The 230686-nt window shown below is 39.5% G+C and carries 198 protein-coding genes, 7 tRNA genes and 4 pseudogenes (2 of these 209 only partly in view); 95 read left to right on the top strand and 114 right to left on the bottom strand.

Going from position 1 to position 230686, the window contains the following annotated elements; genetic code table 11:
- From F2A31_RS16005 to F2A31_RS04065, 4 genes are all read right to left on the bottom strand, one after another.
- Nucleotides 1-1692, bottom strand: the 5' portion of a protein-coding gene (locus F2A31_RS16005; protein ID WP_150025305.1) for a BapA/Bap/LapF family large adhesin. It extends 13845 nt beyond the left edge of the window; 1692 of the gene's 15537 nt are visible here — the first part of the coding sequence; the start codon lies at nucleotides 1690-1692; the stop codon falls past the left edge of the window.
- A gap of 374 nt (nucleotides 1693-2066) precedes the next feature.
- Nucleotides 2067-3566, bottom strand: a complete 1500-nt coding sequence (locus F2A31_RS04075; protein ID WP_150025304.1) for a cation:proton antiporter — start codon at nucleotides 3564-3566, stop codon at nucleotides 2067-2069.
- Between the two features lie 126 nt (nucleotides 3567-3692).
- Nucleotides 3693-4586: a KPN_02809 family neutral zinc metallopeptidase gene (gene ypfJ / locus F2A31_RS04070; RefSeq protein ID WP_150025303.1), complete on the bottom strand. Its 894-nt coding sequence runs from the start codon at nucleotides 4584-4586 to the stop codon at nucleotides 3693-3695.
- Between the two features lie 43 nt (nucleotides 4587-4629).
- Nucleotides 4630-5547, bottom strand: coding sequence for a DUF808 domain-containing protein (locus F2A31_RS04065; protein WP_150025302.1), 918 nt, complete (start codon nucleotides 5545-5547; stop codon nucleotides 4630-4632).
- 168 nt (nucleotides 5548-5715) lie between these two features.
- Here F2A31_RS04065 and trpS point away from each other — a divergent pair, with 168 nt between their 5' ends.
- From trpS to F2A31_RS04050, 3 genes are all read left to right on the top strand, one after another.
- On the top strand, nucleotides 5716-6729 hold the full coding sequence (trpS, locus tag F2A31_RS04060) for a tryptophan--tRNA ligase (RefSeq protein WP_150025301.1): 1014 nt from the start codon (nucleotides 5716-5718) through the stop codon (nucleotides 6727-6729).
- A gap of 412 nt (nucleotides 6730-7141) precedes the next feature.
- Entirely contained in the window at nucleotides 7142-7786 is a 645-nt protein-coding gene (locus F2A31_RS04055) for a YqiJ family protein (RefSeq protein ID WP_150025300.1), read from the top strand.
- A gap of 35 nt (nucleotides 7787-7821) precedes the next feature.
- On the top strand, nucleotides 7822-9534 hold the full coding sequence (locus F2A31_RS04050) for a flotillin family protein (RefSeq protein WP_150025299.1): 1713 nt from the start codon (nucleotides 7822-7824) through the stop codon (nucleotides 9532-9534).
- 67 nt (nucleotides 9535-9601) lie between these two features.
- Here the strand turns inward: F2A31_RS04050 and sucD are convergent, their stop codons facing one another.
- The 9 genes from sucD to sdhC all read right to left on the bottom strand — a co-directional run bounded on the left by sucD (nucleotide 9602) and on the right by sdhC (nucleotide 21416).
- Nucleotides 9602-10492, bottom strand: coding sequence for a succinate--CoA ligase subunit alpha (sucD, locus tag F2A31_RS04045; RefSeq protein ID WP_005089438.1), 891 nt, complete (start codon nucleotides 10490-10492; stop codon nucleotides 9602-9604).
- Between the two features lie 12 nt (nucleotides 10493-10504).
- Nucleotides 10505-11671 (bottom strand): ADP-forming succinate--CoA ligase subunit beta, encoded by a 1167-nt coding sequence (sucC, locus tag F2A31_RS04040; RefSeq protein ID WP_001048573.1) that lies wholly within the window; start codon nucleotides 11669-11671, stop codon nucleotides 10505-10507.
- Between the two features lie 136 nt (nucleotides 11672-11807).
- Nucleotides 11808-13241, bottom strand: a complete 1434-nt coding sequence (gene lpdA, locus F2A31_RS04035; RefSeq protein ID WP_150025298.1) for a dihydrolipoyl dehydrogenase — start codon at nucleotides 13239-13241, stop codon at nucleotides 11808-11810.
- A gap of 59 nt (nucleotides 13242-13300) precedes the next feature.
- Nucleotides 13301-14482: a 2-oxoglutarate dehydrogenase complex dihydrolipoyllysine-residue succinyltransferase gene (gene odhB, locus F2A31_RS04030; RefSeq protein ID WP_150025297.1), complete on the bottom strand. Its 1182-nt coding sequence runs from the start codon at nucleotides 14480-14482 to the stop codon at nucleotides 13301-13303.
- The gene (locus tag F2A31_RS04025) at nucleotides 14482-17322 is read right to left on the bottom strand and encodes a 2-oxoglutarate dehydrogenase E1 component (protein ID WP_150025296.1); all 2841 of its coding nucleotides are present in this window, start codon (nucleotides 17320-17322) and stop codon (nucleotides 14482-14484) included. Before F2A31_RS04025 ends, odhB begins: the two co-directional genes overlap by 1 nt.
- A 697-nt stretch (nucleotides 17323-18019) precedes the next feature.
- Entirely contained in the window at nucleotides 18020-18730 is a 711-nt protein-coding gene (locus tag F2A31_RS04020) for a succinate dehydrogenase iron-sulfur subunit (protein ID WP_004760950.1), read from the bottom strand.
- 14 nt (nucleotides 18731-18744) lie between these two features.
- Complete coding sequence (gene sdhA, locus F2A31_RS04015; RefSeq protein ID WP_150025295.1) at nucleotides 18745-20640, bottom strand: succinate dehydrogenase flavoprotein subunit; 1896 nt, start codon at nucleotides 20638-20640, stop codon at nucleotides 18745-18747.
- Between the two features lie 9 nt (nucleotides 20641-20649).
- The gene (gene sdhD / locus F2A31_RS04010; RefSeq protein ID WP_005083003.1) at nucleotides 20650-21015 is read right to left on the bottom strand and encodes a succinate dehydrogenase, hydrophobic membrane anchor protein; all 366 of its coding nucleotides are present in this window, start codon (nucleotides 21013-21015) and stop codon (nucleotides 20650-20652) included.
- On the bottom strand, nucleotides 21015-21416 hold the full coding sequence (gene sdhC, locus F2A31_RS04005; protein WP_004640364.1) for a succinate dehydrogenase, cytochrome b556 subunit: 402 nt from the start codon (nucleotides 21414-21416) through the stop codon (nucleotides 21015-21017). Before sdhC ends, sdhD begins: the two co-directional genes overlap by 1 nt.
- A gap of 902 nt (nucleotides 21417-22318) precedes the next feature.
- Between sdhC and gltA the strand changes: the two genes are divergently transcribed.
- A complete protein-coding gene (gene gltA / locus F2A31_RS04000; protein WP_150025294.1) occupies nucleotides 22319-23593 on the top strand; it encodes a citrate synthase in 1275 nt (424 codons plus the stop codon).
- 67 nt (nucleotides 23594-23660) lie between these two features.
- On the opposite strand, the gene F2A31_RS03995 is transcribed toward gltA, so the two are convergent.
- Nucleotides 23661-24149, bottom strand: coding sequence for a DUF1289 domain-containing protein (locus F2A31_RS03995; protein WP_150025293.1), 489 nt, complete (start codon nucleotides 24147-24149; stop codon nucleotides 23661-23663).
- 109 nt (nucleotides 24150-24258) lie between these two features.
- On the opposite strand from F2A31_RS03995, the gene trhO reads away from it, so the two are divergent.
- Both trhO and tmpT read left to right on the top strand, forming a co-directional pair.
- Nucleotides 24259-25191, top strand: a complete 933-nt coding sequence (gene trhO, locus F2A31_RS03990) for an oxygen-dependent tRNA uridine(34) hydroxylase TrhO (RefSeq protein WP_150025292.1) — start codon at nucleotides 24259-24261, stop codon at nucleotides 25189-25191.
- 184 nt (nucleotides 25192-25375) lie between these two features.
- Nucleotides 25376-26026, top strand: coding sequence for a thiopurine S-methyltransferase (tmpT, locus tag F2A31_RS03985; protein ID WP_150025291.1), 651 nt, complete (start codon nucleotides 25376-25378; stop codon nucleotides 26024-26026).
- Nucleotides 26027-26097: 71 nt separating this feature from the next.
- On the opposite strand, the gene F2A31_RS03980 is transcribed toward tmpT, so the two are convergent.
- Entirely contained in the window at nucleotides 26098-26973 is an 876-nt protein-coding gene (locus tag F2A31_RS03980; protein WP_150025290.1) for a LysR family transcriptional regulator, read from the bottom strand.
- A 102-nt stretch (nucleotides 26974-27075) separates the two neighbouring features.
- Here F2A31_RS03980 and F2A31_RS03975 point away from each other — a divergent pair, with 102 nt between their 5' ends.
- On the top strand, nucleotides 27076-27681 hold the full coding sequence (locus F2A31_RS03975; RefSeq protein ID WP_150025289.1) for a LysE family translocator: 606 nt from the start codon (nucleotides 27076-27078) through the stop codon (nucleotides 27679-27681).
- Nucleotides 27682-27783: 102 nt separating this feature from the next.
- Here F2A31_RS03975 and F2A31_RS03970 read toward each other — a convergent pair whose 3' ends face one another.
- Entirely contained in the window at nucleotides 27784-28308 is a 525-nt protein-coding gene (locus F2A31_RS03970) for a YecA/YgfB family protein (protein ID WP_150025288.1), read from the bottom strand.
- A 71-nt stretch (nucleotides 28309-28379) separates the two neighbouring features.
- A complete protein-coding gene (locus F2A31_RS03965; RefSeq protein ID WP_109441389.1) occupies nucleotides 28380-28586 on the bottom strand; it encodes a PA3496 family putative envelope integrity protein in 207 nt (68 codons plus the stop codon).
- A gap of 342 nt (nucleotides 28587-28928) precedes the next feature.
- Between F2A31_RS03965 and rpoD the strand changes: the two genes are divergently transcribed.
- From rpoD to F2A31_RS15885, 7 genes are all read left to right on the top strand, one after another.
- The gene (gene rpoD, locus F2A31_RS03960) at nucleotides 28929-30809 is read left to right on the top strand and encodes an RNA polymerase sigma factor RpoD (RefSeq protein ID WP_150025287.1); all 1881 of its coding nucleotides are present in this window, start codon (nucleotides 28929-28931) and stop codon (nucleotides 30807-30809) included.
- Between the two features lie 138 nt (nucleotides 30810-30947).
- Nucleotides 30948-31235: a YbeD family protein gene (locus F2A31_RS03955; protein ID WP_150025286.1), complete on the top strand. Its 288-nt coding sequence runs from the start codon at nucleotides 30948-30950 to the stop codon at nucleotides 31233-31235.
- 158 nt (nucleotides 31236-31393) lie between these two features.
- Nucleotides 31394-32047 carry a lipoyl(octanoyl) transferase LipB gene (gene lipB / locus F2A31_RS03950; protein ID WP_150025285.1) on the top strand — a complete coding sequence of 218 codons (654 nt, stop codon included), beginning with the start codon at nucleotides 31394-31396 and terminating at the stop codon, nucleotides 32045-32047.
- An 81-nt stretch (nucleotides 32048-32128) separates the two neighbouring features.
- On the top strand, nucleotides 32129-32662 hold the full coding sequence (locus tag F2A31_RS03945) for a hypothetical protein (RefSeq protein ID WP_150025284.1): 534 nt from the start codon (nucleotides 32129-32131) through the stop codon (nucleotides 32660-32662).
- Nucleotide 32663: 1 nt separating this feature from the next.
- Nucleotides 32664-33848, top strand: a complete 1185-nt coding sequence (locus F2A31_RS03940) for an iron-containing alcohol dehydrogenase (RefSeq protein WP_150025283.1) — start codon at nucleotides 32664-32666, stop codon at nucleotides 33846-33848.
- A gap of 312 nt (nucleotides 33849-34160) precedes the next feature.
- Entirely contained in the window at nucleotides 34161-35558 is a 1398-nt protein-coding gene (locus F2A31_RS03935) for an APC family permease (RefSeq protein WP_150025282.1), read from the top strand.
- 203 nt (nucleotides 35559-35761) lie between these two features.
- Nucleotides 35762-37417: a vWA domain-containing protein gene (locus F2A31_RS15885; RefSeq protein ID WP_228715646.1), complete on the top strand. Its 1656-nt coding sequence runs from the start codon at nucleotides 35762-35764 to the stop codon at nucleotides 37415-37417.
- An 81-nt stretch (nucleotides 37418-37498) separates the two neighbouring features.
- Here F2A31_RS15885 and F2A31_RS03925 read toward each other — a convergent pair whose 3' ends face one another.
- Complete coding sequence (locus F2A31_RS03925) at nucleotides 37499-38056, bottom strand: flavodoxin family protein (RefSeq protein ID WP_150025281.1); 558 nt, start codon at nucleotides 38054-38056, stop codon at nucleotides 37499-37501.
- Between the two features lie 116 nt (nucleotides 38057-38172).
- Here F2A31_RS03925 and F2A31_RS03920 point away from each other — a divergent pair, with 116 nt between their 5' ends.
- Complete coding sequence (locus F2A31_RS03920) at nucleotides 38173-38553, top strand: winged helix-turn-helix transcriptional regulator (protein ID WP_004640401.1); 381 nt, start codon at nucleotides 38173-38175, stop codon at nucleotides 38551-38553.
- A gap of 15 nt (nucleotides 38554-38568) precedes the next feature.
- The gene (locus F2A31_RS03915) at nucleotides 38569-38949 is read left to right on the top strand and encodes a VOC family protein (protein ID WP_004640404.1); all 381 of its coding nucleotides are present in this window, start codon (nucleotides 38569-38571) and stop codon (nucleotides 38947-38949) included.
- Between the two features lie 13 nt (nucleotides 38950-38962).
- Here F2A31_RS03915 and F2A31_RS03910 read toward each other — a convergent pair whose 3' ends face one another.
- From F2A31_RS03910 to lolA, 5 genes are all read right to left on the bottom strand, one after another.
- Complete coding sequence (locus F2A31_RS03910) at nucleotides 38963-39433, bottom strand: tRNA (cytidine(34)-2'-O)-methyltransferase (protein ID WP_005083031.1); 471 nt, start codon at nucleotides 39431-39433, stop codon at nucleotides 38963-38965.
- A 146-nt stretch (nucleotides 39434-39579) separates the two neighbouring features.
- Nucleotides 39580-40956, bottom strand: coding sequence for a siroheme synthase CysG (gene cysG, locus F2A31_RS03905; RefSeq protein WP_150025280.1), 1377 nt, complete (start codon nucleotides 40954-40956; stop codon nucleotides 39580-39582).
- A gap of 67 nt (nucleotides 40957-41023) precedes the next feature.
- Complete coding sequence (gene serS, locus F2A31_RS03900) at nucleotides 41024-42295, bottom strand: serine--tRNA ligase (RefSeq protein ID WP_125502642.1); 1272 nt, start codon at nucleotides 42293-42295, stop codon at nucleotides 41024-41026.
- A 102-nt stretch (nucleotides 42296-42397) separates the two neighbouring features.
- A complete protein-coding gene (locus F2A31_RS03895) occupies nucleotides 42398-43168 on the bottom strand; it encodes a DUF3298 domain-containing protein (protein ID WP_150025279.1) in 771 nt (256 codons plus the stop codon).
- A 116-nt stretch (nucleotides 43169-43284) separates the two neighbouring features.
- Nucleotides 43285-43980 (bottom strand): outer membrane lipoprotein chaperone LolA, encoded by a 696-nt coding sequence (gene lolA, locus F2A31_RS03890; protein ID WP_150025278.1) that lies wholly within the window; start codon nucleotides 43978-43980, stop codon nucleotides 43285-43287.
- Between the two features lie 292 nt (nucleotides 43981-44272).
- Here lolA and F2A31_RS03885 point away from each other — a divergent pair, with 292 nt between their 5' ends.
- Nucleotides 44273-45142, top strand: coding sequence for a pirin family protein (locus F2A31_RS03885; RefSeq protein WP_150025277.1), 870 nt, complete (start codon nucleotides 44273-44275; stop codon nucleotides 45140-45142).
- A 66-nt stretch (nucleotides 45143-45208) separates the two neighbouring features.
- Here F2A31_RS03885 and rpmA read toward each other — a convergent pair whose 3' ends face one another.
- Entirely contained in the window at nucleotides 45209-45463 is a 255-nt protein-coding gene (gene rpmA / locus F2A31_RS03880) for a 50S ribosomal protein L27 (RefSeq protein ID WP_004640422.1), read from the bottom strand.
- An 18-nt stretch (nucleotides 45464-45481) separates the two neighbouring features.
- On the bottom strand, nucleotides 45482-45793 hold the full coding sequence (gene rplU / locus F2A31_RS03875) for a 50S ribosomal protein L21 (RefSeq protein ID WP_005083041.1): 312 nt from the start codon (nucleotides 45791-45793) through the stop codon (nucleotides 45482-45484).
- A 448-nt stretch (nucleotides 45794-46241) separates the two neighbouring features.
- Between rplU and sdsA the strand changes: the two genes are divergently transcribed.
- From sdsA to F2A31_RS03835, 8 genes and pseudogenes are all read left to right on the top strand, one after another.
- Nucleotides 46242-47219 carry an All-trans-nonaprenyl-diphosphate synthase gene (gene sdsA, locus F2A31_RS03870; protein ID WP_150025276.1) on the top strand — a complete coding sequence of 326 codons (978 nt, stop codon included), beginning with the start codon at nucleotides 46242-46244 and terminating at the stop codon, nucleotides 47217-47219.
- Between the two features lie 13 nt (nucleotides 47220-47232).
- Nucleotides 47233-49275: a site-specific recombinase gene (locus F2A31_RS03865; protein WP_150025275.1), complete on the top strand. Its 2043-nt coding sequence runs from the start codon at nucleotides 47233-47235 to the stop codon at nucleotides 49273-49275.
- Between the two features lie 159 nt (nucleotides 49276-49434).
- A pseudogene (locus tag F2A31_RS03860) lies at nucleotides 49435-50084 on the top strand (phosphatase PAP2 family protein).
- Nucleotides 50071-51294, top strand: coding sequence for an AdeA/AdeI family multidrug efflux RND transporter periplasmic adaptor subunit (locus F2A31_RS03855; protein WP_150025273.1), 1224 nt, complete (start codon nucleotides 50071-50073; stop codon nucleotides 51292-51294). The pseudogene F2A31_RS03860 and the gene F2A31_RS03855 overlap by 14 nt, the downstream one beginning before the upstream one ends.
- A 12-nt stretch (nucleotides 51295-51306) precedes the next feature.
- A complete protein-coding gene (gene adeJ, locus F2A31_RS03850; RefSeq protein ID WP_150025272.1) occupies nucleotides 51307-54483 on the top strand; it encodes a multidrug efflux RND transporter permease subunit AdeJ in 3177 nt (1058 codons plus the stop codon).
- On the top strand, nucleotides 54483-55940 hold the full coding sequence (gene adeK, locus F2A31_RS03845) for a multidrug efflux RND transporter AdeIJK outer membrane channel subunit AdeK (protein ID WP_150027656.1): 1458 nt from the start codon (nucleotides 54483-54485) through the stop codon (nucleotides 55938-55940). Before adeJ ends, adeK begins: the two co-directional genes overlap by 1 nt.
- A 107-nt stretch (nucleotides 55941-56047) precedes the next feature.
- Nucleotides 56048-56398 carry a YbjQ family protein gene (locus tag F2A31_RS03840; RefSeq protein ID WP_171490554.1) on the top strand — a complete coding sequence of 117 codons (351 nt, stop codon included), beginning with the start codon at nucleotides 56048-56050 and terminating at the stop codon, nucleotides 56396-56398.
- 9 nt (nucleotides 56399-56407) lie between these two features.
- Complete coding sequence (locus tag F2A31_RS03835; protein ID WP_150025271.1) at nucleotides 56408-56848, top strand: YbjQ family protein; 441 nt, start codon at nucleotides 56408-56410, stop codon at nucleotides 56846-56848.
- 72 nt (nucleotides 56849-56920) lie between these two features.
- On the opposite strand, the gene F2A31_RS03830 is transcribed toward F2A31_RS03835, so the two are convergent.
- From F2A31_RS03830 to F2A31_RS03815, 4 genes are all read right to left on the bottom strand, one after another.
- A complete protein-coding gene (locus F2A31_RS03830; protein ID WP_150025270.1) occupies nucleotides 56921-57256 on the bottom strand; it encodes a hypothetical protein in 336 nt (111 codons plus the stop codon).
- A gap of 24 nt (nucleotides 57257-57280) precedes the next feature.
- Complete coding sequence (locus F2A31_RS03825; RefSeq protein WP_150025269.1) at nucleotides 57281-58087, bottom strand: SDR family NAD(P)-dependent oxidoreductase; 807 nt, start codon at nucleotides 58085-58087, stop codon at nucleotides 57281-57283.
- A gap of 13 nt (nucleotides 58088-58100) precedes the next feature.
- The gene (locus F2A31_RS03820; RefSeq protein WP_150025268.1) at nucleotides 58101-58763 is read right to left on the bottom strand and encodes a hypothetical protein; all 663 of its coding nucleotides are present in this window, start codon (nucleotides 58761-58763) and stop codon (nucleotides 58101-58103) included.
- A 122-nt stretch (nucleotides 58764-58885) separates the two neighbouring features.
- On the bottom strand, nucleotides 58886-59566 hold the full coding sequence (locus F2A31_RS03815; protein WP_005083062.1) for a hypothetical protein: 681 nt from the start codon (nucleotides 59564-59566) through the stop codon (nucleotides 58886-58888).
- A gap of 251 nt (nucleotides 59567-59817) precedes the next feature.
- On the opposite strand from F2A31_RS03815, the gene F2A31_RS03810 reads away from it, so the two are divergent.
- Genes F2A31_RS03810 through F2A31_RS03800 form a run of 3 tightly spaced genes read left to right on the top strand, consistent with a single transcriptional unit; the run spans nucleotide 59818 to nucleotide 64769 of the window.
- Nucleotides 59818-62715: a valine--tRNA ligase gene (locus F2A31_RS03810; protein WP_150025267.1), complete on the top strand. Its 2898-nt coding sequence runs from the start codon at nucleotides 59818-59820 to the stop codon at nucleotides 62713-62715.
- Between the two features lie 60 nt (nucleotides 62716-62775).
- A complete protein-coding gene (locus tag F2A31_RS03805) occupies nucleotides 62776-63798 on the top strand; it encodes a RipA family octameric membrane protein (protein WP_150025266.1) in 1023 nt (340 codons plus the stop codon).
- Nucleotides 63795-64769 carry a 5'-nucleotidase gene (locus tag F2A31_RS03800; RefSeq protein WP_150025265.1) on the top strand — a complete coding sequence of 325 codons (975 nt, stop codon included), beginning with the start codon at nucleotides 63795-63797 and terminating at the stop codon, nucleotides 64767-64769. Before F2A31_RS03805 ends, F2A31_RS03800 begins: the two co-directional genes overlap by 4 nt.
- 56 nt (nucleotides 64770-64825) lie before the next feature.
- Here F2A31_RS03800 and F2A31_RS03795 read toward each other — a convergent pair whose 3' ends face one another.
- From F2A31_RS03795 to F2A31_RS03785, 3 genes are all read right to left on the bottom strand, one after another.
- Entirely contained in the window at nucleotides 64826-65194 is a 369-nt protein-coding gene (locus tag F2A31_RS03795; RefSeq protein ID WP_150025264.1) for an endonuclease domain-containing protein, read from the bottom strand.
- Nucleotides 65195-65337: 143 nt separating this feature from the next.
- Entirely contained in the window at nucleotides 65338-66378 is a 1041-nt protein-coding gene (locus F2A31_RS03790) for a coiled-coil domain-containing protein (RefSeq protein ID WP_150025263.1), read from the bottom strand.
- 120 nt (nucleotides 66379-66498) lie between these two features.
- On the bottom strand, nucleotides 66499-67404 hold the full coding sequence (locus F2A31_RS03785; protein ID WP_150025262.1) for an AEC family transporter: 906 nt from the start codon (nucleotides 67402-67404) through the stop codon (nucleotides 66499-66501).
- A 407-nt stretch (nucleotides 67405-67811) separates the two neighbouring features.
- Here F2A31_RS03785 and F2A31_RS03780 point away from each other — a divergent pair, with 407 nt between their 5' ends.
- From F2A31_RS03780 to F2A31_RS03755, 6 genes are all read left to right on the top strand, one after another.
- The gene (locus F2A31_RS03780; protein ID WP_150025261.1) at nucleotides 67812-68996 is read left to right on the top strand and encodes an ammonium transporter; all 1185 of its coding nucleotides are present in this window, start codon (nucleotides 67812-67814) and stop codon (nucleotides 68994-68996) included.
- Nucleotides 68997-69448: 452 nt separating this feature from the next.
- Nucleotides 69449-70393 (top strand): transporter substrate-binding domain-containing protein, encoded by a 945-nt coding sequence (locus F2A31_RS03775; RefSeq protein ID WP_150025260.1) that lies wholly within the window; start codon nucleotides 69449-69451, stop codon nucleotides 70391-70393.
- 78 nt (nucleotides 70394-70471) lie between these two features.
- A complete protein-coding gene (locus tag F2A31_RS03770; RefSeq protein WP_150025259.1) occupies nucleotides 70472-71215 on the top strand; it encodes an amino acid ABC transporter permease in 744 nt (247 codons plus the stop codon).
- 1 nt (nucleotide 71216) lies between these two features.
- Nucleotides 71217-71900: an ABC transporter permease subunit gene (locus tag F2A31_RS03765; RefSeq protein ID WP_150025258.1), complete on the top strand. Its 684-nt coding sequence runs from the start codon at nucleotides 71217-71219 to the stop codon at nucleotides 71898-71900.
- Nucleotides 71901-71914: 14 nt separating this feature from the next.
- Nucleotides 71915-72640, top strand: a complete 726-nt coding sequence (locus tag F2A31_RS03760) for an amino acid ABC transporter ATP-binding protein (RefSeq protein ID WP_171490627.1) — start codon at nucleotides 71915-71917, stop codon at nucleotides 72638-72640.
- A gap of 173 nt (nucleotides 72641-72813) precedes the next feature.
- Nucleotides 72814-73626 (top strand): BUD32 family EKC/KEOPS complex subunit, encoded by an 813-nt coding sequence (locus tag F2A31_RS03755; protein WP_150025256.1) that lies wholly within the window; start codon nucleotides 72814-72816, stop codon nucleotides 73624-73626.
- Nucleotides 73627-73648: 22 nt separating this feature from the next.
- Here the strand turns inward: F2A31_RS03755 and F2A31_RS03750 are convergent, their stop codons facing one another.
- The 5 genes from F2A31_RS03750 to F2A31_RS03730 all read right to left on the bottom strand — a co-directional run bounded on the left by F2A31_RS03750 (nucleotide 73649) and on the right by F2A31_RS03730 (nucleotide 80521).
- Nucleotides 73649-74989 carry a sensor histidine kinase gene (locus F2A31_RS03750; protein WP_150025255.1) on the bottom strand — a complete coding sequence of 447 codons (1341 nt, stop codon included), beginning with the start codon at nucleotides 74987-74989 and terminating at the stop codon, nucleotides 73649-73651.
- Between the two features lie 2 nt (nucleotides 74990-74991).
- Nucleotides 74992-75669 (bottom strand): response regulator transcription factor, encoded by a 678-nt coding sequence (locus F2A31_RS03745; protein WP_150025254.1) that lies wholly within the window; start codon nucleotides 75667-75669, stop codon nucleotides 74992-74994.
- A gap of 14 nt (nucleotides 75670-75683) precedes the next feature.
- The gene (locus tag F2A31_RS03740) at nucleotides 75684-77324 is read right to left on the bottom strand and encodes a phosphoethanolamine transferase (RefSeq protein ID WP_150025253.1); all 1641 of its coding nucleotides are present in this window, start codon (nucleotides 77322-77324) and stop codon (nucleotides 75684-75686) included.
- A 169-nt stretch (nucleotides 77325-77493) separates the two neighbouring features.
- Nucleotides 77494-78756 carry a DcaP family trimeric outer membrane transporter gene (locus F2A31_RS03735; RefSeq protein WP_150025252.1) on the bottom strand — a complete coding sequence of 421 codons (1263 nt, stop codon included), beginning with the start codon at nucleotides 78754-78756 and terminating at the stop codon, nucleotides 77494-77496.
- A 505-nt stretch (nucleotides 78757-79261) separates the two neighbouring features.
- Nucleotides 79262-80521, bottom strand: a complete 1260-nt coding sequence (locus tag F2A31_RS03730) for an MFS transporter (RefSeq protein ID WP_150025251.1) — start codon at nucleotides 80519-80521, stop codon at nucleotides 79262-79264.
- A 145-nt stretch (nucleotides 80522-80666) separates the two neighbouring features.
- Between F2A31_RS03730 and F2A31_RS03725 the strand changes: the two genes are divergently transcribed.
- From F2A31_RS03725 to F2A31_RS03710, 4 genes are all read left to right on the top strand, one after another.
- Nucleotides 80667-81293 carry a lysophospholipid acyltransferase family protein gene (locus F2A31_RS03725; RefSeq protein ID WP_150025250.1) on the top strand — a complete coding sequence of 209 codons (627 nt, stop codon included), beginning with the start codon at nucleotides 80667-80669 and terminating at the stop codon, nucleotides 81291-81293.
- Between the two features lie 62 nt (nucleotides 81294-81355).
- Nucleotides 81356-82273 carry a patatin-like phospholipase family protein gene (locus tag F2A31_RS03720; RefSeq protein WP_150025249.1) on the top strand — a complete coding sequence of 306 codons (918 nt, stop codon included), beginning with the start codon at nucleotides 81356-81358 and terminating at the stop codon, nucleotides 82271-82273.
- Between the two features lie 131 nt (nucleotides 82274-82404).
- Nucleotides 82405-82866 carry an NfeD family protein gene (locus F2A31_RS03715; RefSeq protein WP_150025248.1) on the top strand — a complete coding sequence of 154 codons (462 nt, stop codon included), beginning with the start codon at nucleotides 82405-82407 and terminating at the stop codon, nucleotides 82864-82866.
- Nucleotides 82867-82885: 19 nt separating this feature from the next.
- The gene (locus tag F2A31_RS03710; RefSeq protein WP_150025247.1) at nucleotides 82886-83737 is read left to right on the top strand and encodes an SPFH domain-containing protein; all 852 of its coding nucleotides are present in this window, start codon (nucleotides 82886-82888) and stop codon (nucleotides 83735-83737) included.
- 58 nt (nucleotides 83738-83795) lie between these two features.
- On the opposite strand, the gene F2A31_RS03705 is transcribed toward F2A31_RS03710, so the two are convergent.
- Nucleotides 83796-84707, bottom strand: coding sequence for a polyprenyl synthetase family protein (locus tag F2A31_RS03705; RefSeq protein WP_150025246.1), 912 nt, complete (start codon nucleotides 84705-84707; stop codon nucleotides 83796-83798).
- Between the two features lie 112 nt (nucleotides 84708-84819).
- Nucleotides 84820-86007 (bottom strand): 2-methylaconitate cis-trans isomerase PrpF, encoded by a 1188-nt coding sequence (prpF, locus tag F2A31_RS03700; protein WP_150025245.1) that lies wholly within the window; start codon nucleotides 86005-86007, stop codon nucleotides 84820-84822.
- 368 nt (nucleotides 86008-86375) lie between these two features.
- Here prpF and F2A31_RS03695 point away from each other — a divergent pair, with 368 nt between their 5' ends.
- Nucleotides 86376-87734 carry an amino acid permease gene (locus F2A31_RS03695; RefSeq protein ID WP_150025244.1) on the top strand — a complete coding sequence of 453 codons (1359 nt, stop codon included), beginning with the start codon at nucleotides 86376-86378 and terminating at the stop codon, nucleotides 87732-87734.
- A gap of 61 nt (nucleotides 87735-87795) precedes the next feature.
- Nucleotides 87796-87871, top strand: a tRNA-Arg gene (locus F2A31_RS03690).
- A 1-nt stretch (nucleotide 87872) separates the two neighbouring features.
- On the opposite strand, the pseudogene F2A31_RS03685 reads toward F2A31_RS03690, so the two are convergent.
- Together F2A31_RS03685 and F2A31_RS03680 are read right to left on the bottom strand one after the other, a co-directional pair.
- A pseudogene (locus F2A31_RS03685) lies at nucleotides 87873-89153 on the bottom strand (OprD family outer membrane porin).
- Between the two features lie 32 nt (nucleotides 89154-89185).
- The gene (locus F2A31_RS03680) at nucleotides 89186-90535 is read right to left on the bottom strand and encodes an MFS transporter (protein WP_150025243.1); all 1350 of its coding nucleotides are present in this window, start codon (nucleotides 90533-90535) and stop codon (nucleotides 89186-89188) included.
- A gap of 398 nt (nucleotides 90536-90933) precedes the next feature.
- On the opposite strand from F2A31_RS03680, the gene F2A31_RS03675 reads away from it, so the two are divergent.
- The 5 genes from F2A31_RS03675 (at nucleotide 90934) to F2A31_RS03655 (ending at nucleotide 96998) form a co-directional block, all read left to right on the top strand.
- Nucleotides 90934-92610: an arylsulfatase gene (locus F2A31_RS03675; RefSeq protein ID WP_150025242.1), complete on the top strand. Its 1677-nt coding sequence runs from the start codon at nucleotides 90934-90936 to the stop codon at nucleotides 92608-92610.
- A gap of 10 nt (nucleotides 92611-92620) precedes the next feature.
- Nucleotides 92621-93583, top strand: coding sequence for a formylglycine-generating enzyme family protein (locus F2A31_RS03670; protein WP_228715645.1), 963 nt, complete (start codon nucleotides 92621-92623; stop codon nucleotides 93581-93583).
- A 1-nt stretch (nucleotide 93584) separates the two neighbouring features.
- On the top strand, nucleotides 93585-94772 hold the full coding sequence (locus tag F2A31_RS03665; RefSeq protein WP_150025241.1) for an OprD family outer membrane porin: 1188 nt from the start codon (nucleotides 93585-93587) through the stop codon (nucleotides 94770-94772).
- A gap of 192 nt (nucleotides 94773-94964) precedes the next feature.
- The gene (locus F2A31_RS03660; protein ID WP_150025240.1) at nucleotides 94965-96041 is read left to right on the top strand and encodes an aromatic ring-hydroxylating dioxygenase subunit alpha; all 1077 of its coding nucleotides are present in this window, start codon (nucleotides 94965-94967) and stop codon (nucleotides 96039-96041) included.
- Nucleotides 96042-96053: 12 nt separating this feature from the next.
- Nucleotides 96054-96998 carry a PDR/VanB family oxidoreductase gene (locus F2A31_RS03655; RefSeq protein WP_150025239.1) on the top strand — a complete coding sequence of 315 codons (945 nt, stop codon included), beginning with the start codon at nucleotides 96054-96056 and terminating at the stop codon, nucleotides 96996-96998.
- Nucleotides 96999-97046: 48 nt separating this feature from the next.
- Here the strand turns inward: F2A31_RS03655 and F2A31_RS03650 are convergent, their stop codons facing one another.
- A complete protein-coding gene (locus F2A31_RS03650) occupies nucleotides 97047-97727 on the bottom strand; it encodes a GntR family transcriptional regulator (RefSeq protein ID WP_150025238.1) in 681 nt (226 codons plus the stop codon).
- Nucleotides 97728-97845: 118 nt separating this feature from the next.
- Nucleotides 97846-98832 (bottom strand): DUF6607 family protein, encoded by a 987-nt coding sequence (locus tag F2A31_RS03645; protein ID WP_150025237.1) that lies wholly within the window; start codon nucleotides 98830-98832, stop codon nucleotides 97846-97848.
- A gap of 168 nt (nucleotides 98833-99000) precedes the next feature.
- Here F2A31_RS03645 and F2A31_RS03640 point away from each other — a divergent pair, with 168 nt between their 5' ends.
- Together F2A31_RS03640 and F2A31_RS03635 are read left to right on the top strand one after the other, a co-directional pair.
- A complete protein-coding gene (locus tag F2A31_RS03640; RefSeq protein WP_407643275.1) occupies nucleotides 99001-101025 on the top strand; it encodes a TonB-dependent receptor plug domain-containing protein in 2025 nt (674 codons plus the stop codon).
- Nucleotides 101026-101039: 14 nt separating this feature from the next.
- Entirely contained in the window at nucleotides 101040-102272 is a 1233-nt protein-coding gene (locus tag F2A31_RS03635) for an HmuY family protein (RefSeq protein WP_150025236.1), read from the top strand.
- A 38-nt stretch (nucleotides 102273-102310) separates the two neighbouring features.
- Here F2A31_RS03635 and F2A31_RS03630 read toward each other — a convergent pair whose 3' ends face one another.
- Nucleotides 102311-102865: a phosphatase PAP2 family protein gene (locus F2A31_RS03630; protein WP_150025235.1), complete on the bottom strand. Its 555-nt coding sequence runs from the start codon at nucleotides 102863-102865 to the stop codon at nucleotides 102311-102313.
- A 147-nt stretch (nucleotides 102866-103012) separates the two neighbouring features.
- Between F2A31_RS03630 and F2A31_RS03625 the strand changes: the two genes are divergently transcribed.
- Nucleotides 103013-104473 (top strand): coniferyl aldehyde dehydrogenase, encoded by a 1461-nt coding sequence (locus F2A31_RS03625; protein ID WP_150025234.1) that lies wholly within the window; start codon nucleotides 103013-103015, stop codon nucleotides 104471-104473.
- Nucleotides 104474-104534: 61 nt separating this feature from the next.
- Here F2A31_RS03625 and F2A31_RS03620 read toward each other — a convergent pair whose 3' ends face one another.
- The 5 genes from F2A31_RS03620 to kdpA are packed head-to-tail and all read right to left on the bottom strand — an operon-like array spanning nucleotide 104535 to nucleotide 112246.
- A complete protein-coding gene (locus tag F2A31_RS03620; protein WP_150025232.1) occupies nucleotides 104535-105239 on the bottom strand; it encodes a response regulator in 705 nt (234 codons plus the stop codon).
- 9 nt (nucleotides 105240-105248) lie between these two features.
- Nucleotides 105249-107885: a sensor histidine kinase gene (locus F2A31_RS03615; RefSeq protein WP_150025231.1), complete on the bottom strand. Its 2637-nt coding sequence runs from the start codon at nucleotides 107883-107885 to the stop codon at nucleotides 105249-105251.
- 13 nt (nucleotides 107886-107898) lie between these two features.
- Entirely contained in the window at nucleotides 107899-108510 is a 612-nt protein-coding gene (kdpC, locus tag F2A31_RS03610) for a potassium-transporting ATPase subunit KdpC (RefSeq protein WP_150025229.1), read from the bottom strand.
- 9 nt (nucleotides 108511-108519) lie between these two features.
- A complete protein-coding gene (gene kdpB / locus F2A31_RS03605) occupies nucleotides 108520-110529 on the bottom strand; it encodes a potassium-transporting ATPase subunit KdpB (RefSeq protein ID WP_150025227.1) in 2010 nt (669 codons plus the stop codon).
- A gap of 13 nt (nucleotides 110530-110542) precedes the next feature.
- Nucleotides 110543-112246 (bottom strand): potassium-transporting ATPase subunit KdpA, encoded by a 1704-nt coding sequence (gene kdpA, locus F2A31_RS03600; RefSeq protein WP_150025225.1) that lies wholly within the window; start codon nucleotides 112244-112246, stop codon nucleotides 110543-110545.
- 477 nt (nucleotides 112247-112723) lie between these two features.
- Between kdpA and F2A31_RS03595 the strand changes: the two genes are divergently transcribed.
- Together F2A31_RS03595 and F2A31_RS03590 are read left to right on the top strand one after the other, a co-directional pair.
- Entirely contained in the window at nucleotides 112724-114244 is a 1521-nt protein-coding gene (locus tag F2A31_RS03595; RefSeq protein ID WP_150025223.1) for an outer membrane protein transport protein, read from the top strand.
- 220 nt (nucleotides 114245-114464) lie between these two features.
- Nucleotides 114465-115694 (top strand): OmpP1/FadL family transporter, encoded by a 1230-nt coding sequence (locus tag F2A31_RS03590; RefSeq protein WP_150025222.1) that lies wholly within the window; start codon nucleotides 114465-114467, stop codon nucleotides 115692-115694.
- Between the two features lie 98 nt (nucleotides 115695-115792).
- Here the strand turns inward: F2A31_RS03590 and thrH are convergent, their stop codons facing one another.
- Nucleotides 115793-116410: a bifunctional phosphoserine phosphatase/homoserine phosphotransferase ThrH gene (gene thrH / locus F2A31_RS03585; protein WP_150025220.1), complete on the bottom strand. Its 618-nt coding sequence runs from the start codon at nucleotides 116408-116410 to the stop codon at nucleotides 115793-115795.
- Between the two features lie 172 nt (nucleotides 116411-116582).
- On the opposite strand from thrH, the gene F2A31_RS03580 reads away from it, so the two are divergent.
- The gene (locus F2A31_RS03580) at nucleotides 116583-117314 is read left to right on the top strand and encodes a phosphoadenylyl-sulfate reductase (RefSeq protein WP_150025218.1); all 732 of its coding nucleotides are present in this window, start codon (nucleotides 116583-116585) and stop codon (nucleotides 117312-117314) included.
- 183 nt (nucleotides 117315-117497) lie between these two features.
- A complete protein-coding gene (locus tag F2A31_RS03575) occupies nucleotides 117498-118886 on the top strand; it encodes a WS/DGAT/MGAT family O-acyltransferase (protein ID WP_150025216.1) in 1389 nt (462 codons plus the stop codon).
- Between the two features lie 29 nt (nucleotides 118887-118915).
- On the opposite strand, the gene F2A31_RS03570 is transcribed toward F2A31_RS03575, so the two are convergent.
- The 6 genes from F2A31_RS03570 to F2A31_RS03545 all read right to left on the bottom strand — a co-directional run bounded on the left by F2A31_RS03570 (nucleotide 118916) and on the right by F2A31_RS03545 (nucleotide 123678).
- Complete coding sequence (locus F2A31_RS03570; RefSeq protein WP_004640552.1) at nucleotides 118916-119089, bottom strand: PA1571 family protein; 174 nt, start codon at nucleotides 119087-119089, stop codon at nucleotides 118916-118918.
- A 135-nt stretch (nucleotides 119090-119224) separates the two neighbouring features.
- Nucleotides 119225-120679 (bottom strand): ribonuclease G, encoded by a 1455-nt coding sequence (rng, locus tag F2A31_RS03565; protein WP_150025214.1) that lies wholly within the window; start codon nucleotides 120677-120679, stop codon nucleotides 119225-119227.
- A 54-nt stretch (nucleotides 120680-120733) separates the two neighbouring features.
- Nucleotides 120734-121294 (bottom strand): Maf family nucleotide pyrophosphatase, encoded by a 561-nt coding sequence (locus tag F2A31_RS03560; RefSeq protein ID WP_150025212.1) that lies wholly within the window; start codon nucleotides 121292-121294, stop codon nucleotides 120734-120736.
- Entirely contained in the window at nucleotides 121282-121776 is a 495-nt protein-coding gene (mreD, locus tag F2A31_RS03555) for a rod shape-determining protein MreD (protein ID WP_150025211.1), read from the bottom strand. The genes F2A31_RS03560 and mreD overlap by 13 nt, the downstream gene beginning before the upstream one ends.
- Nucleotides 121763-122620: a rod shape-determining protein MreC gene (mreC, locus tag F2A31_RS03550; protein ID WP_150025209.1), complete on the bottom strand. Its 858-nt coding sequence runs from the start codon at nucleotides 122618-122620 to the stop codon at nucleotides 121763-121765. The genes mreD and mreC overlap by 14 nt, the downstream gene beginning before the upstream one ends.
- Nucleotides 122621-122637: 17 nt before the next feature.
- Nucleotides 122638-123678, bottom strand: a complete 1041-nt coding sequence (locus F2A31_RS03545; protein WP_004640560.1) for a rod shape-determining protein — start codon at nucleotides 123676-123678, stop codon at nucleotides 122638-122640.
- A gap of 133 nt (nucleotides 123679-123811) precedes the next feature.
- Between F2A31_RS03545 and gatC the strand changes: the two genes are divergently transcribed.
- The 4 genes from gatC (at nucleotide 123812) to F2A31_RS03525 (ending at nucleotide 127861) form a co-directional block, all read left to right on the top strand.
- The gene (gatC, locus tag F2A31_RS03540) at nucleotides 123812-124129 is read left to right on the top strand and encodes an Asp-tRNA(Asn)/Glu-tRNA(Gln) amidotransferase subunit GatC (RefSeq protein ID WP_005083137.1); all 318 of its coding nucleotides are present in this window, start codon (nucleotides 123812-123814) and stop codon (nucleotides 124127-124129) included.
- Between the two features lie 53 nt (nucleotides 124130-124182).
- The gene (gene gatA / locus F2A31_RS03535; protein ID WP_150025208.1) at nucleotides 124183-125661 is read left to right on the top strand and encodes an Asp-tRNA(Asn)/Glu-tRNA(Gln) amidotransferase subunit GatA; all 1479 of its coding nucleotides are present in this window, start codon (nucleotides 124183-124185) and stop codon (nucleotides 125659-125661) included.
- A complete protein-coding gene (gene gatB / locus F2A31_RS03530) occupies nucleotides 125661-127130 on the top strand; it encodes an Asp-tRNA(Asn)/Glu-tRNA(Gln) amidotransferase subunit GatB (RefSeq protein WP_099949067.1) in 1470 nt (489 codons plus the stop codon). Before gatA ends, gatB begins: the two co-directional genes overlap by 1 nt.
- 86 nt (nucleotides 127131-127216) lie before the next feature.
- Entirely contained in the window at nucleotides 127217-127861 is a 645-nt protein-coding gene (locus F2A31_RS03525) for a hypothetical protein (RefSeq protein WP_150025206.1), read from the top strand.
- Nucleotides 127862-127943: 82 nt separating this feature from the next.
- On the opposite strand, the gene F2A31_RS03520 is transcribed toward F2A31_RS03525, so the two are convergent.
- From F2A31_RS03520 to F2A31_RS03500, 5 genes are all read right to left on the bottom strand, one after another.
- Nucleotides 127944-129119, bottom strand: a complete 1176-nt coding sequence (locus F2A31_RS03520; protein WP_150025204.1) for a RelA/SpoT domain-containing protein — start codon at nucleotides 129117-129119, stop codon at nucleotides 127944-127946.
- A gap of 288 nt (nucleotides 129120-129407) precedes the next feature.
- The gene (locus F2A31_RS03515) at nucleotides 129408-129929 is read right to left on the bottom strand and encodes a hypothetical protein (RefSeq protein ID WP_150025203.1); all 522 of its coding nucleotides are present in this window, start codon (nucleotides 129927-129929) and stop codon (nucleotides 129408-129410) included.
- Nucleotides 129930-130011: 82 nt separating this feature from the next.
- The gene (locus tag F2A31_RS03510; protein ID WP_150025201.1) at nucleotides 130012-131085 is read right to left on the bottom strand and encodes a DUF1176 domain-containing protein; all 1074 of its coding nucleotides are present in this window, start codon (nucleotides 131083-131085) and stop codon (nucleotides 130012-130014) included.
- 101 nt (nucleotides 131086-131186) lie between these two features.
- Nucleotides 131187-131720 carry a hypothetical protein gene (locus F2A31_RS03505; protein ID WP_150025199.1) on the bottom strand — a complete coding sequence of 178 codons (534 nt, stop codon included), beginning with the start codon at nucleotides 131718-131720 and terminating at the stop codon, nucleotides 131187-131189.
- A 111-nt stretch (nucleotides 131721-131831) separates the two neighbouring features.
- Nucleotides 131832-132725, bottom strand: a complete 894-nt coding sequence (locus F2A31_RS03500) for a LysR family transcriptional regulator (RefSeq protein WP_150025198.1) — start codon at nucleotides 132723-132725, stop codon at nucleotides 131832-131834.
- A 99-nt stretch (nucleotides 132726-132824) separates the two neighbouring features.
- Between F2A31_RS03500 and F2A31_RS03495 the strand changes: the two genes are divergently transcribed.
- A complete protein-coding gene (locus F2A31_RS03495) occupies nucleotides 132825-133397 on the top strand; it encodes a chromate transporter (protein ID WP_150025197.1) in 573 nt (190 codons plus the stop codon).
- Complete coding sequence (locus F2A31_RS03490) at nucleotides 133394-133909, top strand: chromate transporter (RefSeq protein ID WP_113996759.1); 516 nt, start codon at nucleotides 133394-133396, stop codon at nucleotides 133907-133909. The genes F2A31_RS03495 and F2A31_RS03490 overlap by 4 nt, the downstream gene beginning before the upstream one ends.
- 60 nt (nucleotides 133910-133969) lie before the next feature.
- Here F2A31_RS03490 and sbmA read toward each other — a convergent pair whose 3' ends face one another.
- The 5 genes from sbmA to F2A31_RS03465 all read right to left on the bottom strand — a co-directional run bounded on the left by sbmA (nucleotide 133970) and on the right by F2A31_RS03465 (nucleotide 140785).
- Nucleotides 133970-135166, bottom strand: coding sequence for a peptide antibiotic transporter SbmA (gene sbmA, locus F2A31_RS03485; protein ID WP_150025195.1), 1197 nt, complete (start codon nucleotides 135164-135166; stop codon nucleotides 133970-133972).
- 201 nt (nucleotides 135167-135367) lie between these two features.
- Complete coding sequence (locus F2A31_RS03480; RefSeq protein WP_150025193.1) at nucleotides 135368-136318, bottom strand: patatin-like phospholipase family protein; 951 nt, start codon at nucleotides 136316-136318, stop codon at nucleotides 135368-135370.
- A 139-nt stretch (nucleotides 136319-136457) separates the two neighbouring features.
- On the bottom strand, nucleotides 136458-137933 hold the full coding sequence (locus F2A31_RS03475) for an alanine/glycine:cation symporter family protein (RefSeq protein ID WP_113996757.1): 1476 nt from the start codon (nucleotides 137931-137933) through the stop codon (nucleotides 136458-136460).
- Between the two features lie 95 nt (nucleotides 137934-138028).
- Nucleotides 138029-139264, bottom strand: coding sequence for a sodium/glutamate symporter (gltS, locus tag F2A31_RS03470; RefSeq protein ID WP_150025191.1), 1236 nt, complete (start codon nucleotides 139262-139264; stop codon nucleotides 138029-138031).
- A gap of 180 nt (nucleotides 139265-139444) precedes the next feature.
- Nucleotides 139445-140785: a DcaP family trimeric outer membrane transporter gene (locus F2A31_RS03465; RefSeq protein WP_150025190.1), complete on the bottom strand. Its 1341-nt coding sequence runs from the start codon at nucleotides 140783-140785 to the stop codon at nucleotides 139445-139447.
- Nucleotides 140786-141209: 424 nt separating this feature from the next.
- Between F2A31_RS03465 and F2A31_RS03460 the strand changes: the two genes are divergently transcribed.
- Nucleotides 141210-141917, top strand: a complete 708-nt coding sequence (locus F2A31_RS03460) for a nitroreductase (protein ID WP_150025188.1) — start codon at nucleotides 141210-141212, stop codon at nucleotides 141915-141917.
- A gap of 49 nt (nucleotides 141918-141966) precedes the next feature.
- Here F2A31_RS03460 and F2A31_RS03455 read toward each other — a convergent pair whose 3' ends face one another.
- The gene (locus F2A31_RS03455; RefSeq protein ID WP_150025187.1) at nucleotides 141967-143178 is read right to left on the bottom strand and encodes a multidrug effflux MFS transporter; all 1212 of its coding nucleotides are present in this window, start codon (nucleotides 143176-143178) and stop codon (nucleotides 141967-141969) included.
- A gap of 142 nt (nucleotides 143179-143320) precedes the next feature.
- On the opposite strand from F2A31_RS03455, the gene yccS reads away from it, so the two are divergent.
- The 4 genes from yccS to F2A31_RS03435 all read left to right on the top strand — a co-directional run bounded on the left by yccS (nucleotide 143321) and on the right by F2A31_RS03435 (nucleotide 149841).
- A complete protein-coding gene (yccS, locus tag F2A31_RS03450; RefSeq protein ID WP_150025185.1) occupies nucleotides 143321-145501 on the top strand; it encodes a YccS family putative transporter in 2181 nt (726 codons plus the stop codon).
- 132 nt (nucleotides 145502-145633) lie between these two features.
- Nucleotides 145634-146218: a YcxB family protein gene (locus F2A31_RS03445; protein ID WP_150025184.1), complete on the top strand. Its 585-nt coding sequence runs from the start codon at nucleotides 145634-145636 to the stop codon at nucleotides 146216-146218.
- 175 nt (nucleotides 146219-146393) lie between these two features.
- Nucleotides 146394-148931, top strand: a complete 2538-nt coding sequence (locus F2A31_RS03440) for a PepSY domain-containing protein (protein ID WP_150025182.1) — start codon at nucleotides 146394-146396, stop codon at nucleotides 148929-148931.
- 124 nt (nucleotides 148932-149055) lie between these two features.
- Complete coding sequence (locus tag F2A31_RS03435) at nucleotides 149056-149841, top strand: YdcF family protein (RefSeq protein ID WP_150025181.1); 786 nt, start codon at nucleotides 149056-149058, stop codon at nucleotides 149839-149841.
- A gap of 53 nt (nucleotides 149842-149894) precedes the next feature.
- Here F2A31_RS03435 and F2A31_RS03430 read toward each other — a convergent pair whose 3' ends face one another.
- The 9 genes from F2A31_RS03430 to F2A31_RS03390 all read right to left on the bottom strand — a co-directional run bounded on the left by F2A31_RS03430 (nucleotide 149895) and on the right by F2A31_RS03390 (nucleotide 152525).
- Complete coding sequence (locus F2A31_RS03430) at nucleotides 149895-150365, bottom strand: DUF2750 domain-containing protein (RefSeq protein WP_150025179.1); 471 nt, start codon at nucleotides 150363-150365, stop codon at nucleotides 149895-149897.
- A 91-nt stretch (nucleotides 150366-150456) separates the two neighbouring features.
- Nucleotides 150457-150532, bottom strand: a tRNA-Val gene (locus F2A31_RS03425).
- Nucleotides 150533-150685: 153 nt separating this feature from the next.
- Nucleotides 150686-150762 (bottom strand) — tRNA-Asp (locus F2A31_RS03420).
- A 39-nt stretch (nucleotides 150763-150801) separates the two neighbouring features.
- Nucleotides 150802-150877: transfer RNA gene (locus F2A31_RS03415), tRNA-Val, on the bottom strand.
- 100 nt (nucleotides 150878-150977) lie between these two features.
- Nucleotides 150978-151054: transfer RNA gene (locus F2A31_RS03410), tRNA-Asp, on the bottom strand.
- A 43-nt stretch (nucleotides 151055-151097) separates the two neighbouring features.
- Nucleotides 151098-151174: transfer RNA gene (locus F2A31_RS03405), tRNA-Asp, on the bottom strand.
- A 23-nt stretch (nucleotides 151175-151197) separates the two neighbouring features.
- A tRNA-Val gene (locus tag F2A31_RS03400) sits at nucleotides 151198-151273 on the bottom strand.
- 143 nt (nucleotides 151274-151416) lie between these two features.
- Entirely contained in the window at nucleotides 151417-151947 is a 531-nt protein-coding gene (elsL, locus tag F2A31_RS03395; RefSeq protein WP_150025177.1) for a cell wall-recycling L,D-carboxypeptidase ElsL, read from the bottom strand.
- A 212-nt stretch (nucleotides 151948-152159) separates the two neighbouring features.
- A complete protein-coding gene (locus F2A31_RS03390) occupies nucleotides 152160-152525 on the bottom strand; it encodes a YbaN family protein (protein WP_150025176.1) in 366 nt (121 codons plus the stop codon).
- A 100-nt stretch (nucleotides 152526-152625) separates the two neighbouring features.
- Here F2A31_RS03390 and F2A31_RS03385 point away from each other — a divergent pair, with 100 nt between their 5' ends.
- From F2A31_RS03385 to dapE, 3 genes are all read left to right on the top strand, one after another.
- Nucleotides 152626-153486, top strand: coding sequence for a DUF1853 family protein (locus tag F2A31_RS03385; protein WP_150025175.1), 861 nt, complete (start codon nucleotides 152626-152628; stop codon nucleotides 153484-153486).
- Between the two features lie 109 nt (nucleotides 153487-153595).
- Complete coding sequence (locus F2A31_RS03380; protein WP_171490551.1) at nucleotides 153596-153739, top strand: entericidin A/B family lipoprotein; 144 nt, start codon at nucleotides 153596-153598, stop codon at nucleotides 153737-153739.
- 123 nt (nucleotides 153740-153862) lie between these two features.
- Nucleotides 153863-154996 carry a succinyl-diaminopimelate desuccinylase gene (gene dapE / locus F2A31_RS03375; RefSeq protein WP_150025171.1) on the top strand — a complete coding sequence of 378 codons (1134 nt, stop codon included), beginning with the start codon at nucleotides 153863-153865 and terminating at the stop codon, nucleotides 154994-154996.
- 48 nt (nucleotides 154997-155044) lie between these two features.
- Here dapE and F2A31_RS03370 read toward each other — a convergent pair whose 3' ends face one another.
- The 7 genes and pseudogenes from F2A31_RS03370 to pilG all read right to left on the bottom strand — a co-directional run bounded on the left by F2A31_RS03370 (nucleotide 155045) and on the right by pilG (nucleotide 164246).
- A complete protein-coding gene (locus F2A31_RS03370; RefSeq protein WP_150025170.1) occupies nucleotides 155045-155500 on the bottom strand; it encodes a hypothetical protein in 456 nt (151 codons plus the stop codon).
- A 16-nt stretch (nucleotides 155501-155516) separates the two neighbouring features.
- Nucleotides 155517-157850: pseudogene (locus F2A31_RS15965) on the bottom strand (hybrid sensor histidine kinase/response regulator); the annotation flags it as partial.
- Between the two features lie 237 nt (nucleotides 157851-158087).
- Nucleotides 158088-160607: pseudogene (locus F2A31_RS15960) on the bottom strand (Hpt domain-containing protein); the annotation flags it as partial.
- Between the two features lie 157 nt (nucleotides 160608-160764).
- Nucleotides 160765-162846, bottom strand: a complete 2082-nt coding sequence (locus F2A31_RS03360; RefSeq protein ID WP_150025168.1) for a methyl-accepting chemotaxis protein — start codon at nucleotides 162844-162846, stop codon at nucleotides 160765-160767.
- Between the two features lie 48 nt (nucleotides 162847-162894).
- On the bottom strand, nucleotides 162895-163431 hold the full coding sequence (locus tag F2A31_RS03355) for a chemotaxis protein CheW (RefSeq protein ID WP_150025167.1): 537 nt from the start codon (nucleotides 163429-163431) through the stop codon (nucleotides 162895-162897).
- 49 nt (nucleotides 163432-163480) lie between these two features.
- Nucleotides 163481-163843, bottom strand: coding sequence for a response regulator (locus F2A31_RS03350; protein WP_004640626.1), 363 nt, complete (start codon nucleotides 163841-163843; stop codon nucleotides 163481-163483).
- 19 nt (nucleotides 163844-163862) lie between these two features.
- Nucleotides 163863-164246 (bottom strand): twitching motility response regulator PilG, encoded by a 384-nt coding sequence (gene pilG / locus F2A31_RS03345; protein WP_150025166.1) that lies wholly within the window; start codon nucleotides 164244-164246, stop codon nucleotides 163863-163865.
- Between the two features lie 276 nt (nucleotides 164247-164522).
- Here pilG and F2A31_RS03340 point away from each other — a divergent pair, with 276 nt between their 5' ends.
- Nucleotides 164523-165170, top strand: a complete 648-nt coding sequence (locus tag F2A31_RS03340; RefSeq protein ID WP_150025165.1) for a hypothetical protein — start codon at nucleotides 164523-164525, stop codon at nucleotides 165168-165170.
- 200 nt (nucleotides 165171-165370) lie between these two features.
- Nucleotides 165371-167086, top strand: a complete 1716-nt coding sequence (locus F2A31_RS03335) for a proline--tRNA ligase (protein WP_150025163.1) — start codon at nucleotides 165371-165373, stop codon at nucleotides 167084-167086.
- A gap of 59 nt (nucleotides 167087-167145) precedes the next feature.
- Here F2A31_RS03335 and F2A31_RS03330 read toward each other — a convergent pair whose 3' ends face one another.
- The 3 genes from F2A31_RS03330 to F2A31_RS03320 all read right to left on the bottom strand — a co-directional run bounded on the left by F2A31_RS03330 (nucleotide 167146) and on the right by F2A31_RS03320 (nucleotide 168634).
- Entirely contained in the window at nucleotides 167146-167481 is a 336-nt protein-coding gene (locus F2A31_RS03330; RefSeq protein ID WP_150025162.1) for a YegP family protein, read from the bottom strand.
- A gap of 157 nt (nucleotides 167482-167638) precedes the next feature.
- Entirely contained in the window at nucleotides 167639-167983 is a 345-nt protein-coding gene (locus tag F2A31_RS03325; RefSeq protein ID WP_150025161.1) for a zinc ribbon domain-containing protein YjdM, read from the bottom strand.
- 204 nt (nucleotides 167984-168187) lie between these two features.
- On the bottom strand, nucleotides 168188-168634 hold the full coding sequence (locus F2A31_RS03320; RefSeq protein WP_150025160.1) for an SRPBCC family protein: 447 nt from the start codon (nucleotides 168632-168634) through the stop codon (nucleotides 168188-168190).
- Between the two features lie 187 nt (nucleotides 168635-168821).
- Here F2A31_RS03320 and ygfZ point away from each other — a divergent pair, with 187 nt between their 5' ends.
- From ygfZ to F2A31_RS03300, 4 genes are all read left to right on the top strand, one after another.
- The gene (gene ygfZ, locus F2A31_RS03315) at nucleotides 168822-169544 is read left to right on the top strand and encodes a CAF17-like 4Fe-4S cluster assembly/insertion protein YgfZ (protein ID WP_150025159.1); all 723 of its coding nucleotides are present in this window, start codon (nucleotides 168822-168824) and stop codon (nucleotides 169542-169544) included.
- 91 nt (nucleotides 169545-169635) lie between these two features.
- Entirely contained in the window at nucleotides 169636-169869 is a 234-nt protein-coding gene (locus F2A31_RS15880) for a hypothetical protein (RefSeq protein ID WP_075314906.1), read from the top strand.
- Nucleotides 169870-169871: 2 nt separating this feature from the next.
- Complete coding sequence (locus tag F2A31_RS03305) at nucleotides 169872-170192, top strand: low molecular weight protein tyrosine phosphatase family protein (protein ID WP_150027645.1); 321 nt, start codon at nucleotides 169872-169874, stop codon at nucleotides 170190-170192.
- Nucleotides 170193-170442: 250 nt separating this feature from the next.
- The gene (locus tag F2A31_RS03300; protein ID WP_150025158.1) at nucleotides 170443-171249 is read left to right on the top strand and encodes a tetratricopeptide repeat protein; all 807 of its coding nucleotides are present in this window, start codon (nucleotides 170443-170445) and stop codon (nucleotides 171247-171249) included.
- A gap of 63 nt (nucleotides 171250-171312) precedes the next feature.
- On the opposite strand, the gene F2A31_RS03295 is transcribed toward F2A31_RS03300, so the two are convergent.
- Nucleotides 171313-173445, bottom strand: a complete 2133-nt coding sequence (locus F2A31_RS03295; RefSeq protein WP_215899259.1) for a TonB-dependent receptor family protein — start codon at nucleotides 173443-173445, stop codon at nucleotides 171313-171315.
- Nucleotides 173446-173651: 206 nt separating this feature from the next.
- Between F2A31_RS03295 and mutM the strand changes: the two genes are divergently transcribed.
- Together mutM and F2A31_RS03285 are read left to right on the top strand one after the other, a co-directional pair.
- Nucleotides 173652-174473 (top strand): bifunctional DNA-formamidopyrimidine glycosylase/DNA-(apurinic or apyrimidinic site) lyase, encoded by an 822-nt coding sequence (gene mutM, locus F2A31_RS03290; RefSeq protein ID WP_150025157.1) that lies wholly within the window; start codon nucleotides 173652-173654, stop codon nucleotides 174471-174473.
- Nucleotides 174474-174494: 21 nt separating this feature from the next.
- Entirely contained in the window at nucleotides 174495-174785 is a 291-nt protein-coding gene (locus tag F2A31_RS03285; protein WP_004640651.1) for a peptidylprolyl isomerase, read from the top strand.
- Nucleotides 174786-174854: 69 nt separating this feature from the next.
- Here the strand turns inward: F2A31_RS03285 and F2A31_RS03280 are convergent, their stop codons facing one another.
- From F2A31_RS03280 to typA, 4 genes are all read right to left on the bottom strand, one after another.
- Complete coding sequence (locus F2A31_RS03280) at nucleotides 174855-175190, bottom strand: gamma-glutamylcyclotransferase family protein (RefSeq protein WP_150025156.1); 336 nt, start codon at nucleotides 175188-175190, stop codon at nucleotides 174855-174857.
- Nucleotides 175191-175348: 158 nt separating this feature from the next.
- Nucleotides 175349-175783, bottom strand: coding sequence for a large conductance mechanosensitive channel protein MscL (gene mscL / locus F2A31_RS03275; protein WP_150025155.1), 435 nt, complete (start codon nucleotides 175781-175783; stop codon nucleotides 175349-175351).
- 112 nt (nucleotides 175784-175895) lie between these two features.
- Nucleotides 175896-176324: a hypothetical protein gene (locus F2A31_RS03270; protein WP_150025154.1), complete on the bottom strand. Its 429-nt coding sequence runs from the start codon at nucleotides 176322-176324 to the stop codon at nucleotides 175896-175898.
- A 91-nt stretch (nucleotides 176325-176415) separates the two neighbouring features.
- A complete protein-coding gene (gene typA, locus F2A31_RS03265; RefSeq protein WP_150025153.1) occupies nucleotides 176416-178251 on the bottom strand; it encodes a translational GTPase TypA in 1836 nt (611 codons plus the stop codon).
- Between the two features lie 176 nt (nucleotides 178252-178427).
- On the opposite strand from typA, the gene F2A31_RS03260 reads away from it, so the two are divergent.
- From F2A31_RS03260 to F2A31_RS15755, 5 genes are all read left to right on the top strand, one after another.
- Entirely contained in the window at nucleotides 178428-179786 is a 1359-nt protein-coding gene (locus F2A31_RS03260; protein WP_150025152.1) for a uracil-xanthine permease family protein, read from the top strand.
- Nucleotides 179787-179847: 61 nt separating this feature from the next.
- The gene (locus F2A31_RS03255) at nucleotides 179848-180864 is read left to right on the top strand and encodes a methyltransferase (protein WP_150025151.1); all 1017 of its coding nucleotides are present in this window, start codon (nucleotides 179848-179850) and stop codon (nucleotides 180862-180864) included.
- 18 nt (nucleotides 180865-180882) lie between these two features.
- Entirely contained in the window at nucleotides 180883-182340 is a 1458-nt protein-coding gene (locus F2A31_RS03250; protein ID WP_150025150.1) for an amino acid permease, read from the top strand.
- A gap of 250 nt (nucleotides 182341-182590) precedes the next feature.
- Nucleotides 182591-183796, top strand: a complete 1206-nt coding sequence (locus F2A31_RS03245) for an RtcB family protein (protein ID WP_150025149.1) — start codon at nucleotides 182591-182593, stop codon at nucleotides 183794-183796.
- Nucleotides 183797-183800: 4 nt separating this feature from the next.
- The gene (locus F2A31_RS15755; protein WP_171490550.1) at nucleotides 183801-183959 is read left to right on the top strand and encodes a hypothetical protein; all 159 of its coding nucleotides are present in this window, start codon (nucleotides 183801-183803) and stop codon (nucleotides 183957-183959) included.
- A 117-nt stretch (nucleotides 183960-184076) separates the two neighbouring features.
- Here the strand turns inward: F2A31_RS15755 and omp38 (F2A31_RS03240) are convergent, their stop codons facing one another.
- Complete coding sequence (gene omp38, locus F2A31_RS03240; RefSeq protein WP_150025148.1) at nucleotides 184077-185108, bottom strand: outer membrane protein Omp38; 1032 nt, start codon at nucleotides 185106-185108, stop codon at nucleotides 184077-184079.
- Nucleotides 185109-185539: 431 nt separating this feature from the next.
- Nucleotides 185540-186589 (bottom strand): outer membrane protein Omp38, encoded by a 1050-nt coding sequence (omp38, locus tag F2A31_RS03235; protein ID WP_150025147.1) that lies wholly within the window; start codon nucleotides 186587-186589, stop codon nucleotides 185540-185542.
- Between the two features lie 390 nt (nucleotides 186590-186979).
- Between omp38 (F2A31_RS03235) and F2A31_RS03230 the strand changes: the two genes are divergently transcribed.
- The 3 genes from F2A31_RS03230 to F2A31_RS03220 all read left to right on the top strand — a co-directional run bounded on the left by F2A31_RS03230 (nucleotide 186980) and on the right by F2A31_RS03220 (nucleotide 189355).
- On the top strand, nucleotides 186980-187492 hold the full coding sequence (locus F2A31_RS03230; RefSeq protein ID WP_150025146.1) for a GspH/FimT family pseudopilin: 513 nt from the start codon (nucleotides 186980-186982) through the stop codon (nucleotides 187490-187492).
- A 112-nt stretch (nucleotides 187493-187604) separates the two neighbouring features.
- On the top strand, nucleotides 187605-188780 hold the full coding sequence (locus F2A31_RS03225) for a thiolase family protein (RefSeq protein ID WP_150025145.1): 1176 nt from the start codon (nucleotides 187605-187607) through the stop codon (nucleotides 188778-188780).
- 125 nt (nucleotides 188781-188905) lie between these two features.
- Nucleotides 188906-189355, top strand: a complete 450-nt coding sequence (locus tag F2A31_RS03220) for a VOC family protein (RefSeq protein WP_150025144.1) — start codon at nucleotides 188906-188908, stop codon at nucleotides 189353-189355.
- A 43-nt stretch (nucleotides 189356-189398) separates the two neighbouring features.
- On the opposite strand, the gene F2A31_RS03215 is transcribed toward F2A31_RS03220, so the two are convergent.
- From F2A31_RS03215 to F2A31_RS03175, 9 genes are all read right to left on the bottom strand, one after another.
- The gene (locus F2A31_RS03215; RefSeq protein WP_150025143.1) at nucleotides 189399-189884 is read right to left on the bottom strand and encodes a DUF934 domain-containing protein; all 486 of its coding nucleotides are present in this window, start codon (nucleotides 189882-189884) and stop codon (nucleotides 189399-189401) included.
- Nucleotides 189877-191520 carry a nitrite/sulfite reductase gene (locus F2A31_RS03210; RefSeq protein WP_150025142.1) on the bottom strand — a complete coding sequence of 548 codons (1644 nt, stop codon included), beginning with the start codon at nucleotides 191518-191520 and terminating at the stop codon, nucleotides 189877-189879. Before F2A31_RS03210 ends, F2A31_RS03215 begins: the two co-directional genes overlap by 8 nt.
- 258 nt (nucleotides 191521-191778) lie before the next feature.
- The gene (locus F2A31_RS03205; protein WP_113996733.1) at nucleotides 191779-192294 is read right to left on the bottom strand and encodes a hypothetical protein; all 516 of its coding nucleotides are present in this window, start codon (nucleotides 192292-192294) and stop codon (nucleotides 191779-191781) included.
- Entirely contained in the window at nucleotides 192278-194665 is a 2388-nt protein-coding gene (locus tag F2A31_RS03200) for a hypothetical protein (protein ID WP_150025141.1), read from the bottom strand. The genes F2A31_RS03205 and F2A31_RS03200 overlap by 17 nt, the downstream gene beginning before the upstream one ends.
- Nucleotides 194665-195201 carry a hypothetical protein gene (locus tag F2A31_RS03195; RefSeq protein ID WP_150025140.1) on the bottom strand — a complete coding sequence of 179 codons (537 nt, stop codon included), beginning with the start codon at nucleotides 195199-195201 and terminating at the stop codon, nucleotides 194665-194667. The genes F2A31_RS03200 and F2A31_RS03195 overlap by 1 nt, the downstream gene beginning before the upstream one ends.
- Before the next feature lie 3 nt (nucleotides 195202-195204).
- Nucleotides 195205-198609 carry a type VI secretion system Vgr family protein gene (locus F2A31_RS03190; protein ID WP_150025139.1) on the bottom strand — a complete coding sequence of 1135 codons (3405 nt, stop codon included), beginning with the start codon at nucleotides 198607-198609 and terminating at the stop codon, nucleotides 195205-195207.
- 155 nt (nucleotides 198610-198764) lie between these two features.
- Nucleotides 198765-201164: a glucose/quinate/shikimate family membrane-bound PQQ-dependent dehydrogenase gene (locus F2A31_RS03185; protein ID WP_150025138.1), complete on the bottom strand. Its 2400-nt coding sequence runs from the start codon at nucleotides 201162-201164 to the stop codon at nucleotides 198765-198767.
- A gap of 141 nt (nucleotides 201165-201305) precedes the next feature.
- Entirely contained in the window at nucleotides 201306-202529 is a 1224-nt protein-coding gene (locus F2A31_RS03180; RefSeq protein WP_171490623.1) for a carbohydrate porin, read from the bottom strand.
- Nucleotides 202530-202673: 144 nt separating this feature from the next.
- A complete protein-coding gene (locus tag F2A31_RS03175; protein ID WP_150025136.1) occupies nucleotides 202674-203792 on the bottom strand; it encodes a CaiB/BaiF CoA transferase family protein in 1119 nt (372 codons plus the stop codon).
- Nucleotides 203793-204005: 213 nt separating this feature from the next.
- On the opposite strand from F2A31_RS03175, the gene F2A31_RS03170 reads away from it, so the two are divergent.
- Complete coding sequence (locus tag F2A31_RS03170) at nucleotides 204006-205019, top strand: AraC family transcriptional regulator (RefSeq protein ID WP_005083262.1); 1014 nt, start codon at nucleotides 204006-204008, stop codon at nucleotides 205017-205019.
- Between the two features lie 19 nt (nucleotides 205020-205038).
- Here F2A31_RS03170 and F2A31_RS03165 read toward each other — a convergent pair whose 3' ends face one another.
- Nucleotides 205039-205593: a P-loop NTPase family protein gene (locus F2A31_RS03165; RefSeq protein WP_150025135.1), complete on the bottom strand. Its 555-nt coding sequence runs from the start codon at nucleotides 205591-205593 to the stop codon at nucleotides 205039-205041.
- 178 nt (nucleotides 205594-205771) lie between these two features.
- Between F2A31_RS03165 and F2A31_RS03160 the strand changes: the two genes are divergently transcribed.
- From F2A31_RS03160 to F2A31_RS03140, 5 genes are all read left to right on the top strand, one after another.
- Entirely contained in the window at nucleotides 205772-206977 is a 1206-nt protein-coding gene (locus tag F2A31_RS03160) for an acetyl-CoA C-acetyltransferase (RefSeq protein WP_004908831.1), read from the top strand.
- Nucleotides 206978-206987: 10 nt separating this feature from the next.
- Nucleotides 206988-209123 carry a 3-hydroxyacyl-CoA dehydrogenase NAD-binding domain-containing protein gene (locus F2A31_RS03155; RefSeq protein ID WP_150025134.1) on the top strand — a complete coding sequence of 712 codons (2136 nt, stop codon included), beginning with the start codon at nucleotides 206988-206990 and terminating at the stop codon, nucleotides 209121-209123.
- Nucleotides 209124-209284: 161 nt separating this feature from the next.
- On the top strand, nucleotides 209285-209548 hold the full coding sequence (locus F2A31_RS03150; RefSeq protein WP_150025133.1) for a hypothetical protein: 264 nt from the start codon (nucleotides 209285-209287) through the stop codon (nucleotides 209546-209548).
- 66 nt (nucleotides 209549-209614) lie between these two features.
- On the top strand, nucleotides 209615-210469 hold the full coding sequence (locus F2A31_RS03145; protein WP_150025132.1) for a patatin-like phospholipase family protein: 855 nt from the start codon (nucleotides 209615-209617) through the stop codon (nucleotides 210467-210469).
- A 197-nt stretch (nucleotides 210470-210666) separates the two neighbouring features.
- Nucleotides 210667-210891 carry a hypothetical protein gene (locus F2A31_RS03140; protein WP_150025131.1) on the top strand — a complete coding sequence of 75 codons (225 nt, stop codon included), beginning with the start codon at nucleotides 210667-210669 and terminating at the stop codon, nucleotides 210889-210891.
- A gap of 28 nt (nucleotides 210892-210919) precedes the next feature.
- Here the strand turns inward: F2A31_RS03140 and F2A31_RS03135 are convergent, their stop codons facing one another.
- The gene (locus F2A31_RS03135) at nucleotides 210920-211360 is read right to left on the bottom strand and encodes a GNAT family N-acetyltransferase (RefSeq protein WP_150025130.1); all 441 of its coding nucleotides are present in this window, start codon (nucleotides 211358-211360) and stop codon (nucleotides 210920-210922) included.
- A gap of 11 nt (nucleotides 211361-211371) precedes the next feature.
- Entirely contained in the window at nucleotides 211372-212589 is a 1218-nt protein-coding gene (locus F2A31_RS03130; protein WP_150025129.1) for a class I SAM-dependent methyltransferase, read from the bottom strand.
- Between the two features lie 100 nt (nucleotides 212590-212689).
- On the opposite strand from F2A31_RS03130, the gene trhA reads away from it, so the two are divergent.
- From trhA to lpxO, 3 genes are all read left to right on the top strand, one after another.
- Nucleotides 212690-213331, top strand: coding sequence for a PAQR family membrane homeostasis protein TrhA (trhA, locus tag F2A31_RS03125; protein WP_150025128.1), 642 nt, complete (start codon nucleotides 212690-212692; stop codon nucleotides 213329-213331).
- A 118-nt stretch (nucleotides 213332-213449) separates the two neighbouring features.
- On the top strand, nucleotides 213450-214760 hold the full coding sequence (locus F2A31_RS03120; protein ID WP_150025127.1) for an MFS transporter: 1311 nt from the start codon (nucleotides 213450-213452) through the stop codon (nucleotides 214758-214760).
- Between the two features lie 154 nt (nucleotides 214761-214914).
- A complete protein-coding gene (gene lpxO / locus F2A31_RS03115; RefSeq protein WP_150025126.1) occupies nucleotides 214915-215820 on the top strand; it encodes a lipid A hydroxylase LpxO in 906 nt (301 codons plus the stop codon).
- A 57-nt stretch (nucleotides 215821-215877) separates the two neighbouring features.
- On the opposite strand, the gene F2A31_RS03110 is transcribed toward lpxO, so the two are convergent.
- On the bottom strand, nucleotides 215878-216282 hold the full coding sequence (locus tag F2A31_RS03110) for a hypothetical protein (protein WP_150025125.1): 405 nt from the start codon (nucleotides 216280-216282) through the stop codon (nucleotides 215878-215880).
- A gap of 157 nt (nucleotides 216283-216439) precedes the next feature.
- A complete protein-coding gene (gene secA, locus F2A31_RS03105; protein ID WP_150025124.1) occupies nucleotides 216440-219172 on the bottom strand; it encodes a preprotein translocase subunit SecA in 2733 nt (910 codons plus the stop codon).
- 362 nt (nucleotides 219173-219534) lie between these two features.
- Between secA and F2A31_RS03100 the strand changes: the two genes are divergently transcribed.
- Both F2A31_RS03100 and F2A31_RS03095 read left to right on the top strand, forming a co-directional pair.
- Nucleotides 219535-220170, top strand: coding sequence for a peroxiredoxin (locus F2A31_RS03100; protein WP_150025123.1), 636 nt, complete (start codon nucleotides 219535-219537; stop codon nucleotides 220168-220170).
- Between the two features lie 211 nt (nucleotides 220171-220381).
- Nucleotides 220382-220963, top strand: a complete 582-nt coding sequence (locus F2A31_RS03095) for a dual specificity protein phosphatase family protein (protein WP_150025122.1) — start codon at nucleotides 220382-220384, stop codon at nucleotides 220961-220963.
- Between the two features lie 39 nt (nucleotides 220964-221002).
- On the opposite strand, the gene F2A31_RS03090 is transcribed toward F2A31_RS03095, so the two are convergent.
- The 4 genes from F2A31_RS03090 to trpA are packed head-to-tail and all read right to left on the bottom strand — an operon-like array spanning nucleotide 221003 to nucleotide 225045.
- Complete coding sequence (locus F2A31_RS03090; RefSeq protein ID WP_150025121.1) at nucleotides 221003-222076, bottom strand: SPOR domain-containing protein; 1074 nt, start codon at nucleotides 222074-222076, stop codon at nucleotides 221003-221005.
- Nucleotides 222063-223352, bottom strand: a complete 1290-nt coding sequence (folC, locus tag F2A31_RS03085; RefSeq protein ID WP_150025120.1) for a bifunctional tetrahydrofolate synthase/dihydrofolate synthase — start codon at nucleotides 223350-223352, stop codon at nucleotides 222063-222065. The genes F2A31_RS03090 and folC overlap by 14 nt, the downstream gene beginning before the upstream one ends.
- A complete protein-coding gene (gene accD, locus F2A31_RS03080) occupies nucleotides 223349-224245 on the bottom strand; it encodes an acetyl-CoA carboxylase, carboxyltransferase subunit beta (RefSeq protein ID WP_150025119.1) in 897 nt (298 codons plus the stop codon). The genes folC and accD overlap by 4 nt, the downstream gene beginning before the upstream one ends.
- The gene (gene trpA, locus F2A31_RS03075) at nucleotides 224242-225045 is read right to left on the bottom strand and encodes a tryptophan synthase subunit alpha (RefSeq protein ID WP_150025118.1); all 804 of its coding nucleotides are present in this window, start codon (nucleotides 225043-225045) and stop codon (nucleotides 224242-224244) included. Before trpA ends, accD begins: the two co-directional genes overlap by 4 nt.
- Nucleotides 225046-225363: 318 nt before the next feature.
- Here trpA and F2A31_RS03070 point away from each other — a divergent pair, with 318 nt between their 5' ends.
- Complete coding sequence (locus F2A31_RS03070; RefSeq protein WP_150025117.1) at nucleotides 225364-226695, top strand: Na+/H+ antiporter NhaC family protein; 1332 nt, start codon at nucleotides 225364-225366, stop codon at nucleotides 226693-226695.
- Nucleotides 226696-226725: 30 nt separating this feature from the next.
- Here F2A31_RS03070 and F2A31_RS03065 read toward each other — a convergent pair whose 3' ends face one another.
- Nucleotides 226726-227748 carry a helix-turn-helix transcriptional regulator gene (locus F2A31_RS03065; protein WP_150025116.1) on the bottom strand — a complete coding sequence of 341 codons (1023 nt, stop codon included), beginning with the start codon at nucleotides 227746-227748 and terminating at the stop codon, nucleotides 226726-226728.
- A 115-nt stretch (nucleotides 227749-227863) separates the two neighbouring features.
- Here F2A31_RS03065 and F2A31_RS03060 point away from each other — a divergent pair, with 115 nt between their 5' ends.
- Nucleotides 227864-228739: a metal-dependent hydrolase gene (locus F2A31_RS03060; RefSeq protein WP_150025115.1), complete on the top strand. Its 876-nt coding sequence runs from the start codon at nucleotides 227864-227866 to the stop codon at nucleotides 228737-228739.
- A gap of 127 nt (nucleotides 228740-228866) precedes the next feature.
- Here the strand turns inward: F2A31_RS03060 and F2A31_RS03055 are convergent, their stop codons facing one another.
- Together F2A31_RS03055 and F2A31_RS03050 are read right to left on the bottom strand one after the other, a co-directional pair.
- Nucleotides 228867-229655 carry a DUF7738 domain-containing protein gene (locus F2A31_RS03055; protein WP_150025114.1) on the bottom strand — a complete coding sequence of 263 codons (789 nt, stop codon included), beginning with the start codon at nucleotides 229653-229655 and terminating at the stop codon, nucleotides 228867-228869.
- A gap of 10 nt (nucleotides 229656-229665) precedes the next feature.
- Nucleotides 229666-230686 carry the 3' portion of an HET-C-related protein gene (locus F2A31_RS03050; protein WP_150025113.1) on the bottom strand. Its footprint extends 206 nt past the window's final position, so the window shows 1021 of its 1227 coding nt (coding positions 207-1227); its start codon lies beyond the right edge, outside the window; it ends in the stop codon at nucleotides 229666-229668.

Below are 230686 nucleotides of genomic sequence, written 5' to 3'. Positions count from 1 at the left end.
GCTATCAGAGTCTGAATCGCTGTCTGAGTCAGAGTCACTATCAGAGTCAGAGTCGCTGTCGCTATCAGAGTCTGAATCGCTGTCGGAGTCAGAGTCGCTGTCGGAATCAGAGTCACTGTCGCTATCAGAGTCTGAATCGCTGTCGGAGTCAGAGTCGCTGTCGGAATCAGAGTCACTGTCGCTATCAGAGTCTGAATCGCTGTCTGAGTCAGAGTCACTGTCGCTATCAGAGTCTGAATCGCTGTCTGAGTCAGAGTCACTGTCGCTGTCAGAGTCGCTGTCGCTATCAGAGTCAGAGTCGCTGTCGCTGTCTGAGTCAGAGTCAGAGTCGCTATCAGAGTCAGAATCGCTGTCGCTATCAGAGTCAGAATCACTGTCGCTGTCGCTGTCTGAGTCAGAGTCACTATCAGAGTCAGAGTCGCTATCAGAGTCAGAATCGCTGTCGCTGTCTGAGTCGCTGTCGCTGTCTGAGTCGCTGTCGCTGTCTGAGTCGCTGTCGCTATCAGAGTCAGAATCGCTGTCGCTATCAGAGTCACTATCTGAATCGCTGTCGGAATCAGAGTCAGAATCGCTGTCGCTATCAGAGTCACTATCTGAATCGCTGTCGGAATCAGAGTCAGAATCGCTGTCGCTGTCAGAGTCAGAGTCGCTGTCAGAGTCAGAGTCGCTGTCAGAGTCAGAATCGCTGTCGCTGTCTGAGTCAGAGTCTGAATCGCTGTCGGAATCAGAGTCGCTGTCTGAGTCAGAGTCAGAATCGCTGTCGCTATCTGAGTCAGAGTCGCTATCTGAATCAGAGTCAGAATCGCTGTCGCTGTCAGAGTCACTGTCGCTATCAGAGTCAGAGTCGCTGTCGCTATCAGAGTCAGAGTCGCTGTCGCTGTCTGAGTCGCTGTCGCTATCAGAGTCAGAGTCGCTGTCGGAATCAGAGTCAGAATCGCTGTCGCTATCAGAGTCACTATCTGAATCGCTGTCGGAATCAGAGTCAGAATCGCTGTCGCTGTCAGAGTCAGAATCACTGTCGCTGTCAGAGTCACTGTCTGAATCGCTGTCGGAATCAGAGTCGCTATCTGAGTCAGAATCACTGTCGGAGTCAGAGTCGCTGTCTGCGTCCGAATCACTCTCATCGTTACTACGTTTCTTACTACCGCCACCACTAGCAGCCGCAATAATTCCACCCGCTACAAGAGGAACACCCCATAGCCAAGGGCTTATGCCACCATCATGATAAAGTAATGGTGTAATTGAATCGATTGGTTGAAAAACAGCGTCGGAAACAGGTGCTTGAACTACAGGAGGAATTGCAACAGGTGTCTCTTCTAAATAAACAGCGGCTTCCATGTCTGGTTCAACATCAGCATCTGCATCAGCATCGGCATCTGAATCAGCATCTGAATCACTTTCAGAGTCTTTAAATCGTGCCCAAATTAGCTTTCCGTCCTCTCCTTGGAAAACCAAACTGTTGTCAAGGTTTTGGCTATTATCATTCGCAAAGAAATTCTGAATGACAATTTGTTCTCCATTTTTCAAAAAAACAACTGCATTAGTTCCATCTCTTTTGACTTGCGCAACATCCTCAATTGGTATTTTTATAAGCACAACCGCTGGTTGGGAGGGGGATAATGCTGTAGTGCTATCCGTTGTATTTAAAAGCGTTTTATGGCTTTCCTTGGAAATTATTTGTATTTCAGACATGACCTTGTTCCTCAATTATAATTCATTAATTTTCAACTGTTTATCGATTCAAGTGTTAAGCTTTCGCGTAATTATTTCTGTTTTGATTAGGTACAGTTATCAGCTCTACTCTAAACCAATTCAGAGAAATGTTAAATAGCCCACACAAAATTCTAGTAATGTATGATAGTGCAAAATAAATAAAAACTTCCAAGCTTTTATTTTTTAAAAATTTTTTATTAAGGGGTTTATTTTTGGTTACATTTATGCATCAATCTTTATTAAAACTGTTTTAAATTTTAATTAATAAAGTAAAGTTCAAGTAATTTATCAATATTATTATTTTAGCAGGTGATTTAAAATAAAATTTAAACCACCCATTAAAGACACTAGTATTAAAAATTATCAGGGTTTTCCAAACGTCTAACCTCATCCCTCTTATTTGGATGATGCATTGTTGCAACACCATCCTCAGTTTTCTGATCCAATAAAACCTCCGGATTATAAATTGTTATTGTTTCTTGACCCAAACTATCCTCACCAACGATATATTTAAATCCTCTTCGATTCATCTTATTACACATTTGCTGATAAAGACCTTTTAAACCATTTTTTTCTTCATTAGGGTTATAATAAAAAGCATTCATCACTGCTGGCAATCCCAAACCACAGACCACTCCAGACAATAATACGCTAATAAAAGTATATCCAATCAAAATACTACTATATGCACTGAGTGCAGGGATATTAGCAACTGCTAAAATCAACGCAAGAGAAATTCCACCGCGCACCCCACCCCAGGATAAAATTGTTAAGCTACCATTATAACTTTTATTCCTAAATGACGGAAAAGCGGAGAAAGCAAGAAAATTTGCAGCAAAACGTGATAGATGAAGAATAATAAAGGCGATCACTCCTCCAATGATCAAATTTGCACTTAAATCTAAGATAAATAACTCTAAGCCAATTAAAGTAAATAAGAATGAATTGATAATACCTTCAACTGTATGCCAAAAATGGTTTACCTCACGTATTTCCCGCTGTTCTCGAAATTCTTGCCATTTATTTCCGACAATCAAACCACCTATGACACAAGCAATCGGTGCTGAAGCATGAGCAAACAATGCAACTAAATAAGAACCACTCGCCAACAAAGCTGTCGTTAAAATTAGTGACTCCATTTCATGCTTACCACGTAATAAACGCAATATCCCAAAACCAAATGCAAAGCCAATGATCACTGCAACAAATATTTCATATAATAAAGTTTCTAATGTTGCAATTAATGAAAAATGCTCACCTTGAATTACACTAAGCAATGTCATGAATAATGCAATACACATTGCATCATTAAACAATGACTCACCTTCAAGTTTAACCATTAAATGATGTGGTGCTCGTATCGAACTTAAAACTGCTTTAATCCCAATTGGATCTGTTGCTCCAAGAGCAGCACCAAGTAATAACAACACTGTGATTGGGACAGGATATCCAACAATCCATTGAAATAAATATAGCAATCCTGCATAAAACCCAGCACAAAGGACTAATGCAATGGTTGCTAAGATACCTATTGGTTTCCAGTAGTTTCTTAAATCTGATATTTTAAATTTTAATGCAGATGAAGTAAGAATAAAACAAATTACACCATTAATTAGAAAATCATAAAAATCAATATCACGAACCGCTGACTCTATATTTTGAATATTGATTGAAATAAACTGATTACCATGCAGTAAGCTTGCCCCCCACTGCAATATAAAAACAAAAATAGCCGATACAATTGGAACACCAATTGCTTGTGGAAAACCCAATATCCTCTTATTAAAAATAGTGGTCGCAATGGATAATGCAAAAATAACCGTTAGTGCCTGTAGTAGAAAATAATTACCCATACAACCTCTTTATTTTCGAGTATTAAAAACATTATGCTTCAATCAACCTAAATGATGTCAAAACAATTTAATTTATATTAAAATTCATCTCTAAATTTAGTACGAAAATCAATAAAATTTCTTAGATCATGCAAATGTATTACACTGATTAATATCACCTGATTTTAATCCTACTTGAAACCAATGCATGCGTTGTTCACTCGTACCATGTGTAAAACTATCAGGTACAACTTGGCCTGTTGCTCGGCGTTGTAAATAATCATCACCAATTTTCTTAGCAGCATCCATCGCTTCTTCAATATCACCTTGTTCAAGGAATTGGGTACGCTGATGGTTTTTATTTGCCCAGATCCCCGCAAAACAATCCGCTTGTAACTCCAAACGCACAGACAATTGATTACCCTGCGTTTGACTCATTTGCGCACGTGCTTGTTGTACTTGACCTGAAATACCAAGCAAATTCTGAATATGATGGCCTACCTCATGTGCAATCACATAAGCTTGAGCAAAGTCCCCAGCCTGATCTTGACGAGATAGCTCAGTTTGATTTTGTTCACCTGAAATTCCCATCTGCTGGCGCATATCCCTAAAAAAAGAAGTATCGATATATACTTTTTGATCTGCTGGGCAATAAAATGGCCCCATCGCAGCTTGAGCAGTTCCACAGCCAGACCTCACCACACCACTAAATAGTACCAGTCGTGGTGGCTGATATGTCATTCCTAGTTGCTGAAAAATAGGTGTCCACGTATCTTCTGTATCAGCGAGTATAGTTCCAACAAAATCACTCGCCTCTTTCTGATCCACAGTTAAATTTTGTGGCGCTGATGTCTGTTGAGAGGATTGTGAATTCGTTACAGCTTGAGTTGCTTGATAAGCTTGTTGAGGATCGACCCCAAAAAACTTCCATGCGACAAAAGCCACAATTAATCCTAATATACTAATGCCACCTGCCTTTGCTCCGCCACCACCACGACGATCTTCAACATTGGTACTGACCCGACGACCTTTCCAACGCATAACTACCTCTCTATTTTCAATGATGACGATCTGGCTTCTAGGTTTATACGTTTGATCGTAATTTTTGAATCAAGTTTATAATAACTAACACAAAGGCTCCTGCAAGTAAGCCCACGCCAAGATTGATTAGAGTAGGCGTTAAAGCACCAATAATCGAACCAAAACTCGGAATAAGTTCTAAATGATCAACCGTTTCTTCAGTAAAATGATGCAGTAAAGGGACAGTATGCGTAATGATGCCACCACCAACCAAAAACATTGCAATCGTCCCAACAATTGACAGGGTTTTCATCAGAATGGGAGCAAAACTGAGTAAACCACGACCTATTTTATTTTTTAATTCAGAAGTTTGTTGAGTCAAATATAAACCAAGATCATCAATTTTAACGATCATTGCGACTAAGCCATACACACCAACCGTCATTACAAGTGCAATTAGACTTAATACTGTAACTTTAGTCATAAATGCTGCTGTTGCAACGGTGCCTAACGAAATCACCACAATTTCAGCAGATAAAATAAAGTCTGTGCGTATAGCCCCTTTCACTTTTTCTTTTTCAAATTTGACCAAATCAACTTCTATTTCTTTTAAATTTTCTGCTGCCTCATCAGATGTTTTAGCTTTTTTATGGTGTAGTAAATGTACAACTTTCTCTACCCCCTCATAACAAAGGAAAAGACCTCCCACCATGAGCAAAGGATTAATTAGCCACGGTGCAATCACACTGATCAAAAGTGCCAAAGGAACGAGAATTAATTTATTAACAAATGACCCTTTGGCAACACTCCAAACTACAGGTAACTCTCGATCTGAACGCACACCACTCACTTGCTGCGCATTCAAAGCCAAATCATCACCTAACACACCTGCTGTTTTTTTTGCTGCCATTTTACTCATCACCGCAACATCATCTAACACAGTTGCGATATCATCGAGCAGCATTAATAAACCACTTGCCATATTCTTGTCCTAATTTATATTTATCTATCGTATTGTAGAATTGCTTTAAGTATTCACAAGATTATTTTTAAGAAAAAAATTTGAAGCAATCGCTGACGAAAAAAATTTATTTCCCGTACAATAACGCCAATCTTATATTGATGAAATCACTAAATCTTGGAACATATCATGAGTAATGCTGATCATCGCCCAATTATTTTGACAGGCGACCGCCCTACTGGCCAACTTCACCTCGGACATTTTGTCGGTTCATTACGCTCTCGTGTAGGTTTACAAGACAGTCATCACCAACACCTTCTCTTGGCTGATGCTCAAGCTCTTACAGATAATGCAGATAACCCAGATAAAGTTCGTAATAATATTTTACAAGTCGCCTTAGACTATTTAGCTGTTGGAATCGATCCGACCAAAACCACCATTTGTGTACAATCATGCTTACCTGCGCTCAATGAACTGACCATGATCTATCTTAACTATGTCACAGTGGCACGTTTAGAGCGAAATCCAACTGTAAAGGCTGAAATTCAATTACGTAATTTCGAACGAGATATCCCAGCAGGTTTCTTGTGTTACCCAATCGCTCAAGCTGCAGACATTACTGCATTTAAGGCAACGGTTGTTCCAGTTGGCGAAGACCAGCTACCAATGATTGAACAAACAAACGAAATCGTCCGTCGTGTTAATCGTCAAATAGGTCATGACCTATTACCAGAGTGCAAAGCACTTTTATCAAACATGGCTCGTCTACCAGGCTTTGATGGTAAAGCGAAAATGTCAAAATCATTGGGCAATACCATTGTATTAAATGCTTCTGATAAAGATATTAAGAAAGCTGTAAATGCAATGTATACCGATCCAAATCATCTGCGTATTGAAGATCCTGGTCAAGTGGAAGGCAATATTGTCTTTACTTACCTTGATGCTTTTGACCCAAATAAAGAAGAAGTTGAGGAATTAAAAGCACATTATCGCCGTGGTGGCTTAGGTGATGGTGCAGTAAAAAAACGCTTAGAAGGTATTTTACAAGAGTTGATTGCACCAATTCGTGAGCGTCGAGCAGAACTTGAAAAAGATCCAGATTACATCATGGATATTCTTAAGCAAGGTACGGAAAAATGTCGTGACATCACGCAACAAACATTAGATGAAGTAAAATCAGGTCTTGGGTTATTTAAATTTTAATTCTGTTTGATATAAATCAAAAAAGCCCATTTTTGGGCTTTTTTATTGTAAGCACTTGATTTAAGTCTAATTTAAGAACTGATATAAAAAAATAAAAACTGGCACTTTTTGTCACTTATTAACATCTATTAACAGTAATTAACACGAATACGCATGAACAAGGTCATGTTTTTAAATAATATAGCGATGTAGATTAGCAAGCACTAATCTCATGACATTTCTCCTTTTCAACCGAAACTGTTCTATACAGATTCGTTGTTCAACGCAATGATCACCCCAATCATTGCGTTTTTTTGCTTATAATATTGTGATTAATATCAGTTGAAATTAGGCTGACTTAGATTTATCTTATAACTGTTTTATTTATATAAAAATCTATTAAATATTTCAAAAAGAAATAAGAGTAATTTCGATGATTTTAGATCTCCTGGCACACCCTTCAAATTTTATTTTTAGTGTTGCACTCCTGCTATGTCTATTTATTGGTGTTCTTGAAATTATCCTACTCTTACTTGGTGGTAGCTCTAGTTTTTTTGAGCAATTTTTACCAGATAGCCTATCCGATGTAAATCAAGCAGATGTCTCAATTGAACACTCAAACAATGTTTTTATTCAATTTCTCGAATGGCTCTATTTAGGCAAAGTTCCATTACTCATTTGGCTGATTATTTTCTTAGCGGCTTATGGATTAACAGGCTTAATCATTCAAGATATTTTCTACCACCTGACTGAACATTATTTTTCAGCATGGCTAATTGCACCAGCCAGCTTATTTTTGTGTATGCCAATCGTTCGATTTAGTGCAAAATTCATCGCAAGAATTATTCCTAAAGATGAAACTACAGCCATTCATAGTGATGATTTAATTGGCCTCACTGCACATATTGTTTTAGGTGATGCAAAGCCTAATTCCCCTGCTCAAGCCAAAGTCAAAGATCAATTTGGTCAGACACATTATGTCTTAGTCGAACCAGAACTTGATACTATCTTTTATCAAGGCCAAGACGTTATTTTAACGCAAAAAACCAAAATCGGCTTTCAAGCCATTGCTACATAATCTTTTTTTAAAGTGTTTACATAGAGGGTTTTTAAATGCTTACTTCAGCATTGACTGAAATTTTAATTATTACCGGTATTATTTTCGCTGTACTGATCTTTATTGGGGTGGTGATTGCTAGATTATATACACGCTCTAGTAAAGAAGTCTCTTTTGTTCGTACAGGTTGGGGCGGAGAAAAAGTGATTTTAAATGGCGGTGCAATTGTACTTCCTGTTTTACACGAAATTATTCCAGTAAATATGAACACTTTACGTCTAGAAGTTAAACGTGCTGCAGATCAAGCACTTATTACCCGTGATCGTATGCGTGTTGATGTAATGGCTGAGTTTTACGTTCGTGTTAAACCAATTGCAGAATCGATTGCGACTGCAGCACAAACTTTAGGTCGCAAAACCATGTCCCCACCTGAGCTAAAAGATTTAGTTGAAGGTAAATTTGTCGATTCACTTCGTGCTGTTGCGGCTGAAATGGCAATGGAAGAATTACATGAGAAACGTGTCGATTTTGTGCAAAAAGTCCAACAAGTGGTTTCCGAAGATCTATCAAAAAATGGTTTAGAGCTTGAAACCGTATCATTAACAGGTCTAGATCAAACCAGCTTTAAGTTTTTTAATCCACAAAATGCCTTCGATGCAGAGGGTTTAACCAAACTTACAGAAACTATCGAAGATCGTCGTAAAAAACGTAATGACATCGAACAAGATACAGATCTTGCTATTCGTGCAAAAGACTTAGAAGCAGAGCGTAGAAGATTAGAAATTTCTCGTGAAGAAGAATATGCTAAATTGCAACAAGAACGCGAAATTTCAATTCGTAAAGCTGAACAACTTGCTGAAATTGCATCACAAGAAGCTGAAAAAAAACGTGAGGCTGAAGAAGCTCGTATTGCTGCAGAACGTGAAGTTGAATTGAAACGAATTGCTGCTGCACGTGATGTCGAAAATGAGAATATCCAAAAATCACAATTGATTGAAAAAGCACAAGTTGAACAAAAGAAAACCATTGAGCTTGCGGAACAAGATCGAGCAATCGCGATTGCAGAAAAGTCACGTGCTGAATCTGAAGCAAAAGCACAAGCAGATAAAGCACGTGCTGAAGCAGTAAAAGCCGAAGAAGAAGTTGTGACTGTACGTGAAACCCAGCGCGCAGAACGTCAAAAAGCAGTTGAATTGGTTGCTGCAAAACAAACCGCAGAAAAAGATGCGATTGCAATCACAGTAGCAGCTGATGCAGGTAAAAAGGCAGCAGCGGATGAGGCTGAAGCTGTACGTATTGCTGCTGAGGCTGAAGCTGAAAAAGTGCGTTTAAAAGCTAAAGGTGAAGCTGATGCGAAAGTATTACTTGCTCAAGCCTTAGAGAAACAATACCAAGTGGATGCTGAAGGTACACGTGCAGTCAATGAAGCTGCAAATGTCCTTTCTGCTGAGCAGGTTGAAATGCAGATACGTTTGGCTTTACTCAAACATTTACCAGATATTATTCGTGAAAGCGTTAAACCAATGGAAAATATTGATGACATCAAAATCTTGCAAGTTAATGGCTTAAATGGTTTTGCTGGTGGTTCTGCTGCGTCAGGTGAAAATGTAGAACACGGTACAACTGCTTCATTATCCGATCAGGTGGTGAATAGTGCCCTACGCTATCGTTCACAAGCACCACTTATTGATAGCTTAATGAATGAACTTGGTTTACAAGGTGGTGATATCAATGGTTTGACTCAAGGGTTGAAACCAAAAGCTGAATAAGCATTTTGATCTATTAAAAAACCCCAATGTTTCCATTGGGGTTTTTTAAAGATTAAAATCTAACGAATTATGCTAAACCTTTCTCTTTCAATACTTGCATCATTGTTGAACCAAGCTCAGCTGGGCTACGAGTGTAAGCCATACCTGCTTTTTCAAATGCAGCGAATTTCTCTTCAGCAGTACCTTGACCACCAGAAATGATCGCACCAGCGTGACCCATACGCTTACCTTTAGGCGCAGTTACACCAGCGATGTAACCGACTACAGGCTTAGTCACGTTAGATTTGATGAATTCAGCTGCTTCTTCTTCCGCTGTACCACCGATCTCACCGATCATGATGATTGCATCAGTATCTGGATCGTCTTGGAACAATTGAAGTGCTTCGATTTGGTTCATACCTGGGATTGGGTCACCACCGATACCGATACAAGTAGATTGACCTAAACCAAGCTTAGTTGTTTGAGCAACAGCTTCATAAGTCAATGTACCTGAACGTGAGATGATACCAATACGACCTGGTTGGTGAATGTGACCAGGCATAATACCAATCTTACATTCGCCCGGAGTGATCACGCCTGGGCAGTTAGGACCAACTAAACGAGTACCGTTACCGTTAGTTTCTAAGTAGCGTTTAGCTTTAAGCATGTCGATTGTTGGAACACCTTCAGTGATCACAACGATCAAGCCAACACCTGAATCAACCGCTTCAACGATTGAATCTAAAACGAATGGAGCTGGTACATAGATAACAGAAGCATCAGCTTGAGTTTCACGAACCGCTTCTTTCATTGTGTTGAATACAGGTAGGTCAAGGTGAGTTGTTCCACCTTTACCTGGAGTAACACCACCAACAACTTTTGTACCGTAGTCTAAAGCTTGTGCAGAGTGGAAAGTACCGTTTTTACCAGTAAAACCTTGTACCAATACTTTAGTGTCTTTATTAATTAATACGCTCATGATTGATACTCCTTACGCTTTAACTGCAGCTACAACTTTTTCTGCGGCATCAGACAAACCGTTCGCAGAAATTAATTTCAAACCAGATTCATCAAGTAATTTCGCACCTAACTCAGCGTTGTTACCTTCTAAACGAACAACAACTGGTACAGTTACATTTACTTCTTGAACCGCTGCAATAATTGCTTCAGCAATCATGTCACAACGTACGATACCACCGAAGATGTTGATTAAAACACCTTGTACAGAAGTATCGGCAAGGATGATTTTAAACGCTTCGATTACGCGCTCTTTAGTTGCGCCGCCACCAACGTCAAGGAAGTTTGCAGGCTGACCACCATAAAGTTTAATGATGTCCATAGTTGCCATTGCAAGACCAGCACCGTTCACCATACAACCGATGTTACCTTCTAAAGCAACATAGTTAAGATCAAATTCAGATGCTTTTAATTCACGCTCATTCTCTTGAGATTTGTCACGTAAAGCAGCAACTTTAGGTAAACGGTAAAGCGCGTTAGAGTCGATACCTACTTTTGCGTCTACACATAAAATTTCGCCATTTTCACGAACTGAAAGTGGGTTAATTTCAAATAAAGCAAAATCATTTTCAACAAATGCTTGGTAAGCAGCTGTCATGATTTTTACAAATTGACCGATTTGCTTGTCTTTCAAACCCAAAGCAAACGCAACTTCACGTGCTTGGAATGGTTGTAAACCAACTAATGGATCAACTTCAACTTTGATGATTTTTTCAGGAGTTTCTTCAGCAACTTTCTCGATTTCTACACCACCTTCGGTAGAAGCCATGAAAGTAATACGACGGCTAGAACGGTCTACAACCGCACCCAAATAAAGCTCACGCTCAACTGGGTAAACGTCTTCAGCAACAATGATGCTGTTTACTGGTTGACCATTTGCATCTGTTTGATACGTTACAAGACGAGTACCAATGATGTTGTTCGCGAATTCGATAACATCTTCTTTAGATTTTGCAACTTTAACACCGCCAGCCTTACCACGACCGCCCGCATGAACTTGCGCTTTCATTACAGCGAATTTACCACCAAGCTGTTCAAATGCAGCAACTGCTTCGTCTGCATTGGTTGCCAAGATACCTTCTTGTACTGGCATTCCGTATTCTTTCAATAACGCTTTAGCTTGATACTCATGTAAGTTCATTTAGTTACCTACTATGTTGTTTGGTGTGATACAGCCCAGTTGTTTTTAGAGCTGGGCTGCTACATATTGAGTAAATGAAAGTCTAAATAAGACCATCATCATCATTTAAAAAAGTGTGGCAAGCCACACTTTTTGTTTATTTACGCTTACGTTGAATTGCGTGGATTGCACGACCATCAACAGAAAGCGCCGCTTCATGTACAACTTCAGAGAATGTTGGGTGACCAAAAGTCATCAATTGCAAATCTTCAACTGAAGATACAAATTCGAGTGCGATCATACCTTGGTGTACGATGTCAGACGCATTTGGACCAACAACGTGCATACCTAAAAGACGATCAGTTTTTGCATCCGCAACGAATTTAACAAAACCGGCAGTATCACCTGCAGCCAATGCGCGTCCGTTCACCGCAAATGGGAATTGACCTGCTTTAACTTCGTGACCTTTTTCTTTCGCTTGCTCTTCGGTTAAGCCAACCCAAGCTGCTTCTGGATGTGTATAAATAACGCTGATGATTGTGTCATAGTTCACTTGAGCAGCATGACCGTGAATACGTTCAACAGCCATTACGCCTTCTTCCATTGCTTTATGTGCAAGCATTGGACCACGTACTAAGTCACCAATTGCATAAACACCTTCAACAGATGTTTGGCACTGATCGTTCACATCAACTAAACCACGTTCAGTGAGTTTAATGCCACAATCTTCTGCTAATAAACCTTCTGCATATGCTTTACGGCCTACACAAACGATTAATTTATCAAAAACTTGCTCTTTATCTTCACCAGCTTGGTTATATTTAACAGTTACTTCACGTCCATTGACTTCAGTACCAGAAACTTTTGCACCGATACGAATATCTAAACCTTGTTTTTTCAAGATTTTTTGATATTCCTTAGACAATGCTTTGTCAGCCATTGGTAAGAATGCATCTAATGCTTCAAACACAACAACTTCTGAACCAAGGCGACGCCATACTGAACCAAGCTCTAAACCGATAACACCTGCACCGATAACACCAAGACGCTTAGGAACTTCTGGGAATTTTAATGCACCAGTAGAATCAACAATTAAGTCTTCATCCACAGGAGCAACAGGAATGTTTACAGGTACTGAACCCGTCGCAAGAATGACATATTTCGGTTCTAAAACTTGTACATCACCTTCAAATGGCGTGAATTCAACCTTTTTACCTGCAAGTAATTTACCTGTACCTTGTAACCACTCGATACCATTACCTTTAAGTAACTGAGCAACACCACCTGTTAATTGATCAACAACTTTGTCTTTACGTGCTAACAAAGTGTTTAAATCAAATTTAACTTCACCTGTCGTAATGCCGTGTTCAGCAAGTTCGTGAACAGTTGCTTCGTAACGGTGAGAAGAGTCAAGTAATGCTTTAGAAGGGATACAACCCACGTTTAAACACGTACCACCCAAAGACGGTTTGCCGTTGTGAATACGTTTTTCAATACATGCAACTTTAAAACCTAGTTGTGCAGCACGAATCGCTGCTTCATAACCACCAGGTCCACCGCCAATAACAACAAGATCAAACTGTTGAGACATTTTTATCTCCAAAATCCCATATAAAGGATCACTTTATATGGGAGGCAATATTTGTAGTATTAAAGATCAAGAATGAGTTTAGCTGGCTCTTCTAACAATTCTTTGATTGTTACCAAGAAACCTACAGCTTCTTTACCATCGATTAAACGGTGGTCATAAGAAAGTGCTAAGTACATCATTGGCAAGATTTCAACTTGACCATTCACAGCCATTGGACGTTCTTGGATTTTATGCATACCCAAAATCGCAGTTTGTGGTTGGTTTAAGATCGGCGTTGAAAGCAATGAACCGAACGTACCACCATTAGTAATTGTGAACGTACCGCCTGTCATTTCTTCAATCGATAGTTTACCTTCACGTGCTTTACCAGCATAAGCAGCGATACCGCTTTCAACTTCAGCATAGTTCATGCGATCAGTATCACGAAGGATAGGCACAACTAGACCACGGTCACTTGATACAGCAACACCGATGTCATAGAAACCGTGATAAACGATATCATCACCATCAATAGATGCGTTTACAGCTGGGTAACGCTTTAACGCTTCAGTTGCTGCTTTAACAAAGAAAGACATAAAGCCTAAACGAGCACCATGACGTTTTTCGAAAGCATCTTTATATTGCTTACGCATTTCCATGATTGGCTTCATGTTAACTTCGTTGAACGTTGTTAACATTGCAGTTTGTTGTGTAGCAGCCAATAAACGTTCAGCAACACGCTTACGTAAACGAGTCATTGGAACACGTTTCTCGATGCGCTCACCTACAGCAACGCTTAATGGTTGAACTGATGCAGCTGGTTTATGGTTTGCAACATCTTCTTTGGTGATGCGACCACCACGGCCAGTACCTTGGACATCAGCAGCATTGATACCTGTTTCAGATAACGCTTTACGAACTGCAGGCGCTTGGTTTTGATCAACTGGTTGAGTTGACGCAGCAGCAGGTGCAGCTGGTGCCGCTTCTGCTGGTGCAGCAGCTTCAGGAGCAGCCGCAGAAACAGCACCAGCTTCGAATTGTGCGATAACTTCGTCAGAAAGAACGGTATCACCTTCATCTTTAACGATTGCAACTAAGCTACCATCAGCTGGAGCAACCACTTCTAAAACAACTTTATCGGTTTCAATGTCACAGATCACTTCATCACGTGATACAGGTTCACCTACTTTCTTGTGCCAAGTTGCGATCGTACCGTCAGCAACTGACTCTGGAAATACCGGTGCTTTAATTTCGGTTGCCATTATTTAGAATCTCCTGATTGTTCAACTTCAATCGCAAGTGCGTCGTTGATAAGCTGAGCTTGTTGTTTTGCATGCAGGTAAGGCGAGCCACAAGCAGGTGCGGCAGATGCTTCACGACCAGCATAGCTAATACGAATTTGTTTACCAGATTTAAGAACGTCTTCATACAAACGAGGAACGATGAATAACCAAGCGCCCTGGTTCTTCGGTTCTTCTTGTGCCCAAACAAGTTCTTCGATGTTTGGATACTGAGCCATCACTTCAGCTAAGCGCTGTTCTGGATAAGGATACAATTGCTCGATACGAACAAGCGCAATATGGTTTAAACCAAGCTCACGACGCTTTTCGAGTAAATCGTAATAAACCTTACCACCACAAAGCACTAAACGAGTGACATCAGCTTTGTTGATTTGATCCACTTCATCGATCACAGTTTGGAATGAACCGTTTGCCAATTCATCTAAAGATGAAACAGCAAGTTTGTGACGTAATAAAGATTTCGGTGACATCACGATCATCGGCTTACGGATTGGACGAACAGCCTGACGACGTAACGCATGGAAAATTTGTGCTGGTGTTGTTGGTGTAATCACTTGCATATTGTCTTCTGCACAAAGCTGCAAGAAACGCTCTAAACGTGCAGATGAATGCTCTGGACCTTGACCTTCATAACCATGTGGTAACAACATCGTTAAACCACATACACGCTCCCACTTGGTTTCACCAGAAGCGATGAATTGGTCAATTACAACTTGTGCACAGTTTGCGAAGTCACCAAATTGCGCTTCCCAAACAATTAAACTTTTTGGCAAAGTTGTGGCATAGCCATATTCAAAAGCAAGTACAGCTTCTTCTGACAATAAAGAGTCATAAACCGCAACACGTGGTTGATTTTCTTTAATGTGACACAGTGGAATGTAAACAGATCCATCCACTTGGTTATGTAACTTAGCGTGACGGTGAGAGAATGTACCACGACCAACGTCTTCACCTGTAATACGAACCAAGAAACCATCATCAAGTAAAGTTGCATAAGCTAAAGTTTCAGCCGCACCCCAGTTGAGTGGCATTTCACCAGTTTGCATTTTAACGCGATCATCAATCACTTTCTGAACTTGACGCTGTAACACAAAGCCTTCAGGCAATGTATTCATCGTTTTACCAAGCTCTTTCAAACGATCAATATTGAATGTTGTATCCCAAACATCAGTATATTCGTGACCCAAATAAGGTGTCCAATCAACAAACATATGTTTGTTTGGTTGGCGAACCAATGCATTGGCAACATGATTACCTGCTTCTAAATCAGAGCGATAATCTTCAATCATTTGATCCGCACTTGCACGATCAAGAATTTTTTCTTGTACCAATTGGTCAGCGTATAAAGTGCGTGTAGTCGCTTTTTTATTAATGACTTGATACATCAATGGCTGAGTCGCAGATGGCTCATCAGCTTCATTATGACCACGACGACGATAACAGAACAAGTCTAAAATCACATCTTTGCGGAACTCATGACGGAAATCATGTGCAAGTTGAGTCGCGAAAATAACAGCTTCAGGATCATCACCATTCACATGGAAAATCGGAGCCTGAATCATTTTAGCAACGTCAGTACAATATTCAGTCGAACGTGTATCACGTGGATCAGATGTGGTAAAACCAACTTGGTTGTTGATCACGATATGAACCGTACCACCGACTGTATAGCCACGTGTCTGTGACATTTGGAAGGTTTCTTGGTTAACACCTTGACCTGCGAATGCCGCATCACCGTGAACAATCACAGGAAGTACATCATCACCACCAATGTCTTTACGACGTACTTGACGCGCACGTACAGAACCTTCAACCACTGGACCAACGATTTCCAAGTGTGATGGGTTAAATGCAAGTGCCAAGTGAACTTCACCGCCTGGTGTCATGACATTCGAAGAGAAGCCTTGGTGATACTTCACATCACCAGAACCTTTTTTATGCAGGCTCTTCCCTTCAAACTCACCAAATAAGTCAGCTGGGTTTTTACCCATAATGTTGACAAGAAGGTTGAGACGACCACGGTGTGGCATACCAATCACGACTTCTTTACAACCAACACTACCCGCACGTTGAATGATTTCGTTCATCATTGGGATAAAAGACTCACCGCCCTCTACGCCAAAACGCTTCGCACCAACGAATTTGTTACCTAGATACTTTTCTAGACCTTCCGCAGCAGTTAAACGCTCTAAGAAGCCTTTTTTCTGATCATTGGTGAAATTAAATTTACCGCGCACGCTTTCTAAACGTTGTTGAATCCAACGCTTTTCTTTCGTGTCAACGATATGCATATATTCTGCACCAATTGAACTGCAGTAAATCGCTTCCATTGCCTCAATCATTTCAGACAATGTTGCTTCTGCTTTGCCAATTGCGAGATTACCAGTATTGAATACTGTATCTAGGTCTGATTTGGTTAGACCGTGAGCTGATAAATCGAGGTCTGGAACTTCTTCACGTTTCGCAAGACCTAATGGATCGAGTTTAGCTTTTTGATGACCACGGTTACGATAAGCAGCGATGAGTTGTAAAACACCAATTTGACGACGCTCATGCTCTGTACTTACGGTACTTTGTACCATTGGTTGTACTCGATTCGCATTACGTCCTAACAAAAGGAACTGTTCGCGTACATTACCGTGTGGTTGATCACCTTTAGGGTATTTGTCGAAGTATTCACGCCAATCTTCAGAAACTAAAGTTGGCGATGATAGGTACAGCTCGTAAAGATCTTCAATATAAGCTGCACTATCAGCAGAAAGTTCAGTGTCAAGACGCAGCGCGTCAGCAACTTCTTGCATTTTTGGACCCATTTCCTATTGCAAAAAATAATTAGGGCTGCCTTTTAAGCATACCCATGATTCATAATGTCAAATTGGTAACAAGACACTACCGCCCAAGATCTTTCGACCTTAGGTCATCATTACTACACATCAGGAGTAATCCTTTGATGTAATAAATGAGCTATGCACCTCTGAACGCAAGGCACATAACTCATTCTTATACTCGATAGAATCGAGCAATTTTTTGCAAATCATTTTAGAAAAATTAAATATTTTTTTAACTTTTCTAAAATAACTTTTCCGCAAAAATATTTAAGCTCTAAATTAAGCAATTTCCTCTATATCAAGGATACGCTCATTTTTGGCTTTTAGCTGTGGCAGAAATGCTAACATGTTATCAAGCTCGGATTGATTTTTTTGACACATACCATCTATAAAGCAGCGAAATACATACAACAAATTATGCTCTAATATACCGCCCTTTTTATGAAAGTTGCGCTTTTATCGACCAAAGTTTAACAATCGCTACAATTCTTGCACAAACTTCACGCACACCGATTAAAAATAAAGCAAAAATCAATTCAATTCATTTTATGCATTTAGTTTAACACTAAAACTAATAACGACTTCCACACCTCCCAACTTAACAAAACACCCCATATAATAAAAAAGAGGCCTTTAAAAAAGCCTCTTTTTTTCTCGCGAGAAAAACGAATTAACCCGCTTGATCCAACAACATATTACGAATGTGACCAATTGCCTTTGTCGGGTTTAAACCTTTAGGACATACAGATACACAGTTCATGATTCCCTTACAACGGAACAAAGAGAATGGATCATCCAATCGAGCCAAACGTTCTTGCGTTGCTGTATCACGAGAATCAATGATAAAGCGATATGCATTTAACAATGCAGATGGTCCTAGGAACTTATCAGGGTTCCACCAGAATGATGGGCATGATGTTGAACAACATGCACAAAGAATACATTCATACAAACCATCTAAATGCTCGCGCTCAGCTTGAGATTGTAAACGCTCTTTAGCTGGAGCTGGCTGGTTATTAATCAAGAATGGTTGAATCTTGTTATATTGATCGTAGAACTGATTCATATCTACAACCAAGTCTTTTACCACTGGTAAACCAGGTAAAGGACGAATCACAATTTTCTCTGGTAAGTCGTTTAAATTCCATAAACAAGCCAAACCATTTTTACCATTGATGTTTACACCATCCGAACCACAAATACCTTCACGGCATGAGCGACGGAATGTCAATGTCTCATCTTGAACTTTCAACGCAAGTAACGCATCAAGCAACATACGATGCTTATCCGTTAACTCAAGTTTGAAAGTTTGCATGTACGGCGCTTTATCCTTATCAGGATCGTAGCGGTAGATTTCGAATGTACGAGTGCCTCTACTCATCTTTGTTCTCCCGATTAGAATGTACGTGGTTTTGGTTCAATTGCTTCAACCGTTAATGGGCTGAAACGTACTGGCTTATATTCAAGACGGTTGTCTGATGAGTACCATAATGTATGCTTCATCCACTCATCATCACGACGGCCGTAAGAATAAGTTGGGTGATCAGGTGCTAACTCATAGTCAACAACTGTATGCGCACCACGACACTCTTTACGAGCAGCAGCAGAAATCAAGGTTGCTTTAGCAACTTCATACAAGTTTTCAACCTCTAATGCTTCAACACGTGCAGTGTTAAATACTTTAGATTTGTCTTTCAAGTGAATATTGCGAACACGTGATTCAATTGCAAGGATCTCTTTTACACCTTTATCAAGCAACGCTTGTGTACGGAATACACCAGCATGATCTTGTACGATGTCACGAATCGCATCAGCAACTTCTTGTGCATTTTCACCAGATGTAGAGTCATCTAATTTACGCACACGTGCCAATGTGTTTTCTAACACATCGTTTGGTAATGGTGCATAATCATCACCGTGATGCTTAGTTACATAATCAATGATATGTTCACCAGCAGCTTTACCAAACACTACAAGGTCAAGCAAAGAGTTCGTACCTAAACGGTTTGCACCATGTACAGATACGCAAGAACACTCACCAATTGCATAGAAACCTTTTACAGGCTTCACATAGTCACGCGTACCTTTATAAGAATACTCTTTAGTATCTTTATCATAATGCGCAGAGAATTCACCTTCTTCAACACCATGCGGCACAACCACTTGACCATGAATATTGGTTGGAATACCACCCATTTGATAATGGATTGTTGGTACAACAGGAATTGGCTCTTTGGTACAGTCAACGTTTGCAAACTTCTTACCAATCTCAAATACAGATGGAAGACGTTTCATAATCGTTTCAGCACCTAAGTGTGTCATATCTAATAAGATATAATCACCTTTAGGACCGCAACCACGACCTTCTTTAATCTCTTGGTCCATTGAACGCGATACGAAATCACGCGGTGCCAAGTCTTTTAAAGTTGGTGCATAACGCTCCATGAATGGTTCGCCGTCTTTATTACGAAGGATACCACCTTCACCACGACAACCTTCAGTCAACAATACACCTGCGCCTGCAACACCTGTTGGGTGGAATTGCCAGAATTCCATATCTTGAAGTGGAATACCCGCACGTGCAGCCATACCAAGACCGTCACCAGTGTTGATATAAGCATTTGTTGATGCACGGTACACGCGACCCGCACCACCTGTAGCAAATAATGTTGCTTTCGCTTGGAATACTGCAATATTACCTGTTTCTTGATCGTACGCCGTTACACCAAGTACATCACCTTCCTCATTACGGATTAAATCTAATGCAATCCATTCAACGAAGAACTGAGTACCCATTTTCACGTTGCTTTGATAAAGCGTATGAAGCAATGCATGCCCAGTACGGTCAGCAGCAGCACAAGCACGTGGAACCGCTTTTTCACCATAGTTTGCAGAGTGACCACCAAATGGACGTTGATAGATCGTACCATCTTCGTTACGGTCAAACGGCATACCTAAGTGCTCAAGCTCATAAACAACTTTTGGCGCTTCACGCGTCATGAACTCGATAGCGTCCTGATCACCTAACCAGTCAGAACCTTTTACGGTGTCATAAAAGTGATAGTGCCAGTTATCTTCTTGCATGTTACCTAACGACGCACCAATACCACCTTGAGCAGCAACAGTATGTGAACGTGTTGGGAATACTTTAGTTAATACTGCAACTTTTAAACCTGCTTGAGCAAGTTGATAAGCTGCACGCATACCAGAACCACCACCACCAACAATCACAGCGTCGAATGATAAGGTCTGAATATTTGAATAATTTTCTTTAGGGGTAGTTGCCATGATCTCTTCCTATCAATTTGCCCAGAAAATCTGGATACCCCAGATTGCGTACACGAACACTGAAATAATGACAGCAGAAGTCAATACAAGGCGTAAACCTGAAGCCGAAGGCCCCATTTGACGAGTCGTTACATAGTCAGTAAAAACTTGCCACATTCCAATCCATGCATGAGCAACGAGTGATAGAACGGCTAATAAAGAGAAAATCTTCATTGGCAAAGTCAGCATAAAGCCTGCCCATTGTTCGTAACCGAATCCACTGTTACATAGAATCCAGCCTAGAATCACGACGGTGTATGCAGCTAAAACCACAGCACTAACACGTTGGATATACCAATCGCGAGAACCTGAACCTGTTAAACCTGTAGCACTTTTCATTAGAACATAATCCATACAAAAGCTGCGACAATACTGATCACAGATAAGATCAATGAAACTGTAGCCGCGATACGACCACTTTGTAGCTCCTCAGCAAAACCAAGGTCTGCAAGAAGATGTTTAATCCCTGCAATAAAGTGGAAAAGTAATCCTGCTACAAATACCCATACGATGAAACGTACAAAGATATTTCCGAATACGACATTTTTAACGTAGTCAAATCCTTCTGGTGAAGATAAAGATTTATCCAAAATCCATAAAAGAACTGCGACTAATAAGAAAACGATCACACCTGATAGACGGTGTAGAATTGATGCAATAGCCACGGGTGAGCGTAAATTTACCGCTAACACCTGACCCATGGACAAATTGACAGGTCTGTTGCTTTTCACAGCGGGCATCCTGTAGGTAGAAACTCCAACTGGAGTTTGTTTGAATTAATTCAAAGGAAAGCTGGCATTGTCAGGCAAGCACAGCACATGCCTAACCTATATAACGACACCGAATTATAAGACGTGAAATATCAAAATACAAACAATCAACTTTCGCTTTAGTCTAAAAAAACTATAAATAAGAATCATTAACAAAAATAATTATATCATCATCACAAAAAAGCATCCATAAAATAAAATATATTATTGTTTTTTATAAACTTTTAAAAATATACACAATTTCATCGATTCACTTTATTCTCAAAAAAATTTCTATTTTATTTCATCAAACATTCACAATTCCGAGTATACATTTGCATTAAACCTATCAATTCTAAATATTGTCAAAAATAATACCCCTCATTTTGATATTAAATATAAATAAGTAATAATCTATCTCCCTATTTATAATAAAAAAAAGAAATAAGTCATTTTTTATACAAATAAACGCACCACAATGAATCAATTATGCCAAACAAAAATATGCTTCAAGTATTATTTTTGAACTCTTATTTAAATCCAACCCTTGAGTTATATGAACATTATGCTATTCCTAAGTATTTATTTTATAAGCACCAAAACATTGCCGAAATAAAAATTTACTTACAATTGTACTGATGCTTCATTTTTTTTATGCACCTAAAACTTGATTTGACATATTATACTCGACCGGTGCTGTGATTTTACTCAGTTTTTCTTCGATAAAGGATGACTAATTGACTGTAGCAACGTCATTTTTTATCCCTAAGTATAATTGACAAAATTTTAGTAGCCACTACTCTTATAGCAAATTTTGACACCGTCTGATTCGCACATGACAAGATTAGGATTTCGAGTCAGATAATCATTCACCAGGACAGGAGATCTATTGAATGTCTGCAGCAACTGGCAAAAAAGCCGTATTAAAGCTTGATGGCAAAGAAATTGAATTACCAATTTACAGCGGCACATTGGGCCCAGATGTAATTGACGTTAAAGATGTATTAGCATCAGGTCACTTTACTTTCGATCCTGGTTTTATGGCGACAGCTGCTTGCGAATCTAAGATCACATTCATTGATGGTGACAAAGGTGTTTTATTACACCGTGGCTATCCAATTGATCAATTAGCAACTCAAGCGGACTACTTAGAAACTTGTTATTTATTATTAAATGGCGAGCTTCCAACTGCTGAACAAAAAGCAGAATTTGACGCAAAAGTACGTAACCACACTATGGTTCACGATCAAGTCAGCCGTTTCTTCAATGGTTTCCGTCGTGATGCTCACCCTATGGCAATCATGGTTGGTGTTGTTGGTGCATTATCAGCGTTCTATCACAATGCATTTGACATCGAAGATGTTAACCATCGTGAAATTACTGCGATTCGTTTAATCGCTAAAATCCCTACCCTTGCGGCATGGAGCTACAAGTACACTGTAGGTCAACCATTTATTTATCCACGTAACGATTTAGGTTACGCTGAAAACTTCTTGCACATGATGTTTGCTACACCAGCAGATCGTGACTACAAGGTAAATCCTGTTCTTGCTCGTGCAATGGACCGTATTTTCACGCTTCATGCTGATCACGAACAAAATGCTTCTACGTCAACAGTACGCCTTGCAGGCTCAACAGGTGCAAACCCTTACGCATGTATCTCTTCAGGTATTTCTGCGCTTTGGGGACCTGCTCACGGTGGTGCAAACGAAGCTGTTCTTAAAATGTTAGATGAAATTGGTAGCGTAGAAAACGTTGCTGAATTCATGGAAAAAGTAAAACGTAAAGAAGTTAAACTCATGGGCTTCGGTCACCGTGTGTATAAAAACTTCGACCCACGTGCGAAAGTCATGAAACAAACATGTGACGAAGTACTTGAAGCATTAGGCATTAATGATCCACAACTTGCGCTTGCAATGGAACTTGAGCGTATTGCGCTTAACGACCCATACTTCGTAGAACGTAAGCTTTACCCGAACGTAGACTTCTACTCTGGTATCATCTTAAAAGCGATTGGTATCCCAACAGAAATGTTTACAGTGATCTTTGCTCTTGCACGTACAGTAGGTTGGATCAGCCACTGGTTAGAAATGCACAGCGCACCTTACAAAATTGGTCGTCCTCGTCAGCTTTACACAGGCGAAACTCAGCGCGACATCAAACGTTAATTTTCCGAAAATTAATGTTAGAAAAGCTGCCTAATGGCAGCTTTTCTGCTTTAGCGTTAAAGTCAAATCACTCATCGTCTTCGATCAACCGCATTAAGTTGTAGCTAATTCCATCAGCCCTTAACCATGCCAACTCATAACTTGCTTTTGCCAAAGCCAGTACACGACGCTCAAATTCATCCCAAATCGGTTTGACTTGTACATCAACAACTCCCAACCCACTTTCTTGAGCCAAATGCTTGTTTTTTTCACAAATTTTCAAAGCATGGTAAAGCTTACGTCCTTTACTCGCCGTTTCTAAAATGCGAACTCTTTTGTGCTGAATAAAGCCTTCGACATGTTGAAGATTCGCATTTGGCAATAAAGGAACTAAAATTTGATCTAACTGCGCATCCAAACGCGCCCACACCGCTAAACGCTGTTCTAATGTATAAGTATTCCACTGAATAACCTCATGATTAAAACGGCGACATCCACGACAGACCAGATCACCAAATACCGTAGAACAACGCCCTGCACATGGCGTCAATGATGGGATTCGACGATCATTACTCAAAATCAACTCCTATAAAACCATATTTATTTTATGGTTTTCTCGCTTATTTTAAAATTTCGCGCTAAAATATGCGCCTTTATTTCCTATCTTAATACATTTGGAGTTATCCATGAACGCTACTGTAGAACAGCTTGCACCTGTAGAACAGCAAGCGACCAATAATTGGGTTGTTGCGGCACTATATCAATTTAAAGAAGTTTCAGATGCAGCCGATCTGCAAAAACGTCTTTTAGACTTAGTGAATAGCATCAATTTATGCGGAACTCTGATTGTTGCTCCAGAAGGAATTAACGGTACAGTTGCAGGTGATCGTGCGGCAATTGATACTGTTCATCAATTTCTAATCAATGAAGGCTTTACTGAAATGGAATACAAGGAGTCTTTCAGCTCTGACAAACCATTTCGTAAAATGAAAATCAAACTAAAAAAAGAAATCGTAACTCTAGGTGTTGAAGTTAAACCACGAGATTTAGTCGGTCACTATCTTGATCCTAAAGAGTGGAACGAACTCATTAGTCGTGAGGATGTCATTCTTATAGATACACGTAATGACTATGAATATAAAGCTGGTACATTTAAAGGTGCAATTGACCCTAAAACAGAAACCTTCCGTGAATTTCCTGAATATGTAAAACAAAACCTTGAGCAACATAAAGATAAAAAAATTGCAATGTTCTGTACAGGTGGTATTCGTTGCGAAAAATCAACCTCCTTACTTTTACAAGAAGGCTTTAATGAGGTTTATCATCTCAAAGGCGGCATTCTCAAATATCTTGAAGAAACACCTGTAGAAGAAAGTCTATGGGAGGGTGAGTGCTTTGTATTTGACGGACGTACTGCTGTTACACATGGCGTCGAAGAAGGTGAAAATATCAAATGCCATGCTTGTGGTTGGCCATTAACCAAAGAAGAAGCAGAACTACCAAGTTATGAACATGGCGTATCATGCATTTATTGTATCGATAAAACCACGGATAAACAAAAAGCTGGATTCCGTATGCGCCAATCGCAAATTGCTGCAGCAAAGCGTAAACGCCTATAAGTTCATTGCAACTTACCAATCAAAAGCCTTGGTTTCAAACTGAGGCTTTTTAGTTTGTTAACCAATAAATCATTGTAGCGGTCTAAACAATTATTACGCTTAATCACCATGGAAAATAATAAAATCTAAACCAAAATGAAATCATATCTGCTCTATTATTGGAAAAAAGCTAAGGTATAAAGTTATGCAACATGATTTTTGGCACGACAAATGGCAAACCAATAACATCGGCTTTCATCAAAATCAGCCTCATACCTTACTAACACAATATTTAAGCACCCTAAATCTAGATAAAAATGCGCGAGTTTTTGTTCCTCTTTGCGGTAAAAGTTTAGATTTAGCGTGGTTAATCGATCAAGGTTATCATGTGATTGGCATAGATCTTAGCCCAATTGCCATTCAAGATTTAATTCTAGACTTAGGACTTAGTTTTGAGGAATCTCAGATAGGAGATTTGACTTATTTTAAGCATGCTCAAATTGAGTTATTTATTGGCGATTTTTTTAAATTAACAGCCAAACAACTTGGCAAAATAGATGCGACCTATGATCGAGCAGCGCTCATTGCTTTACCAGAACAAATGCGTTCCACATATACACAACACCTACTGCAAATTACCAATCAGGCACCTCAACTTCTCATCAGCATAGAATACGATCAGTCCTTATTAGCAGGACCACCATTTTCAGTTCCTGAATATGAATTAACAGCACACTACGCAACACACTACGATATTAAATTACTGGCTTCCAATACTGAAAATTTGAAAGGGAAACTGATTGCCTATGAACATGCTTGGCATTTAACTAAACATTCAACTAGCGACAACGCTTAATTTAAAAATAAGACATACACCTCTTGCTGAATGGATCAATATGTTTGGTCCATTCACAACAATTCTATTGTTTAGCTCAAACCAAACTCTAACTGACTGGCTTGCATCTGCCCCCTTAACCAATCACAAAATAATACTTTACGTACATCTTCCTCAAAAGGCTCCGCAGACAATAGAAAGTAGGCCGATTCATCCTGATATATAGAGCTCATAGGTTGTAATAGTTGATGTTTAATCTCGCGCTCAATCATATAGGTCGAAACTAAAGTTACACCTAAACCAGCCAAGCAAGCCTCGATACACAAATAAAAGTGTTCTAGTTCTGTTTTAGAATAGCCTTTGAATTGTTCTGAATGCTTATATTGAAATTGCTGCCATAATTTATTCCGTGAAGTTGAAATAAATATTTGCTTGGTTTGCTGAGTTATCTTACTAGATGCTACACACAGCATTTGCTCATCAGCAATTTTCTCACTATAGATTGATTTTCCCCAATCAAAATCATTTCGTCTCAAAGCTAAATCAATATTTTGCTGTTTGAAATCAACCTTCCCTCCTCCTGTTAAAAGAGTAACCTCAAAGTCAGGATAAAGCTGCTTAAAATGAATTAGACGTGGTATTAGCCATTTCATCGCTAAAGTTGGCTCACATGAAAGAACCAGATTTTTTTGCACTATAGTTTGTTGATTTAATTGCATTAAACATTGATCAATTTGCTGAAAAACTTGCTGGCAGCAATCAAATAAAATTTCCCCTTTAGCAGTTAAACTTAGCTTTCTAGATGATCGAATAAATACAGCAAAACCCAAAGCATCTTCTAAATTTCTAATTTGTTTACTCACAGCACCTTGCGTTACAAATAAACGATCAGCCGCAACCGTCACACTTTCATAGCGTGCTGCAAAATAAAAAAACTTTAATGAATTCAGTGATAGACGCTCAACCATTCCAAAAACTCATCTATGTATGTGAATTATTTTCGATTTTAAATATAGCAAGATTATGAAAAATATAAAAATTATATACAAATTTTTATTAGGAATAGATGAGTGAATGAAATATTAACAGTTGGTTTGATTACCCTACTCGCAGTCATCAGCCCTGGTGCAGACTTTGCCCTCGTTACTCGAAATAGCTATTTATATGGGCGAAATTTGGGTATTTGTACTGCTTACGGGATTGCATGTGGTGTTTGGATTCATATTAGCTATAGTTTAATCAGCTTAAATTTTTTGAAGAGCCATCTTCCAGATTTTATTCAACTTATCCAATATATTGGTGCAGCATATCTCATATATATCGGTTATAAGACTTATACCCAAGCTGCTGTTAAGTTAAATGACAATCAGACAAACATCACTAGTTGGCAAACATTCAAACATGGATTTTTAACCAATAGTTTAAATCCCAAAACAACCTTATTTGTGATGAGTATTTATTCTCAGATCATGACGATAGAGAACCAACTATTTACGCTCCTTGCTTATGGTATCTTTATTTCCAGTAGCCATCTGATCTGGTTTAGCTTAATTACGATTTTCTGCTCAACCCCAGCAATTCGACACAAAATTTTAGCTAAACAGCTCCTACTCAACCGATTAATTGGCATGATACTCAGTGGACTAGGTCTGAGTTTGTTATTCACAAACCTGTAAATCAAAAAGGTTAAGTATAAAAACGAGACAGCAAAAATCATAAAAAAACGTCCATTACGGACGTTTTAATTACGCTTTTTTTATGATACTCAAGCTACTCGTTTAGCTAGGCGTATGATACATGAGATAAATTTCATTTAAATTATCTGGAATTTCTTCTGCTAATTCATCCATAAGTTGGCCATTTCGACGGAAAGATTCCATTTGTGGATCTTCCTCATCAATACCACTAAACACCATAATCGGCAGGGTCAGATCAACTAACTGTTCTCCATATTCAGGTGCAAACCAAGCATCTTCATTTAAGAACATTGCATCAACAAAGCCAACGCTCCAATCGCCTAGGCTAGAATCAACATCAGCTTCTTCAATTTCAAATGGAAATTCAATTCCATCTTCATTGGCAAGATTCTGACGAATAGATTCCAACCAAAGTTTGATTTGCTCAATCACATCACTTGGAACCTTCTTTTGATTGCTCTCAAAGAGCTCATCTAACCATCGATCAAATTTTGGACCTACAGCTATCGCACATAAAAAACCATGAGTTGCGGCAAAATCTAGACCGTATTCGTTTTGATCACCGTCAAGATAATTACTCAATAAGTCTAAATCCAACGTGCTCATTCTCTATCCAATTCTAAAAATATATCGTCAACAGCATAACATTTTAGGACCTAAAGTCTTATTAATTTTGCTTAATCTTCGTCATCAAAATCATCATCGTCGAAATCATAATCAAAATCTTTCAATTCTCGCTCTAAACGGCGTTGCGCTAACAAATCATCAATTAAACGGCGCTTTTCTAATGATTCTTTAGCGCTGAGCTTACCTGATGATTCATCAAAACCAGCGTCGTCTTCACCGTAGTTATCATCATCTAGTTCAAAATCTGTAGAAGACACTAAGTACCTCAAATGAAAAAATGTTAATGGGCCTAGCCGGTATTTATCTGTCTTAGAATTTCTTGTCAAGTTTTATTTGTTTTTTTTACTATAAAACGTAGTTTTGTACTTTTTTTCAGCACTTTTTTTGTGTATTTATAATCTAAGAACTTTAGGTATAAAACATCTTTAGGAATTTTAGGCTTGAAAAAATATGACATACCCCCATATTCAAAAAATCATCAGAAAATGAAACCTATTTTTTATTTAGTGCAAACGGATCAAATCCCAAACATTCCCTGTGAATTGTGCTATCATGCACGGTTTTTCACCGCCACAGATTCAACAAAAGAGTAAGCAAAGATGAGCGATATGCATTCCCCTACTTCGCAAGTAGCGGCTCTGATTAGCCGAGGCAAAGAACAAGGTTACTTAACTTACGCTGAGGTTAACGATCATCTACCAGACTCGATTACAGAAAGTGAGCAGATTGAAGATATTATTCAAATGCTCCAAGACGTCGGTATTCCTGTGCATGAGCGCGCACCAGAAACTGATGACACTATGTTTGGTGAATCGACTGAAGCAGCAGATGAAGTTGCCGAAGAAGAAGCTGCTGCTGTATTAGCATCGGTTGAAAGTGAGCCAGGTCGTACCACGGATCCTGTACGTATGTACATGCGTGAAATGGGTACTGTTGAACTCCTTACCCGTGAAGGCGAGATCAGCATTGCAAAACGCATCGAAGAAGGTATTCGTGATGTTTTACATTCGATTGCGTATTGGCCAAACGCTGTCGAGGTAGTTTTACAAGAATATAATGACTTTTTAACAGGTGAGCGTCGTCTTGCAGATATTCTTTCAGGTTATCTAGATCCAGAAACTGACGAAGAAATTCCTGAGGTGCTTGAGGATGAGGCTGAACTCGATGAGGAAGCAGGCTCTACATCAACAGCAAAAGAAGTCAAACTCGACGATGATGACGAAGAAGAATCTGAGAGTGATGATGATTCAGAAGGTGATTCTGGCCCAGACCCAGAAGTTGCCAAAGTCCGTTTTTCTGAATTAGAAACAGCATGGAACGACACAAAAGCAATTATAGAAAAGCATGGTCGTAACAGTGAAGAAGCAAAAGCTGCTCTAGAATCTTTAGCTGCTGTATTTATGATGTTCAAATTTACCCCACGTTTATTTGATATCATTTCTGAAATGATTCGCGGCACTCATGATCAAATTCGTACAAATGAACGCGAAATCATGCGTTATGCAGTTCGTCGTGGTCGTATGGATCGTACAACTTTCCGTACCACCTTCCCTGAACAAGAATCAAATCCAGCTTGGCTAGATGAGCAAATCGCTAAAGCGCCTGCGGAAATTAAAGCACATTTAGAAAAAGTTCGCCCTGATGTACTGGCATTCCAACAAAAGATTGCAGATATCGAGAAAGAACTTGGCTTAAACGTGAAAGATATCAAAGATATCTCTAAACGTATGGCTGTAGGTGAAGCAAAAGCACGTCGTGCCAAAAAAGAAATGGTTGAAGCAAACTTACGTTTGGTGATTTCGATTGCGAAGAAATATACTAACCGTGGCCTACAATTCCTTGACTTAATCCAAGAAGGTAACATCGGTTTGATGAAAGCCGTAGACAAGTTTGAGTACCGTCGTGGTTATAAATTCTCGACATATGCAACTTGGTGGATTCGTCAGGCCATTACTCGTTCGATTGCAGACCAAGCACGTACAATTCGTATTCCTGTTCACATGATTGAAACGATTAACAAGATCAACCGTGTGTCTCGCCAACTACTTCAAGAAATGGGGCGTGAGCCTACCCCTGAGGAATTAGGCGAACGTCTAGAAATGGACGAAGTTAAAGTTCGTAAAGTACTTAAAATCGCAAAAGAACCGATTTCGATGGAAACACCAATCGGGGATGATGAAGATTCGCATCTTGGTGACTTCATTGAGGATTCAAACATCACTTCTCCAGTAGATGCTGCAACCTCTGAAGGCTTAAAAGAAGCAACACGTGAAGTACTTGAGAACTTAACTGAACGTGAAGCGAAAGTATTAAAGATGCGTTTTGGTATTGATATGCCAACTGATCATACTTTAGAGGAAGTTGGTAAGCAGTTTGATGTAACACGCGAACGTATTCGTCAAATTGAAGCGAAAGCATTACGTAAGCTGCGCCATCCATCACGTTCAGAACACTTACGTTCATTCTTGGAAAACGACTAATATTGGGAAAATCCTGTGTAAAAGCAAAGCAATGCTTTGCTCTAGCTCAGGACTTGAAGTTTAATACTTTATCCCCATTTAGGTATTAGATCATAAGCGCCTGCACTGATGCAGGCGTTTCAAATTAAGAGGTTGCTCATGTTAGACCGCACTCCTTCTCGTGAATTGCAAGAACATCTTTGGGTTTTCCCGATGGACTATCCAATCAAATTGATTGGTAATGCAGGGGATGAACTTCGAGTAGCTGTTGTTGATATTTTGCAGAAGCACTTCCCTGATTTTGATGGCGACTCAGTTAAAGTACAGCCTTCACGCACAGGTAAATACCATTCTTTGACTGCACAATTGCGTTTTGAAGAGTTAGAACAAGTTCATGCGCTTTACGCTGACCTTGCAGCATGTCCTTTAATTAAGACAGCGCTTTAATAGAAGAATCCAAAATACGAAAGTGTTTTGGATTTTTTCTTTTCCTCTAGTAAAAAGATAACAATCAAACGTTTTAACGAAAGATTCTGTTTATCTTGTCGGAATAATTAGATCGTAAGCTTAGATAAACCTGCACAAATCAAAGGAAAAATGCTGTAATGAACTTTGAGAAGCCCTCATTAATCATTCGCTGTTTCAAAGACCTACAAGATTATACCGATCGATTTGAAGCGATGAAAAATTTCACTGAAAATCGAGATGCGGATAGCTCTGATGAAATTTGGTTATTACAACATCATGATGTACTCACCCAAGGACAAGCAGGCAAAGCAGAACATATTTTAACCCCCAGCCACCTACCAATTGTGCAAACAGATCGTGGTGGCCAAGTGACATGGCATGGTCAAGGACAATTAGTGGCTTACTTCTTGTTTGATTTAAATCGCTTAAAATGGAATGTTCGCACCTTAGTCAGTTTCGCTGAACAAGCGATGATAGACCTACTCAAAAAATACGGTATCACAGCCTACGCCAAAGCAGATGCACCAGGTGTATATGTAGAAGAACGTAAGATCGGCTCACTTGGCTTTAAAATTCGCCGAGGTCGTAGTTATCATGGCTTCGCACTGAATATTGACTGTAGTTTAACAGGCTTTCAAACCATTAACCCTTGTGGATATGCCGGTTTAGAAATGGTACGCTTGCAAGACTTACTACAAGATTATCCAAGCTTTGAGCAACTTTGTAAGGATTTGGTGCAATACCTACAAAATACAAATTTCTTTAATGACCTTGTAGTCAAATCAGAATAATTTACTTTTCAATTCTAATGAAATAAATTAGAGTAAATACTCTAAATTAGCTAGTGCATAATTTTAACAAGGGACAAGCAAGTGATCTCAACCAAAGCAGTGAAGCCCACTTTGCAATTTGCCTATGTCAAACTCATGATGGACGTTGTGGGTCGTGGCCTCGTAATGGCAAGCCAAGTGGATCGTGAAGTACAAGAGGAAGTGTCCAAGTTTCCTGTTGGTTTTATCCTTTCAATGAATGTTTTTCCAAATGGACCTGCATTTGTTGCACGAGTGACTGAAGAAAAACAATTAGAGCTGTTGTCAAACTATAAAGGCAAGCCTGATTTAACCATTACCTTTAAGCATCTGACCCATGCATTTCTGGTGTTTTCATTTCAAGAAAGTACAGCACAAGCTTTTGCTAACGATCGCATGATTGCTGATGGTGATCTATCTAATGCAATTCGTCTAGTTCGTTGCTTAAATAAAATGGAAGCATTAATCCTACCAAAATTAGTTGCTTCACTTGCGGTAAAACGCTACCCAGCTGAATTGACATTAAAAGAAAAATTCACGGGTGCAAAGAATATTTATCTTAAAGTCGCTAAATCATATCTCAAACGGAGCGCATAACATGGCTAAGCCTTATTACGAGTTTTTCTGTCCTGTAAAAGTCATTGCTGGTAACGCTGCGTTAGAGCATATTCCTTTTGAACTTGCAGCTTTAGGTGCAAAACGCCCAATGATTATTACGGATAAAGGTGTTCGTGCAAATGGATTACTCAATCCAATTGAAGCAGCTTTTAGTACTACAGATGCGGTAATTGGTGCAATTTTCGATGATGTTCCACCTGACTCAAGTCTAGAAGTAGTTCGCTCAGCAGCGGAAACTTATCGAAAACAAAACTGTGATGCCATTATTGCCATTGGTGGTGGTTCAGTGATTGATACCTCTAAAGCAACCAATATCTTGGTATCTGAAGGTGGTGATGACCTGTTGCAGTATTCAGGTGCACACAACTTACCAAAACCACTTAAACCATTTTTCGTGATTCCAACGACTTCTGGAACAGGTTCTGAAGTGACTATGGTTGCCGTTGTTTCTGATACACAACGGAACGTGAAGCTTGCATTTGCATCTTATTATTTAATGCCACATGCAGCGATCCTTGATCCACGTATGACCATGACTTTACCAGCGCATTTAACTGCAATGACGGGTATGGATGCCCTAACACACTGCGTAGAAGCCTATACTTGTTTAGCTGCCAACCCTCTCAGTGATGCTTATGCAAGTGCGGGTATTAAAAAAATCAGCGAAAATCTATTCAAAGTACTAGACAATCCAAGTGATGCTCAAGGTCGCTTAGAACTTGCACAAGCATCGACGATGGCTGGGATCGCATTTTCAAATTCAATGGTTGGTCTTGTTCACTCTCTTGGTCATGCTTTGGGTGCAGTTGCCCACCTCCCCCATGGACTTTGCATGAATCTATTCCTGCCATATGTATTGGAATATAACAAAGAAGTGAATGGTCAAAAGATTGGTGAATTATTGCTCCCACTTGCAGGTGCTGATATCTATTCTCAAACTCCTGCAAATCAGCGTGCTGAAAAGGCAATTGCTACGATTTTGACCATGCGTGATCGTTTGCATAGCCTGACCAAACTCCCACGCACTTTGCGAGAAACGGGTAAAATTACAGAAGCTCAACTAGATGAAGTTGCAGAAAAAGCACTGAATGATGGCTCTATCATTTACAATCCTAAAGAGGCAAATCTCAAGGATCTCCGTGCTATTTTACAAAAAGCATGGTAATACAGCTTTTATAGCTTATAGCTAGCTACATAAATCTTTAATCAAATAGCTCCAATAACTTAGCTTTACATCATCCTCGGCGTAAATTTAAGAGTTGGAGCTTTTCTATGTTAAATGAACCCATAATTCATCGAATTTTCACCAAAATTGGCAAAAAAATTGCTAAAAAATGCAGAAAAGTGCTGACAATTTACGCCAAATTAGGATAGATTGGCGCACTTCGCTTTTTTTTCTGTAGGGGGGATCATTTTTGTCTCAAATGATCCTTAAACCATAGCTGATCCTTGATCAACGATAATGAGGATAACGCCGTTGACAAACATCTCTGGGACTCAATCAGCAGCTAAACTGCAAAAAACATTAGGTCTATGGCACGTCATAATTATTGGTCTGGCTTATGTCCAACCAATGACGTTATTTGATACTTTTGGTCTAGTATCGGAAGCAAGTAATCACCATGTTCCAACTTCTTATATCTTCGCCCTCGTTGCCATTTTGCTCACCTCAATTAGCTATGGGCATATGATCCGACGTTATCCATCGTCTGGTTCTGCCTATACTTACGCGCAAAAATCCATTCACCCAAATGTCGGTTTTATGGTGGGCTGGTCATCATGGTTGGATTACCTACTCTCTCCTATGGTGAATATCATTCTTGCCGTCATTTATTTGACTGCACTATTTCCTGATATCAACCATTGGGTATGGGTTTTAGTTCTGACTGCTTTTATGACTGGTGTTAACTTACGTGGCGCACGATTTGTTGCGAACTTTAACAGCTGGATCGTATTAGTACAGTTGCTTGTTATTGGAACATTTACCTACTTAGTGTATAGCAAGTTACAAATGGGAATGAATGCGGATGGTCCGATTACCGCAGAAACTCGTTATCAACTATGGACTTTAGAGCCATTTTGGAATGAACTCACTTCAGTTGGTGCCCTAATCACAGGTGCAACTTTACTGTGCTTCTCATTTACTGGATTTGACTCTCTAAGTTCACTTGCTGAAGAAACCAAAGATACTGAGAAAACGCTACCTAAAGCAATTTTCTTAACTGCATTATTTGCAGGTGTCATCTTCATTATCAGTACCTATTTCATTCAGCTTTATTTCCCTGGTAATCCAAGCAGCTACTTTAAAGATATTGCTGAAACTCAACCAGAAATCCTATTACTGGTTGGTGGGTCACTGTTCCAGTCTTACGTACTTGCATTCGCAATTATTACAGTAATGGCTTCAGGTATTTCAGCCCATGCAGGTGTGTCACGTCTCATGTATGTCATGGGTCGCGATGGTATTATCAACAAAAAGATTTTTGGTCATATTAGTCCAAAAACCTTTACGCCATCGTATAACATCTTGATCGTTGGTCTTGTTGCTTTATCAGCAGGCTTTATGGATCTAGATATTGTGATTTCGATGATTAGTTTTGGTGCTTTAACCGCATTTACCTTTGTAAATTTATCGGTTATTTCTCGTTATGCACTTCGAGACGGCCGCACGAAGACATTCAAAGAAATCATCAACTATGTCGTTATCCCATTGTGCGGCTTTATCAGTATCTTTGCGCTATGGCTAGAAATTGAAGAAACTGCATTGAAATACGGCTTATGGTGGGCAATGTTTGGGGTTTTATATTTAGGTTATAAAACCAAAGGCTTTAAATATACTGCTCCTCAATATAATGAGTTTGATGATAAGCATTAATTTGCTTCTTGTTTAGCCTACCGAACAAAGGTGCAGTTTTTAAACTGCACCTTTTTTTGTCAGCAATAAAATGTACTCATTCTATCCTTCTTGATATTCCTTTTGATAAAACCAATAAATTTAAACAAAATGTTAAAATATAACATATGTTAAAAAAGAACATATATGATGAAGCATAATTTAAAATACTTGAGGGAACAAAAATGTTAAATCAACGCCTTTTATTTGCCAGTTTTATTGTAGCCAACCTCGCAATACTACCCGCATGTCATAATGATAATGATCGCCATACACCGACACCGACACCGACACCGACACCGACACCGACACCGACAAATAGCATCGAAGCCGAAGCGAGTGTATCTAGTAAATCAGCTAAAGTTGCGGTTTTTGGAGATGTTTCTACTGATCATTTTTCAGAGAAAAAACTTAATGCAACCCAAACAGCACTATTGCTAGATGATGCTGATATTAAAAGCTATGGTTTTGCTATAGACAGCAAAAGTAGTCAATCATTGGCTGATACAAGCCAAGATTACTTATCAAAATTTACCGCATTGCTGATTGAAAATAATATGGGAAGCAATGTACTCGTAAATAAAACTTCAAAAAATGCTGAGTCTGAAGTGGTAAATATCACATTAGATGTAGATGCAGAAAATAACCAAACCACAAATCAATTACGTGATTTACTCTTAAACTCACTCAACCAACCGGCTACAACAACTTCATTTCAAACACGAGCCTCAGTTACTGCAACACAAAAAATGCGTTTACAGCTTTCTTTTTGGAAAGGTACCGCATCAAATACTATCTTTATCTGGGTAAATGCTTATCCTGAGACCAATAGTACCCAAGTACAGCAAAAATATGGCGACCTTGACTTAGCAACTGCACTTGCAAGCTTAAGCCCACAATTAATCGTCAAATCAACCACAAATGAGTTTACACAAAATGCAACTGGTTCCAATGCTGTAGATATTCTATGGAATATTGATGCTTCAGGTTCAATGTCCGAAGAACAAACCAATCTTGCAAATGGTGCAAGTCAGTTCTTTACCGCACTCAATCAAGCAAATATTGACTATCGCTTAGCCGTGAATACACATGATGCCTCACGCTGTAAAAGTTTAAGGAAGACAAGTACCGGTGCTGAATTTATTGATGCTCAAACTGCTAATGCAGAAACTGAGTGGCAAACCTTAGCACGGCCAGGAACAATGGAATCAGGTACAGAGACTGGCTTCTTCTGTGTCCGTGAAGCGAACCTAAGTAATTTTGATCGTCCCAATGCGAAAAACTTGGTTGTTTTTGTTTCAGATGAGCCAGAAAATGAAACCTATTACGGCTATTCACCTGCTGGAACTTCAGTTGCACGCGATTTTAATGACTATAAAGATTTTTTCTTACAGCAAAATACCACCTATTTTTCCATCGTTGGAACGGCTGAACTGATTCGCCCAACTCAGGGTACTCCTGCGCCTTATGATGAAAAATTTACTTGTTCTGGTCAAGGTGGATATGCAACAGGTGGTGCGCACTTTAAAGAAATCTCACGTTTAACAGGTGGTAGCTCTGCATCTATTTGTGCTGATGCCAATAGCTGGAGTGTCATGTTCGATGAAATCATCAAGTCTGCTACCGGTCTCGCAAGCCAATTTACCCTTTCACAAGTTCCAATTCCATCAACTGTAACCGTCAAAGTGAATAGTAATACCGTACTCCGAGATACCACTCACCAAAATGGTTTTGATATCATCTATAGTCATACAGGCGCTAATCTGGTCTTTTATGGAGCAGCGGTACCTAAAGCCAACGATAAAATTACCGTAACCTATAAATTCTTAACGCTGAATTAATTTAGCAATTCTACAAATAACATAATAAAACACCGTAATATGAGCGACATCTTACGGTGTTTTTTTAATTAGATTATCTTCTTATGCTTGAGCCAAACGCTCCACAACATTTTTGACACGTTGTGCATAATGTTTAGCGGTTTCCAAATCTCCAGATGGAATTTCATCAGTACTCGCATCCGAAGGTGATTGCACCAATAAGCCAACCGATCCGCCTAGGTTGTTGACATCTTCCCGTTGGGCGGCTTTGGTATTGGCAGGAAGTAAGCCTAAGCTCACCCATATTCCACCATGCTGTGAAGCCAAAGTTTGTAGTTGAATGAGTGTCACTTGCTTATCACCATTTAAACTTGCGCTATTGGTAAAACCTGCAAAAACTTTGTCTTGCCAACCACGTGTAAACCAAATTTTTGATGATGCATCAGCAAATTTCTTAAATTGCCAAGGTGCAGCAGCCATATAAGTTGGTGCCCCAAAAACGATTCCTTGCGCATCACTTAAAGTTTGCCAGTCTTGTTCCGTAATTTCACCATTTTGATCAATCTCGATTAATGTTGCATCAATTGCTTGTGCAAAAGTTTCAGCCACAACTTTGGTATGGCCATAGCCTGAATAATAAACCACTGCAATTTTTGTCATGAGTTCACCTAGTGTTTTTAAAAGTTCGATTTAATGATATATTTTAGAAACTAGGTGTCAATTAGTTACCAATAGGTAACTATTGAACTTTGAATGAAAAATTGAGAGTACCAAAGATGATTAAAGGCTTGAAATATAATATTTATCAACAGCATTGCCCTGCTCGATTATTTTTTGAAAAAATTGCAGATAAATGGGTTTTATTAATCATCAATGTTTTGGCTAAAGAGAGTCAGCACTTCAATTTACTAAAAAAGAACATCGAAGGGATTTCGCCAAAGGTTCTCTCACAGAAATTAAAAATGCTTGAGCGAGATGGTTTTATTGAAAGGCAAGTACAAGATACCTCACCAATTCGTGTGGAATATTCTTTGACGGCTTTAGGTTTAGAGGTTGCTGAAATGGCATTTCAGTTGAAAGATTGGGCTGAGAGTAATATCGAACAAATCATTTCTGCTCAACAACGTTTTGATGCTATACAAGAAAAAATAGAATAATCCGATGAGGTCCGTATGCAACCACAACCTTTAATTGCTGTTACAGATGTCGAGAAAACCAGTCAGTGGTATCAAACTGTGCTTGGCCTGCAAAGCGGACATGGCGGCAAAGAATATGAACAGTTGCTATTTGAGCAAACCATGGTGTTGCAATTACATCAATGGCAAGCGCATGACCACTCATATATTGGAGAGCCTAAATATGTGATTGGCAATGGTGTTCTGTTGTGGTTTGAAAGCAAGCAATTTGATGAAATTGTCAAAAGCCTGCAAGCCCACCACGTTGAAATATTGGAAGGTCCAAAATACAACCCGAATGCACACCATCGCGAAATTTGGTTTAAAGACCTAAATGGTTATACACTCGTTGTTGCTAGTCCATATGGTGATATATAAAAGTCCAATACAATCAGAGCTGTTTGAACCCTTGTTGTCTCCACGCCTCGTATACAATAACTGCAGTTGCGTTAGATAGATTTAAGCTTCTAGAGTTTTCAGCCATGGGCAGGCGAATCCACTGATCTTGAGGGAACATCAAACGGACTTGTTCAGGTAAACCTCGAGTTTCTGGTCCCATTAACAACGCAACAGGACGATTTAGATCAACTGTATGCGGTGTTGCAGTTCCTTTTGTTGTCAGTGGAAAAACATGTTCCACACCTTTAGCTTTTAGATCAGCAAGGCATAATTCAATATTATCCCAAATTTGCATTCTCGCCCATTCGTGATAGTCCAAACCTGCACGTTTCAACTTTTTATCATCTAGCTCAAAACCCAAAGGTTTGACCAAATGTAGTTGTGCACCAGTATTGGCACATAGACGAATGATATTACCTGTATTCGCAGGAATCTCAGGCTCGTATAGGACGACATGAATCACTTAATTACTCACTTATACATATATTATTTTGCTTGGCACAGGACCCTAATTTAGTCGGGAATATAGTCATGAGCGTCCCTCAGGCAGATATCCTTCTTGCGGAATTTTCACTCCTCAGGGCAGCGATAGTCAATCGCTGCATCCCCTCACTCATGCCATTTTAACTGTTCGCGTAGACTCACCACTTCACCAATGATGGTTAAAGTCGGTGCTACGATTTGATGCTTTGATACTTTGGTTGCAATATCCGCCAAAGTACCGACCACCACTTTTTGCTCAGGAGTCGTTCCCTTAGAAATGAGCGCTACAGGCATAGTGGGGCGCTGGCCATGTGCAATCAGTTGCTCACAAATCCGCTCTAATCCGACTAAGCCCATATACAGTACCAAAGTTTGGTTTTCATAGACCAGTTCGTTCCAAGGTAACTCTGGTGAGCCTTCTTTTAAATGCCCTGTCAAGAAACGTACACTTTGTGCATAATCACGATGTGTCAGTGGTATACCCGCATATGCAGAACAACCTGAAGCAGCGGTAATCCCCGGCACCACTTGAAAAGTCACATTGGCTTCCACCAATTCTTGAATTTCTTCACCACCACGCCCAAAGATAAAAGGATCTCCCCCTTTTAAACGGCAAACACGTTTACCTTTTTGCGCATACTCCACCAATAAAGCATTGATACCATCTTGCGGCACAGAATGATTGGAACGTGCTTTACCCACGTAGATCTTTTCTGCATCACGGCGGCATAATTCCAAAATGGGTGCAGATACCAAACGATCATAGATCACGACATCTGCCTGCTGCATGAGACGCAATGCTTTTAACGTTAAAAGTTCTGGATCACCCGGCCCTGCACCCACTAAATAAACCTCACCTTTGGGTGCAATCCATTCACTAAGTGCCTGCTGAATCAAATCGTTGGCAACATCAATATTGTCATTGAATACCTGCTCTTTAAGTGGGCTGGCATACAAATTTTCCCAAAAGATACGACGCTCATCTGGATTGGTGATTTTTTCTTTGACTTGCTTACGCCATTTTCCTGAAAACTCAGCAAGTTTACCCATGCCATGTGGCACAATCGTTTCAATTTGAGTACGAAGCTGTCTAGATAAAACAGGTGATGCACCATTAGATGCAACTGAAATCACCAAAGGCGAACGATCAATAATTGCGGGGACCATAAAACGACAATGTGGAATATCATCAACACTGTTGACCAGCAAATTACGCTGTTCACATTGCTCAAATACCGTTTTATTGACCTCAGGTTGGTCGGTCGCTGCAATAACCAGTCGATAAGGAGTTGCAAGAATATCTTCTGAGAAAGGTTTGTAAATACACTGCCCTGCTGACTTTTCAACCAGAGCAGTTAATTCTGGCTCGATCTCAGGCGCAATCACATCAACAATTGCACCCGCTTTGACCAACAAGTTTGCTTTGCGATAAGCAATATGCCCACCACCGACAATCAGACATCGTTGCTGCTGCAACTTTAAAGAGATTGGGAAAATTTCCACATCATGCCTCTATATTTTCAATCTGATTGAGATAAAGCAAAAACTGTGCACAAATTCGATGCAAAGCTTAATCGATATAAGTTACACCGCCCATATATGGACGTAAAACTTCAGGAATCTCGATTGAACCATCTGCACGTTGGTAGTTTTCCATCACTGCAAGTAAGGTACGCCCCACTGCGAGTCCAGAACCATTTAAAGTGTGCACCAATTCGATCTTCTTCTGATCCACTCGGTAACGTGCTTTCATACGGCGAGCTTGGAAATCCCCCATATTTGAGCAACTTGAAATCTCACGATACGTATTTTGGCTAGGTACCCAAACTTCGAGGTCATATGTTTTAACTGCACCAAAGCCCATGTCACCACCACAGAGCAAAATCTTACGATACGGCAAACCAAGCGCCTGCAAAATGCCCTCAGCATGTGCAGTTAACTCTTCAAGTGCCTGCATAGAGTGCTCTGGCTTGACGATTTGCACCATTTCAACCTTGTCGAATTGGTGTTGACGGATTAAGCCACGCGTATCACGCCCATAAGAACCTGCTTCACTGCGGAAACATGGTGTATGTGCTGAATATTTAAGTGGCAAACGATCCGCATCAATAATCTCATCACGTACAAAGTTCGTGATTGGCACTTCTGCTGTTGGAATCAAATAATATTCTTTTTCGCCTTGCAGCTTGAACAAATCTTCTTCAAATTTTGGTAATTGACCTGTACCACGTAAGGTATCCGCATTCACCAAATACGGAACATAAGCTTCGGTATAACCATTTTTAAGCGTATGGGTATCCAACATAAATTGGGTTAAAGCACGTTGTAAACGCGCTAAAGGGCCTTTCAATACACTGAAACGTGAACCTGTGAGCTTAGTCGCAGTTTCAAACTCGAGACCACCCATCCATTCGCCAAGATCAGTATGATCTTTGATTTCAAAATCAAACTGACGTGGTGTGCCCCATTTTAAGATTTCTAAGTTATCGCTTTCATCTTTACCAAATGGAACAGACTCATCTGGTAGGTTTGGAATCGCAAGAGACTTCTGCTCAAGTTCAGTTTGCAATTCAGCCAAAGCGACTTCAGCCGCTTTGATTTCATCACCAATCGCAGCCATACGCGCCATAATTTCTGACGCATCTCCACCCGACTTTTTGATTTGACCAACTTGCTTTGCACCTGCGTTACGTTCAGCTTGTAAATTTTCTGCTTTAGATTGCAAATCTTTACGGCGAGCTTCTAAATCAGCCCATTCTTGTACATTGAGCTGAATACCACGTTTTGCCAAAGCAGCATTTACCACTTCGATATTATTTCTAAGTAATTTTGGGTCGATCATAATCAATCATGAATAGAGAAAAAACTGGCTATAGTGTAAGGCTTTAACCTGAAAAAATACAGCATCTACCTCGTAATTGCAGATGCTGTATCTAGATTAAGATTAATTAGGGACTTTCGGTAGGCTTGGCAAGTATTCTGCCTTGATAAACTCTTTTGCTGCATAATAAGGTAAGGTCAACTCACTCATACCTTCAGCATAAGATGCAAGCTCATAAAGTGGATAAACGAATACGATTCCATTGACCCCATAATAATAATTATCGCTGACTTGTAGTTGATCTTTCTTGATATTGTGCTCATCTAACCAATTTTGATTTGCAGCATACAACTCATCCCGCAGCTTTTGATCCATACCATCTTTAACTAAATCCTCTACACGAATATGTTTTTTATTGCTTAAATCAAAATTAACAAATTCTTGATGGTACATTCCATGTGCAGCACCCGCAGGATAAGTATAGCTCTGAATCGCAAAAGTCGCCAAATTGTAATTTTGACCAACAAAGCGAACATAGGTACTACTTTCACTCAGTACAGGTTCACCCTCAGGAACTTTCACTTGTTGATCATTTAAATTTGAAAAAGCATTCGGCTCTGCTTTTTTCATGCGTGCCACAAAATAATCATCAATCCATTGCAGATTGGTTTTTACCGTTTGCAGATCATAGTTGGTACAACCATCCTCTAAACATACTTTCTGTTTAGGTAACTCAACGGCTACGACTTGAGCCTGAACCAATGGGATATTGTTTTTTTCAACTTTGGCTGTTGAGTCTGTATCTGATTTCGGTTGGCAACCTGCTAATGCAAAAACGGTCAGTATAGGAATCAGTGGAATCAATATTGATGATTTTGAGCTATTCATTGTCATGCAAGTCTCTAATGTTTTTCTTCACTATACAAAGCCTTGCTCACAGATGAAATTAAAAAATGTATCTAGCCTAAAGCCGAAATATCTGCGGCTTTAGGCTAGCAAGAATGAAAAGATTACTGATCAATAATATCTGTGCCTTTTGGTGGCTCAAAATTAAATACAGAAGCTGGAATTGCTTGATTGACCTTCAGATTACTAAAACGGACATAAGTAGTTTGCCCCAATGAATCTTGTAAAATCATCAAATTGGGCGCTTTGTTTGCACCAAAGCTAATTGTCAAGCTTTGGAACGTGCTGTCATCCTGTTTCGGGTACAAGGTATAATACAACTTTGTGCGATCAGGTTGTGTCACGCGATAAGACTGCATAATTTGGCTCGTATTTCCCGACAACAATAATGCAGGTGTATTGGCTACTTGATCATCTAGGTTTTGGCGGATTGCCTGCTGTAAATCAGGATCATAAATCCACACTGTTTTCCCAGATGTCACAATGGTTTGTTTTGCTGGACTAGTAGTTTCCCAATAAAACTTACCTGGACGCTCAACCTTCATCACACCTTTAAAAGTTTGATTCATATGCTGAGCCGTAAGCCCTCGTTTTTGTACAGCTTTATTGTTGCTTACTTTCGTTGTTTGTTCAAAATCTGCAGTGAATCGTTGCAAACCTGATAATTGTTGAACCAAACTCGTGGTTGCCTGTTGAGCCGATGCCGCCACAGGTGCAGCAGACGCCTGAATACTAACAACTGGCGCAAGCGTAATTGCACTTAAAGTTGTCGCGTAAGCTATTTTTTTCATAAAATTCATAAAATGAACCTTCTATCAGAGTCCTACTGTTATGACGACATCTTACTGTTTTTAATCACTAAAAAAATGAAGAAAAGCAGCGGTTTTGTGTAGTTCGTGTCGCAAAGTTCAGCATTATGTATGAAGTTACAGCCTTTATGTAGAAATTGTAATAAATAAAAATTCTATTCCTCGACCACAATTTATGAGGTTGAGACTATGACACTTTAGACAGAAATTATTGATAAATAATGTACTAGACCATAGCTTACAGTTTGATAATCTAAGCCTAATGACACAAAAAGCCCGAACCATGAAAAGTCTTGCGTTTATTCATCGTAACGATACTCGTTTTGCTATTGGTGATTTTTATCCTGCCTTATCAGTATTTTCATATCATGAACTTGGAAATACTACTTCACCTTTTTTATTACTCGACCACCTTGGTCCTGGGCGATTAGAACCACAAAGCAATAAAAAAGGTGTCAATGAACATCCACATCGTGGTTTTGAAACCGTCACCTTTGTTTTTGCAGGAGAATTAGGGCATAAGGACTCTACAGGTCAAGGTGGCATTATTCGGCAAGGCGATGTGCAATGGATGACCGCTGCTGCAGGTATTCAACATATCGAACAATTTAGCCCAGAGTTTCGTAAACAAGGCGGAAAGTTTGAAATGGTACAACTGTGGGTGAATCTGCCAGCTAAAGACAAAATGTCAGCACCACGCTATCAAAACCTATCCAATAGTGAAATTCCTAACTGCATGCTTGATCACCAAGCAGGTTATATTCGTGTAATCGCTGGTCAATATCGAACTACGCAAGGCATCGCCAAAACCTTTACCCCAATGAATATTTTTGACATTCATTTAAAAAAGAACCAGAAAATTACCCTCCCCGCAGAAGAAGGAACCACAACATTAATCTACTTGCGCAAAGGCAAAGCCATGTTGACAGCAGATGAAGACCATCTTGAAGAACAAGCTCTAGCCGTGATGTCGAGTTTAGGTAGCGATGTTGAAATAACAGCGATTGAGGATTGTGACTTGTTATTTTTATCCGCCCAACCTTTAAACGAACCAATCAATGGACATGGTCCTTTTGTAATGAATACCTATGATGAAATTTTACAGGCTTACGATGATATTAAAACTGGAAAATTCGGTCACTATTCAAACTAGAAATCTTTTAAAATATATATCCATAAAAAAACCCGCTTAACGCGGGCTTTTTTGAACCATAAAAGCTTAAGCTTCAACAGTTACGTAGCGACGGCCAAATTGACCTTTCACTTCAAATTTTACTACGCCGTCAGCAGTAGCAAATAAAGTATGGTCACGGCCCATACCAACATTTGCACCAGCGTGGAACTCAGTACCACGTTGACGAACGATGATGTTACCAGCAGTTACAGTTTGACCACCGTAAACTTTAACACCTAACATCTTAGGATTCGAATCACGACCGTTTTTCGTCGATCCACCGGCTTTTTTAGTTGCCATGTCTATTTACTCCTCGTGTTAGCCTGCGATACCAGTAATTTTCAACTCGGTAAACCATTGACGGTGACCTTGTTGTTTACGGTAATGTTTACGACGACGCATTTTGATGATGCGGATTTTGTCGTGACGACCATGGCCAACTACTTCTGCAGTTACTTTTGCGCCAGCTACAACTGGAGCACCGATTTGAATGCTATCACCGTTTACAAGCATTAATACGTCATCAAACGTAATAGTTGCACCAGTTTCAGCTTTCAACAATTCAACTTTAAGGGTTTCACCCTCAACAACACGGTGCTGTTTACCACCGCTTTGGATTACTGCGTACATAATGTACTCCAACATGCCCGTGTCGTCGTGTCGATAAAGGGATATACCGATCTTAAAACGAACGCCACTGGGGGTTATACAAGGCGACAAATTTTAAGTGAAAATTGATCAAACAACAAGTGATTTTGCATAAATGTATACTCATATACGTATTATTTTATTTTTTCAATAAAATCAAATAGATTAAACCCACATTGTTTTGATTGATTCTTTTTGTGATTTGCAATACATTTTTAACCAACCCATTTGGCAATAACAAACTGTGTTTTAACAAAATCATAGAAACAGTCTTTGTCTCAGTCAGAAAGTCAACTTTCTGCCTAAAATAAGACCAAAAAACACATTACCCTGTTCTAAACGGCAAATAACCATATGTGTATCAATGTTTAGCAACAGATTAGTTGATACACTTAACGCACTCACTCATCTATACGAGGTTCTTCTTCATATGGTCATCGATTTCAAGCAAGACATTCTCTCCCCTGTTGCGACAGATTTTGCTGCGATGGATCACCTCATCAATGAAGGAATCAGTTCTAAAGTCGGCTTAGTGATGTCCGTGAGCAAGCATGTGGTTGAAGCTGGCGGCAAACGTATGCGCCCAATTATGTGCCTACTTGCCGCACGTGCATGTGGATTAACCAACATGCAGCAGGCCCAACACTTAGCCGCTGTCATTGAAATGTTGCATACTGCGACACTTGTGCATGATGATGTCGTCGATGAATCCAATTTACGACGAGGTCGCCCGACTGCAAATGCGACGTGGAATAACCAAACTGCTGTTTTGGTCGGTGATTTTTTGATTGCACGTGCATTTGACCTACTGGTCGACTTAAATAACATGACGCTATTGAAAGATTTTTCAACAGGAACATGTGAGATTGCAGAGGGCGAAGTTTTACAACTTCAATCTCAACATCAACCTGATACCACAGAAGAAACCTATTTAAACATTATTCATGGTAAAACTTCGCGCCTGTTTGAACTTGCGACTGAAGGTGCAGCAATATTGGCAGGTACTGAAGAATATCGTGAACCATTGCGTCGTTTCGCTGGGCATTTCGGCAATGCATTCCAAATTATTGATGATATTTTAGATTACACTTCTGATGCAGAAACATTAGGTAAAAATATTGGTGATGATTTAATGGAAGGTAAACCAACTTTACCGTTAATTTCAGCACTGGCACACTCAACAGGTGAAGATCATGCAATCATACGTCGTAGTATCGCTACTGGTGGGATTGAGCATCTAGATAAAGTAATTGAGATTGTTCACAACTCTGGTGGATTAGACTATTGCCAAAAACGTGCTCAACAAGAAACTGACGCGGCTTTAGAAGCATTGAAAGCACTGCCTGACAATGAATATCGTCAAGCATTGATTAATTTGACCTTAATGGCCTTACATCGACTACAATAATGTCTGACTGCTTATGCATTTTAATTTATCTGATTTATTTGTAAAAATGCAGGAACAGCTTGAACAATCTCAAGCTGTTCTTGATGAAAATCTCCTCATTGAATTGGTCAATCGCTTAAGACCAAAAAACCCAAATGATGCAGATGAAGTTAAGCAAAGAATTCATCATCTCATCAAAACATTATTATTAACTCCTACATCGGCAAATTTACTTCAGCGTTTTTTGTTAAAGCTGATGAGCCAATATAAGCAAATCAGCTTATATGCAGATAGCGGTATTTTGTCACTTGATGGTTTCTGGAATCAGCTTGGGCAGCGTTTAGGTGCACATTTTCTGCCATTAGTTGAAGATGGGCAACAACTCACAACGCTTGTAGGCAAAGTCTTTCATCAAGAAACTGACAGCGAGTGGTTAGATTTAATCGACAACCAAGACTGGTCTACGCTGTTCAATCTAATTTGTGAAAGCTCAAACAGTAGCCCTGAGAAACAAGTTTCAAGTAATGAGTTGATTAAAGCCATCACGGTTTTATCCTATCGGATTAGTGGTATTGGTCTATATCCTGAATTTATTAATGCACAACCTGATATTACTGAATACGAATCACCATTCTTGGTTCAAAACCGAGAAATTGTTGATTTTATAGAAAAGTATAAACAACAAGTTGATCAGCAAGATGCTATAGCAGTTCTTCCACCACTTGATGCATCACAAGCCTTTGTAATGCTTGATCAGTGTCGTGATGTAGTAATGAAAATCCGCCGTGCAACGAAGCGAATCGGCGTCAGCATCAGTTTGACTTATTTATTATCCTTATTAGAACAAGCCTTAGACCGTATTGAATTATTGCTGAGCTTATTGGCCAGTAAAGATGAAGTAAAATATATCGCTCTAGGTGAGTTACTCATAGACTTAACCAAGGCGCATTATGAAAGTCGGAGTGTTCGTCATCTACTCACGTCAACAAGTGAATTGATCGCTCTCCAAGTAACAGAAAATGCAAGCAAAACTGGCGAACACTACGTAAGTACTGACAAAGCTGGTTTCTTTGGGATGTACAAAGCTGCAGCTGGTGCTGGTGCCATTATTGCCACCATGGCAACCTTAAAAATTCTTACTGCACGTTTAGTATTGGCGCCGTTTACCCATGCTTTTTTATATAGCATGAATTACTCGCTCGGTTTTATGCTGATCCATGTGTTGCACTTTACCGTTGCAACCAAACAGCCAGCGATGACTGCGGCTGCACTAGCGTCTACCGTACAACAACAAAAAGGTAGCCGAACAGCCCAAATTGCAGAGTTAGCTGCGCTGATTATTAATATTATCCGAACACAATTTATTGCCATCTTAGGTAATATCTCGATTGCGATACCTGTCGCAGCGTTGATTACATTTTCATGGCAATTTTATTTGGATGAGCCGTTATTAAATCATGCTAAATCAGCAGCGCTATTGCATAGCCTCAATCCCTTCACGTCCCTCGCTGTTCCACATGCAGCAATCGCAGGTGTGTGTTTATTCCTTTCGGGTTTAATTGCAGGCTATTTTGATAACCTAGCTGTTTATCGTAAAGTGGGGCCAAGACTCAAGCAACATCGGCGCCTGAAACGCTGGATGAGCCAAGAGCGCCTAGATAAATTTGCCAACTATATAGAAACCAATTTAGGTGCTTTAGCAGGTAATTTTCTTTTCGGTATTATGCTGGGTAGCATGGGAACTATAGGTTTTATCTTAGGCCTACCTTTAGATATTCGTCACATTGCTTTCGCAGCAGCAAACTTTATTCAAGGTTTAATGACGATCGGTTCTCCTGATATTGCATTAATTATTGTTTCATTCTTAGGCGTGTTATTAATTGGTCTGACTAACTTATTTGTAAGTTTCACTTTAACCATTATTGTAGCTTTACGTGCACGTCGTGTTCGTTTTGCGCAATGGAAACCACTCGCACATTTGGTCATGACGCATTTTCTCACTAGACCGAGTGACTTTTTTTGGCCACCAAAACAACCTGTTGAAGTACAGGAAAAAGGTACCTCCGATAAAAAATGAGATATCAATCAAATTTTGTTATGTTTTTTTACTAAACCTTAAAAAAACTTAAAAATGAAATTATCATAAAATTTCAATGCTTGACCAAAAGTGTACTCTTGAGTACACTTCAAAACACTCTACAACCCTGAAAATGGTTAAGCAAAAAATGAGGTTCGCATGCCGTACCTACTACTTTGTATTGGTTGCATTTTTTTAGTTTTAGGTGTGATTGGGCTAATTCACCCCTCTGCATCAAACTTAGATATTCTGAGTGTTCAAATGCTTTTTGAACACCGCTTCTTTGCGCTTGATCATGTGGCGATCTTACTTTCTCAATTGGGCGGCATGCCCTTTTTACTCGTTTTGATTACATTTTTATGCATATATCAAACTTGGATGAAAAATTATAAAAGTTTAGCTTTTATCGCATTCAGTGTAATCGGAAGTATTGCTATTGGTTGGCTCCTAAAATGGGGGATTGATCGACCTAGACCTTTAGAGTTTTATCATTTGGTCCAAAGCTATGGCGCCTCATTCCCAAGCGGTCATAGCCTTTACGCGGCAACCCTAGCGAGCTTAGCGTTGTTATTGTATCAACAACATCGATATCGCCCCTTTGTCATCTTAATTGCAATGTTATGGATTATGGTGATGGGCATATCAAGAGTCTACTTAGGAGTACATTACCCAACAGATGTACTCTCAGGCTGGGGAATTGGACTAATTTGGACTTCGTTGCTTTGGTTATGGCTGTATCAAAGCAACTTCAACAACAATTTGTTTTTAGATCAAAATCTAAATTGAGGTGGAATAATGATGTCGGCTAAGCTTTGGGCTCCTGCCCTGACTGCTTGCGCATTAGCAACAAGCATCGCACTTGTTGGTTGTAGCAAAGATACAAACGATGCACAGCAAGCTGCTGCTGCACAACAAATGCCACCTGCTGAGGTTGGTGTACTTGTAGCTCAACCGCAAAGTATTGAACAAAACGTTGAACTTTCGGGCCGAACATCTGCATATCAAATTTCAGAAGTTCGTCCACAAACAAGTGGTGTAATTTTAAAGCGCTTATTTACAGAAGGCAGTTATGTATCTGAAGGTCAAGCACTTTATGAGCTTGATTCACGTGCAAATCGTGCAGCTTTAGACAATGCAAAAGCTGCTCTTTTGCAGCAACAAGCAAACCTAAGCTCATTACGTACCAAATTAAATCGTTATCAACAACTTGTTTCGAGCAACGCAGTCTCTAAACAAGAATATGATGACTTACTTGGTCAAGTAAGAGTTTCTGAAGCTCAAGTTGCAGCTGCTCAAGCGCAAGTAAAAAATGCAGAAGTTGATTTTGGTTACTCAACCATCCGTTCACCGATTTCTGGACAATCTGGTCGTTCATCCGTGACGGCTGGTGCGTTAGTGACCGCAAACCAAACTGCACCATTAGTTACAATTCAACAACTTGATCCAATCTACGTTGATATCAATCAATCCAGTGCGGAACTTTTACGCTTACGCCAACAACTGAGCAAGGGCAGTTTAAGCAACAGCAATAACACCAAAGTAAAGTTAAAACTTGAAGATGGTTCAACCTATCCGATTGAAGGGCAATTAACCTTCTCAGATGCCTCCGTGAACCAAGACACAGGTACTGTAACTTTGCGAGCAGTGTTCTCAAATCCAAATCATTTGCTACTCCCTGGTATGTATACAACAGCACAGATCGTGCAAGGTCTTGTACCAAATGCCTATCTGATTCCTCAAGCGGCTGTAGCTCGCTTACCAACAGGTCAAGCAACCGTCATGATCGTCAATGATAAAGGAACTGTTGAAACACGTCCTATTGATACAGCTGGTGTTCAAGGCCAAAACTGGATTGTTACCAATGGTCTTAAAGCTGGCGATAAAGTAATTGTAGACGGTGTTGCCAAAGTTAAAGATGGGCAAGAGGTTTCTGCAAAACCTTATCAAGCTCAACCTGCAAATGACAAAAATGCTGCACAACCTGCTCCAGCAGAGCAAAAAGCAACTGTAAAAGCATAAGGGGCACATTGAATGGCTCAATTTTTTATCCATCGCCCCATATTTGCGTGGGTGATCGCATTAGTCATCATGCTGGCAGGGATATTAACCTTGTCAAAGATGCCTATTGCCCAATATCCAACGATTGCTCCGCCAACCGTTACCATCTCTGCGACTTATCCGGGTGCGTCAGCTGAAACTGTTGAAAACACAGTAACCCAGATTATTGAACAACAGATGAATGGTTTGGATGGTTTACGTTATATTTCATCGAACAGTTCTGGTAATGGTCAAGCATCGATCGAACTTAACTTTGAACAAGGTATCGATCCTGATATTGCACAAGTTCAAGTACAAAATAAATTGCAATCCGCAACAGCGCTTTTGCCTGAAGATGTACAACGTCAAGGTGTAACTGTTACTAAATCTGGCGCAAGTTTCTTACAAGTTCTTGCATTTTATTCACCAGATAACAGCATGTCTGACTCTGACATTAAAGACTATGTAAACTCATCAATCAAAGAACCGATTAGTCGTGTTGCTGGTGTTGGTGAAGTCCAAGTCTTTGGTGGTTCTTATGCGATGCGTATTTGGCTTGATCCAGCAAAACTGACCAACTATCAACTTACACCAAGTGATGTTGCTCGTGCATTACAAGCTCAAAACTCTCAAGTTGCTGTTGGTCAGCTCGGTGGTGCACCTGCCGTAAAAGATCAAGTGATCAATGCTACGGTGAATGCGCAAAGCTTATTGCAAACGCCTGAACAGTTTAAGAATATCTTCTTAAAAAACACGGCTTCTGGTGCTGAAGTTCGCTTAAAGGACGTTGCTCGAGTAGAACTAGGTTCAGATACTTATGCATTTAACTCTATGTTTAATGGTAAACCTGCTGGTGGTCTTGCGATCAAGATGGCAACAGGTTCCAATGCACTTGATACAGCTGCTGCTGTTGAAGAGCGCTTAACTGAGTTACGTAAAAACTATCCTGCTGGTCTTGAAGATAAACTGGCTTATGACACCACACCATTTATCAAGCTCTCAATCGAAAGTGTCGTACATACGCTGATTGAAGCGGTGATTTTGGTCTTCATCGTCATGTTCCTATTCTTACAGAACTGGCGTGCAACGATTATTCCAACTTTGGCGATCCCTGTGGTTGTACTCGGTACATTTGCAGTGATTAACATTTTTGGATTCTCGATCAATACTTTAACCATGTTTGCAATGGTTCTAGCAATCGGTCTATTGGTCGATGACGCCATTGTTGTGGTTGAGAACGTCGAACGTGTTATGTCAGAAGAACATACTGATCCTGTTGCTTCAACTGAAAAATCCATGAAACAAATCTCTGGTGCGCTGATTGGTATCACCAGTGTATTAAGTGCGGTATTCGTACCAATGGCATTTTTCAGTGGTACAACTGGGGTGATTTATCGTCAGTTCTCGATTACGCTCGTTACAGCAATGGTTCTATCATTGATCGTTGCACTCACCTTTACCCCTGCCCTTTGTGCAACATTGTTAAAGCAACATGATCCAAATAAAGCACCGAGTAACAATATTTTTGCTCGCTTCTTTAGATGGTTTAACCATAGCTTTGACCGCGTGTCACATGGTTATCAGAACGGCGTAAGTCGTATGCTGAAAGCCAAAATCTTTTCAGGCGTGCTCTATGCTGTTGTGATTGGCTTATTGGTGTTCATGTTCCAAAAACTCCCTTCTTCATTCCTACCAGAAGAAGATCAGGGTGTTGTGATGACATTAGTACAACTACCGCCAAATGCAACGCTTGATCGTACCGATAAAGTTATTGATACCATGACCAACTTCTTTATGAAGGAAGAAGATACAGTTGAATCAATCTTTACTGTATCAGGCTTCTCATTTACAGGGATCGGTCAAAATGCAGGTATCGGCTTTATTAAGCTAAAAGACTGGAAGGATCGTACCACTGCGGAAACGCAAATTGGCGCACTGATTCAACGTGGTATGGCACTCAATATGATCGTCAAAGACGCATCATACATCATGCCATTACAACTACCTGCAATGCCTGAATTAGGTGTTACTGCTGGTTTTAACCTACAGTTGAAAGACTCAGCAGGTCAAGGTCACGAGAAACTGATTGCTGCACGTAATACAGTTTTAGGTTTAGCGTCTCAAGACAAACGACTGGTTGGCGTACGTCCAAATGGTCAAGAAGATACACCACAATATCAAATTATGATCGACCAAGCACAAGCGGGTGCAATGGGTGTTAGCATTGCTGACATCAATAGCACCATGAGCATGGCATGGGGTGGTTCATATATTAATGACTTCATCGATCGTGGTCGTGTGAAGAAAGTTTATGTTCAAGGTGAAGCGGATAGCCGTATGATGCCTGAAGACTTAAACAAATGGTATGTGCGTAATAATGTAGGTGAAATGGTTCCTTTCTCTGCGTTTGCAACGGGTAAATGGACCTATGGCTCTCCTCGTCTTGAACGTTATAACGGCGTGTCATCGGTGAACATTCAAGGTACACCTGCACCAGGAACAAGTTCTGGTGACTCGATGAAAGCCATGGAAGAAATTATTGCAAAACTTCCATCAATGGGCTTACAAGGTTTCGACTATGAATGGACAGGCTTATCACTCGAAGAACGTGAGTCTGGTGCTCAAGCGCCATTCCTTTATGCACTTTCTTTGTTGATCGTATTCTTATGCTTAGCAGCATTATATGAAAGCTGGTCTATCCCGTTCTCTGTCTTACTTGTAGTTCCACTTGGTATTATTGGTGCGATTCTCTTAACTTACTTTGGTATGGTACTGAAAGATGATCCAAATCTTTCAAATAACATCTACTTCCAAGTTGCGATTATTGCTGTGATTGGTCTATCGGCAAAGAATGCGATCTTGATTGTAGAATTTGCAAAAGACTTGCAGGAACAAGGTGAAGAGTTACTAGAAGCAACGTTGCATGCTGCGAAAATGCGTCTACGTCCAATCATCATGACCACACTTGCCTTCGGCTTTGGTGTACTTCCACTAGCATTATCTTCTGGTGCAGGTGCCGGCAGTCAGCATTCGGTAGGTTACGGTGTCTTGGGTGGCGTACTCTCTTCAACACTTCTAGGTATTTTCTTTATCCCTGTATTCTTCGTGTGGATTCGTAGTATCTTTAAGTACAAACCAAAAACTATAAACATTCAGGAGCATAAATCGTGATGCAAACAGTATGGTCTATTTCAGGTCGTAGCATTGCGGTATCTGCACTTGCGCTTGCTTTGACTGCATGTCAAAGCATGCGCGGCCCAGAACCGGTCGTGAAAACCGATATTCCAGAAAGCTATGCATATAACAGCGCTTCTGGTTCTTCTATTGCAGAACAAGGTTATAAGCAATTCTTTTCTGACCCTCGTTTAATTGAGGTGATTGATTTAGCATTGACCAATAACCGTGATTTGCGTACTGCAGCGCTCAATATTGAACGTGCACAACAACAGTATCGAATTACTGAAAACAATCAGCTTCCAACGATTGGTGCGAGTGGTAGTGCGATTCGTCAGGTTACTCCTACACGTGATCCAAACAATCCATATTCAACTTATCAAGTAGGTTTGGGTGTCACTGCCTATGAGCTTGATTTTTGGGGTCGCGTTCGCAGCCTAAAAGATGCCGCCTTAGATAACTATCTAGCCACTCAAAGTGCACGTGACTCAACCCAAATCAGTTTGATTAGTCAAGTCACTCAAGCATGGTTAAATTATTCATTTGCAACAGCGAACTTAAAACTTGCTGAGCAAACGTTTAAAGCGCAACAAGAGTCTTATAATCTAAACAAACGACGCTTTGATGTTGGTATCGACAGTGAAGTCCCGTTACGTCAGGCTCAGATCTCTGTTGAAACAGCACGCAATGACGTTGCAAATTACAAGACACAAATTGCACAAGCAGCAAACTTGCTGAATCTTTTAGTAGGTCAACCTGTACCGCAAAACTTGTTGCCTGTGCAACCTGTTAAACGTGTTACTCAGCAGAATGTATTTGCTACTGGTTTGCCAAGTGACTTACTGAACAACCGTCCAGATGTCAAAGCAGCTGAATATCAATTAAGTGCTGCAGGTGCCAATATTGGTGCAGCCAAAGCACAATTGTTCCCAAGCATTAGTTTGACTGGTTCAGCAGGTTATGCCTCAACTGATTTAAGTGATTTATTTAAATCAGCAAACGGCGTATGGTCAATTGGTCCAAGCATTGATATGCCGATTTTTGACTGGGGTACACGTCGTGCCAATGTCAAAATCTCAGAAACGGATCAAAAAATTGCGTTATCTAACTACGAAAAGTCAGTTCAATCTGCTTTCCGCGAAGTGAACGATGCTCTTGCAACACGTGCTAACATTGGCGAACGTCTTGCAGCACAGCAACGTTTGGTTGAAGCCACCAATACTACTTATAAACTTTCAAATGCACGTTTCCGTGCTGGGATTGATAGTTATTTAACAGTACTGGATGCGCAACGATCAGCATACGCAGCAGAACAAGGTTTATTGTTACTGCAACAAGCTGAACAGAACAATCAAGTTGAACTGTACAAAACACTGGGCGGTGGTTTAAAAGCCTCAACCAATGAAACGGTTACACTTCAACCATCAAGTTCTGAAAAACACTACAATAAGTAGTCTTTCAATTGTTTTAAAAAAGCTCACTGCAAATCAGTGAGCTTTTTTATTGCAAGTTGAGTCAATATTTCTTATCTTCAAAAAGAATTTTTAATGGTCAAAAAATAATGTTATTGAGCAATTTAGAATCTGTACCCGGTCATACGATCTTACGCCAACTAGACGTCGTTTATGGCAGCACGGTACGCAGTAAACATGTGGGGCGCGATTTTCTTGCCGGCTTAAAAAACATTGTTGGTGGCGAATTAACTGCGTATACCGAACTGTTAGAAGAATCTCGCCAAGAAGCCATGCAACGTATGATCGATAAAGCACAAAGTCTAGGTGCAAATGCAGTCGTAGGTATTCGTTTTTCAACCTCGAGTATTACACAAGGTGCATCTGAGTTGTTTGTCTATGGCACCGCCGTCGTGGTACAACCGATGACACCTAAACTCCCAGATCCATTTAGTTCATAGGAATACCAAATGGATGGCTTAATTTTTCAGATTGTCATTTTTCTGATTTTATTCTCTGTAGGCTGGGGATTTGGTCGTTATAACGAACAAAAACACTTAAGAGAACTGGACGAAAATGAACGTCTATTGGCGGATATCCAAATCGATAGTCGTCGCTTTGCAAGTAGTGAACATCCAGGGCACTTAATTAGTAGTAATGTCGTGATCTCACATGATTATTTTAAATTCATCCTTGCATCGATTAAAAATATTTTAGGTGGTCGCTTAATCAGTTATGAAAGTATCGTTGAACGTGCACGCCGAGAAGCGATTGTACGTTTAAAACAACAAGCAAAAGCAATGGGCGGTCACCAAATTTTAGGAGTTCGTTTAAGTACCACTGAAATGGGAATGCAAGGTGGTATGGTTGAAGTATTTGCCTATGGAACGGTGATTATAACACCAAGATAAAAAGGCATGTCTTTATGAACTTGCCGTCTTGTACTTTATGCTTGAGATTTTATTCTATGCTTATCTGATCAATTATAAGATGGTTAAAGATAAAATTAAGCAAAGCGTCAAGACGGCAAATATCCAATTCATTACGGATAATATTTTTGGATATTTCTTTATCATGATTGGCAATGTAATCAAGCACAATACATAAATAGAAGGTGCAATGACCATCAACCATCCAACCCAAGCATACCCGCTTGCCCCTTCAAGATGGGATGCATTGGTTAGCATCACCAACAACAAAGCGACTAACCCACCAATAAGAATACTGGCAGGGACAGCAAACAAGAGATAAACGATTATAGATAAAATCGATACTTGTCTTTTTGCAGGCGAATGTGCTGGGTTCAAATCATCTTCCATTTTAAAGCCTTTTTTATGTCTCCATTACTTCACTTTACTCTTACGAATCATTTTGTATAGCAAACTTGGTGACAAACGAGAGACGAGAACACCGAGTTGCTCTTTTTTACCACCAACAACAATATATTCCTCCCCCGCCATCAATGATGCAACCACGCGTTCTGCAAAAATATCAGCATCTAATCCATTCTCAATCGCTTCATCTTGATGCCCTTGTGGCTTTCCTTCTCCGTTTAATGCATTAAAGGAAACATTGGTCTTCACAAAACCAGGGAATACGACAGAAACTTCAACACCCTCTTTTGCAACTTCGGCACGCAGACTATTCGCCCACATATGAATCGCAGCTTTTGCCGCAGAATAACTGGCTCGATATTGTGTCCCTAATAGTCCAGCAACACTCGAAACAAATACCACTCGACCCGATTTCTGTTTCAGGAAGGTTGGAAGTACTGTTTTAGTCAAAAACACTTGTGAAAAGTAATCCACTTCCATGATTGCACGTTCTGTTTGCATCGTTGTATCTTGGATCAAAGCACGCTGACTTAAACCTGCATTATTGATTAACCAATCTATACGTCCCTTACATGCCAATACTTGCTCATACGCGTGTCGGACTTGGGCTTCATCAGTGATATCGGCAGCAATTGAAATATGTTGTTCTGGTTTCAATAAGCCAATACGAACCGACTCCAATTCTTCATAACGACGCGATGTCAAAACAACTTGCGCACCTTGTAATGCACATTCACGAGCTAAAGCTTTCCCCAAACCAGAAGATGCGCCCGTGATCCAAACGACTTTATTTTCAAGACTCTTTAGCTTTGCCATATTTCTTCCCTACCTATGCTTGCTGGCGCATAAACTTTAGAAAATAATCAACATAAGTCGATGCCATCTGTTGATCAAGTTGAGTGCCCAGTTTTTCTAAGCGCTTATAACCAAGATGCGTTGTCATATTGATCACGCCATTTAAGGTTTTATCGACCACAAAGTTAAATTTTAAACATTTTTTCGGTTCTCGAATCAAATGGGTTACCCCAACATCAATCACATCTGTTAAAAGCTTGAGTGCATGCTGAATTTCTTGCTGATCACCTGCAGCTAACTTTTGTGCTGATGCTGTAACTTGCTGAGCGAGTTGCGACTCTACAGGATAAGTCATGTAAATATGATCATCTTGAATTTGTAAAGTTTTGGATAAGTATTCAACCAAAGGAATGAGGCGGTCATTTCCAAAAAAAGAAACTGACCAAGGCATATATTTACGAATCGCCTCTAAAATTTGTTGAATCACTTTTTCAGACTCGCCTGTTTTTGAGTGCTGTTGGTTTTCTTGTAATAGCACCATAAAAACTTGTTCAATCACCTCACAAGCCATTTCAGACAATACATTACCCAACGCATTGGCCTGACTTTCTTTATTACCTTGCAATAATTGCGTTCGAATATGCGCAAACCTTGCATAAGTATCTGCATGAATACTTAAATAAACAGCGGTCTTCATCCTCACAACCTTAATTTTCGAGTCCCGTAAATAAAAAAGACTTGTTAAAACAAGCCTTTTCAAATTTCAAAGTAAAAATCTATTCTATCATTTTGGCTTTTACTTCATGAATGTAGCACAACCTAATTCGGTTCTGTATGCATAAATGCCAAAAAATGGTTAACGCACGCTGTAGCAGCCCCTGTATCCACTTGCTCGCCCATTTTTTCAAGTCGCTTATAACTTAAATTTGCAGTGAGATTGATGACACCATTGAGTGTTTTATCGACTACACGATTAAAATTAAGACATTTTTTCGGTTCACGAATCAGATTGGTGACCCCCAAATCCACGATTTGAATCAGTGTTTGAAATACATCCATCATGTCTTGAGTTTCATTGTTTTTTAATTGCTCAACCAAAGCATGTGCTTGTTGGACCAAATGATGATCAATGGGATACGATACATATACTTGTTCATCATGATATTTAATCATATTGGAAAAATAATTAACGAATGGACATAAACGTTCATTGCCAAATAATGCAATCGACCACGGCATGTATTTTCGAACTGCAGCAATAATTTGTTGAATGATTTTTTCTGATTCTACGGTGTATTTCTGAGTTAAATGGGTTGGTTTTCGATTTTGGATCAACAGTACTGAAAAAACTTGTTCCACAATATCGCAAGCGATTTCGGATAACACCTCACCCAATACACGCGATTGATTTTCATCACTCCCTGTATTTAATCGTTGGCGTATCACCTCAAACTGGCTATAGGTCGTTGTATTAATTTTTAATAGGATTGAATAGCTCATTGAAATCATCCTTTTCTTAGTTTTAGCATTGTTATTTTGTTGTTTTATGCATCAGCATTATTTAATTATGTGATCCAATACACATAAATTTAACTTTTTATTATCAAAAAACCAACGCATTTCGTCGGCTTATTAAAACTTTGTAAAGTTATTTAAGCAGATACGCTTTGCCAGCGGTGAAATGCCAACAGATTCGATAGATTTTTGCTACAATAGATGCAATTTTTTATTCATTTTTGATCTTCTGTACTATGACTGACGCTCAATCTGCTCAAAATATCGCAACGACTTACGATCCAACCGAGATCGAGAAAAAATGGTATCAAATCTGGGAACAAAACGGTTATTTCAAACCATCAGGTCAAGGTGAATCATTCTGTATCATGATTCCACCACCAAACGTCACGGGTAGCTTGCACATGGGTCATGGCTTTAACAATGCCATTATGGATGCCCTCACCCGTTACAACCGTATGATGGGTAAAAATACCTTATGGCAACCAGGAACTGACCATGCGGGGATTGCAACGCAGATGGTCGTCGAGCGTCAACTGGGCCTACAAGGGATTAACCGCCATGACTTGGGTCGTGAAAAGTTTATCGACAAAGTTTGGGAATGGAAAGAACAATCAGGCGGAACGATTACGCGTCAAATCCGTCGTTTAGGCTCATCAGTAGACTGGTCACGTGAACGCTTCACGATGGATGAAGGTTTATCCAATGCGGTGAAAGAAGTGTTTGTTAAACTTCACGAAGATGGTTTGATCTATCGTGGTAAGCGTTTGGTGAACTGGGATCCAAAACTACAAACAGCCCTGTCTGATCTTGAAGTTGAAAGCAAAGAAGAAAAAGGCTCGTTGTGGCACTTCAAATATTTCTTTGAAGATAAATCGCTAAAAACCAAAGATGGCAATGACTACCTTGTGGTTGCAACGACACGTCCTGAAACATTATTGGGCGATACTGCCGTTGCAGTACATCCTGAAGATGAACGCTATGCACACCTCATTGGTAAAAACATTGTTCTACCGATCACAGGTCGTTTAGTTCCTGTTGTTGCTGATGAATACGTTGAAAAAGACTTCGGTACAGGCTGTGTAAAAATCACGCCTGCGCATGACTTCAATGACTATGAAGTAGGTAAACGTTGTGGTCTAGCGATTATCAATATCTTCAACAAAAATGCAGAAGTTTTGGCCGAGTTTGAATACATCGCTAAAGCGGGTGAGCAAATTTCACAACTGCTTCCTGCACCTGCTGACTATATCGGTTTAGAGCGTTTTGCAGCACGTAAGAAATTGGTTGAACAAGCGGAAGCTGAAGGTTGGTTAGATCAAATCCAACCGTATGACTTAAAAGCACCGCGCGGTGACCGTTCAGGTGTGATCGTTGAACCATTATTGACAGACCAATGGTATGTGAAAATTGCACCACTTGCTGAGCCTGCAATTGAAGCAGTTCAAGATGGTCGTATCAAGTTTGTTCCTGAGCAATACACCAACATGTATATGTCTTGGATGCGTGATATTCAAGATTGGTGTATTTCTCGTCAACTCTGGTGGGGTCACCGTATCCCTGCTTGGTATGATGTAGAAGGCAACATTTACGTGGGTCGCAACGAAGAAGAAGTTCGTAGCAAAAACAACATCGCTGCTGATGTAGAACTTAAACAAGACGAAGACGTTTTGGACACATGGTTCTCATCTGCACTTTGGACATTCTCAACTTTAGGTTGGACTGGTGACACACAAAAAGATGCAGCGAATGATTTCCTTAAAACCTTCCACCCAACAGATGTGTTGGTGACTGGTTTTGACATTATCTTCTTCTGGGTTGCACGCATGATCATGATGACCATGCACTTTATGAAGAATGAAGATGGTTCACCACAAGTTCCGTTCAAGACGGTTTACGTTCACGGCTTAGTACGTGATGGTGAAGGTCAGAAAATGTCGAAATCTAAGGGGAACGTCCTTGATCCATTAGATTTGATCGACGGTATTGATTTAGAAAGCCTTGTTGCGAAACGTACAACGGGCTTAATGAATCCAAAAGATGCTGCAAAAATTGAGAAATCAACACGTAAAGAATTCCCAGACGGCATCAATGCTTATGGCACAGATGCAGTACGTTTCACCTTCTGCGCGCTTGCAAACACGGGTCGTGATATCAAGTTCGACTTAAAGCGTGTTGAGGGCTACCGTAACTTCTGTAACAAGATTTGGAACGCAACTCGTTTCGTTCTGATGAATGTTGAAGGTCAAACGGTTGGTCAAGAAGCGCGCCCTGATCTTTGGGAACTTCCAGAACAGTGGATCATCAGCCGTTTGCAAAAAGCAGAAGCTGCGGTACATCAAGCATTTGCAACATATCGGTTAGACCTTGCTGCACAAGCGATCTATGACTTTATTTGGAACGAATACTGCGACTGGTACGTTGAGTTAACTAAGCCTGTTCTGAATGATGCCAATGTATCTGAAGAGCGCAAAGCTGAAGTTCGCCGTGTATTGCTTGCGGTGATGGAATCTTCACTACGTTTAGCACATCCACTCATGCCGTATTTGACTGAAGAAATCTGGCAGACCCTTGCGCCGATGTTAGGCAAAGGTGGTGCGACGATTATGACTGCGCAATACCCTGTTCCTGATCAAGCGAAGATCAATGATCAAGCTGAAGCAGATATGCAGTGGTTACAAGGTTTGATCGGTGCGGTACGTAATATTCGTGGTGAAATGGGCTTAGGTAATGCACGTTTATTGCCTGTATTACTCAAGAACATTTCTGATGCAGAGCGTGAGCAAATCATCCGTATCGAAGCGTTGTTCAAAGCACTCGCAAAAGTTGAAAGCATTGAGTTCTTGACCAATGATCAAGAGCCACCTCTTTCATGCTCAAGTGTTGTAAGCCATGCCTCTGTATTTGTACCGATGAAAGGCTTAATTGACCCTAAAGCTGAATTGGGTCGTTTGCAGAAGGACTTGGATAAGGTTCAAAAGCAGCATGATCAAATTGCCAATAAACTTGCAAATGAAGGTTTTGTCGCTAAAGCACCAGCAGCCGTAGTTGAAGGTGAAAAGGTGAAATTGGCTGAATTTGCTGATCAGTTAAGTAAAATTAAAGCAAGTATGGAGCAAATTGCTGCTCTGTAAAGTATTGTAATCTTAAAATTAATATGTAATATAAAAGGCTGATTATTCAGCCTTTTTTATATGACTTATCCGCAATTAGATTTTTTTACTCTCAATGTTTCTGAAAAACAAGAATCAAGTAACTTTTTAGAAAAAGAGAAAAGATTAAAAAAAATTTACGAGATTACAGTTAAAACTCGTAACTTCGAAATCGCCCAATTAATTCAAAGAAATAATTTCTTTATGATTTTCCAAGGAGTTCTACTCGCTTGTGTCATTTCTTCAAAAGATACCGTTCCATTTGTACAGTTTATCATTTCATGCGCAGGTTTCTATATTGCTTATTGCCAAACAAAAGTAGCTGCTGGTGCTAAATTTTGGCAGGAATATTGGGAATCAGAGGTGTATAAAGCAGAAAAACAATTAGAAGCTCTTTATAAAAACAATTCTCTTCTTGAAGGAAAAAAGATAAATACTAACTTTCAATTACAAAGTTTTATACCATTATTTATAAAATCTAAAGAACAAGTATATTCTCAAGTATCAGAAAGATTACTAAAAACCTCTCCAACTACCGAAACTACTTCACCTTTATATATTACAGCCCCACCTATAAAAATTAACCGTTATATAAAATTATTATTTTCAGGAGAAACACTAAAACCAAGTATTTTTTCAACAAACAAATTAATTTTAGAAAAACCTTCTGTAAGTAAAATTCCTATCCATGTTGGACAATGCTTAATTATTACCTGGGCACTTTTAATGCTTTCTTGTTTAGGTGTATATAATCAAATTCTAGAGTGGAAGCCTATAAATGACATAGCTCTAAGAGAATTTCCAACACATAAAGAAGCAATTAAGCAAGAAATTTATCTTTCAAATGATAAAGATAAGACATCTCCCTTATACCTTGCAAATGACCACGAAAGAAATACTGACAATGCGATTTCTGGTTCAACTATTCCATTACAAGTTGACTTAGGTCGTTTACATAATTTATCGCAAAATAATGAGATTTTTTTAAATATACACATTGATAAAAATGGAAATGCAACAACCTCTTATAAGATATCAGATTCCGATTTAGAGACAAAAAAATGAGTGGATACAACTTAGACCAAAAACTAGTAATTGGATTAGCTTCAAGCGCCTTATTTAACTTAGAAGAATCCGATGAAGTATTTAGAACAAAAGGTGAACTTGTATACCGAGAATACCAGCATAAAAATGAAAATGTGATTCTAGACTTAGGCGTCGCATTCCCTTTTATTCAGCGCCTTCTAAGTTTAAATAGTATTTTTCCTAAAGATAAGCCATTTGTAGAGGTTATTTTACTTTCTAGAAATGACCCAAACACTGGTTTACGGGTTATGAACTCTATCGAGCATTATGGCTTAAATATAAAAAGAGCAATTTTTTTACAAGGTCGAACCCCCCATAAATATATTGATGCTCTGAATATCAGTTTATTTTTGTCTGCTAATGAGACTGATGTAAACCAAGCAATTACTGCTGGTTATCCCGCTGGCTTAATTCTAAAAGGCAATATCTTTGATATTGAACATGATGAAGAATTACGAATCGCTTTCGACTTTGATGGTGTCATAGCAGATGATTCCTCAGAACAAGTCTATAAAGAAAGTGGACTTTCAGCATTTATTCAAAATGAAGAAAATTTAGCTCATCAACCTGCAAATATTGGTCCTTTACATAAATTATTAAAAGAACTTTCAACTTTACAAAAAGAAGAAATTAAATATCAGTCTCAAAATTCTGATTATAAAAGCAGATTAAGACTTTCAATTGTTACAGCAAGAAATGCACCTGCCCATAAAAGAGTCATAAACTCTTTGAGAGCATGGGGAATAGATACAATAAACGAAGCATTTTTCTTAGGTGGCATTGAAAAACGTAGAGTTTTAGAAATATTAAATCCTCATATTTTCTTTGATGATCAAGTTACCCATTTAGAAAAAACAGCAGATAGCATCGCTTCTGTTCACATTCCTTTCGGAATAGCTAATAAAAAATTAGATTCTAGTGAGCAATCTGCTGATTTAATAATTAATTAGAATACTCAAATTACTGAGCTGAATTAGTTAAATATTCCCTCTCCTTCTAGGAGAGGTTAGCGAGAGGTCTGTTTCAATTCAGAACATCTCCGCCACAAATCCTCCAATACCACATCCCTCCGCCCCAACACATCATGATTCCAATACCGCACTACTTTTAAATCCAAAGCCTCTAAAAACTTAGTTCGTTCAGCATCATATTCTTTTCCATCATTAGTACCGTGCTGACTGCCATCCAACTCAATCACCAAACCTAATTCATGACAGTAAAAATCTACAATATATGGTGCAATCACATGCTGACGGCGAAATTTCAGATTCATAAATCGTTTAGCACGAAGCAATTGCCACATAAGATTTTCGGCATCTGTCGCATTACTACGCATGGTTTTTGCGAATTCTAATAATTGTGGGTCTAATTTCATTTTTTATTTTCCATTTTAATTACCCTCACCCCAGCCCTCTCCCTGAGGGAGAGGGAGTAGCATCTAATTTCATGAAAACCAATATTTTAGTGGGTGTTCCCTCTCCTTTTAGGAGAGGGTTAGGGAGAGGTGCTTTTTAAGGCTTACAAAACCCCATGCCCCAACAACATCTCCACCCCACTCACCTTTTTCATATGCTTTAAACGTTCCTTTTCCCACTTCAACTGCTGCTTTAACTCAGCACAATCGGCATCTATGGCTTTATATACATCACCAATATGTACATGTTCCAATTTTACTTTCTTTGCCAACTGAAAAGAATCTAAAATCTCGCTAATTTGACTTTCTAGCTGCTGACTCTGTGCATCCAAAGCCAGTCTATAAAACTTCAATTGTTCAGCAGATAATTCTTTCGCCCCTAACCCCTTATTCTGTTCAAGCTGTAATTGAAGTTTCAGTAAATAAAACAAATCCTGCTGTTCATACGCCTGACTGGCTTGCTGAAACAATTCGGTTTTTTCTGCTTTTTTAGATTCATCTTGCTCACGATCAGGATGAATCATCGCAGCAATTTTTAAATACACCGTTTTAAGTGACTGTGCTGCCAGTTGCTCGGCTTGTTCACGTTTCTGCTGTTGTCTCAGTTGTTTGGCTTGTTCACGAGCTTGTTGTTGCTCCGCCGCATATTGCTCAAAGTCGTCTTCTAGTTCGCTTGCTTGTTCTGCATGTTGTTCGATGCCCTGCTCAGATAATGCTTGATACTCAAACTTTTTTGACTGTGATTTTTTAGGCTTTTTAACAGATTGTTGTACGTGTTGCTGATAAAAGGTATCGATCTGCTTCACAAGAGTAAGCTGTTCTTCATTCAGCATTTGTGAACGTTTCACCATACGGGCAAGTTGAGCGATTTTTTCATCGAGTTGTTGTAGGTCAGTTTTAGAAAAAGTATGTGATTGCAACATTTGCCAAAGTTGCTCTAATTGTAAAAACAATACCTCGTGTAGTTCACGGTACACTGGCATTAACTTTTCTCGGGTATGTTGTTGAATCTCGTCTTGCGCATTTTTCCATGTCGCAAGACTGATTTTTTGCTGTTCAATTTGAGCAATCAAACGATTCAGCTTTTTCTGCTGTGCAGATGGTTCAGACCTTTGTTTAAAACTGACTTTGAGATCAAAGGACATGTTCATCTACCTGAAAAGAAGAATTGAATAATAAGACAAATAAGGAATTAAACCTCGATCAGTATAGAATAATATCCTTATCTTTAAGCATGAAGAGTAACTTGTCACTCGATTTATAGCTCAAGATACCCACCAAATCACTACTGGTAGCGTTACAGCCGCACATAAAGTTTGAAAGCTAATCACCGCAGCCATCAATTGACTATCCCCACCCAAGACTTTCGTTAAAATATAAGCAGCGGATGCCGTTGGCAAAGCAAAAAACACCACTAAAATTTGAGTTTGTAAGCTTGGCAAACCTAACCATGTACAGACCGCAAATGCCAAAGCTGGTACCGCTAAAAGTCGAGCAAATGTATCTGCAACTAACACCACAATATCTTTTTTCATCTGCATAAACTGTAAAGCCGCGCCAACACATAACAAACCCAGTGGCAAACTCGATGCTGAAAATAGCCTGATCAAACCAGAAAGACCATCCCAAATCGGAATATTGAAGACATTAACCACACCACCCACAATACAAGAAACAATCAACGGATTCTTGAGTAACGCAATCAAAACAGGTTTAACTGCCATCTGCTCTTTAGACGTTAAAGCCAGCACTGAAATCACATTGACCAATGGAATACACAGCGCCAGTAAAATCACCAAAATCGCCATTCCTTCTTTTTGGAATAAAGAAGCAACCAACGCTAAACCAATGTACGTATTGAAACGAACCAAACTCTGGACATGTACACCAAAACGAGCAGGTTGAATATTCCAAAACATTCGCAATACATACATAAAAGCCGTCACGAGCAGCACGACAAAGAACATAGCGAATATCGCTGTACTCAGACTTTGAAAGTCCACCTTTGTGGTCGATAAGGTATTGAATAATAAAGCAGGAAATAAAATATAGTAATTTAGCTTTTCTGCACCAGCCCAAAAATCTTGACTCAGGAAATGATATTTTTTAAATAGATATCCTGATGCAATCAATGCCACCAAAGGAAACAGGGCCAGAATAATACTATTCATTACTTTACTCAGCTTTTAATGTTGCAGTGCTTGGATATTTCAAAAATCAACTTATTGGTATCGATTAAAGATGATTTACAGTTTGTTTTAAACCCGTTATTACACTTAAGTACGATATGAACTTTATAAATTAGAAGCATCTAGCTCTGTCACACCATCATGCATGCTCATTTTCCATTTAATATCAAATAATCGCTTAGGCTTCTACCCAAAAGCCCAAATGCACTACTTTTCACCAAAAATAAAATATTACCTCTAAATTGGTGCGTTTTTTGCATATCTCAGTGCATCAAAATGAGCTTTTTATAGATCGCTCTAGTTTTTAGATGAATTAAATCCATTTTGGTGCAAAAAATGATCGTTTTATTTGCACCAAAATTGGGTTTAGCACTTATATCGAGCATGTTATGCAAAACGTAGATATCTTTTTTCTATTACTTGGTGCTGTACTCGTCCTCTCTATGCACGCTGGATTTGCTTTCCTCGAACTAGGAACAGTACGCCATAAGAACCAAGTCAATGCACTTAGTAAAATCCTGACCGACTTCTGTATCTCTGCAATTGCCTACTTCTTTGTCGGCTACTGGATCGCTTATGGTCAAAATTTCCTCGTGACTGGCGAATTATTATCTGCCAATCATGGCTATGACCTCATGCGTTGCTTCTTCTTACTTACCTTTGCAGCGGCAATTCCAGCGATTGTTTCAGGTGGTATCGCAGAACGCGCGAAGATGCGCTCACAAGCATTGGCCACTTTATTATTGGTCGCACTGATCTACCCATTTTTTGAAGGTATGATTTGGAATGGCAATTATGGTGTACAAACATGGTTGGAAAATCAGTTTGGTGCCCCGTTCCATGATTTTGCTGGCTCAGTCGTCGTCCATGCGATGGGTGGCTGGATCGCACTTGCAGCAGTCTTGTTATTGGGTGCACGAAATGGTCGCTATAAAGATGGACGCGTGAGTGCTCATCCACCATCATCTATTCCCTTCCTTGCTTTGGGTTCATGGATTTTGATCGTGGGTTGGTTTGGCTTTAATGTAATGAGCGCGCAACGTGTTGAGGCCATCTCAGGACTCGTCGCCATTAACTCACTCATGGCTATGGCGGGTGGTACGTTGGCAGCCAACTTCATGGGTAAAAATGACCCAGGTTTTTTACATAATGGCCCATTGGCAGGACTTGTGGCAATCTGTGCAGGCTCCGATATTGTGCATCCAATTGGTGCATTAGTGATTGGTGCAAGTGCAGGTGCGATTTTTGTGTACTTCTTCACTTATACTCAAAATAAACTCAAAGTCGATGATGTACTTGGTGTTTGGCCTTTACACGGTATTTGCGGCGCATTCGGCGCCATCGTTGCAGGTATTTTTGGTCAACAGGCACTTGGCGGTTTAGGTGGTGTATCTTTTATTTCACAATTAATCGGCACAGGATTGGGCATCAGTGTGGCTTTAATCGGCGGTTTCATCGTCTACGGTCTTTTAAAGCTCACCATGGGTATTCGCTTGTCTCAAGAAGATGAGTTTCGCGGTGCCGACCTATCTGTTCATAAAATTTCAGCGAACTCAGAGCAATCAATGTTCTAATTTTTCAATTATTTAAAGCGGCAATCTAGCCGCTTTTTTTTCGACGATGATACGGATTTAAAGAATTACCGATCAATCACGGCGCTTATTTTAGTCTTTGAGGACATACAACATCTAGAACAAAACCTAGCTTTAAAGCCATCTATGGTTTTTCATCCTAAAATTTACGCTGAAATTTATCCCCGCTAAAAATACAAGTTATGGCATGCATTATGCTTTCTTTTTCCTGCAATTTTTACTGTAATTCATTCATTTTTAAATTGCGTGATTCATTCACAGATACATTTAACAAAACCGTAAAAAATATCGCTTGAGCAACCGTGTTGAAGTCTATTAATATGAAAACTAATGTATTTTTATACATGAAAAAAGATATTATTTTTCATAAAAACTGACCGCTCAATAGTAACAATTACGAATGCGTCCATAACGATACAAAAGGAGTTTTGTACATGACACCTAAACGCACCATGACCTCTTTGCTTTGCGCAAGCGCTTTAATGTTCGGCCTAAGTGCCTGTAGTGATAATAAAGCCCCAGCCGCAGGTGATAAAGCAACTGAAGGTGATGTCTCTACCTCAGGTACCTTAAATAAAATCAAAAGCTCTGGCACGATCGTGCTGGGTTATCGCGATTCTTCTATTCCATTTTCTTACATTGCTGGCAATCCAAATCAACCTGAAGGATATGCCCATGATCTACAGCTGAAAGTGGTTGAGGCTGTTAAGCAAAAACTGAATATGCCTGACCTGAAAATCCGTTATAACCTCGTCACCAGCCAAAACCGTATTCCCCTCGTATCAAATGGTACGGTAGATCTGGAATGTGGTTCCACCACCAATAATAAAGAACGCCAACAACAAGTTGATTTCTCAGTGGGTTTCTTTGAAGTTGGTTCACGACTGTTAACAGCCAAAGATTCTGGAATTAAAGATTTTGCCGACCTCAAGGGCAAAAAATTGGTGACTACCGCAGGTACGACTTCAGAACGTTACATCCGTCAGCATCAACAAGAATTAGGCATTGGTGAAATCATTTCTGCCAAAGACCACGCTGAATCATTCCTGATGTTACAAAATGGCCGTGCGGTTGCGTTTATGATGGATGACATTTTACTTGCGGGTGAAAAATCAAAAGCCAAAGATCCGAATAAATGGGAGATCGTGGGCACTGCACCTATCCAAGAAATTTATGGCTGTATGTTGCGCAAAGGCGATACCGGATTTAAACAAGTGGTCGATGATGCCATTAAAGCCACCTACGCTTCAGGTGAAATTAACCAAATGTACGAAAAATGGTTCCAACAACCAATTCCACCTAAAAATATTAACCTGAACTTTGCTATGTCTGATCAACTTAAAGCGTTAATCAGCAATCCGCATGATCGGGATCAATAATCTAATCCCCTATAACGAAAATATTATTGCGGAACCGGGGAACAATGGATGTTCTCCCGCTTCTTCTCAGGAGTTATTATGACTTATAGCTGGAACTGGGGAGTTTTGTGGCAATCAACGGGTGTGGGTGATACCACTTACATAAACTGGATTGTAACGGGTCTAGGATGGCTGGTGGTTATTGCTGTGGTAGCGTGGACGATTGCCATGCTTCTCGGCAGTATCCTTGGCATTATGCGTACACTTCCAAATAAAACAGCCAGAGCCATAGGCACCGCCTACGTCACGCTGTTTAGGAATGTACCTTTACTCATTCAGTTATTTATCTGGTTTTATGTGGTTCCAAACTTTCTCCCTGCGCCAATTAAAAACTGGTGGATGAGTGATCTTGGTGCCAATACCACCGCATTGATTTCTGCCAGTATCGGACTCGGGCTATTCACTGCTGCACGGGTTTGTGAACAAGTAAGAACGGGCATTGAAGCCTTACCCCAAGGTCAAATCAATGCAGGCTATGCAATGGGTTTTTCTACGGCACAACTGTATCGTTATGTGATTCTACCGCAGTCGTTTCGTACAATTTTACCCCCACTGAGTTCAGAGTTAACGAACTGTGTAAAAAATACCTCTGTGGCCTCCCTTGTCGGTGTTGCGGAAATTATTTCACAGATGAAAACTATCAGTGAATACACGCAAAATACCATCGAAATTTACACCATTGTCACCATCATTTTTATCGTCATCAACATCTGCTTGATTTCTGCAATGAACCTACTGGAAAAACGTCTGCGTATTCCTGGTCTAATTTCAGGAGGTAAGTAGTATGGAATGGCTAACTTCTTTTCTGAATGATTTACAACAATCTGGTCCTGCCCTTTGGCACGGTTTCAGCATCACCATAAAAGTGGTCGTGATTGCCACAATTGGCGGTATTTTGATTGGTACGCTGCTTGCGCTAATGCGTTTATCTTCAATTAAAGTCTTGAACCTCATCGCACAAGCTTATGTGAACCTCTTTCGCTCCATTCCACTACTGCTAGTGCTGATGTGGTTTTACTTTGCGGTACCGTTTATTTATACCTCGATCACAGGTAAATATCTGACCATTGATACTGCATTGGTTTCTAGTATCGTAGCGTTCATGTTATTTGAAGCGGCTTATTTCTCTGAAATTGTGCGTGCTGGTATCCAATCGATTCCAAAAGGTCAGGTTGCTGCTGCAGCCGCACTCGGCATGAGTTATGGGCAGTCTATGCGTCTGATAATTTTGCCTCAGGCATTTCGAAAAATGACCCCGCTATTACTTCAACAGACTATTATTCTATTTCAGGATTCCACCATGGTATATGCCATTGGTCTACTGGATTTTTTCAGAACAAACTATGTCCGTGGGGATCTAATGGGCTTACTCACCCAATATATTTTATTTGCAGGGTTGGTGTACTTTACCGTTAGTGCCATCGCAACATTTGCAGTGAAACGTTTACAAAGGAGGTTACGTGTATGAGTGACAATAAAGTAATGATAGACCTCCAAAATGTCAGTAAGTGGTATGAAAAATTTCAGGTACTGACCGACTGTTCTACTCAAATCCGCCAAGGTGAAGTGGTTGTCGTTTGCGGTCCATCAGGTTCAGGAAAATCGACATTGATTAAAACTGTAAATGGTCTTGAGCCATTTCAACAGGGTAAAATTTTTGTAGATGGTGTACCGATTCATGATTCCAAAACCGATATGACCAAATTACGCAGTCGAGTCGGAATGGTGTTTCAACACTTTGAATTATTTCCTCACCTCAGTATTACCGAAAATCTAACCATTGCTCAGATTAAAGTGTTAGGTCGTTCAGAGGCTGAAGCAAACAAGAAAGGTTTAGCTTATCTCGACCGCGTTGGACTAAGTGCACAAGCCAATAAATACCCTGCACAGCTTTCAGGTGGACAACAACAACGTGTTGCAATTGCCCGTGCGTTGAGTATGGATCCGATTGCGATGTTGTTTGATGAACCTACATCTGCACTTGACCCTGAAATGATCAATGAAGTGCTTGATGTGATGGTTGGACTTGCCAAGGAAGGGATGACCATGATGTGTGTTACCCATGAAATGGGCTTTGCCCGTCAGGTTGCGAATCGCATTATTTTCATGGATCAAGGAAAAATTGTTGAGGATTGTTCCAAGGATGAGTTCTTTGATACACCACGCGGGGAACGTGCTCAGCAGTTTCTAGATAAAATTTTGCATTAAGTTCATCGCAAGCATAAAGCAGCCGACTTGGTTGCTTTATGCTGAAATATAAGTCATTAATTTTCTTTTTCGCTATCCCAGGCCGCTATATTCAATTCCTCAATTGAGCAACAATATGGTAAAGTGGGCCCTCATTGAAATGAGTATGATGGCTTAGGAATAGATAACTGCACATGGATGACTTTCAAAAATTCTTAGAAACCACGGTTACAACTCAACAAAATTCAATCCAAGCATATGAATTAAGCACCGGTAAAGTATGGTTAAAGAAAGCTTCTGAACGTCATGGCTTATGGTTATATACCCCTCTGAAATGGCTCGCAAAAATTTTTAATTTGGGCGCCATTATGCCCGTTCCAAACCAAGGCGGCAGCAAAGCAATCCAGTGTGAATTTAACCGTATTAATCAACTCAAACAACTTGGTATTTCTACCCCCAATATTTTAGCTGTTTCTGCAAATGGGCTTTTATTAGAAGATCTCGGCGTACAACATCAAGGTAAAGTAAAACAGCTTGATCAGGCTCTCGCCGGTCGTAGAAAAAAACCTGAGATGCAGTTTTCTTTATTCAAACAAGCGATACAGGAAATCCAAAACATTCATCTAAAAGAAGGCTATTTAAGCGAAGCTTTTGCGCGTAATATTTTAATTGATGAGCAAAATCACTTTAGTTTTATTGATTTTGAAACAGATCCAAGAGATGTACTTAGCCTACATGATTGCTTTGTCAGAGATTGGTTACTCTTTATTTTCTCGACTGCTTATCACTTTGAGTTTGAACAATTAACTGATGCAAGCCAAGTACTTTATCAAGCATTGTTGGCTGAACCACAAGTTTATAAGGACATTTGCAAAGTAGGCAAACGCCTCAATTGGGTATCACGCCTAAATGTTAGAAAAGTAGGAAATGACGGTAAACGTATCCAAAAATGTGTTTTATTTCTACGCTATTTAAACGAACAATCAGAAGTAAATAGCAGCACTTGATTTATATTTTATAGAACTAATGCTAAACATGTCGTTCAAGGGTTTTGGGAAGTCGAACAGTCACGGATAATCCACCCAAATCTTTACTTTGAGCCAAAGTTAAACTTCCTCCCAAACGTTGCGTGGCTTTATCAACAATGGACAATCCCAATCCACTACCCACTTCCAAATGGTGATGGACACGATAAAAACGTTTAAGAACTTCATCATACTTTTCAGGATCGATCCCTGCACCACTGTCTTCGATTTGAATACAGGCAAAATCTCTATCGTCACTATATACAGAAATATTGATAATGCCTTGATTTGGGGTATATTTAATCGCGTTATCAATCAGATTAAATATAATCGAATGTACTGTGGATTCAAGGCTTTGCATCTCCACGATATCATTGCGTTCAAATCCTAGATCAATTTCTTTTTGCATCGACAAACTAACCAGTTGTTCAATGCAATCCAAGACAACATCATTTAAACGAAATTGGCTATGCGGCTCCACCAACATTAAGCCAACATCCTGCTTTGCCAACGCCAGTAATTGGGTGACCAGATGCTGAATACGCGCCAGACCTTTACTTAAATTTTGTAATGACTGTTGTTCTGGTAATTGGCTCATCAGAATTTTCGTCTGCAAATTTAGCGCAGTCACAGGAGTCCTGAGTTCATGTGCTGCATCTGCAATAAATTGTTTTTGTTCAGTTTGAGCATGCTGAATGCGTGCAAATAAATGATTCATTTCTTCAATGGTCGGTATCAACTCTTGAGGATACTCTCCACTATCAATCGGATCTAAACCATCTGAATCACGCTGTGTTAGTTCTTCTTTGAAATCATCCAAAGGTTTTAAACTTAAACTAATAATGAATGCGAGAATAATGATGGCAAATGGCAAAAGCAACACATAGGGAATAAACATACTCCCAGCCAATTCCCATGCAAAATTCTTACGCACACTTTCTTGCTGACTGACTTGAATTTGATAGTCTTGCAAAGGGATCGCATATACTCGCCATTTACCTTGAGGGGTTTCTTGGCTATAAAAACCGGCTTGTTGGACTGGCGGAATAAGCAAATGGGTATGATGTGATAAATGGCTACGATCTTTATATGCCCAAATATCAACCAGCAAATCTTCCTCATGATAACTACGATGCAACTCAACTTTACTGGCGATCGTAGTCATCGGCTGCGTGACAGATCTTTCAGCCATATACTGCATTTGCGTGTCTAGAATCTCATCAACTTCATACAATGCAATTTTATAAGCAGTAAATACCAACAGACATCCAAGCAAAAGACTGAAAAGTGAAGTCCCCCAAATCAGTCGTTTTTTCAGTGAAAACTGCTTAGATATCTTTAGCATTATTAAGGTTGCCCTAGTCGATAGCCTAATCCACGAATTGTTCGGATAAAGTCTTTACCCAGTTTTGCGCGTAAATGATGAACATACACTTCGATTGTATTACTGGTGACTTCACTATCAAAATCATACAGCTTATCTTCTAGATTTGCCTTTGAAAAAATCTTATTAGGATGTGTCACCATTGGAATCAGAATCGCCCATTCTCGGTTCGAGAGTTCGATTTGCTCCCCTTTAAACGTCGCTAAATGCTGTTCCACATCGAGAATAAGATCACCACTTTTAAGAAGTTGGGTAGTACCTTTATTCTGATTCATGACAGTATTGCCACGGCGCAACAAAGCATGAATACGTGCCAGCAGTTCATCAAACTCATAGGGCTTAATCAAATAATCATCCGCACCTTGATTTAAGCCATCGACACGATTCTGTAGTTGATCACGTGCTGAGATAATTAATACAGGAATTGTCGTACGCTGACGAATTTGTTTAAGGATTTGCATACCGTCCATCAAAGGTAAACCCAAATCCAGTAACACCAAATCAAAAGCTTGCTTTCCTAGTAGAGCCAAGCCATCTACACCATTATTGACCCATTCAACATCAAACTGATGGAACTGCAATAAGGTTAAGGTTGACTCTGCAATCATAAAATCATCTTCGATCATCAAGATCTTGGTCATAAGTTCATCTCACCTTATAGACGGGTACATGCGGTTAGCATGTTGTTATTTGAGTCGATTGCTTTAGTTTTCACATCCAATAAACTCAGCATAGTTGGAAATAAGTTATCCTGACTCAGTTTCTTATCCTGTTGTTTAAACAAACAGTGCACCTGTTCTTCTGCCTGTTGTTGCCATGATTTAGAAAACCACATCAGCATCGGAATATGAGTTTGTTGTGTTGGTGCGATTGCATAAGGCGCGCCATGTAAATACATACCATGTTCACCAGTAGACTCACCATGATCTGATAAATACCACATTGCACTTCGATATTGCGTTGTATTTTTTAATGTTTCTATTAATGCATCCAATATATGATCTGTATACAACACCGTGTTGTCATAACTATTGATCAATTGATCATGACGACAGCCTTGAATTGCATTGGTATCACAAGCTGGCTTAAACTGATTGAAGGTAGCCGGTACACGCTCGTAATAAGCAGGACCGTGGCTTCCAAGTTGATGTAATATGATCAAACGTGGACGAGTATCTTGTTTTGGAACTCTTGCTAGATAAGCTTTTAAACTATCGACTAAAATTCCGTCAAGACATTCATCATTTTTGCACCATTTCTGCTGGATAGAATCCGGTATTTGAAACTGTTCAACACGATCACAGGTCCCCTTACAACCTGAGTTATTATCAATCCATGTCACTTGATAACCCGCTCGCTTAGCGATATCCAATAACCCCTCGCGGTGACTTGCCAACTGCTCATCATAATCCGCTCTTGGCATACCTGAAAACATACACGGCACAGAAACTGCCGTTGCTGTACCACAAGAGCTCACTTGGGAAAAATTGATGATCTCTTGCTGAGCAAGTTTTGGATTAGTGTTTCTAGCATAACCATCTAAAGCAAAACTTTCAGCACGTGCAGTTTCACCGACCACTAACACCATTAATTTAGGTAAATTTTCTGTATTTTGATCGTCAATCGTTGCATCCAAACCATAACCAAGCAAAGGTAAATTTTGATGAGGTACTTTCTTTTTATAATATGAAACCGAAGCCGCAAGCATATTTTGTGGTGATATCATACGTTTTAAATCACGATGCTCACGAAAAATCGCAGCAAAATCAACATAAAAAATAAATAATGCCCCAGCTACAATCAACAAAGATAATCCAGAAACCACAAATTTACTTAAAATTTGACCTGCGATCGGTTCAGGCTTGATTTGCACAAAGAGTATTGTAGCAATAGGAAGGACAATCATTCCCAGAACCCACAGCAATAAATTCCATGACCATGTATCTCGGGCTTCTGCAAAATTTGTTTGCATGATATTTTGGATTTGGTCGGCAGTGATCAACACCCCCAAACTTGTCACCATATAAGAAGCCAGCCCGCCAATCACAATTAAGACAATCGCAACCAGTTTTGCACTCCACTTCCAACTCACCCACTGCAAGATAAAACTGTATAGTGAAATCACAACCACAACAGAAGCAAAAATAAATAAATTTGCCTTCACTCCTGTATAGGGTGTGAGTGATCGAAGCCGTTCATAAAAGCTAATATTGAGAAAAAAACCTAACCAAATTGCCAACAAAAGATTAAAGGTTAGAAGTGAAATGACTTTGATCTTGAATTTTTGCAGCAGCATGAAAATCACACTCTACCAATCGATTTTGGAGTGTTGAAACCTTACTAAAATAAACTTAAAAATGACTTAAAGATAAAATCCCCTCACCTCCTCAATCGCACTTCAAAAGTTTTATAAATAAAAAAAATCGAGGCGTGACCCTCGATTTTAAGCTGGTGTGTAATTTGCTTTAGAAGCTGTATTTTGCCATTAAGCCTACACGATTATCTTTATAAGACTTCCCTTCGAAAGTTTCACGTTTACCATTGAGATATTCAACACCTAAATCAATTGGTTTTACTGGTGTATAAATAAAGTTGATCCAAGCTTGTTGAACTTTCTCATTAGCTGTGACATTGGCTTTGGCATAGTCAGTACCATCATCAGCAAAATGAGCTCCATAAGCCAATGTTGAACGTAAATTAGGTAAAATCTTATAGGTTCCACCGACCTGCACAGCAATGACTTCATTCTGCTCAATATCATTATTTACGACGGTATAGGCTGTATTGCTGCCATATAGATAGCTATTATCTCCGACCACATAAGATGCATCAGCAAACAGTTTTAAAGGATCAGCAACTTTAAAATCTGTACCTACAGCGATACCCCAACCGGTCTTATCATCACCTGTTTTTTCTGACTTATAGTTTTCAACTAAAGCACGTGCTGAAGCAGAACCTTTACCTTCTGCATAAGCTTGTGTCACTTTAGCGGTCAACACAGGTAATCTATATTTAAGTTTATCATCAGTTGCTGAGCTATCACCTTCCTCTGCTGAAACAAATAATTGTGTGGTCGGACTCAATTTGTAATTATAACGGACTTGAGGAATACGCTTTGTGCCACCACCGATATTGGTGGAGAAATCGATCATTTCAGGTGCATGGTTTGACAAGAAGTTGGACGTGGTTTGACCAAATAGCCAGTTATTATAAGTTAAATATGCGTGGCGGATGCGTAATCCATCATTCGTACCAGCAAAATCAACTTCAACTTTCCCTCCAACCTTTGCATCACCGACTGGCGTGGTAAAGTCTAAACCAAGACGTGTTGTTTTCGCCGTTGCTCGTAATTTATCTTTAGTTTCACCAGTAGATTTACTTACAGCGTTAAAATCCTCATCTGCACCTTCGATAATGTAGTTGGCATCTCCTCTAACGAAACCATACAGATTTACATCAGCACCGGCTTTAGACTTTAAAGATGCTAATGGTGAAACAGGTGCAGTTACTGGAGGCTGGGTTTTAACTTCCGCTAATTGTACTTGCTGCTGTTGTTGCACCTGTCTTTGTTCTTGAACTAAAGCTTTTAATGCTTCAACTTCCTGACGAAGCTTTTGAATTTCTTCCTTATCTGAAGCTGCCGCATGTGCTCCACTCATCATCAAAGCGGTGACCGTTAGCGCTAATCCTTTAATTACAAATGATTTACTATTTAGTGATAATTGCATCGAAAACTCCTAATCTATATTTTATGTTGCCTATCCATGCGAAATTGATCCGTATTTTTACTAAGAACTAAAAGGATCAAACATTTTCCAATGTATTGAGGTGCATGAATTTGGTTACTACATCTAAAAAAATGATTTATATATAAAATAAAGTTGAAACTTGAATCGAAATGAGGTGAAACCATCCTTCCAATTTACCAAGCTATTCTCTTTACTATATTTGGTAACAAATCCTACACAGCACCTTTATCTTACAGAACGATTAAAAAAATATTTCATTATTCTTATTTAGACTTTAGGCTAATACCCACATCCTTTTTCCTGTTGTTTGATTCATTATTCACGTAATTTTAATAAGAGTAAAACACCACTCCTGCTCATATTTAATACCATATTCACATAAATTTAGTATAATTAAATACCTATTAGAATGGCAAAAAAATACACTTTTCAATAATAGAAAAGTGTATGTGAAAAAATTTAACCCATTTACTTCAATTATCTACTAATGCTTTTTTATAAATTTCATCTGTTTCCATGAATAAATTGGTATTAATGTAAACATCCCAACAATCACAATAATCATCAAATAAAAGTAGTAACCTAATACATCTCCCAATATACCGCTGACCATGTAGAGTGAGCCACTGACTGTCGCCATAATTGAAACTTGAAAGGTAAAATCAGTCCCTGCAAATTGTTTACGACTGTAATGCATGATCAAAGTCAACATCACTACCAGCAACATAGCAGAACACGCATCTTCAAATGCATTGACTAGATATAGCCACAACGGACTCATCTGATAACCATGTTCATAGATAAAAGCTAAACAAACATACCCTAGCAGGCTCAGGATTTTTAACCATGAAAATGTAATCAATGCAGTTGGTCTAGCAATATATTTCAGTAAGACACCTGCTATTCCTGCCCCAGCCAAAGCTGCGACTGCACCTAACATAGTGATGTAAATTCCAATCTGTGAGAAGCTCAAGCCCATATCAACCATTAAAGGTTTGAGTAAGGGCCCCGACAACCCATCTGCAATTTTGAAACTGACCAATACCAATAGCCATGCTTTTAATTCTGAAGAAGATTTAAAATAATCCAGATATGCAGTAATCGTTTTAAATATAGAGCGAGTTGGCTGATCATGCGCGGTTTGCACTTTGGCATGAATCGGTTCTTGAAACAAAAGTACAGGTAAGGTGTTCAAAAAAACCAATAGCGCCAAAATCAAAAATGTTGCTTGCCAATGTAACCAATCCAAACACCACAACACGGCTCCACCGCCTACGATAAATCCAAGTCGTGAGCCAATCACTTGGATCGTATTCCCCCAGTGTTGTTGATCACTTTTTAGCAAATTTACTGCCAAGGCATCCGTGGCAATATCCTGCGTCGCGCCAGTCAGATTCATAAACAACAATAACCCAAAGAAAATCAACAAATAACTAGGTTGATCAAGCGCATGAATTGGGAAAAAAGATAGAATTACTAAAATGGTCACGCTGCATAATTGCGTTGGAATAATCCAACTGCGGTATTGCCCCAACCGTGACAATGCAACTCGATCCACAAATGGGGCCCAAAAGATTTTAATCGCCCAAGGCAACATCAATAATCCAAAACCACCGATATGCGCCAAAGACACACCTTGTGCTCTTAAAATTACAGGTAAAGCATGCGTCATAAAGCCAACAGGTAGACCTTGCGCCCAATATAACGAAAATAGCAGGAGATAAACCTGTCGAATATTAGGCATACGAACGATTCCTATAATCTGCAATCCACATGTCGAAGTATCTATTCATTCCATTTTCAAGATCATAAAATCTTATTTTTTGCCAATGCAGTGTATCGTATGACCGCTTAACATAATAAGAGGTTGTTATTTTAAATCTTTATTTATGCCACAACATTTTCCTGATTTACCGCCATTAGTGCCACAACGTGGAAACTTTTATAGCCGAGAGTTGTATAAAAAACTCTTTTTAAGCCAAGGTTGGACGGTCGTCGGCGAAATTCCCAATCTTCCTAAAGCCGTGGCCATTATTTCACCACACACTTCAAATATTGATGGTTGGTATGGTTTTCTCGCGATTGGTGGCTTGGGGCTAAAAATAACGGTGCTGGGAAAAGATACGTTATTTAAACCACCCTTCAAAGCTTTTCTTAACTGGGCTGGACTGATTCCAGTACGTCGCGATAGCTCATACGGGCTGACAGAACAAGTTGTTGCAACCATACACCAACACGAACGGATTTGGGTCGGTATGGCACCTGAAGGAACGCGTAAAAAAGCCGAGAAAATGAAAAGCGGTTTTTATCATATTGCACATGCAGCAGGTATTCCAATTGTCATGTTTGCATTTGATTATGATCATAAGACGATCTATAGCTTAGGTGCTTTCACACCAACAGGGCATTATCAGCAAGATCTTGAGCAGATCATGCAACACTATGTTGGCCATTTCTCACCTAAAAACCCCGAATGGCTTGCAGAGCCATTACAAAAACTAGTGAAAAAAGACTAGAAAAATAAGGGCAAATCTGATCTGATGTGCCCTTCCAATTGGTTAATTAATCTACATTCGATATGAATATTGCTCGACTGTCTTGTTTGGCACTGGTTAGCTTCACTTTATTTGGCTGTGATCCCACTGCAAAGAAAACTGTTCCTACTCCAACGATGCAAGCGCGTGAACCTGTGATTGCAATTGCTTTAGGGGGTGGAGGTGCGAAAGGCTTTGCTCATATTGGTGTGATCAAAGTGTTAGAATCACATGGGATTAAACCTAAAATTGTCACAGGTACAAGTGCCGGTAGTTTTGTCGGTAGTATTTATGCTAGCGGACAAACACCTTATCAAATGCAAAATCTTGCTTTGAAACTACAAGAATCGGATATTCGTGATTTGACCATAAACAGTCAAGGATTCATTGTGGGTCAAAAGCTGCAAAACTACGTCAACACACAAATTGGAAACAAGCCAATTGAAAAATTTCCCATTCGTTTCGCAGCTGTGGCGACACGTTTAGATAATGGTAAAAAGGCTGAATTCATTAAAGGAAATGCGGGACAAGCAGTTCGAGCATCGTGTAGCATTCCAAACGTCTTTGTTCCTACCCTCATTGGAAATACCAAATATGTCGATGGTGGACTGGTCAGCCCGATTCCAGTGAAAACTGCAAAAGATATGGGGGCTGATATCGTAATTGCGGTAGATATCTCTGCTCGACCAACAGCTGATCGACCAGTCAGCATGTGGGGATTACTTGATCAAACCCTAAACATCATGGGGCAACACAGTATCAATGAGGAACTCAATCAAGCCACGATTGTAATTCAACCTAAAGTTGGGCACCTTGGTGTACTTGATTTAAAATCCAGTAATCAAGCCATTCTTGAAGGTGAAAAAGCAGCTCAAGCGAAGATCGTTGCGATACAAAATGCAATTACTGCATTTAAGAAATCACCTGCTGCATTAAAACCTGCACCCACACCTAAATTCTAAAAAAAGACCACAGCAGCTATCGATATTTCAAATATCGACAGCTCCTGTATATTCATAGAGTTAATGATCTGCTAGAGTACAGGAGATGAATAAATTTTCATCTCCTGAATTTTTATAATGCGAGCAAATCTATGGAATTTGTAGTTGAGCCTTGGCACTGGTTTGTATTAGGGATTGTACTCATTCTTTCAGAGCTAATTATACCTGCGTTTGCCGCGCTGTGGTTCGGCATAGCTGCCATCATGGTCTGCATTTTATTATGGCTCTTCCCAATGATGGGATTTCCAACTCAAGTCATTACTTGGGGAATTTTATCTATTCTATGTACGCTTCTTTGGTTCAAATTTATCAAACCGTTATCTACGGACAAAACCAAAGCAGGCCTCTCTCGCGAAGCCACAATTGGTCAAGTTGGTATGGTGATTCAAACTGGGCTTGAGCATGAACAAATTTTAGTTCGTTTTTCATTACCCGTATTGGGTTCAGATGAATGGCATTGTCGCTGTGTGACACCTGTTCAAGTCGGTGATCGCGTACGCGTAATTGATATTTTGGGTAATGATTTAGTCGTTCAACCACATTGTACTTCATAAACAGAAAAGAGGGTTTCAAATGTCAGTCGGAACTATTGTTGTCTTAGCGTTTATCGCATTTATCGCTACGACTATTTTTAAAGGGGTTCGTCTCGTTCCCCAAGGCTATAAATGGATTGTTCAACGATTAGGTAAATACCATACCACTCTACAACCAGGTTTGAATTTCGTTATTCCTTATATCGACGAAGTCGCTTATAAAATCACCACCAAAGATATTGTTTTGGATATTCCTTCGCAAGAAGTGATTACCAGTGATAATGCTGTATTAGTGATGAATGCTGTGGCATATATCAATATTACAACACCTGAAAAAGCAGTCTATGGTATTGAGAACTATAACTGGGCAATTCAAAATATGGTCCAAACTTCACTGCGTTCAATTGCTGGTGAAATGGCTTTAGATGATGCTTTATCTTCTCGAGATCAGATCAAAGCGAAGCTTAAAGCTGCGATTTCTGATGATATTGCCGACTGGGGTATTACCCTTAAAACTGTTGAAATCCAAGATATTCAACCTTCTCACACCATGCAATCTGCAATGGAAGCACAAGCAGCAGCTGAACGTCAGCGTCGCGCAACTGTCACCAAAGCTGATGGTGAAAAGCAAGCTGCAATCCTTGAAGCAGATGGTCGTTTAGAAGCTTCGCGCCGTGATGCAGAGGCACAAGTTGTTCTTGCTGAAGCATCTAAACGTGCGATTGAAATGGTGACAAGTGCAGTGGGTGATAAAGAAACACCTGTTGCTTATTTACTTGGTGAACAATATGTTAAAGCCATGCAAGAATTATCAAAATCAGGTAATGCGAAAACAGTGGTGTTACCAGCCGATGTACTCAATACAATTCGTGGATTGATGGGCAAACACTAAACCATCATTCAAAAAACAAAGCGGCAGATCTGCCGCTTTGTTTTTTTTATCTTATTTTTTAGCTTTTTCGAGCAAGCAAAAAATGTGAAATAGCAGTTAACTCCTGCGCTTGATCACCAAAATATGCCAATGCTTCAAATGCCTGATCATGTAAATTTTGAGCATAAGCTTGGGCTTTTTCTAACCCCATCAATGCTGGGTAAGTTGATTTTTGCACTTGCTCATCTTTACCCGCAGTCTTGCCTAATGTTTCAGTACTGGCTGTAATATCCAAAATATCATCTTGTACTTGGAAAGCTAAACCAATGGTTTGCCCGAATTGACGTAATTTCGGAATCGCTGGATCCGTACCTGTGAAAACAGTAACCGCCCCCATCATGATCGCAGCTTGAATCAATGCACCTGTTTTATTGCGATGAATATTTTCTAATTCAGTTTGATCAACTTGTTTACCTTCAGCTTGCAGATCCAAAACCTGACCGCAAACCATCTTTGAACTTGCTGTAGCTAAGATTTGCATTTGCTTAAGAACAATAGCTGCATCTGTACCTTGTGCCTGGTCGTCAAATAAACGACTGCCTAAAATCTCAAATGCCATTGATTGCAGAATATCACCTGCCAACAATGCTGTGTCTTCACCAAATACCACGTGACACGTTGGTTGACCACGACGTAATAAATCATTATCCATACATGGCAAATCATCATGTGCCAAGGAATAACAATGAATTAATTCAACGGCAACGGCAGCACGGCGAACTGCGGCAAAATTATGATTTGGCTTTAACGAAGCAGTGGCGTAGCACAATGCTGGACGAACACGTTTCCCCCCAAGCATGACTGCATGATGAACTGCTGCTTTTAACGGTTCTGGAATAGAAAATGCAGCTAATGCAGTCAATAAATCTTGTTGAATACGTTGTTGAGCTTGTTTTAAAACATCCGCATTAACTGGAGAAATAGATGACACAATTGCCTCGAAATATTGAATAAGAGATGATATGACAAGATTTGTCGGAATGCCGACATCATATCATCAATTTCAAGGAAGTCCCCCTATAACAAAGGGATTTATGCAGACCTTAGAAACTATCTCCAGGAACACGCACCCAACCTTCCATCAATACACGTGCACTCCGACTCATAATGGCTTTTTTTACTGACCATTTACCATCAATCAATTCTGCCTGCGCACCGACACGCAATGTTCCCGAAGGATGACCAAAACGTACAGCCTCTCGTTCACCTCCACCAGCAGCCAAATTAACCAAGGTGCCTGGAACCGCAGCCGCTGTACCAATCGCAACAGCGGCTGTACCCATCATTGCATGGTGTAATTTGCCCATAGAAAGTGCACGTACCAGCAGATCCACCTCAGTTGCCTCAACAGATTTCCCACTTGAAGAGGTATATGTTTTTGGTTTAGATACAAAAGCGATCTTCGGCGTGTGCTGACGGGATGCGGCTTCAGAAACATCTTTAAACAACCCCATTTGCACAGCACCATAAGCACGAATCTTTTCAAAACGAGCCAGCGCTGTCGCATCACCATTGATATGATCTTGTAACTCAGTCCCTTGATAGCCGATATCTTCAGCATTTAAGAAAATGGTTGGAATACCCGCATTAATAAAGGTTGCTTGGAATGACCCAATATCAGGTACATTGAGTTGATCCACCACATTTCCTGTAGGGAACATATCGCCCCCATCTTCACCATCATCAGCAGGATCTAAAAACTCAATCTGAACTTCTGCTGCGGGGAAAGTCACACCATCTAACTCAAACTCACCAGTTTCTTGTACTTCTCCGTTAATGATCGGCACATGAGCAATGATGGTCTTCTGAATATTTTTCTGCCAAATACGTACTGTACAAATACCATTTTCAGGAATACGCTCCGCATCGACCAGACCATTTGAAATCGCAAAGGATCCAACTGCTGCAGTTAAATTACCGCAGTTACCACTCCAATCTACAAAAGGTTGATCTATCGAAACTTGCCCAAATAAATAATCCACATCATGTTCTGGTTCAGAACTTTTTGCCAAAATTACAGTTTTACTGGTACTTGAAGTTGCCCCACCCATCCCATCAATTTGCTTAGCATATGGGTCAGGACTGCCGATCACACGGAGAAGGAGTTGATCACGCGCTTGACCAGCCACTTGTGCTGATGCTGGTAAATCATCTAATTTGAAAAAAACGCCCTTACTTGTCCCCCCACGCATATAGGTAGCAGGAACTTTAATTTGTGGGACTGAACTCATTTCATTTCATCCTTTTATCGTGTTTTTCGTACAATAGCGATTTCATTTTAAATTACTGTACAACAAGCCAAAATACTTTATAACCTATTTTTCTAAGCCAAATATCATGCTTAAATTATGCTCTGTATATTCAGTGGATTGATTGTGTTTGACAATGGCAACAAAATAAAAAATTGTGAATTAAACAGCAAAAGCTATTTCTAGTTGTTTAAACATTAATCTTTGATTATTTTACCAGCGATTCAAATATAAGATTTTAAAAGATTTTTTAACACTACTTTCCAGTCATAGCCTAACTGTTGTTTTACTAGGCGAAAATCTTTCAATCTATTAGAATAATCCACTTATTCCTCGTCGAGCTCAGTCCTTTGAACAACGATACTTCTCAACTTCAGCGTGGACTAAAAAACCGTCATATTCAGCTCATCGCCATGGGTGGGGCAATTGGTACGGGCTTATTTTTAGGTTCTGCACAAGTGATCCAGTCTGCTGGACCATCTATTATTTTGGGTTATGCAATTGGCGGTTTGATCGCATTTTTAATCATGCGTCAACTCGGCGAAATGATCGTCGAAGAACCAGTTGCCGGTTCATTTAGCCATTTTGCATATAAATATTGGGGTAAATTTCCAGGTTTCCTATCTGGCTGGAACTATTGGGTCCTCTATATCTTAGTCGCTATGGCAGAACTTACTGCTGTCGCAAAATATATCAATTATTGGTGGCCTCATATTCCAGCATGGTCATCAGTATTGTTTTTCTTTATTGTGATCACGGCAATTAATCTCACCAATGTAAAATTCTATGGTGAATCTGAGTTTTGGTTAGCGATCATTAAAGTCACAGCTGTTATTGCTATGATTTTGTTTGGTCTTTTCTTACTAGCAACAGCTGATGCTAACTCAACCGCATCTTTTAGCAACCTTTGGACACATGGTGGGTTCTTCCCAAATGGTTTTGAAGGCTTGTTCTTCATGTTAGCTTTCTTGATGTTCGCTTTTGGTGGTATTGAACTCATTGGGATGGCGGCTGCAGAGGCGAAAGATCCGAAGAAAACCATTCCGAAAGCCATTAACCAAGTGGTATTTCGTATTCTGATTTTCTATATTGGTTCATTAACGATCCTTCTATCATTGGTCCCTTGGAATCAACTTGATTTAGGTGGTCTAGATAAAAGCCCATTTGTGATGATTTTCAGTCAAATGGGAATCGGTTGGGCAGCACACTTACTGAACTTCATCATCCTGACAGCGGCTTTATCTGTTTATAACAGTGGTATGTATGCGAATAGCCGTATGCTTTATGGCCTAGCTCAGCAAGGCAATGCGCCGAAAGTGTTCACAAAGACCAATAAACAAGGCGTACCAATCCCTGCTGTTTTACTCTCCGCTTTATTAATTTTTGGTTGTGTACTTTTAAACTATTTTGTACCAGAAGAAGCACTAGGTCATTTGATGTACGTAGTGGTTGGTGCTTTGGTTCTAAACTGGGCGATGATCAGCTTAACGCACCTAAAATTTAAGGCGATGGTAAAACAAAAAGATTTAAAAACCAGCTTTCCTGCATTGTGGGCACCTTTCAGTAACTATTTGGTGTTAGCATTCATCGCTGTCGTTCTTTATATCATGTGGCAACAAGGCTTTAAAGAATCAGTGTTGATGATCCCTATTTGGATCATACTCATGCTTGCGCTATATAAAGTACTTAATCTAAAACCTAAAGATTAAATTATTTAATAAAAAGTGATTGCTTCGGCAATCACTTTTTTGTTTATAATCATTGCACTATGCGCTCATAGCTTAACTGGATAGAGCAGTTGCCTCCTAAGCGACCGACGTGGGTTCGAGTCCCGCTGAGCGCACCAATCAGAATTTAAAACTATAATCAACATTGAAGCGCATTTCATTCGTCGAGTGGAACGTCATATGCGTTGGCATATCATTACGATAGTGGGAAAAACGCGCCCTCATACCTAACCCCTGTAATTTTCCTTCAGGGATTTTATATCCTAAATCGACTTCAATTGATTCTTCTTTAAAACGCTGCTTTCCATATTGGAGCAAATCAATATCCTCGCCTTTCGCATATCGTGTCATAAAGCGAAGCCCATTTAACGGCAGATCACCTAATTGTGCATCTTTAAAATCATACTCATAACGAACTGAATAAACTTTTTCATCCTTGTTTGAATAATCCGAACTCATAAAATCAAGCACAACAGGACTTTCAGTTCCTGACAAAAAAGGTAATCCAGTTGAACCAAACGACTGCATATATCCCAAAGAAACTGTATGGTTTTTATAGTTCAAACCAAATAAACCGCTAATATGGTGGTTATCAACCTCTCCAATTTCTTTGCTTCCAGTTTCAGTACTATTAAAAAAACGTACATCACTTAGAAAATTAAGTTGTTCGTTTAAAGCCTGTTTTCCGTTAAAGCCCAAAAATTGTTGTTGGTAAATGTCTTTAAGTTCAGCATGATAAGCACGTAAACGGTAATCTTTGAATTGGTAACTCCCCCCAAAGCTATAGAAATGCTCAGTCGTTGCCGCTTTATCAAAACGATGGTTTATATTATCTGTACCAACATCTGTATAGCGAATCGAATCGCGTTGTCGCACTTCATCCACATAAAACCCTTCTAATTGAAGATTTGGGATTTCATTTGAAACAAAGCGAATACCACGATAAGTCTATGGGAATAAACGTGCTGGCGATGAAAATATGGTTGGCAATTGTGGAACAAGGTCTCCCACAAAAAGCTCATTTTTTCTAAACTTAGCCTTTCCAGTAACCCCAATTTTTCCATAATAGTCATCACGAGAATTATCTGCATTGACTTTCAATAAACCGCTACGCGCATAATCATCTGCACGATTGCCCATCAAATTAAAGCCTGTCATTGCCAACACATCGACGCCGAATCCAACGACTCCCTCTGTATAGCCTGACTGTCCTTTAAAAATTAAACCTTGTGCCCAATCTCTCGCGGCTGTATATGGATATGGATCCTTCTTATAATCCCGATCAAAGTAAAAATTTCGAAATGTCAGCTCAGCTTGACTGTCTTCAATGAACTCTGCATGCACAACCTGACTAAATAACGGGCACAAACATACCCCCACCCACCATGGTGTCTTTTTCATTTTCCTATCTCAACTATTTAATTTTCAAAAATTTAAGGTGCTGTTTCAAATGAGTAATTTTGCTCTTTTTTGTTCCGATAAAAAGCACTACCCAAACTCAGAATCAAAAATATTGCGAAAATAAATACCACCCCGTAATAAGCATAGAGCGTGGCTGGAGCAATGCCCTTATCAAGAAATATGCCTGCAACCGTTGGTGATAGAATCGCACCAATACGCCCAAAACCAATCGCATACCCGACTCCACGACTACGAATGTCAGCCTCATAAATCGTAGGGGAAATTGAATATAAGCCTGCTACACAACCATTAATAAGCGTTCCTAGTAGTAAACCGACAACCAGAGCCACACTTACATGCGCTGAAACCGCAACAAATAAAAATACACAAACTGCCGTTAGTCCCAAAAAGAGGCTTAATGCATAGAAAATTTTGATACGTGATGCAAGTAATCCAATAATTGCGGCTCCAAAAATCCCACCGATACTAATCAGAATCCCAGTCGTCACACCCTGATCAGCAGACATTCCCATTGAAAGTAAAATTTTAGGTGTCCAGCTCATCACAAAATAAAAACCAAACATTACTAGGAAAAAAGCAAACCAAAGGCAAAGTGTTTGGAAGCGAAGATGACCGTCAAATAGCTTTACTAATTCCCCTTTATTTCCCGCAGTACTGGTTTTTATTTGGTGTGGTAAAGCAGACAGAGTACTTCCGCCTATTCTCTGCATCGTCATATTAATTTGCTTGAGTGCTTGTTTCGGTCTTTTTGCCAACAAATAATCCAGTGATTCTGGCAGCAACCAGATGCTCACAAATAGCATCATGATTGTAGCAATCCCACCTGCCAAGAAAATTGAACGCCATCCTAACTGTTCAATCAAAGCCAGTGATAATACACCTCCTAACGTCGCACCGATTCCATAACCAGTAGACATTAAACTCACTGCAAGACTTCTCCATCGCCCATTCGCATACTCACTTGCTAAAACATTACTACTTGCCAAAATTCCACCGACACCAATACCCGTGATAAAACGAAGTAATGCTAAGGTATTGTGATTGTCTACAAATGCGCAAGCCAACATACTTAGACCAGAAATAACTAAGCAAGATAAGATCAATAAACGACGCCCCACTTTGTCTGCAAAAGGCGCTAAAAATATTGAACCAGCAGCCATTCCAAACAGGCCTGCACTCAATAGCATTCCGATTTGTGCCCCCGACAAAGACCACTCCATAGACACTGAGGGCGCCGTAAATGCCATGACCATGACATCAAAACCATCGATAATATTTAGACAAATACAAATTGAAATCACGAACCATTGATAACGGCTCATCTTATTTTGGTTTATTTCACTTAGAACATCTCGGTTCATGTGTATATCTCCAACACTGGATAAAATACACATACATCAACGCAAAAGCGTGCGATGGCTGATCATGCATATCCCTATCCAAAAATTTATTAACATTGTTTGATTTCACAAACCGTATGCTGTCGATACGTTTTGCTAAGCATCCTGCTTTTTTTATAGTGAATATATGGATCCAAAAAATCAATGGTTTTTAACAAACAATTTAAGGATATAAAATTAAATATATGTATTTTATAAAATTAAATATAAAAATCACCAATATAAAAAAAACATTAAAATTATTAAAATTAAATATGGATCCATTTAAAAAAATAAATTATGCTTTTAGCAAGCCTATTTTTTAAACAAAGATAGCTTTTTGAGTGCAAGATGCACCAACCACACCAAAGGATTGCAATATGAAGCTAAAACAATTAGCCCACTTAACACTGGGGATCACCCTTCTTGGACACACCCTTCCAATAGCTCATGCTAAAACGACTCAAACACCGAATATCATGATCATTTTGGCAGATGATTTAGGTTTTTCAGATATTGGTGCTTACGGTAGTGAAATCAAAACACCAAACATTGACAGCCTGCTAAAACAAGGAAAAATGCTTTTTAATTTCCACGCTTCATCAATGTGTTCACCAACTAGAGCACAACTCATGACTGGTGCTGACAATCATCTCGTGGGTTTAGGCGCTATGTATGAAACCTCTAAACGCCAAACAGCACGGGTAGGTGAAAATAGCCCGCGCGCGCTACTTAAAGTCGATGGTTATTCTGGGCATTTAACCCCAAATGCCTACACACTAGCTGAGATTCTTAAGCACAAAAATTATTATACGTTCATGGTGGGTAAATGGCATTTAGGTCATGCGCCAGAACATAATCCTCATGCACGTGGTTTTGATCACTCCTTTGTTCTACTAGATGGATTCGACTTACACTTCAAAGATCAACCTAAAAACTATCCACGCAAAGTTCAATATACCGAGAATGGTCAAAAGACCGAATTGCCTGACGGCTACTTCTCTACTGATTACTTTACTCAAAAAGCTTTTGAATACCTCGATAAAAACAAACAAAAAAAACCTTTCTTTGCATACCTTGCATACACCGCACCTCACTGGCCAATTCAAGCACCTGATGCGTATTTAAATCTCTACAAAGGGAAATATGACCAAGGTTACGATGCTATCCGGAAACAACGCTTCGAAAAGCAAAAAAAGTTAGGACTTATTCCTGTTAATACAAAACTCCCAACACAACAAGGCAATCAAGCACTCAACACCAAGAGCTGGTCAGAACTATCACCAGAAGAGCGAAAATATGAAGCTCGAAAAATGGAAGTGTATGCAGGGATGATCACCCAATTGGACGATCGTATTGGCGATGTTATCCAGTATTTAAAAAAGCATAATCAATATGAAAATACACTCATTATCTTCATGTCAGATAATGGTGCCGAAGGAGGAAATCATAATTTCCCAATGGGTGAAGCAGACAATAGCTACGAAAATATTGGCAAAGCCACCTCCTATGTATATATGGGTTCACGTTGGTCAGAAGTGAGTAGCACCCCTTTCACCTATTGGAAATCAGCAGCTTCAGAGGGTGGTGTTAGAGTTCCATTCATAGTCAAATATCCACAACACCTCTCCAAAGACCGAGGAATTAATAATCATTTTGCAACTGTTCGCGATATTTTTCCAACCGTAATGGAGTTAGCAAATATTGAATCTGATCACCTCTATCCAGCATCAAACAAAAAAATCCAACCTTCAGGCTTTAGCTTAATTCCAGCCTTGAAAAGCAACAATGCACGTATCCGACCAGTAAACTATTACGACTTCAAAGAACTGCATGGCAGTCGCTATGCAAAGAATGATGAATGGAAACTCGTAGAAAACTCTCCTTCGAAATTTAACAGTCAAGGCTGGGAACTCTACAACCTAAAAAAAGATTTTAATGAACAGCATAATGTTTTTACCCAGCACCCAGATATTGTAAAAATTTTAAATGATAAGTACTTAAAATATGCCGATGAAAATGGTGTTGTCGATTTCGAACAATATATAAAACAATAGGAGTTTGCTGATGAAGACAATCATCATGCTCTTACCACTCCTATTCATATCTGGATGTCAAAAGCATACACCTGACAAACACATGACTTTAAATCTAGGCGACACGTCAAAATGTTTAAATTATTCTGGCATGCCTCCTAACTGGTCAAACGACAAAACTGCAGGCATGGTTCAACTACCTGCAGGTCAAATACAACTAGGTACAACAGAGGGTTATGCTGATGAAAAACCTTTCAAACAAGAACTCACCTCCGTCAAATCATTTTGGATTGATGCAACTGAAGTAACAAATGCTCAGTTTGCTGAATTTGTACAGCAAACTGGATATATAACAGATGCAGAAAAACAAGGTGGTGCAGCCGTATTCATTCAGCCCACCGCCCCTGTAGCAGAAATGCAATGGTGGGCTTTTAAGCCAGATGCCAATTGGAAGCAACCATGGGGGGCAAATAGCAACAAGCACCCACTTCCAAGTGAGCCTGTACGCCTAATCACATGGAATGATGCCTATGCTTATGCACATTGGTTAGGACACGACCTACCAACAGAACTTGAATGGGAATATGCCGCCAAAGGATTTCAACAACAATCAGATATCGGCCCCACCCATCAAGGACATACTACTGCAAACTACTGGCAAGGTGAGTTTCCTTATCAAAACACCCAACAAGACGGTTTCAATGAAGTTGCCCCCGTTGGCTGTTTTAAGGCAAACCCCTTTGGTCTATATGACATGATCGGAAACGTGTGGGAATGGACTCAAACCCCTTATACCGGAGTAAGAGACCATCATATGGGAGATCCAGCCACTTATAGACATGACCCCAACAGCATTTTGCAATACACCATCAAAGGAGGCTCTTATCTGTGTGCAAGTAATTATTGCGCACGTTATCGCGCTGCTGCGAGACACCCTCAAGAGCTAGATTTAGCAACGAGTCACGTTGGATTTAGAACCGTAAAAAGGAATTAACATGAAATACTTATTAGCTTATGGGATGCTTATCCCAGGGATCACTATTGCCTGCTGTTCTGCATACGCAACCGAAACTTTTAATTTTCAAAATGAGCTTAGTTTTAAAACCTTTAGTTTTGAACGCGACTACAAAGATGATCCAAGTGCAAATTCAAACAGCTTGAGCCAAGGCTTGCTTTATCGTGGTGACTGGTCAGTAAAATTGAATGACGTCCAACTTCATCTTATGCCAAGCTTACAATACGCCTATCGACTCAGTTCCGATCAGCATTCAAATGACTTTACCTTACCATTTGATGCAGACACAAAACAACAAGCCCAGCACTACAGCAAATATGGATTAGGCATGGGGGTTGAGTACAAAGACTTTCGCATCAATATTGGCGAAATCATCCCGAATACACCACTAACACCACAAGTAGACACCCACCAATTAAGAGTTAATTACAAAGGTGCTGAATTTAAATATCATCAACAACAACAAAATTTCACGCTCGGATTTATCAATCGGTATTCACCACGAAATGAAGAGGACTATAGGAAACTGGCTATTTCGCAACAAGAGTCCGATGGTTTGTATTTTTTTGAATGGAATGGGAAAAAGCCACAATATAGTTGGAAATTCTACAATGGCTATTTAACCGATATCATTAATCAAAGTTACTTGGCCTTTGATTACCAGTGGTCAGACCAACACAATACAAAATTCCGCATGTTTCAACATACCGACATTGGAGATGCAAAATTAGGTCAATATAACAACACATCCTTAGGCGCAATGCACTTTATACAACATGGTAACTTTACTACTGGTATAGGTTATCAAGAGAACTTTGGTAAAAATGGGGTACCTAAACTCGATGGATTACCCATTCCACACATGATGAACTGGACATTAGGGGCATTTACTAAAGCCAATGAAAAATCCTATCACTTCGTAAGTAGTTATGATTTTAAAGACTATATCAAAGGACTGAAGATTACCTACAAATACATATATGGCGATTCATTTCAAACGAAAAATAAAGATGACTTCGAACAAGAGAGTGATTTACTCATCCAATATGATTTAAATCACTGGGTTAAAAACCTAAAACTCCTATTCTTGAACATCAACTATGATACAAAACATGGCAAAAGCCTAGATGAGCAAAGAATGATGATTCACTATACGGTAAAGTTTTAAAACACCACAATATGGATCCAATTAATAATTTTATTTCAAACCACCCCACAAAAAAATCACTTAAAAAAACAAAAACAAGTCTAATTAAGCATAAATCACCCCTTAAAGTTACAGTCAACCCAAAACCATGGGTTGACCAACTTAATTATTTATTATAAATTGGATCCAATAAGTGATAAGGAGACGTCACACATGTTTATTAAAAATGCTTGGTATGTCGCATGCCGTCCAGAAGAAATTCAAGATAAGCCTCTTGGTCGCACAATTTGTGGTGAAAAGATCGTTTTTTATCGTGGCAAAGAAAATCAGGTCGCTGCCGTGGAAGATTTCTGCCCACATCGTGGTGCCCCCCTGTCATTAGGTTATGTTGAAGATGGAAACCTCGTATGTGGTTACCATGGTTTAGTGATGGGATGTGACGGAAAAACAGTGTCTATGCCTGCACAACGCACACATGGTTTCCCATGTAACAAAGCCTATGCGGTGATAGAAAAGTATGGGTTCATTTGGGTTTGGCCTGGAGAAAAGGCTTTAGCTTCAGAGTCGAAACTTCCTGTTTTAGAATGGGCAGAGCATCCAGAGTGGAGTTATGGAGGAGGATTATTTCATATTCAGTGCGATTACCGCCTAATGATCGATAACCTCATGGATTTAACCCATGAAACCTATGTTCACTCAAGTAGTATTGGTCAAAAAGAAATTGATGAAGCCCTACCTGTAACGAAAGTAGATGGCGATCACGTCATTACTGAGCGTTATATGGAAAATGTTATTGCACCGCCTTTTTGGCAAATGGCACTTCGTGGCAACAATTTGGCAGATGATGTACCTGTAGATCGTTGGCAACGATGTCATTTCTTCGCCCCAAGCAATGTACATATTGAAGTCGGTGTGGCACATGCTGGATATGGTGGCTATGACGCACCAAAAGATAAAAAAGTGTCCTCTATCGTCGTAGATTTCATTACACCAGAAACTGAAACCTCGCATTGGTATTTCTGGGGAATGGCCCGTAATTTCCAACCAGAAAATGCCGCACTCACCGATCAAATTCGTGAAGGTCAAGGCAAAATTTTCACTGAAGATTTAGAAATGTTGGAACAGCAACAACAAAATATTTTAAGCAATCCTCACCGAAAGTTATTGATGCTTAACATCGATGCTGGTGGAGTTCAGTCACGTAGAGTCATTGAGCGTCTACTTACTGAAGAAAGCACAACGCCTCCTGAAATATCTAAACATAAGTTTCCAAATATTCATGTGATTTAAAGGAAGATGAACATGGACGTAATGATTCATAAAATTCATCAACTCACTCCCTCAATTCGTGCATTTGAACTGGTGTCAGCGAATGATACAACGCTCCCTACTTTTGAAGCAGGTGCACATATTGACGTGCATCTTAAGAATGGCTTAACTCGCCAATACTCAATTTCAAATAGCTGCAGTGAACGACATCGTTATGTCATTGGTGTACTACATGACGCCAATTCACGAGGCGGGTCGCGCTGTATCCATACCGAATACCATGAAGGTGATCTTCTACAAATCGGGGAACCCCGTAATTTATTTAAAATTCATCCTGAAACGAAACAAGCTATTTTATTTGCAGGCGGCATTGGGATTACACCTATTTTATCCATGGCATATCGGCTTAAATCCGCACGAATTCCATTCGAGTTACATTACTTCGTCCGTAGCCATGACATGATTGCTTTCTACGGCAATTTAACTGAACATTTTGGGTCAAATATTCATTTCCATATTCAAGACCAACCAGGTACCGGTTGCGATATGTCACAGGCACTCCATCAGAATACACCCGACAAACACCTATATGTCTGTGGTCCAACAGGTTTTATGGAGTTTGTGACTAACTCTGCAATACAAGCTGGATGGCAAACTGAACAGCTACACCAAGAGCATTTTGTTGCTCAAATCACAGACACATCAAACAATAAAGATTTTACTATTGAAGTTAAAGGGACAGATCGTCAAATCAAGGTGTTAGCCCACCAGACTGCCACCCAAGCTTTGATTGAACATGGTTTTGATGTGCCAATTTCCTGTGAGCAAGGCATCTGTGGCACTTGTATTACTCGTGTAATCGAAGGCACACCAGACCATCGTGATGTATTTATGACCGATGAAGAACATGCACTTAATAACCAGTTTACACCTTGTTGTTCTCGTGCAAAATCAGAAAAACTCGTCATTGAATTATAATTATTTCGAGTTCCTTTTCATAACATCATCAAAAGGAACTCGTTCATCTTAATCACTTAGAACATTTGTCAAGGTTTCACCTAATATCACCACACTACTATGTTCACGCATCAATGTTTCAGCTCGTCCGGCTTGGCGATGTAATAACGCGTCATAAATTGAACAATGTTGAAGATGTGCATAGTGTAATCGACGATATTCCGATAACGCTTTTGTTTGGTCATAGGTAATTGCTTGCGCTGATGCCATAGGCAATTGATTGTTTTTTGCCAAAGCTTGTAACAGTGCTATATTTTGCGCCCCTTGAATAATCGTATCGTGAAAAATTACATTAAAGTGGTGATAACGCTCTAATTCAGTATCACTAAACTCAGTATGCTCATTAAAAAGCTGTTCTGTTTCTTGAATACACGCCTGCAAGGTGGTCTTTTGCTGATCTGTTAGCCCTTGTTCCGCTAACGTTTTTGCTGCCAACCCTTCAAGCACACCACGTACTTCCAGCGCATCATGAATCAGTTTTCCTGAAATCTCTCGTACCGTATAACCACGGGTTGGATTTTTTATTAACAGACCTTCTTGCTCAAGCAAACGAAATGCCATTCGAATTGGTTGTCTTGAGACACCAAGCAACTCTGCTGTTGGAATCTCAGCAATTCGACTACCACCTTCAATTTCCCCTGCAATGATCATTTTTCTGAGTTTAATTAAAACTTGTTGTCCTGAAGACATGCTTAATCACACACTATCTAAAACGATCTTTGATGCTAACAACTTCATCTATAAAATGATAGAGAAGAAACACCCTATCCTGATAGAGCATAGGGTATTCAAGCTTTTTTTATGATAATTAATTAATCTTACCCTCGGTAAGTTGCTGATTAAGTAATATTTTTGCTTTTGACTGTAATTGCTCAACCTGAATAGCCTTACCTGCAACTGAGGCTGCCTCATCATTAAAATAGCTAAAATGAGATTTTTCATCTTTTTGAGCAAATTTTAATGCAACCACTTTATTTTGATTGAATGCTTGATTCCATACATCTCTTACTGCGCTCCAATAAGCTGCATTTTCTTTCCAATAGTCATAGGCAGGTTTAAAATCAAAACTCCCGACTTTATTGTACTGATTCACACCTAGCTCACGTGCAAGCGCAGTCTTGGTTTTGCTATCAAATTTAATATTATCTTGTTCATGCACCCAACCCGTTGCAGTTAAAGCATGACGATTCACACCAATAATCACATCATAATCACTACGAGTTGTATGTTCACGACGAGGTAATGGTCGGTAGGTCTCATTGGAAACCCATTCGACAGCACCATTGTTTTGGCTCCATTTACCCAGTCCAGCATAACGTGGAGAATCGTCAACTTGCCAAACAGTTTGTAACCACATCCCTTTAACTTCTTGTTTCTTTAATGGGATACTTTGCCATTTGTAATCACCAATGTAACTCCACATTTGTTTAGGCTCATATTCCCAATCTTGACGCCAATGCTTAACAACATGTCCCCCAGCAACCAGAATATGCTGTAGAGAAACCTTTTTTGCGGTGTTTTCAAGCACAATCACCGTTTCATAGCCACTTGATAAATCATCATCTTTGATTTCATAGCCTTGTTTTAATGCATATAGCTCTTCAAAGCGAAAATTAACACGATACTCACCAGCCATTTTTAAAATCGCTTGACGAGCTTGTTCTTGGGTTAAGTTTTGATGCAAAGATGAATACTGTAATACTTCTGCTAGTTTCGTTGGTTGTTGCTGAGCATTTGCATTTACTCCCCCAAAAGCCAACAGCGTGACTAGAACATAAGATAGCTTAAGTTTCATAAAAACTTCCAATACAATTTAAGATACTGATTTAGTTAAGTAAAAATTAGACAACTATGTGCATGTTTGTTTCTTTTTGAAATAAACATGCGAAGTATTGTAAATTATTATGAGAATCATTACTATTTACATTGTGAAATAATTTTCATTAGCGATTACATTGTGACTATTCAATCTCTTCCATTCCGTTTTCAGCCAAACACATTATTTGTCTCACTGCTTGTAACGGGACTTTTTTCTGCCCACGTATATGCAGATCAGAACTTAGCGTTCCCATCGAAACAATCTACACATGTGTTAGATACCATTGTGGTTACGGGTACACGTTCAGAAAAACACTTACTGGATAGTCCGATTCGGACAGAAATCATCAACCAAGACGAGTTAAAACGTACCAATGCTACGACTCTAAAAGATGCTTTGAAAAATATTCCTGGAATTTTATTACGAGAAATCCATGGTAAATCAGGTTATGAAATTTCATTACAAGGTCTGAGTAGCGATCAGGTACTGGTACTCATTGATGGACTCCCCTTAGCAGCAAGCACAAGCTCAACCATTGATTTAAGCCAATATCTAATCGGGGGTGTTGATCATATTGAAGTGATTAAAGGAGCCGCATCAGCACAATATGGTTCATCAGCAATGGGTGGTGTAATCAACATCATCACTAAAAAAGTCCAAGAAGGCGTATCTATTTCAGGACAAATCGATATCGGTTCTTATGGTAAACAAAATGCCAATGGAAAATCCGCATCAATCAACAACCACCATCAAAAAGTCAGCATTGAAGCAGCCAGCGCAACATTGAAAGGTCGTTTGCTAGCAGACCAACTGAGCAGTGATGGCTTTGCAGTGAAACCGAGTGATTATCCATTGCAAGGTGATGAACAAAAACGTCAACAATACACACTTTATGGTGCTTGGCAGCCAAGTGATCAGTTCATGTTATGGACCGATTTCAATCAATATAAAGAAAAAGATCATCAAAAAGATTTCCTCTTTGTCTCCCCTTTCAACTTAAAACAATACAAAGTTGAAGACATTGAACGCCAGCGCATTAGTGCAGGTTCACAACTACAACTCTTAGATTTAGGGAAACTTGATTTAAAGGCTGTCCATGAAACCTATGACACGACATCAGTTCAAACTGTAGATGGTTTTCTATCTGCACTACGTAACTCAAAGCAAGAAAATAACCATTTTAGTTCACAGCTTTCATTTCCTACTTGGCACAAGCAAAACTGGCAATTGGGATATGATTGGCACCAAGAAAAACTAGAACAAAACAATAATGGTAAATTTGAAATGCAAGGCGGCAAAGTACATCGAGATCGCCATGAATTTTATCTACAAAATGACCTCAATCTACTTAAAAATCTAGATGCAGTACTGGGCTGGCGCTTTCAAAATGATGATGATTTTGGCAACCACAATGCATTTAAACTCAGCACCAAATATCGTGCTTATGAGCAAAATAATCTTTTGGTTGATCTGCGCTTTAGCTACGGTCAGGGCTATCGTGTACCTAATTTAAAAGAACGATTTTATTCTTTTGATCACAGTCACTTAGGTTATGTAGTGATTGGCAATCCCAACTTAAAACCAGAGTCATCGGATAGTTACCAGCTCGGGCTTGGCCTTGTTCAAAATGATGTATGGAATGCTGACATTAACCTGTTTTGGAATGATGTTAAAGACCTCATCCAAACAGACTATGACAATGCAACGAGCAACAACGGAATTACTCAATACAGCTATAGCAATGTTGCAAAAGCTCAAACCAAAGGTATTGAAAGCTCAGCAAAATGGAAAATAACCCCATTTTGGTCACTAAACGGTGCTTATACCTACACCGAAGCAAAAGACAAAACCCTTGGTACGTCCTTAACACGCCGACCAAAGCATATCGCACGTCTAGGTAGCGATTTTGCATTAAATGATCAGCTTGATTTGACCATACGTGCCCGTTATCAAAGTGAAGAATACACCGATAACAACAAACTTCGTTCTCCTGATTGGTTCAGCATCGACACTCAAGTTGATTATCAAATCAACCCCATGATCAGTACTTTTGTCGGCATCGACAACATTTTTAATGAACAACGTGATTTCTCTGCCCCTGTCGATTATCGGCCTGTTGCTGGCCGATATAGCTACATGGGTGTGCGTTTTCACTGGAATAATTTTTAAAGGATCAACACAGTATGTCTAATCTAAACACACATTTCTGCAAACTTTTTACATTAAGTACCTTAAGCGCTTTACTGATCGCATGCGGTGGTGGTGGCGGAAGTGGTAGCAATAACAATACATCAAATAACGGCTCAAACAATACCGACCAATTTACGATCAAATCAGCGCAATGGACGATTACACCAAGTGCAAATTCGTCGTATTGCTATGACATTGACACACAAGCGGAGGTCTCATGTACAACATCCGATTGGGATCTACAATTTGCAATGGGTACACGTACGCCAATGTTATTCACCAACAGTGGAGTAAGTGGATCGGGTAATGGTGGTGCGCTCTATTCACCCTTCTCTGCAACATGGGAACAACTCTCAAAAGAGCTGGATGCAATCCAAGGTGGCAGTTTACCAAGTCAAGCGTGGAATATAGATGCCTACAGCAATGCATTTATGGCGACGACAAATGGTTATAATAGCTTCTTAGAATATAACTTATTTGGTGATCATCGCATGTCACCCAATTTTAAAACCTTTTTAGTGACAACCGATACTGCTTCCACCAAGGTAATTGGTACCATAGATCAACCTGTATTTGCGGTACAAATCTATAACTACTACCAAGGAACCACATCAGGATATATTTCAATCCGTTATATCAACACCCAGTATCCGAATGATGTCAAAACCTTAACCGTTGATGCCACGAAAGGCTGGAACTATGTTGACCTTGTCAGCGGCACCACAACCAAAGATACTCAAGCAAAATGGCAACTTGCATTTAATCGCTACTATGTACAAGTCAATCAAAACATTGGCAGTGCCGTTGCTTCCCAGCCAGAAGGTTTTTATACCACTGAAGGCAATGCCATCTTAGATAAATTCAAAGATACCAATGCCTATGCAAGCACCGAAGCAGACCTTAAAGCATCGATTTCAACAAAAATAACGCGTTGGGGTTCTAATACCATTAACTCTATCCTGAACCCAGCATATCAAGGGGCTTATCCACAAAAACTATCGTATGGATGGTATAACTACTATCCAACATTGGCGGCTGCTCAAGCAGATGGATTACAAGCAATGCATACGCTTAAAGCAGACTCTACTGGAGCAAGTATGATCCGTAGTAACAAAGGCAACAGCTATGCACGTATGCATCTCACCGATATCCGTTATGCAGATCCAACGGACTATAACAGCACAATGACATGGACCTTTGAGTTTGATATTCAACCTGCAAAATAAACCATAAAAAACGGAGCATTTGCTCCGTTTTTTTAGCTTCAATTTAGCAAAGGTATCGCCTTGCGTAATCTCAACGCTAATATTGGTAAGCTATAATTCACAAATAATACCAACATTAAACCGATTAGAAAGGCTCCTATAATATCGAAAGGAAAATGAACACCCACAAAAATACGTGATAATCCCACGATTAGACTAAACACTAACCCAAGACCACCAATCAATTTAAAACCTGCCAATAAGTACGAGCACCCAATAATCACAATCGTTAATGTATGTTGGCTAGGAAAAGAAGAAGTTGAACCATGACCAATCAGTTTATGTCCTAAACCGAGTTGAAATGGCCGCGGTGAATGATAAAAATAATCAACTAAATCACATAATAATAATGATATAAGTACGATAAACAGGGTTTTTGCAAATATTAAATGATAGGCTTTCCATTGCAGTAATAACAAAAACACGAGAAAACTAATAAAGACTGTGTTTAAATCATTTGCCAAGAAGATCACAATTTGATCTAAGATTGGATTTTGTAAAGCAAAAGCATTGATACTATGAAATAAATGAATATTTATATCGTTCAAAATCATCTCTCATCAATCTTTGATCACTTATTTGATCGCAATGTATATAAAATTGATGAAAGAATTATGAATCCAGCACTGACCGACATACTTTGATAGATATAGATTACTAAGACTCCTTGAAATCAAAGATAAAAACATAGAAGGTAAAATATGAATCAAGCGCATTCACAACAATCTGAGTCACCTGCTCACGAGCATATGTATGCTATTTTCGCTCAACAATCTGCTGCTTTTGCTGCTCAACCCTACCCAGATTTAGACACACGGCGCAGTAAGTTATTCAACCTCAAAAAGCAAATTATTCGCTATCAAGATGTAATTGCTGCTGCAATCAATACTGACTTTAGCTCTCGCTCGATCGATGAATCAAAACTATTAGATTTACTTGGCTCAGTACTCGAAGCGGAACATGCAATTCGACATTTACGTAAATGGATGCGCCCAAGCAAACGTCGTACAGAATTACTATTTTTATCTAACCATTTACGTGTGCAATATCAACCCAAAGGTGTAGTCGGCGTCGTTGTGCCTTGGAATTTCCCCGTTTATTTGGCGTTAGGGCCATTAATCGCAGCGATTGCAGCAGGTAATCGAGTCATGGTTAAACTGCCAGAAATTACCCCTGCAACAAATGCGGTCATGAAACGCATGCTTGCTGAGGTTTTCGCTGAAGACGAAGTTGCTATTTTTGGTGAAGAAATCACAGACCCTTCACTATTTACAACCCTTCCATTCAACCATATTGTTTTCACTGGATCACCAGCGATTGGCCGCGTGGTGATGCGTGCCGCAGCAGAAAACTTAACTCCAGTTACCTTAGAACTTGGTGGTAAATCACCGGCTTTGGTGAGTCGTCACTATCCTTTGGCTGATGCAGCAATGCGAATCTTACATGGTAAAGCAACCAATTGTGGTCAAATTTGTGTTGCACCTGATTATGCATTAGTACCGAAGGAAAAAATAAATGCCTTTGTGGAAGAATGTAAATCATATTTTTCATCGATGTATGGCGATAATATTTCAAAAAATACCAATTACACGTCTATCGTCAATGATCGGCATTTAAAACGATTACTCGAAATACTTGAAGATGCTAAAGCAAAAGGTGCAGAGATCATCACATGCGGGGACTATGTTCCAGACCAAGATGGGCGTCGCATGCCTGTACACATTGTCTTAAATTGCACACCAGATATGCGGATTTTAAAAGAAGAGTTATTTGGCCCAGTTCTTCCGGTAGTTGCATATGATGCAATAGATGATGCGATTACATATATCAAAGCAGGTGAACGTCCATTGGCACTTTATTGCTTTACCCATGATGCCAATGAACGCGATCATATCTTAAAACAAACGCATTCAGGTGGCGTCACAATCAATGATTGGGGATGGCATGTCGTGAACCATGATGCACCGTTTGGCGGTATTGGAAACTCAGGTATGGGCACATATCATGGTGTAGAAGGTTTCCGAGAACTTTCACATGCAAAAACAGTCTTTATTCGACATCGATTTTTCCCAACCCAATTATTTTATCCACCTTATGGTACATGGATACAAAAACTCGCTTTGCATTTCTTTTTGAAAAAAGGCGACCCAAATCTCAAATAAAATCGAAAAAAAAAGAGAGTTTAAAACTCTCTTTTTTTAATTGATTGAACAAGCTATTTCCTTAGTCTGGATCTAAAAAACGTAATCCAACACCTGCAATTGTAAAAATATAAGATGGCGCGAGTGCTGAATCTCCAATTTTGGTTCGAAGTTTTTTGACTAAGATGCGGAGATAGTGGGTATCCTCTTCGTGGCTAACACCCCATAGCTCAGTCATGATTTGTTTTTGGGTAACAATCTTTCCTTGGTGGCGAATCAGTAATGCCAAAAGCTGTAATTCTTTTTTAGTTAGAATGATTTCTTCATTTTCAACTCGAACAATATGTTCAGCAATATCAACAAATAGTTTCCCATCGTTAAACATTGTCTTCTGCTCTAATGTTGGCGCTTTATTACGAAACAAGACACGCATACGCGCGCAGAGTTCCTGAATACTGAAAGGCTTGGTAACGTAATCATTTGCCCCCGCATCCAGTAATTTAATTTTTTGGTTTTCATCAGGTCGAGCAGAAAGCACAATGACTGGAACATCAGACCACTGACGCAGTTCTTTAAGTACGTCATGACCATCCATATCAGGCAACCCCAAATCCAGAATTAAAAGATCTGCGCCTCGTGTAGCTAAAATCTCTAAACCCTTCATACCATTTTCAGCCACCTGGACTCGATAACCTTGTGCACGCAAAGCAATATCCAAGAATTTTCGAATTTGTGGTTCATCATCAATAATAAGAATTGAAGCTTGAGTATTTAATGTATGAGGCATGAAATCATTTTAATCCTGATGTAATGGTAATCGTATTCTAATTAAAGTGCCTTGACCATGCTTGCCGCTCAATGCTTCTATCGACCCCATATGTGCACCGATAATCGCTTTTACTATCGAAAGGCCAAGGCCTGTTCCTGTCTTACCCCGATCACCTCTTTGCATGGTATAGAACATATCAAAAATCTGTTCTCGTTCATTTTCAGGAATCCCAATACCTTGATCTTCGATCTCGATTTGTAACAAGGCTTCTTGTTGCTGGATATTTACCTCGATAGGAATATCTTCGGGTGAAAACTTTGCTGCATTTTCCAATACATTAAATATGGCTTGCTCAATTAAAGCAGGATGGACATACAATTGGGGCAGATCTTCTGCTAACTGAACCTGAATTTTGACTTGAGGTTGATAACGTTTCAGACGTTCAGTGGCGGAGCCAATTAATTCATCCACACCAATCCAAGCTCGACTGAGCGTTAAGCCTTGATGTCCCAAACGGGTCATATCCAAAAGGTTTTGGATATAGCGATCTAAGCGCTCACCTTCTATATGAATGGTATCTAATAACTCATCACGATCTGTTTTAGGCATTTGCTCGCCATAATATTTGAGCGTATCTGCTGAACCAATCATCGCAGCCAACGGCGAACGTAAATCATGTGATACCGATGAAAGTAAAGCTGAACGCAATTTTTCTGTTTCAGCCACCACTCTTGAATTTTCCAATTGTAAGGAAAGTTGAATACGGGAAAGCGTTTGTGCAATATCTTCGATCATCAACTCAACCAAACGTTGTTGCGCAAAACTAATGGTGTGTAGTTTTGGACTAAAGCGAATAGCAATTACGCCACATCCTTCAATGGGGTGGATTGGGTTAAACCACCATTCTGAATTTGTTAAAGTATTGGTGAAACGTCCACAGGGTTTAGCATTCTTTTGTGTCCAATCTGCTGCGATTTGATCTTTATCGCTGAGAACAGATCTCTCTCCCACCTCTTGATCACCAACACTTAGCCAGACTTGTACATTCAATGCACTTTCCAAATGTAACTTCGTGATATTTAAAACTTGTTCAATATCAACACAAATCGATAACTTCCGCTCTAACTCTTGCAATTGAAGTGATGCTGAGTTCGCAGCTCGTAAGCTCAGCACTTGAGCGCGTAACTGATTTGCTAACCGTCCCACCAAAAGTGCTGAAATGATAAAGGTGATGATCGTAATCACCCCACGCTCTGCACTGATCAAAAATGTGTACCGAGGTTCGATAAAAAAATAGTTATATAAAAGAAAACAAATCAATACGCTGGTAATGGTAATCAGCATCTTTGCCCGAATGGCGACCAAAAGTACGGTGATAATAAAGATTAAAGCGAGATCACTATAACCGATGAAACGATCACTGACCGCTGCCACGGTGAATCCAGCAAGTATGATTAAACTACTTTCAATCACTTCACGTTGATGAAGATCAAGTCCTCGCTCTGACGAATCATCTAAAGACTTTTTCCTATCCTGCTGTTTGGTTTTTAGCGGTTGAACAAAAGTAATCTCAAAGGGATGCTGTTTTTCTAAAAGTTGATCCGCAATATGATCTGAAAACAAACGTTGCCAAAATGATTTTTGTGGGCTTTTACCCAATAAAATATTGGATGCGCCACAATCATATGCTGCCTGTAAAATTGTAGCTGCAATATGATTGCTATAGAGTAAATGGGTATCAGCACCGAGCTTACGCGCTAGGTTGAATGCTTTGCTCACTGCAAAAGTCTGAGTATTTTCAATTTTGCTTTTTTGAATTGAAATCACACTCCACGTCGCATTGCGTCTTTCTGCAATTCGATGTGCGCGACGGACTAAGTCTTCCGAAAACTCGGTACCGTCAATCGCCAACATAATATGATTTTGAATCGGAATAATTTGACCTTGAGCTACAAATTTCTCTCGATAATCAATATCGACTTGCCCTGCAACCGTTTGAATCGCAAGATCACGTAAAGCGGTTAAATTGGCTGGTTTAAAAAAACCTTGCAAGGCATGTGGAGCGACATCAGCTAAATAAATTTTGCCATGATTCATACGCTCCAATAGTTCAGGTACAGGAAGATCGACCAGCCGAATATCTTTTAATCTTTTCAATAAAACATCAGGCACTGTTTCTGTTACCCGAATGCCCGTAATTTGATAGACCACATCATTCAAACTTTCGAGATGCTGAATATTTAAAGTGCTGTATACATTAATCCCTGCATCAAGCAGTTCATTCACATCTTGCCAACGATACTCATGCCGACTCGTTGGTACATTGCGATGCGCCAACTCATCCACCAACACGATTTCCGGCTTCAGTTTGAGAATTTGGTCTAGATCCATTTCATCCAAAAAACGTCCTTGATACTCAACACTTTTTCTCGGAATCACATTTAACCCATGTATCAAAGCCTGCGTATCAGCTCGACCATGTGTTTCAACCACGCCCACCACCACATGATGCCCTTGCTGCATTAACTCATGTGCTCGAGTGAGCATGGCATAGGTTTTACCTACGCCTGGTGCTGCACCCAAGAAAATGGTCAGACGCCCAGATTGCTCACGTTGGCTATGCGCCAACCATGCATCTGCTTTGTTATTTCGATCGATCTGCATAGGCTAAGCTCTATCAACGTGAAGTTGATGATATTTGATCTAAAGCTAAGTTCAGTTGAAGCACATTGACCCGTGCCTTTCCATATATTCCCAATTGAGCCGGTTGAATATGCTGTTGGACCAACGCTCGAACCTGTTGCTCTGACAAGTGGCGTTGTTGCGCTACCCGTTTCACTTGTAATAAGGCACTTTGAGGTGAAATGTCTGGATCAATTCCACTTCCTGATGCAGTTACCATATCATGTGGAACTTGCTGCACTGAAATTCCATTTTTGTCTGCAAATTGAATCACTCGCTCCTGAATCTGTTGTTGTAATTCAGGATTGGAGAGTGCCAAATTACTTCCCCCAACCGCATCCGCATCATACGCGATGGCACTTGGGCGAGCGTGAAAGTAGTAATCACTCACAAAAGCTTGTCCAACCAATGCAGAACCCACCATTTTTTCATTTAACTCGATGACACTACCATTGGCTTGCTTTGGAAATAATAACTGGGCCAAAGATACACTCACACTGCAATACAATACGCCTGCAATCAGAAATCCAACCACAATTAAACCAAAACTAGAACGAAAGAGTAGTTGTGGCTCAGAAGATAGCGGAAAATTTTCTAATGTATTCATGATGTACTCCTAAATCCACAACGACACAACAAGGTCAATCAATTTAATGGCAATAAACGGAAAAACCACGCCACCTACACCATAAATCAGCATATTACGACGCAACAATTGCAACGCACTGGCAGGTTTAAATTGCACTCCTTTCAGCGCTAAAGGAATCAACATCGGAATGATCAGTGCATTAAAAATCAATGCAGAAATCACGGCACTGCTTGGACTACCCAACTGCAAAATATTCAAGGCATCAAGCTGAGGAATCGCAACGGCGAATAATGCAGGCAAAATCACAAAATATTTAGAGACATCATTTGCTAAAGAGAATGTGGTTAAGGCACCGCGAGTAATTAACTGCTGTTTCCCAATCTCCACAACATCAAGCAGTTTGGTTGGATCAGAGTCCAGATCAACCATATTCCCCGCTTCTTTCGCAGCTTGCGTACCAGAGTTCATGGCTAAACCAATATCGGCTTGCGCCAAAGCGGGTGCATCATTGGTTCCATCTCCAACCATCGCCACCAATTTCCCTGCGGCTTGCTCTTTACGAATACAAGCCAATTTATCTTCTGGTCGAGCTTCAGCAATATAATCATCCACGCCTGCTTCGGCAGCAATTGCGGCTGCGGTCAAAGGATTATCACCCGTAACCATGATGGTTTTAATCCCCATCTCTCTCAACAATGCAAAACGCTCTTTAATGCCTTGCTTAATCACATCGGAGAGTTCAATTACACCTAAAATTCTATCACTCAGTGCGACAACCAATGGCGTTGCACCTTTTGAGGCAACATGCTCAACACAAACATTCAATTCAATATTATTTTTAATAGTTTGATTGGTGAATTTAAGAATCGCATCTACTGCCCCTTTACGAATCTGATCTCCAGAAGCTAAATTTACCCCTGATAAGCGTGTTGAAGCACTGAACTGAATAAATTCAGCATCTTTAGATTCATGGATATTTTCTCCCATTTCTTTAGCTAAACTCACCACTGACTTACCCTCAGGGGTTGGATCAGCAAAAGACGCTAGCATTGCTGCTTGACGCAATTCACTCGGACTCACACCCGTTAAAGGATAAAAGACCGTTGCTTGACGATCACCATAGGTAATCGTGCCTGTTTTATCTAACAGCAACACATCAATATCACCTGCAACCTCAACTGCCTTACCTGATTTCGCCAACACATTGGCTTTTAAGGCTCTGTTCATCCCTGCAATCCCAATCGCAGGTAACAAGCCGCCAATCGTTGTTGGAATGAGACAGACCAATAATGCAATCAACATTACAAGACTGATTTTGATTCCCACCATAGAACCAATAAACGGTAATGTGGCAACCACAACAATAAAAGTAATGGTCATGATGTTCAGCAAAATACTGAGTGCAATTTCATTCGGTGTTTTTTGACGATTTGCACCTTCAACCAAGGCAATCATTCGATCTAAGAAACTATTGCCTGCCTCATTACTGACACGAACAATAATTTGATCGGATAAAACCTTGGTACCGCCAATCACACCTGACCGATCCGTATTGGCCTCACGTAATACAGGCGCAGATTCACCTGTCACCGCCGACTCATTAATGGTGGCAAAACCTTGAATGATTTCACCATCTGCAGGCACGATTTCACCTGCTTTGATGATCACTAAATCATCTTTTTTTAATAAGTTGGCAGAAATCACAGTTGGCGTAGCATTTAGATCAGCAATTTTATTTGCCATTAAGTTTTCACGGGCTTGGCGTAAAGAAGATGCCTGTCCACGCCCTTTAGCTTCTGCCACTGCTTCTGCATAATTGGCAAACAAAACGGTTACTAGTAAGATCAAGCTTAGTAAAATACCAAATCCAAAACTGGTGCTACCCATCAACGTTGCCACGATGGTTAACACCGTTCCAATCCATACACATGCCATCACAGGATTTTTAAAGGCATGCTGTGGTAATAACTTATAAAAGGTTTGCTGAATAATTTCTTTATTCAAGATATCCATTTGTGTCGCATTAGAGTGATTCATGGTACTTGCTCCACTAGATCTTTACAGATAAATAATCAGCAATTGGTCCAATCACCAACACTGGCATAAATTGCAAAAGCGTTAAAATCAGTACAATTCCGATTAAAGTCAGTGCAAATGTAGGCGATTCAATCTGTAATGAACCCTTAGTCTCATCTGCTTTAGGTTTAGTTGCCAAACTGACTGCAATTAAAACGGGAATGATCAACACGCTATAACGACCTGCTAATAACGCAACACTGGCGCTGAGATTCCACCATAAAGTGTTGTCGGCTAAGCCTTCAAAACCAGAACCATTATTGGCAAACGCAGACACATATTCATAAAAGACTTGGCTAATAGCATGCGATGCAGGATTCGAATTACCTGTTAAAGATGGAAAAGCGATAGCGATCGCAGTCAAACCAAGAATCACCACAGGTTGTAAAAGAATGACCAGTGCCAATAACTTAATTTCAGTAACTTCAATTTTTCGCCCAAATAACTCAGGCGTACGGCCTGTCATTAAACCTGCGATAAATACGGCTAAAAATAGATAAATAAAGAACTGTAATAAACCACAACCAATCCCACCCCAAATGGCATTGATCAGCATATTGGATAGCTCAACCAAACCCGTTAATGGTGAAGCTGAGTCATGCATCATATTGACCGAACCATTATTCACCTGTGTGGTTAAACTCCCCCACAATGCAGAGGCTTCAGCTCCGAAACGGACTTCTTTACCTTCCATTAATGCAATATTAGGAATCAAAGAGGATTTTTCAGTCCACAAAGTGAATAAAGTAGAAGCCAATGACATCAACAACATGGTCCCCAAAATCATCCACATCAATTTTTTGCGTTGGATAAAGCGACCAAGCATAAACACCACAGACATTGGGATCAGTAAGATCGCAAGCATCTCTAACACATTGGATAATGGCGTTGGATTTTCTAAAGGCACACTACTGTTAGGACCATACCAACCACCACCATTACTCCCTAATTGCTTGATCGCGACCATTGGTGCAACAGGTCCAAGTGGAATATGTTGTGTTTGTACTTCTACTGCTTGATCCAAAACTTGGACGGTTGGACCAGCAGAAAGTGTTGATGGCACACCTTGAAATGTCAGCAATAGAGAAAAAAACAAACCCAAAGGAATAAAGAATCGGAACAATGGACGGATGATGTCCATCCAATAATTTCCAAGATTAATTTGTGACGCATTTTTAGGTTCAACATTTTCCAAAGTTTGATCTTTGGATTGCAAAAATAAAGCTCTTAACATGGCTGTTAACAAAGCCAACCCCATAATTGGAGATAAATATTGCAAACCAACGATCACTGTCATTTGCGACAAATAAGACAATTGAGCTTGACCTGAATAATGCTGCTGATTGGTATTGGTCAAAAATGAAATGCTGGTGTGTAACGCCAAATCCCAATTCATGTTAGGGATATGATCTAGATTTAATGGCAACCGAGCCTGTGTCATCAAGATTGCAACACTTGTGGCTAAGAGCAAAACATTACTGATGATAAAAGCGCCAAGATATTGCCGCCAATTCATACCGACTTGCTTCACACCTAAAACTGCATAAATTGGTCGTTCTATCCATTTAAAAATAAGATCGCTTTTCATGGGTTGAGCTTGCATTACATCTGCAAGATAGCGTCCAAGTGGATAAGCGAAAACCATTGCAAGAATAAATACGGAAATGAATTCCCACATAACACATGCCATTAAGAAATAAGTCAGCATTAGTATGGAAATTGATGGCGTAAATTCTCTATGTAAGAAAAAATGAAACGCGTAAATTTTCTGTAAAATTTATATGAATATTTATTTGATCGTAAAAATATACATTTTTAGCTAATACTGTAGATAAGATCTAATTTTTTACAAAAAATCTTTGACCTAAAAAAAAATTTTTTTCTAAAAAATGCAAAACAATTTATTTTAAAATATTTTATATTTTTCATAATTCTACCAATAAAAACACATATGTATATAAATATTAATAGCATTTTTTTTGTTCAATTTCACTCAACCAATCGTACTAACTAGTTCATTTAGAACATTTACTCTTATTTTAATTATGGTATTTTTGTTACATGAAGTTATAGCCAATCGAATCTCAATGACTTTTTGTCGTCATTTCATAGCTTCTAAACTTAAGAATCTTAAAAGTTCAAGGAAAGATTTAAAATGAAATTAAAACACCTTAGCACTGCAATGATCTTAGCTACGTTACCTGCAACTGGAGCCTTTGCAGCAGCGTTAGACCGTTCAGGTCAGTCTATGTCTGCATTCTTACAACCAGGTAACTATTTTGAAGCGGGGATTTCTGTTCTTGATCCAACGGTTGAAGGACAAGAAGCTGGTACAACTTCAACAAATCGAAAAATTGATGACATGGGAGGAGATTATTTTTTCCCAAGTGCAGCCTTGAAACTTCAACTCACTGACAAGTTCTCATTCGGTTTACTTTACGATCAACCATTTGGTGCCGATGCGAAATATACTGGGGAAAATGCATTCGTATCAAATCCAAATGATGGCGTTCTAAGTCAAAACTCTATACAAAAACTAGCTACCCAATCTATTAACAAATTGGTAGATGCTGCTGGAGCTAGTTTTGCACCTGCGCTTCAAGCTGTAACAGGTGTGACTGGTGGGGATCCAACGAATCCAACTCAACAAGAAATTTTGGGTGCTTTACAACAAGTTGCTCAGGGGGGTAATACAACTGTAGCGGGTGGACTTCAACAGCTTCAACAAACTCAAACAGCTTTAGAAGCAGCAAAAGGTTACCTTGGTTCTAGTACTGATACGAATAACACTCAAGTTAAAGTAGATACACAGAACTTATCAATGGTTTTTGGTTTCCAACCCAATCAAAACTTTAACTTCTATGCAGGCCCAGTCCTTCAAACAGTAAAGGGTAATGTCAAACTTCGTGGCGAAGCATATAGCGTTTATAATGGTTATGATGCTGATATTAAAGAAACTACTGGTGTAGGTTGGTTAGCGGGTGCTGCTTATCAAATTCCAGAAATTGCACTTAAAGCATCGATCACCTATCGCTCTGAAATTGATCATAAGGTCAATATCAACGAAGACATAGCACTGTTGGGCTTTCCAGTGATCGGAGATGTTTTAGCAGGTTTAGGTCTTGATGCATCAAAGCTTAATGCCCTAAGTGAAGATAAGAAAACTAAAATTACCACACCACAGTCAGTTAACCTTGATTTCCAAACAGGTATCATGGCAAATACCGTTGCATTTGCGAATGTACGCTGGGTGAATTGGAAAGATTTTTCAATCCAACCTTACAAATTTGGTGAATTATCAAAATTAGTTGGACCTATCATTGGTCGCCCTGATGGTTTTAATCTTGTTGAATATGCTGATGACCAATGGTCAGTTAACGCTGGTGTTGGTCGTAAACTCAGCGAACAATGGGCTGGTAATGTTTCTGTAGGCTGGGATTCTGGTGCAGGTAATCCTGTAACGACACTTGGCCCAACAGAAGGTTATTGGAATGTTGGTGTTGGCGTTCAATACAGCCCTACCCCAGCCACATTTATCGCTGGTGGTGTGAAGTACTTCTGGCTAGGCGATGCTAAAGCTCAAACTGGTGCACAAGCAGGTAGCGATGACTATGTTGCGAAGTTCGAAGACAACAAAGCACTCGCTTATGGTTTAAAAATCGGTTACCGCTTCTAATCCATCTCAAAAAAAGACCGTCTCGAGACGGTCTTTTTTTTGACTTAATTTACCAACCAATCAATTTTTTAGAGTGATTAATCTATAACATCCTATGACTCAACAACTTTCCATGACTTTATCAGTTCATTTATGGACATTTGTAAAAATATTTTAGCATCCAAAAACTATGTTACTTTTCGCAGCATTCTAGTTACACCTGATATGAGAGAAAATATCAATGAAGCTGCATGCGATTCAAACAGCGCTTTTACTCAGTTTATTACCAACAACTTCTGCTTTTGCAGCAGCCTTAGATCGCTCTGGTCAGTCAATTTCAGCCTTCTTACAGCCAAACAATTATTTTGAAGCAGGTATTACTTTTCTAAGTGCTGATGTATCAGGAAAAGATACATCTCAAAATAATACCGGAGACATGGCGAATCATTATTATTCACCAAGCGCAGCCTTAAAAATCCAAGCTAATGAGCAATTTTCCATTGGTTTACTCTATGACCATCCATATGGTGCTGATGCTGAATATCATGGTCAAAATAACTTTGTAGAAAATCGCCCTGTCCCATTCCAAGGGAATACCTCCGTTAAGGTCCGTACTGAAAATTTAAATTTAATTTTCGGCTACCAACCCACTCAAAACTGGAATATTTATGCAGGGGCCGTTTATCAAACTTTGGATGCTAACGTATTATTACGTGGCACAAGTTACAGTGCCTATAATGGCTATGACTTTAAAACGGGTCGAGATGAGGCTGTAGGTTGGTTAGCGGGTGTCGCTTATCAAATTCCAGAAATCGCAATGAAAGCATCTCTCACCTATCGTGCCAAGATTAAGCATGAAATGAATGCTTATGAAAAACATAATGCTGCGGGTATGACTGGCAGCCCAATATTTGATGCGATGTTAACCGAAGTTAATAATGCTCAAGGCATCACAGAAATTACTACCCCACAATCGATCAATCTCGATCTACAAACAGGGATCATGGAAAATACTGTTGCCTTTGCTAACATTCGTTGGGTCAACTGGAAAGACTTTGCCATTCGTCCATATAAGTTTGGTGCTGCATCAGTACTCGCTCCTGTTGTAAATGGTACTGGCAAAAAAGATGGCTTTGATCTTGTTGCTTATACCGATGATCAATATTCGATAACTGCTGGCATAGGACGTAAATTTAATGATTTATGGGCGGGTAACTTTTCTGTAGGGTGGGACTCAGGTGCGGGTAACCCTGTGACCACACTTGGACCAACGGAGGGTTATTGGAACATCGGCCTAGGTGTTCAATACAGCCCTGCTCCAAACTACTTCATCGCAGGTGGCGTGAAATATTTCTGGTTAGGTGATGCCAAAGCACAATCCGGTTCTCAATTTGATACACCTGCTTATATTGCAGAGTTCAAAAACAATGATGCTATCGCATACGGTTTAAAAATTGGTTATAAATTTTAATCTTGTTTAATCAGTCAAAAGGCGCATTATGCGCCTTTTGTTACTTTTAGCACCACTTTTTGAGCAATCTCAAAAAGTAAGTTCTCAGCGTAGATTCATTATTCTGGAATATGGCGTTGAGACACTGAACGAATTGCTTGCTTTAATGCTTCATAGCCATGCAATGGAGGGAATTGAGGAAACTCAGCGATAACATTGTCTGGCGCATCAAATAGAAAGCCGTGATCCGCTTCGCCCAACATCGTCGTATCATTATAAGAATCACCTGCCGCTATTACACGGAAATTCAAACCATGTAATGCTTTAACTGCTTGACGCTTTTGATCAGGTTGACGCAGTTTATACGCGGTAATCATGCCCTTTTCATCTGTTTCTAATTTATGGCAGAAAATTGTCGGCTGTCCCAATTGTTGCATTAAAGGGTGTGCAAACTCATAAAACGTATCAGAAAGAATAACTAATTGGAAATGAGTACGTACCCAATCGACAAACTCCTTCGCCCCTTCAAAAGGTCCCATATCCGCAATCACTGCTTGAATATCATTTAAACCCAAACCATGTTGCTTTAAGATATTCAGACGTTGTGTCATCAGTACATCATAGTCTGGAATATCACGAGTCGTTGCTTCAAGTTCTTTAATCCCTGTTTTTTTTGCAAAATTAATCCAGATTTCTGGAACTAAAACCCCTTCAAGATCTAGGCATACGATTTCCATGAATGCTTCCAATGTTGGTTAAAAATTGCTGTATCATACCATTAACATTTTCAATTTTTGCGCTGTTGTTGAATAAATCAGCTTTATTCTGCAAGATTAAAGTTGAGAGCAAGTAAACTGCTTTGCTTAGAATGATTTACAATTGTGCCCAAGCCTATCGCCAGGAACACCCATGACTGTTATCCCGACTATTGACCTTGTGGATGCGCTCGCTGCTGAATATGCAGAGAAATCACCACGAGAAATTTTAGAACTTGCTTTAAGTCAACAAGGTGAAATCGCCATTTCATTTTCAGGTGCGGAAGATGTGGTATTAATCGATATCGCTTCACGTATTGGCAAACCATTTCGTGTCTTTAGTCTAGATACAGGACGGCTGCACCCTGAAACTTATCAATTTATTGAAACGGTACGTAAGCATTACAATATCAATATCGAAATCTGCTTTCCTGAGTCTACTGCTATTCAACAATTTGTGAATGCGAAAGGCTTGTTTAGCTTTTTTGAAGATGGCCACCAAGAATGCTGTGGTATTCGTAAAGTTCAACCGTTACGTAAAAAATTAGCAACCCTAGATGGTTGGATTACGGGTCAACGAAAAGATCAAAGCCCAACACGTAGTGATGTTCCAGTGGTTCAAGCCGATGTTGGTTTTTCAGGAGAAGGTAAGCAATTGATCAAATACAACCCGCTTGCCAATTGGAGTAGTGCCGATGTATGGAGTTATATCCGTATGATGGAAATTCCATATAATCCATTGCATGAACGCGGTTTTATCTCAATTGGTTGTGAACCTTGCACACGTCCAGTTTTACCTAACCAACATGAGCGTGAAGGTCGCTGGTGGTGGGAAGAAGCGACTCACAAAGAGTGTGGTTTGCATGCTGGAAATCTCAAAAAATAAGCTGTAACAATTTTGGTATATAAAAACCACTGATTTGTCAGTGGTTTTATTTTTTCTGACTGCTGTGTACAAAGTCATATTTTAACCAGACGAAAGCGTATATACTGATCTCTACGGTTCAATAATACTAATAAGAGCTCCAAGAGTATCTTATAAAAAATGCGATGAGAGGCTATATCTGCTATGCGCCCATTACACCCGATCGACTTCATTTTTCTTTCATTAGAAAAAAGACAGCAACCTATGCATGTAGGTGGGCTGTTTTTATTTGAACTACCTGAGAACGCTTCTCCAACCTTTGTCCATGATTTAGTTGAAGAAATTCGTCAATCAAAAAGCATTCCAGTACCTCCTTTCAACAACCAACTCAATGGTTTGTTTTGGGGTGAAGACAATGAATTCGATTTAGACCATCATTTCCGTCATATTGCGTTACCGAACCCTGGACGTATTCGTGAATTGTTGGTTTATATCTCACAGCAACATAGTTCTCTTATTGACCGTGCTAAACCTTTATGGACTTGTGACATTATTGAAGGAATCGAAGGCAACCGTTTTGCCATGTATTTCAAAATCCATCATGCAATGGTAGATGGCGTAGCTGGCATGCGCTTAATTGAAAAATCGCTTTCTAAAGATCCTAATGAAAAACATGTTGTTCCACTCTGGTGTGTAGAAGGTAAACGCGCTAAACGTTTGAAAGCTCCAAAACCACCAAGTGTCAGCAAAATCAAAGGTGTATGGGATACAATTAAATCTCAGTGTGAAGTTGCACCTAAAGTGATGCAAGAACTATCACAAACCATCTTTAAAGAGATGGGAAAAAACCCAGATTACGTTTCGACCTTCCAAGCCCCCCCTTCAATCTTAAACCAACGTGTTAGTTCTGCCCGTCGTTTTGCAGCGCAATCATTCGAATTAGATCGTTTCCGTATGATTGCTAAAACCCTAGGCGTGACCTTAAACGATGTCGTTTTGGCTGTATGTGCTGGTGCATTACGTGAATATCTCATCAGTCATAACAGCTTACCGAAAAAGCCTTTAATCGCAATGGTACCAGCATCCCTCCGTACAGATGACTCAGATGTAAGTAACCGTATCACCATGATTTTGGCCAATCTTGCGACTCATATCGAAGATCCGATTGAACGTCTGGATATTATTCGTCGCAGCGTACAGAACTCGAAACAACGCTTTAGTCGTATGACCGCCAATGAAATTTTGAACTATAGCGCAGTTGTTTATGGACCGGCGGGTTTAAATATTGCTTCAGGAATGTTACCTAAACGCCAAGCCTTTAACCTTGTTATTTCTAATGTACCAGGCCCACGTGAACCTTTATATTGGAATGGTGCAAAACTCGATGCGCTCTACCCAGCATCAATCGTGATGGATGGTCAGGCACTCAATATTACTTTAACCAGTTATTTGGATAAATTAGAAGTTGGTTTGATCGCGTGTCGCAATGCACTACCTAAAATGCAAAACTTACTGACTCATTTGGAAGAAGAAATTCAACGATTTGAACAAAAAATTCAAGAATTACCGAAAGAGAAGATTGTAAATTCGTAGAGAAAAATTAAGGGGCTTTCAATGGCCCCTTATTTTTTAATTGCACGACAACGTTGTAGCAGTTGATGGCAGGCTGAACGAATCATTGCCGTAGTAATTGGAACTTCTTTACCTTGGCTATCTACCATATAACAGGTGTTCACAGGGTTACTGTCTAACACATGTTTAAAACCGTGACTCACTAATCTTTTACTTACGTTCATCATTATATACCTCATTATATTTGCTAAGACATTGAAAAATGCCTATGGCTAATCTTATGGTTCTAGTATTTAAAATTCATGATCGAAAGTAAAATTTCAGTTGTAACAAGGATTAAGCGAAATCTTGTTACAACTTTAGCTTAAAATGATATCGTATTGCTCTTGCGTATATAAATTTTCCACTTGGAATTTTATGACACGGTTCACAAAATGCTCCAAATCCGCGACGGCTGGGGCTTCTGCTGTTAAGAGCCGATCAATCACTGCTGGATGGGCAACGACAGTAAAGCCACCCTTGGAATCAAATGCACGTGCATATCGCATGATCTCACGAAATATCTCGTAACATACTGTCTCTGCAGTCTTCACATAACCACGTCCTTGACAAGTTGGGCATGATTCACAAAGCAGATGTTCTAAAGATTCACGGGTCCGCTTACGGGTCATTTCGACCAAACCTAATTCGGAAACTTGAGTGATTTTGGTTTTGGCATGATCGCGTTCGAGCATTTTCTCAAACTGACGCATCACTTCTTCACGATGCCCCACTTCCTGCATATCAATAAAATCAATGATGATAATACCGCCCAAGTTACGCAAACGTAACTGTCTGCTAATGACTTGAGTGGCTTCCATATTGGTTTTAAAAACCGTATCTTCTAAGCTTCTCCCACCAACGTAAGAACCAGTATTGACATCAATGGTCGTCATCGCTTCAGTTTGATCAATCATCAAGTAGCCACCAGACTTAAGTGCAACACGTGTCTGTAAAGCCTTCTGGATATCTTCTTCAACATTATATAAATCGAAAAGTGGCTTTTCACCCGGATAATGAAGTAGACGATTTTGAATCGTCGGTACGAACTCATTTACAAACTCACTGAGTTTGCCGTGGATTTCTCTTGAATCGACATAAATTTTAGCCGTTTCATCACTAGCCAAATCCCGAACAATACGCTGCGGTAAGGGTAATTCTTCAAAAATTAATTCGGGTGTAGAGACTTCTTTTTGTTTACGCTGAATAAACTCCCAAAGCTTGCTCAAGTAATTCATATCTTGCGCAATTGCGTCCTCATCCACCCCTTCTGCAGCTGTACGGACAATTACACTGCCCGGTAGATTATGTTCTGCCTGAATATGCTCAATAATCCCACGCAAGCGATCACGCTCATCTTCTGCCTCAATGCGCTGTGATACACCGATATGATTACCATAAGGCATGAGCACTAAATAACGAGATGGAATAGAAAGATCTGTGCTGAGGCGTGCTCCTTTAGTTCCGAGCATGTCTTTCATGACCTGCACGGTAAGCATTTGCCCAGGATGTAAGAGTTCAAAAACATTGGGGGTCGGTTGTGAGCGAGGCCAAACCATATCATTGATATGTAGAAATGCCGTACGAGATAGACCAATATCGACAAAAGCAGCTTGCATACCAGGTAGTACTCGGACAACTTTGCCTTTATAAATATTACCCACTAAACCACGTTTTGCTGTACGCTCAACAAATAATTCGTTGACCGTACCATTTTCAATCAACGCCACACGACACTCCATCGGTGTAACGTTAATCAGCAACTCTTCTGCCATAACCAACTCAAAACTTTTTATAAAAATTCTTATATCCGAAAGCGTTAATGCAATTTATGCTTTAACACGTTCTAGTAACTGTACTGTTTCATGCAAAGGCAGCCCCACCACATTGCTATAACTTCCTCTGATCTGAGGAATATATCGTGCGGCAATTCCCTGAATGGCATATCCACCTGCCTTGCCCATTGGTTCACCTGTTGCCCAATATTTTTCCATTTCTGCATAGCTAAGCGTTTGCAACTCAACCTGAGTTCTTACAACGGTACTACAAGTCCGGGTAAGACTTGCAACGCATACTCCAGAAAACACATCATGCCACTGCCCTGAAAGCTGTGACCACATTTCAAAAGCATGTTGTTTGGATTCAGGCTTACCTAAAATTTTACCCGCAAAACTTAAACTGGTATCTGCTGCAATGACAATTGCATCAGGAAATTGTGTTAAAACGGCGTGTGCTTTTTCTCTCGCCAGCCGTTCGACATAATCTATAACTGTTTCAGCATCCTGTACCGTCTCGTCAATAGCTGGACTGACAACATCAAAGACCAACCCTAGTTGCGATAAAAGCTCCTGCCGACGTGGCGAGCTAGATGCAAGAATTATATGCGCCATCTATGCAAACAATAATAAAGGATCGGCCACGTTAATACACCTGTAATTAACGGTTGCCAATGTCGAGCAATCAAAAAATGCGTACCTGCAAGCGTCTGACATATCCACAAGAAAGTAATATGCACAAGAATTGCGATACTCGCAATTACCCACGAATTACCAAAAGTTAGAATCCGCCGCTCACGGATAAAATAGCGTGTTGCAAAGCAGATTAACACAAAGCTTAATGCATTCAACCCCAATGGCGCATCTAAAAGTAAATCTACAAAAATCCCCATGCCAAAAGCAAACCATATCCCACACCAAACAGGCTGGTAGAGAATCCAAAATAGCATCACCATCAACATTACTGAAGGCCGCCATCCTGATAGTTCATAAGCCAATGGATAGACCATCAACACCGATGCAATCACAATCGAGATGATGATCATCAACAAAGGATCTTTATTGGATTTGCTATAACTTAACTTAGCGATTGGCATAAGGTTGCTCCTTTGCCAAAGATTCTGAGAACAGAACCACGACATGATGACCGCTTGCCAGTTGAGCTGCAGGAACCACATCAATTTCGGCAAATTCACCAGAATTATGACGACTCACCTTTGACACTGTGCCAACTAAGTAACCTGCAGGAAAATGCTCGCCTAAACCTGAACTGAACACCTTATCCCCAACTTTGATGTTCGCACTGGTCGCTACGTAGTCCATTTTTAACTGACCTAAATCACCAGTACCTGACACAATTGCACGCATTCCTGTCCGTTCTAAACGTACAGATAAAGAATGCTCTTTATCAGATAACAACATCACACGCGCACTATGTGGATAGACATTAATGATCTGTCCCATGATGCCTTTATCATCTAAAACTGTTTGCCCAACTTTCAACTGATCAGCAGAACCACGGTTAATAATAATGATATGACGTAATGGATCCGCATCCGTCCCAATCACTTCAGCAATCTGCATACGTCCATCAATGATCAATGGCGTATCTAATAGACCTCTTAAACGGTTATTTTCAGCAGAAAGTTCAGATAATTTTTGTAGTCGGACACGTGCTTGCAATAGCTCTGCTTGCATCGCGGTATTTTCACGGCGCAATTGGGCTTCAGATTTGGTTTGTTGATTCAGCCATTCTCGCGACAGTACTGGATAACTTGCCAACGCATAAATCGGATTATACGCGGCGTACAAGACATCCCTTGCTGGTTTAATCACATGTGGCATGCGCCAATCAAAAAATAGCACTACCAAACATGTGATCACTGCAATAACAAATGAGCGAAAAGATGGCGGTTGTCTTGAAAAAAGATTCGGTTGCACCGCCTAGTCCTTATGGTTTAGCCAACAAAAAGCATGTCGTGATTTGGATTGTCAAAGAACTCTAATACTTTTCCAGCGCCACGAGTGACACAAGTCAACGGATCTTCAGCAACCACAACCGGTAAACCAGTCTCTTGCGCAAGCATCTTGTCTAAGTTACGCAATAATGCTCCACCACCCGTCAATACAATACCACGCTCAGCGATATCAGAAGACAACTCAGGTGGGGTTTGTTCAAGTGCAGACTTCACCGCACTGACGATGCTTTGTAATGGATCAGCAATCGCTTGCGTGATTTCATCAGAAGTCACGGTAATCGCACGAGGAACACCCTCAGCTAAATTACGACCACGAACTTCGATTTCTAATGTTTTACCATCAGCAACCGCCATTCCAACTTCTTTTTTGATCACTTCAGCTGTGGTTTCACCAATCACACAACCATGCGCTTTACGTACATAATTGATGATTTGCTCATCAAAAACATCACCACCGATACGTAGTGAATCAGCGTAAACACAACCTTGTAATGAAATGATTGCGATTTCAGTGGTACCACCACCCACATCGACCACCATCGAACCACATGCTTGCTCTACAGGCATACCCGCACCGATTGCTGCCGCCATCGGCTCTTCAATCAAGCGGACATCACGAGCACCTGCGTTGAATACAGCTTCACGAATTGCACGGCGTTCTACCAAAGTAGATTTACACGGTACACAAACGACAACACGTGGTGCAGGTGGAAATAAACGCTTTTCATGTACTTTGCCAATAAACTGATGCAACATGGTTTCAGTTACTTCAAAATCAGCAATCACACCGTCTTTCATCGGACGAATCGCTGAAATATTCGCTGGGGTACGACCTAACATCTGTTTAGCATCAAGTCCAACATTGGCAACAATTTTTTGTGAACCACTATGGCGAATTGCCACGACAGTTGGTTCATTTAAAATAATGCCACGGCCTGGTGCATAAATAAGCGTATTAGCAGTACCTAAATCAATGGCTAAATCCGGCGAAAACAAGCCAATTAGTCGTTTTAGAATCACGGGGGCGTTCTCAATTAAACTTTGTGTGAATACAAGGTGGCAACTTTAACTAAATGTGATGATTTGAACAAGTCAATCGCTTATTATAACGCACGATATTTTGAAATTTTTTGATACTGAATTAGGTAAAGTTATGTCTACATCATCCGATGCTCCACAGACGGCGGATCTAAATGCGCAAACTGTATCGCAAATTGCAAATTTGGCACGCTTATCGCTAAACGACACGCAATCTGCTGAATATGCTCAAAGTTTAAATAAAATTCTGGGCATGATGGAAAGCTTGAAAGGCATTAATACCGATGATGTTGAGCCTTTGAAAAGCCCATTTGATAACCCACAACCATTACGCACAGATGCAGTTACTGAAAGCAATCACCGTGATGAATATCAAGCGATCGCACCTGCAACCGAAGCTGGTTTATACCTTGTACCTCGTGTAATTGAATAATTTTTATTCAATTAACTTTTATTTTATATTTAGAATGTAAAGAAATTTTTCATATGACAGATTTACATCGCTTATCAATTCGTGAACTTTCTGAAGGCTTAAAACAAGCCCAATTTTCATCACGTGAATTGACTGAACATTATTTAAAACGTATCGCCAAAATTGACGCAAAAGTAAAAAGTTATGTGACGGTGACCGCAGAGCAAGCCTTGGTAGAGGCGGATGTGGCTGATGCAGCAATCAAATCAGGCAATGCACATGCGTTGGCAGGTATTCCACTTGCACATAAAGATATTTTTTGTACCCAAGGTATTAAAACCACAGCTGGTTCAAAAATGCTGGACAATTTCATTTCACCTTATGATGCAACCGTGGTTGCCAAGGCTAAAGCCGCAGGTCTTGTGACTTTAGGTAAGGTGAATATGGATGAATTCGCGATGGGTTCAACCTCTGAAAGCTCTTACTTTGGTGCAACCGGCAACCCGTGGGCCTTAGATCATGTCCCGGGTGGTTCATCAGGTGGCTCTGCTGCAGCTGTAGCGGCTGATCTTGCGCCGATCGCAACAGGCACAGACACAGGCGGTTCAATTCGCCAACCGGCTTCATTCTGTGGCTTAACGGGCTTAAAACCGACCTATGGCCGTGTATCGCGCTTCGGTATGATTGCCTATGCCTCATCATTGGATCAAGGCGGTCCAATGGCACGTTCAGCAGAAGACTGTGCGTATTTAATGAATGTGATTGCAGGTCATGATGCCAAAGACTCAACTTCAGTAGACAAAGAAGTGGATGATTACGTGGCTAACCTGAACGGCACAGCGGTGAAAGGTTTACGCATTGGTATTCCAAAGCAATACTTCAATGTCGCTGGTTTAGATGCAGACGTAAAAGCACGTGTTGAAGAGTCATTGAAAAAACTTGAAGAAATGGGCGCGACTTTGGTTGAGATTGATCTCAACATGACTGAAGCCTACGTTCCGACTTACTATTTGATCGCACCTGCGGAAGCGTCATCAAACTTGTCACGTTACGATGGTGTTCGTTATGGCTACCGTTGTGAAAATCCAAAAGACATTTTAGACCTCTACAAACGTTCACGTTCAGAGGGTTTTGGTGCTGAAGTACAACGCCGTATTTTGATCGGTACTTATGCGCTGTCTGCAGGTTACTACGATGCTTACTATGTGAAAGCACAGAAAGTACGTCGTTTAATCCAACAAGACTTCCTCAAAGCATTTGAAAATGTCGATGTGATTGCAGCGCCATCTGCACCAACGACTGCGTACAAAATCGGTGCGAACCTCAGTCCAACTGAAATGTACTTAGGCGATATCTATACGCTTGCTGTGAACTTAGCGGGTCTACCAGCCATCAACGCTCCTGTTGGTTTCGATAAAGACAGCTTACCAGTCGGTTTACAGTTAATTGGTAACTATTGGTCTGAATCACAATTGCTTTCAATTGTGCATCAATATCAACAAAACACAGACTGGCATACCAAACGTGCGGCAATTGCTGAGGAGAATGCATAATGGCTGAAGCTCAAAAGTTAAAGTTAATTGACGGTTGGGAAGTCGTTATCGGGATTGAAATCCACACTCAGCTTGCAACCAAATCTAAAATTTTCTCGGGTTCATCAACTGAATTTGGCCAAGACCCAAATACACAAGCCAGCCTTGTTGATTTGGCGATGCCGGGTGTATTGCCTGTATTGAATGCCGAAGTTGTTGACTTAGCCATTCGCTTTGGCTTGGGTATCGATGCGTATATCGATCAAGCATCCGTATTTGCACGTAAAAACTACTTCTACCCAGACTCCCCGAAAGGCTATCAGATCAGCCAAATGGACAACCCAATTGTCGGCTTGGGTCATATCGACATCCAACTTGAGGATGGCACTGTAAAACGCATCGGCGTGACCCGTGCTCATCTTGAAGAAGATGCTGGTAAATCGATCCATGACCAATTCGAAGGGATGTCAGGGATTGACTTAAACCGTGCAGGTACACCATTGCTTGAGATCGTTTCTGAACCTGATATGCGTTCGGTTGAAGAAGCAGTTGCTTATATCAAAGCCATTCACACCCTAGTGCGTTGGTTAGGTATCTCTGACGGGAACATGGCTGAAGGCTCTTTCCGTGCTGACTGTAACGTATCATTGCGTCGCCCAGGTCAACCTTTCGGTACACGCTGCGAGTTAAAAAACCTCAACTCATTCCGTTTCATTGAGCAAGCGATCAATGTTGAAATTGAGCGTCAAATGGAAATCTTGGAATACGGCGGCGAGATTGATCAAGAGACTCGTTTGTTCGATCCAAACAAGATGGAAACTCGCTCAATGCGTTCAAAAGAAGAAGCGAACGACTATCGTTACTTCCCTGACCCTGACTTGTTACCAGTGATCATTTCAAATGAGCAAATCGAAGCGGCACGCGCTGCCCTGCCAGAATTGCCAGCTGCACGTCGTGAGCGCTTTATTGCTGACTTCGGTGTGACTGAATACGATGCACATGTATTGACGCTGTCACGCGAAATGGCGGACTTCTACGAAGCGGTTGTGGCTGCCGCAGGTGGTGCGAAGCAAGGTAAAGTTTCAGCAAACTGGGTGATGGGTGAATTCTCAGGTGCTTTAAACAAAGCAGGCCTAGATTTAGCAGACTCTCCTGTTTCTGCTGAGCAATTGGGTGGCATGATCGCACGTATTGTGGATAACACCATTAACGGCAAAATCGCGAAGCAAGTATTTGGCTTTATGTGGGAAGCAGAAGGAAAATCTGCGGATGACATTATTGCTGAGAAAGGCTTAAAGCAAGAAACCGATACAGGTGCGATTGAAGCGATTATCAAAGAAGTACTTGCAGCCAATGAAAAAATGGTTGAAGAGTACAAGTCTGGTAAAGAAAAAGCCTTTAACGGTCTTGTTGGTCAAGTCATGAAAGCTGCTAAAGGTAAAGCTAACCCTGCACAAGTGAATGAATTGATGAAGAAATTGATTGGTTGATTCAACTAGTTAAATCAATAAAAAGCCTCGATAAATCGAGGCTTTTTTGTATAATGTTTTTCATTGCAAAAAACCAATAGGTAGAGATGGAATTTATAAACCCTATATCAACAATCATTGCAGTAATTGTTGCTATTTTTTCTATACCAAAGTCCTTACATTCTATCAATGAATTTAGACGAAAAAAATTTAAAGATGAGTTGGAAAACTATAAAGAATATTTTGAAAAATTTTATAATTGTGAAAAGAATATTTATCCTAAATTACTACAAGATAAAGCAGCTCAAAATATTACTAGAACACAAGAAACAAGTGCATACTTAGTGAATTACTTTATTAATTTGCACGAAAAAAATCTTGTTAATTTTGATAAAGTCACTGAACATTATCATTGGGGTAATCGCTTCATCCTCATCGAGGATCAAGGCTCAACTATAATTTTCAAGCCAAAAAGATTTTTATCAAAGAGGGTTTGTTCAATAAATTATTTTTTATATGCTTTTTTTATAGGTATTGGTATCTTTATTTTTTTAGGAAAAATAGATTTATTCAATGCAGAATGGTTGAATAATTTTTTTGGTATCGCAAATTTAATTTTAGGGATAGCATGTTTAAGAACTGCGGATGATATGCATGAAGCACTAAAATTCTTAAAATTAATAAATCTCCCTACAAGAGAACTATCTACTAGAGATGAAAAATTAAACTCTCCTACAGAGAGCAATAATTAATAAAATAATCATAGTTTTTGATAGGAAATAGTATTCATATCTTAGTCCAAAGTTCAGTGCGTATCTTTATCTTTAGAAATATTTAGGTATACATCTGCTTGATTCTTTGTGCACTACCTAAAGTTGCGGCAATTTTTATTAAACCGATATAAGATAAAAAAATTTCTGAATCAGCAAAATAATTCGGATAAGCCTCTTTTAAACCTCCTATTGCATTTGTTGAAAGAAGTGCAACAATCCACTTTTTATCTTTAGATAATAATTGTTCATATTGACTATATCTTTGAGACGCAAGAGTTTGTTCTGATTTTTTAAAAAACTCATCCTCGATTTTACCTGTCTGTACATTAAGCCTTATCAGTACCAAACCTTCTGTGTATTTTTTAGCGACAATACCTTTATTCAGATCATTCAAGGAAGTACAATATGCTGAGAATTGTTTCTCAACTGTAATTGTACCATCTCCTCTATCTACAAAACTTTTAATACTTACACATTGCCTTATCAATTGCTGGTTTTGAACCACTTTAGTTAAATACTCTTTAGTTAATTGAGCTTTGTTGTCAGAAATAAAACCTTGTAGATTTTCAATTATCTGAAACTGATCACTTACATCTTTAAAAAATTTTTTATAATCATAAAAACCATCATCACTTTTTAAATTTTGTCCAGTAAATATATCGACTATTTCTAGCGTCGTAGCCCAACTATGTTGAAGCTTTGTTCTTATCTGAAACTCAATTTTTCTTTCATCACTTGATTCATTGTTAAACTTCCCAACAATATGTAGACTCCTATATCCATCAGTTTTTGGATGTAGAATATAATTATCCATTTTGATAAACTTACTACCATTATAGAAACAATATTCATTAGCTAATATTTTATAAATAGAGTCTACTTGCTTTAGGTTTGAAACAACAACTCTTACGCCCCCAATATCTTGCATATTTTTTAATTGCATTCCATCAAAGCGTTTAAGTTTTCTTTTTATTGATTCAAAGCGCTTTAAACGCTTTGCTATAAAGGCTTTTTTATCAATCCTATGTATGAAACGATTCAGCAGTTCATGTGCTGAGTTCAAAGGCATAATATGGCTATCTCTCCAATAAGTTAGAATTTCCATTGTTTGATCTAACAATTTAGGATCATCTAATAACCCATCATTGATTAAAGCTTCACCTGCACGAATTACATCTTTTTTAGAAAAGGCCATAAGAGTGATAGTTGGTTTTTTTCTTATCTTATTAGAATGCATAATTTTATTCCATTTTTATAGCACGAAAATAGCTCACACTTTAATCAATCGAATTACAAACTACCTTAGTCTACATTGCTAAAATTAAACCACGTATTTATATAACTTGAATTAGTATTTTATGCCCAATAAATAGAATACTGTATTAGATTTACATGCTAATTGCTTTGAAATTAGATAAACTTTATTTAACTAAAACATCAAAAAGTCGTTACCAACTTGTTTCAACATACCAATAACGACTTCTCTTATATAGTTCTCAATTATTTTTAGAGACTGTTAAACTCTCTACTGCCCTCTTAACACACCCAACTTATTCCAAATATCAGGTGTCAAAAAAGTCGTGACCAATTTATTTAAATCAATATAACGTAACGTGCCTTGCAACTGCTGTCTAACCGCTGGATCTTTTACAATATCCTCACCCGCACTCTGACCTAACTGCTGAAAAGCCTCACCAACAGCTTGAATCCCCTCAGCCTGAATCACCGCCTTAGTCTGAGTCGAACACTGCTCCACAATCACACGCTGTAAAACTTGTGCCAATTTCTGATCCAGCTGATTCTTTTGCTCAGGTGTAACGCTACTAAAACTCTTTAAATCAGGATGTGCCGCTAAAGCCGTAAATGTCCATTGCAATACCGTGGTTTTATCGGCTGCCGTGGTCGCTTTAACTAAACAATCACTGAGTTGATCAACTGTAGGTCCTGCCATCGCCACTTGCGTTGTACCCAAAACAGCCGCAGCCATCAACACAGAACGACTTAAACGAGAAAATTTACCTAGGGGAGAAATATAAACACGAGACATAAGCACAAGTTCCAAAAAGCAATCAGCTTCTTTGTACCATAGCCATAGTATGCTCATCAGTGTGACTGTGTAACGGTAGGTATCATTTCACAACAGCTTCGATCAAATCTAACTCCCATACCCCACCAGCGGCTAATCCCTTACACATACCCGTCCACATATCTTTGGTTTGGACAAACTTTTGACCATCCCACACCCATTCCGAACTCGACCAGCAATCCCCAATCCCTCGACCTTTTTGCGAACTGCTAATCACACCCTCATTAAAATATGATGCAGCTTCAGTCACAAACGTCGCTTTACCCTTTAAGGATTCATCCAATACCCATGCACCATAACCCTCGTTATAGGCTGCACGCCAACACAGACTCATTGCCAATACTTTTTTATTGCTCAGTTTATAAAGTGCGATCGGCTGAGGTTTTGTACCGCCACTGGTATAGTCATATACACCGTCACAAAAATGCTCATCTCTCGCCGAAAATGATGCAGTCATTAATTGTGAGTAAAGCGACTGAAATTGCTTATTTTTAGGTTGCAGAACTAGGTAAGGCTTTGCAGCCGTTTTAACATGTTTCACTACGATTTTAGGACGAGCTGCCAACACCTTTGACTCGTCTGCTTTACCTTTTTTTACCAGTGCACCGACTGTACCAACACGTTTCTGAAAGTCATCCATTTTTAATAATGTAGCCGTCATTCCTGCATCAGAAATTCGCCATTGGAAAGCTGAGTTTTTAAATACAATCTCATTTTTCTGTTTAGACTGTTGTAATAAGGCATTCACTTGTTGGGTAGATAATTTCCCCATCAAAGGTGCTTCCTTCGTATTGACACCGACTGGACCTAAGTCTTTTCCATTGACATAAAAATGAATATTTCGGAGTCGATGGGCTGGAATAGGACTTTCATCATAAAGCGACAACGCATATTCAGCATTTACAACTTGCTTCGCTCCTGCATGGCGCGTTAATAAAAGCGATGCAGGGTTTTCACTTCCATCTAAAGCTTGATAACCTGCAGCACGACATGTCCCAGTATTACTACAATAGATTTCCCAATCTTGATGTGAAAATGAAACCCCTTTCATCTCCTGCGCAATTGCAAAAGAACTGATCACAAATAAGCAACAGGTTGAAAGTATATTTTTTAGCATTGATATTTCTCTTTGTTATTTAAATTGGCTTAAGTCGTGATTCTTTTTCATTTTTGATATTAAGTGAATGAAAATCTTATGCGCTCAAACCTAAAACCATTTTATTTCAACCCCAAAAACTCATCACAAAAACCACCAACCGCTTTCGTTTTATAGACGATTGGTCGATGACGCCCAACTTTCAACTCATGTCCTTTTTCAAGAATAATACCATTGGCATCGGTATATACCGTAATCATACAAGTGTAATATGTCGGTGTGTTATAGCCTTTATCTCGATATTGCCCCTGATAAATAGGTGTTGCAGCGACACCATTTCCTGCAGGCGTTACACCAACCATTGAACTCCCAACATATTCTGTACCAGTTTTAACAAACCGATCTCGCGCATACTTTTGGATCGTCCACGTATGCATATAGACTTTATCTTTTGCCAGCATATCTTGTACTGAACTATTTGGACGTCCGATTTGAGCAACAAGATCATTTAAAGGATGCCCAACCATGTTTTGAAGTAAGGTTTTAGTTTTTTTATCTTCAACATTACCGATTAACTTTCCCACTGGTGAACCCGCACAGCCGGAAAGCATCAAACTGCTATAAATTAAACAGATCATCTTAAATGCACTTTTCATATCACTCCCTCCTTAATCAAAACGCACGCATACACATCATTTTTATCTTATTCAGTATGCGCCTAATTTGCTTACACCTTAAAACTATACCTTAAAAAAGAATATTAATGCTTAATAATTCCTTTTAAGCAGATCTAGAAAATGTTCTATGCGTACACTCTTTTGCTTGGCTCGGTATATCGCATATATGGGAGCGATACTAGGTTGATCCGCTACAAGCGGACGATACACAACCTGCTTATTCCAAAAACCTTGAATCGATGCTGGAACAATCGAAAGCCCAATCCCTGCTGCAATCAAATTCAGACTTGACGTTAAACGTGGTGCTTCCTGCACGATATTGGGACTAAAACCAGCTTGATAACAATTTGCCAAAATATTATCAAACAAGTCTTGTCCACCTAAACGGCGATATAACACAAACTCATAAGCTTCTAAGTCAGGCAAATGAATTGCTCCACTTTCTTCTGCCAAAGGGTGGTTGCTCGGCAAAGCCACGATGAGTGGTTCATCGAGCACATAAAAACTATGCAAATCAGCATGAATAGGAGCAGGTTTACGTAAAAAGGCGATATCTAATTTTTCGTTGATCACAGCATCTACCAAAGAGCTACTGCTGTCTTCTTCTAAATGAATCGCCACAGCAGAAAATCGCTCCCGATACTGGCGCAATAGTGCAGGTAAAAAAGGATGCAGTCCTACAGAATGAGTGAATCCAATATTGATCTGTCCCTCCTTTCCTTGTGCAATATTACGTACTCTTTGAGGGATGGAGTCAGCATGATCCAAAATCGTGATTGCCTCTTGGTATAAGGCTTTACCTGCTTCAGTCACCTCTACACCGCGTGGTAGACGTTTAAGCAATACCGTATCTAAATCTTTCTCTAAGCTTTTAATAAGTCGCGTCAATGGCGGTTGCTGTATATGCAAGCGCACAGCAGCCTTGGAAATATTACTTTCCTCCACCACAGCAATAAATGCCTTGAGTTTATGAATATCAATCATACATACCTTAAGAGTATAGATAAGGAGAAATAAAGCATTTGTAAATATACCACTATTCCACCATCCTATCATGAGTCAGATTGATGAGGATAATCCCCAATGAAAGCTCAAGTCATATCCGTAGCGAATCTAACACAATCAAGTACCCCAGATTGTAAAGCGCTATTTATGGGATTTATGAGACTGGGCTTAATGGGATTTGGCGGAGTCTTACCACTGGCGCAAAGGGTGATCGTTGAAGAGCAAAAATGGATTGACCTAAACAAATTTACCGACCTACTCGGAATCTGTCAGATCTTACCCGGCGGCAATATCATTAACATGGCCGTTGCGATTGGAATGGAGTTTCAAGGCATTAAAGGCGCAATCAGTGCATTATTAGGTCTGATTTCTGCTCCAACAGTGATTGTCTTGCTAATTTATCAAACCTACGTGCATTTCCAGCATTTATCGAGCGTCAAGCATTTAATCCAAGGTTTAGCCGCTGCTGCTGCAGGCTTACTTTTTGCAACAGGTTTACGCATGCTGCAGCCCATTTTTAAAAGTTATCTCACCCTGATCACGATTGCGCTGACCGCAGTTTTCATGCTTTGGATCAAACTGCCATTAATCCTCACTCTCATCCTTTTACTGGCAATGAATATGTTGATCTTAGGAGTGAAAAAATCATGATATTGCTTACGCTCGCAATGGTATTTACTCAGCTTTCTATCGTTGCTTTTGGTGGAGGAAATGCAATCTTGCCGGAAATGCAGCATCAAGTTGTCACTGTACATCAATGGATGACAGCAGAGCAATTTAGCTCCTTATTTGCGATGGCGCAGGCAGCCCCCGGTCCCAATATGATGATTGTCCCTTTGGTGGGTTGGCATGTTGCAGGACCAGCAGGACTACTTGCAACCTCGATTGCCAAGTTTGGTCCATCTTCTGTCTTAACCATCTATGCACTGAAGTTTTGGCAACGTTTTAAAGATCATCCTCTACGAGCACGCTTTGAACAAGCACTGAGACCAATTACAGTCGGTTTGGTGTTGGTCAGCGCATGGCTGATTGCCGATGCATCTGTACAAAATATCTTGCTCGTTTTGATTGTGATTTTGACCGCAGTTCTAGGGTTATTTAAGAAGATACATCCTTTATGGGTCATGGTATTGGGTGCAGGATTAGGTGTTTGCTTCCTATAAATTCTCATAAAAAAAGACCTGTATTTCATCAATAAAGGTCTTCACTATCAGATTTACTCTTTATTTCTCTAATGTAGACTCAAAAGCCTTGAGACGTTTATGAATCGACATTAACTCAATAATCGTTGGCCATGAACTAATCAAATATTGGAATGAACTACGTACCTGATTAAAGACATTTAAAATTTGCATCATCAATCCTAAGGTAATTGCACCCGCAGCAATCGATGGAAATAAAATAAAGAGTCCATAAATATTATCTAACTGCAAATACCAAATACGCACTAAATTAAAGTAGGCATAATGGAAATATAAACGAAAATAATTTTGACGTACTTTGGAAAAAAGCTGTTTGAGTGTCTGCGGTTGTGCCCGATCATGCTGATCTTCCCCATAAACTAATTCTTTACGGAAGGCCGCTTCTACTTTTTGATTATTAAATTCTAAACCTGGTAACTTATAACCAACAACCATCAATACAACTGTACCCAACACTGCCCAACCGATTGCAGCAATCATAAGTGCATGTGGAATTTCTCCAACAATAGGTAACTCTTTTACATGTACAGATAATTGTACCAAGATCGGTAAAAAAGCAATCAAGGTTAAAAGTGCTTCGACGAGGTTAACCCCAAGTGTTTCCGTCGTCTTCGCAAAACGCATCGTATCCTCTTGAATACGCTGTGAAGCTCCCTCAATATGTCTTAATCGCTCCCAATGTGAGGTATAAAAATCATTCATCGCTGTACGCCAACGAAAAACATAATGGCTCACAAAGAACAAATTAAACACAGCAAAAGTCACATAAACCATTGCAATATACAGGAAGGTCATGACACCTGAATAGAGCTCTTGTACATTACCACCACCACTAGATAACATGGTTTGAATGAGATTATAGAATGGGTTATACCACGCATTAATCACGACACTGACTTGTACTCCAAACCAGATATTAAACAAAATAAATGCCGAACCCCAGACTGACCAGCGCTGCCACTTATTGTCTGAGAAAAATCGCCAAAAACCAGCAAATAATGCTGTCGCCACAAAAAACCAAAGGTAGAACCACAGAAATGTTGGAGACCAAAAACGACTCACATCAATAGGCAAAGCTGCCTCATGATATCCCTCTGAAAAGCCAAGATATGTCCCCCATTCTTTTCCACCTGAATACCATAACAACATGTTAATGATGACCCACAGTAACAATGAAGCAAAAAAATAACGTGGATTTGGGAAAAAAGATTTAAACATCGTACTGAACTATCCTTGTGGTGCTGCAATAGACGGATGGTTGTATGCTATAACCTCAAACTTAAATCAGTCTGATGGATTGCTAATGTAGTTATTTACCTGTTTTTTCATTATTTTCATAGCGTTTTATCAGGCATTTTTTATTGTTTTGATCACTATAGGGAAAATCTTTCGATCTTTTTCTTCCCCCATCATCCGAGACTAAGGTAATAGCGCATTCACACGTTCTTTTGAATAATGCTTGGTTTGAATTGCCAACTGAATATCTGCAAGTTTATTTTGCGCAGCATCAACGCCAGCTTGCATGGTGATTTCACGACCTTTCACATCAAAAATATGAACTTTCTCACGTAGGTCTGGCTGAATCACAATATCTGCGTATTTAAGTTCTTCTTCTGCCAATCGTCCCTGCATGATATTGATATTTTGGTTAAAAAGCCCCCAAACATTGGTCGTTTCTGTATGGACGGGTTGCGCCAAAATATCCACCGCAATGACAATATCCGCCCCCAAATCTCGTGCAACTTGAACAGGTACAGGACTTACCAAACCACCATCAACATATTCGTTGTGACCAATTTTGATCGGAACAAACATACTTGGAATCGAAGCCGAAGCACGTACTGCCTGCCCAGTGTTGCCATAATTAAAGACAGTTTTAGTTCCTTCTTTCAGTTCAGTTGCGACCACATACATCGGGATCTTAAGGCGCTGTAATGGTGTATTTTGGACTTGCTCATTGACATAATCCTCAACTTTTTTCCCATCGAAGAAACCTTTTAAACTGACACTCACATCACGTACATCATTGGCTTTTAATTTGAGTGCAATCTCACGTAACTCAGCAGCACTTTTTCCACTGGCATAGATTGAACCTACAATACTTCCAGCACTGGTTCCTACGATTAAATCAGGACGAATGCCATGTTGCTCTAACACCTCAATCACACCAATATGTGCATAACCTCGCGCACCGCCACTGCCTAAAACCAATGCGACGACAGGGCGTTTTTGTTGTTTAATTTGAGCAAAGGGTTGTTCTACAACACGCGTTTGAGCGTCTTCCACAACTGGAGATATATGTGCAGTTGTTTGACAACCAACCAAGGTTATCATCAGTATAACAAACATCCATAATCCAAGCTGTTTCATACGCAATCTGGGCCATTTCCACGCAATTTCCGAGCAAATTTTAACGGCTCGATTGTGAAAATACTGTAGCAATTTTTTGTATTTTGACAGCAAAACGGCATAAAAAAGCTCCTCGAAAGGAGCTTTACGACTTAGAACATTACCAAATATCCGAATCGACTTTTTTCTTCAATTCTGGATACTGATCCAGCTTAAACTCAGGTTCTTTAACACCCTTTTTAAGCTGAGATAGGTAATCTCTTAATAAAATCAATAAGATTGGCGTGAGCAATAAAATTGCAATCAAGTTAATGGTTGCCATTAGTCCCATAGATAAATCAGCCATTGACCAAACCAATGGAACGCTGGTGATTGCACCAAAGTACACCATGACCAACACCAATACTCGGAAAATGAACATGATTGTTGGATTGTTATTGATAAATTGTACGTTACTTTCTGCGTAAGCATAGTTACCAATAATCGAACTAAACGCAAATAAGAACAACAGCACCGCTAGGAAACCACCGCCCCAACTTCCGATCTGACTCTCTAAGGCTTTTTGAGTTAAGGTCACACCTTCAAACCCAGCCTCATGATACAAACCTGAAACCATGATAATAATAGCTGTACACGAACAAACCACGAACGTATCAACAAATACCCCCAGCATTTGTACCAAGCCTTGATTTACAGGATGTTTAACATCTGATGCTGCTGCGGCATTCGGTGCAGAACCCATACCAGCTTCATTTGAGAACAAACCACGTTTGATTCCCATCATCATTGCCATAGAAATCATTGCACCAAAGAAACCGCCTGCTGCCGCTTCAAATTCAAATGCTTTGGTGAAAATCAATTTGAAAATTTCAGGCAACATTGGGAAATTAATCATCGCAATGTATAACGCAACTAAAATATAAAGTAGCGCCATAAAAGGAACGATTTTTTCAGCAACTTTAGCGATACGCTTGATACCACCAAAGATGACCAATCCTGTCATAATGACCAGTACGATTCCAAGCCATGAAACTTCTAAATCGAGTCCACCTAATCCCATAATGAGATTTGCTTTATCCCAACCCCAAGCATGTGAAGTTGCACCAATAATTGCATTTGCTTGTACCGCATTGAAAACAAAACCATAAGCAAGAATAAGTGAAAGCGCGAACACCACACCAAGCCATTTTTGTTTTAAACCTTGGGTAATGTAGTAAGCAGGTCCACCGCGGAATTGTTTATTTTGGTGATCACGGACTTTGAATAACTGTGCTAATGACGACTCAACAAATGCCGAACTCATCCCTAAAAATGCAGTCAACCACATCCAAAATACAGCTCCAGGCCCACCAATCGCAATCGCGATCGCAACCCCTGCAACATTCCCTACCCCAACACGACTAGCCAAACCTGTCACAAAGGCTTGGAAAGGGGTAATACCGTGATCATCCTTCCCTTCTTTGCGACTCCCTTTCATCACACGAATACTGTGTAAAAAGAGGCGTAACTGTACTGCACCTGTGATCAAGGTATAAAACAAACCAACTGCAACGAGTAAAATAACCAAGAAATTCCACAGCGGATCATTCAAGTATTGTACCCACGACATGAGTGTGGCATTTAATTGTTCATTCATCACTTATTCGCTTTTGCATATGCTATGTAAATATCTACATAGACGATTAACAATGGATGAATCAAAAAAGCCCCATTTGGGGCTTTTGATCCGACTTAGGCAAAGAATTTCAAGATCAATTGAATTACAGTTGCGTTAATTAAATCGACAAAGAAAGCACCACATAATGGAACAATTAAGAATGCTTTATGTGATGGTCCGTACATATTGGTAATCGCTTGCATGTTTGCAACAGCCGTTGGTGTTGCCCCCATACCAAAACCGCAATGACCCGCAGCCAATACTGCTGCATCGTAGTTTTTACCCATGATACGGAAGGTAATAAATGCAGCATACAGTGCCATCACCAAGGTTTGTGCAGCAAGAATAATCACCAATGGACCTGCCAAGTCAGCCAATTGCCATAACTTGAGAGACAGCAAGGCCATTGCTAAATATAAAGAAAGTGATGCATTACCGAATACGTCAATTGCACGGTCAAAAATATCGACCTTCAACACACTTTCTAAAATATTACGTAGGATAACACCACCACCTAATGCCCAAACGAAAGTTGGTAATTCAAACCATGTGCCTTTGCTGTATCCCGTCATAAACTCTGCAAATGCAAGACAGGCAGCAAACATACCTAAAGTGGTAATCGCATTATCAGCAGTAATCAAACGAACTTGATGCGGGTTTTCAAAAGGTGCTAAATCTTCTGGATGTGGATCTGGATGAGTATCACGATCTTCGATCTGTGCTGGTGTTTTTGCACGCGCTAAACTATGACGGTTAATCAATAATTTCGCCAATGGTCCACCGATAATACCACCGATAATCAAACCAAAAGTCGCACTCGCCATACCCAATGCCAATGCACCTTGGATACCATATTGGGTTTCAAAAATCTCACCCCAAGCACCCGCAGTACCATGACCACCTGTTAAGGTTACAGAACCAGCGATCAAACCAATCAGAGGATCAACCCCCAATAAGGTTGCCAAGCTCATTCCTACAGCATCTTGTACAACGATATACGCAGCCACACAGCCAAGGAACAATACTAAGCCGATCCCCCCTTCCTTTAACTTCATAAAATTGGCACTCAAACCAATTGAAGCAAAGAAGATCAACATAAAGCTCGTTTGCAACTGACTACTAAAGGTAATACTGTATCCAAAGAATGAATGAACCAGCAATGACAATACTGCAGCAACCAAACCACCAGCGACTGGCTCGGGAATATTATAACGTTTTAAAAAATCAATTTTGTTGACGAGTAAACGCCCTAATAACAAAACGATAACCGCTGAAATTAAGGTATAAAAACCATTAAAAGTAAATTCCATATCTTCTTCCGTTTATTTCATTTGCTCTTAGACGTTTTTCCCATCTTATAAACAATGAAATAGTAACTCTCAAAATGAGTGAAAACTTCATCAACTTAATAAAACGATACAGTTCTTTGTAAGAATGTCGTATTGATCAAGTTGTTTCATTTTCACGGATGATTACACCTATAGGATAGGCTAGAAGTTATAGCGTGCCATTGCTCCTACACGGCTATCCTTACCTTTTTGTCCATCAAAGGTTTTACGTTCACCATAGATATACTCCAGACCAAACGTAATAGGTGTGACAGGCGAATACATGATGTTCCACCAGCCTTGTTGCAAAGTCTTATTTTGGGTTTCATCTGTTACAGCCTGTTTAGCAAAGTCATTGCTATCATCTGCAAACATTGCGCCATAAGCTAAAGTACTACGCAATTTAGGCGTAATTTGATAGCTTGTACCGACAGTCAATGCATCAAACTCATTCAGATTTAAACCCATATTGTTTGGATTCACATTAAAAGCATTGTTGGTATACAGTAAAAATTTACTGTCACCTTTGACATGCGAATAGTCAACCATCGCTTGTAATGCATCTGTGAATTTATATTTTGCACCCACTGCAACACCCCAGCCTAAATCTGAATCATTACGGCTGATTTGCATGTTATCTTTGTTAAAAGCAACTTTACTACGTGCTTCTGTCAATAAAGCACGTACAGAAGTCGTACCTTTCCCTTCTGCAAAATCATATTTCAGTTTAGAGCTTAGCGCTGGTAGTCGATTATCATCATTGCCTTTTTCTAAAGCAATGGCATAACTTATATCTGGATTTAATTTATTACTGTAACGCACCATTGGCGTACGATAAGTACCAATCCCTAATGGCGAGTTAAAATCAAGCATTTCTGGCTGTAAATCAGTTGCTAAGAATGTCGATGTGGTTTGACCAAATAGCCAATCATTCATGGTTAAGTAGGCATGACGAATACGGATCGTGTCATTATTACTTCCCCCACGAAAATCAACCTCTAACTTTCCACCCACATCAGCACCTTCAACAGGCGCTTTAAAATCAAGACCTAGTCTCGTTACAGTGGCTGTGCTATAGAAACGGTCACGATTTTTTTCTGCACCTTCCAAGTCTACTTTATTGATGCGGTTAAAAATCCCATCACCACCTTTTACTTGATAAGATGCATCACCACGTAAAAAACCATAGAGTTTAACTTGCGCACCAGAGGCAGTTTGCATTGCGAGTGGAGATTTTTTTGCTAGCTCTGTATCTACAACTTTAACATTTTGATTTTGTGTTGTAACAGATGCAGATTGTGCAATAACTTGAGGGGCAACATTTTCTTGTTTTGGTTGTGAAACATATTGTTCTAGTAAAGCCCTTAATTCACTCACTTCAGCACGAAGTTGTTGAATTTGCTCTTGCTCAGTCATGGCGTGAGCGGTGTCCATCATTAAGGTCGCAACAACAATTGCTAAACCTTGTATTACGAACGGCTTGCGGATGAGAGTTAAACTCATAAGAAGCTCCTTTATCCAGTGTATATTTCCACGTTTTCCCAAAGCATAAAATTCAAAAATTAAAATGCTTTGTATAGAAAATCTCCCCCACTCAAATCAGCAAGGAAAGTCTAATCGGTTTTTTAAAAAGGGCGTATTATGCATAAATTTAGGATATCGTGTGTACTTTTTTATGCGAATAAACACAGCACACTTAACACCCCAACAAAAATAATTTATCTTTTTCATAATGTTATAAATAAAATTCTTTTTCATGCAAATATTGAACAGCTCAAAAAACGTGCTCAAATCATTAACCACAACACAAGAGCGTCTATTTTTCACCCAACACATTAACCATGCTCAAAAAATCATCCGCAAAATAGAAATATTGCTTTATAGTCTCATCACATGAGAAAGATTCGAAAATAAAGAGGCATTTTTTATGAACATGGAACAAGTCCGTTACGTGGATGAGGCAATTCGATCTCGTCATTCTGTACGTGCATTTTTAGACCGCCCTGTTGAGCAGCAAATTATCAAAGATATCCTTGATGTTGCCTGTCGTGCCCCATCAGGCACCAATACTCAGCCTTGGAAGGTTTATGTCATCACTGGAAAAAAACGTGCGGAAATGATTGACCGTGTTTGTACTGCCCAAGTTGAATCACAACAAAACCCTGCACTTGCATCTCAGTACAAAGAAACTTTTGCCTATTACCCTGAAACATGGATTTCACCTTTCATTGACCGCCGTCGTGAAAATGGTTGGGGACTTTATGGCTTATTAGGTATTCAAAAGGGTGAAAAAGAAAAGATGGCTGCGCAGCAATTGCGTAATTTCCAATTATTTGATGCACCTGTCGGTCTATATTTCACCGTAAATAAAGCAATGGGTATTGGTTCAAAAATGGATATCTCCATGATGATTCAAAATGTCATGGTTGCAGCTAAAGCACGAGACTTGGATACTTGCCCCCAAGCTGCATGGAATCATTTTCACCCAATCGTTTTAGATGTTTTGGGTGCCCCAGAAGATGAAGAGCTTGTTTGTGCTGTTGCTCTTGGTTATGCCGATCCTGAACATATTGTGAATACATTCATCACCCCCCGTGAGCCAGTTGAAAATTTCACTGTGTTTCTTGATGATTAATTAAAGCTCAGAACAATCCCAGTTAAAGGCTATAGAAATCTATAGCCTTCTAAACTGAAGCTCGTTGTTGTTGTCCTACTTTAAAAATCATCAATAATCCAAGGCTGGTAAACATCAACATCATCACCCCCATGTTGAGTGATGCTTTCCAAAGCAGGAAATTTAAAATAACCCCACCCAACAAACCACATGCAAACTGCATACTGCCCATAATCGCACTCGCCGTACCTGCGCGAGCACCTTGTTCAGACATTGCCAATGCCATTGCATTCGGACCAGTCAAACCTATACCAGAAACAACCAAAAATAAGCCTGACATTAAAAACCACAATGGCGCATTAGCCATCAAACCAGCACTCACCACGCAAACTGCTCCAAAGCACTGGATTGAACCACCAAGCACTAAACGAGGAAACACACCCATTCGCGTATTCAAATGCTTATTCAGCGAGGACATCAACATAATACCTGCGGCATTAAAGGCAAAAGCATATGAGAACTGTTGTTGTGACAACCCATATTGCCCCATGAATACCGCAGAAGCAGAACTGATATAACAAAATAATGCTGCACCTGTCAGACATCCAGCCAACATCGGGATTCTAAAACTTTGATCCTTAAAAATAGCAGCGTAAAGTGTAGTCACTTGATAAGTGGATAACTTTAAACGGCGCTCTACAGGTAGTGATTCTTTAAAGAAAAAGTGCACACATAATCCACAAATTACCCCAATCACAGCCAAACAAACAAAAATAAACTGCCATGGAAAGAAAATTAAAATCCATGCGCCAAAAATCGGTGCCAAAATCGGTGCCAATCCCATCACAATCATCATGCTCGAAAAAGCTTGCGCTGAACCTTGCACATCTAAACGATCTCGAATCGCAGCTCTAGCAATCACGACGCCAACACAGCCCCCCAACGCCTGAAAGATACGTGCAACGATCAACGCCCATTCATTCGTAACTAATACACAGGCTAAACTGGCAATCACATAGAGAGTCAACCCAAAATATAAGGGTGTTTTTCGACCTATACGATCACTAACAGGTCCATAAAAAAGCTGCCCGATGGCAAGCCCTAAAAAGTAAGCTGGTAGAGTATTGGCCACCATTTGGGTACTTACCCCAAACTCATCCGCCATTTGAGGTAAGGCTGGCAGATACATATCAATAGATAAAGGTCCCAAAGCCGTTAATAAAGCAAGTAACATAATCCATGTTGTTGAATATTGACGTTGATTGGTTTGCTCTATCTGCATAATGCTCTACTATTCAAGTTTATTCATGTGCAAGCTTAACACTCTCACATGAATTTGTGCATAATAATACTGTCTGTTAATCGTCGATAAACATTCATAGCACGCAGAATAATTTGATTGCAAAATACAAGAAGGATCAACCTTGAATTCTGGGTTAAAACGCTTAAGACAAGCGACCTACAACACCACGTTTATGTATAACGTACGGATGTTAATTGCTTTTACAGGAACCGCTTTCGTTCCTTATTTGCTCGACTACCAACTCGCGACCATACCACTTACGCTGGGTGTCGTAGCCGCAGCAATTAGTGATATTGACGATCGCTTTTCAGTTCGTCTACTGAACCTGATTTATACTTATATCGGTTTCTTTATTACCGCGGCGTCAGTTCAACTACTCTTCCCTTATCCAATTGCTTTCGCAATTGGTTTAATCGCCTCATGCATCGGTTGGATTCTATTAGGTTCACTTGGGCGCCGCTATGCCACGATTGCCTATGGTTGTCTGGTAATCTCTGTCTATACCATGTTGGGTGTAGATCTATTTGAAGAGTGGTATCTGCAACCTGCACTTTTGGTCGTCGGTGCTGCTTGGTATGGTTTGCTTTCCACCATTAGCTTTTTATTATTTCCGGTTCGCCAATTACAAGATCAACTTGCTGCGTCCTATAATGCTTTAGGCGGTTTCCTTTATGCTAAGTCAAACTTATTTGATGTAGATATGACGCCATCCAGTTATCAACAAAGTATGATTGATTTGTCCATGGAGAACAGTAAACTCATTGGACTTTTCAACAACTTACGCGTTGCACTATTAACCAGACTCAAAGGCGACCGAGGACAAAAAGATACACGTAGAAGTCTCCAATACTATTTTGTTGCACAAGACATTCATGAACGTGCAGATTCAGCACATATTGACTATCAAAAGCTGACCAAAGTCTTCCAACACAGTGATATTTTATTCCGCTTTCAACGAATTCTATCTATTCAAGGTAAGGCTTGTCAGGATTTAGCTCAATCCATATTAAGTCGTACTCGCTACACGCATAACAAACGCTTTAAACATAGCTTTGAAAATTTAAGATTGTCCTTGGAAAAGCTTCGTAAAGATGGATTATATGATCAAGTTCGGATCAATGCCTTGTTTGCACTCTACCAAAACCTTAAATCGATCGATGCACAATTACAAAACTTAGAAACCGAACGAAATCTCGTTTTAGATAATGCACAACAGCCTGAGCATCAACTCAAAGATGATGATCTCAAAGGCATGAAAGATATTGTTGTTCGTATTAAACAAAACCTTACCCCTGAATCTGTTTTATTCCGACATGCCATTCGATTATCGATTGTACTTTTTATAGGTTATGTCTTTATCCAAATGACCAATATTGCTTATGGATATTGGATTTTATTGACAGCACTGTTTGTTTGCCAACCTAACTTTAATGCGACTAAACGTCGATTGTATTTACGAATTATTGGTACTTTGGTTGGGATCATCGTCGGTCTTGCCATTATCTATTTTATTCCTTCACTCGAAGGTCAACTGGTCATGCTGGTGTTGAGCGGCATTTTGTTCTTTGAATTACGAAGTAAACAATATGCTCAAGCCACTGCATTTATTACCATCCTTGCTTTAATTAATTTCAACTTGGATGGTTCAGCATTTGCCGCAGGATTTCCTCGTTTTATTGACACAATTATCGGCTGTGCATTGGCATGGTTTGGTGTCAGCTTTATTTGGCCAGATTGGAAATTCCGTAGACTTCCACGTTCAATTCGACGTGCTTTACAAGCTCAATGCCAATATTTAGCTGAAGTCGTCACCCAATACCACCAAGGTCGCAACAATGCCCTCAATTATCGAGTGGTTCGACGCGCAGCACATAATACCGATGCTGAAGTTGCTTCTTTAATTTCTACGTTGGCTACGGAGCCTAATATTGACAGCACTCAAAAAGCCCAAGCTTTTGAATTCTTATGTCTAAGCCATACTTTTTTAAGTTATATCGCAGCACTCGGTGCACATCGTGAACAAATACAGGACCAAGAAGTTCTTGACCTATTAGATCAAGCTTTGGATGATATTCAAGGCGCATTACTTAGAGATGAAGTCCCGGACCTTTCAGCACAAAACATGCTACAAACCATCAGACAGCGCTTAACCCAAAAAGAAAGTAACGAAAATGACCAAAAGTCATTGATTATTCTACAGCAGCTGTCACTTATGCTTAGCATTTTGACACGCTTAAGTATGCTCAAACAAAGTCTAGGGCATGAGCCAAGTGAAGATGGTACAGAGTTTGCGTCACTTTAACCTTGAACTATCCTTTGGATTTCACAGTACTTGATACATTGGTAGAATATCTTTGATTATGAGGGTTTATAACGTGTCAACACCCTCTATTAATGCTAAACTTAACTCAGTTCTAAACTCATTTTTTAAACTATGACCGCCAAAACCCCTTACGCTTATACGCTACAACCTGTTCCTTATGAAGTTTCTGAAGTTGAACAACGTCAAGCTCAACTGATGATTTGGCGCAGTAGCAACAAATTTAGCCGCAAAGCTTGGATCATTATGATCTCACTTGTTGTGCTTTCCCTCGTTGCAGCAGGACTTATCAAATATTACTCAACTTACTCGACAGTGATTTGCTGGGTAGTCATCATTGGAGTTGTCTTTTTCTACCTCACCAAGAAATTCGGTTTGGAATGGTACGTAAAACGTAAAATGAAAGAATTCCCAGTACAAGAAATTAAAGGGATTCGTTTAGGTGTACAACCGCATGGTCTTGTAATGCGCCAAAAAGTAGGACTACAAGAAGGTACTGCAACCATTGGTTGGAAAGATATTTATGAATGGTATGCATCACCAGACTTTATTTTAGTTAACTTTAAAGTAAAAACGCCAAAAGGTGATGAGCAACAAGGTGCTTATATTTTACCAAAGCGCATGGACTCAAAGAATTTCTCTTTTAAAACCATCCATAGACATTTAAATGAAACTGTGGGTGCACCAAAGTCTATCTAAGCCCCCTCTCTCTTATTTAAAAGCCTCTCATTATTGATAAATTGAGAGGCTTTTTTTATAGTCATAAAAAATAAATGATAATCAAAATCAATATTACCTACAAAATCCACATTATGTACTTATTCTTGAGTTATAATTTTTTACATGAATTTCATTATCTTTTCATTTTTCAACCATGTTTAAAAAAACTCTCTTCCAAATTCATTGGTTTTTAGGCATTACAGCGGGCTTAATTCTTTCATTAATGGGGATAACAGGTGCAATATACTCCTACGACCAACAAATCCTAAAATGGATCAACAAAGAAAGCTACGTCGTTGAAGTAGCAAATACCCCCAAATTAACCCCAGCTCAGCTTTATCAGCATTTTAATCAACAGCAACCCGAAATTGAAATAAATAGCATTACCATCGCTGCCGACCCAACGGCATCTTCTACTATCAATATCAAAAAAGAAGGTGCTCGTCGTGGCTATAACATGATGGTCAATCCATATACTGCTGCGGTATTACCAGAAGTAAAAGGTCGTGAGTTTTTTCAATTCATCCAACGATTACATCGCAATCTCACCGCAGGTGAATATGGAGCACAAATCACTGGTGCATCAACATTGATGCTAATTTTCTTTGTACTCAGTGGACTTTATTTACGCTTTCCTAAAAAACATAGTTTGAAACAATGGCTTTTCATTAAACCTAAGCTAAAAGGTCGTAACTTTATTTGGGACTTGCATGCAGTCGTTGGTACTTGGGTGGTTGTCTTCTATCTCCTCTTTGCCTGTACAGGTCTCTATTGGTCATATGATTGGTGGCGTGCAGGTATGTTCAAAGTCATGGGTGTAGAGCAACCACAACGTCATCAACAAAATCATGACCAAAACAAAAAAGAACAACCCGACTTATCAAATCAACAAATAAATATGATTTTGACCCAAGCTTGGACTGGAGTGAATGCCAATATTGGTCGTGAATATTCGAGTTTGACCCTCAATATTCCTAAGCTCGCTGATCAAAAAATTGAGTTAACCTTTGTTGATCCTACCCCACAACACGAGCGTGCACGCAATCAGGCGGTTTATCATTATCAGAATCATCAATTTGAAAAACTAGAACTCTATGAAGATAAAAAGCTCAATGAGAAAATCATGAGCAGTATGCTTCCAGTGCATCGGGGTAGCTTCTTTGGTTCAACCTATCAGTTTATTGCGATGCTGACCTCACTGGCTATGCCGTTATTTTTTGTGACAGGTTGGATACTTTATCTCAAAAGACGAAAACAGAAAAAACTCACGCAGGCAGCACGCCAATCACTACTCCCTCAACAAATGGCCCCCAATGCAACGCCATGGTTAATTAGCTATGCATCGCAAACGGGTGTGGCTGAACAACTAGCATGGCGGACTGCGACCAGCTTACAAGAAGCTCAACAACCTACAATAGTTAAACCTATCCAACAACTTACTGAACATGATCTACAACAGGCACAACAGGTTTTATTTGTCGTGAGCACGTATGGTACAGGTGAAGCCCCTGATCTTGCGACCAGTTTTAGTAAAAAGCTCATGCAGCAATCACTTGATCTTGCTCATCTAAAATATGCTGTATTAGCACTTGGTTCAAAGGAATATCCTGATAGTTACTGTCGTTTTGGTTATGCTGTTGATGCTTGGTTAAAGCAGTGTAATGCTCAGACCTTGTTTGATCTTATCGAAGTTGACAATGCCAATAATGATGATATTCAACAGTGGAACCAAGCTTTATCAACTGTGACTAAACGTGAATTACATGCAATAAACATTGAAAAAGTCTTTGATCAATGGACTTTAACTGAACGCACGTTATTAAATCCGAACAGTTTGGGAGATGCAGCTTACAATATTGAACTTAGAGCACCTTACGACATAACCTGGCATGCAGGTGATATCGCAGAAATCCAGCCAGCAAACAGTTTAGCTGAGATTCACAACTTCTTGTTTAAACATCAAATTCCAGCGCAAACAAAAATTAAATCACTCAATCTTACGATTGAACAAGCACTATGGAATAAGAATTTACGTATTGAGATTGATCAAATCGACGATCTCGAAACTTTAGTTGCACAGTTGCCAACATTACCTACCCGTGAATATTCAATCGCCAGTATTCCTTCCCAGCAATTACTACGACTTGTGGTACGTCAAAAGTACGATGCAAATGGTGAACTCGGATTAGGTTCGGGCTGGCTTACAGAGTTTGCTCAACCAAAACAAACCATTGCATTACGTATCCGCACTAATGAATCATTCCATCTCATTGACGATAACCGTCCAATTATTTGTATTGGCAACGGTACAGGCATTGCAGGTCTGATGAGTTTATTACAGCAACGGAACCGACAAAACTACACGGCTAACTGGTTGATTTTTGGAGAGCGTCAGCATCAATGTGATTTCTTCTATGAAGAAACCATTCAAGCATGGCTAAATATGGGAAGTTTACAACGTCTTGATCTAGCTTTTTCTAGAGATCAGGAGCAACGTCGATATGTTCAAGACGTATTACGCGAACATGCTGATGAGTTGAAAAACTGGATTGAGCAAGGGGCTGTCATTTATGTCTGTGGTAGCATTGAAGGAATGGCCACTGGTGTAGATCAAGCGCTAAACGATATTTTAGGTGAAGACGCTGTTGATGAATTAAGACAAACCCAACGTTATCGACGGGATGTATATTAGTCCATATTTAAAAAGCAAAAAACGAGTGGTTCACCACTCGTTTTTTATTTGATGAATGAAAAGATTTGCCTTTCGACTTTTTTTCCATACACTTAGCAAGTTTAAATCGACATCGATTCAGAGTATGCAAATAAGTTCTTGGCTTCGCATTTTTTTTGCGGTTATCGGTTTTATATTATTAATCGATGGCGCAGTGCTCATCGCGCTTAAGAAAATTCATATCGGAACAGTATTACCTTTATTACTTGGGCTTTTTTTCTGCCTATATTCAATTTTCTACTATCATCTAGAACGTTTCTTTTTTTACCATTTTCGCCTACATTCAGTTTGGAGATTTGGCTGGCTGTGCTTTTGGGTATGGTTGATTAGCTTAGGCTATTTCTTTAACTATCTAAATAAAAATAATAGCCAAGTAGAAGTCCCCTCTTCGGTCGCTGCCATTCTTGTATTAGGCAGTGGTATCGAAAATGGTCAACCATCGGCTACACTTGCGAAACGCTTAGATCATGCTGCCCCAATTGCCCTCACCCAGCCAAACGCTAAATTATTGCTCACAGGCGGTGTTGATTTTGGTGAAACAGAAAGTGAAGCGGTTGTGATGTCACGTTATCTACAACAACAGCATCATGTTCCAGCAACACAAATAATATTGGAAGATAAAAGTACCAGTACGGAATTAAATCTCAAAAATAGCCAACCGCTATTAAGAGCTCACAATATTTCACTTCAACAACCCATCGCAATTGTCACCAGTGATTTTCATACGCTACGTGCTGCCGCAATTGCAAAAAAACAAGGTTATAGCAACATTGTAATGATTGGTGCAACAACACCGTTACAAACACGATATAACGCATGGTTAAGGGAATATTTTGCCTATCTAAGCGGTTGGTTACTTGATGAATATTGATTGGGTTTAGACCCAATCAATATTTCTAAATGTGATTACAACATCTTAAAACTTTATTGATGTATGCGAATATCACGAGGTAATGGTAACTTTAATTCAGCAAAAATATCAGGACGCTGTAAGTAGATTTGATATAGAAAATTCTTAATATCTAACAACATGGTATCTGGTGTTACCAACAAGTTATTCCCTTCAGGAGTTAAATCCAAAGATAAAATTGTATTATTTTCTCTCAAAAAAGGGATCATTTTGCCAACGAAATCGATTAAAGGCACTTCTTGCACGCTATATTGCGCCCAATTATCTTTAATTAATAACTTAGCTAAACTTTTATTTTGCCAAACTGATAGTGCATGTTGCCCAGACGGGGTCGAACACAATGCCCAACCATCATGATAGAGTGCAATAACCTGACGTTGCAAAATAATATTTTCAATAAACTGGCGGTAAGCGTCTTTAGATGATGGATTCGATGTCGTTGTTTGAGATTTTGACGCGGCCTTACGTTGATAAGGGTTTCTCATAAATTACTTCAATATTAGAATCATTATTAAGGCTAATAATAAAATAATTTGATATTGATTACAATGATTTGAAACTTAAACTAGGAGGATATGGTGGGCGCTGACGGGATCGAACCGCCGACATTCTGCTTGTAAGGCAGACGCTCTACCAACTGAGCTAAGCGCCCTGAGCGAGGATCAACAAACCTAAAGCATCGCTTTCAGGATTTGTCTGAGCGAAAGAGAAAAATCTTCGATTTTTCTAATGGCATCTCGTATCAGAGATCAAGTATAAAAATACTTGTTTAAACTAACATTCTCTTAAACCGATATCAAGAGAATGGCGCAGCGGACGGGGCTCGAACCCGCGACCCTCGGCGTGACAGGCCGATATTCTAACCAACTGAACTACCGCTGCACTAAATTACTTCCACAAAGAAGCAAATATCACAAATTATGGTGGGCGCTGACGGGATCGAACCGCCGACATTCTGCTTGTAAGGCAGACGCTCTACCAACTGAGCTAAGCGCCCTAAGGAACAAAAATTGATTGACAACCAACTTTTATGACGCAAGACAAAAAAAATACGTAGTCTTGTATTCCAAGGTATTTCCAATCTTGCAAACTTAAAGTGGCGCAGCGGACGGGGCTCGAACCCGCGACCCTCGGCGTGACAGGCCGATATTCTAACCAACTGAACTACCGCTGCACGATAATTTTGCAATTATGGCAAACAATTATTAAAACTTAAGTGGCGCAGCGGACGGGACTCGAACCCGCGACCCTCGGCGTGACAGGCCGATATTCTAACCAACTGAACTACCGCTGCACTTGAGTTTTAACGTAAAGGCTTGGTGGGCGCTGACGGGATCGAACCGCCGACATTCTGCTTGTAAGGCAGACGCTCTACCAACTGAGCTAAGCGCCCTTAACGTCTTCATCGTTTGTGAGGTGCATTATAGAGAATCTTTACAGACTGTCAAACGCTTTTCATATACTTTTCCGAAAAAACCATCTGAGTGATTAAAAAATAAGTAATTCTTTGATAAATCCAATGTTTTCGTATTTTATTTAAACACTTCTTTCTGAATCTAAGATCGATTCATCTAGACTATGTTCAGAGATATATACCAATGCCTGTTCTGGAATCAGTTCAAAAAGCTCTATCACCTCATCATTCTTCATACGGATACAACCATGCGACATCGGAATTCCCATCGGTTCAGTCTCAGGTGTACCATGAATGTAGATATAACGGTTGAACGTATCACAGCCTTCCCCTTGATTAAATCCAACCTCTAATCCCGCTAGCCACAAAATCCGAGAAAGAATCCAATCTCTTTCTGGAAACTGTTGCGCAAGATCTTGATCATATATCTCACCTGTAGCTTGACGAGCAATAAACACCGAGTTTTTAGGTGCATTAGTACCAATCTTTTGGGCAACACAATGCCATCCTCTTGGTGTTTTCCCTGTATTTTCTTGTTCACCAATGCCATTCTTACCCGAAGAAATAACATAGAATTTATTAAGTTTAGGTAAGTACAAGGTCTGTTTTGCTAAATCAATTAAGATATCGGCCTGTTCAAGGGAGTAAGGCATTTTCAATCTCTATTCTTCATCTAATTGCTTTATTTCAACATAAATAAAATCAGATTTCTGTAGTTTTGATATAAGACAAGGATTATTGATTTTTTCAGATGCTCATCTTATTACAAAGCTTAAAACGCATCTCAGGACAAAGCGTTGCTTTTCTTAACTCGCCACTTGCGGCATAGCCGCTCGTCTTGCACTCGGACAAAGCGTTGCTTTATTTATCCTCGCTCAGGCTCTGGGCGAAACCACAACCAAACAGCAACAATGAACATGGTTGTATTGGTAAACACCTTTACCCAAAAAGGAGCATTGGTAAATAACATTAAAACGCCACTGATCAACATCATAATACTGGCAAGCCACTTTGCTCTGCGTGGTACGGTTCCATTCTCTCGCCAATTCCGTAGCGTTGGCCCATATTTCGGATGATTAAGTAACCACGTATCCATTTGTGGCCAGCCTTTTGATGCCGCCCATGCAGCAATTATTAGAAAAACAGTTGTTGGCATACCTGGTAAAATTGCCCCAATGATTCCTAAAGTCACAAACAGGATAACTAAACTACGCCAGAATAGTATCTTCATTAAGCAATTCACCAACATGTCAAAACAACCGTGCTAGTATAAAGTGTTTTTATTGTTGTTTCTTAAACTTAACCTATTATTTCCATGATCGAGTTACTTCATGCCTAGTGTTGATGATCAGCCTTGTTTGTTTGAACCATGGTTAAATTTTAAGAATCCAATTGTACGGCAACTGGCTTTCGCTATCGCAAGTCCAAATATTTTATCTGTCATCCCCGATGAGTTAATCATAAAAAATTATTTTTGCTTGCATGATAATGCGACTTGGCAAATGTTGTATCAAAACTACGAAAAACGTTTATTCCAATTAGATCAACAACCTCAACCTTTATATGACTTTTTAGCTCGGCTTAAAAGTACTCGTCTAGGTTTACGCTTTGAGAACTTGCTCTGGTTTTGGCTATTAGATGATGCATATCACCCATATAAATTAATTGGACACAGCATCCAGAAAATTTCTGGTGCTCGCACCCTAGGCGAAATCGACTTTCTTATACTCAATCAACAAACACAAGAAATTGAACATTGGGAAGTCGCTTTAAAATATTATCTTGGTGAAGGACATTTAAATTTGGCACACTGGTTTGGGCTAAATCGAGAAGACACGCTACATCGAAAGCTAGCACATTTTACTGATCGCCAATTTCAATTTTCAGAAGCCAATAATTATAACATTCAACGTAAGTTTGCCGTCATGAAAGGACAGCTTTATCTCCCCTTTCAAAAACACAATCTATGCTTACCAATATGGATCAATTCATCTCGAAGATTAGGGCAATGGGGAACAATTATTCCTAAGCAACCATATTACCGCCTTCAACGCCATGAATGGCTTTGTCCTGATCAAATTGCCACCTCATCTCATCCAACATGGTGGACAGATGGCTTATATCACTCGACTGAATCAGAACCATCATTTTATATGTTCCGCCAACCAGCCCTATTATTTAATCGCAATTAACTTACCTAAATAACATTTCATAACACATCTATAATCAAACCATTATGTTCATTTTCTCCTATTTTTTTTAGCCTCTTAAATACATCAAAATTAAATTGAAACGGAGAAGATGATGAAAAAAGTTTTAGTTGCTTCACTCATGACTGCTTTTGTTTTAACTGGTTGTAATACATTTAAAGGTTTTGGACAAGATGTATCCAAAGCTGGCGATAAAGTTACTCAAACAGCTGAAAAAACACAAAATAAAATGTAATTTTACCGAAAATTTATTATCAAACCTTATCTATCCCTAGATAAGGTTTATTTTTACATACCTTTCTTGGCAATATTCCCCTATTATATCGGCTCAGATTTCACCAGATTTAGCCCATCTCGCATGAACCACTCCGATACGCTTGAACTTAGTTTACAACTCCTCCGCCAACCATCTGTAACTCCCGTTGACCATGACTGTCAAAACATCATGGCAGAACGTTTGGCAAAAATTGGTTTTAATATCGAAAAGCTCCGATTTGAAGATGTCGATAACTTATGGGCTCGTCGAGGTACAGAAAATCCGGTTTTCTGTTTTGCAGGTCATACTGATGTAGTTCCAACAGGTCACTTAGATGCGTGGAACTCTGATCCTTTTCAACCGACGATCCGTGATGGAAAACTATATGGTCGTGGCTCAGCCGACATGAAAACAGCTTTAGCTGCAATGGTTGTCGCTTCAGAACGATTTGTTGCTAAACATCCTGATCATAAAGGTTCGATTGCTTTTCTAATTACCTCTGATGAAGAAGGCCCATCGATTAATGGTACGGTTAAAGTGGTTGAAACCCTTGAAGCTCGCAATGAAAAAATGACATGGTGCTTAGTTGGGGAGCCTTCGAGTACACATCGCTTAGGTGATATTGTAAAAAATGGTCGTCGTGGTTCACTGAATGCTGTTTTGACTGTTCATGGTAAACAAGGTCATGTTGCTTACCCTCATTTGGCAGAAAACCCTATTCATCTTGCCTCTAAAGCTCTAAATGAATTGTGTGAGACTGTATGGGACAATGGTAATGAATATTTTCCAGCGACTTCATTCCAAATCTCGAATATTCAAGCAGGTACAGGTGCGACCAATGTTATTCCTGGTCACCTCAAAGTCACATTTAATTTCCGCTATTCAACTGAAGTTACTGCAGAAATCCTTCAACAACGTGTTCTAGAAATATTGGATAAACATAAATTAAATTACGATATTAGCTGGACGTTTTCAGGTTTGCCATTCCTAACCCCAGTTGGTGAGTTAGTAAATGCAGCAAAAACTGCAATTAAAAGTGTGACTGGTGTGGAAACTGTACTTTCAACCAGTGGTGGTACTTCTGATGGCCGCTTTATCGCCCCAACAGGCGCACAAGTTTTAGAGCTTGGTGTTTTAAATGCAACAATTCATCAAATTAATGAACATGTTAATGTCGATGACCTAGAACCATTAGCTGAGATTTACGAACAAATTTTAGTGCAACTACTTGCCTAAAATTATGATTTGAAAATAAAAGGAACTCAAAATAGAGTTCCTTTTATTTTATAATCCCAATTGGGTTTCTATATTTTGTAAGTTCGGAACAAAGTATCTTTTTTCACCCATTTTCACGTATTTAAAAACTTTTTGATCCTCAACATCTCCATCTTCATCCACAATCTCAGAAATACGTAAACGAATCGATTCAGGCATTTCATCACAAATAAGTGCAAAACGTTGTGAAACATCCTCTCCTTCCACAACCAATGCAACACCTTGTTCTTGTATTGGATCATGTACAGCAAATATAGGTAATTTTAAATCATGCCACTCAATATGCTCCACATTGGTAGGCGTATCCATTGCAGATAAAACAATATTTTGTGGTAGAAGCATCGGAACTTTTTGATGACACCGAATAATATAAGCATCGATAAATCCCGTAGACACCGTAATAAGATGTTGTAACTCTTGTTGATCAATTTGTCCTAATGCTGTATTAACGCTTTTCTCTATCATTTTTTGTTCACCTTAATCAGCGCACTGCAAGTAAGCTTTCAATATTTTCTAAGAGCATTTCCTCTTGGAATGGTTTACCCATATATTGGCTTACACCTAAAGATAATGCGCGCTCACGATGCTTCTCACCAGTACGAGACGTAATCATAATGATTGGTAAATCGCGATGGATTTCATGATGTCGTACAAGATTCGTCACCTCAAAGCCATCCATTCGTGGCATTTCGATATCTAGTAACATCAAATCAGGCTTCACAGTTTCAAGCTGCTCCATCGCATCAACACCATCTTTTGCTGTGACCACATCATAACCATGTCGCTCTAACAAACGTGATGTCACTTTACGTACAGTCACCGAGTCGTCAACAATCATGATCAAACGGCGCTCATCGTAACGCTGTTTGGTATAGGTTTCATCTACTTGCTTACTGCGTACAGTTGACTGAGCCTGTCTAGCCAAGTTTTGGCCATCTAAAATTAAGCAAACTTGCCCATCACCAAGAATTGTTGCTCCAGCAATCACGCCAATACTTGAGAATTGTTGGCCAACAGGTTTAACAACAATTTGACCACGAGAACCAATCAGTTGATCAACCAATAATGCCGTCATCTGACCTTGGGCACCTTTGATCAACAACACAGGCAGTGAGTGAACAATACCACTTAAACGAGGTATAGGCTGTCCAGCAACAAACTCCGATAAATAGCGTAAACGATATTCTTCTTGATCAATTTTGAAGTAATCATCTTGGCTTTCAAAATATTGCTCTAACGCCATTGGTGAGATACGAACAATACGGTCAATCTGTGCCAATGGGAACGCAAACTGTTGATCGCCCGCTTTTACCATCAAGGCATCACTTACCGCTACTGTTGTTGGTACACGAATGGTAAATGTGGTTCCCTTCCCAAAAGTCGAACTCACACTCACATGCCCGCCTAGAGCCTTAATATCACTTTGTACTACATCTAGACCTACACCACGTCCAGAAATCTGCGTTACTTGTGCCGCTGTACTAAAACCTGGGTGGAAGATAAACTGTAGAATCTCATCTTGATCAAGTTTCTGATCCTTGGTCATCAAGCCAGTTTGAATTGCTTTTTCTTTAATACGATTGACATCAATTCCTTTACCATCATCGCTGAAAGTAACAACGACATCTGTACCTTGACGGCCAATATTTAAAACAATATGTCCCGTTTCTGATTTTTTCGCTTGTAAGCGTTGTTCACGGTCTTCAATACCATGGTCAATCGCATTACGTAGCATATGCTCAAATGGTGCAACTAAACGCTCTAAAATACTACGATCTAACTCACCTTCAGTATTATTCACCACTAACTCAGTTGGGCGATTAAGTGTCGAAGCTGTTTGACGGACAATACGTTGTAAACGAGGCAACAAACGTGAGAATGGTACTAATCGTGTACGCATTAGACTTTCTTGGATTTCTGCCTGAATACGAGATTGTTGTAGTAACAAGCCTTCTGTATCACGAATCTTCTCTGATAGCGTCGTCTTAAAATCAACTAAATCTGATGCAGATTCTGCGAGAGATTTTGATAACTGATTTAAAGAAGAATATTGATCCATTTCCAATGGGTCAAAGTCTGCATAGCGTGCATCTTCACCACCATGGCGGGCGATAATCTGACTTTCTAGCTCACCTTCCATTCGTCGTAACTGATCTGCTAAACGCTTGATCGCCAATTCCATTTCCGTCAACGTACCGCCTAACTGACCTAAGTCCATTTCAATACGTGAACGGTTAATCGCATTCTCACCTGATAAATCAATCATCTTCTCAATGACTTCAGCTGAAACACGAATCATTTCATTGTTTTGTTCAATACGTTCAGTGCTTTCCCACTCACCAAACATTGATGGTGGTTCTGTGCCATCCCCTTGCACAAACTCCATTGTATATTCTGGAGTAAATATATCGCGTGCCGAAAGTTTTTGCGGCAGCTGCGCGGCTACATCGATAAACTCCATATTTTCAAGACTTTGTTTTAAGCCATCAAAATTAGCATATTGACGTTTAAAGATCGCACTATGGAGCCATGCTAACGCGGTATTCAATAAATTATCATAAACATTTGAGCTGAAATGATGTAAACCGAATTGCTCAAATGCATTTTCTAGATGGTATGCAATAACCGCGATTGCATCCAGTTCAGCCATACGTGCACCGCCTTTCAGACTATGTGCATTACGCTGAAGTTGTAATAATAAACTTCGATTACCGCGTTGTTCAAACCACTGTTTTAATAGATGTTGAGCTTGTTGTAGCAATTCTTCCGCTTCTTCGAGGAATGTTTGTTCTACTAACGAACGAACATCATCTTCTTCTACCACATTCTCAACAGCTTCCTGCTTTTGACTTGATGCAACTTCATCTTTCTCTGAATCTGAATCAGCGACTTGAATCTGTGACTCTGTCTCTGCAAAATCAATTTCTGTTTCAGCTGATAGAATCTGTTGTTCATCACTTTCGAGGGATGAGTCAACAATTTCTGAATCTGCAATGGCAAGTTCAGTTGAAATATCCTCTATCTCAGTTGCAGGCTTATAAAGCTCTACATCTACAGCCTGATCTGCATGTTGTAGCAATTGAATCACATGCGTTGAAGGATAGTCGATGTGTTGATCACGTATCACTTGAATACGATCTGCAATATCATCTTGAACAAGGCGAATAATTGCAACCAACTGAGGTGTAGCTTGGATTTGTTGATTAATCAGTTTCTCATAAATCGTTTCTAACTCATGCGCGATCAAACCGATGTGACGCGCTTGAATCATATTTGAACCGCCTTTTAAGGTGTGCAAATACCGCATCAAGTTTTTTAACGCATTTACGTTGTAACGATCCGTCGTCCATGTATTTAAATCAGCATCAATACCCACCATTAGCTCATCAGCTTCCTCAAGGAAAATATCCAAGAGATCAGGATCAAAGTCTCGATTCGATTGCTCTGATTGTAATTGTTGTTTATCCAAAGCCAATTGAGCAGCAAAACTGGTAACATCTATTGCTGGCTCGTGAACCTCTGAATGAGTTGGTATTTCTATTTCACTAGCACTATCAAAATCTACAACTTTATCAGCATCTTCTGACACAATAGATTTATCAGGCTGAACAGCCGTCATTGCCGTTGACTGCATCAAGTTAGCCAGCACTGCTAACACATGCGTAGATGGATAATCCACCTGCTGATCACGAATCGTTTGGATACGATCTGCGATATCATCCTGTACTGAGCGAATCACAGAAATAAGTAATGGCGTCGCTTGTATTTGCTGGTTGATCAGTTTTTCATAAATTGTTTCTAATTCATGCGCAATCAAACCAATATGACGCGCCTGAATCATATTTGAGCCACCTTTTAAGGTATGCAAATACCGCATTAAATTTTTAAGTGCACTCACATTTTGTAGATCAGCAACCCAAGTATTGAGATCCGCATCAATACCAACTAAAAGTTCATCAGCCTCTTCAAGGAAAATGTCCAATAAATCAGGATCGAAATCTCGATTTGATTCACTCGTAGACAGTTGTTGTTTGTCTAATGCAAACCGAGCGGCTAAATCACTTGTATCAACGACTGAATCCAATACAATTTCGGGTTCATTCAATGAAGTCTCTTGATCACGATTTGTCTCAATCGTTTCAGCTTCAAATAACTCGATATTCTGTTGAGTAAATGTACTTAGTTCATTAAGCATCCGCTCATGTTCTTTCGTCAACGTAACCCGTTGCCCTGCTGCCAATGTATCAAATAACTGAATAAACTGTTGATGAACTTGATCATATAGCTCAAATCCATACTCAAGATTAAGTAAGCTTGGCTTATAAATTAAGTCCTGATAACTTGATCTCAATAAGCTTGTATATTGATACATACCAATCGTTGCATGATGATGTGTATGCTGTAACAAAATTTCAGCTTGCTGACTGAGCTGCTGAATATATTGTGGAAACTCAGTCCTTGCACGCTGCTCAAAATCAGATTCGACATCTAACAAATCTTGAATATTGAGCTCTAATAATTGTGAAACCAATCCTTGTGGTCTTAGATTTTCACTGTGTTGCTCTTCCAACCGGAAATCATAACTGTCCCAAGCAGTATTGAAAGTCGCATGAATTTCATCAGTTTTCTGCTCTGTATCTTGCTGCCTCAAACTATATAAATAGTCACGAACAAATTGCGCATAATGGGTCAATAATGCAGTTTCATTTGAATTCGAATCCAACTCATCATGCAGTAATGTTTTGAATAAATTTTCAACTTTTGAACTAGCATCAAAAATCTGATCAATATGCGCCATTGCCGAACTTCCACGAAGTGTATGTAAGGCTCTGATTAAATGATTGTAATGCTCATTGGTCGGATGATCATTTTGTAAAAATTGATCAATTGTCGCCAAGTGCTCCTCAGCCTCTTCCAAGAAGATAGCCAAAGTTTCTTTAGCAAGTAGTTCATCTTCTGCTAGCACTTCAATTTCATTTTCTACAGATTGAGCGCCAGATTCATCTCGCTCAGCTTGAATCTCATGCTCAGCAGAAGTCGTTTCTTCAACTAATTCTAATCCCGTACTTATGTCCTCACTTATTAAATGATCAGCAAGCATCAATAAGTCAGAAAGAGCTGGTTCTACACTCTGTTGTTGTAATTGTTGTCCCAATAATACTAATGGTCGTAAGTCAATTTGATGCTTTTGAGCTGCTTTGAAATCAAGAATGAGCTTAAAGCGATAAATATTAAAAATCGCAAGCACATAACGTTGTATTTCTGCTGTGAGTGGAATAGTTCCAGCTATAACTCGATTTAGTGTATCTTCAACCGTCCACCCCAACTCACCAGAAGATTTTGCACCAACCATCCGGCCAGAACCTTTTAGCGTATGGAAATGACGGCGAATATCAGTCAACACATTCTGTTGATTCGGCTGTTCAATCCATTGAACCAATAATGGGTCTAACTCAACAAAGATTTCATCTAATTCTTCAATAAAGATCTCAAGAATTTCAGCATCTTGTTCGAGATAACTATCTTCAGGAAGCGTCATCGTTTCAACTAACGTTTTTAATATTTCTTTCATAGCGGCTTCTTTCGTTTTTATCCACCAATTGTGGGTAAAAAATACGAGTATCAATCACACAAGATGTCGTTCCATTTCGCCATCATCTTGTAAAGATATTCTACATCTCTAAAAATGGAAAGACAGACACCCCCATCTGTCTTTCCAATACTGCTGCTTATTCTGGTAACTTAAAGTCGGTTACCGATTCACGTAATGATTCAGCCATATTTGCTAACTCTGAAACCGAGCGTGCTGTATCAAACGTTGCTGTTGTCGTTTGTGAGGTAATTTCCTGTACAACATTCATCGTCGTTGCAATATGACTTGCAGATGCAGACTGAAGTTTTGCCGCATCCGAAATGCTAGCAATCAATTTTGCCAAATCACCTGATACGGTTTGAATTTCATCCAGAGCAATACCAGCATCTTTTGCCAAGTTTGCACCACGTACAACCTCAGATGTCGTTTGTTCCATCGAAATAACGGCTTCATTGGTATCTGTTTGAATAGTTTTAACCAAGCTTTCAATCTGTTTAGTTGCGGATGCAGAACGTTCAGCAAGACGTTGAACCTCATCCGCTACGACAGCGAAACCACGTCCAGCTTCACCTGCCATCGATGCTTGAATAGCAGCATTCAACGCCAAGATGTTGGTTTGATCCGCAATATCGTTAATCAACGAGACAATGTTACCAATCTCTTGAGATGATTCACCCAAACGTTTAATACGCTTAGATGTTTCTTGAATTTGCTCACGGATATGGTCCATTCCTTCTATCGAGCGGTTTACAACTTGCGCACCATTAGTTGCAATTTGTACCGAACGTTTTGCTACTTCTGCTGATTCAGATGCATTGGCAGATACTTGGTCAATTGACAATGCCATTTCATTCATTGCTGCAGACGCACCCGCAATCTCTTGAGCCTGATGTTCCGAAGCTTCTGCTAATTGGTTGGTAATACTTTGTGTATCTTGAGTATAACGCGCAACTTCTTGTGATGTATCTGTGATACGAGAAACAAGATCACGCAATTGATCAATCGCAAAGTTGATCGAGTCAGCAATTGCACCAGTGAAGTCTTCTGATACAGTCGCATATGAACGTAAATCACCATCAGCTAAGTCAGCAATCTCATCAAGTAAACGTAAAATCGCGTTTTGGTTACGGTCATATTCGTCTTGTAAACGTGTCACACGCTCTTTATCTGTATTACTACGCAATGCAAGTAACTGAAGTGCCGAGAAAACTAAGACACCTAAGGCTAGAATTAATGCAATACCAGCTAATACATTCCCCCAACCGCCTTCTGCTTTATCTGATAAAGCATTTAATGAGCTTAACAAAGCATCTGATTGAGTAAAAATTTCAGAGGATGCTTGACGAACATGGACAATTTGATTGGCATTTTTGAGAACCGTTTCAGCCGCCAACTTCAATACAGCATCATAATCCGATTTAATACTGTCAACAGACTCACGTAATTCTGGTGATCGAATACGATCAACCCCCAACTCCGAGCTTCCGTTTAATTGGGCATTTAAATAAATACCAAAGGTATCAATATCAGCACCAAAGTCATTTGCAGAAGCATTGGAATTATCTGTCCCGACCAAAACCGAGTTGATAGAGCGCAAGATACGCTCAGCAATAAACACTTGGTTTTTTGTAATAATTACCTGACTACTTGGCATATTCTCACGAACCATTTGATCAACCATCAAATTATATTCAGCCTGAATCTCAGGAATCGTTTCACTGATAGCGATATTGGTATCATAAAGCTGATTAATAATTGCTTGTTGAGAAGCAATCAAATCAATGTTTTTGGAGACATTGCTCCACAATTCATCCACCTTTTTATATTCGTCAGAACCCTTGCCATATACATTTTCAACAACTTCTAAATTCTCTGCAAATCGTTTTTCAGATGCAACCAAGTTGCTCATCGTTTCAGCAGTACCTGAGGCTGTTGCTTCAGTTGCTTGACGCGAAATCATTTGTGAAAGTAAACGCAATTCACCCAAACTACGTGTTAATTGGTTTGAACGTGGTAAGCTCACGAATAAATAAATTAAGAGGATAACTGCAAGAACCAAAGCAATTAAGGCACGATAGATAATCGGTTTTGATTTTTCAGTCTCACCAAATAAACGAGAGAACTGATCAAGTTGCGTTCGCATTTTTTCTAAAAAAACGCTGCCTTTCTTTGATCCAACACCGTCACTACCATTCTTCTTTTTAAGTTTAAAGCCCATTCCAGCTTCTCCCCTGAATACGCGTTCATCTTTCCGCAGCGTATTAAATTAGTTTATAAACTTTATTGATGCATTCATGTACTGAGGATCTTTTAATAATCGACTCAGTAAGAACACATGCCATTGTTGATTATGTTGGTGGAAATATCCCTGACAATAGTCTCTTAATTTACTGTCTAGCTCACTGGTTTGAGAAAAGAAACTCTTTTTGTTGAAGTGTTGAATTCCCAAAACCTGATCAACGACCAACCCCACATAATGGTCTTGATGGCTAATACAAATTACTTTTTGTGTTGGAGAAAACTGGCTTCGTTGACCTGAAATAAAATGAGATAAATCAGTCACTGAAAGCAATCGTCCGCGGATATTTGCCAAACCACGTACCCATGCCTGAGTATTTGGTACAGGTGTATATTTTGGGGGATAAATTACCTCTGAAATTTCCCCCAAGGGCGCAACAAAATATTGCCCTAACATCTCAAATGCGATACCAGACCAACGGCTGACTTCATTTTGAGTTGCAGTATATTGCTTGTTACCTCGCTTGGATAAACGAAGCAACTCGATAAATCCATTTGCTGCCATACTTTATCCCGTTATTGCGTCATCAAAGACCCATATTGAGCGAATTGAATTAACTTAATAATTGTTTAATTACATCAATTAGCTGCTGCTCATCAACAGGTTTAGTTAAATAGTCACTAGCCCCTTGACGCTTACCCCATACACGATCCGTCGCTTGGTCTTTGGTACTTACAATGACAACTGGAATATGTTGTGTATCTTTCGCTTTACTAATCTGACGTGTTGCCTGGAAACCATTCATTCCTGGCATAACGACATCCATCAGCACTAGATCTGGTAGCTCAGCCTGTGCCATGGTCACCCCATCAGCACCATTGGTTGCTTCCAAAACTTCATAACCATGTTTAGTTAAAATTTCTCTAAAGCGAAATGTTTCAGTAGGTGAATCATCTACAATAAGAATACGAGCCATTTTTTCCTCAATTTAAATTTTATGCGTTAACATGATTACGGATTGCGCTCAATAGCTCATCCTTACTAAATGGCTTAGTTAAATATTCATCAGACCCTACAACACGCCCTTTTGCTTGATCAAATAAACCATCTTTACTAGAAAGCATAATGACTGGAATATTTTGATAATTTAATGAGTTTTTGATCAATGCACAGGTTTGATAACCATCTAAACGCGGCATCATAATGTCCACAAAAACTATATCAGGATTTGCTTCAGCAATTTTTGATAATGCTTCAAAACCGTCAACTGCAGTAATTACTTCACAACCTTCGCGTTGTAATAAAGTCTCTGCTGTACGACGAATCGTTTTCGAATCGTCAATTACCATCACCTTTAAATTTTGAAATTTATCTTCCATTTAATTGTTCCGCCCCATTCACTCAATACAAATTATGGTTGGTTTAATTTGTTTTATACAGTTTCATATTTTTAACATATCTTTACTTGCATTATCAATGAAGTTTTTTGAACCAACCTATCAGTTTCTTAGTACAATCTTAAGTAGTTCACACTTTTAATTAAATTCCTATTTTTTTTGCATTCGAACTATTTTTAAGTGTATAAATAACCACTAATATACAACTGATTATTATTTAAAAATAAGCGACTTAGTTAGCTTTTTACAGGAGATGTAATGACTGGTTCGTTAAAGTGCGCTTTCTGCGTTAGCCACCTTAAAACGATGACTTGCACTTACATTTGCTTATGCTTTCTATTGTTGCTTATTTGTACGCCCACCTTTGCCTCTACAGATCAAACAAAAGCAGTTTGGTATCGTTATTATGATCGTAATGGCGTTGCCAACGTTAGTACATCTGTATCACCTGATCATATTCGTCATGGCTACGAAGCACTTGATCGGAACATGCAAGTGATTAAGCGTAACCAGCCATACAATGCAACTTTAGATGCCAAACAGTCAGCACAACGAGAAGCTCTTGCACGCCAAAGAGAACAAGATTTACGGTTAAAAAGAGCTTATGGCAGCGCACAAATTGCGACTGCAAAAAGAAATCAAACATTAGAAAACTTAAAAAAACAACTCAATTATCAACAAGAACAATTACAGCAGCTACAAAGTGACAAAATTCGATTTAAACGCCAAGAAATGGAATATCATCGTAAAGGTCAAACTGTCCCCCCCCAGCTTAAAAGCAATCTCACCCACAATACTCAAAACATTGAAAATGTAAAAAAGACAATTGAAAGTCTGCGCAACAGCTATCAAAAAACAGAATTTGAGTATACTGACATCATCAATAGATTAAAAAAACTTGAATAATATCAATAATAATTTCCAAAATATTATTGATATGCTCTCAATTGACAGCTTAATGATTTTAAAAATCCTTCTATTATTATACGACTTTTACTGCGCTAAACCCCTTGATTCATGTCATAATGCCGGTCAGTTCGAATGTAGGTGAACCATATGACCTACGCTAATCATTTTTAATTACACTTAACTTTAGGACAGTTTCCATGCGCGCAAGCCGCTTTTTATTTGCAACGTTAAGAGAAACCCCAAATGATGCTGAGGTTATTTCTCACCAGCTCATGTTACGTGCGGGGATGATTCGTAAACTCGCTTCTGGCTTATACTCTTGGTTGCCCATGGGAACACGTGTTTTAAAGAAAGTCGATGCGATTGTCCGTGAAGAAATGAATCGTTCAGGCGCATTAGAAGTCTTTATGCCTGTGACTCAACCTGCGGCATTATGGGAAGAATCTGGTCGTTTTGAACAATATGGCCCTGAGTTGCTTCGTTTCAAAGATCGTCACAATAACGATTTTGTGCTTGGTCCAACACATGAAGAAGTTATCACAGATTTAGCGCGTAATGAGTTAAAGAGTTATAAACAACTCCCTCTAAACTTCTATCAAATCCAAACTAAATTTCGTGATGAGATTCGTCCACGTTTCGGCGTAATGCGTTCTCGTGAATTCATTATGAAAGACGCTTACTCTTTCCATGCAACTCAAGAATCATTACAAGAAACATATGATGTAATGTATGACACTTATAGTCGTATCTTTAGCCGCCTCGGATTAGACTTCCGTCCTGTACAAGCAGACACGGGTTCCATCGGCGGCTCAGCATCCCATGAATTTCACGTACTTGCTGCAAGCGGTGAAGATGATATCGCCTTTTCAACTGAATCAGATTACGCAGCCAACGTTGAAATGGCAGAAGCTATTTTGGTAGGTGAACGCGCCGCTGCAACCCAAAATTTTGCTTTAGTCGATACACCAAATCAAAAAACCATTGCAGATGTCTGCCAATTCCTCAATGCTGATGCAAAACAATCTGTAAAAGCGTTACTCGTACAAGGTAACGTTGATGAAGCTGGTAATACACCAATCATTGCACTGTTTCTACGTGGTGATCATGAATTGAATGAAATCAAAGCAGAGAAACACCCTTTGATTGCAGCACCTTTAACTTTTGCAACTGAAGAACAATTACAACAATATGGTTTAACGGCAGGTTTCTGTGGCCCGCAAGGTTTAGTTGAAAAGGGCTTAACTGTGATCGTAGATCGTGCTGCATCTGTATTATCTGATTTCATTGCTGGTGCAAATGAAGTTGATAAACACGCGACTGGTGTCAACTGGGATCGTGATGCAAAATTCACAGAAGTTTATGACCTTCGTAATGTAGTTGAAGGTGATCCATCTCCTGATGGTAAAGGCACTTTACAAATTAAGCGCGGTATCGAAGTGGGGCATATTTTCCAACTTGGTACAAAATACTCAGAGGCTTTGGGTTGTAAAGTACTTGGTGAAGATGGCAAACCATTTACCGTGACTATGGGGTGTTATGGTATTGGAGTAACTCGTGTTGTTGCAGCAGCAATCGAACAAAACTTCGATGAGAAAGGGATTATTTGGCCTCAAGCAATCGCACCATTCGATGTTGCAATTGTTCCAATGAATGCGCACAAATCACCACGTACCGTAGAAGCTGCTGAAGCACTTTATGCTGAACTAAAAGCACAAGGTTATGATGTGTTACTTGATGACCGTAATGAGCGTCCAGGCGTTAAATTCTCTGATCTTGAACTGATGGGCATCCCACATCGTATTGTGATCGGTGAAAAAGGATTAGATGCAGGCACTTTTGAATACAAAGGTCGTCGTGATGCAGAGGCAAGCAATCTCAATAAAGAAGAGTTATTCGCAAAACTTGTTCGCTAATCTGACTTTAATTCAAGATGTAAAAAGCCGTTTCATTGAAACGGCTTTTTATTTAAACGTTAAACAGTGGAATCCTTAATAGTTTCCGATGAACCATTATTTTTAACCGATTCAATTCCTTTATCACGCGACTGTTCACTTGCATACAATTGACTCGTACCAATAATCTGATGATTAGCTGCTTTAAGGTTAAAATAAGGCTTATCGTTTTTAGAGGTTAAACGTTCATAACGCGCCTCATCTGAGCTATTCTTTTGCACAGATGCAATACCATTCATCGCTGAGGCCTTTGCCTTGTACAACTCACTCGTTAAAATCACTTCACCATTACCGGCTTTCAAAACAAAACGGTATTGACCATCACTTGCTTGGCTCACTTCAAACCACCCTGCCATAAACACCTCTTTTTCTAATATTTAGGTTCATCTTATTGTTCAATACAATATAGAACAGCGTAGAACCACATTCGCTTATTTTTTGTTCTTTTTTAGTAATTCACTTCACAATAAAAAAGGAGCATTTAAATGCTCCCTTACCACATCAGAAAATAAATCAAACTTTTTTCACAAACTCAGATTTAAGTTTCATTGCTCCTACACCATCAATTTTACAATCAATATTATGACCATCACTTGCATCCGGCACTAAACGAATACTTTTGACTTTTGTTCCAACTTTAACAACTGAAGATGAACCTTTGATTTTCAAATCTTTTACGACCGTTACACTATCGCCATCTGCTAAAACGTTGCCATTTGCATCTTTAATAATTTCTTCTACTTCCACAGCCTGATTCTCACCTTCTTTCCATTCATGTGAGCATTCAGGGCAAATTAATAAATCGCCATCTTGATAAGTATATTCTGATTGGCATTGTGGACAATTTGGAAAAGACATAAAAAAATCTCAAAAAGGCTATTATGAGCCATAGTTGCTATTTTTCAAAACTTTAAACTTCAATCATTTTTTCATATACATCATTATGAAAACCTCTCCGCAAATTGATCCTAGATTGTTTAACTCGAAAATGCTGTCGAATTGTTTATTTTCTTCTGCTATTACACTTAATAATCTCATCAACAGATCAATGATTCGTACTTCTTACTCATCTGGAATATTCGCTTCGACCAATAAACTTAATAGATATAATGATTCTTGCCAACCTAAATAACATGCTTCAACAGGGATCGCATCAGGTATACCTTCTTGAGTGATATAAACCTCAGTTCCTACCATGACTTGTTTCATTTCGATCGTGACTTGAATATCTCCAGCTAGATTTGGATCATCAAATTTATCAGTGTAACGAAGTAATTCATTTGGAATAAGCTCAAGATAAGTGCCACTGAATGAGTGTACTTGGCCCGTTGAAAAGTTTGTAAATGAGATCTTATATGTTCCGCCTTTTTGCGGATCTAAATGGTGAACTTTGGCCGTAAATCCATGGGGTGCCATCCATTTAACTAAAGCATCTGGATCTAGAAAAGCTTTAAAGACTCGTTCTGAAGGTGCACTAAACACTCGATGTAATTTCACTGTACCTGTCATTTTTATTCTCCAATCTCACTGTTATTCTCTTCTGTAGGCTACTCATCACAATTGTTTCACAAAGATGATGCAACCAATTATTCATTTCAGCATGAATCACAACATTCAAAAGCTGCTTTTTTGTGAAAAATGGCGCAAAATAATATCCCTTATTTTTACGATCAGAATGCAGCTTTAGGATTGATCTATGAACCAACTTGCTTTTACTGCTTTTAGCTTAAATGGTGTAGATGCACAAAAATTCTTACAAGGTCAAGTTACTGTTCATGTTGAACGATTGACTGAGAATGAAAGCCGTTATACTGCAATTTGTGACTTAAAGGGACGTATCCACTTTGGTCTATGGCTCAAAAAAATAAACTCTGAAAGTTTTGAGCTGGTGACAACACAGGATCAAGCAGAAGAGTTTGCCAAACATATTCGTAAGTTCGGTGCATTCTCTAAAATGAAATTAGAAGAAATTGGTCAAGTTTTTCCAACTGTAAATGGTATTCAAACTGAGTTTTCTAAATCTGAAACCGATATCAATGCGTGGCAAATTCAAGCAATTCAATCTGGACAAGCATGGATTACTCAAACCACTGAACATCTATTCCAACCTCAAGAGCTGCGTCTACATCAACGTGAAGGTGTGCACTTTGATAAAGGTTGTTATCTCGGGCAAGAAATTGTGGCTCGCCTTTGGTTTAAGGCTAAACCGAAACATTGGTTACATTTAATTCAGGGTAAAGAGACAACACCTGCCCCTGCAACACAGCTCAACAAAGATGTTGAGGTAGTCAATAGTATTGCTTTTGAAGATGGTTATATCGCACTTGTGGTAGCAAAACCAACTGCTCTAGAGGAGCTTGATTTGACAGTGTTAGACTTGCCAGAAGCACTAAGTGGTGATGTGGCGAGACCAAGTTAATCTATTGTTAAAAACAGGACTGTAAGCTAAAATTCAAAACTCATGTGTTATCGCGGCTGCTGAACCCGATTAATTCATGAGTTTTTTAATAATGGATGATTTACCGCAACAACGCACGCGAGCTTGGAGACGAAAGAAAAAATTTCATTTCAGAGGTCGAGACTGTCGGCATACTTCTCTTTTGTGGAAACCCCAGAAAAAATGGAAGTACTTGTGTACCCGTCAAGATAAACTCGCTCGCTCAAAAAAATTAGGAATTGAATATCCTCGAGTTTCTAAAATGAAGAATCTAATTGAATCCCGTTTTAATTATTGGACACTATAACCCTGAACTTTTTATTCATCTGTAGTCGTAATCAATGGCGTAGTCCAACTGCTGAACGCATCTTTGCACAAGGGTATGGTCTCCATACCCGATCAGCTGGTACCAGCCGCCACGCTAAACATACAGTTTCGATCAAAGATATACTTTGGGCTGATCAAATCTTTGTAATGGAAATACGACATAAGCAACAAATTAAAGAGAAATTCTCTAAACAGCTCATGAATAAGAAAGTGTTTGTTTTAGATATCCTTGATAATTATCAATATATGGATTCTGATCTAATTGAATTACTACAACTCACGATGCAACGTTATATAGAATAACGTTAGCGTTTATTGCCTCATTCGCTTTCTCTCCATATATTCTTCATGGCAATTCCATAAAGAATAGCCATATACCATTGTTTTTATGAATTTTAATGGCACAATAATAGAAATTAAAAAACCTTTTTTCTGGCACGATACATACAAAATCATTATTTACATTCTCTGCGAAACTTTTATGATGTGGGGATTAAGTTATTTTCTGCTGATTACAAAGGATTTGAGCAGAAATGAAGGAAAGGAAAAAAAGATGAAAAAGTTGCTCATTGCCAGTCTAATGATCATTGCAAGCCACTCAACATTGGCAGCAGACAACAAAGCAACCAACAAACCAGATATTTTTGCAAAAGCAACTCAACTTTACGAAGCAAAAAATTACCCAGCAGCATTTGCAGAAATGCAACGTCTTGCAGAATCTGGAAATGCCCAAGCAATCTATAATCTTGGTTCAATGACCCAACATGGTCAAGGAACCAATAAAGATGAAAAGAAAGCACTGCAATATTATCAAGACGCTTCAAATAAAGGCTTCGGGAAAGCAAGCTTCGTGATTGCTCAAGCCTATCGTCAAGGTAGCTTAGGTTTAAACAAAGACACCCAAAAATTTAAAGAGTACCTCGATAAAGCATCTAAACAAGGATCTGAAGAAGCTATTGTTGAAATCGCAACATTATTATTTGCACAAGGCAAACCTGAAACTGATCAAATTGCGATTCGTCAACTCAGACCATTAATTCAGAAGAATTACTACCCTGCGATGCACATCAGAGCAATATACGATCTTGGGCAAGGGGTTAAAAATAAAAATCCCGTGACGCGTCGACAAGCGATTAGATCTATCCAATCACTTGCTGAAAAAGGATACGCCCCTTCTTTGATGGCTTTGGGTAATATGCTCGCAAATGGGGATATTATTCAGCAAAATCTCCCAGAGGCAAAAAAGATTTTTACTGAGCTTGCGAGACAAGGCATACCTCAGGCTAAAGAGTCTTTAGCGAAAGTCGAACAGATTGAAGCTCAAAAGAAACAAGCTAAAACATCTGCCGTAAAACCATAAATATCATGAAAATTCACCAAATACCTTATTCTTTCAAGACAAGGTATTTGGTGATTCATATCGTTAGAATTGCTTAGTTACAGAAAAACCCGCACTCCAGTTACGCCCATCTGCTGGTTCATAGAAACGCCCATTACCATCATTTACGATCACTGAACCGATATAGTTTTTATCCAACATATTATCAATACGTGCATAAGTATTTACACGCCAGTCACTCACATTCCATACATAGCCAGTATAAGCAGAAATGGTGGTGTAACTTGGCGCTACTTCAGTATTAATATCATTGACATATATTTTGTCACTATATTGAGCATCTACTCCACCATATAATCCAGCTTTAGGTTTCCATGCCAATGAAGCATAAGCTCGTTGTTTTGCGATCCCTGGAATCAGATTACCAGATTCGATTTTGGAAACTGAACCAATCGCAGGCACATCCGATTCAAAAGTCGCATCTAAATATGCATAACTAGCATTTGCAATCAAATCACGCCATAGTGCTTTATTCCATGTTAACTCTACACCTTCACGTAAAGTTTTATCAGCATTGCGGAAAGTATTGCGTCCATCTTTTGCACCAGCCGAAACAATGTCATCTTTAGTCTTAGTCTGAAATACAGCCAGCGTAAAATCACCCAACATATTTTGTGACTTTAAGCCAAATTCATACGTATCACTACTTGATGCTTCTAGATCAAAATTAAATCCACCTGATCCATCAGGACGATATGCCATTTCAGTAAATGTTGGCGTTTCAAAACCCTTAGCGTAACTCACATAGGTCAATAACTCTGGAAAGACTTGCCAGCTTAACGCAACCGACGGAAGTAACTTAGAATAATCTGTTTTGCCACTATCGTCCCCATTGACCCCAACAATGAAATGATCCTTGGATTTGTAGTGTACATTGCTATAACGTACCCCAGTATCTAATCTCCATGTCGGTAAGAACTGCCAAGAAGCTTGTAAATATGGGTCAATATTCCACAAGGTGTTATCTTCATCACGGCGCAATTTGCCTTTAACACCATAAGAGGGTTGACCGTTTACTAAATTAAAATTTTCATACCCTTTACGATCTTCGTCCATTGCATCAAGCGCTACACCGAAACTCACTATTGTATTTGGCAATAGCTCCTTGCCTGTCCAACGGAAGTCAGCACCATAATAGTTGCGCTCAAAGTCAATTACACCACCTGCATGTCTCGGATTTTCTTGAGTAGATTTTGGAATGGATTGATATTGCGTGACTTGGCGATTCCCCCAATACCCCATCATATAAAGCTCATTTTGCTCATTAATTGGTTTTGACCAAGTTACCCCAGTTTGAATCTGTTCTATATCCTTACGCACATCAAACTGCTTGAGAAAGGGAACTTGTTGTCGTGGATTTTCACGCCATTGTTCGCGAGTTAGACCTTGTGGGTCATTGGCATTGATTTTGACGTAATTGGTTATCCAGTTCACTTTGGAGCCATCTTCCAAATTCCAAGTTAGCTTGGCATTATTTTGAACTTTATCTGCATCACTGTGTTGTCGGTAGCCATTTGTATCAAAGTAAGATGAACTAATGATATAGCTTGGTTCATTTTGATTTTTGGCACCACCTTGCAAAATGATACCCGCACGATTTTTATCATGACTACCACCAGTATAATTTAATTCAATTGAATCCTTGCCTTGACCTTCTTTGGTTGTGGTTAACAACGTCCCTCCAGAAGAGTTTCCATAGAGTGAAGAAAATGGTCCAGTTAAGACTTCAAGATGACTTAAGCTACCTAAATCAATATTTGAGGTTTGACCTTGCCCATCAGGCATCGTCGCAGGAATACCATCAACATAAAGACGAATCCCTCGCACCCCAAAAGTAGAGCGCGCACCAAAACCACGCATAGATAACTGTAAATCTTGTGCGTAATTCTCACGATTATTCAATTGCAGACTCGGTACACCTTTTACCAATTCTGTTAAATTAACTTGAGCGGATTGCTGTTGATCAGATGTATCCACCCGAAAGACGGATGCTGGCGTATGTAAATAGTCTGTATTCATACGAGTTGCTTCAACAGTAATGGTTGGAAGCTGTACAATATACTTTGAATCAGATTCTGCAGCCCAAACTGCGGTGCAACCAAGCCCCATACACATCGCGATGCAACCGTATAAAAGGTTAATTTTCATTGAAGGCATGAAGATTCCTTATTTCTCAACAATACAAAAAAGACTTTTAAAAGTAAGCATTTAATTAATTTTATATTTATCTTACCGATTTAACTTTAACCCAAACAAGCAATACCGTTATCGATCTGGATTGGAAAATAAAATTAAATACCCTCATAATTGTAAGTTAAACATTTACCCTCATTGTATTGTTGTTGAAACAACTTGAGCTTTTTATGCCTGAACTTCCTGAAGTTGAAACTACGAAAACCAGTCTATTGCCGCTAGTCACACAACGTGTTCAATCGGTTAAGGTGTTGAATGCCAGTCTCCGTTGGCCAATTCCCAATGATATTGAAAAGCTAGTTGGACAGCACCTAATGTCACTTCAACGTCGCTCTAAATATATATTGGCTGAATTTGAACAAGATCAGATGTTATGGCACCTCGGTATGTCCGGGAGCTTTCGGTTATGTGAGCCGAATGATGAATTGCGAAAGCATGATCACCTCATCATTGACTTTGAAGATCAGCAACTTCGCTATCATGATCCTCGGCGTTTTGGATGCATTCTTTGGCTAGATCAGGCAAGCAAAAGTAAACTGATTGACACACTTGGACCGGAGCCACTCAGTGAGGATTTTAACGCTGCGTACCTTTTAGAAAAATTACAGAAAAAGAATGTCGGCATTAAAATTGCTTTAATGGATAATCATGTGGTGGTTGGTGTTGGTAATATTTATGCAACTGAAAGCTTATTCAATATAGGCATTCATCCTGCACAGCCGGCTTCAACGTTAACTCAAATGCAGATCGAGAAGCTTGTCATAGAGGTTAAACGAATCTTGAAGCAAGCAATTGATTTAGGTGGTTCCACTTTGCGTGATTATAGCAATGCAATGGGTGAAAATGGGTATTTCCAACAAACCCTATTGGCTTATGGTCGAGCTGGTGAGATGTGTGTTAACTGTGAGACCACATTAGAGAATCTAAAACTCGGTCAACGAGCAAGTGTATTTTGCCCACAATGCCAACCATTGAAACTGAAAAAAGCATAGTTTTAAAAAGGAGAACAACGCATGAAAACTGCTATTGTTCGACATATCTTAGTAAAAGATAAAGACATGGCTGAACAATTGAAAAAACGCATCCAATCTGGTGCTGATTTTTCAAAAATTGCAAAGCAATATTCGACCTGTAATTCAGCCAAACGCGGTGGTGAACTCGGCGAAGTCAAAAAAGGGCAACTCGTTCCTGTGATAGACAAACTGGTTTTTAGTGCTGCGGAACGTGTCTTACACGGTCCAATCAAAAGCCAATTCGGTTTCCACTTGTTAGAAATTAAGTTTCGGATGGATGGACTAAGATAATCCAAGATGAGCTTAAATCTTATTTTAAGCTCATTCAACTTATAAAGATCAACTCAATATGTCAGCAAATTAGTTTTGCTTTGGTTTCATCACATACGTCCACGCATCTATACGCTCACCTGAAGTCAGAATCACCTCTGTCTGTACACGTTGATATTGAAATCCTTCAAAATCATCTAGCATTTGCCAATTCTCATCTAATTTTTCAGAACTAAATAAGTACCCCTCAACCAAAGGGTCTTGTGAGTTAAGGATGATCGCTGGCAATCCTTTATCTGGCCCCCAATCTAAAACATGAACAGTTCCATGCACATGTGCTTGCTGCCAAGTCCCCTCAATCGCCCCCAGAATATGGGCATTTTCTCGATTTGGACACAGGGTTCCATAAACAAAAAGACGATTCATTTCTCCACGCCCCCTATCATATTTGCTGTATCTTAGAATGAAATTTAGAATTTTTCTATGTAGATGAAAGGCATAAAAAATATGAATGTACTAATATGACCGATTGATTAGCTATAAAAAAACGGCATACTCTGATGCCGTTTCGGTATTACGAATATTTATCCTTGTTTTTTCAACTCATCACGAATTTCACGCAATAATTGAACATCTTCTGGCGTTGGCGCCGGCTCTGCTGGTGCAGCTTCTTCTTGCTTACGTAAACGATTCATCACCTTCACTAATAAGAACACCACCCAAGCCAATAATAAGAAATTAATCAATACTGTAATAAAGTTACCATAGGCAAATACATTTAAGCCCGCTTCTTGTGCTGCGGCTAAATTACTTAAATTATTTGGATTATCACCCAGTACAACAAACCAGTTGGTGTAATCCACATCACCACCCAAGATCCATGAAATAATTGGCATAAGGAGATCTTTAACCATAGAGTCAATGATTTTGCCAAAAGCACCACCAATGATCACACCAATCGCGAGATCCATAACATTGCCTTTGACAGCAAACTCTTTAAATTCTTGAATAATACTCACAATAAATTCCTCAATTCTATGTAGCACAATGTTTAAATTTTTCTATGATAGAAAAATCGAAGGGTCTATTCATATTTCCCAAAACACCAAGATCAATGACTGCTATTTACTGTTACAGCTTTTCTACCTTCTCAGTCAGATGTGAACCTGCCCGTAGAATTGCCACACCTTTCCAAGCCGATGAACGAACATATAAGATTGTATACATACGGTCATAATCATAAATTTTCTTAATCTTCCGTACAGTAAAAATCGTATCTTTAGGAATAACAGTATGATTTGGTCTATTTCCCACCTGTACTTGAAGTGAGTACAAGCACTTTGAATCTGAACCACCAAATAATACGCCCAAAGTAGATTTTGCTTGTTCACAATTTGTCAAAAAAAATTCTTCTTTTATTTTCAACTGATCACCTTTTTCTATTGTAAGTGATGGTGTCGTTGGATGCGTATTTTGCCATGTTTTTACGGTTGAAGTACAAGCCATCAGAATCAATGGGCAAATCAATAAGAATAATTTCAAGCTTAGTTTTCTAATCATTTATTTATTTCCGCAGAATGCCAAGCATAGAGTGTAATAAAAAAACCGCCAATTTTACATTAGCGGTTTTCCATTTTTCAATTAGGAAAAATTATTTATCACGGTTACGTTTACGTTCATTTTCAGTCAAGTAACGCTTACGAATACGAATTGATTTTGGTGTTACTTCAACCAACTCATCATCTTCAATGAATTCAAGCGCCTGTTCAAGCGTGTATTCGATTGCAGGGGTTAAAGTCAACGCATCATCCGTACCTGATGCACGAACGTTCGTTAATTGCTTCGCTTTAGTTGGGTTTACCACCATATCATCAGAACGAGAGTTAATACCCACGATCATACCTTCATACACTTCCAACTGTGGTTTCGCAAATAAACGACCACGGTCTTGCAAGCTAAATAATGCATAGCCCAAGCACGTACCTTGAACCATAGAGATCAACACACCGTTTTGACGCTTCGCTACGCTACCTTGTTTTACAGGACCGTAGTGAGAAAAGCTTGAAGTCATGATTCCTGTACCTGAAGTCATCGTTAAGAATTCAGAACGGAAACCAATCAAGCCACGTGAAGGTACAGTTGCTTCAATACGGATACGGCCTTTACCGTCAACTTCCATATTGGTCATTTCACCTTTACGGTGACCCATTTGCTCCATGACAGCGCCTTGATGCTGTTCTTCAACGTCAAAAGTTACGTTTTCGTAAGGCTCTTGTTTTTCACCATCAATTTCTTTGATGATTACTTGTGGACGTGAAACGCCCATTTCGAAACCTTCACGGCGCATGTTTTCAATTAATACTGAAAGGTGAAGCTCACCACGACCAGATACTTTGAAACGGTCTGGACTATCAGTATCTTCAACACGTAAAGCTACGTTATGAATTAATTCACGATCAAGACGTTCACGGATATTACGTGAAGTTACGAACTTACCTTCTTTACCAGCAAACGGAGAGTTGTTTACTTGGAAAGTCATAGATACTGTAGGTTCGTCTACAGACAATGCAGGCAATGCTTCAACATTTTTCGGATCACAGATCGTGTCAGAAATGTTAAGTGCATCAATACCTGTAATACATACGATATCACCAGCAGATGCTGATTCAACATCAATACGCTCTAAACCATGATAACCCATGATTTTTAAGATACGACCGTTACGTGTATTGCCTTCTTTATCAATTACAGTAACAGGTGTATTTAATTTTACAGAACCACGTTGAATACGACCAACACCGATAACACCAACGAAGCTGTTATAGTCAAGTGATGAAATCTGCATTTGGAATGGACCATCAACATCAACTGCTGGTGGTTCAACGATGTCTACAATCGTTTCAAACAATGGAGTCATGTCATCAGCCAACTCTTCTGGCGATGGACCAGCGACACCACGAAGACCAGAAGCATAAACAACTGGGAAGTCTAACTGTTCGTCAGTTGCACCCAAGTTATCAAACAAATCAAATACTTGATCAATAACCCAGTCTGGACGTGCACTTGGCTTGTCTACTTTATTGATAATCACGATTGGTTTTAAACCACGCGCGAACGCTTTTTGCGTTACGAAACGAGTTTGCGGCATTGGGCCTTCTTGTGAATCTACAAGAAGCAATACACAGTCAACCATCGACATTACACGTTCCACTTCACCACCGAAGTCGGCGTGTCCCGGGGTGTCCACGATATTGATACGGTAAGTAGTATCCGTACGCTTATCTAACCAAGTAATGGCTGTGTTTTTTGCTAAAATCGTAATACCACGTTCACTTTCAAGCGCATTCGAGTCCATGACACGCTCAATCTCGCCTGCTCGATCACCGAGTGCACCAGATTGTTGAAGTAGTTTATCGACAAGTGTGGTTTTACCGTGGTCGACGTGCGCAATAATTGCGATATTGCGGAGATTCTTAATATCAGACATAGAATTCGAAACGCTTAAAATTTGAGGGCAAATTATACAGAAAAATACTACAGTTTAGTAGTGACAGTTTATTGACATGTGATTTTTTTTCTGACGAAACGTTACAGAATCGTTGGTAAAGTAAGCTAAGTCTATTAGAATATTCCACTAATGCTTACCTGTTTTTATATACTCCCATGTCTAACCCCCAACCCGAACAACAGCTTGATCTAGTCTATGGACTTAATGATCGTCCGAAACCTTTTGTTGCATTTTTAGCCGCACTTCAACATCTTTTAGCAATTCTGGTTCCAATTGTTACCCCTGGTTTATTAATTTGCTTGGCATTAGGCGTATCTCGCGAAGATACCAACATGATTCTTTCAATGTCATTAATTATCTCGGGAATTGCCACCTTTCTACAATGCAAAAAGGTTGGACCATTCGGTGCAGGACTTCTTATTGTTCAAGGTACAAGCTTTAATTTTATTGGCCCTATCATTGGTATTGGCAGCGCCATGGTCGCCGCTGGTACGCCTGTTGAACAAGTGATGGCCGCAATTTTCGGTGTTGTTATCGCAGGCTCATTTATCGAAATGGGCGTTTCACGGATCCTACCTTGGGTGAAAAAACTGATTACCCCCTTGGTTACAGGCATTGTTGTACTTTTAATTGGTCTTACTTTGATTAAAGAAGGACTGATTAGCATGGGTGGCGGGTATACTGCTATGCAAGACAATACCTTTGCCAATGCAGACAACCTAATCATGTCTTGTACCGTACTCGGTATCATTATTTTATTAAACCGTATTCGCATTATTTGGGTGAAAAGTTCAGCAATTTTAATTGCTTTAATTATTGGATATATCCTTGCTGGCTTCATGGGACATCTTAATTTTTCAGCACTAAATGAAACTCCACTGGTTCAAATTCCTACGCCAATGCATTTTGGCTTGAGCTTTTCTTGGAGTCTTTTTATCCCAATGGCATTTATTTATCTAGTGACATCACTAGAAGCGATTGGTGATGTCACTGCAACCAGCAAAATATCCAATCAGCCTGTTGACGGTCCTATATGGATGCAGCGTATCAAAGGTGGAGTATTAGTGAACGGAGCAAACTCCTTTTTAGCTGGTATTTTCAATACCTTTCCAAGTTCTGTTTTTGCACAAAATAATGGCGTCATTCAACTTACTGGCGTAGCAAGTCGTTATGTTGGTATATGGATTGCTGCACTTCTGATCCTTTTAGGCTTATTTCCAGCTGTTGCAGCAGTAATCCAAGCCGTACCCCAAGCTGTATTAGGTGGTGCTGTAATGGTTATGTTCGGCGCAGTTGCAGCCTCTGGGATTAATATCTTATCGGGAATCCACTTAGACCGTCGCGCACTTTTAATTATTGCGATTTCTCTAGCACTTGGCTTAGGTGTTGCTCAAGTACCACAGATTTTGGAGCACTTACCTGAGTTATTCAAAAATATTTTTAGTTCAGGTGTAGCAACTGGCGGTATTACCGCATTAGTTTTAAATCTTGTTTTACCTGAAACTCACAAATAATCATCCAACTATAGCAAACACCCAGTTTGACCACTGGGTTTTGTTTTGATGAGAGATCAATATGGATCCACGTAGCGAAGTTATCTTACGTCAACAAGATTATTTAAATGGGCATGTGTTATTGATCAATGCCCCAAATGATCAACTTGCCCAAAATATGCCTGACCAAGTTCAAACTTCAATATGGACCTGGAATTATGCTGATCATCAGGCTTTTCAAAATACTGGCATTCACTCACATTTTTCGGTTGAGTTTCCACAAGCCAGCTTTGATCAGGTTGTTATTTTTGTTCCTAAATCAAAAGAGTTACTGAATTATATTTTGCATGTTGTGGTCAGCCACCTAAAACTTGAACAGCATGTCTTTCTGGTCGGTGAAAAAAAAGGTGGCATTGAACGGGCTGCCAAACAATTAAAAGCCTTTGGAAAAACACTCAAATTAGATAGCGCGAGGCATTGTCAGTTATGGCAAATGCAAATCGAGAAAACTGAACAATTAAAATCACTTGATCACTGGGTAAAAACTTACACAGTTGATGTCAATCACGACCTCTTAGAGGTATGTGCCCTCCCAGGTGTGTTTAGTCAAGATCATTTAGATACTGGAACGGCTGTATTAGTCCCTTACCTTCGACAGGTAAAATCGGGTAAGATTGCCGACTTTGGTTGCGGGGCAGGCATTATTAGTGCCTATTTAGCCAAGCTTAATCCCAATCAACAAATTTTTGCACTTGATGTTGATGCATTTGCATTACGGTCGACTGAGATGACATTTCAACGTAATAGGCTGAACTTGACTCATTTACATCTTCTGCCTGTAACGGGTTTTGCTGATGCACCAAAAGATCTAGATGCAATCGTAAGTAACCCACCTTTTCATCAAGGGATTCATACGAATTACGATGCTAGTGAAACATTATGCCAACAAGCAAAATTACACCTAAAACGTTCAGGTGAATTATGGATCGTGGCGAATCGTTTCTTAAATTATCCTCCATTGATTGAACAAAGCTTTGGAGAATGTACGGTGAAAGCAGATCAACAAGGTTTTAAGGTGTTATTCGCCTGTACGAAATAAACTGTTTAAGGATTTTTTATGAGCGATACAGCTGCTCCCCAACAGCTTCTGCGTAAGCTTGGTGCCCGCCACCTCAATATGATTGCGATTGGTGGCTCCATTGGCACTGGCTTATTTCTAGCTTCAGGTTCAACCATTGCCAGTGCAGGCCCAGGCGGTGCGTTATTAGCATATGCCTTAATTGGTTTGATGATTTATTTTTTAATGACCAGTTTAGGTGAACTTGCAACACATACACCAACATCAGGTGCATTCTTTACTTATGGTAGCCGTTACGTAGAAAGCGGATTCGGTTTTGCTTTAGGTTGGAACTATTGGTACAACTGGGCAATTACAGTTGCATTTGAACTTGTAGCGGTACAGTTCATCATGAAATTTTGGTTTCCCGATATCCCTGGATTTTACTGGAGTGCCATTTTCCTTGCGGTGATATTCGGAATTAATGCACTTACAGTAAAAGGTTTTGGTGAAAGTGAATTCTGGTTCTCAATGACCAAAGTTGTAGCAATTGTCATTTTTATCATCATTGGTATTTTTATGATTGTAAAAATCATGCTAACACCAGATGTTTCCGCTTTTAGCAATTGGACCAAAGGTGATGCTCCATTTGTTGGTGGTCTACAAGCTATGATTGGCGTTGCGATGATTGCAGGATTTTCATTCCAAGGTACAGAAATGGTTGGGGTTGCCGCAGGTGAATCTAAGGATCCAAAGAAAACAATTCCGATAGCAATTAAACAGATTTTCTGGCGTATCTTGTTGTTCTATATCTTATGTATTTTCATTATTGGTACATTGATTAGTTATGACAACCCACTGCTATTACACGCAGCAGAAAGTAAAGACATTGCGCTGTCACCATTTACTTTATTGTATGAAAAAGCAGGTTTTGCCTTTGCTGCTAGTGTTATGAATGCGGTCATTTTAACTGCAATTTTATCTGCGGGTAACTCAGGCATGTACTCATCAACGCGCATGCTGTTCGATATGGCCAAACAAGGACGTGCACCTAAATGGTTTGCCAAACTTGACCCGCGTGGCGTTCCTATGAATGCCCTATATGCAACCACTGCAGTCGCTGCATTATGCTTCTTAACCACTTTTATTGGTGAGCAACAAGTTTTTAACTGGTTACTCAATATGTCTGGCATGTGCGGTTTTATTGTTTGGCTTGGAATTGCAATTTCTCATTATCGTTTCCGCAAAGGCTATTTAGCCCAAGGTTATCGTCTTGAAGATCTTGCTTATCGCGCCAAATTCTTCCCGTTTGCACCATGGTTTGCATTTATTCTATGCTCTATCATTATTCTTGGACAAAACTATCAAGCTGTACTCGGCGGAAAAATTGACTGGTTAGGGTTACTTTCAACGTATATTAGTATCCCATTATTCCTAGCAATTTGGTTAGGTTATAAATGGAAACACAAAAGTAAGTTAATCCCATATCAGGAGATGAATGTTAAACCTGGTGAATAATCAAGAGAATAAAACTTGACCAAAATTTAAATATGAGTAAAATCACTGCTCATATTTTAACGGCAACATTTTTTAGGAGGACGACAGCATGCCAACTTTACCAGGAACAACTTACTAAGATTTGGCACGTTGTCGGCTCACGGACAAGTGACAAATCCAACCTCACTTGTCCGAATGTCTACTTAACCTAGCATTCGCTAGGTTTTTTTATGCCTATTCGGACATACTAAATAAAATAAAAGAGAATATTATGGGCATACAAAAAATACTCAATGCAGATGCTCAATATGGCGTTCCAGTGAAAATATTCACTCGCGATATTGATCAGGAAAGCATTGAACAACTCAAGAAAATGGCACAACTTCAATTTGTTTATTCACATATTGCGGTGATGCCTGATGTACATGTGGGTAAAGGTGCAACCGTTGGCAGCGTCATACCCACAAAACAAGCTATTATCCCTGCAGCTGTTGGAGTGGATATTGGTTGTGGCATGAATGCGATCCGCTTAAACCTCAAAGCGGATCAACTACCTGACAATCTTGCTCCCATACGCCATGCGATTGAACGCAAGGTTCCTGTAGGTTTTGAGATACACAAACAAGTCAAAGCAAAAGCTTCAACTATTATTCCATTGGAAAAAAGCTTGCAACCGATTATCAAAAAGCATTCTGGTTTAATTCGAATGCTAAGAAAGTTTGATGCAACATGGCAAAAACAACTGGGAACACTAGGTGGAGGCAATCACTTTATTGAGCTCTGTCTTGATGAAAATCAGGATGTCTGGGTCATGCTCCATTCTGGCAGTCGCGGTTTAGGCAATGTCATTGGCACCTATTTTATTGAGCTTGCCAAGAAAGAAGCCCAACATCGTTTTGGACATGTACCAGACAAAGACCTGAGCTATTTTGCTCAAGGTTCAAATAGCTTTGATGATTATGTTGAAGCTGTGGAATGGGCACAGACCTATGCTTTTGAAAATCGTCGTGAAATGATGCGTTTGATACTAGAAGCAATCCGCCCTCTTCTACCACCCTTTCAAATGACGAAAGAAGCGATCAATTGTCATCACAATTATATCAGTCAGGAAAATCATTTTGGTGAAACACTATTCATTACACGTAAAGGTGCAATTCGGGCAGGTCAAGATGAATTCGGCATTATCCCTGGTTCAATGGGCGCTCGCTCTTATATTGTTAGGGGCAAAGCCAATCCTGAATCTTTTTGTTCATGTTCACATGGCGCAGGAAGGAAAATGAGTCGCAATAAAGCGAAGCTATTGTTTAACCAAGATGATCTCATTCAACAAACTCAAGGTATTGAGTGTCGTAAAGACCTAGGTGTTATCGATGAAATTCCCAGCGCTTACAAAGATATAGACGAAGTCATGGCCAATCAATCTGATTTAATTGAAGTCGTACACACACTGAAGCAAATTCTATGTATTAAAGGATAATCAAATGAAACTTAAAAATATGCCAAGAGTCAAAGTTCGTAATCTCGTTGCAATATCCCCATTACTCAAAAAGGGAGGAGTTCACGAAACTGAAAAACCACGTGCACAGCACCGCCGTAATCGCCAACAGACCAAACAGCAGTTGAATAAAGGTATTTGGTAAATTAGCCTGCTTTGATCAAATCACCCAAAATAAGGAGAAACAGATGAATACTTACAACATAACACTCAATAAAAAAGCGACTCATATTGAGTCGCTTTTTTCATTCAAAAAACTCAATTATTGAGCTTCTTGTTGATCTGGTTGTACAAGAACAGTACGGCTACCAGAAATCGCAGCGAATACGCGACGGTTCATAGCACGACCTTCTTTAGTTTTGTTGTCAGCAATCGGTTGATCCCAAGCAAAACCTTGAGTAGACAAACGAGATGCATCTACATTGTATTCGTTTACAAGCGCTGACTTAACAGAGTTTGCACGAGCTACAGATAAACGCTCGTTCAATGCACGTGGACCAGTGCTATCTGTGTGACCTTCAATACGAGCAGTCGCATTCGGGTACTCAGCTAACTTCTCTGCTACTTTAGCGATCTCAGCCTTGTATTGTGGCTTGATGTCTGATTTGTTCGTATCAAAGAATACACGAAGTTCCATGTTAAGGTCTTCAGTTAACTCTTGTGGTTGTGGAGCAACTGGAGCTGGTTCAACTGGAGCAACGTCTACTACTGGCGCAGCTGGCTTCAAGTGACCACCAAGAACAACGTTTAAACCAGCAAGTGCTGTGTAGTTCCAGAATTTTTCATCAAAATGATAAGTACCACGAGCTTCTGTACGAAGAGATAAAGCATCGTTTAAGCGCCAGAATACACCACCACCAGCATTCGCTAATGTACCTTCTTGTTTACCACCATAAATGTCATCACCTTCGTATTTATAATGACCAGCACCAGCTAAAACATATGGCTTGATTTTGCTGTCATAGTTTTTAGTGATCAAATCAGAAGTTACATAAGCATTACCAGCGATATTACGACCTTTATAATCGTTATTCGTACTTGTATCACCTTTGATTTGGCTATACTCAACCTCTGCACCTAACCAAGGAGTTAACTCGACACCGATAGCAGCACCAACAAATAAATCATCTTTAAGTTCTGGACTTGGTGTTAATTGACCTTTATCACCACGGTTGTTATGTTCAGTATCAAACATTGTATAACCAAGCATTAATGGGGTTACTGTTACACCAGCGTTCGCAGCAGCGAAAGGAGCAGCAACAAGCATAGCAAGTACAATACGACTCAATTTCATGGATATCTTCCTAAAACAAAAATGTTTGCCCTGTAAACTTTAATAGTTTTGAATACAAAGAAATAGCCTTATCGCATCATTTTAGCTACTTATTTTGTAGAGTATTACAAAATACCTGATTAATTTTACAAGTATTGAGTTAACAATCTACTAACAATGGCTTATTTCTCGCCCCAAAATCTAGAAAAACCTATTTTAGCAATATCTATTAAAGCTTCGAGAGTTTATCACTTTTTAATCAAAAACTTAACAATATCTCTAAATCCTATCAATAGAACTAAATAATTCACACAATTTATTCAAGATTAAAACATAATTTTCAGTCTTAAAGAGCTCTCATTCTTATTCATATCAATCCAAGATAATTTTTATAGTTATAAAAAAAGCGACTCAATTGAGTCGCTTTTTTAGATCATTTCAATGACTTGAAATTATTGACCTGGTTGTACAAGAACAGTACGGCTACCAGAAATCGCAGCGAATACGCGACGGTTCATAGCACGACCTTCTTTAGTTTTGTTGTCAGCAATCGGTTGATCCCAAGCAAAACCTTGAGTAGACAAACGAGATGCATCTACATTGTATTCGTTTACAAGCGCTGATTTAACAGAGTTTGCACGAGCTAAAGATAAACGTTCGTTCAAGGCACGTGGACCAGTGTTATCTGTGTGACCTTCAATACGAGCAGTCGCATTCGGGTACTCAGCTAACTTCTCTGCTACTTTAGCAATTTCAGACTTGTACTGTGGCTTGATGTCTGATTTGTTCGTATCAAAGAATACACGAAGTTCCATGTTAAGGTCTTCAGTTAACTCTTGTGGTTGTGGAGCAACTGGAGTTGGTTCAACTGGAGCAACTTCTACTACTGGAGCAGCAGGCTTCAAGTGACCACCAAGAACAACGTTTAAACCAGCAAGTGCTGTGTAGTTCCAGAAGTCTTCATCGATGTTATAAGTACCACGAGCTTCTGTACGAAGAGATAAAGCATCGTTTAAGCGCCAGAAAGCACCGATACCTGCATTACCAAGAGTACCTTCTTCTTTCAAACCACGACCAGTACGACCCAATTGTGCTTCGTTAGCATCCGTGAATGAATATTTGTAATGACCAGCACCTAACAATACATATGGCTTGATTTTGCTGTCATAGTTTTTAGTGATCAAATCAGAAGTAACATAGAAGTTACCGTTGACTTGTTGTTGTTTATATTCAGAGTTAGCAGCAGCGCTGTCAACATCACCTTTAACTTGGTTATATTCAACTTCGAAACCTAACCAAGGCGTTAATTCAACACCAATAGCAGCACCAACGAATAAATCGTCTTGTAATTCACCACTGTTAGTTAAGTGCTTATCACCATTGTTGTGTTTAGTGTCTTGGAATGTGTAACCAAGCAATAATGGAGTGATTGTTACGCCCGCGTTAGCAGCAGCTAAAGGAGCAGCAACAAGCATAGCAAGTGCAATACGACTCAATTTCATGGATATCCTCCAGAGATAACAATTGTTTGTTGTTCAAGCTTAGCCTATGATTTTTGGCCACTGCGAACAGGGTCTGCCCTACAGTATTTTTTTTAAGCTATTCACTTCACTTTGAATCATACAAACACTTGATGAAATTTCCAAGTGCTTGATAACTTTAACCTCGCAAATTATTGACAAATTTTCTTACAATTTCCGTTGTAGTTCAGTAAATTTTAATTCGGCGTAAAAGAATGAATAGCTTATTGTACACTTTCTTCAATTTTAGCAGCATTTAGTGAAGGAAGTAATCATTAGTTTGTCTAAATACTAAACTTAATTTAATAAATATGATCTTTACTTAACACTTTGTTAATAAAAAAATTACAGAAACATTATATAGGTAAAAAAATGTTTAAAAATTTAGGATTCACAATCAGTGAATTAATTACTTGTGTGGCTATTTTGGCAATTTTAGTTACGTTTAGTATCCCTCACTTCAATGATCTAATGAGCTCAAATGAAGCAAAAAAATTAAGAAAAACCATCACAATTCACATACAAAAATCCAAATCTGACGCACAAATCTATCAAAAAAATGTGACCGTGTGCGCAAGTCCTGATTTACAAACTTGTGGAAATAACTGGAATCAAGGGATCATCAGTTTCATAGATACAAATAACAATCGACAACGAGATCCGTCGGAAACCTTATTGTATGCACTGCCATTAAATTACAAACATGGCAAGTTAGAATGGAGAGGTACCTTACGAATAAACTCAGTTACATTTCAAGGAGATACAGGATTACCTCGCGGATCAAACGGTAGCTTTTTCTACTGTTCAAACTCTCCCAAATACCATACGCGAATAAAGTTGAGTCAAATGGGACACCTCACTTCAGAACCTTTAGTGACTTGCTAAGAACTGTTCAGTCTAGCTTAAGCGATGTAAAACACTTTCTTCACTGCTTTTTTTTACTATACTGCATAGGTTTTGAACATTTCCTGCAAATTATAAAGTCTGGAGACACATAATGACTGACATCGTAATTGTCAACGGCGCTCGTACAGCAATGGGCGGCTTCCAAGGCGCATTATCTAGCGCTACTGCACCAGAATTAGGTGCAATCACAATTAAAGAAGCAATTGCTCGCTCTGGTTTACAACCAACAGATGTAGAAGAAGTTATCATGGGTTGCGTATTACCTGCTGGCTTAAAACAAGGTCCAGCACGCCAAGCAATGCGTAAAGCAGGTTTACCAGACTCAACAGGCGCGGTCACCATCAATAAACTATGCGGTTCAGGTATGAAAGCCGTCATGCAAGCGACTGATATGATCAAGGCAGGTAGTGCAGAGATCGTAGTTGCTGGTGGCATGGAATCAATGACCAATGCACCTTATATATTACCAAAAGCACGTGCTGGCTATCGCATGGGACATGGCGAAATCAAAGATCATATGTTCTTCGACGGTTTAGAAGATGCTGAAACTGGTCGTTTAATGGGTTCATTTGCACAAGATATGGCAAATACGCGTGGTTATACCCGCCAACAAATGGATGATTTTGCGATTCGCTCATTACAACGTGCCCAAAAAGCGATTACTGAAGGTTACTTTAAAGATGAAATTGTTCCTGTAACTGTTTCAACTCGCAAAGGAGATGTGGTTGTCGACCAAGATGAACAACCTTTGAATGCTAAAATTGATAAAATTCCAAGCCTAAGACCAGCATTTGCGAAAGATGGGACAATTACCGCTGCCAATGCAAGTTCAATTTCTGATGGTGCTTCTGCACTTGTACTCACTTCAAGTGATGTCGCAGCTCAACGAGGCTTACAGCCTTTGGCAAAAATCGTTGCAACAGCATCTAACTCTCAACACCCATCAGAATTTACTATTGCACCAGTTGGCGCAATTGAAAAAGTGTTGAAAAAAGCGGGGTGGGATGCACAAGACGTAGATTTATGGGAAATCAACGAAGCTTTTGCAATGGTAACCATGTGTCCAATTGATGACTTCAAACTTGATGCTGAAAAAGTAAATATTAATGGTGGTGCATGTGCCCTCGGTCACCCAGTAGGCTCTACAGGTTCACGTATCATTCTTACATTAATCCATGCACTTAAACGTACAGGTGGTAAAAAAGGCGTTGCAGCGCTGTGTATTGGTGGTGGTGAAGCAACCGCAGTTGCTGTTGAATTGATTTAAACTTCAAATCTACACTTAAGAATCCTGCATTTGCAGGATTCTTTTTTAGAATTACAAAAAATAATGCACCATTCGTTAAAATACCGATAATTTATATTGTGTAAAAAAAGAACAAGGACCTTCCCATGCAACTAAATCATTATTTAAATTTTCAAGGACAAGCTGAACAAGCATTCAACTTTTATAAATCCGTGTTTGGTGGCGAGTTTTCAATGTTAAGTCGTTATGGAGACTTACCTCCAGAAGAAGGCGTAACACTTACAGAAGCAGAGAAAAATTATGTACTTCACGTTTCATTACCAATTAATGAATTTACAGTGCTCATGGCATCGGATGTGAATGATCAATTTTGCACTCCAAATAGTGTGTTTATCCAAGGCAACAACCATTATATTTCAATTAATTTAGATGCAGATGAAATAGATGAAGCCAAACGTTTATTTGCCGCACTTTCACAAAATGGGCAAATAGAGATGCCATTAGAACAAACATTTTGGGGTGCTCTATACGGAGCATTTACTGATCAGTTTGGTATTAAATGGATGATCAACTGTCAACTTACCACTGAAGCATAAAAAAGCTGAACATTGAAATGTTCAGCTTTTTTTCAGACAGGACTTAGGCCCCTGTCTGATAACTTGCTTGTGGTACAGCTGTAGAAGCCTGATAAGGATTGGTAAAATCTTGAAGCCCAGCCGCAGCTTCATGGATATCTTTACCTTCTTTAACCACAAAAGTATCAAAGCCAGAACGTTTTAAATAATTTAAAACGTCTTTGAAGATATCACCGACCGCACGCAACTCACCTTGGTAACCCTGACGGCGCAATAAAGCCGCAAATGAATAACCACGGCCATCATTGAAACCGGCAAACTCAATAAAGATCGCATCAAGTTCATTTAATGGAAATTGATGTGCTTCAGGCGAATCATTCACAGTGATATACAGCGCTTTTTTACCTTGTATATTTGCTAATTGGTCTAATTGTGCTGTAGTAACAACGACATCGCCTTGTGGAATCACGCCATCTTCAGCAATGACTTGATAGGTATTATCAGCAATTGTACCGTCTTTAAAAAGCACTTGTAGCGAAGTATTAAGCATAAGCACGCTCCTTAAATGGTTGAATACCAACACGGCGATATGTGTCAATGAAACGCTCACCTTCTGTACGTAAATCTAGGTAAGTATTCAAAATTTCTTCAATAACATCAGGTACCACATCCGCCGCAAAAGATGGTCCTAAGATGTCACCGATTGAGGCGTCATGATCTGCATTACCGCCCAATGTGATTTGATAGAACTCAGCACCTTTTTTATCTACACCGAGAATACCAATATTTCCTACATGGTGATGACCACATGCATTCATGCAACCCGAGATATTTAAATCTAGCTCACCTAAGTTATAGATGGTATCCAAGTCCTCAAAACGACGTGTGATCGCTTCTGAAATTGGAATAGATTTGGCATTTGCCAATGAGCAGAAATCTCCGCCAGGACAGCAAATAATATCCGTGATAAAACCAATATGTGCGCGAGCCATATCGTTTTGCTCAAGTGTTTGCCACAACTCAAATAAATCTTTTTGAGGCACATCCACTAACGAAATATTCTGTTCGTGTGTGGTGCGGAATTCGCCAAAAGTATATTTATCAGCTAAGTCTGCAATTAAGTTCATTTCCTCTGACGTCATATCGCCCGGTGCAATACCCGCACGCTTCAAGGAAATCGTCACGATACGATAACCTTTGACTTTATGCGCATTGGTATTGACATTGAACCATTGCTTAAATTTAGGATATTCAGCAAATAATGCCGTAAAATCTTGATCTTCTAAATCTTGATAATCAAATGGGGTAAATTCTTCATCTAACTTTTTCAAGATTTCAGGCTGAATCTTCAAAGCCTCACGTGTGTGTTCAAATTCAGCTTCAACCTTCTGTGCGAATACTTCAGGTGTTAATGCTTTTACGAGAATTTTAATACGTGCTTTATATTTGTTATCACGACGACCATGCAAATTATAAACACGCAATGTCGCTTCAAGATAAGCGATTAAATCTTCACGCGGTAAAAACTCACGAATGACACTACCAATGATTGGGGTACGGCCCAAGCCCCCACCAGCCATGATTTTATAGCCTATTTCACCCGCCTCGTTACGCACGATATACACGCCAATATCATGGAATGCTGTAGCAGCACGGTCTGTTTCAGCGAGTGCAGAAACTGCAATTTTGAATTTACGTGGTAAGAATGCAAATTCTGGATGGAATGTACTCCATTGACGAATCAATTCGCATGTTGGACGTGGATCAGCAATCTCACCCGCAACAACGCCAGCAAACTGATCTGTTGTCGTATTACGAATACAGTTACCAGATGTTTGAACCGCGTGCATTTGCACCGTTGCCAATTCCTCAAGAATATCTGGCACATCTTCCAACGCAGGCCAATTCAACTGGATATTTTGACGAGTCGATACGTGTGCATATCCACGATCGTACTCAGTCGCAATCTCAGCAATTTTTCGAAGTTGTTTTGTATTCATCAAGCCATACGGCACGGCAATACGCAACATAGGTGCGTAACGTTGCACATATAAACCATTTTGCAAACGTAAAGGACGGTACTCGTCTTCAGTCAATTTTCCCGCTAAATAGCGTTCTGTTTGATCACGGAACTGAGCAACACGTTGATTAATCAGTTGTTGATCGAAATCAGTATATAAATACATGGCGTACGGCTAGTAAATTCATGATAAAGGCAGTTAGCATAGCGAGCTTTTTATCATCAATAAAATGCTTTTTTTGCATATTTAATAACGGTTTTATTGATAAGCTTGATGGGGCTCAGTAACAGATGACATCAATAAAAAAGAGAACTTTAAAATTGTATCGTTCTCCTCTCTATCTAAACAAAAACATCAATAGGTATTGAAAGGACGCTTATCTAACAACCTCATACAAAGTCACTAGATAAGTTCTTAGGAAACCTATATACAATCCATTAAACTTCCCATAGATATTGATGTAACAATATCTGAATCAACACTGTATTTTAAACCTGACTGTTGATTTGGTTCATTCCAAAAATAGATAAAAATATTTTCACCGGCTAAACCATTTTCATTATCTTCAACTTTAGGTTTCAGATTTGAAGGATGCTTTTTATAAATTTGATCCACATGATCCCCTACAGCAACACCATAAGGAGATAAAATACCTTGCTCCGAAGTTCTTATAGTTTTAATAAAACCATCACTAACTTCATAACTTATTCCATTATCAGAATTTACTTCTTTAGCTAAAAAACAGCCATCAATCTCTTCTGTATATTTCTCTAATTTAGCACTATCAAAAGAACTATTTACTTTTATACCATTCACACCATCTAGTTCAAATTGAATATTTTTTACCTTTATATCAGCTTCCTTTTTTATATCATCACTACAGGAAATAAGTAATACTCCCACTAAAATCAACCAGCCCCATTTAAATATCTTCAACATTATAACTATGCCTTCCTATGTGTAAATGATGATGGTGTCCATCCCAATAACTAGTACCAGGGACTTTAGCTGTACCACCAACTTCTTTAGTACCTGTTAAAAAAGTACCAAACCCAAACTTCCTTAGTACCTGTACAAATTTTGTATTCGCGGCCATATCAAAAGTAGGATAATTAGTCCATACAGCCCCATTCTTATGAGCTCCATTAATACCTAAATATCTAAAATCGCCAGCTTCTCCATTAATATGACTAGTACTTGGTCTAGCTGATTTAGCATCAACTGTACTAAAACCACTCCCAATAAACTCTTCACTACCATAATCAATAAGTGCCCCTAACACTGCAGCCATTGTTACACCATTTAAATAGTATCTATGGCTACTACTTATTATAGTCCACTTATAATTAATAGTACCATTTCTATAATATGTATGTTTTCTTTGATCAATAAGATAAACATTACCACCTACAGTTATATTATTTTTTCCTCTTTTCAACGCAACAACATACCTCGACTTCCCTAAATTATAAGCATTACCTTGCTGATCATAATAAATAAACTCTGCATATCCTGTAGCAGCTTTATTCTCTCTTTTAATTTTTCCATTATGATAAATATGATAGCGAGTTGTATCACTGGTTACAGGTGCTTGACGACTCACTGTGGTGATTGGTCGACCACCATTCTGAGTATAGCCATTATTTTGTCGTGCTTGATTATTTTTATCAGCTTCAGTTTTAGCTTTTTTTCTTTCCTCCTCAGCTTCTTTTTCTTTCTTTGCAGCAGCTTCTTTTTGCTGTTGTTGTAATCTCGCTGTTTCTGCTTGTTGTTGTCGTTTCCGTTGCTCGTCCGCTGTTTCATGTAGTTTTGATGCTTTTACTGCACTTGCATTCACAATAAAACCTTTGATTGCAGCAGATTTTTCAACACGACTTAATACCAAACTTTTACCTTTGACTCCAAAGCCAAAAACAAAGCCTGTGAGCATTTTTACAGTAATAATTCCTGATGCATTTGTTCTTTTCGGAATCTCCCGTCCTCTATAAAAAATACTAAACAATGTATTTGCTACATGTTGACCGTTTTGGGTGACTCTTATACTAAAGCTATGTACAGGTAACCGTACTTTTAAGGTTTGATTACTGAGTGCTGCATCCACTTTGAAATGATGAATCACTTGTTTATGACCATCTCCTTCCACTGATAGTTCAATATCTTGCCCTTCTTCAGCAATTACTCCTTTTCTAGTCCCCGTACCATCCGCAGTATGTTTTTTTATATTCCCCTTATATGTCAGAAAAAAGGTCATATTAGGAATAGGACGTCCAGAATCTCCTTCCACAATCTGAATATTAAATGGGATATCTCTTAATATTCTAGAATGCTCAACTGGTGTGGATGGCATTGTTTGAGATTGTTCACTTCTCAATTCTTGAGGAGTTTTGTTCGTTTGTGGTTTTGGTTGAGGTGTACTTTCTGTTTCTAAAGTTGCAGCGTAACTAGAAATTGGAAAGTCGCTTAAAGTTGCTCTCTGCTTTTCATTGGCTTTCTGTACAATACTATTCGACTCTTTTCCATCTGCTAAAATTTTTATTTCAGTATTTGGATGACGCACAATCACTGGGAGATTTCCCTGCTCATCACTCTTTAACTTAACTCTTGTTTCACCAGATACATATTTTCCATCATAGCGAGAAACAACAATAACCTCTTTATTTGCTAAAGCATTTTTTTCAGCATCCGTCAAACCAATATAAATTTTTCTTTGGCAGCAATTTTCCAAATCAAAATGGTTAAACATTTCGATATATTTACTGATATGGACACCATTTCCATCAGATTCTTTGTATTTACCTTTAAAACCGTTTATACCAAAAAATGAACCTAAGCCACCGTCTCCAACTAAGTGGGCACCAGCTATAGCTCCAGACTCAGTAATTTCTATACCGTTGATGGTCTTTCCATAAAACTCATTGAAATTTCGATTCCGTAATCGATTACATAAAAGATCAATCCATTCATGAATAGCTTGAAGTTGCTTCTCAGGGGAGTTTAGAAACTGAGATAAACTATTAATCCCAGCTTTACCTGTCCATGTTCCAGTCCAGTCATTTGCTTTTGTTTTATCTGTGTTATTATCCCAATGCTTATAATAACCCAAATCTATTAACGCAGCTTCACCGAACTGGAATAACCCAACGTATCCTTTATCATTTTTTTTTGCTGCAGAAAATACATTTCTTCTTACACTCAAAGGCTGCCTTAAATCAGAAGATGATTCTTTATAACTTACAGCCTGAATAAAACCAGATCGATTAAAATCAAACTCAACAACATCATTATCTGAAAATCTAATTGTCTTTTTCATTATTTAAACCAATCAGCAATCTGATACTTATAAATATTCTTAATATTCGTTTCTTTTAAAATATAGCTATTTAAGACAGATATCAGATCAGAATCACTCCCCACCTTCGCACATGACAAGTTTACATCGAGAACATCTTTATCTGTATATCCACTATCACTAATTTTAGTTCTATCTATTTCTCTAGAATATGAAAATGCAGCATTATCATTAAAAATCATAATAAGATCCGTTTTATTGTGCTTCATATCCGCCCAGTAAATGTAATAATTATTCTTCTTATATTTAATATGACTACATATCCCTGCAGACATCCAATTATTATTTTTAAGATTAAAACCTATCTTCTCCACCACTTTTTTACCATGCGGATTAAAGTTATCCTCCCATACATGCGGACATTGAGTATCTTTTAGCAACTCAAATTGAACTACTGGCTCATTCCAATATTTCAAACATTGTTTAGCACTCTCGGCATATAAGCTCACACTTTGGAATAAAACCAGTGAACCTATCAATACTTGCGCTATTCTCATTTCTTATTCCCCACATCCAAAATGCTTAAAATCATGTTCTAAATCTGACTCATCCATTGTCTCTGCTTGAGAGTGTTCACAATCGTCATGGTGGTGCTCATCACGACCACAACATGCTTCTTCCAAAGACCCATCATCAGTTATAGTTTCCTCCACTAACAAAAGCTTATCGGCACTTTCTTTATTTTTTCCTAACAGAACAACTTCAATTTGATCCGGGTTATCACTAAAAACTCGCTCAGTCCTTGCGTCTTCATCCAAAACACCAACATATTCAGTTTTTTTGGCTCGATTAATTACTTTGTATAGAAAACCCTCTTGTAATAATTCAGGTGAAACCAAACCACTAAAATCAAAACGTCGACTGTAAACACCACTTTTCGGTAAGCTCGGTAACTCTGCATTGACGGTTGTGCCACTTTCAAATACATGTTGTCCTGCTTTCACTTTGAAGTATCCGCCTGTGTTTATAAAAACCCCTTCTTTATTTATCTTGAGTTGTGAACCACCAGCTTTTAGGTCAATCTCAACAGGACTAGTGATCTCTATTTTTTCTTCGGTCGATATAATCTTTACGACACGACGGGCAATTGCTTCGATCATGTCATCTTGTGCTTGTAATTCAACTTTTCCTTTTGCAGCAAAGGCTTTAAGTCCTTTCGTGGCAGCGAATAAACTCACTTTATCTTGCGCATGACCAATAATATTTTTCTGAGCACTCAAATTAATCGAACCGCTAGCACTTTCCGCTATGTCTTGTGAGGCTTGAAGAATAATATTTTCAGGTGTGGTCAATGCAATCCCATTCGGTGATGCGAGGAGCATTAAAGCTTGTCTAAATATTTTTCCTTGTTCTTGTTGTTTGGCATCAGCGCTATTTTCTAAGTTTTGTGTATATCCCTCCATGAAACCTTGTAAGGAGTTTAACGCTTGTAAAGGACTAACATTGAGTTGACTCCCTTTCTTGAAGGTGCCACAGGTACTCATCAAATCAAAATCTTTGATCTCTACGTTTGCCAGCACTTGTCCAACTTCTTGAAGGCTCTCAAATGGATTTTGTTTAATTTTAGCTTTTAAACTGGCCAGTTGTCCTTTAACAATATCAGCCCCGTGTGCTTCAACGCTTTCAATGAAATCTTTTAAGTTATTGATTGCATCTTTGCTATCGGCAAAGAATTGATTAAATTCATCAACAATTGTTTTTGTGTCTCCACCAAAGCCACTGATATCCTTAATAAAACCTCCACAGTCTTTCAAGGCATGTAATGGATCGTCTTTCAATTCATTCTTAAACAGATTTACGGTCTTATTCAGTGCTTGAGTTTTGCTATTAAGCTCTAACGACTGAATAAATTTAGGCAGTCGCTGGATGACATTTAATGCATCCGCTTGCTGTTTTTCAGCAATAAGACTGAGCATTTTCATGCTTTCATAGCCTTGATTGAGTAAAGACTGCGCTTGTGCTGCTTCTAAGTGATCTGCAATCGCTTGCTCTTGTGCATAGGTACTGATCAGCATGCCTTTGCCTGCCCGGACAGCACCCCAAGCATCCGTTCTCAGCTCAAAACCTTCTCCACGCCCAGCACTATGCTCTTGGGCTTTGGGATGACTTAAATGACCTAAATTTAATTGTGTTGCTGCATGACTACTTTGTAATTGCGTGCTGATTTGTCCCGACGTATCGTCAAATCGTAGTTGGTTAAATCCTTGCCCACCAATCTCCTGACTACGAATACCACTCAGTCGCCTGGTATCAGGTAATTGTCCTTTAATATCAAAACGGGTCGGTGAACGCTGTGCTTCATGGATACGTCCCATCACAAACGGACGATCAATATTACCGTCAAAGAAGTCAATCACCACGATTTCACCGATTCGTGGTAGGAACCGTGCACCATAGCCCTCGCCCGCCCAAGGTGTCAGGACATCAATCCATGCAGAGTCGCTATCATTATTATTAGAGCCAGCACCCCCATCATGCTGATGATCTTCACTCCTCGTGAACAGAAATCTGACTTTAATCCGTCCCCATTCATCGACATAAATGCTCTCACCTTCAGGTCCGACCACTCTTGCTCGTTGAGGATATGCAATCGGACGATGCCTGATCGGGTCATATTCAGGGACAATTGGAACATGGTAACGCTGTAAGGTAAGTTGGTTGGCTTGGCGTTCATTGTTGTTATTAAAATCTCTAACTTGCCATTGGCTATTTTGTAAGAGTTGTCTAACTTGTAAATTTAGCTCTTTGGGTAGATTGTTATGATGATAAAAATGCTTTGCTGTAATTAAAAAATTTCGGTCTTGAGCAGTATGTAAATCAATCTCAGGATGTTCTCTCAGTTCAAACCAATAACCGACATAGGCATCACGAACCGTTGTATGCGCAATAAAGTGTTTAGCAGCAGCATTATAATATTGATTACGGTGCTCATTTAGACGTTCAATTTGTTGACTACCTGATGCTGTGACACCATCATCACCTTTTAAATCCTGAATCCATGCAGGTGTAAAATGCCAAGCATCCTCCAATCCTAGACTGAGATTGTCATAATGTTCACTATGAGAATGTGTACTTTGAACGCTGCCCGCGCCATCTTCTTGATCCAATGCATCAGCTTGCCATCTTTGAATATGTACCGTTGTGGGTTGTAATCTCCGTTGAGCAACCAAACTGGTCATACTGTCATATTGTTCTGCTGCACTGCTCCGATGATACCGAATGTTTCGACGTTCGAGTGCCTGATATTGTTGATTATCATCAATCAGACGCAATTTTTGTGCTTGGATTGGCGCAGTATTGTGAGGAACAATATGCTGTGCTTCATCGATCAAACTATTTATAGATTCTGAAGCCAGTAATCTCTGGATAAAATCAGCGTCTAGCTCATTGTGTTGCATCGTAAAAGGACGTATATCATAGTCTTTACTTAGCCCACTCAGATCTAATGTCAAACTTGCAGCAAATAATGGGCTACGTGTTTGCCATTCCTTGAATAAGGTTTGAATAATTTCAACCACGGATTGATTCATAAATACGCGGCTATTACGACGCTTTGTCCAAAGCGCTGTGGCATCTTGTAGCGTCAGTCGATAAAGACTTAAAGCACCATCACTTTGTCCCTGTGCTGCGGCAGTGATGATTCCTGTTGTGCGGGTCAAGTGCCCTGTATCTGTGATCTGATCTACAGCAACTTGGCACCCTATAAACGCTTTTAATGGAATAGCGGCATTCGTTGACAGACAAATCAGCTCAGCCATTACCCCCTGATTCAGTTGATGATTTCCATCAATCGATTGCAAAAATACTTGCGCATTAAGCATCGGATGCGAAAATTGAACTTGAATTGCACGTTTTTGCGCATTTAACCCCAACTTTTCAAGTACATGGAATATATTTAAAAGCATTTTGTTATGGTATTCCTTTTTTTATTAGGTCGAAATTTTATACAAGCCAGATAGATCTGTCTATTTTGATGGAAAAGTGACGTATTTAATCACCACTTCAAATCGATAATAAAAAAAAATGCCCACCGAAGTGAGCATTTTGAATCTAAAAGGAATTAATCTGGTAAAGCATATGCAACTAAATAATCACCCATTTTGGTACCAAACGAACCATGTCCTCCAGCCATAATGACGACATATTGTTTGCCATTGATTTCATAGGTCATTGGTGTTGCCTGCCCACCTGCTGGTAGACGTGCTTCCCACAATTTATCACCATTCGACACATTAAATGCTCGAATATAATTATCTTGTGTTGCAGCAACAAACATTACATTACCAGCCGTTGAAATCGGTCCACCTAAACCAGGTACACCAATTTTCACAGGTGGTAATTGGAACAGATTTGGTAAACTGTCACGAATCGTACCAATACGTTTTTTCCATACAACATCGTGAGTTTTCAAATCCACACCAGCAACAAAGCCCCACGCAGGTTGTTTACATGGCAAACCAAATGGTGACAAGAATGGACTGATATCAACCCCATATGGCGTACCATACATTGGTTGCATACCATGCTCCGTACCCGCACCACGTGCAACAGCTTGACGATTTGGATCTGCTGGAATCAAACGACTCACAAAAGGTAATCCAATTGGATTCATCACAGCCACTTGACGGTCAGCATTCACTGACATCCCGCCCCATTCAAACACACCTAAGTTACCAGGGAACACCAAGGTTCCATTCTCAGAAGGTGGTGTATAAATACCATCGTAATTGAGACGTTTAAATTTCACACGGCACATTAACTGATCCAACATGGTGGCACCCCACATGTCTTTATCGGTTAATTTATCTTTTGGTGCTAAATTGAAATCAGAAAATGGTTGTGTTGGTGAATAAAACTCACCCTTGGTCTGTGGTCCCCATTTTACTGTTTGTGGAACAGGCTTTTCTGTAATCGGTATAACAGTCTCACCCGTTCTGCGATCCAACACAAATACGTTACCTGTTTTTGTTAGTACATAAATCGCAGGAACAGTCTGACCAGATTTATCTTGAATATCAGCTAAAGATGGTTGTGATGGTACATCCATATCCCACAAATCATGGTGTGTGGTTTGGAAATGCCAGACAAGTTTACCTGTGGTTGCATTGATGGCGAGCATTGAATTTGCGTAACGCTCTTTCAACTCGGTACGATCTCCGCCCCAAATATCAGGTGTACCTACACCAGTTGGAACATAAACAATATCAAGTTTCGCATCATAAGCAAGTGGTGCCCATGCATTTGGAGAGTTATGAACGAATGTTCCACCTTCACCAGGTAAAGCATTTGGATCTTCAGCACCTGTATCAAATGCCCATAACAATTTACCAGTATTCACATCATAGCCACGGATCACACCTGATGGCTCTTGGCTTGAATGGTTATCTGTTACTGAACCTGCAATGACTACAGTCGTCCCAGTCACAATACCAGGAGAAGTCGGATTGTAGCCGCCTGGATAAGCATATGGCATGAATTCTTGTAAATTCACTTCGCCATTTTCACCAAAATCTGAACATGCTTTGCCCGTATCAGCATTTACAGCAACTAAACGACCATCATTGACAGGAACAAAGACTTTTCTTGGGCACTCAGTAGAGGTTGACTTTTTAGCCTGTAAACTGGTTGCAAACTTAGTCGTATTATCCGCATCGTAGTACATCACACCACGACAGGTTAAATGTTGGAAAGTCTTATCCGATTTCAGCTTTGGATCAAAACGCCACTTCTCTTCACCTGTTGCAGGATCAATTGCAATTAAATGCTGATGCGGAGTACACATAAACAGATTATTGCCAATTTTAATTGGAGTGACCTGATTCGTTGTTTCGCCTGAATCATTCTCAGTTCTAAAATCACCGGTACGGAAAGTCCAAGCCACTTTCAGATCTTTAACGTTTTTATCATTGATCTGTGTGAGTGGTGAATAACGCTCACCGCCCTGACTGCGACCATATGCAGGCCAATCTTCAGGTGCGATCCCCTCTAATGCTTTCGCTTGTTCAGGCTGTGGCGTTTCAATAACGCCATTAATTTCTTGTGGATCATTAAATATTGAATACACCATCACCACAATTGCAATGGCTAAAGTAGATGATAAAGCCACTTTACTTGAGGTTAAGTTGTCTATACCACGTGTAACTGCTGGTACTAACAACCACAAGCCTAAAACACCTAACACATCAAGGCGTGGTGCAAGTGCCCAGAAGTCTGTACCCACTTCCCAAACACCCCAAATTACACTCCCTAGCATTAGAGCCGCATAGACCCATAATGGACCAGAAGCACGTTTATGAAGTTGAACTGCGACAATAAGTAACAGCACACCTGCAATTATATAATAAAAAGACCCGCCTATTGCTGCGAGCCAGATACCGCCAACGAGCAAGAACAATGCAATGAGGGCAATGATAATTACCGTCAATGTTCTAAGCCCAGATTTTGAAGCAGATTGATTCATACGATCACCCTTGCATCTTTAGTATTTTAGATACGATGAAGCAAATCACTTCACCTCATCGTCAAATTCAAATCACAATGAAAACTTGCAGATGTAATCCATTGAAATGAACTAAATCTGCAAAATTATTCAAATCAAAAATTAGAAGACTGTTTGGAACTTAATTCCACCAACCCAAGTTTTGTCACCATTTTTAAGTGCACCGACGTGATGGACATATTGGATATTTGGACGAATCGTCAACCAATTCGTAGCGTGAATGCCGTAATACAACTCAGTGTTATATTCCTCATCCAATAAACTATTATTTTTATCATTGGCATGAATACGCGCTACACCAAGCGCCAACTCATCTTGTGGGCGCTGATCCAATAAACCCTTATAAATCAAACCAATATTTTGCATATCTTTGACTGTATTGGTTTTTGAATCATGCACCGTCACATTCACAAAGCCAGTTAAACCACGATCAGACTGACCGTCGTGACGTGTCAATTGCTGCTTTGCAGTAAACCAGCCACCTTGTTTATGTGAGGTTTTCGATGGGTTAGCAATTTCCACAGCATCAGCTGTACTGTAGTAATAACCAAAGCGATATTCACCAGCAAGTGACTGTGCACCAAGTTTAGGTGTCCAAACCAATTCTGTTGGAATAATGGCACCATGTGATCCATCAGTACTTAGATTGAAACCTTTGCCACGTTGCAAATTTTCGGGGTTATATTCATACGCCCCAATCTGCGCATACAAGTCTGGTTGGAAGTTATACTTGACACGCAATGCCCACTGACTGACTGGCCAGTTGTACCATTGATCGCCGACCCAGTTACCAACTTGTGAACCACATAATGCTAAATTTTGGAAATCACAGTCAAAACTATTAAAGTCAGCACCTTCACCAAATCGACCAACTTTAATGTCCAGTGCTTGATCTAAAAACTTCTTCTTAACCCAAAGCTCTGTTAAACGCCATGTTTGCCCCCGCCCCCAAACTTCTTGTACCGAACTTAAATGTCCTTGTAAGCCATCTGCAGTTTGAGAAAGAGATTGACCATCACGATAAGTTAAAGTGATCTGGGCCTCTGTATCTTGCCAACCTAAAATTTTATTTAGGTCAAAATGAGTACCTAGAGCCAGTTGACCCGTGTATTCATTTCCACGACTAGAAGACTGTTTCGAATCTAGAACCCCTGCAAATTCGCCTGTGTAATTCGCAGAAAAGTTATAACCCTGTTCTTGTAACGCTGTGCGTTGACCGTTCCAATCACCAAACAACCATTGACCATTTGGATCAAATGCGGGAGAGGCTGCATGAGTGTGATGTGTAAAAAGACTCAATGATAGAACGGATAAACAAGAAACAATCATAGATTTAGAGATTGTCATGTTTACGTAACCTTTTATGTTATTGTGTATAAAAGGTTACTCTTATTTTTAAATTACAATTTATTCAAAATGTTAACAATCTGTACAATATTTTAACATTTAGTGATTATATGCGCATTTTTTCTACCATTTGCCCTCTCCTAACGCCTGCCCTATAAATGTATATACCATTTGAGATCGAGAAAACTTAATTGGACAAGCTAACTGAGGTTCAGTTTGATCAGTATGTTCTGATAAAGGGACATCCACCACCCAACCTCGTTGTTCTGCTATTGGTGATACTAAAGCTTCGTCTAAATTGAGTACTGGTTCCACACAAATATCTAAGTTTTGAAATACCTGCTGCCATGCGGCAAAATCTTGAGTTTTAAATTTATCCTTTAAAGCTTGTTTTACAGCTTGACGATCTTCTGAATCGAAAGATGCACCTTTTGCCATAAGTATTGGTAAGTCTAAAGCAGCAGCTAAGCCTGCCATAAATTGAGGTTCTAAACTTCCAACTGAAAAATAGCGACCATCTTTTGTTTCATAATAGTCATAAAAACTCGCACCATTGAGCATCCCTTGCTCAGGCCCCTGCGGGGTTTGTCCAGCTAAACTCGCTGAAGCAGCCATGCTATTTAAGCTTGCTACACAATCGGTCATCGAAATATCAATATATTGCCCGATACCACTATGTTGGCGCTCAATCACTGCTGCGAGAATACCAATCACTGCATGTAATGAACCACCAGCAACATCTGCGATCTGAATTCCAAGTGGTGGTGGCCCACTATCTTGACGACCACTATGACCGGAAACGCCAGCAAGGGCTAAATAATTAATATCATGTCCCGCACGATCTTTATAACTTCCTGTTTGACCATAACCTGTAATTGAACAGTAAATTAAACGTGGATTGATTTCTGCTAAGGTTTCATAATCCAAACCTAGACGGCGCATCACTTCAGGACGAAATTGCTCCAACACAATATCAAATTCTGAAATTTTATTTTTAATGAGCTCAATACTTGCTTGATCTTTAAGATCTAATGCAATCGACTGCTTATTTCGATTCAGATAACTATGTGCAGTGGCCTGACCGTTCGCATAGGGCGGCATAATCCTTACTAAGTCTGGGCGAGTCGGTGATTCAATATGGATAACTTCTGCACCCATGTCTGCAAGATACATACTTGCGAATGGACCTGGTAACAAAGTAGAAAAATCGAGAACTTTCAATCCTTTTAATGCAGATGGCATGATAATTTTTACTCATTTTGTTTAAATTTTCTTTTATACTAGGTAGGGATAAACATAAAAACAATGTCATGTTCAGCCATTTACCTTGATAGTTTCGGCAATTTAACATGTACACATTGAGCAATTATTTTTCTTGTCAATTGCCCAATTTGATATTTTAGACGGTTATTTAGGTCAATTATCGTGAATAGTAAAGAAACTGAAGGATTCAATATGAGCCGTGATACGATCAGCATCCACTTCGTGAATGCGGCTTTAACAGGTGTGAAACGCCTAGGCATGGACGTTGAAACATTACTTTCACATGTCGGTATAGAAGCAGAACTCCTGCGCCAGCCTAAAGCTCGAATCTCCCCTGAACAATATACTCGCTTTGTTAAAATGTTATGGATGGTGACCCAAGACGAACATGTCGGTTTTGATATCCAACCTCGTCGCTTAGGTACATTCGCAATCATGTGCCAATTGATTATTCATTCAAAAACACTCGGTCAGGCACTTGAGCTTTCATCACAATTCTACAAACTGTTTGGTGACGAATGGTCTGTAAGTTTAGAGCGTGACAAACATGAAGCGCGCTTAGTTCCTCACATCCCAAAATCACTCGATCCAGATCATTTTATTACTGAAAGTATGCTGATGATTTGGCATGGTCTTGCATCTTGGTTGATTGAACGTCGTTTGCCCTTAGAACGCGTACATTTTGGTTATGAGCGTCCAAGCCATGCCGATGAATATGATGCATTGTTCTTTGCACCTGTCATGCAGTTCGATGCACCGCGTACAGAGATTACGTTTGCGGCAGATTATCTTGATCTACCAATTCGCCAAGATGAAAATACTTTAGAAGAGTTCTTAAAAGCAGCGCCAGCGCAGCTTCTAGTGAAATTCAAAAACACCAACTCTTTGACTTCACGAATTCGTGATGTATTGAAGAGCCAAATCGGTGAAGAAATGCCGACACTCAATGATGTAGCGTCGATGTTGTATTTATCCCCTCAAACCTTACGTCGTCGTTTAGCTGCCGAAGGTAAAAGCTATCAAGGTGTCAAAGATGCGCTGCGTCGTGATGCTGCGATTCACTTATTGTTAACACCGAATCTCACTTTAGAAGATGTTGCTCAACAAGTGGGCTTCAGTGAAACCAGTACTTTCCACCGTGCCTTTAAAAAATGGACAGGTGTAACACCAGGTTTATATCGTCAGTTACACGGCCATCATTCATAAAACTCACAGCATGGATCGTTTAATAATATTTAGGCGATCCATTCATTTTATTAAGGAATTCGGCTGCTTCTCTCGGAGAAGTTAATTGAATAAAGCGAATATGTTGATATTCGGGATTTTCCATCATTGCGAGATACTTTTTTCTATTTTTAGCATGATGACTGATCATCCATAAAATAATGGAATCCTTAGAAAGAAAACTGGACTTAAAACTTTCTCGATTATTCGAGTTTGGCCATAATTTTTTCTGTGTCACAGCTCTAGTAATTGCTCGTTTGATTGATCGATAAAGGTTGAATGAAAATGAGTAATCTAACCAAATAATCGTATCAATATATCTAAGCTTCAAATCTTGCGTTCGAGAATAATTACCATCAAGTATCCACCCACTAGAGGCTTGATCCATTCGATTTTGTAATTTAGAAAAAAATTCATCATCTGGCGTTTCTTGCCAATTATCCAACCAAAACAAGTCATCCATTTCGATATGAATCAACCCTAACTTTTTAGCAAGTTGGCGAGCAAAGGTCGTTTTTCCAGAAGCTGATGTTCCGACAACATTAATAAATTTCATCAAGATAATTTTGTTGAATTATGACCATATATTTTACTGAATATTTCATCTTTTCAACAGTCAACTGAATTGGCGAAAAACATCAAACCTGCCAATGTTTATCATCATTGCACTACCTCTTAAATTGAGTACACTCGAAGCACAATGATTTTAATTTAAGGCAATACAAGGAACAGCTATGAGCGAGGCCTATATTATTGATGCCATTCGCACACCACGCGGAAAAGGAAAAAAAGACGGCTCATTACATGAAGTAAAACCAATTACTTTACTCACAACATTATTAAATGAATTACAACAACGCCATCAACTCGATACATCTAAAGTCGATGATATCGTTCTCGGTTGTGTGACACCGATTGGTGATCAAGGTGGGGATATTGCCAAAACTGCTGCGATTGCTGCAGGTTGGAATGATGATGTCGCAGGCGTACAAATCAATCGTTTCTGTGCTTCTGGTTTAGAAGCGGTGAACTTGGCAGCACAAAAAGTTCGTTCAGGTTGGGAAGATGTTGTGGTTGCTGGCGGTGTGGAGTCAATGTCACGCATTCCAATGGGTTCAGATGGTGGTCCATGGGCGCTTGATCCAGAAACCAATTTGAAATCTTCTTTTGTTCCACAAGGTGTGGGTGCAGACTTAATCGCAACTTTAGATGGTTATAGCCGTGCAGATGTAGATGCATTTGCGGTCGGTTCGCAACAAAAGGCTGCTGCCGCTCAGGCAAATGGTTATTTCGATAAATCAGTTGTACCTGTGAAAGATCATGCAGGTGTAACAATTTTAGAAAAAGATGAATTTATCAAAGGAAATACCACAGTTGAAGGTTTAGCAAAACTGAATGCTAGCTTTGAAATGATGGGTCAAATGGGCTTCGATGCTGTTGCTTTACAGAAGTATCCTGAAGCTCAAAAAATCAATCACGTCCATCATGCGGGTAACTCATCAGGTATCGTTGATGGTGCTGCGGTGGTGTTATTGGCTTCTGAAAAAGCAGTCAAAGAGCAGGGTTTAAAACCTCGTGCAAAAGTACTTGCAACTGCATTGGTCGGTACAGATCCAACCATTATGTTGACTGGTCCTGCCCCTGCTGCACGTAAAGCATTAGAAAAAGCAGGCTTGAGCATCGACGATATTGATTTATTTGAAGTAAATGAAGCTTTTGCAGCGGTGGTAATGCGTTTTATTACAGAACTGAAAGTTCCTGCTGAGAAAGTCAACGTCAATGGTGGTGCAATTGCGATGGGACATCCATTGGGTGCAACAGGCGCCATGATTCTAGGAACTTTGCTAGATGAATTAGAGCGTCAAGGTAAAAAACGTGGTCTAGCAACATTATGTGTCGGTGGTGGTATGGGTATCGCTACCATTATCGAGTTGGTGTAAGGAGAACAACATGAGCGCTATTAAATACGAAAAAAACGCTGACAATATTGTAATTCTTACGCTTGATTCATCTGGTCAATCTGCAAACACCATGAATGCAGAGTTCCGTGATGCTTTAGATGAGGTCAGTCAAAAACTCAAAGCTGAAACTGATCTGAAAGGTATTATTTTCCGTTCAGCTAAGAAAACCTTCTTTGCTGGTGGTGACCTAGATGAGCTGATTCAGGTACAACCTGAACACGCTACTGAATTTTTCAAGATGATTGAAAAACTCAAAGGTGACTTACGCACAATCGAAACTTTAGGTGTGCCTGTTGTTGCAGCTTTAAACGGGACTGCGCTTGGTGGTGGCTGGGAAATCGCTTTAGGTTGTCATTATCGTATTGCCATTAATGATCCAAAAACTAAATTTGGTTTACCTGAAGTGACTTTAGGACTACTTCCTGGTGGTGGTGGTATCGTCCGTATGGTACGTTTGCTTGGCTTACAAAATGCATTCCCGTTCCTCATGGAAGGTAAGCAATTTGGTGTCGATAAAGCAAAATCTCTCGGCTTGGTACATGACACGGCTGAGAATGAACAAGAGCTGTTAGAAAAAGCAATTGCTTGGGTGAAAGCTAATCCAAAGTCACAGCAACCATTTGATGTGAAAGGCTACAAAATCCCCGGTGGTGACCCTAGAACGCCTGCTGTTGCACAAGTGCTTGCAATTGCCCCTGCCATGCTACGTGACAAAACAAAAGGTTGCTACCCTGCTCCTGAAGCGATTATGGCGGCGGCAGTTGAAGGTGCTCAAGTTGATGTCGATACCGCACTTCGTATTGAATCACGTTACTTTACACAACTGACTGTCGGTCAAGTGTCGAAGAACATGATCGGTACGTTTTGGCATGGTCTAAATGCAATTAAATCAGGTGCGAGTCGTCCTACTGAAGTTGCTAAATGGCAAGCGAAGAAAGTCGGTGTTTTAGGTGCAGGTATGATGGGTGCAGGGATTGCCTACTCAACCGCAATCAAGGGTATTCCTGTCGTACTCAAAGATGTGTCTGTAGAAAATGCAGAGAAAGGCAAAGCTTACTCGCAAAAGTTACTTGATAAACGTGTTTCACAAGGTCGTATGACAGCAGAAAAACGTGATCAAGTGTTGGCACTTATTACGGCTACTGCTGATGCAGCTGATCTACAAGGCTGTGATTTAATCATTGAAGCAGTATTTGAGAATCAAGAACTCAAAGCCAAGGTGACTCAAGAAGCTGAACAGTATTTAGCGGAAGGTGGAATCTTTGCATCGAATACGTCTACCCTACCAATCACAGGTCTAGCAACAGCAAGTAAAGATGCCAAAAACTTTATTGGCTTACATTTCTTTAGCCCTGTAGACAAAATGCAATTGGTCGAAATCATCAAAGGTAAACAAACTTCAGCTGAAACATTAGCTAAAGCCTATGACTTTGTTCAACAAATTGCTAAAACACCAATCGTAGTGAATGATAGTCGTGGTTTCTTTACCAGTCGTGTGTTTGGTACGTTCATTCAAGAAGGTATGCGTCTACTTGCTGAAGGTGTTCATCCAGCGAAAATCGAAATGGCAGCACTCAAAGCAGGCATGCCTGTAGGTCCTCTTGCGATTCAGGATGAAGTATCTTTAACTCTGACTGAGCATGTTGCAAGCGAAACGCGCAAAGCACTGCAAGCTGAAGGGAAAGACTTACCGAAAACCCCTGTAGATGAAGTGGTTCACACCATGATTCACGAGCTAAATCGTAAAGGTAAAGCAGCAGGTGCAGGCTTCTATGAATATCCAGAAAATGGCAAAAAACATTTGTGGGATGGGCTCAGCCGTTGGACAAAAGCGAATGATATTTCTGAACAAGATATGATTGATCGTTTCTTGTTTGTTCAAGCACTCGATACCTTACGCTGCTATGAAGAAGGTGTTCTAGAATCAGTAATTGATGCCAATGTCGGTTCAATTTTTGGAATCGGTTTTGCTCCATGGACTGGTGGTGCAATTCAATTCCTAAATCAAAATGGGATTGAAAAATCACTACAACGTTCAGAGGAATTGGCTGCTAAATATGGTGAACGTTTCACTCCACCGCAACTGCTGAAAGACAAAGCACAAAGCAAAGAAGTCATTCAATAACTTATTTTTTAAAAACTTACAGCTCATATCGATATTAATTACCGATATGAGCTTTTTACTATTCGACAAAATCGATGCAAAACTTCTGCCTAACTCATCACAAATTGTGCTATAAATCTCCCTAATTCTGCTTTCTTTTTTGTCCTTTGGAAATTTGTCTTATGTCTGAGAAATTATGCCCAGAAACTTCACCTTGGGGGTGGAAAGCGCTGATTATCACGATCATTCTAAGCTTTATTTTTATGGTGATTTTTTACTTAGCCATCACCAATGAACCTGATTATATGCCAAGTCAAAAGCAAACCAGCAGCCAACAACATGCTTTTAAAACTGCACCAGCGATGTCGCCAGAAGCATTAGAGGCAGCTAAAAACAATACAACAACGGCAACCACAACTACTGATGCAGAGTCTCACCAACACTAAAGTGCTATTGTCGAACATGATAAATCCGTGTTAAACAGGGGTTTATCATGGTATTCGAGATTTTCAATGCTTCAACAAAATCGTCAAGCACTGGTCGTTGAAGGTGGTGGTATGCGTGGTGCATTTACCAGCGGTGTCTTAGATGCATTTTTACAGCAACAATTTAATCCTTTTGATCTTTGTGTTGGTGTCTCCTCTGGCTCGACTAATGTTGCAAACTACTTAGCTACTCAACAAGGTCGAACGCTACAAATTTATTTAGATCACTCACTTCGTTCTGAATTCATTCATTATGGACGCTTTTTTAAAGGCGGTGATTTACTTGATCTAAAATGGATGTGGGATGTGGTGGAAAAAGAACATCCTCTCAATCAAACCCAACTATTTGCCAATCACCCTGAGTTTTATATGGTACTCACTCATGCCATATCTGGTGAGGCGACTTATATTAAAGCCTCTAAAGATAATATTTTAGATGGTCTAAGGGCATCGAGTTCGATTCCAGTATTGACACGTCAAGCGGTTGAGGTGTTTGGTGAGCCTTATTTCGATGGTGGCGTTGCGGATGCTCTCCCAGTACATTGGGCTGCTCAACAGAATCATGTTTCAAAGCTCATGGTATTGCGTACTCGTCCTCAAAACTATTACAAAGCCAACAGTAAAGGTGACCAGTTTCTTGCTAAATACTTATTTAAACGGCAACATGGTTTTGCACATAGTCTTTTAACAAGAACTCAACGTTACAATGATTCAGTTCAGTTTATCCGCACCCCATCTGATCAAAAAATTCTGGAAGTATGCCCACCTGATTTAAAAAATATGGCAGGTCGACTCACCAAGAATAAAGCAAAAATTCGCTATAGTTATGATATTGGCGTTGAAACTGGTCTACAAGCAATTGAAGACTGGCATAAACTGTAATGTGAAAATCAATCAAATGTATAAGATGGCGAGATCGTACTGTTCTTTCAGTCACTCGCCAGAGCAACATTTCAAATATAAAGAGTCTGATTGACCATCTTATCCAAGCGTAAGCGGTAAAGAATTATATATTTATACTTGGCAAGCTAAGTCCAAAAGGCGCAAAATTACGTTTTCTTTATTTTTTGGATTTTTTCATGAGCAATAAACCATCTCCACAAAAAGACTCAAATGAAACAGTATTGGGATGGAAGTTTGTCATTATTGTTGGGGTACTCAGCACTATTTTTTTAAGTTTTTTCTATTTAGCGATGACCCAAGAACCTGATTATATGCCTGGCGCGCAACGTAAGGCACAGCAAGAGCTTTCTCAGGAAACCTCTTCTGCAAGCTCTGAAGTGGCTGCACAATCTAAACAATAGTCAGATCGATAAATGCCAATCTTACAGGTTATATCTTGTCTGTGATTGGCATGATCATTTCAATATGTGGAATACCACACTCATCATATTCATCGCCTTGAGCCACAAAGCCTAATTTTTCATAAAATGAAGTAGCGTGCGTTTGTGCAGAAAGCTGTAGAAATGGTCGATTTTGAGATTTAGCATAAGCAATCATTTCCAACATGATCAATTGCCCAATGCCCTGACCTCGATACTCTTGCAATACGGCAACACGCCCTAAATGATGATCAGGTAATAATCGAGCTGTCGCAATTGCTCGATCTTGTTCATAGACGACAAAATGTTCCGACACTTGGTCTTGATCGTCCCACTCATCCTGTTCAGAAATATTTTGTTCGCGGATAAATACCAATTCACGAATACGCTTGGCATCGTGCTGTAGTTGTAATTGATTCCATTGACCATGTTTAATACAAAACAGATGCATTTCATTTTCCATTAGCACTTACAACCTACATTTTCGATAGGCATTTGATCCTTTAATAGCAACTCCAAACTTTGCTTTTGAATGCCATACATCGTTTTTAATGCTTGTATCTGCTGCAAAATTTTGGCATCAGGCTGCTGAATATCTTTGCGCTTGGTCGCCAAAATCATTTTGTTCTTACTAGTATGTTCTAATGAGACAAACTCGAAGACTTTAGTTTCATAACCGTAAGCTTTGAGCAATAAAGCCCGCAAAGTATCTGTGAGCATTTCAGCCTGCTGTCCAGCATGAATACCGAATTGCAGCATCGGTTGTAACACTTCTGGACTCTTAAGTTGAGGTCTTAATTCTTTATGGCAACACGGCGCACACATAATCATCGAGGCATTGAGACGAATCCCTGTATGAATCGCAAAATCGGTTGCAATATCACAAGCATGCAATGCGATCATGACATCCAACTTTTCAGGTTGATAGCTCCGCACATCCCCTTCGAAAAAATCAAGATGATTAAACCCGACGTCATCTGCAACTTTCTGGCAAAACTCAACTAAATTCGAGCGTAATTCCACACCTGTAATCAAAGGCGTTTTTTGTTGGGCTTGTAAATAGTCATATAAAGCAAAGGTTAAATAGCCTTTGCCAGAACCAAAGTCAACGATATTCAGTTCTTGTTGAGAAGCATCAATTTGAGCATAAGCGTTGGAAAATATTTCAATGAATTTATTGATCTGTTTCCATTTACGCGCCATGCTTGGAATGACTTGCCCCTTTTCATCCGTGATACCTAGATGTTTTAAAAATGGGCTTTGCTGCTCTACATAACGATGCTTTGCACGATTATGCTGACGTTGCTCTATCTCCTTCGACAAGGGTTTTCTTTTTTGCACATTGAGCATTGCTTTCTTTTTATTTTTCTTGAGTTGGGCTTCTTGATCAAGCGCGAATAAATTAGCCTGTTTAGAGTGTGCCAATAGTTCGGCAATTTTCTCAATCCCTTCATTCATCGAATAGTTTTTAGTAATGTCTTGGGTTTTATGATGATATAAACAAGATAAAGTGGCTTGCCCCTGCAACTCAATAATCCGAAATGTCATTTTTTCTAAATCTGTCATTTCACCTTTATACTGACTCAAAATCAGACGATCAAAGCTTTTATTTTCAATCGATTGCTGGATATCCAAGAAAAACTGTTGTTCTTGTTCAAAAGAAAATTTCGGCGCAAACATAGTGAAAACCTGACAAATAGAAACTAAATTTTAAAGCGTCTTACTTTAAAAGGGAAATTGCATTACGATACAGTTGTATTTTTATGCAAAGCTTATTGCGATGAACATGAACTCAATGTTGAATTATGATCCAAAAGAAGAACGACTCAATGCATATAGTCATGGTATTGGTGCAATAATAGCGTTAATTGCCTCTGTTTTCTTGATTATCAAAGGGAGCTATCTTCCCTTGGGTCAATGGATCAGTCTATGGGTCTATGGTTTTAGTTTAGTATTGCTACTCAGCAGTTCAATGCTTTATCACTTCGCACAAGATGAAACCAGACGATATTGGTACAAGAAACTGGATCATACCGCGATTTATTATCTAATTGCAGGCACCTATACCCCCTTTCTCAGCATTGCCATACCTACTGCCAAAGCAGACTATCTTTTGATTGCACTTTGGGTCATTGCGTTCATCGGTACCTTATTTAAATTAGTGTTTATTCATCGTTTTCAAAAGCTTTCATTAGTTGCTTATCTGGTAATGGGCTGGTTAGCTATTTTATTGATGGATGACATGCAACGTTATTTATCCAAGGATGCACTACAGCTGCTGATTGCTGGTGGACTGGCTTATACCATAGGCACATTGTTTTATGCATTAAAAAAGGTAAGATATACCCACGCAATATGGCATATCTTTGTGCTAGTAGGAGCAGGTTTACATTTTCTAGCGATCTATTGGTATGTGTTGTAAGCAAGCACTTTGCTAGCATTCATTACATTCAATTCCTAAGTAAGCCCCGCATTTAATAAGGAACATCTGAGACAAACGCTTTGTATTTTGTCTTAGATCATTAGAATTAAGGTCATCTATGTCGTCAAACTCTATGGCTGCCACTGGTGAGGTGGCAAGCAATTCAAAAACACGTGTACTGTTTGCTAGTCTCGTTGGGACTACAATTGAGTTTTTTGACTTTTATATTTATGCCACTGCCGCAGTCATTATTTTTCCTCATCTGTTCTTTCCCGCAAGTAGTGGTAGCGCTGCACTACTGCAGTCCTTGGCCACGTTTGCAATCGCATTTATTGCGCGACCAGTAGGCGCTGCGCTTTTTGGTCATTTAGGCGATCGTATAGGACGTAAAGCAACCTTAGTTGCAGCACTATTGACCATGGGGATTTCAACGGTCTGTATTGGTCTGTTACCGACTTATGCACAGATTGGTATTGCTGCGCCACTGTTACTTGCCCTATGCCGTTTGGGACAAGGACTGGGTTTAGGGGGTGAATGGAGCGGTGCTGTATTACTCGCAACAGAGAATGCACCAGAAGGTAAACGCGCATGGTATGGCATGTTCCCTCAATTAGGTGCGCCAATTGGATTCATCCTCGCAACTGGTTCATTCCTCTTGCTTGGTGCATTCATGACTGAACAAGCATTTATGACTTGGGGATGGCGTATTCCTTTTATCGCGAGTGCTGTTTTAGTTTTAGTTGGTTTATACATTCGCTTGAAGTTACATGAAACACCAGCCTTTCAAAAGGTATTGGATAAACAAAAAGAAGTAAACGTTCCATTTAAAGAAGTCATGACCAAGCACTTGCCTAAACTGATTCTTGGAACAGTTGCCGCAATTTGTACTTTTGTTGTGTTCTATCTCACCACTGTTTTTGCACTCACTTGGGGAACAACACAACTCGGTTATACTCGAACTGAGTTTTTAAAGTTACAGCTTGTTGCTACTTTATGTTTTGCTGGATTTATTCCTTTATCCGCAATTTTTGCTGAGAAAATCGGTCGTCGAACAACATCCATCGCTGTCTGTATTTTAGCGGCTTTGTTTGGTTTAGTATTCGCAAGCTTACTGGACTCTGGTAGCCCAATCTTGGTGTTCTTATTCTTATGCATCGGTTTATCCATCATGGGATTAACTTACGGTCCGATTGGCACGATCTTATCTGAGCTGTTCCCGACATCTGTACGTTACACAGGTTCTGCACTCACCTTTAATTTAGCAGGTATCTTTGGTGCTTCTTTTGCACCCTATATTGCCACCAAACTTGCTGAAAACTTTGGTTTACAAGCAGTCGGTTATTATCTCAGTGCCGCAGCATTATTATCTCTGATTGCTTTTTTATTGATTCGAGAAACTAAAAACATCGATGTAAATAACCAAATCTAATCTCTTATAAAACATCAGGTGAGCATCAAGTAATGCTCACCTGATGCTGTTTATTCGCTCCATGATGATCTTCTAAACTTGCTTTTATAACAATACTCGTCCAAATATATTTTGTGCTAAACTAACCGCCTCCCATTTTTAGACTTTTGTGCTTATGTACGCAGTGATTATCATTGCCGTATTTTTAGTCAGTTTCTTATATACCTATTTCCGAGGTAAAGAGCGATTAAAAATATCTCGGCAACTATTTGACCATTCTACATTTTTAGCGCCTGTAAACATGTTTATGACTGGTTTCTCTAAACTCCCAAACCAGCCATTTTTTGACGTGGCGCAATTTCCTGAACTCAAGCCATTACAAGATAATTGGCAAGTGATTCGGGAAGAAGCCATTCAACTACAAAATCAAATCAAAGCGTCTGAGAAAAATAATGATGCAGGCTTTAATACCTTTTTTAAACGTGGCTGGAAACGTTTCTATTTAAAATGGTACCAAGATAGCCATCCATCAGCGCAACAGCTTTGTCCAAAGACTGTAGCACTACTTGAAAGTATTCCTTCCGTTAAAGCAGCAATGTTTACTGAGTTGCCATCTGGAAGTTACTTAGGCAAACACCGTGATCCTTATGCTGGTTCAGTACGTTATCACTTGGGTTTAGTCACTCCGAATAGTGATGACTGTTTTATCGAGGTTGATCAAGAGCGTTATAGCTGGAGAGATGGTGAAGCAACCGTTTTTGATGAAACCTATGTACATTGGGCACATAATAAAACAGATCAAACCCGTATCATTTTATTCTGTGATATCGAACGCCCAATGAAATGGGGCTGGGCGCAAAAATTCAATCATTGGTTTGGTCGTAATGTGATGTCAGCTGCCAGCTCACCCAATGATGATCAAGATAAAACAGGATTTATCAATCGCATTTTTAAGTATGGCTATGCTATTCATCATTATGGTCGTGGATTAAAAGCACGCAATCGCCCACTGTATTACACTGCTAAGTGGCTATTATTCGCAATTATTATTGCTTTAATCTTATTACCAAGCCTACTATAAATACGGTATTAAATAAAAAAAGAGATGCTAAAGCATCTCTTTTTTTATTTAAAAATATTAGTTACTTTTTACGGTTTGTGCGCTTGCTGTTTGCAATGCTTGAGCATTTGCAGCTTGCACAGCCGTCTCACCAATTAAAGCAATCTTGGCTTTTTCTTGGCTTTTTTCAGACAATGCTGGATTCGATGCCACAATACGATCGACATTCGCAGAGTTTGCTGGTGCAATCGCAGCTGTTTGCAACACAATTGGACGATTACCCGTATCACCTAAAGTATAACGAATCCCTGTACGAGGACTAATCACTGTCGTCACATCATGTTTCACTTGTGCCTGAGCTGAAGTCTCACCTTTAGCCGCCTGCACTTTTTCCACAGTCGTAGTTTGTGCAGCATCTTTTGCAAACGCAAAGCTTGATACCGCTGCACTTGCCAAAATTAAAAGTTGTAATGGTTTTTTCATTGTCTTCCCGCTTTTAATATCAATTCAATCAAGAACTGTAAGTTCAATAATCAAACTACAAAGCTTGATTAGACTCAAGTAGTTTATCGTAAAAATAAATCTCCCAAATCTCCCTTTACAAAGAGAGATTTGGCTCACGACTCAAAATAAGAGAGATCTAGATTTTACCGTGACATTGTTTATATTTTAAACCTGAACCACATGGACAAGGTGCATTACGACTTTCTGGTACTGGGAATGCGACATTCGTTACTGGCTCTGCTTCCTCAGAACTCGTCACTTCTCCTGTTAAACCATCAACCTCATTATGCTCAAAAGAAAGACGCATCGATTCCGCTTGACGTTGCTGCTGCGCTTCCATTTCTGCTAGCTCTTCAGCTGTCGGAACATGCACACGAGATAAATCCGTTACCACATCGGACTTAATCACACCCAACATATTCACAAACAGATTAAAAGCTTCTTTCTTATACTCTTGTTCAGGATTTTTCTGTGCGTAACCACGTAAATGAATCCCTTGACGCAAGTAGTCCATTGCTGCCAAATGATCTTTCCAGTGACGGTCAAGTGAATTTAGCATAAAGTGACGCTCTAGCATCACAGCGGATTCAACACCCATTTGTTCACGGCGTTGGCGATAACGCTTCACAACCTCATCTGAAATACGAGCTATCAAACCTTCTTCGTCCAAACGACGATCTTGAGTTAGCCACTGCTGTACTGGTAACTCGATACCTAAATCTACTTTTAATGCATTTTCTAAGCCTTCAATATCCCATTGGTCATGAACTGACTCTGGTGGAATAAAGTTTGCAATCACGCCTTTAATGACTTCACGATGCATTTCTTCGATGTATTCTTGCAATGTGCTTTCTGCAAGAATTTCATCACGCTGTGAATAAATGATCTTACGTTGTTCATTATTAACATCATCATACTTTAATAAGTTCTTACGAATATCAAAGTTACGTGCCTCAACTTTACGTTGTGCATTTTCAATCGAACGGCTCACCATTTTATGTTCGATAGCTTCATTTTCTTGCAAGCCCATCGCACGCATCATGGCAACGACACGATCACCAGCGAAAATACGCATCAAGTCATCTTCAAGCGACAAATAGAACCGAGATACACCAGGATCACCTTGACGACCTGCACGACCACGTAGCTGGTTATCAATACGGCGTGATTCATGACGTTCAGAACCAATGATATGTAAACCACCTGATGCTAATACATCTTCATGGTCTTTTTCCCATTGTGCTTGCAAACGTGTTTCATCTTCAGGTGTCGGATTTTCAATTTTAGCTAGCTTAGCTTTCCAGTTACCACCAAGCAAAATATCTGTACCACGACCTGCCATATTGGTTGCAATGGTTACCGCATTCGGGCTACCTGCTTGCGCAATAATATCTGCCTCACGCTCATGTTGTTTCGCATTTAGGACTTCGTGATGAATACCTGCTTGTAGTAATTTTGAAGACAGGATTTCACTTGCTTCAATTGTTGCAGTACCAATCAAAATTGGTGCTACACCCTTCTGACGAATATTGGTAATTTCTTCAATGATGGCATTATATTTACCATTGCGATTTAAATAGATTAAATCATTATGGTCGATACGCACCATTGGTCTATGCGTTGGAATGATCACCACATCCAAACCATAAATTTCTTTCATTTCCGCTGCTTCAGTATCAGCAGTACCTGTCATACCTGAAAGCTTTTTATATAGACGGAAATAGTTCTGGAATGTCGTCGTTGCAAGTGTTTGGTTTTCAGGTTGAATTTCCATGTTTTCTTTGGCTTCAACCGCTTGATGTAAACCTTCTGACCAACGGCGACCTGGCATGGTACGACCAGTACTTTCATCCACAATAATCACTTCTTCTTTTTGCGTTTGTGGATTGATACCGATGATATAGTGCACGTTCTTTTGGTAAAGATAATGTGCACGAATCGCTGCCGTCACATGATGAACCAAATTTAGATTGGTTGCAGAATAAAGGCTCTCACCTTCCGCCAACAAACCCATTTGAATCAATTCTTGTTCAACAGTTTCATAGCCGATTTCAGTCATTTCAACTGAACGCTGCTTTTCGTCTACCCAGAAATGCCCACCATCCGCAACTTTTTCTTCTTTCTGCGGACGTAATTTTGGCGGGATACTATTAATCAATTGATAAAGCTGAGAAGAATCTTCACTTTGCCCTGAAATAATCAATGGTGTACGAGCTTCATCAATTAAGATTGAGTCAACCTCATCGATGATTGCATAGCTTAAACCACGCTGTTTTTTCTCTTGTAGAGAAAACACCATGTTGTCACGTAGATAATCAAAACCAAATTCGTTATTGGTACCGTAAGTAATGTCTGCAAGATAAGCTTGCGCTTTCTCATCAGGCATTTGCATAGAATAAATTACCCCAATACTCAAACCTAAGAATTCGAATAATGGACGATTTAACTCCGCATCACGCTGTGCCAAGTAGTCATTTACGGTAATAACGTGAACGCCCTGACCACTCAATGCATTGAGATAACACGCTAAGGTACCCATCAAGGTTTTACCTTCACCTGTACGCATTTCAGCAATTTTACCTTCATGCAAGGTAATACCACCGATTAACTGTACATCATAATGGCGCATACCCATGACACGCTTAGCGGCTTCACGACAGACCGCAAAAGCTTCAGGCAGTAATTTATCTAGACTTTCACCGTTTTGATAACGTTGTTTGAATTCTGGAGTTTTTGCAGAGAGGTCTGCATCGTTAAGAGTAGATATCGTCGGTTCAAGCGCATTGATTTGCTCAACAATTTTACGCATGCGTTTGAGCTCACGCTCATTTTTAGTACCGAAGATACCTCCGATCAGACTTGCCAACATGAATAAACTCTCTAATCCTGTTTGTTATAAGGTTTGGAAATATCAACAAACCTTAGGTCGGTTAATTTTTTCTTAGCTGTTATTATGGAGTCAGAAATAAGAACTACAAGTGCTTTACATCCAAACAGCTAAAAAAACCTGCAAAATGATTCTGACATCATGCAACCAAAGATCGTTAATGTAGCAAATTTGCTTTTCCGTTACATCGATTTAAATGTGAATTTCTGATCATTTTTATAACATAAAGCCAGCACATATATATTTTAAAATGATAATAAAATGAAAAAACAATAATTTTATTTATAAAGAGAATGCTTCATATTGAATCATCACATTATTAGAAACAGATTTAAGGAACAGCCATGACATTACGCTTAGGTGATATCGCACCAAACTTTCAACAAGCATCGAGTGAAGGCAAAATCGACTTTTATAACTTCTTGGGGGATGGTTGGGGAGTTCTATTTTCACATCCAGCAGATTTTACTCCTGTCTGCACAACCGAACTGGGGTTTACAGCAAAACTCAAAGATGAATTTAATAAGCGTGGTGTCAAAGCAATTGCACTTTCAGTTGATGACGTAGACTCACACCAGCGTTGGATTGAAGATATCAATGAGACACAAAATACGACAGTCAACTTTCCTATTATTGCCGACAAAGACCGTAAAGTATCCGAGCTCTATGGCTTTATCCATCCCAATGCCAGCGAAACCTTAACAGTTCGTTCGTTGGTGATTATTGATCCAAATAAAAAAGTTCGCCTAATCATTACCTACCCTGCCTCTACAGGACGAAACTTTCACGAAGTGTTACGTGTCATAGACTCGCTACAATTGACAGATCATCACAAGGTCGCAACACCAGCCAATTGGCAACAAGGTGACGATGTGGTGATTATCCCTTCGCTTAAAGATGAAGAAGAAATCAAACAACGTTTTCCTAAAGGTTATAAGGCGGTGAAACCTTACTTAAGAGTGACAGCCCAACCAGAATAACAAAAACAGAGAAAATTTGTGATGGATCTAAGCCCTTGAAGCATTGCGTTTTTAAGGGCTTTTTAGTCTACTGATGGTTTAAGATAAGAAAAAATTTAAAGCATCCAATTTTTACATATACTTCGCTTTTTGTAGTTTCCCACTTAACTTCCATTTATCATTCAGTTAATTTGTGCACACAACTTTTCTAGATCCAATCGCGACCTTTACAATGAAAAAATTATTGATCAGCACTATTCTCCTTAGCACACTCAGCATGAGTGGCTGTATGAAATATCCCAGCCTCAATGATGAACAACGTCCAAGCAATTGGGGAACATTGATTTCTAATACCCATAACTTCTATCAAGTTAGCCAAGACGTTTATCGAAGCGAACAACCTGATGCCGATTTGATGGGTAGCTTAAAACAGCATCAAATCCATACGGTAATCAATCTCAGAGCACGAAATAAAGATGCTGATGTTTTTAAAGATCAAAGTTTTAATCTGATACATATCCCAATCTACACCTGGGCAATTAATCGTGATGACCTCTTAACTGCAATGCGGGCAATCCAAACTGCAAGACAACAAAATCAAAAGGTTTTAGTCCATTGTTATCATGGCTCTGATCGCACGGGAGCAACCATTGCGATGTATCGAATTATTTTTGAAAATTGGTCAATCGAAGATGCCGTCAAAGAAATGAAACAAGGCGGCTATGGCTACCATGTTATCTGGAAAAATATTGAGCACTTATTCACACCAAACAATATAAAGTGGATTCAACAACAACTGTTAAATCCATCTTAACTTAGAAATAAAACAGGGGGCAAAGCCCCCTGTTTTATTTTAACGCTGATCGAGTGGAACCCAATCAATCACCCATGCTGATTTCATATTCAGGCTTTCATCTGCTGCAATCTTTTTACGTGTAGCATCTGCAGTCTCTCTATCTTTAGATGGCCCCACCATGATACGAATACCTTTAGAAGTTGGGCTAGTCGTGACTTTATAGCCTTTGGCTCTTAACTTAGATACAACGGCATCAGCATTGGCTTGGTTAGCAGCCAAGGCGACTTGAACCATCCAGTTTTTATCACCATTTTCCATAAGTTCACGAGCTTTCTCTGCTTCTGCTTTCTTCTTGGCTTCTTCTTCAGCTTTACGTTTCTCTTCAGCAGCTTTTTTCTCTGCTTCAGCCTTACGTTTCTCTTCAGCAGCTTTCTTTTCTGCTTCAGCTTTACGCTTCTCTTCAGCAGCGTTTTTCTCTGCTTCAGCTTTACGTTTCTCTTCAGCAGCTTTTTTCTCTGCTTCAGCTTTACGTTTCTCTTCAGCAGCTTTCTTCTCTGCTTCAGCTTTACGTTTCTCTTCAGCAGCGTTTTTCTCTACTTCAGCTTTGCGTTTTTCTTCAGCAGCTTTCTTTTCTGCTTCTGCTTTACGCTTCTCTTCTAACTTTCGCTTTTCTGCTGCTATCCTCTGCGCTTTTGCTGCATCATCTTCAATTAACTCAGGAGGAATATTATCTGAACTTTGTTGTGCCGCCATTCGTCTTGCATTAATTGCCGCATACTCTTCTGCTGCTTTACGCGCAGCTGCAGCCTCTGCTTCTTGCTGCATTTTCAAAAACTCAGCTGCACGAGCCTCCTGTTCTGCGACAGCTTTCTCACGAGCATGCCGCTGCTCCTCAAGTAACCGTTTTTCTGTTTCAACATCAACCGCCAAAGGTTGTAACGATACCATCTCATTATCTTGCGCTGGCTGTGCCAATTTGGATTCAGTGTGAATACTTTGTTGGGCTGTTCTTGCTTGAGCTTTGTCTTGCTCTATTTCCTCATTACCTTTGAGAAGTAATGCTGCCAATAAAACACCACCTCCAAGTAAAACAACGCCACCCATCCAACGTTGTTTGTTATTCATTGACATTGTCTAAATACTCCCAGACCGCTTCTAAGGTATGAAACGAACCACAGACTAAAATCAGCTGATTGTTATTACATTTCTTCAGCGTAGTTTCAAATGCTTGCTGGATACTGCCAAACTCACATACCTGTTGGCCTTGCAATGCATCTTGTAACTGTTGCATTGGTGCGGCTCTAGGCACATCTAAAGTAGCAATAAACCAATTTTTTACTGTTGTTTTTAGTAAATTCGTGACCGATGCGATGTCTTTATCTGCCAACATTGAAAATACTGCAACAACTTCTGTGTACTGTTTATTGTATTTTAGAAAATTTCGCAACTGCTTCAATAAAAATTCAACGCCATGCGCGTTATGCCCTGCATCGAAAATCACCGTTTGGCCTTGAATCTGACGAATCTCAAAACGCCCTTGCAATGCAGCTTGCTGGATTCCTGTTGCAATTGAATCTTGGGAAATGCCAACTCCACTCGCCAATATCGCTGCCACAGCGGTAGAAATATTTTCATGTGCCAACTGACCGTTTGGAAGTTTTAATGTTGTTCCTGAGGAGGCAAATGACCATGTCTCACCATCTTCATTTGGCTGGTAAAAATAATCTCGGTTTAACACATATAGTTGGGCTTGTGTTTCCGAGACTTTCGCTTGAATGGCTTGAGGGAGTTGTTGATGCCCCGCAAAAATAACAGGAATATTAGGACGAATAATGCCCGCTTTCTCGAAAGCAATTTTTTCAATGGTATCGCCTAACCAATCGGTGTGATCCAATCCAATATTGGTAATGACCGCAATATCAGGATCAATAACATTCACCACATCTAGACGACCACCAAGACCAACCTCAAGCACCCAGACATCACACTGTTGACGCTTAAAGATTACAAAAGCAGCTAAAGTTGTAGCTTCAAAGAAAGATAGACTTAAACCACAATCACGGCGTGCTTGATCTACAGCAACAAAAGCATCAATCAAGCTTTGGTCATCAACCTCAATACCCGCTAATTTTACTCGTTCATTAAAACGGTAAATATGTGGTGATTGATACAAACCAACTTTATAGCCTTGTGCATTTAAAATTGCAGCCAAAGTCGTTGTTGTTGAACCTTTACCGTTGGTACCAGCAACTGTAAATACCTTTGCGTTAGGTCGCATCACCCCCAACTTTTCAGCGACAGGAATAACGCGCTCTAACCCTAAATCAATGCCTGTAACATGAACATGGCTCCAATAATCGAGCCATGTTGTTAATGTATCTGTTGAATGTGGAGTTTGTGCTTTCAAGGTAAGTTCATCAGCTTAGCAACAAGTCGATATACAGTATCACGTAATGCGTGACGATGAACAATTTGATCGACTACACCATGATCAAGCAAATACTCAGCGCGTTGGAACGGTTCTTCTAACTTTTCACGCACGGTCTGTTCGATCACACGCTTACCAGCAAAACCAATCATGGCTTTTGGTTCAGCAATATGAACATCGCCTAGCATTGCCAATGATGCAGTTACACCACCATAAACAGGGTGAGTCAATACCACCAAATAAGGAACCCGTGCTTCTTTCATTTTTTGAATTGCAGCAGCTGTACGTGCCATTTGCATTAAAGACAACATGCCTTCTTGCATACGTGCACCACCAGATGCAGCAAAACAAATCATCGGTTGATGTAGTTCAATTGCTCGTTCAGCAGCTTGTACAAAACGATCACCTACAACAGTACCCATCGAACCGCCCATAAAATCGAAATCAAAGGCACATGCAATTAAATCTAGTCCTTTGAGTGAACCTTGCATCACTACAAGCGCTTCGGTCTCACCCGTTTTATCTTGTGCTTCACGCATGCGATCAGGATAAGGTTTACTATCCACAAATTTTAACGGATCTTTAGCATTGAATTCTTGGCCGAGTTCTGTATCCACTTGATCAAAAAACCAATTCAAGCGATCTCGTGCACGCATACGTAAATGCTCATCACATTGCGGACAAACATAGGCATTAAATGACATTGCTGTACGTGTCACCAAAGCATGACATTCTGGACATTCGATCGTAGGCTCAGTAAAGGTCGCCTTGAAAATCTGCTGTTCATTCGCAACCTGAATACCTGGAACTTTACGCTCAGTCCAAGGCGTTGACGGGTTCAGAACCGTCCCTGCTGTTAATTCTTGACTCATACTAACTCATCGAGCGCAGCTCGAAGCTCCTTCACTTTATTCACCGTCTGTTGCACAGCCTCATCTGCTGGCAATGTCGCAAAAGATTTAACGAAAGCACTTCCTACAATCACGGCATCAGCGACTTGCCCCATTGCTTTTGCAGACGCTGCATCACTAATACCAAAACCAACTCCCACAGGAACATTGGTTTTGGTTTTAATTTTCGCAATACGTGCTGCTGCTTCAGAAGTATCTAATGTCGCCGCACCAGTCACACCCTTGAGAGATACGTAATATACAAAACCACTCGCTTGATCGACCACATGTTGAATACGTTGATCTGTTGAAGTTGGTGCAAGCAAGAAAATTTGATCCATCTCATTTTGTTTTAAGACTTCACCAAACTGCTTTGACTCTTCTGGTGGTAAATCCACCAAAAGGACACCATCTACACCACATACTTTCGCATAGGCAACAAACTTTTCATAACCAATCACTTCAACAGGATTTAAATACCCCATCAAAACGACTGGCGTTGTTTGATCTTGTTCACGAAAGGCTTTCACCATATCCAAGGCATTAAGTGTATTGGTTCCACCAGCCAAAGCGCGCTCAGCAGCCAAAGCAATCACTGGACCATCAGCCATAGGATCAGAGAATGGTAAACCAAGCTCAATCACATCGACCCCAGCTTCAACCATTTGATGAAGCAATGGAACAGTTACCTGTGGATGCGGATCACCTGCCATAACATAAGAAACAAGCGCTTTACGTTGCTGAGATTTAAGCTGTTCAAAACGAGTGGCAAGACGTGACATAGGATTATGCTTTCCTTGATTTATATTGAGGCCTGTTTGACATTTTACAGATGCACTTTACAGTCCCCTAAGTTGAGGAGTTGTTTGTAGTTAGACAAAAACACTGCATTGTAACGCTATTTTTTGCTCATTGAACAGAGTTTGACGTGATTGCAGTGCTGATTGTCGTCACCAACAACAGCCCCTACACATTTATCTATATTTTCGTTTTTTTCTCAATGATCAAAGCTTCCTAATTTCGAGCCAATCTTTCTAAATTTTAGAAATGAGCCAAGCTCCTTTATACTATGCCCACTTTTTAAATTTTCTTTTGATTTTATGTCTGCCCACACTCAGGAAAAAGTACAAAGCAATGCACTTGCTTTGCTACCGCTATTGGTATTTTTGATCATCTTTCTCGGGAGTGGTATCTATCATTCAATCATCGGGACCGAATTTGCCTTCTATCAAATTAAAGCACCAATTGCAGCTATACCAGCAATCATCTTAGCTTTACTACTGTATAAACAAAAACTCAATACAGCTATTGAGGAGTTTTTACAAGGTGCGAGTCATCCCAATCTGATTCTGATGTTTATGGTCTTTATGTTGGCAGGCGCATTTGCCAGTATTTCTGGGGCAATTGGTAGTGTCGATGCAACGGTTCAACTTGGACTTTCATTGATTTCTGCACAATTCGTGTTACCTATGCTGTTCATCATCGCTGCCTTTATCGCAACCGCCATGGGAACCTCAATGGGGACCATTGCTGCATGTGCACCTATCGCTTTTGGCTTTTCCCAAGCAACGGACATTACGCCCCTTTATGCAATTGGTGCAGTGGTTGGTGGTGCCATGTTTGGCGATAACTTATCCATGATCTCCGACACGACCATTGCCGCCACACGCAGTCAAAACGTTGAATTAAGAGATAAGTTTAAGGTCAATGTTTGGATTGCATTACCTGCCGCAATTATAACGTTAATTGTTTATTTTTCTCTCAGTCACCAGTCTGAAGCAATCCAAACCAAACCTTATGATATTTGGTTGATATTACCTTACCTCGCAGTTTTCTTTCTGGCCTTTACCCGATTGCATGTACTGGCTGTGCTGATGATTGGCGTGGTGTTGTCAGGCATGATGGGCTTACTCAATAAACCTGACTTCCATTTGCTGCAACTCAATAACTCGATCTATAACGGCTTCGTCGGTATGTTTGAAGTTGCATTGTTATCCATGTTATTGGGAGGCTTATCTGCATTAATGCAAAAAGCTGGCGGCTTACAATGGTTGATCCAGCGCATTTATGCCATCACACGTTTATTTAAATTTGGGACCCAACGTGCAGGTGAGTTTGGAATCAGCTTTTTGGTGGTATTTTCAAATTTATTTGTTGCCAATAATACCGTGGCAATTATTTTATCAGGTGATATGGCGCGTGAAGTTGCCAAAGAATATGGGATTGATCCTAAACGTAGTGCTGCCCTGCTCGATATTTTTTCCTGTGTAACTCAAGGGATCATTCCTTATGGTGCACAGTTATTATTGGCTTGTTCAATTGCCAAGATCTCGCCAATTGAGCTGATTGGGCATATTTACTACTGTTGGGTATTAGCAATTTTTGCAATTCTCGCAATTGTCTTTCATTATCCTCGCTTAAAAACATCGTAAAATTCATATGAGACTCTTTAGGGCTTAACGCTAAAGAGTCTTTAAAAACTGTTTCGGAGTAACACCGGTCCAACGCTTAAATGCTCGTCCAAATGCACTTTGATCAGCGTAATTTAAACGCTCAGCAATCTCAGAAAATGATTTACCTTGCTGCAAATACAGCTTACTTTGTTCTAAACGGTATTGATCCAAAATATCTTGAAAATTCAATTGATAAGATTTAAGTTGACGCTGTAGAGTCCGTTCAGAACAATGCAAATGTTGTGCGACATAACTCAATAAAACTTCTTCTTGTTGTAATAGCCCCTGCTCAATAAAGCTTTGTATTTTTTGTCTCAACTGCTGCTGTTGAATATCGAAAGACGTGACATGATTTAACGATTGCTGCGCCTGAGTTGATAACACCTGATTCAATTGCTGATCGGCAGCAATACTTTTCGCTTTCAAAATTTGATTTGAAAAACGTATTGCATATTGTCCTGTTTGAACTTGTATCGGACAGCCGTAAAATTTCTCGAAATGAAACAAAGCGGTATGTGGCGCATAGCCGAATTGAATCATTTGTGGTGGATGTAGAGTATCTTGAACGATGGATTGGGCAATTTTAAAAATCAACGCCAAATTCAGCTCATACATTTCACGATAATCTGGATAAGAAGCACTCCAAACAATTTGAATGAAGTCCGAAAACTGTTGAACGTTGAGTTCCTCTAAATTGGTCTGCTTAAAAATCAGAGAGTAATACCGCTGTAGAAGTTGCAATGCTTGTTGCAGGTCTAAGCTGGTTGACGCCAAATATCCCATTAAGCCCAAATCTTGCAAGTTGGCACGTTCTGCAAGAACTAAGGTAATTGGACGAGAGAAATAGGGCTGAACCCCCTGTAATAATTGAGCATAACGTTCCACATCAAAGTCTTGTTGGTCTGGATTTTCTAAACAAGCATAGAAGTCTTGCCAAAGTTCAGGAGCAGCCACTTTGGACAAATCAATATGTTCCTGTTGTAAAACACGATTCAACAATCGTAAATATCCAATGATAATTTTAACTGACATATGTCGGTCTCATCCTGATCTGTCGTTATTTGTATAAAACTTGGCTGAAACTGTCAAAACTTTTCGTCGGACTTTTTCCATACTGAATCTATGAAAAAGGCAAGGAATCGTACAAATGAATGCACATGTTTCCTATCAGGTTGATCCAGTCGTTAGAACAAAATTAGATTTCCATCTAGACCAAGCTCCTCGCTTTTGGTTTGGTGGCGATCCATTTCGTACCCGTATGTTTGATGCATTGAGCCTCACTTTTCCAGATGGTGAGCGCTATTTTATTGAATGTGTTCGTCTATTCCGTGACAAGATTACAGATCAAAACTTACAAGAACGTGTTGCTGATTTTATCCGTCAAGAAGCTCAACACGGTATCGCTCATGACAAAATGAATCAGATCATGAAACAACAGGGTATGCCTGTTGATCAGTTCACTGATCGTTTAAAGAAAATTTTTAAGTTTGAATTAAAGTATCGCTCTCCTCAATACAACATCGCCATGACTGCCGCTGCAGAGCATTTAACTGCACTAATGGCAGAAACGTTCTATAGCAAAAAAGAAACTTTGGCAGAGGCGGATCCTTTTGTAAGAGCACTTTTTGCTTGGCATGCGATTGAAGAAATGGAACATCGAGATGTTGCTTTTGATGTGATGCGTGAAGTTGGTGAAGTGCCTGAAGCAACTCGTCGGTTTGCTTTAGTATTTACCACTGTACTCATGTTTGGTTTTACACTCTACCGTACCGATGTCATGCTCAAAACCGATGGTTTTAGCTTAAAACAACGCTTTGATATGGCACGTAAAGGCTTACCTTGGTTCTTTGGTCGTAACGGTATTCTAACGGCAAAAAGATCACAATATAGCGATTGGTTTAAAAAAGATTTCCATCCAAATCAACACCCTGTTATTCGTCAATACGATGTCTGGATTGATACTTTGGCTAAGACCAATGATCCAATTGCTGCGGGTGAAGCTTTTTGGCAAGCGGGGTTATGACTTATTATTAAATATTTCAAATTGATTATTTAGATCAACAATATATTACATTGAGTCAATCTATTTTTAACTCAATGTAATATAAGAGCTTACATAGCAACTATGTGTCAACTCTTCACGACTCTGATTATTCTTTACCAAATTTCTCATGATAACGTTTACGTATATCTACACAGTATTTACCATACAAAACCTCATTCTCAGGTGTATTTTTACAATCCTCATATTCTTCTTTTAAAGAAATATCCTCTGGGACTGCTGTAGTACGCATTGCATAAAAACTAATACCATCAATCACTTCTGGATCATTTTCATAACTGGTACTGAGATTAATATCAAATGATTCACCTGCTTGACCACTCTTGCACTTTGCCCAGATATAGTAGCTGGTTCCACGACGATGCCTAGAAATCGAACGTAGCTCTTGATCCATCGGATAGGCACCTACAATCACATCTTCAACTTGGATACCATCCTTAAAGTTTTGCTTTGCCTGAAAAGAATCAGGATTCTCCATCCGTGTCTGGTATTGCTCCTCTGTTTCCCATGCAAAGTCTTTATTCCACTCAGATTGACCAACCCAAAGACCAACATGTTCCATTTTTTTATTGTTCACATCATAGATTAAACGAATACCTGCATCATCATAGATATAATATTCTTTAGGCGTCTTTACCTTCCCCCATGGTGGTAAATAGTCAATCTTTCTATAATCAGAACCAAAGACTTTTAACCAATCTGCCAAGGGCGCATTAAAATCGATTGGCTTGTTGTTATAAGAAATATGGCAACCATCAACTTTGATCTGATGCTGTGCATTGAGCTTCTTTTCGACTTTAGTAAGTGTAGCTTGCTGCTTGGCATCAGAACAGGCACTTAGACTCAAGACCAATAAACCGAATATAACTTTTTTCATCTACTATCCTTTATCTTGCTGCCCGAATTGCCTGAGGATTTGCTCTTGCCCACTGACGTATATCCCCATCCATCCAGTTAGTTCGAGCTGGATGAACAAAATAACGCTTAACCGTATCTTTAACTGCCTGTTTGTTGGATGCGGTTGGATTATGATGATAAGCAATCCAACGTTGCCCAACATCTTCTACAGCTTTAATTGCCAATTTTGCTGCTAACATGTGTAAAGCATTATGATGATCATCTTTGCCCAATTGGGTATGGGTCGGGTTTTCACCATAGTTGCCCCACCCTTGTACTAAGCGAATCGCTCCATGACTATGCTGTAAAATGCCAGAACCAGCAAATTTAAGCATAAAAGATATAATTGGCTTGATCACCGATGCCAATGTCCGTGCGGTCCGAACAAATTGGGCAATTTCTCTCGCTTTATCTGCGTATAACGCCTCATTTAAACCAGCTAACTGATCTCGCAAGCTCAAATAAGTGTTCCAAATCCGACTAATTTCCGCAATATTAATCCATTCAACGATGGCAGTAATAATAAAGTCTTCTAGGCGACGCTCACCATACATAAAACCTTTGTATTCTTCCATGCTCTTTAATGGATCAACCAAATCACCAAGTTTAGGTCCGATACTTGCCAAAGTATCCCAAAGTCCAAAGGTTCCAGAGACAATCGGAATCTTTCGATAGTCACTATCAGACTGTTGAACATGATCATCTACTTGATAGCCTTGTTTAATCAATGCCACTTCGGTAAAGTTGGTATGCGCAAAAAAATCTTCCAATACATGAAAAGCATTGCCCAAAGCTCTTAATACATGGCGTGATTTTATATCGCCCGACATACTGATCTCAAGCTGCTCCAGTAAATACTCCAAAGCAGTTGGAAAAGCACTATCATCAGTATTTTCAGGCGTACTATCCGCAATATAGTTTTTTAGGTTGTAGTGTGGTGATGCCAACGACTTATTGGTTTGATGACTTTTTTGATTTGGCGCTTCATTAAAGTCCTCATAATCAGCATAA

It is taken from the genome of Acinetobacter suaedae, from assembly GCF_008630915.1.
Lineage (GTDB): Bacteria > Pseudomonadota > Gammaproteobacteria > Pseudomonadales > Moraxellaceae > Acinetobacter > Acinetobacter suaedae.
The sequence above is the reverse complement of the archived record's forward strand: the minus strand, read 5'-3'. Positions and strand labels throughout refer to the sequence as shown.

Excerpts from the sequence above, each read along its gene's own strand:
- F2A31_RS04075 (WP_150025304.1), bottom strand. The coding sequence starts at position 3,566 with ATGGGTAATTATTTTCTACTACAGGCACTAACGGTTATTTTTGCATTA.
- ypfJ (WP_150025303.1), bottom strand. The coding sequence starts at position 4,586 with ATGCGTTGGAAAGGTCGTCGGGTCAGTACCAATGTTGAAGATCGTCGT.
- F2A31_RS04065 (WP_150025302.1), bottom strand. The coding sequence starts at position 5,547 with ATGGCAAGTGGTTTATTAATGCTGCTCGATGATATCGCAACTGTGTTA.
- trpS (WP_150025301.1), top strand. The coding sequence starts at position 5,716 with ATGAGTAATGCTGATCATCGCCCAATTATTTTGACAGGCGACCGCCCT.
- F2A31_RS04055 (WP_150025300.1), top strand. The coding sequence starts at position 7,142 with ATGATTTTAGATCTCCTGGCACACCCTTCAAATTTTATTTTTAGTGTT.
- F2A31_RS04050 (WP_150025299.1), top strand. The coding sequence starts at position 7,822 with ATGCTTACTTCAGCATTGACTGAAATTTTAATTATTACCGGTATTATT.
- sucD (WP_005089438.1), bottom strand. The coding sequence starts at position 10,492 with ATGAGCGTATTAATTAATAAAGACACTAAAGTATTGGTACAAGGTTTT.
- sucC (WP_001048573.1), bottom strand. The coding sequence starts at position 11,671 with ATGAACTTACATGAGTATCAAGCTAAAGCGTTATTGAAAGAATACGGA.
- lpdA (WP_150025298.1), bottom strand. The coding sequence starts at position 13,241 with ATGTCTCAACAGTTTGATCTTGTTGTTATTGGCGGTGGACCTGGTGGT.
- odhB (WP_150025297.1), bottom strand. The coding sequence starts at position 14,482 with ATGGCAACCGAAATTAAAGCACCGGTATTTCCAGAGTCAGTTGCTGAC.
- F2A31_RS04025 (WP_150025296.1), bottom strand. The coding sequence starts at position 17,322 with ATGCAAGAAGTTGCTGACGCGCTGCGTCTTGACACTGAACTTTCTGCT.
- F2A31_RS04020 (WP_004760950.1), bottom strand. The coding sequence starts at position 18,730 with ATGAGTAGAGGCACTCGTACATTCGAAATCTACCGCTACGATCCTGAT.
- sdhD (WP_005083003.1), bottom strand. The coding sequence starts at position 21,015 with ATGAAAAGTGCTACAGGTTTAACAGGTTCAGGTTCTCGCGATTGGTAT.
- sdhC (WP_004640364.1), bottom strand. The coding sequence starts at position 21,416 with ATGCCCGCTGTGAAAAGCAACAGACCTGTCAATTTGTCCATGGGTCAG.
- gltA (WP_150025294.1), top strand. The coding sequence starts at position 22,319 with ATGTCTGCAGCAACTGGCAAAAAAGCCGTATTAAAGCTTGATGGCAAA.
- trhO (WP_150025292.1), top strand. The coding sequence starts at position 24,259 with ATGAACGCTACTGTAGAACAGCTTGCACCTGTAGAACAGCAAGCGACC.
- tmpT (WP_150025291.1), top strand. The coding sequence starts at position 25,376 with ATGCAACATGATTTTTGGCACGACAAATGGCAAACCAATAACATCGGC.
- F2A31_RS03980 (WP_150025290.1), bottom strand. The coding sequence starts at position 26,973 with ATGGTTGAGCGTCTATCACTGAATTCATTAAAGTTTTTTTATTTTGCA.
- F2A31_RS03970 (WP_150025288.1), bottom strand. The coding sequence starts at position 28,308 with ATGAGCACGTTGGATTTAGACTTATTGAGTAATTATCTTGACGGTGAT.
- rpoD (WP_150025287.1), top strand. The coding sequence starts at position 28,929 with ATGAGCGATATGCATTCCCCTACTTCGCAAGTAGCGGCTCTGATTAGC.
- F2A31_RS03955 (WP_150025286.1), top strand. The coding sequence starts at position 30,948 with ATGTTAGACCGCACTCCTTCTCGTGAATTGCAAGAACATCTTTGGGTT.
- lipB (WP_150025285.1), top strand. The coding sequence starts at position 31,394 with ATGAACTTTGAGAAGCCCTCATTAATCATTCGCTGTTTCAAAGACCTA.
- F2A31_RS03940 (WP_150025283.1), top strand. The coding sequence starts at position 32,664 with ATGGCTAAGCCTTATTACGAGTTTTTCTGTCCTGTAAAAGTCATTGCT.
- F2A31_RS15885 (WP_228715646.1), top strand. The coding sequence starts at position 35,762 with ATGTTAAATCAACGCCTTTTATTTGCCAGTTTTATTGTAGCCAACCTC.
- F2A31_RS03925 (WP_150025281.1), bottom strand. The coding sequence starts at position 38,056 with ATGACAAAAATTGCAGTGGTTTATTATTCAGGCTATGGCCATACCAAA.
- F2A31_RS03920 (WP_004640401.1), top strand. The coding sequence starts at position 38,173 with ATGATTAAAGGCTTGAAATATAATATTTATCAACAGCATTGCCCTGCT.
- F2A31_RS03915 (WP_004640404.1), top strand. The coding sequence starts at position 38,569 with ATGCAACCACAACCTTTAATTGCTGTTACAGATGTCGAGAAAACCAGT.
- serS (WP_125502642.1), bottom strand. The coding sequence starts at position 42,295 with ATGATCGACCCAAAATTACTTAGAAATAATATCGAAGTGGTAAATGCT.
- F2A31_RS03895 (WP_150025279.1), bottom strand. The coding sequence starts at position 43,168 with ATGACAATGAATAGCTCAAAATCATCAATATTGATTCCACTGATTCCT.
- lolA (WP_150025278.1), bottom strand. The coding sequence starts at position 43,980 with ATGAATTTTATGAAAAAAATAGCTTACGCGACAACTTTAAGTGCAATT.
- F2A31_RS03885 (WP_150025277.1), top strand. The coding sequence starts at position 44,273 with ATGAAAAGTCTTGCGTTTATTCATCGTAACGATACTCGTTTTGCTATT.
- rpmA (WP_004640422.1), bottom strand. The coding sequence starts at position 45,463 with ATGGCAACTAAAAAAGCCGGTGGATCGACGAAAAACGGTCGTGATTCG.
- rplU (WP_005083041.1), bottom strand. The coding sequence starts at position 45,793 with ATGTACGCAGTAATCCAAAGCGGTGGTAAACAGCACCGTGTTGTTGAG.
- sdsA (WP_150025276.1), top strand. The coding sequence starts at position 46,242 with ATGGTCATCGATTTCAAGCAAGACATTCTCTCCCCTGTTGCGACAGAT.
- F2A31_RS03865 (WP_150025275.1), top strand. The coding sequence starts at position 47,233 with ATGCATTTTAATTTATCTGATTTATTTGTAAAAATGCAGGAACAGCTT.
- F2A31_RS03855 (WP_150025273.1), top strand. The coding sequence starts at position 50,071 with ATGATGTCGGCTAAGCTTTGGGCTCCTGCCCTGACTGCTTGCGCATTA.
- adeJ (WP_150025272.1), top strand. The coding sequence starts at position 51,307 with ATGGCTCAATTTTTTATCCATCGCCCCATATTTGCGTGGGTGATCGCA.
- adeK (WP_150027656.1), top strand. The coding sequence starts at position 54,483 with ATGCAAACAGTATGGTCTATTTCAGGTCGTAGCATTGCGGTATCTGCA.
- F2A31_RS03840 (WP_171490554.1), top strand. The coding sequence starts at position 56,048 with ATGTTATTGAGCAATTTAGAATCTGTACCCGGTCATACGATCTTACGC.
- F2A31_RS03835 (WP_150025271.1), top strand. The coding sequence starts at position 56,408 with ATGGATGGCTTAATTTTTCAGATTGTCATTTTTCTGATTTTATTCTCT.
- F2A31_RS03830 (WP_150025270.1), bottom strand. The coding sequence starts at position 57,256 with ATGGAAGATGATTTGAACCCAGCACATTCGCCTGCAAAAAGACAAGTA.
- F2A31_RS03825 (WP_150025269.1), bottom strand. The coding sequence starts at position 58,087 with ATGGCAAAGCTAAAGAGTCTTGAAAATAAAGTCGTTTGGATCACGGGC.
- F2A31_RS03820 (WP_150025268.1), bottom strand. The coding sequence starts at position 58,763 with ATGAAGACCGCTGTTTATTTAAGTATTCATGCAGATACTTATGCAAGG.
- F2A31_RS03815 (WP_005083062.1), bottom strand. The coding sequence starts at position 59,566 with ATGAGCTATTCAATCCTATTAAAAATTAATACAACGACCTATAGCCAG.
- F2A31_RS03810 (WP_150025267.1), top strand. The coding sequence starts at position 59,818 with ATGACTGACGCTCAATCTGCTCAAAATATCGCAACGACTTACGATCCA.
- F2A31_RS03805 (WP_150025266.1), top strand. The coding sequence starts at position 62,776 with ATGACTTATCCGCAATTAGATTTTTTTACTCTCAATGTTTCTGAAAAA.
- F2A31_RS03800 (WP_150025265.1), top strand. The coding sequence starts at position 63,795 with ATGAGTGGATACAACTTAGACCAAAAACTAGTAATTGGATTAGCTTCA.
- F2A31_RS03795 (WP_150025264.1), bottom strand. The coding sequence starts at position 65,194 with ATGAAATTAGACCCACAATTATTAGAATTCGCAAAAACCATGCGTAGT.
- F2A31_RS03790 (WP_150025263.1), bottom strand. The coding sequence starts at position 66,378 with ATGTCCTTTGATCTCAAAGTCAGTTTTAAACAAAGGTCTGAACCATCT.
- F2A31_RS03785 (WP_150025262.1), bottom strand. The coding sequence starts at position 67,404 with ATGAATAGTATTATTCTGGCCCTGTTTCCTTTGGTGGCATTGATTGCA.
- F2A31_RS03780 (WP_150025261.1), top strand. The coding sequence starts at position 67,812 with ATGCAAAACGTAGATATCTTTTTTCTATTACTTGGTGCTGTACTCGTC.
- F2A31_RS03775 (WP_150025260.1), top strand. The coding sequence starts at position 69,449 with ATGACACCTAAACGCACCATGACCTCTTTGCTTTGCGCAAGCGCTTTA.
- F2A31_RS03770 (WP_150025259.1), top strand. The coding sequence starts at position 70,472 with ATGACTTATAGCTGGAACTGGGGAGTTTTGTGGCAATCAACGGGTGTG.
- F2A31_RS03765 (WP_150025258.1), top strand. The coding sequence starts at position 71,217 with ATGGAATGGCTAACTTCTTTTCTGAATGATTTACAACAATCTGGTCCT.
- F2A31_RS03760 (WP_171490627.1), top strand. The coding sequence starts at position 71,915 with ATGATAGACCTCCAAAATGTCAGTAAGTGGTATGAAAAATTTCAGGTA.
- F2A31_RS03755 (WP_150025256.1), top strand. The coding sequence starts at position 72,814 with ATGGATGACTTTCAAAAATTCTTAGAAACCACGGTTACAACTCAACAA.
- F2A31_RS03750 (WP_150025255.1), bottom strand. The coding sequence starts at position 74,989 with ATGCTAAAGATATCTAAGCAGTTTTCACTGAAAAAACGACTGATTTGG.
- F2A31_RS03745 (WP_150025254.1), bottom strand. The coding sequence starts at position 75,669 with ATGACCAAGATCTTGATGATCGAAGATGATTTTATGATTGCAGAGTCA.
- F2A31_RS03740 (WP_150025253.1), bottom strand. The coding sequence starts at position 77,324 with ATGCTGCTGCAAAAATTCAAGATCAAAGTCATTTCACTTCTAACCTTT.
- F2A31_RS03735 (WP_150025252.1), bottom strand. The coding sequence starts at position 78,756 with ATGCAATTATCACTAAATAGTAAATCATTTGTAATTAAAGGATTAGCG.
- F2A31_RS03730 (WP_150025251.1), bottom strand. The coding sequence starts at position 80,521 with ATGCCTAATATTCGACAGGTTTATCTCCTGCTATTTTCGTTATATTGG.
- F2A31_RS03725 (WP_150025250.1), top strand. The coding sequence starts at position 80,667 with ATGCCACAACATTTTCCTGATTTACCGCCATTAGTGCCACAACGTGGA.
- F2A31_RS03720 (WP_150025249.1), top strand. The coding sequence starts at position 81,356 with ATGAATATTGCTCGACTGTCTTGTTTGGCACTGGTTAGCTTCACTTTA.
- F2A31_RS03715 (WP_150025248.1), top strand. The coding sequence starts at position 82,405 with ATGGAATTTGTAGTTGAGCCTTGGCACTGGTTTGTATTAGGGATTGTA.
- F2A31_RS03710 (WP_150025247.1), top strand. The coding sequence starts at position 82,886 with ATGTCAGTCGGAACTATTGTTGTCTTAGCGTTTATCGCATTTATCGCT.
- prpF (WP_150025245.1), bottom strand. The coding sequence starts at position 86,007 with ATGAGTTCAGTCCCACAAATTAAAGTTCCTGCTACCTATATGCGTGGG.
- F2A31_RS03680 (WP_150025243.1), bottom strand. The coding sequence starts at position 90,535 with ATGAACCGAGATGTTCTAAGTGAAATAAACCAAAATAAGATGAGCCGT.
- F2A31_RS03675 (WP_150025242.1), top strand. The coding sequence starts at position 90,934 with ATGAAGCTAAAACAATTAGCCCACTTAACACTGGGGATCACCCTTCTT.
- F2A31_RS03670 (WP_228715645.1), top strand. The coding sequence starts at position 92,621 with ATGAAGACAATCATCATGCTCTTACCACTCCTATTCATATCTGGATGT.
- F2A31_RS03665 (WP_150025241.1), top strand. The coding sequence starts at position 93,585 with ATGAAATACTTATTAGCTTATGGGATGCTTATCCCAGGGATCACTATT.
- F2A31_RS03660 (WP_150025240.1), top strand. The coding sequence starts at position 94,965 with ATGTTTATTAAAAATGCTTGGTATGTCGCATGCCGTCCAGAAGAAATT.
- F2A31_RS03655 (WP_150025239.1), top strand. The coding sequence starts at position 96,054 with ATGGACGTAATGATTCATAAAATTCATCAACTCACTCCCTCAATTCGT.
- F2A31_RS03650 (WP_150025238.1), bottom strand. The coding sequence starts at position 97,727 with ATGTCTTCAGGACAACAAGTTTTAATTAAACTCAGAAAAATGATCATT.
- F2A31_RS03645 (WP_150025237.1), bottom strand. The coding sequence starts at position 98,832 with ATGAAACTTAAGCTATCTTATGTTCTAGTCACGCTGTTGGCTTTTGGG.
- F2A31_RS03635 (WP_150025236.1), top strand. The coding sequence starts at position 101,040 with ATGTCTAATCTAAACACACATTTCTGCAAACTTTTTACATTAAGTACC.
- F2A31_RS03630 (WP_150025235.1), bottom strand. The coding sequence starts at position 102,865 with ATGATTTTGAACGATATAAATATTCATTTATTTCATAGTATCAATGCT.
- F2A31_RS03625 (WP_150025234.1), top strand. The coding sequence starts at position 103,013 with ATGAATCAAGCGCATTCACAACAATCTGAGTCACCTGCTCACGAGCAT.
- F2A31_RS03620 (WP_150025232.1), bottom strand. The coding sequence starts at position 105,239 with ATGCCTCATACATTAAATACTCAAGCTTCAATTCTTATTATTGATGAT.
- F2A31_RS03615 (WP_150025231.1), bottom strand. The coding sequence starts at position 107,885 with ATGCAGATCGATCGAAATAACAAAGCAGATGCATGGTTGGCGCATAGC.
- kdpC (WP_150025229.1), bottom strand. The coding sequence starts at position 108,510 with ATGAATACATTAGAAAATTTTCCGCTATCTTCTGAGCCACAACTACTC.
- kdpB (WP_150025227.1), bottom strand. The coding sequence starts at position 110,529 with ATGAATCACTCTAATGCGACACAAATGGATATCTTGAATAAAGAAATT.
- kdpA (WP_150025225.1), bottom strand. The coding sequence starts at position 112,246 with ATGTGGGAATTCATTTCCGTATTTATTCTTGCAATGGTTTTCGCTTAT.
- F2A31_RS03595 (WP_150025223.1), top strand. The coding sequence starts at position 112,724 with ATGAAATTAAAACACCTTAGCACTGCAATGATCTTAGCTACGTTACCT.
- F2A31_RS03590 (WP_150025222.1), top strand. The coding sequence starts at position 114,465 with ATGAAGCTGCATGCGATTCAAACAGCGCTTTTACTCAGTTTATTACCA.
- thrH (WP_150025220.1), bottom strand. The coding sequence starts at position 116,410 with ATGGAAATCGTATGCCTAGATCTTGAAGGGGTTTTAGTTCCAGAAATC.
- F2A31_RS03580 (WP_150025218.1), top strand. The coding sequence starts at position 116,583 with ATGACTGTTATCCCGACTATTGACCTTGTGGATGCGCTCGCTGCTGAA.
- F2A31_RS03575 (WP_150025216.1), top strand. The coding sequence starts at position 117,498 with ATGCGCCCATTACACCCGATCGACTTCATTTTTCTTTCATTAGAAAAA.
- F2A31_RS03570 (WP_004640552.1), bottom strand. The coding sequence starts at position 119,089 with ATGAACGTAAGTAAAAGATTAGTGAGTCACGGTTTTAAACATGTGTTA.
- rng (WP_150025214.1), bottom strand. The coding sequence starts at position 120,679 with ATGGCAGAAGAGTTGCTGATTAACGTTACACCGATGGAGTGTCGTGTG.
- F2A31_RS03560 (WP_150025212.1), bottom strand. The coding sequence starts at position 121,294 with ATGGCGCATATAATTCTTGCATCTAGCTCGCCACGTCGGCAGGAGCTT.
- mreD (WP_150025211.1), bottom strand. The coding sequence starts at position 121,776 with ATGCCAATCGCTAAGTTAAGTTATAGCAAATCCAATAAAGATCCTTTG.
- gatC (WP_005083137.1), top strand. The coding sequence starts at position 123,812 with ATGTCTACATCATCCGATGCTCCACAGACGGCGGATCTAAATGCGCAA.
- gatA (WP_150025208.1), top strand. The coding sequence starts at position 124,183 with ATGACAGATTTACATCGCTTATCAATTCGTGAACTTTCTGAAGGCTTA.
- gatB (WP_099949067.1), top strand. The coding sequence starts at position 125,661 with ATGGCTGAAGCTCAAAAGTTAAAGTTAATTGACGGTTGGGAAGTCGTT.
- F2A31_RS03525 (WP_150025206.1), top strand. The coding sequence starts at position 127,217 with ATGGAATTTATAAACCCTATATCAACAATCATTGCAGTAATTGTTGCT.
- F2A31_RS03520 (WP_150025204.1), bottom strand. The coding sequence starts at position 129,119 with ATGCATTCTAATAAGATAAGAAAAAAACCAACTATCACTCTTATGGCC.
- F2A31_RS03515 (WP_150025203.1), bottom strand. The coding sequence starts at position 129,929 with ATGTCTCGTGTTTATATTTCTCCCCTAGGTAAATTTTCTCGTTTAAGT.
- F2A31_RS03510 (WP_150025201.1), bottom strand. The coding sequence starts at position 131,085 with ATGCTAAAAAATATACTTTCAACCTGTTGCTTATTTGTGATCAGTTCT.
- F2A31_RS03505 (WP_150025199.1), bottom strand. The coding sequence starts at position 131,720 with ATGAAAAGTGCATTTAAGATGATCTGTTTAATTTATAGCAGTTTGATG.
- F2A31_RS03500 (WP_150025198.1), bottom strand. The coding sequence starts at position 132,725 with ATGATTGATATTCATAAACTCAAGGCATTTATTGCTGTGGTGGAGGAA.
- F2A31_RS03495 (WP_150025197.1), top strand. The coding sequence starts at position 132,825 with ATGAAAGCTCAAGTCATATCCGTAGCGAATCTAACACAATCAAGTACC.
- F2A31_RS03490 (WP_113996759.1), top strand. The coding sequence starts at position 133,394 with ATGATATTGCTTACGCTCGCAATGGTATTTACTCAGCTTTCTATCGTT.
- sbmA (WP_150025195.1), bottom strand. The coding sequence starts at position 135,166 with ATGTTTAAATCTTTTTTCCCAAATCCACGTTATTTTTTTGCTTCATTG.
- F2A31_RS03480 (WP_150025193.1), bottom strand. The coding sequence starts at position 136,318 with ATGAAACAGCTTGGATTATGGATGTTTGTTATACTGATGATAACCTTG.
- F2A31_RS03475 (WP_113996757.1), bottom strand. The coding sequence starts at position 137,933 with ATGAATGAACAATTAAATGCCACACTCATGTCGTGGGTACAATACTTG.
- gltS (WP_150025191.1), bottom strand. The coding sequence starts at position 139,264 with ATGGAATTTACTTTTAATGGTTTTTATACCTTAATTTCAGCGGTTATC.
- F2A31_RS03465 (WP_150025190.1), bottom strand. The coding sequence starts at position 140,785 with ATGAGTTTAACTCTCATCCGCAAGCCGTTCGTAATACAAGGTTTAGCA.
- F2A31_RS03460 (WP_150025188.1), top strand. The coding sequence starts at position 141,210 with ATGAACATGGAACAAGTCCGTTACGTGGATGAGGCAATTCGATCTCGT.
- F2A31_RS03455 (WP_150025187.1), bottom strand. The coding sequence starts at position 143,178 with ATGCAGATAGAGCAAACCAATCAACGTCAATATTCAACAACATGGATT.
- F2A31_RS03445 (WP_150025184.1), top strand. The coding sequence starts at position 145,634 with ATGACCGCCAAAACCCCTTACGCTTATACGCTACAACCTGTTCCTTAT.
- F2A31_RS03440 (WP_150025182.1), top strand. The coding sequence starts at position 146,394 with ATGTTTAAAAAAACTCTCTTCCAAATTCATTGGTTTTTAGGCATTACA.
- F2A31_RS03435 (WP_150025181.1), top strand. The coding sequence starts at position 149,056 with ATGCAAATAAGTTCTTGGCTTCGCATTTTTTTTGCGGTTATCGGTTTT.
- F2A31_RS03430 (WP_150025179.1), bottom strand. The coding sequence starts at position 150,365 with ATGAGAAACCCTTATCAACGTAAGGCCGCGTCAAAATCTCAAACAACG.
- elsL (WP_150025177.1), bottom strand. The coding sequence starts at position 151,947 with ATGCCTTACTCCCTTGAACAGGCCGATATCTTAATTGATTTAGCAAAA.
- F2A31_RS03390 (WP_150025176.1), bottom strand. The coding sequence starts at position 152,525 with ATGAAGATACTATTCTGGCGTAGTTTAGTTATCCTGTTTGTGACTTTA.
- F2A31_RS03385 (WP_150025175.1), top strand. The coding sequence starts at position 152,626 with ATGCCTAGTGTTGATGATCAGCCTTGTTTGTTTGAACCATGGTTAAAT.
- F2A31_RS03380 (WP_171490551.1), top strand. The coding sequence starts at position 153,596 with ATGATGAAAAAAGTTTTAGTTGCTTCACTCATGACTGCTTTTGTTTTA.
- dapE (WP_150025171.1), top strand. The coding sequence starts at position 153,863 with ATGAACCACTCCGATACGCTTGAACTTAGTTTACAACTCCTCCGCCAA.
- F2A31_RS03370 (WP_150025170.1), bottom strand. The coding sequence starts at position 155,500 with ATGATAGAGAAAAGCGTTAATACAGCATTAGGACAAATTGATCAACAA.
- F2A31_RS03360 (WP_150025168.1), bottom strand. The coding sequence starts at position 162,846 with ATGGGCTTTAAACTTAAAAAGAAGAATGGTAGTGACGGTGTTGGATCA.
- F2A31_RS03355 (WP_150025167.1), bottom strand. The coding sequence starts at position 163,431 with ATGGCAGCAAATGGATTTATCGAGTTGCTTCGTTTATCCAAGCGAGGT.
- F2A31_RS03350 (WP_004640626.1), bottom strand. The coding sequence starts at position 163,843 with ATGGCTCGTATTCTTATTGTAGATGATTCACCTACTGAAACATTTCGC.
- pilG (WP_150025166.1), bottom strand. The coding sequence starts at position 164,246 with ATGGAAGATAAATTTCAAAATTTAAAGGTGATGGTAATTGACGATTCG.
- F2A31_RS03340 (WP_150025165.1), top strand. The coding sequence starts at position 164,523 with ATGACTGGTTCGTTAAAGTGCGCTTTCTGCGTTAGCCACCTTAAAACG.
- F2A31_RS03335 (WP_150025163.1), top strand. The coding sequence starts at position 165,371 with ATGCGCGCAAGCCGCTTTTTATTTGCAACGTTAAGAGAAACCCCAAAT.
- F2A31_RS03330 (WP_150025162.1), bottom strand. The coding sequence starts at position 167,481 with ATGGCAGGGTGGTTTGAAGTGAGCCAAGCAAGTGATGGTCAATACCGT.
- F2A31_RS03325 (WP_150025161.1), bottom strand. The coding sequence starts at position 167,983 with ATGTCTTTTCCAAATTGTCCACAATGCCAATCAGAATATACTTATCAA.
- F2A31_RS03320 (WP_150025160.1), bottom strand. The coding sequence starts at position 168,634 with ATGACAGGTACAGTGAAATTACATCGAGTGTTTAGTGCACCTTCAGAA.
- ygfZ (WP_150025159.1), top strand. The coding sequence starts at position 168,822 with ATGAACCAACTTGCTTTTACTGCTTTTAGCTTAAATGGTGTAGATGCA.
- F2A31_RS15880 (WP_075314906.1), top strand. The coding sequence starts at position 169,636 with ATGGATGATTTACCGCAACAACGCACGCGAGCTTGGAGACGAAAGAAA.
- F2A31_RS03300 (WP_150025158.1), top strand. The coding sequence starts at position 170,443 with ATGAAAAAGTTGCTCATTGCCAGTCTAATGATCATTGCAAGCCACTCA.
- F2A31_RS03295 (WP_215899259.1), bottom strand. The coding sequence starts at position 173,445 with ATGCCTTCAATGAAAATTAACCTTTTATACGGTTGCATCGCGATGTGT.
- mutM (WP_150025157.1), top strand. The coding sequence starts at position 173,652 with ATGCCTGAACTTCCTGAAGTTGAAACTACGAAAACCAGTCTATTGCCG.
- F2A31_RS03285 (WP_004640651.1), top strand. The coding sequence starts at position 174,495 with ATGAAAACTGCTATTGTTCGACATATCTTAGTAAAAGATAAAGACATG.
- F2A31_RS03280 (WP_150025156.1), bottom strand. The coding sequence starts at position 175,190 with ATGAATCGTCTTTTTGTTTATGGAACCCTGTGTCCAAATCGAGAAAAT.
- F2A31_RS03270 (WP_150025154.1), bottom strand. The coding sequence starts at position 176,324 with ATGATTAGAAAACTAAGCTTGAAATTATTCTTATTGATTTGCCCATTG.
- typA (WP_150025153.1), bottom strand. The coding sequence starts at position 178,251 with ATGTCTGATATTAAGAATCTCCGCAATATCGCAATTATTGCGCACGTC.
- F2A31_RS03260 (WP_150025152.1), top strand. The coding sequence starts at position 178,428 with ATGTCTAACCCCCAACCCGAACAACAGCTTGATCTAGTCTATGGACTT.
- F2A31_RS03255 (WP_150025151.1), top strand. The coding sequence starts at position 179,848 with ATGGATCCACGTAGCGAAGTTATCTTACGTCAACAAGATTATTTAAAT.
- F2A31_RS03250 (WP_150025150.1), top strand. The coding sequence starts at position 180,883 with ATGAGCGATACAGCTGCTCCCCAACAGCTTCTGCGTAAGCTTGGTGCC.
- F2A31_RS03245 (WP_150025149.1), top strand. The coding sequence starts at position 182,591 with ATGGGCATACAAAAAATACTCAATGCAGATGCTCAATATGGCGTTCCA.
- F2A31_RS15755 (WP_171490550.1), top strand. The coding sequence starts at position 183,801 with ATGAAACTTAAAAATATGCCAAGAGTCAAAGTTCGTAATCTCGTTGCA.
- omp38 (WP_150025148.1), bottom strand. The coding sequence starts at position 185,108 with ATGAAATTGAGTCGTATTGTACTTGCTATGCTTGTTGCTGCTCCTTTC.
- omp38 (WP_150025147.1), bottom strand. The coding sequence starts at position 186,589 with ATGAAATTGAGTCGTATTGCACTTGCTATGCTTGTTGCTGCTCCTTTA.
- F2A31_RS03230 (WP_150025146.1), top strand. The coding sequence starts at position 186,980 with ATGTTTAAAAATTTAGGATTCACAATCAGTGAATTAATTACTTGTGTG.
- F2A31_RS03225 (WP_150025145.1), top strand. The coding sequence starts at position 187,605 with ATGACTGACATCGTAATTGTCAACGGCGCTCGTACAGCAATGGGCGGC.
- F2A31_RS03220 (WP_150025144.1), top strand. The coding sequence starts at position 188,906 with ATGCAACTAAATCATTATTTAAATTTTCAAGGACAAGCTGAACAAGCA.
- F2A31_RS03215 (WP_150025143.1), bottom strand. The coding sequence starts at position 189,884 with ATGCTTAATACTTCGCTACAAGTGCTTTTTAAAGACGGTACAATTGCT.
- F2A31_RS03210 (WP_150025142.1), bottom strand. The coding sequence starts at position 191,520 with ATGTATTTATATACTGATTTCGATCAACAACTGATTAATCAACGTGTT.
- F2A31_RS03205 (WP_113996733.1), bottom strand. The coding sequence starts at position 192,294 with ATGTTGAAGATATTTAAATGGGGCTGGTTGATTTTAGTGGGAGTATTA.
- F2A31_RS03200 (WP_150025141.1), bottom strand. The coding sequence starts at position 194,665 with ATGAAAAAGACAATTAGATTTTCAGATAATGATGTTGTTGAGTTTGAT.
- F2A31_RS03195 (WP_150025140.1), bottom strand. The coding sequence starts at position 195,201 with ATGAGAATAGCGCAAGTATTGATAGGTTCACTGGTTTTATTCCAAAGT.
- F2A31_RS03190 (WP_150025139.1), bottom strand. The coding sequence starts at position 198,609 with ATGCTTTTAAATATATTCCATGTACTTGAAAAGTTGGGGTTAAATGCG.
- F2A31_RS03185 (WP_150025138.1), bottom strand. The coding sequence starts at position 201,164 with ATGAATCAATCTGCTTCAAAATCTGGGCTTAGAACATTGACGGTAATT.
- F2A31_RS03175 (WP_150025136.1), bottom strand. The coding sequence starts at position 203,792 with ATGCCATCTGCATTAAAAGGATTGAAAGTTCTCGATTTTTCTACTTTG.
- F2A31_RS03170 (WP_005083262.1), top strand. The coding sequence starts at position 204,006 with ATGAGCCGTGATACGATCAGCATCCACTTCGTGAATGCGGCTTTAACA.
- F2A31_RS03165 (WP_150025135.1), bottom strand. The coding sequence starts at position 205,593 with ATGAAATTTATTAATGTTGTCGGAACATCAGCTTCTGGAAAAACGACC.
- F2A31_RS03160 (WP_004908831.1), top strand. The coding sequence starts at position 205,772 with ATGAGCGAGGCCTATATTATTGATGCCATTCGCACACCACGCGGAAAA.
- F2A31_RS03155 (WP_150025134.1), top strand. The coding sequence starts at position 206,988 with ATGAGCGCTATTAAATACGAAAAAAACGCTGACAATATTGTAATTCTT.
- F2A31_RS03150 (WP_150025133.1), top strand. The coding sequence starts at position 209,285 with ATGTCTGAGAAATTATGCCCAGAAACTTCACCTTGGGGGTGGAAAGCG.
- F2A31_RS03145 (WP_150025132.1), top strand. The coding sequence starts at position 209,615 with ATGCTTCAACAAAATCGTCAAGCACTGGTCGTTGAAGGTGGTGGTATG.
- F2A31_RS03140 (WP_150025131.1), top strand. The coding sequence starts at position 210,667 with ATGAGCAATAAACCATCTCCACAAAAAGACTCAAATGAAACAGTATTG.
- F2A31_RS03135 (WP_150025130.1), bottom strand. The coding sequence starts at position 211,360 with ATGCATCTGTTTTGTATTAAACATGGTCAATGGAATCAATTACAACTA.
- F2A31_RS03130 (WP_150025129.1), bottom strand. The coding sequence starts at position 212,589 with ATGTTTGCGCCGAAATTTTCTTTTGAACAAGAACAACAGTTTTTCTTG.
- trhA (WP_150025128.1), top strand. The coding sequence starts at position 212,690 with ATGAACATGAACTCAATGTTGAATTATGATCCAAAAGAAGAACGACTC.
- F2A31_RS03120 (WP_150025127.1), top strand. The coding sequence starts at position 213,450 with ATGTCGTCAAACTCTATGGCTGCCACTGGTGAGGTGGCAAGCAATTCA.
- lpxO (WP_150025126.1), top strand. The coding sequence starts at position 214,915 with ATGTACGCAGTGATTATCATTGCCGTATTTTTAGTCAGTTTCTTATAT.
- F2A31_RS03110 (WP_150025125.1), bottom strand. The coding sequence starts at position 216,282 with ATGAAAAAACCATTACAACTTTTAATTTTGGCAAGTGCAGCGGTATCA.
- secA (WP_150025124.1), bottom strand. The coding sequence starts at position 219,172 with ATGTTGGCAAGTCTGATCGGAGGTATCTTCGGTACTAAAAATGAGCGT.
- F2A31_RS03100 (WP_150025123.1), top strand. The coding sequence starts at position 219,535 with ATGACATTACGCTTAGGTGATATCGCACCAAACTTTCAACAAGCATCG.
- F2A31_RS03095 (WP_150025122.1), top strand. The coding sequence starts at position 220,382 with ATGAAAAAATTATTGATCAGCACTATTCTCCTTAGCACACTCAGCATG.
- F2A31_RS03090 (WP_150025121.1), bottom strand. The coding sequence starts at position 222,076 with ATGTCAATGAATAACAAACAACGTTGGATGGGTGGCGTTGTTTTACTT.
- accD (WP_150025119.1), bottom strand. The coding sequence starts at position 224,245 with ATGAGTCAAGAATTAACAGCAGGGACGGTTCTGAACCCGTCAACGCCT.
- trpA (WP_150025118.1), bottom strand. The coding sequence starts at position 225,045 with ATGTCACGTCTTGCCACTCGTTTTGAACAGCTTAAATCTCAGCAACGT.
- F2A31_RS03070 (WP_150025117.1), top strand. The coding sequence starts at position 225,364 with ATGTCTGCCCACACTCAGGAAAAAGTACAAAGCAATGCACTTGCTTTG.
- F2A31_RS03065 (WP_150025116.1), bottom strand. The coding sequence starts at position 227,748 with ATGTCAGTTAAAATTATCATTGGATATTTACGATTGTTGAATCGTGTT.
- F2A31_RS03060 (WP_150025115.1), top strand. The coding sequence starts at position 227,864 with ATGAATGCACATGTTTCCTATCAGGTTGATCCAGTCGTTAGAACAAAA.
- F2A31_RS03055 (WP_150025114.1), bottom strand. The coding sequence starts at position 229,655 with ATGAAAAAAGTTATATTCGGTTTATTGGTCTTGAGTCTAAGTGCCTGT.